This window comes from Bacillus sp. MC1252 (genome assembly GCF_056838025.1).
Window position 1 is genome coordinate 1,954,053 of the sequence record NZ_CM166369.1, and the last position, 230,686, is coordinate 2,184,738.

The 230,686-nt window shown below is 41.6% G+C and carries 257 protein-coding genes, 1 other RNA gene, 1 pseudogene, 3 riboswitches and 1 other annotated feature (2 of these 263 only partly in view); of the genes and pseudogenes, 38 read left to right on the forward strand and 221 right to left on the reverse strand.

All coding sequences use genetic code 11. The annotated features are described in order from the left end of the window. Positions 1–719 carry the 3' portion of a diglucosyl diacylglycerol synthase gene (locus ACYH0L_RS09790; RefSeq protein ID WP_482353995.1) on the forward strand. Its footprint begins 433 nt before the window's first position, so the window shows 719 of its 1,152 coding nt (coding positions 434–1,152); the start codon falls outside the window, past its left edge; the stop codon is at positions 717–719. Between the two features lie 185 nt (positions 720–904). Here the strand turns inward: ACYH0L_RS09790 and ACYH0L_RS09795 are convergent, their stop codons facing one another. After that, positions 905–1,606 carry an AIM24 family protein gene (locus ACYH0L_RS09795; RefSeq protein ID WP_099728476.1) on the reverse strand — a complete coding sequence of 234 codons (702 nt, stop codon included), beginning with the start codon at positions 1,604–1,606 and terminating at the stop codon, positions 905–907. Positions 1,607–1,866: 260 nt separating this feature from the next. On the opposite strand from ACYH0L_RS09795, the gene cspD reads away from it, so the two are divergent. Next, entirely contained in the window at positions 1,867–2,067 is a 201-nt protein-coding gene (cspD, locus tag ACYH0L_RS09800) for a cold-shock protein CspD (protein WP_003215784.1), read from the forward strand. A 51-nt stretch (positions 2,068–2,118) separates the two neighbouring features. On the opposite strand, the gene ACYH0L_RS09805 is transcribed toward cspD, so the two are convergent. The 3 genes from ACYH0L_RS09805 to ACYH0L_RS09815 all read right to left on the reverse strand — a co-directional run bounded on the left by ACYH0L_RS09805 (position 2,119) and on the right by ACYH0L_RS09815 (position 3,326). Beyond that, positions 2,119–2,301, reverse strand: coding sequence for a hypothetical protein (locus ACYH0L_RS09805; RefSeq protein ID WP_039179402.1), 183 nt, complete (start codon positions 2,299–2,301; stop codon positions 2,119–2,121). 169 nt (positions 2,302–2,470) lie between these two features. Continuing rightward, complete coding sequence (locus tag ACYH0L_RS09810; protein ID WP_099728475.1) at positions 2,471–2,653, reverse strand: zinc-finger domain-containing protein; 183 nt, start codon at positions 2,651–2,653, stop codon at positions 2,471–2,473. A gap of 1 nt (position 2,654) precedes the next feature. Beyond that, positions 2,655–3,326, reverse strand: coding sequence for a reverse transcriptase-like protein (locus ACYH0L_RS09815; RefSeq protein WP_099728474.1), 672 nt, complete (start codon positions 3,324–3,326; stop codon positions 2,655–2,657). A gap of 94 nt (positions 3,327–3,420) precedes the next feature. Between ACYH0L_RS09815 and ACYH0L_RS09820 the strand changes: the two genes are divergently transcribed. From ACYH0L_RS09820 to ACYH0L_RS09830, 3 genes are read left to right on the forward strand one after another with little or no spacing between them, the layout of a single operon-like run. Next, positions 3,421–4,110, forward strand: coding sequence for a queuosine precursor transporter (locus ACYH0L_RS09820; RefSeq protein ID WP_230030308.1), 690 nt, complete (start codon positions 3,421–3,423; stop codon positions 4,108–4,110). Position 4,111: 1 nt separating this feature from the next. Next, on the forward strand, positions 4,112–4,507 hold the full coding sequence (locus ACYH0L_RS09825) for a reverse transcriptase-like protein (protein ID WP_099728472.1): 396 nt from the start codon (positions 4,112–4,114) through the stop codon (positions 4,505–4,507). A gap of 42 nt (positions 4,508–4,549) precedes the next feature. After that, on the forward strand, positions 4,550–4,675 hold the full coding sequence (locus ACYH0L_RS09830; RefSeq protein WP_003215584.1) for a hypothetical protein: 126 nt from the start codon (positions 4,550–4,552) through the stop codon (positions 4,673–4,675). A 16-nt stretch (positions 4,676–4,691) separates the two neighbouring features. Here the strand turns inward: ACYH0L_RS09830 and ACYH0L_RS09835 are convergent, their stop codons facing one another. The 7 genes and pseudogenes from ACYH0L_RS09835 to ACYH0L_RS09865 all read right to left on the reverse strand — a co-directional run. Continuing rightward, on the reverse strand, positions 4,692–5,579 hold the full coding sequence (locus tag ACYH0L_RS09835; protein ID WP_099728471.1) for a 5'-3' exonuclease: 888 nt from the start codon (positions 5,577–5,579) through the stop codon (positions 4,692–4,694). 274 nt (positions 5,580–5,853) lie between these two features. Next, entirely contained in the window at positions 5,854–6,117 is a 264-nt protein-coding gene (locus ACYH0L_RS09840; protein ID WP_099728470.1) for a YpbS family protein, read from the reverse strand. 42 nt (positions 6,118–6,159) lie between these two features. Beyond that, entirely contained in the window at positions 6,160–9,753 is a 3,594-nt protein-coding gene (gene dynA, locus ACYH0L_RS09845) for a dynamin GTPase (RefSeq protein WP_482353996.1), read from the reverse strand. Positions 9,754–9,886: 133 nt separating this feature from the next. Continuing rightward, positions 9,887–9,994 (reverse strand): Fur-regulated basic protein FbpC, encoded by a 108-nt coding sequence (gene fbpC, locus ACYH0L_RS09850; RefSeq protein WP_306172627.1) that lies wholly within the window; start codon positions 9,992–9,994, stop codon positions 9,887–9,889. A gap of 64 nt (positions 9,995–10,058) precedes the next feature. Continuing rightward, complete coding sequence (locus ACYH0L_RS09855; RefSeq protein ID WP_099728468.1) at positions 10,059–10,568, reverse strand: isoprenylcysteine carboxyl methyltransferase family protein; 510 nt, start codon at positions 10,566–10,568, stop codon at positions 10,059–10,061. Further along, on the reverse strand, positions 10,565–11,665 hold the full coding sequence (locus ACYH0L_RS09860) for a type III polyketide synthase (RefSeq protein WP_256498716.1): 1,101 nt from the start codon (positions 11,663–11,665) through the stop codon (positions 10,565–10,567). Before ACYH0L_RS09860 ends, ACYH0L_RS09855 begins: the two co-directional genes overlap by 4 nt. A 325-nt stretch (positions 11,666–11,990) precedes the next feature. Beyond that, positions 11,991–12,770, reverse strand: a pseudogene (locus tag ACYH0L_RS09865) (transposase); the annotation flags it as partial. Positions 12,771–13,130: 360 nt separating this feature from the next. Here ACYH0L_RS09865 and ACYH0L_RS09870 point away from each other — a divergent pair. Then, positions 13,131–13,985: a polysaccharide deacetylase family protein gene (locus ACYH0L_RS09870; protein WP_482353997.1), complete on the forward strand. Its 855-nt coding sequence runs from the start codon at positions 13,131–13,133 to the stop codon at positions 13,983–13,985. 61 nt (positions 13,986–14,046) lie between these two features. On the opposite strand, the gene pbuX is transcribed toward ACYH0L_RS09870, so the two are convergent. The 12 genes from pbuX to ACYH0L_RS09930 all read right to left on the reverse strand — a co-directional run bounded on the left by pbuX (position 14,047) and on the right by ACYH0L_RS09930 (position 26,995). Then, positions 14,047–15,366, reverse strand: a complete 1,320-nt coding sequence (gene pbuX / locus ACYH0L_RS09875; protein ID WP_482353998.1) for a xanthine permease PbuX — start codon at positions 15,364–15,366, stop codon at positions 14,047–14,049. Beyond that, the gene (gene xpt, locus ACYH0L_RS09880; protein WP_099728463.1) at positions 15,363–15,947 is read right to left on the reverse strand and encodes a xanthine phosphoribosyltransferase; all 585 of its coding nucleotides are present in this window, start codon (positions 15,945–15,947) and stop codon (positions 15,363–15,365) included. Before xpt ends, pbuX begins: the two co-directional genes overlap by 4 nt. A 117-nt stretch (positions 15,948–16,064) precedes the next feature. Then, a riboswitch (purine riboswitch) is annotated at positions 16,065–16,164 on the reverse strand. A 136-nt stretch (positions 16,165–16,300) separates the two neighbouring features. After that, positions 16,301–17,806, reverse strand: coding sequence for a carboxypeptidase M32 (locus ACYH0L_RS09885; protein ID WP_230030310.1), 1,506 nt, complete (start codon positions 17,804–17,806; stop codon positions 16,301–16,303). A 122-nt stretch (positions 17,807–17,928) separates the two neighbouring features. Then, positions 17,929–19,872, reverse strand: a complete 1,944-nt coding sequence (locus ACYH0L_RS09890; protein WP_482353999.1) for an ATP-dependent DNA helicase — start codon at positions 19,870–19,872, stop codon at positions 17,929–17,931. 74 nt (positions 19,873–19,946) lie between these two features. Beyond that, entirely contained in the window at positions 19,947–20,144 is a 198-nt protein-coding gene (locus tag ACYH0L_RS09895; protein ID WP_099728460.1) for a hypothetical protein, read from the reverse strand. Between the two features lie 105 nt (positions 20,145–20,249). Then, positions 20,250–21,404, reverse strand: coding sequence for a THUMP domain-containing class I SAM-dependent RNA methyltransferase (locus ACYH0L_RS09900; RefSeq protein ID WP_099728459.1), 1,155 nt, complete (start codon positions 21,402–21,404; stop codon positions 20,250–20,252). 109 nt (positions 21,405–21,513) lie between these two features. After that, positions 21,514–21,897: RNase P RNA component class B (rnpB, locus tag ACYH0L_RS09905), an RNA gene on the reverse strand. A gap of 60 nt (positions 21,898–21,957) precedes the next feature. After that, positions 21,958–22,263, reverse strand: a complete 306-nt coding sequence (gene gpsB / locus ACYH0L_RS09910; RefSeq protein ID WP_012010336.1) for a cell division regulator GpsB — start codon at positions 22,261–22,263, stop codon at positions 21,958–21,960. Positions 22,264–22,338: 75 nt separating this feature from the next. After that, positions 22,339–22,881 (reverse strand): SLOG family protein, encoded by a 543-nt coding sequence (locus ACYH0L_RS09915; RefSeq protein ID WP_268254706.1) that lies wholly within the window; start codon positions 22,879–22,881, stop codon positions 22,339–22,341. A 49-nt stretch (positions 22,882–22,930) separates the two neighbouring features. Continuing rightward, positions 22,931–23,164 carry a spore coat protein CotD gene (gene cotD, locus ACYH0L_RS09920; protein WP_099728457.1) on the reverse strand — a complete coding sequence of 78 codons (234 nt, stop codon included), beginning with the start codon at positions 23,162–23,164 and terminating at the stop codon, positions 22,931–22,933. Between the two features lie 315 nt (positions 23,165–23,479). Then, complete coding sequence (locus ACYH0L_RS09925; RefSeq protein ID WP_249705756.1) at positions 23,480–24,724, reverse strand: ribonuclease H-like domain-containing protein; 1,245 nt, start codon at positions 24,722–24,724, stop codon at positions 23,480–23,482. A gap of 24 nt (positions 24,725–24,748) precedes the next feature. Then, positions 24,749–26,995, reverse strand: a complete 2,247-nt coding sequence (locus tag ACYH0L_RS09930; protein ID WP_482354000.1) for a DEAD/DEAH box helicase — start codon at positions 26,993–26,995, stop codon at positions 24,749–24,751. Between the two features lie 160 nt (positions 26,996–27,155). On the opposite strand from ACYH0L_RS09930, the gene ACYH0L_RS09935 reads away from it, so the two are divergent. Next, entirely contained in the window at positions 27,156–28,274 is a 1,119-nt protein-coding gene (locus ACYH0L_RS09935; RefSeq protein WP_230030542.1) for an NADH-dependent flavin oxidoreductase, read from the forward strand. Positions 28,275–28,328: 54 nt separating this feature from the next. On the opposite strand, the gene ACYH0L_RS09940 is transcribed toward ACYH0L_RS09935, so the two are convergent. Next, the gene (locus tag ACYH0L_RS09940; RefSeq protein ID WP_099728453.1) at positions 28,329–28,835 is read right to left on the reverse strand and encodes a PTS sugar transporter subunit IIA; all 507 of its coding nucleotides are present in this window, start codon (positions 28,833–28,835) and stop codon (positions 28,329–28,331) included. A gap of 168 nt (positions 28,836–29,003) precedes the next feature. Between ACYH0L_RS09940 and ACYH0L_RS09945 the strand changes: the two genes are divergently transcribed. Next, positions 29,004–29,423: an Hsp20/alpha crystallin family protein gene (locus tag ACYH0L_RS09945; protein ID WP_099728452.1), complete on the forward strand. Its 420-nt coding sequence runs from the start codon at positions 29,004–29,006 to the stop codon at positions 29,421–29,423. A gap of 19 nt (positions 29,424–29,442) precedes the next feature. On the opposite strand, the gene ACYH0L_RS09950 is transcribed toward ACYH0L_RS09945, so the two are convergent. The 3 genes from ACYH0L_RS09950 to ACYH0L_RS09960 form a co-directional block, all read right to left on the reverse strand. Continuing rightward, the gene (locus tag ACYH0L_RS09950) at positions 29,443–29,892 is read right to left on the reverse strand and encodes a YppG family protein (protein ID WP_099728451.1); all 450 of its coding nucleotides are present in this window, start codon (positions 29,890–29,892) and stop codon (positions 29,443–29,445) included. A gap of 105 nt (positions 29,893–29,997) precedes the next feature. After that, positions 29,998–30,378: a YppE family protein gene (locus tag ACYH0L_RS09955; protein WP_230030313.1), complete on the reverse strand. Its 381-nt coding sequence runs from the start codon at positions 30,376–30,378 to the stop codon at positions 29,998–30,000. Between the two features lie 48 nt (positions 30,379–30,426). Beyond that, positions 30,427–30,663 (reverse strand): DUF5446 family protein, encoded by a 237-nt coding sequence (locus ACYH0L_RS09960; protein WP_099728449.1) that lies wholly within the window; start codon positions 30,661–30,663, stop codon positions 30,427–30,429. Positions 30,664–30,856: 193 nt separating this feature from the next. On the opposite strand from ACYH0L_RS09960, the gene sspM reads away from it, so the two are divergent. Continuing rightward, the gene (gene sspM, locus ACYH0L_RS09965) at positions 30,857–30,961 is read left to right on the forward strand and encodes an acid-soluble spore protein SspM (RefSeq protein ID WP_099728448.1); all 105 of its coding nucleotides are present in this window, start codon (positions 30,857–30,859) and stop codon (positions 30,959–30,961) included. Positions 30,962–30,983: 22 nt separating this feature from the next. On the opposite strand, the gene ACYH0L_RS09970 is transcribed toward sspM, so the two are convergent. Next, on the reverse strand, positions 30,984–31,940 hold the full coding sequence (locus ACYH0L_RS09970) for a DUF2515 domain-containing protein (RefSeq protein ID WP_230030315.1): 957 nt from the start codon (positions 31,938–31,940) through the stop codon (positions 30,984–30,986). 46 nt (positions 31,941–31,986) lie between these two features. Between ACYH0L_RS09970 and recU the strand changes: the two genes are divergently transcribed. After that, on the forward strand, positions 31,987–32,622 hold the full coding sequence (recU, locus tag ACYH0L_RS09975) for a Holliday junction resolvase RecU (protein WP_099728446.1): 636 nt from the start codon (positions 31,987–31,989) through the stop codon (positions 32,620–32,622). Between the two features lie 19 nt (positions 32,623–32,641). Further along, the gene (locus ACYH0L_RS09980; RefSeq protein ID WP_482354001.1) at positions 32,642–35,335 is read left to right on the forward strand and encodes a PBP1A family penicillin-binding protein; all 2,694 of its coding nucleotides are present in this window, start codon (positions 32,642–32,644) and stop codon (positions 35,333–35,335) included. Positions 35,336–35,371: 36 nt separating this feature from the next. Here the strand turns inward: ACYH0L_RS09980 and ACYH0L_RS09985 are convergent, their stop codons facing one another. The 17 genes from ACYH0L_RS09985 to ACYH0L_RS10065 all read right to left on the reverse strand — a co-directional run bounded on the left by ACYH0L_RS09985 (position 35,372) and on the right by ACYH0L_RS10065 (position 50,324). Continuing rightward, complete coding sequence (locus ACYH0L_RS09985; RefSeq protein WP_256498726.1) at positions 35,372–35,881, reverse strand: YpoC family protein; 510 nt, start codon at positions 35,879–35,881, stop codon at positions 35,372–35,374. Beyond that, the gene (gene nth, locus ACYH0L_RS09990) at positions 35,878–36,540 is read right to left on the reverse strand and encodes an endonuclease III (protein WP_099728055.1); all 663 of its coding nucleotides are present in this window, start codon (positions 36,538–36,540) and stop codon (positions 35,878–35,880) included. The genes ACYH0L_RS09985 and nth overlap by 4 nt, the downstream gene beginning before the upstream one ends. A 17-nt stretch (positions 36,541–36,557) precedes the next feature. Next, positions 36,558–37,262, reverse strand: a complete 705-nt coding sequence (locus ACYH0L_RS09995; protein WP_099728056.1) for a DnaD domain-containing protein — start codon at positions 37,260–37,262, stop codon at positions 36,558–36,560. Between the two features lie 98 nt (positions 37,263–37,360). Continuing rightward, the gene (gene asnS / locus ACYH0L_RS10000; RefSeq protein ID WP_180275540.1) at positions 37,361–38,653 is read right to left on the reverse strand and encodes an asparagine--tRNA ligase; all 1,293 of its coding nucleotides are present in this window, start codon (positions 38,651–38,653) and stop codon (positions 37,361–37,363) included. Positions 38,654–38,768: 115 nt separating this feature from the next. Next, positions 38,769–39,254 (reverse strand): cell wall elongation/penicillin-binding protein regulator TseB, encoded by a 486-nt coding sequence (gene tseB / locus ACYH0L_RS10005; protein ID WP_256498728.1) that lies wholly within the window; start codon positions 39,252–39,254, stop codon positions 38,769–38,771. A gap of 12 nt (positions 39,255–39,266) precedes the next feature. Further along, a complete protein-coding gene (locus tag ACYH0L_RS10010) occupies positions 39,267–39,437 on the reverse strand; it encodes a YpmA family protein (protein ID WP_099728059.1) in 171 nt (56 codons plus the stop codon). Positions 39,438–39,569: 132 nt separating this feature from the next. After that, a complete protein-coding gene (dinG, locus tag ACYH0L_RS10015) occupies positions 39,570–42,362 on the reverse strand; it encodes an ATP-dependent DNA helicase DinG (protein WP_099728060.1) in 2,793 nt (930 codons plus the stop codon). A gap of 113 nt (positions 42,363–42,475) precedes the next feature. Next, positions 42,476–42,859: an aspartate 1-decarboxylase gene (gene panD / locus ACYH0L_RS10020; protein WP_024422780.1), complete on the reverse strand. Its 384-nt coding sequence runs from the start codon at positions 42,857–42,859 to the stop codon at positions 42,476–42,478. After that, a complete protein-coding gene (gene panC / locus ACYH0L_RS10025) occupies positions 42,852–43,718 on the reverse strand; it encodes a pantoate--beta-alanine ligase (RefSeq protein ID WP_230030319.1) in 867 nt (288 codons plus the stop codon). The genes panD and panC overlap by 8 nt, the downstream gene beginning before the upstream one ends. Next, complete coding sequence (panB, locus tag ACYH0L_RS10030) at positions 43,715–44,554, reverse strand: 3-methyl-2-oxobutanoate hydroxymethyltransferase (RefSeq protein WP_230030320.1); 840 nt, start codon at positions 44,552–44,554, stop codon at positions 43,715–43,717. Before panB ends, panC begins: the two co-directional genes overlap by 4 nt. 198 nt (positions 44,555–44,752) lie before the next feature. Continuing rightward, positions 44,753–45,736, reverse strand: coding sequence for a biotin--[acetyl-CoA-carboxylase] ligase (locus ACYH0L_RS10035; protein ID WP_256498729.1), 984 nt, complete (start codon positions 45,734–45,736; stop codon positions 44,753–44,755). Then, positions 45,709–46,911, reverse strand: a complete 1,203-nt coding sequence (locus tag ACYH0L_RS10040) for a CCA tRNA nucleotidyltransferase (RefSeq protein ID WP_482354002.1) — start codon at positions 46,909–46,911, stop codon at positions 45,709–45,711. Before ACYH0L_RS10040 ends, ACYH0L_RS10035 begins: the two co-directional genes overlap by 28 nt. Then, positions 46,904–48,049 carry an N-acetyl-alpha-D-glucosaminyl L-malate synthase BshA gene (bshA, locus tag ACYH0L_RS10045; protein WP_230030323.1) on the reverse strand — a complete coding sequence of 382 codons (1,146 nt, stop codon included), beginning with the start codon at positions 48,047–48,049 and terminating at the stop codon, positions 46,904–46,906. Before bshA ends, ACYH0L_RS10040 begins: the two co-directional genes overlap by 8 nt. Then, a complete protein-coding gene (gene bshB1, locus ACYH0L_RS10050; RefSeq protein WP_099728067.1) occupies positions 48,046–48,756 on the reverse strand; it encodes a bacillithiol biosynthesis deacetylase BshB1 in 711 nt (236 codons plus the stop codon). Before bshB1 ends, bshA begins: the two co-directional genes overlap by 4 nt. After that, positions 48,743–49,162 carry a methylglyoxal synthase gene (mgsA, locus tag ACYH0L_RS10055; protein WP_256498731.1) on the reverse strand — a complete coding sequence of 140 codons (420 nt, stop codon included), beginning with the start codon at positions 49,160–49,162 and terminating at the stop codon, positions 48,743–48,745. The genes bshB1 and mgsA overlap by 14 nt, the downstream gene beginning before the upstream one ends. Positions 49,163–49,179: 17 nt before the next feature. Then, positions 49,180–49,983 carry a 4-hydroxy-tetrahydrodipicolinate reductase gene (dapB, locus tag ACYH0L_RS10060; RefSeq protein WP_256498732.1) on the reverse strand — a complete coding sequence of 268 codons (804 nt, stop codon included), beginning with the start codon at positions 49,981–49,983 and terminating at the stop codon, positions 49,180–49,182. A gap of 5 nt (positions 49,984–49,988) precedes the next feature. After that, a complete protein-coding gene (locus tag ACYH0L_RS10065) occupies positions 49,989–50,324 on the reverse strand; it encodes a nucleotide pyrophosphohydrolase (RefSeq protein ID WP_008344575.1) in 336 nt (111 codons plus the stop codon). A gap of 137 nt (positions 50,325–50,461) precedes the next feature. Here ACYH0L_RS10065 and ACYH0L_RS10070 point away from each other — a divergent pair, with 137 nt between their 5' ends. Beyond that, entirely contained in the window at positions 50,462–51,334 is an 873-nt protein-coding gene (locus ACYH0L_RS10070; RefSeq protein ID WP_034318953.1) for a YitT family protein, read from the forward strand. Between the two features lie 31 nt (positions 51,335–51,365). Here the strand turns inward: ACYH0L_RS10070 and ypjB are convergent, their stop codons facing one another. From ypjB to ACYH0L_RS10250, 36 genes are all read right to left on the reverse strand, one after another. After that, positions 51,366–52,169 (reverse strand): sporulation protein YpjB, encoded by an 804-nt coding sequence (ypjB, locus tag ACYH0L_RS10075; RefSeq protein ID WP_099728070.1) that lies wholly within the window; start codon positions 52,167–52,169, stop codon positions 51,366–51,368. A gap of 65 nt (positions 52,170–52,234) precedes the next feature. After that, on the reverse strand, positions 52,235–52,828 hold the full coding sequence (lhaT, locus tag ACYH0L_RS10080; RefSeq protein WP_099728071.1) for a lipoprotein heptaprenylglyceryl N-acetyltransferase LhaT: 594 nt from the start codon (positions 52,826–52,828) through the stop codon (positions 52,235–52,237). 101 nt (positions 52,829–52,929) lie between these two features. Then, positions 52,930–53,697, reverse strand: coding sequence for a menaquinol-cytochrome c reductase cytochrome b/c subunit (locus ACYH0L_RS10085; RefSeq protein WP_099728072.1), 768 nt, complete (start codon positions 53,695–53,697; stop codon positions 52,930–52,932). 41 nt (positions 53,698–53,738) lie between these two features. Continuing rightward, entirely contained in the window at positions 53,739–54,413 is a 675-nt protein-coding gene (qcrB, locus tag ACYH0L_RS10090) for a menaquinol-cytochrome c reductase cytochrome b subunit (RefSeq protein WP_003215804.1), read from the reverse strand. A gap of 2 nt (positions 54,414–54,415) precedes the next feature. After that, complete coding sequence (locus tag ACYH0L_RS10095; protein ID WP_007500911.1) at positions 54,416–54,922, reverse strand: ubiquinol-cytochrome c reductase iron-sulfur subunit; 507 nt, start codon at positions 54,920–54,922, stop codon at positions 54,416–54,418. Between the two features lie 143 nt (positions 54,923–55,065). Then, the gene (locus ACYH0L_RS10100) at positions 55,066–55,512 is read right to left on the reverse strand and encodes a YpiF family protein (RefSeq protein WP_230030325.1); all 447 of its coding nucleotides are present in this window, start codon (positions 55,510–55,512) and stop codon (positions 55,066–55,068) included. A 61-nt stretch (positions 55,513–55,573) separates the two neighbouring features. Beyond that, positions 55,574–56,113 (reverse strand): ReoY family proteolytic degradation factor, encoded by a 540-nt coding sequence (locus ACYH0L_RS10105; RefSeq protein ID WP_008344562.1) that lies wholly within the window; start codon positions 56,111–56,113, stop codon positions 55,574–55,576. Positions 56,114–56,188: 75 nt separating this feature from the next. After that, positions 56,189–57,460, reverse strand: a complete 1,272-nt coding sequence (locus ACYH0L_RS10110; protein WP_099728074.1) for a tetratricopeptide repeat protein — start codon at positions 57,458–57,460, stop codon at positions 56,189–56,191. A 289-nt stretch (positions 57,461–57,749) separates the two neighbouring features. After that, positions 57,750–59,036 carry a 3-phosphoshikimate 1-carboxyvinyltransferase gene (gene aroA, locus ACYH0L_RS10115; protein WP_410608709.1) on the reverse strand — a complete coding sequence of 429 codons (1,287 nt, stop codon included), beginning with the start codon at positions 59,034–59,036 and terminating at the stop codon, positions 57,750–57,752. 10 nt (positions 59,037–59,046) lie between these two features. Then, a complete protein-coding gene (locus ACYH0L_RS10120) occupies positions 59,047–60,162 on the reverse strand; it encodes a prephenate dehydrogenase (RefSeq protein ID WP_099728075.1) in 1,116 nt (371 codons plus the stop codon). Between the two features lie 115 nt (positions 60,163–60,277). Then, the gene (gene hisC / locus ACYH0L_RS10125) at positions 60,278–61,375 is read right to left on the reverse strand and encodes a histidinol-phosphate transaminase (protein WP_099728076.1); all 1,098 of its coding nucleotides are present in this window, start codon (positions 61,373–61,375) and stop codon (positions 60,278–60,280) included. Positions 61,376–61,386: 11 nt separating this feature from the next. Further along, entirely contained in the window at positions 61,387–62,190 is an 804-nt protein-coding gene (gene trpA, locus ACYH0L_RS10130) for a tryptophan synthase subunit alpha (RefSeq protein ID WP_482354003.1), read from the reverse strand. Continuing rightward, the gene (trpB, locus tag ACYH0L_RS10135; protein WP_099728078.1) at positions 62,187–63,386 is read right to left on the reverse strand and encodes a tryptophan synthase subunit beta; all 1,200 of its coding nucleotides are present in this window, start codon (positions 63,384–63,386) and stop codon (positions 62,187–62,189) included. The genes trpA and trpB overlap by 4 nt, the downstream gene beginning before the upstream one ends. Then, positions 63,367–64,035, reverse strand: coding sequence for a phosphoribosylanthranilate isomerase (locus ACYH0L_RS10140; protein WP_482354004.1), 669 nt, complete (start codon positions 64,033–64,035; stop codon positions 63,367–63,369). Before ACYH0L_RS10140 ends, trpB begins: the two co-directional genes overlap by 20 nt. Continuing rightward, positions 64,032–64,784, reverse strand: coding sequence for an indole-3-glycerol phosphate synthase TrpC (trpC, locus tag ACYH0L_RS10145; RefSeq protein WP_099728080.1), 753 nt, complete (start codon positions 64,782–64,784; stop codon positions 64,032–64,034). The genes ACYH0L_RS10140 and trpC overlap by 4 nt, the downstream gene beginning before the upstream one ends. After that, complete coding sequence (gene trpD / locus ACYH0L_RS10150) at positions 64,777–65,799, reverse strand: anthranilate phosphoribosyltransferase (RefSeq protein WP_482354005.1); 1,023 nt, start codon at positions 65,797–65,799, stop codon at positions 64,777–64,779. The genes trpC and trpD overlap by 8 nt, the downstream gene beginning before the upstream one ends. Then, positions 65,771–67,318 carry an anthranilate synthase component I gene (gene trpE / locus ACYH0L_RS10155; RefSeq protein ID WP_327924705.1) on the reverse strand — a complete coding sequence of 516 codons (1,548 nt, stop codon included), beginning with the start codon at positions 67,316–67,318 and terminating at the stop codon, positions 65,771–65,773. The genes trpD and trpE overlap by 29 nt, the downstream gene beginning before the upstream one ends. Before the next feature lie 232 nt (positions 67,319–67,550). After that, positions 67,551–67,934 carry a chorismate mutase gene (gene aroH / locus ACYH0L_RS10160; RefSeq protein ID WP_099728083.1) on the reverse strand — a complete coding sequence of 128 codons (384 nt, stop codon included), beginning with the start codon at positions 67,932–67,934 and terminating at the stop codon, positions 67,551–67,553. Next, a complete protein-coding gene (gene aroB / locus ACYH0L_RS10165) occupies positions 67,931–69,022 on the reverse strand; it encodes a 3-dehydroquinate synthase (protein ID WP_327924707.1) in 1,092 nt (363 codons plus the stop codon). The genes aroH and aroB overlap by 4 nt, the downstream gene beginning before the upstream one ends. Next, positions 69,022–70,194, reverse strand: coding sequence for a chorismate synthase (gene aroC / locus ACYH0L_RS10170; protein WP_099728085.1), 1,173 nt, complete (start codon positions 70,192–70,194; stop codon positions 69,022–69,024). The genes aroB and aroC overlap by 1 nt, the downstream gene beginning before the upstream one ends. 73 nt (positions 70,195–70,267) lie before the next feature. Further along, positions 70,268–71,047 carry a CheR family methyltransferase gene (locus tag ACYH0L_RS10175; RefSeq protein ID WP_099728086.1) on the reverse strand — a complete coding sequence of 260 codons (780 nt, stop codon included), beginning with the start codon at positions 71,045–71,047 and terminating at the stop codon, positions 70,268–70,270. A 144-nt stretch (positions 71,048–71,191) separates the two neighbouring features. Continuing rightward, on the reverse strand, positions 71,192–71,638 hold the full coding sequence (gene ndk / locus ACYH0L_RS10180) for a nucleoside-diphosphate kinase (RefSeq protein WP_003216015.1): 447 nt from the start codon (positions 71,636–71,638) through the stop codon (positions 71,192–71,194). 129 nt (positions 71,639–71,767) lie between these two features. After that, positions 71,768–72,730: a heptaprenyl diphosphate synthase component II gene (hepT, locus tag ACYH0L_RS10185; protein ID WP_099728087.1), complete on the reverse strand. Its 963-nt coding sequence runs from the start codon at positions 72,728–72,730 to the stop codon at positions 71,768–71,770. Between the two features lie 24 nt (positions 72,731–72,754). Continuing rightward, positions 72,755–73,459 carry a demethylmenaquinone methyltransferase gene (locus tag ACYH0L_RS10190; RefSeq protein WP_482354006.1) on the reverse strand — a complete coding sequence of 235 codons (705 nt, stop codon included), beginning with the start codon at positions 73,457–73,459 and terminating at the stop codon, positions 72,755–72,757. A 3-nt stretch (positions 73,460–73,462) separates the two neighbouring features. Next, complete coding sequence (locus ACYH0L_RS10195; protein WP_099728089.1) at positions 73,463–74,230, reverse strand: heptaprenyl diphosphate synthase component 1; 768 nt, start codon at positions 74,228–74,230, stop codon at positions 73,463–73,465. A gap of 115 nt (positions 74,231–74,345) precedes the next feature. Next, positions 74,346–74,576, reverse strand: coding sequence for a trp RNA-binding attenuation protein MtrB (mtrB, locus tag ACYH0L_RS10200; protein WP_482354007.1), 231 nt, complete (start codon positions 74,574–74,576; stop codon positions 74,346–74,348). Between the two features lie 23 nt (positions 74,577–74,599). Beyond that, on the reverse strand, positions 74,600–75,169 hold the full coding sequence (folE, locus tag ACYH0L_RS10205; protein WP_099728090.1) for a GTP cyclohydrolase I FolE: 570 nt from the start codon (positions 75,167–75,169) through the stop codon (positions 74,600–74,602). A gap of 190 nt (positions 75,170–75,359) precedes the next feature. Next, the gene (hbs, locus tag ACYH0L_RS10210; RefSeq protein ID WP_003215863.1) at positions 75,360–75,638 is read right to left on the reverse strand and encodes a non-specific DNA-binding protein Hbs; all 279 of its coding nucleotides are present in this window, start codon (positions 75,636–75,638) and stop codon (positions 75,360–75,362) included. Between the two features lie 374 nt (positions 75,639–76,012). After that, a complete protein-coding gene (gene spoIVA / locus ACYH0L_RS10215) occupies positions 76,013–77,491 on the reverse strand; it encodes a stage IV sporulation protein A (protein ID WP_008344534.1) in 1,479 nt (492 codons plus the stop codon). Positions 77,492–77,696: 205 nt separating this feature from the next. Continuing rightward, positions 77,697–78,422: a hypothetical protein gene (locus tag ACYH0L_RS10220; RefSeq protein WP_230030328.1), complete on the reverse strand. Its 726-nt coding sequence runs from the start codon at positions 78,420–78,422 to the stop codon at positions 77,697–77,699. A gap of 18 nt (positions 78,423–78,440) precedes the next feature. Continuing rightward, positions 78,441–78,644, reverse strand: a complete 204-nt coding sequence (locus ACYH0L_RS10225; RefSeq protein ID WP_034318888.1) for a DUF2768 domain-containing protein — start codon at positions 78,642–78,644, stop codon at positions 78,441–78,443. Positions 78,645–78,910: 266 nt separating this feature from the next. After that, positions 78,911–79,948: an NAD(P)H-dependent glycerol-3-phosphate dehydrogenase gene (locus ACYH0L_RS10230; protein ID WP_099728092.1), complete on the reverse strand. Its 1,038-nt coding sequence runs from the start codon at positions 79,946–79,948 to the stop codon at positions 78,911–78,913. Positions 79,949–79,962: 14 nt separating this feature from the next. Beyond that, the gene (gene der / locus ACYH0L_RS10235; protein WP_034318883.1) at positions 79,963–81,273 is read right to left on the reverse strand and encodes a ribosome biogenesis GTPase Der; all 1,311 of its coding nucleotides are present in this window, start codon (positions 81,271–81,273) and stop codon (positions 79,963–79,965) included. A gap of 161 nt (positions 81,274–81,434) precedes the next feature. Further along, complete coding sequence (locus ACYH0L_RS10240; protein WP_008344527.1) at positions 81,435–81,629, reverse strand: capping complex subunit for YIEGIA; 195 nt, start codon at positions 81,627–81,629, stop codon at positions 81,435–81,437. A gap of 6 nt (positions 81,630–81,635) precedes the next feature. Next, the gene (locus ACYH0L_RS10245; protein ID WP_099728093.1) at positions 81,636–82,520 is read right to left on the reverse strand and encodes a YIEGIA family protein; all 885 of its coding nucleotides are present in this window, start codon (positions 82,518–82,520) and stop codon (positions 81,636–81,638) included. After that, the gene (locus ACYH0L_RS10250; protein ID WP_419180174.1) at positions 82,517–83,119 is read right to left on the reverse strand and encodes a YphA family membrane protein; all 603 of its coding nucleotides are present in this window, start codon (positions 83,117–83,119) and stop codon (positions 82,517–82,519) included. The genes ACYH0L_RS10245 and ACYH0L_RS10250 overlap by 4 nt, the downstream gene beginning before the upstream one ends. Before the next feature lie 120 nt (positions 83,120–83,239). On the opposite strand from ACYH0L_RS10250, the gene ACYH0L_RS10255 reads away from it, so the two are divergent. Next, positions 83,240–83,371, forward strand: coding sequence for a YpzI family protein (locus ACYH0L_RS10255; protein WP_249705735.1), 132 nt, complete (start codon positions 83,240–83,242; stop codon positions 83,369–83,371). Positions 83,372–83,487: 116 nt separating this feature from the next. Here ACYH0L_RS10255 and fni read toward each other — a convergent pair whose 3' ends face one another. From fni to ACYH0L_RS10340, 17 genes are all read right to left on the reverse strand, one after another. Further along, positions 83,488–84,555 carry a type 2 isopentenyl-diphosphate Delta-isomerase gene (gene fni, locus ACYH0L_RS10260; RefSeq protein WP_099728094.1) on the reverse strand — a complete coding sequence of 356 codons (1,068 nt, stop codon included), beginning with the start codon at positions 84,553–84,555 and terminating at the stop codon, positions 83,488–83,490. A 14-nt stretch (positions 84,556–84,569) separates the two neighbouring features. Then, the gene (gene rpsA, locus ACYH0L_RS10265) at positions 84,570–85,721 is read right to left on the reverse strand and encodes a 30S ribosomal protein S1 (RefSeq protein ID WP_099728095.1); all 1,152 of its coding nucleotides are present in this window, start codon (positions 85,719–85,721) and stop codon (positions 84,570–84,572) included. 223 nt (positions 85,722–85,944) lie between these two features. Then, positions 85,945–86,622: a (d)CMP kinase gene (gene cmk / locus ACYH0L_RS10270; RefSeq protein WP_099728096.1), complete on the reverse strand. Its 678-nt coding sequence runs from the start codon at positions 86,620–86,622 to the stop codon at positions 85,945–85,947. 71 nt (positions 86,623–86,693) lie between these two features. Further along, positions 86,694–86,876 (reverse strand): YpfB family protein, encoded by a 183-nt coding sequence (locus ACYH0L_RS10275; protein ID WP_099728097.1) that lies wholly within the window; start codon positions 86,874–86,876, stop codon positions 86,694–86,696. A 63-nt stretch (positions 86,877–86,939) separates the two neighbouring features. Then, entirely contained in the window at positions 86,940–87,587 is a 648-nt protein-coding gene (locus tag ACYH0L_RS10280) for a flagellar brake protein (RefSeq protein WP_249705734.1), read from the reverse strand. Between the two features lie 102 nt (positions 87,588–87,689). Continuing rightward, complete coding sequence (ypeB, locus tag ACYH0L_RS10285) at positions 87,690–89,039, reverse strand: germination protein YpeB (protein ID WP_099728099.1); 1,350 nt, start codon at positions 89,037–89,039, stop codon at positions 87,690–87,692. A gap of 16 nt (positions 89,040–89,055) precedes the next feature. Next, on the reverse strand, positions 89,056–89,958 hold the full coding sequence (gene sleB / locus ACYH0L_RS10290) for a spore cortex-lytic enzyme (protein WP_370461105.1): 903 nt from the start codon (positions 89,956–89,958) through the stop codon (positions 89,056–89,058). A 151-nt stretch (positions 89,959–90,109) separates the two neighbouring features. After that, complete coding sequence (gene prsW, locus ACYH0L_RS10295) at positions 90,110–90,766, reverse strand: glutamic-type intramembrane protease PrsW (protein ID WP_099728101.1); 657 nt, start codon at positions 90,764–90,766, stop codon at positions 90,110–90,112. A gap of 156 nt (positions 90,767–90,922) precedes the next feature. After that, on the reverse strand, positions 90,923–91,894 hold the full coding sequence (locus ACYH0L_RS10300) for a YpdA family putative bacillithiol disulfide reductase (protein WP_230030543.1): 972 nt from the start codon (positions 91,892–91,894) through the stop codon (positions 90,923–90,925). Positions 91,895–92,018: 124 nt separating this feature from the next. Continuing rightward, a complete protein-coding gene (locus ACYH0L_RS10305) occupies positions 92,019–93,293 on the reverse strand; it encodes a Glu/Leu/Phe/Val family dehydrogenase (RefSeq protein ID WP_099728103.1) in 1,275 nt (424 codons plus the stop codon). A gap of 196 nt (positions 93,294–93,489) precedes the next feature. After that, on the reverse strand, positions 93,490–94,074 hold the full coding sequence (locus tag ACYH0L_RS10310) for a genetic competence negative regulator (protein WP_099728104.1): 585 nt from the start codon (positions 94,072–94,074) through the stop codon (positions 93,490–93,492). Positions 94,075–94,238: 164 nt separating this feature from the next. Further along, a complete protein-coding gene (locus tag ACYH0L_RS10315; protein ID WP_230030334.1) occupies positions 94,239–95,027 on the reverse strand; it encodes a metallophosphoesterase in 789 nt (262 codons plus the stop codon). 85 nt (positions 95,028–95,112) lie between these two features. Next, the gene (locus ACYH0L_RS10320) at positions 95,113–95,565 is read right to left on the reverse strand and encodes a DUF2663 family protein (protein WP_099728105.1); all 453 of its coding nucleotides are present in this window, start codon (positions 95,563–95,565) and stop codon (positions 95,113–95,115) included. A gap of 65 nt (positions 95,566–95,630) precedes the next feature. After that, a complete protein-coding gene (locus ACYH0L_RS10325; protein WP_230030335.1) occupies positions 95,631–96,389 on the reverse strand; it encodes a LysM peptidoglycan-binding domain-containing protein in 759 nt (252 codons plus the stop codon). Next, positions 96,334–96,975, reverse strand: coding sequence for a CPBP family intramembrane glutamic endopeptidase (locus ACYH0L_RS10330; protein WP_249705733.1), 642 nt, complete (start codon positions 96,973–96,975; stop codon positions 96,334–96,336). Before ACYH0L_RS10330 ends, ACYH0L_RS10325 begins: the two co-directional genes overlap by 56 nt. After that, positions 96,972–98,480 carry a RecQ family ATP-dependent DNA helicase gene (locus ACYH0L_RS10335; RefSeq protein WP_249705732.1) on the reverse strand — a complete coding sequence of 503 codons (1,509 nt, stop codon included), beginning with the start codon at positions 98,478–98,480 and terminating at the stop codon, positions 96,972–96,974. Before ACYH0L_RS10335 ends, ACYH0L_RS10330 begins: the two co-directional genes overlap by 4 nt. Beyond that, the gene (locus ACYH0L_RS10340; protein WP_099728109.1) at positions 98,473–99,525 is read right to left on the reverse strand and encodes a YpbB family protein; all 1,053 of its coding nucleotides are present in this window, start codon (positions 99,523–99,525) and stop codon (positions 98,473–98,475) included. Before ACYH0L_RS10340 ends, ACYH0L_RS10335 begins: the two co-directional genes overlap by 8 nt. Positions 99,526–99,793: 268 nt before the next feature. Here ACYH0L_RS10340 and ACYH0L_RS10345 point away from each other — a divergent pair, with 268 nt between their 5' ends. Next, positions 99,794–100,042, forward strand: coding sequence for a ferredoxin (locus ACYH0L_RS10345; protein ID WP_003215700.1), 249 nt, complete (start codon positions 99,794–99,796; stop codon positions 100,040–100,042). A gap of 236 nt (positions 100,043–100,278) precedes the next feature. Here ACYH0L_RS10345 and ACYH0L_RS10350 read toward each other — a convergent pair whose 3' ends face one another. Further along, positions 100,279–100,863 (reverse strand): ECF transporter S component, encoded by a 585-nt coding sequence (locus ACYH0L_RS10350; RefSeq protein WP_230030339.1) that lies wholly within the window; start codon positions 100,861–100,863, stop codon positions 100,279–100,281. 142 nt (positions 100,864–101,005) lie between these two features. Then, a riboswitch (FMN riboswitch) is annotated at positions 101,006–101,137 on the reverse strand. 287 nt (positions 101,138–101,424) lie between these two features. Between ACYH0L_RS10350 and serA the strand changes: the two genes are divergently transcribed. Then, positions 101,425–102,999 carry a phosphoglycerate dehydrogenase gene (gene serA, locus ACYH0L_RS10355; RefSeq protein ID WP_099728822.1) on the forward strand — a complete coding sequence of 525 codons (1,575 nt, stop codon included), beginning with the start codon at positions 101,425–101,427 and terminating at the stop codon, positions 102,997–102,999. 34 nt (positions 103,000–103,033) lie between these two features. On the opposite strand, the gene ACYH0L_RS10360 is transcribed toward serA, so the two are convergent. From ACYH0L_RS10360 to ACYH0L_RS10430, 15 genes are all read right to left on the reverse strand, one after another. After that, positions 103,034–103,681, reverse strand: coding sequence for a M23 family metallopeptidase (locus tag ACYH0L_RS10360; RefSeq protein WP_230030340.1), 648 nt, complete (start codon positions 103,679–103,681; stop codon positions 103,034–103,036). 100 nt (positions 103,682–103,781) lie between these two features. Further along, positions 103,782–104,888, reverse strand: coding sequence for a sigma X negative regulator (locus tag ACYH0L_RS10365; protein ID WP_482354008.1), 1,107 nt, complete (start codon positions 104,886–104,888; stop codon positions 103,782–103,784). Beyond that, positions 104,800–105,408: an RNA polymerase sigma factor SigX gene (gene sigX, locus ACYH0L_RS10370; RefSeq protein ID WP_099728825.1), complete on the reverse strand. Its 609-nt coding sequence runs from the start codon at positions 105,406–105,408 to the stop codon at positions 104,800–104,802. The genes ACYH0L_RS10365 and sigX overlap by 89 nt, the downstream gene beginning before the upstream one ends. Before the next feature lie 202 nt (positions 105,409–105,610). Next, entirely contained in the window at positions 105,611–107,392 is a 1,782-nt protein-coding gene (locus ACYH0L_RS10375; RefSeq protein WP_099728826.1) for an ATP-binding protein, read from the reverse strand. After that, positions 107,389–108,111: a response regulator transcription factor gene (locus tag ACYH0L_RS10380; RefSeq protein WP_003215596.1), complete on the reverse strand. Its 723-nt coding sequence runs from the start codon at positions 108,109–108,111 to the stop codon at positions 107,389–107,391. Before ACYH0L_RS10380 ends, ACYH0L_RS10375 begins: the two co-directional genes overlap by 4 nt. Before the next feature lie 86 nt (positions 108,112–108,197). Then, positions 108,198–109,376 carry a c-type cytochrome biogenesis protein CcsB gene (gene ccsB, locus ACYH0L_RS10385; RefSeq protein ID WP_249705729.1) on the reverse strand — a complete coding sequence of 393 codons (1,179 nt, stop codon included), beginning with the start codon at positions 109,374–109,376 and terminating at the stop codon, positions 108,198–108,200. After that, entirely contained in the window at positions 109,360–111,039 is a 1,680-nt protein-coding gene (resB, locus tag ACYH0L_RS10390; RefSeq protein WP_249705728.1) for a cytochrome c biogenesis protein ResB, read from the reverse strand. Before resB ends, ccsB begins: the two co-directional genes overlap by 17 nt. A gap of 1 nt (position 111,040) precedes the next feature. Then, entirely contained in the window at positions 111,041–111,571 is a 531-nt protein-coding gene (gene resA / locus ACYH0L_RS10395; RefSeq protein ID WP_099728829.1) for a thiol-disulfide oxidoreductase ResA, read from the reverse strand. 90 nt (positions 111,572–111,661) lie between these two features. Beyond that, entirely contained in the window at positions 111,662–112,396 is a 735-nt protein-coding gene (rluB, locus tag ACYH0L_RS10400; protein WP_034318807.1) for a 23S rRNA pseudouridine(2605) synthase RluB, read from the reverse strand. Positions 112,397–112,531: 135 nt separating this feature from the next. Then, positions 112,532–113,068, reverse strand: coding sequence for a spore maturation protein (locus tag ACYH0L_RS10405; protein WP_099726779.1), 537 nt, complete (start codon positions 113,066–113,068; stop codon positions 112,532–112,534). Positions 113,069–113,072: 4 nt separating this feature from the next. After that, the gene (locus ACYH0L_RS10410; protein WP_099726778.1) at positions 113,073–113,660 is read right to left on the reverse strand and encodes a nucleoside recognition domain-containing protein; all 588 of its coding nucleotides are present in this window, start codon (positions 113,658–113,660) and stop codon (positions 113,073–113,075) included. Then, entirely contained in the window at positions 113,648–114,799 is a 1,152-nt protein-coding gene (locus tag ACYH0L_RS10415) for a D-alanyl-D-alanine carboxypeptidase family protein (protein ID WP_099726777.1), read from the reverse strand. The genes ACYH0L_RS10410 and ACYH0L_RS10415 overlap by 13 nt, the downstream gene beginning before the upstream one ends. Before the next feature lie 315 nt (positions 114,800–115,114). Then, positions 115,115–115,594: a YpuI family protein gene (locus ACYH0L_RS10420; RefSeq protein WP_099726776.1), complete on the reverse strand. Its 480-nt coding sequence runs from the start codon at positions 115,592–115,594 to the stop codon at positions 115,115–115,117. Positions 115,595–115,706: 112 nt separating this feature from the next. Further along, positions 115,707–116,300 (reverse strand): SMC-Scp complex subunit ScpB, encoded by a 594-nt coding sequence (gene scpB / locus ACYH0L_RS10425; RefSeq protein WP_099726775.1) that lies wholly within the window; start codon positions 116,298–116,300, stop codon positions 115,707–115,709. Beyond that, the gene (locus ACYH0L_RS10430) at positions 116,290–117,048 is read right to left on the reverse strand and encodes a segregation/condensation protein A (RefSeq protein ID WP_099726774.1); all 759 of its coding nucleotides are present in this window, start codon (positions 117,046–117,048) and stop codon (positions 116,290–116,292) included. The genes scpB and ACYH0L_RS10430 overlap by 11 nt, the downstream gene beginning before the upstream one ends. 210 nt (positions 117,049–117,258) lie before the next feature. Here ACYH0L_RS10430 and ACYH0L_RS10435 point away from each other — a divergent pair, with 210 nt between their 5' ends. Beyond that, on the forward strand, positions 117,259–117,351 hold the full coding sequence (locus tag ACYH0L_RS10435) for a YjcZ family sporulation protein (protein WP_012010430.1): 93 nt from the start codon (positions 117,259–117,261) through the stop codon (positions 117,349–117,351). A gap of 88 nt (positions 117,352–117,439) precedes the next feature. Continuing rightward, entirely contained in the window at positions 117,440–117,964 is a 525-nt protein-coding gene (locus ACYH0L_RS10440; RefSeq protein WP_230030344.1) for a DUF309 domain-containing protein, read from the forward strand. Between the two features lie 24 nt (positions 117,965–117,988). Here ACYH0L_RS10440 and ACYH0L_RS10445 read toward each other — a convergent pair whose 3' ends face one another. From ACYH0L_RS10445 to ACYH0L_RS10475, 7 genes are all read right to left on the reverse strand, one after another. Continuing rightward, on the reverse strand, positions 117,989–118,342 hold the full coding sequence (locus tag ACYH0L_RS10445; protein ID WP_099726772.1) for a GNAT family N-acetyltransferase: 354 nt from the start codon (positions 118,340–118,342) through the stop codon (positions 117,989–117,991). A gap of 113 nt (positions 118,343–118,455) precedes the next feature. Next, the gene (gene ribH / locus ACYH0L_RS10450; RefSeq protein WP_034318783.1) at positions 118,456–118,920 is read right to left on the reverse strand and encodes a 6,7-dimethyl-8-ribityllumazine synthase; all 465 of its coding nucleotides are present in this window, start codon (positions 118,918–118,920) and stop codon (positions 118,456–118,458) included. 26 nt (positions 118,921–118,946) lie between these two features. After that, positions 118,947–119,573: a 3,4-dihydroxy-2-butanone-4-phosphate synthase gene (gene ribB / locus ACYH0L_RS10455; protein WP_326839033.1), complete on the reverse strand. Its 627-nt coding sequence runs from the start codon at positions 119,571–119,573 to the stop codon at positions 118,947–118,949. Positions 119,574–119,584: 11 nt separating this feature from the next. Then, the gene (gene ribE / locus ACYH0L_RS10460; RefSeq protein WP_230030345.1) at positions 119,585–120,235 is read right to left on the reverse strand and encodes a riboflavin synthase; all 651 of its coding nucleotides are present in this window, start codon (positions 120,233–120,235) and stop codon (positions 119,585–119,587) included. A gap of 251 nt (positions 120,236–120,486) precedes the next feature. Then, positions 120,487–120,628, reverse strand: a riboswitch (FMN riboswitch). Between the two features lie 115 nt (positions 120,629–120,743). Beyond that, positions 120,744–121,088 (reverse strand): hypothetical protein, encoded by a 345-nt coding sequence (locus ACYH0L_RS10465; RefSeq protein ID WP_008344451.1) that lies wholly within the window; start codon positions 121,086–121,088, stop codon positions 120,744–120,746. Positions 121,089–121,325: 237 nt separating this feature from the next. Beyond that, positions 121,326–121,562 (reverse strand): DUF2164 domain-containing protein, encoded by a 237-nt coding sequence (locus ACYH0L_RS10470; protein ID WP_099726770.1) that lies wholly within the window; start codon positions 121,560–121,562, stop codon positions 121,326–121,328. Between the two features lie 242 nt (positions 121,563–121,804). Continuing rightward, positions 121,805–122,242 carry a peptidylprolyl isomerase gene (locus tag ACYH0L_RS10475; RefSeq protein ID WP_008359679.1) on the reverse strand — a complete coding sequence of 146 codons (438 nt, stop codon included), beginning with the start codon at positions 122,240–122,242 and terminating at the stop codon, positions 121,805–121,807. A gap of 294 nt (positions 122,243–122,536) precedes the next feature. On the opposite strand from ACYH0L_RS10475, the gene ACYH0L_RS10480 reads away from it, so the two are divergent. Further along, entirely contained in the window at positions 122,537–123,421 is an 885-nt protein-coding gene (locus ACYH0L_RS10480) for a DUF1002 domain-containing protein (RefSeq protein ID WP_230030346.1), read from the forward strand. A gap of 39 nt (positions 123,422–123,460) precedes the next feature. Here the strand turns inward: ACYH0L_RS10480 and lysA are convergent, their stop codons facing one another. The 23 genes from lysA to ACYH0L_RS10595 form a co-directional block, all read right to left on the reverse strand. After that, positions 123,461–124,786 (reverse strand): diaminopimelate decarboxylase, encoded by a 1,326-nt coding sequence (lysA, locus tag ACYH0L_RS10485; RefSeq protein WP_230030544.1) that lies wholly within the window; start codon positions 124,784–124,786, stop codon positions 123,461–123,463. 115 nt (positions 124,787–124,901) lie between these two features. Further along, positions 124,902–126,374 (reverse strand): spore germination protein, encoded by a 1,473-nt coding sequence (locus ACYH0L_RS10490; RefSeq protein ID WP_268254708.1) that lies wholly within the window; start codon positions 126,372–126,374, stop codon positions 124,902–124,904. Beyond that, positions 126,328–126,936: a stage V sporulation protein SpoVABEA gene (spoVAEA, locus tag ACYH0L_RS10495; RefSeq protein ID WP_099726766.1), complete on the reverse strand. Its 609-nt coding sequence runs from the start codon at positions 126,934–126,936 to the stop codon at positions 126,328–126,330. The genes ACYH0L_RS10490 and spoVAEA overlap by 47 nt, the downstream gene beginning before the upstream one ends. A 6-nt stretch (positions 126,937–126,942) precedes the next feature. Then, the gene (gene spoVAE, locus ACYH0L_RS10500) at positions 126,943–127,293 is read right to left on the reverse strand and encodes a stage V sporulation protein AE (RefSeq protein WP_230030347.1); all 351 of its coding nucleotides are present in this window, start codon (positions 127,291–127,293) and stop codon (positions 126,943–126,945) included. Next, complete coding sequence (gene spoVAD, locus ACYH0L_RS10505) at positions 127,293–128,309, reverse strand: stage V sporulation protein AD (RefSeq protein ID WP_256498752.1); 1,017 nt, start codon at positions 128,307–128,309, stop codon at positions 127,293–127,295. Before spoVAD ends, spoVAE begins: the two co-directional genes overlap by 1 nt. Before the next feature lie 12 nt (positions 128,310–128,321). Beyond that, a complete protein-coding gene (gene spoVAC, locus ACYH0L_RS10510; protein ID WP_099726763.1) occupies positions 128,322–128,774 on the reverse strand; it encodes a stage V sporulation protein AC in 453 nt (150 codons plus the stop codon). 22 nt (positions 128,775–128,796) lie between these two features. Continuing rightward, entirely contained in the window at positions 128,797–129,213 is a 417-nt protein-coding gene (locus ACYH0L_RS10515) for a stage V sporulation protein AB (RefSeq protein ID WP_230030349.1), read from the reverse strand. Next, a complete protein-coding gene (locus ACYH0L_RS10520) occupies positions 129,203–129,823 on the reverse strand; it encodes a stage V sporulation protein AA (RefSeq protein WP_099726761.1) in 621 nt (206 codons plus the stop codon). The genes ACYH0L_RS10515 and ACYH0L_RS10520 overlap by 11 nt, the downstream gene beginning before the upstream one ends. Positions 129,824–129,937: 114 nt before the next feature. Continuing rightward, positions 129,938–130,705, reverse strand: a complete 768-nt coding sequence (gene sigF / locus ACYH0L_RS10525) for an RNA polymerase sporulation sigma factor SigF (RefSeq protein ID WP_099726760.1) — start codon at positions 130,703–130,705, stop codon at positions 129,938–129,940. Positions 130,706–130,717: 12 nt separating this feature from the next. Then, on the reverse strand, positions 130,718–131,158 hold the full coding sequence (spoIIAB, locus tag ACYH0L_RS10530; RefSeq protein ID WP_099726759.1) for an anti-sigma F factor: 441 nt from the start codon (positions 131,156–131,158) through the stop codon (positions 130,718–130,720). Beyond that, positions 131,155–131,508, reverse strand: coding sequence for an anti-sigma F factor antagonist (gene spoIIAA / locus ACYH0L_RS10535; protein WP_099726758.1), 354 nt, complete (start codon positions 131,506–131,508; stop codon positions 131,155–131,157). Before spoIIAA ends, spoIIAB begins: the two co-directional genes overlap by 4 nt. Before the next feature lie 162 nt (positions 131,509–131,670). Beyond that, positions 131,671–132,825 (reverse strand): D-alanyl-D-alanine carboxypeptidase family protein, encoded by a 1,155-nt coding sequence (locus ACYH0L_RS10540; RefSeq protein WP_370461106.1) that lies wholly within the window; start codon positions 132,823–132,825, stop codon positions 131,671–131,673. A 159-nt stretch (positions 132,826–132,984) separates the two neighbouring features. Further along, on the reverse strand, positions 132,985–133,797 hold the full coding sequence (locus ACYH0L_RS10545; RefSeq protein WP_099726756.1) for a purine-nucleoside phosphorylase: 813 nt from the start codon (positions 133,795–133,797) through the stop codon (positions 132,985–132,987). A gap of 11 nt (positions 133,798–133,808) precedes the next feature. Next, positions 133,809–134,993, reverse strand: coding sequence for a phosphopentomutase (gene deoB, locus ACYH0L_RS10550; RefSeq protein ID WP_099726755.1), 1,185 nt, complete (start codon positions 134,991–134,993; stop codon positions 133,809–133,811). Between the two features lie 153 nt (positions 134,994–135,146). Next, on the reverse strand, positions 135,147–136,037 hold the full coding sequence (xerD, locus tag ACYH0L_RS10555; protein WP_099726754.1) for a site-specific tyrosine recombinase XerD: 891 nt from the start codon (positions 136,035–136,037) through the stop codon (positions 135,147–135,149). Between the two features lie 6 nt (positions 136,038–136,043). Then, entirely contained in the window at positions 136,044–136,271 is a 228-nt protein-coding gene (locus tag ACYH0L_RS10560; protein WP_003215798.1) for a YqzK family protein, read from the reverse strand. 117 nt (positions 136,272–136,388) lie between these two features. After that, the gene (fur, locus tag ACYH0L_RS10565) at positions 136,389–136,841 is read right to left on the reverse strand and encodes a ferric iron uptake transcriptional regulator (protein ID WP_034319892.1); all 453 of its coding nucleotides are present in this window, start codon (positions 136,839–136,841) and stop codon (positions 136,389–136,391) included. Positions 136,842–136,963: 122 nt separating this feature from the next. Beyond that, a complete protein-coding gene (gene spoIIM / locus ACYH0L_RS10570; protein WP_034319889.1) occupies positions 136,964–137,608 on the reverse strand; it encodes a stage II sporulation protein M in 645 nt (214 codons plus the stop codon). Positions 137,609–137,725: 117 nt separating this feature from the next. Beyond that, positions 137,726–138,856, reverse strand: coding sequence for a S8 family peptidase (locus ACYH0L_RS10575; RefSeq protein WP_099726753.1), 1,131 nt, complete (start codon positions 138,854–138,856; stop codon positions 137,726–137,728). Positions 138,857–138,967: 111 nt separating this feature from the next. Beyond that, positions 138,968–139,189, reverse strand: a complete 222-nt coding sequence (locus ACYH0L_RS10580; protein ID WP_230030354.1) for a hypothetical protein — start codon at positions 139,187–139,189, stop codon at positions 138,968–138,970. Positions 139,190–139,257: 68 nt separating this feature from the next. Next, a complete protein-coding gene (locus tag ACYH0L_RS10585; RefSeq protein ID WP_099726751.1) occupies positions 139,258–139,710 on the reverse strand; it encodes a GNAT family N-acetyltransferase in 453 nt (150 codons plus the stop codon). Further along, positions 139,697–140,878, reverse strand: coding sequence for a TIGR00375 family protein (locus ACYH0L_RS10590; RefSeq protein WP_482354009.1), 1,182 nt, complete (start codon positions 140,876–140,878; stop codon positions 139,697–139,699). The genes ACYH0L_RS10585 and ACYH0L_RS10590 overlap by 14 nt, the downstream gene beginning before the upstream one ends. Continuing rightward, complete coding sequence (locus tag ACYH0L_RS10595) at positions 140,875–141,432, reverse strand: NUDIX hydrolase (RefSeq protein ID WP_099726749.1); 558 nt, start codon at positions 141,430–141,432, stop codon at positions 140,875–140,877. Before ACYH0L_RS10595 ends, ACYH0L_RS10590 begins: the two co-directional genes overlap by 4 nt. Before the next feature lie 168 nt (positions 141,433–141,600). Between ACYH0L_RS10595 and ACYH0L_RS10600 the strand changes: the two genes are divergently transcribed. Beyond that, the gene (locus ACYH0L_RS10600) at positions 141,601–142,530 is read left to right on the forward strand and encodes an aldo/keto reductase (protein ID WP_482354484.1); all 930 of its coding nucleotides are present in this window, start codon (positions 141,601–141,603) and stop codon (positions 142,528–142,530) included. Positions 142,531–142,752: 222 nt separating this feature from the next. On the opposite strand, the gene ACYH0L_RS10605 is transcribed toward ACYH0L_RS10600, so the two are convergent. Continuing rightward, positions 142,753–142,977, reverse strand: a complete 225-nt coding sequence (locus ACYH0L_RS10605; protein WP_099726747.1) for a YqkE family protein — start codon at positions 142,975–142,977, stop codon at positions 142,753–142,755. 123 nt (positions 142,978–143,100) lie between these two features. Between ACYH0L_RS10605 and ACYH0L_RS10610 the strand changes: the two genes are divergently transcribed. Beyond that, positions 143,101–144,027: an alpha/beta hydrolase gene (locus ACYH0L_RS10610; protein WP_230030355.1), complete on the forward strand. Its 927-nt coding sequence runs from the start codon at positions 143,101–143,103 to the stop codon at positions 144,025–144,027. A gap of 26 nt (positions 144,028–144,053) precedes the next feature. Here ACYH0L_RS10610 and ACYH0L_RS10615 read toward each other — a convergent pair whose 3' ends face one another. The 3 genes from ACYH0L_RS10615 to ACYH0L_RS10625 all read right to left on the reverse strand — a co-directional run bounded on the left by ACYH0L_RS10615 (position 144,054) and on the right by ACYH0L_RS10625 (position 146,192). Next, the gene (locus ACYH0L_RS10615; protein WP_099726745.1) at positions 144,054–145,316 is read right to left on the reverse strand and encodes a response regulator aspartate phosphatase; all 1,263 of its coding nucleotides are present in this window, start codon (positions 145,314–145,316) and stop codon (positions 144,054–144,056) included. A gap of 297 nt (positions 145,317–145,613) precedes the next feature. Continuing rightward, positions 145,614–145,853, reverse strand: coding sequence for a YqkC family protein (locus ACYH0L_RS10620; RefSeq protein ID WP_099726744.1), 240 nt, complete (start codon positions 145,851–145,853; stop codon positions 145,614–145,616). A gap of 12 nt (positions 145,854–145,865) precedes the next feature. After that, positions 145,866–146,192 carry an iron-sulfur cluster biosynthesis family protein gene (locus ACYH0L_RS10625; RefSeq protein WP_034319861.1) on the reverse strand — a complete coding sequence of 109 codons (327 nt, stop codon included), beginning with the start codon at positions 146,190–146,192 and terminating at the stop codon, positions 145,866–145,868. 212 nt (positions 146,193–146,404) lie between these two features. Here ACYH0L_RS10625 and ACYH0L_RS10630 point away from each other — a divergent pair, with 212 nt between their 5' ends. After that, positions 146,405–147,112, forward strand: coding sequence for an expansin EXLX1 family cellulose-binding protein (locus tag ACYH0L_RS10630; RefSeq protein WP_099726743.1), 708 nt, complete (start codon positions 146,405–146,407; stop codon positions 147,110–147,112). 17 nt (positions 147,113–147,129) lie between these two features. Here the strand turns inward: ACYH0L_RS10630 and ACYH0L_RS10635 are convergent, their stop codons facing one another. Then, positions 147,130–148,104 carry a GNAT family N-acetyltransferase gene (locus ACYH0L_RS10635; protein ID WP_482354010.1) on the reverse strand — a complete coding sequence of 325 codons (975 nt, stop codon included), beginning with the start codon at positions 148,102–148,104 and terminating at the stop codon, positions 147,130–147,132. Further along, a complete protein-coding gene (locus tag ACYH0L_RS10640; protein WP_099726741.1) occupies positions 148,101–148,580 on the reverse strand; it encodes a GNAT family N-acetyltransferase in 480 nt (159 codons plus the stop codon). The genes ACYH0L_RS10635 and ACYH0L_RS10640 overlap by 4 nt, the downstream gene beginning before the upstream one ends. 279 nt (positions 148,581–148,859) lie before the next feature. Here ACYH0L_RS10640 and ACYH0L_RS10645 point away from each other — a divergent pair, with 279 nt between their 5' ends. The 4 genes from ACYH0L_RS10645 (at position 148,860) to ACYH0L_RS10660 (ending at position 152,540) form a co-directional block, all read left to right on the forward strand. Beyond that, positions 148,860–149,309, forward strand: a complete 450-nt coding sequence (locus ACYH0L_RS10645) for a YfmQ family protein (RefSeq protein ID WP_099726740.1) — start codon at positions 148,860–148,862, stop codon at positions 149,307–149,309. 151 nt (positions 149,310–149,460) lie between these two features. After that, positions 149,461–150,693, forward strand: coding sequence for a DNA polymerase IV (locus tag ACYH0L_RS10650; protein WP_256498757.1), 1,233 nt, complete (start codon positions 149,461–149,463; stop codon positions 150,691–150,693). Between the two features lie 15 nt (positions 150,694–150,708). After that, positions 150,709–151,053 (forward strand): YolD-like family protein, encoded by a 345-nt coding sequence (locus ACYH0L_RS10655; RefSeq protein WP_099726738.1) that lies wholly within the window; start codon positions 150,709–150,711, stop codon positions 151,051–151,053. Positions 151,054–151,283: 230 nt separating this feature from the next. Further along, positions 151,284–152,540, forward strand: a complete 1,257-nt coding sequence (locus ACYH0L_RS10660) for an MDR family MFS transporter (protein WP_099726737.1) — start codon at positions 151,284–151,286, stop codon at positions 152,538–152,540. A gap of 10 nt (positions 152,541–152,550) precedes the next feature. On the opposite strand, the gene coaA is transcribed toward ACYH0L_RS10660, so the two are convergent. Next, the gene (gene coaA / locus ACYH0L_RS10665; protein WP_099726736.1) at positions 152,551–153,510 is read right to left on the reverse strand and encodes a type I pantothenate kinase; all 960 of its coding nucleotides are present in this window, start codon (positions 153,508–153,510) and stop codon (positions 152,551–152,553) included. Between the two features lie 187 nt (positions 153,511–153,697). Here coaA and ACYH0L_RS10670 point away from each other — a divergent pair, with 187 nt between their 5' ends. Continuing rightward, positions 153,698–155,026, forward strand: a complete 1,329-nt coding sequence (locus tag ACYH0L_RS10670) for a CoA-disulfide reductase (RefSeq protein WP_482354011.1) — start codon at positions 153,698–153,700, stop codon at positions 155,024–155,026. 77 nt (positions 155,027–155,103) lie between these two features. Here the strand turns inward: ACYH0L_RS10670 and ACYH0L_RS10675 are convergent, their stop codons facing one another. After that, entirely contained in the window at positions 155,104–155,880 is a 777-nt protein-coding gene (locus ACYH0L_RS10675; RefSeq protein WP_099726734.1) for an SDR family NAD(P)-dependent oxidoreductase, read from the reverse strand. Between the two features lie 12 nt (positions 155,881–155,892). After that, a complete protein-coding gene (locus ACYH0L_RS10680; RefSeq protein WP_230030360.1) occupies positions 155,893–156,843 on the reverse strand; it encodes an MBL fold metallo-hydrolase in 951 nt (316 codons plus the stop codon). Between the two features lie 169 nt (positions 156,844–157,012). Further along, positions 157,013–157,224, forward strand: a binding site (T-box leader). Positions 157,225–157,265: 41 nt separating this feature from the next. On the opposite strand from ACYH0L_RS10680, the gene proC reads away from it, so the two are divergent. Then, positions 157,266–158,093, forward strand: coding sequence for a pyrroline-5-carboxylate reductase (proC, locus tag ACYH0L_RS10685; RefSeq protein ID WP_256498760.1), 828 nt, complete (start codon positions 157,266–157,268; stop codon positions 158,091–158,093). A 254-nt stretch (positions 158,094–158,347) separates the two neighbouring features. Here proC and ACYH0L_RS10690 read toward each other — a convergent pair whose 3' ends face one another. The 3 genes from ACYH0L_RS10690 to ACYH0L_RS10700 form a co-directional block, all read right to left on the reverse strand. Beyond that, entirely contained in the window at positions 158,348–158,491 is a 144-nt protein-coding gene (locus tag ACYH0L_RS10690) for a hypothetical protein (protein ID WP_367307847.1), read from the reverse strand. A gap of 14 nt (positions 158,492–158,505) precedes the next feature. Next, a complete protein-coding gene (locus ACYH0L_RS10695; protein WP_482354012.1) occupies positions 158,506–158,994 on the reverse strand; it encodes a DinB family protein in 489 nt (162 codons plus the stop codon). 132 nt (positions 158,995–159,126) lie between these two features. Further along, positions 159,127–160,740, reverse strand: a complete 1,614-nt coding sequence (locus ACYH0L_RS10700) for a M20/M25/M40 family metallo-hydrolase (protein WP_099726730.1) — start codon at positions 160,738–160,740, stop codon at positions 159,127–159,129. Between the two features lie 140 nt (positions 160,741–160,880). On the opposite strand from ACYH0L_RS10700, the gene namA reads away from it, so the two are divergent. Together namA and ACYH0L_RS10710 are read left to right on the forward strand one after the other, a co-directional pair. Next, a complete protein-coding gene (gene namA / locus ACYH0L_RS10705; RefSeq protein ID WP_230030362.1) occupies positions 160,881–161,897 on the forward strand; it encodes an NADPH dehydrogenase NamA in 1,017 nt (338 codons plus the stop codon). Positions 161,898–162,015: 118 nt separating this feature from the next. Then, positions 162,016–162,780, forward strand: coding sequence for an alpha/beta fold hydrolase (locus ACYH0L_RS10710; RefSeq protein WP_099726728.1), 765 nt, complete (start codon positions 162,016–162,018; stop codon positions 162,778–162,780). A 46-nt stretch (positions 162,781–162,826) separates the two neighbouring features. Here the strand turns inward: ACYH0L_RS10710 and ACYH0L_RS10715 are convergent, their stop codons facing one another. Both ACYH0L_RS10715 and rnz read right to left on the reverse strand, forming a co-directional pair. Further along, the gene (locus ACYH0L_RS10715; protein WP_099726727.1) at positions 162,827–164,134 is read right to left on the reverse strand and encodes an aspartate aminotransferase type Ic; all 1,308 of its coding nucleotides are present in this window, start codon (positions 164,132–164,134) and stop codon (positions 162,827–162,829) included. A 139-nt stretch (positions 164,135–164,273) separates the two neighbouring features. After that, positions 164,274–165,203, reverse strand: a complete 930-nt coding sequence (gene rnz, locus ACYH0L_RS10720) for a ribonuclease Z (protein ID WP_099726726.1) — start codon at positions 165,201–165,203, stop codon at positions 164,274–164,276. Positions 165,204–165,425: 222 nt separating this feature from the next. On the opposite strand from rnz, the gene zwf reads away from it, so the two are divergent. Next, the gene (zwf, locus tag ACYH0L_RS10725; protein ID WP_099726725.1) at positions 165,426–166,901 is read left to right on the forward strand and encodes a glucose-6-phosphate dehydrogenase; all 1,476 of its coding nucleotides are present in this window, start codon (positions 165,426–165,428) and stop codon (positions 166,899–166,901) included. Positions 166,902–166,948: 47 nt separating this feature from the next. Here the strand turns inward: zwf and ACYH0L_RS10730 are convergent, their stop codons facing one another. The 9 genes from ACYH0L_RS10730 to ACYH0L_RS10770 all read right to left on the reverse strand — a co-directional run bounded on the left by ACYH0L_RS10730 (position 166,949) and on the right by ACYH0L_RS10770 (position 175,978). Beyond that, positions 166,949–167,671 (reverse strand): GntR family transcriptional regulator, encoded by a 723-nt coding sequence (locus ACYH0L_RS10730; RefSeq protein ID WP_099726724.1) that lies wholly within the window; start codon positions 167,669–167,671, stop codon positions 166,949–166,951. A gap of 189 nt (positions 167,672–167,860) precedes the next feature. Next, positions 167,861–169,267 carry a glycoside hydrolase family 1 protein gene (locus ACYH0L_RS10735; RefSeq protein ID WP_099726723.1) on the reverse strand — a complete coding sequence of 469 codons (1,407 nt, stop codon included), beginning with the start codon at positions 169,265–169,267 and terminating at the stop codon, positions 167,861–167,863. Continuing rightward, complete coding sequence (gene celB / locus ACYH0L_RS10740) at positions 169,251–170,597, reverse strand: PTS cellobiose transporter subunit IIC (protein ID WP_099726722.1); 1,347 nt, start codon at positions 170,595–170,597, stop codon at positions 169,251–169,253. Before celB ends, ACYH0L_RS10735 begins: the two co-directional genes overlap by 17 nt. Positions 170,598–170,622: 25 nt before the next feature. Beyond that, positions 170,623–170,955, reverse strand: coding sequence for a PTS sugar transporter subunit IIA (locus tag ACYH0L_RS10745; RefSeq protein ID WP_099726721.1), 333 nt, complete (start codon positions 170,953–170,955; stop codon positions 170,623–170,625). A 3-nt stretch (positions 170,956–170,958) separates the two neighbouring features. Then, a complete protein-coding gene (locus tag ACYH0L_RS10750; protein ID WP_099726720.1) occupies positions 170,959–171,270 on the reverse strand; it encodes a PTS sugar transporter subunit IIB in 312 nt (103 codons plus the stop codon). A 185-nt stretch (positions 171,271–171,455) separates the two neighbouring features. Next, complete coding sequence (locus ACYH0L_RS10755) at positions 171,456–172,241, reverse strand: glucose 1-dehydrogenase (RefSeq protein WP_482354013.1); 786 nt, start codon at positions 172,239–172,241, stop codon at positions 171,456–171,458. Positions 172,242–172,253: 12 nt separating this feature from the next. Continuing rightward, complete coding sequence (locus ACYH0L_RS10760; RefSeq protein ID WP_482354014.1) at positions 172,254–173,099, reverse strand: GRP family sugar transporter; 846 nt, start codon at positions 173,097–173,099, stop codon at positions 172,254–172,256. A 114-nt stretch (positions 173,100–173,213) separates the two neighbouring features. After that, on the reverse strand, positions 173,214–174,623 hold the full coding sequence (gene gndA / locus ACYH0L_RS10765; RefSeq protein WP_456002242.1) for an NADP-dependent phosphogluconate dehydrogenase: 1,410 nt from the start codon (positions 174,621–174,623) through the stop codon (positions 173,214–173,216). Positions 174,624–174,721: 98 nt separating this feature from the next. After that, complete coding sequence (locus ACYH0L_RS10770; protein WP_482354015.1) at positions 174,722–175,978, reverse strand: DNA polymerase IV; 1,257 nt, start codon at positions 175,976–175,978, stop codon at positions 174,722–174,724. A 107-nt stretch (positions 175,979–176,085) separates the two neighbouring features. Between ACYH0L_RS10770 and ACYH0L_RS10775 the strand changes: the two genes are divergently transcribed. Together ACYH0L_RS10775 and ACYH0L_RS10780 are read left to right on the forward strand one after the other, a co-directional pair. Beyond that, positions 176,086–176,367, forward strand: coding sequence for a hypothetical protein (locus tag ACYH0L_RS10775; RefSeq protein WP_099726714.1), 282 nt, complete (start codon positions 176,086–176,088; stop codon positions 176,365–176,367). 27 nt (positions 176,368–176,394) lie between these two features. Further along, positions 176,395–177,213, forward strand: a complete 819-nt coding sequence (locus ACYH0L_RS10780; protein ID WP_230030365.1) for a membrane protein insertase YidC — start codon at positions 176,395–176,397, stop codon at positions 177,211–177,213. Between the two features lie 36 nt (positions 177,214–177,249). Here the strand turns inward: ACYH0L_RS10780 and ACYH0L_RS10785 are convergent, their stop codons facing one another. The 4 genes from ACYH0L_RS10785 to mce are packed head-to-tail and all read right to left on the reverse strand — an operon-like array spanning position 177,250 to position 180,745. Beyond that, positions 177,250–177,714 carry a chemotaxis protein CheW gene (locus ACYH0L_RS10785; protein ID WP_099726712.1) on the reverse strand — a complete coding sequence of 155 codons (465 nt, stop codon included), beginning with the start codon at positions 177,712–177,714 and terminating at the stop codon, positions 177,250–177,252. Between the two features lie 14 nt (positions 177,715–177,728). Further along, positions 177,729–178,850 carry a tripeptidase T gene (locus ACYH0L_RS10790; protein WP_230030366.1) on the reverse strand — a complete coding sequence of 374 codons (1,122 nt, stop codon included), beginning with the start codon at positions 178,848–178,850 and terminating at the stop codon, positions 177,729–177,731. Positions 178,851–178,866: 16 nt separating this feature from the next. Next, positions 178,867–180,336 carry an acyl-CoA carboxylase subunit beta gene (locus ACYH0L_RS10795; RefSeq protein WP_180275485.1) on the reverse strand — a complete coding sequence of 490 codons (1,470 nt, stop codon included), beginning with the start codon at positions 180,334–180,336 and terminating at the stop codon, positions 178,867–178,869. Further along, positions 180,323–180,745 carry a methylmalonyl-CoA epimerase gene (mce, locus tag ACYH0L_RS10800; protein WP_099726710.1) on the reverse strand — a complete coding sequence of 141 codons (423 nt, stop codon included), beginning with the start codon at positions 180,743–180,745 and terminating at the stop codon, positions 180,323–180,325. Before mce ends, ACYH0L_RS10795 begins: the two co-directional genes overlap by 14 nt. A 101-nt stretch (positions 180,746–180,846) precedes the next feature. On the opposite strand from mce, the gene prli42 reads away from it, so the two are divergent. Next, complete coding sequence (gene prli42, locus ACYH0L_RS10805; protein WP_149865350.1) at positions 180,847–180,939, forward strand: stressosome-associated protein Prli42; 93 nt, start codon at positions 180,847–180,849, stop codon at positions 180,937–180,939. Positions 180,940–180,977: 38 nt separating this feature from the next. Here prli42 and ACYH0L_RS10810 read toward each other — a convergent pair whose 3' ends face one another. The 6 genes from ACYH0L_RS10810 to ACYH0L_RS10835 form a co-directional block, all read right to left on the reverse strand. Further along, on the reverse strand, positions 180,978–181,487 hold the full coding sequence (locus ACYH0L_RS10810) for a L,D-transpeptidase (protein WP_099726709.1): 510 nt from the start codon (positions 181,485–181,487) through the stop codon (positions 180,978–180,980). Between the two features lie 53 nt (positions 181,488–181,540). Beyond that, positions 181,541–182,494, reverse strand: coding sequence for an aromatic acid exporter family protein (locus ACYH0L_RS10815; RefSeq protein WP_099726708.1), 954 nt, complete (start codon positions 182,492–182,494; stop codon positions 181,541–181,543). Between the two features lie 120 nt (positions 182,495–182,614). After that, a complete protein-coding gene (artM, locus tag ACYH0L_RS10820; RefSeq protein ID WP_099726707.1) occupies positions 182,615–183,337 on the reverse strand; it encodes an arginine ABC transporter ATP-binding protein ArtM in 723 nt (240 codons plus the stop codon). Further along, a complete protein-coding gene (gene artQ, locus ACYH0L_RS10825; RefSeq protein WP_008358556.1) occupies positions 183,330–183,983 on the reverse strand; it encodes an arginine ABC transporter permease ArtQ in 654 nt (217 codons plus the stop codon). The genes artM and artQ overlap by 8 nt, the downstream gene beginning before the upstream one ends. Before the next feature lie 126 nt (positions 183,984–184,109). After that, positions 184,110–184,874, reverse strand: a complete 765-nt coding sequence (locus ACYH0L_RS10830) for a transporter substrate-binding domain-containing protein (RefSeq protein ID WP_099726706.1) — start codon at positions 184,872–184,874, stop codon at positions 184,110–184,112. A gap of 196 nt (positions 184,875–185,070) precedes the next feature. Continuing rightward, positions 185,071–185,508: a BrxA/BrxB family bacilliredoxin gene (locus ACYH0L_RS10835; protein ID WP_099726705.1), complete on the reverse strand. Its 438-nt coding sequence runs from the start codon at positions 185,506–185,508 to the stop codon at positions 185,071–185,073. A 167-nt stretch (positions 185,509–185,675) separates the two neighbouring features. Between ACYH0L_RS10835 and ACYH0L_RS10840 the strand changes: the two genes are divergently transcribed. After that, positions 185,676–186,569, forward strand: coding sequence for a YegS/Rv2252/BmrU family lipid kinase (locus ACYH0L_RS10840; protein ID WP_099726704.1), 894 nt, complete (start codon positions 185,676–185,678; stop codon positions 186,567–186,569). Between the two features lie 15 nt (positions 186,570–186,584). Here the strand turns inward: ACYH0L_RS10840 and ACYH0L_RS10845 are convergent, their stop codons facing one another. The 9 genes from ACYH0L_RS10845 to ACYH0L_RS10885 form a co-directional block, all read right to left on the reverse strand. Continuing rightward, positions 186,585–186,878, reverse strand: a complete 294-nt coding sequence (locus tag ACYH0L_RS10845; protein ID WP_099726703.1) for a YesK family protein — start codon at positions 186,876–186,878, stop codon at positions 186,585–186,587. 70 nt (positions 186,879–186,948) lie between these two features. Then, the gene (locus ACYH0L_RS10850; RefSeq protein ID WP_256498765.1) at positions 186,949–188,205 is read right to left on the reverse strand and encodes a dihydrolipoamide acetyltransferase family protein; all 1,257 of its coding nucleotides are present in this window, start codon (positions 188,203–188,205) and stop codon (positions 186,949–186,951) included. A gap of 18 nt (positions 188,206–188,223) precedes the next feature. Further along, positions 188,224–189,207 carry an alpha-ketoacid dehydrogenase subunit beta gene (locus tag ACYH0L_RS10855; protein WP_099726701.1) on the reverse strand — a complete coding sequence of 328 codons (984 nt, stop codon included), beginning with the start codon at positions 189,205–189,207 and terminating at the stop codon, positions 188,224–188,226. Positions 189,208–189,219: 12 nt separating this feature from the next. Then, positions 189,220–190,212 (reverse strand): thiamine pyrophosphate-dependent dehydrogenase E1 component subunit alpha, encoded by a 993-nt coding sequence (locus ACYH0L_RS10860; protein ID WP_099726700.1) that lies wholly within the window; start codon positions 190,210–190,212, stop codon positions 189,220–189,222. A gap of 17 nt (positions 190,213–190,229) precedes the next feature. Continuing rightward, the gene (lpdA, locus tag ACYH0L_RS10865) at positions 190,230–191,654 is read right to left on the reverse strand and encodes a dihydrolipoyl dehydrogenase (RefSeq protein WP_256498766.1); all 1,425 of its coding nucleotides are present in this window, start codon (positions 191,652–191,654) and stop codon (positions 190,230–190,232) included. Then, a complete protein-coding gene (gene buk / locus ACYH0L_RS10870) occupies positions 191,644–192,765 on the reverse strand; it encodes a butyrate kinase (RefSeq protein ID WP_099726698.1) in 1,122 nt (373 codons plus the stop codon). Before buk ends, lpdA begins: the two co-directional genes overlap by 11 nt. A 33-nt stretch (positions 192,766–192,798) precedes the next feature. After that, on the reverse strand, positions 192,799–193,893 hold the full coding sequence (bcd, locus tag ACYH0L_RS10875) for a branched-chain amino acid dehydrogenase (protein WP_249705708.1): 1,095 nt from the start codon (positions 193,891–193,893) through the stop codon (positions 192,799–192,801). 25 nt (positions 193,894–193,918) lie between these two features. Further along, positions 193,919–194,812: a phosphate butyryltransferase gene (gene yqiS, locus ACYH0L_RS10880; RefSeq protein WP_099726696.1), complete on the reverse strand. Its 894-nt coding sequence runs from the start codon at positions 194,810–194,812 to the stop codon at positions 193,919–193,921. 126 nt (positions 194,813–194,938) lie between these two features. Continuing rightward, the gene (locus tag ACYH0L_RS10885; RefSeq protein ID WP_099726695.1) at positions 194,939–197,008 is read right to left on the reverse strand and encodes a sigma-54 interaction domain-containing protein; all 2,070 of its coding nucleotides are present in this window, start codon (positions 197,006–197,008) and stop codon (positions 194,939–194,941) included. 149 nt (positions 197,009–197,157) lie between these two features. Between ACYH0L_RS10885 and ACYH0L_RS10890 the strand changes: the two genes are divergently transcribed. Next, complete coding sequence (locus ACYH0L_RS10890) at positions 197,158–197,394, forward strand: DUF2627 domain-containing protein (protein WP_099726694.1); 237 nt, start codon at positions 197,158–197,160, stop codon at positions 197,392–197,394. A 34-nt stretch (positions 197,395–197,428) separates the two neighbouring features. Here the strand turns inward: ACYH0L_RS10890 and ACYH0L_RS10895 are convergent, their stop codons facing one another. From ACYH0L_RS10895 to ACYH0L_RS11035, 29 genes are all read right to left on the reverse strand, one after another. Beyond that, positions 197,429–198,166 carry a glycerophosphodiester phosphodiesterase gene (locus ACYH0L_RS10895; RefSeq protein WP_256498768.1) on the reverse strand — a complete coding sequence of 246 codons (738 nt, stop codon included), beginning with the start codon at positions 198,164–198,166 and terminating at the stop codon, positions 197,429–197,431. Between the two features lie 226 nt (positions 198,167–198,392). After that, a complete protein-coding gene (locus ACYH0L_RS10900; protein WP_099726692.1) occupies positions 198,393–199,493 on the reverse strand; it encodes a Rap family tetratricopeptide repeat protein in 1,101 nt (366 codons plus the stop codon). 446 nt (positions 199,494–199,939) lie between these two features. Further along, complete coding sequence (gene spo0A / locus ACYH0L_RS10905) at positions 199,940–200,743, reverse strand: sporulation transcription factor Spo0A (protein ID WP_034319717.1); 804 nt, start codon at positions 200,741–200,743, stop codon at positions 199,940–199,942. Between the two features lie 284 nt (positions 200,744–201,027). Continuing rightward, entirely contained in the window at positions 201,028–202,305 is a 1,278-nt protein-coding gene (gene spoIVB, locus ACYH0L_RS10910; protein WP_256498769.1) for a SpoIVB peptidase, read from the reverse strand. A 198-nt stretch (positions 202,306–202,503) separates the two neighbouring features. Then, entirely contained in the window at positions 202,504–204,237 is a 1,734-nt protein-coding gene (recN, locus tag ACYH0L_RS10915; protein ID WP_482354016.1) for a DNA repair protein RecN, read from the reverse strand. Between the two features lie 34 nt (positions 204,238–204,271). Continuing rightward, on the reverse strand, positions 204,272–204,721 hold the full coding sequence (gene ahrC, locus ACYH0L_RS10920; protein WP_099726688.1) for a transcriptional regulator AhrC/ArgR: 450 nt from the start codon (positions 204,719–204,721) through the stop codon (positions 204,272–204,274). Positions 204,722–204,882: 161 nt separating this feature from the next. Further along, complete coding sequence (locus ACYH0L_RS10925) at positions 204,883–205,737, reverse strand: TlyA family RNA methyltransferase (protein WP_034661248.1); 855 nt, start codon at positions 205,735–205,737, stop codon at positions 204,883–204,885. Continuing rightward, positions 205,734–207,635: a 1-deoxy-D-xylulose-5-phosphate synthase gene (gene dxs, locus ACYH0L_RS10930; RefSeq protein WP_099726687.1), complete on the reverse strand. Its 1,902-nt coding sequence runs from the start codon at positions 207,633–207,635 to the stop codon at positions 205,734–205,736. The genes ACYH0L_RS10925 and dxs overlap by 4 nt, the downstream gene beginning before the upstream one ends. Positions 207,636–207,786: 151 nt before the next feature. After that, on the reverse strand, positions 207,787–208,686 hold the full coding sequence (locus tag ACYH0L_RS10935) for a polyprenyl synthetase family protein (RefSeq protein ID WP_180275484.1): 900 nt from the start codon (positions 208,684–208,686) through the stop codon (positions 207,787–207,789). Beyond that, positions 208,670–208,930: an exodeoxyribonuclease VII small subunit gene (locus ACYH0L_RS10940; RefSeq protein WP_482354017.1), complete on the reverse strand. Its 261-nt coding sequence runs from the start codon at positions 208,928–208,930 to the stop codon at positions 208,670–208,672. Before ACYH0L_RS10940 ends, ACYH0L_RS10935 begins: the two co-directional genes overlap by 17 nt. After that, complete coding sequence (gene xseA, locus ACYH0L_RS10945; RefSeq protein ID WP_099726684.1) at positions 208,927–210,273, reverse strand: exodeoxyribonuclease VII large subunit; 1,347 nt, start codon at positions 210,271–210,273, stop codon at positions 208,927–208,929. The genes ACYH0L_RS10940 and xseA overlap by 4 nt, the downstream gene beginning before the upstream one ends. Positions 210,274–210,343: 70 nt before the next feature. Beyond that, positions 210,344–211,195 carry a bifunctional methylenetetrahydrofolate dehydrogenase/methenyltetrahydrofolate cyclohydrolase FolD gene (folD, locus tag ACYH0L_RS10950; protein WP_099726683.1) on the reverse strand — a complete coding sequence of 284 codons (852 nt, stop codon included), beginning with the start codon at positions 211,193–211,195 and terminating at the stop codon, positions 210,344–210,346. Between the two features lie 11 nt (positions 211,196–211,206). Further along, the gene (gene nusB, locus ACYH0L_RS10955) at positions 211,207–211,602 is read right to left on the reverse strand and encodes a transcription antitermination factor NusB (protein ID WP_099726682.1); all 396 of its coding nucleotides are present in this window, start codon (positions 211,600–211,602) and stop codon (positions 211,207–211,209) included. 209 nt (positions 211,603–211,811) lie between these two features. Beyond that, the gene (locus ACYH0L_RS10960) at positions 211,812–212,219 is read right to left on the reverse strand and encodes an Asp23/Gls24 family envelope stress response protein (RefSeq protein ID WP_034319693.1); all 408 of its coding nucleotides are present in this window, start codon (positions 212,217–212,219) and stop codon (positions 211,812–211,814) included. 25 nt (positions 212,220–212,244) lie between these two features. Then, complete coding sequence (gene accC / locus ACYH0L_RS10965; protein ID WP_230030375.1) at positions 212,245–213,594, reverse strand: acetyl-CoA carboxylase biotin carboxylase subunit; 1,350 nt, start codon at positions 213,592–213,594, stop codon at positions 212,245–212,247. An 11-nt stretch (positions 213,595–213,605) separates the two neighbouring features. Then, a complete protein-coding gene (gene accB / locus ACYH0L_RS10970) occupies positions 213,606–214,088 on the reverse strand; it encodes an acetyl-CoA carboxylase biotin carboxyl carrier protein (RefSeq protein ID WP_019743732.1) in 483 nt (160 codons plus the stop codon). Between the two features lie 195 nt (positions 214,089–214,283). After that, positions 214,284–214,916, reverse strand: a complete 633-nt coding sequence (locus ACYH0L_RS10975) for a SpoIIIAH-like family protein (RefSeq protein WP_180275491.1) — start codon at positions 214,914–214,916, stop codon at positions 214,284–214,286. Further along, positions 214,916–215,587 (reverse strand): stage III sporulation protein AG, encoded by a 672-nt coding sequence (gene spoIIIAG / locus ACYH0L_RS10980; RefSeq protein ID WP_099726679.1) that lies wholly within the window; start codon positions 215,585–215,587, stop codon positions 214,916–214,918. The genes ACYH0L_RS10975 and spoIIIAG overlap by 1 nt, the downstream gene beginning before the upstream one ends. Beyond that, positions 215,580–216,212 (reverse strand): stage III sporulation protein AF, encoded by a 633-nt coding sequence (spoIIIAF, locus tag ACYH0L_RS10985; RefSeq protein WP_099726678.1) that lies wholly within the window; start codon positions 216,210–216,212, stop codon positions 215,580–215,582. Before spoIIIAF ends, spoIIIAG begins: the two co-directional genes overlap by 8 nt. 14 nt (positions 216,213–216,226) lie before the next feature. After that, positions 216,227–217,420 (reverse strand): stage III sporulation protein AE, encoded by a 1,194-nt coding sequence (spoIIIAE, locus tag ACYH0L_RS10990; protein ID WP_482354018.1) that lies wholly within the window; start codon positions 217,418–217,420, stop codon positions 216,227–216,229. A gap of 19 nt (positions 217,421–217,439) precedes the next feature. Further along, positions 217,440–217,853, reverse strand: coding sequence for a stage III sporulation protein AD (spoIIIAD, locus tag ACYH0L_RS10995; RefSeq protein ID WP_099726676.1), 414 nt, complete (start codon positions 217,851–217,853; stop codon positions 217,440–217,442). Then, positions 217,850–218,056, reverse strand: coding sequence for a stage III sporulation protein AC (gene spoIIIAC, locus ACYH0L_RS11000; RefSeq protein WP_003153142.1), 207 nt, complete (start codon positions 218,054–218,056; stop codon positions 217,850–217,852). Before spoIIIAC ends, spoIIIAD begins: the two co-directional genes overlap by 4 nt. Before the next feature lie 19 nt (positions 218,057–218,075). Beyond that, the gene (spoIIIAB, locus tag ACYH0L_RS11005) at positions 218,076–218,591 is read right to left on the reverse strand and encodes a stage III sporulation protein SpoIIIAB (RefSeq protein ID WP_099726675.1); all 516 of its coding nucleotides are present in this window, start codon (positions 218,589–218,591) and stop codon (positions 218,076–218,078) included. Next, positions 218,585–219,508 carry a stage III sporulation protein AA gene (gene spoIIIAA, locus ACYH0L_RS11010; protein WP_230030379.1) on the reverse strand — a complete coding sequence of 308 codons (924 nt, stop codon included), beginning with the start codon at positions 219,506–219,508 and terminating at the stop codon, positions 218,585–218,587. Before spoIIIAA ends, spoIIIAB begins: the two co-directional genes overlap by 7 nt. A gap of 66 nt (positions 219,509–219,574) precedes the next feature. After that, the gene (locus tag ACYH0L_RS11015) at positions 219,575–219,859 is read right to left on the reverse strand and encodes a YqhV family protein (RefSeq protein ID WP_099726673.1); all 285 of its coding nucleotides are present in this window, start codon (positions 219,857–219,859) and stop codon (positions 219,575–219,577) included. Between the two features lie 172 nt (positions 219,860–220,031). Continuing rightward, positions 220,032–220,589 (reverse strand): elongation factor P, encoded by a 558-nt coding sequence (gene efp, locus ACYH0L_RS11020; RefSeq protein WP_012010541.1) that lies wholly within the window; start codon positions 220,587–220,589, stop codon positions 220,032–220,034. A gap of 25 nt (positions 220,590–220,614) precedes the next feature. After that, positions 220,615–221,676 (reverse strand): M24 family metallopeptidase, encoded by a 1,062-nt coding sequence (locus tag ACYH0L_RS11025; RefSeq protein WP_249705716.1) that lies wholly within the window; start codon positions 221,674–221,676, stop codon positions 220,615–220,617. Further along, the gene (aroQ, locus tag ACYH0L_RS11030; protein WP_099726671.1) at positions 221,673–222,116 is read right to left on the reverse strand and encodes a type II 3-dehydroquinate dehydratase; all 444 of its coding nucleotides are present in this window, start codon (positions 222,114–222,116) and stop codon (positions 221,673–221,675) included. The genes ACYH0L_RS11025 and aroQ overlap by 4 nt, the downstream gene beginning before the upstream one ends. 108 nt (positions 222,117–222,224) lie before the next feature. Then, positions 222,225–222,752, reverse strand: coding sequence for a YqhR family membrane protein (locus tag ACYH0L_RS11035; RefSeq protein WP_099726670.1), 528 nt, complete (start codon positions 222,750–222,752; stop codon positions 222,225–222,227). 221 nt (positions 222,753–222,973) lie between these two features. On the opposite strand from ACYH0L_RS11035, the gene ACYH0L_RS11040 reads away from it, so the two are divergent. Together ACYH0L_RS11040 and ACYH0L_RS11045 are read left to right on the forward strand one after the other, a co-directional pair. Then, on the forward strand, positions 222,974–223,930 hold the full coding sequence (locus ACYH0L_RS11040) for a DUF1385 domain-containing protein (RefSeq protein WP_249705717.1): 957 nt from the start codon (positions 222,974–222,976) through the stop codon (positions 223,928–223,930). 38 nt (positions 223,931–223,968) lie between these two features. After that, complete coding sequence (locus tag ACYH0L_RS11045; RefSeq protein WP_099726668.1) at positions 223,969–224,367, forward strand: SA1362 family protein; 399 nt, start codon at positions 223,969–223,971, stop codon at positions 224,365–224,367. Here ACYH0L_RS11045 and ACYH0L_RS11050 read toward each other — a convergent pair. The 3 genes from ACYH0L_RS11050 to ACYH0L_RS11060 form a co-directional block, all read right to left on the reverse strand. Continuing rightward, positions 224,364–225,239, reverse strand: coding sequence for a patatin-like phospholipase family protein (locus ACYH0L_RS11050; RefSeq protein WP_099726667.1), 876 nt, complete (start codon positions 225,237–225,239; stop codon positions 224,364–224,366). The two genes, ACYH0L_RS11045 and ACYH0L_RS11050, sit on opposite strands and share 4 nt — an antisense overlap. Before the next feature lie 105 nt (positions 225,240–225,344). Then, complete coding sequence (mntR, locus tag ACYH0L_RS11055) at positions 225,345–225,779, reverse strand: transcriptional regulator MntR (protein ID WP_003215946.1); 435 nt, start codon at positions 225,777–225,779, stop codon at positions 225,345–225,347. An 85-nt stretch (positions 225,780–225,864) separates the two neighbouring features. Continuing rightward, positions 225,865–226,701: a lipoate--protein ligase family protein gene (locus ACYH0L_RS11060; protein ID WP_099726666.1), complete on the reverse strand. Its 837-nt coding sequence runs from the start codon at positions 226,699–226,701 to the stop codon at positions 225,865–225,867. A 220-nt stretch (positions 226,702–226,921) separates the two neighbouring features. Here ACYH0L_RS11060 and ACYH0L_RS11065 point away from each other — a divergent pair, with 220 nt between their 5' ends. Beyond that, positions 226,922–227,302 carry a rhodanese-like domain-containing protein gene (locus ACYH0L_RS11065; RefSeq protein ID WP_099726786.1) on the forward strand — a complete coding sequence of 127 codons (381 nt, stop codon included), beginning with the start codon at positions 226,922–226,924 and terminating at the stop codon, positions 227,300–227,302. Positions 227,303–227,344: 42 nt separating this feature from the next. On the opposite strand, the gene gcvPB is transcribed toward ACYH0L_RS11065, so the two are convergent. The 3 genes in view from gcvPB to gcvT are tightly spaced (at most 16 nt apart) and all read right to left on the reverse strand, a layout consistent with a single transcriptional unit that may run on beyond the window. Continuing rightward, positions 227,345–228,805, reverse strand: coding sequence for an aminomethyl-transferring glycine dehydrogenase subunit GcvPB (gcvPB, locus tag ACYH0L_RS11070; protein ID WP_482354019.1), 1,461 nt, complete (start codon positions 228,803–228,805; stop codon positions 227,345–227,347). Beyond that, a complete protein-coding gene (gcvPA, locus tag ACYH0L_RS11075) occupies positions 228,798–230,144 on the reverse strand; it encodes an aminomethyl-transferring glycine dehydrogenase subunit GcvPA (RefSeq protein ID WP_099726664.1) in 1,347 nt (448 codons plus the stop codon). Before gcvPA ends, gcvPB begins: the two co-directional genes overlap by 8 nt. 16 nt (positions 230,145–230,160) lie before the next feature. Beyond that, on the reverse strand, positions 230,161–230,686 hold the 3' end of the coding sequence (gcvT, locus tag ACYH0L_RS11080) for a glycine cleavage system aminomethyltransferase GcvT (RefSeq protein ID WP_099726663.1). Its footprint extends 572 nt past the window's final position; only the last 526 of its 1,098 coding nucleotides appear in the window; its start codon lies off the right edge, out of view; it ends in the stop codon at positions 230,161–230,163.

A 230,686-nucleotide genomic window follows, 5' to 3' on the forward strand; every position in this document is an offset into this window, starting at 1 on the left:
ATGAAAACATCGACCGATATTATGTTGCAACCGATTATGTGAAACAAAAATTAGTGGAAATCGGCACACATCCAAGCGATGTCAAGGTGACAGGCATTCCTATTAGACCACAATTTGAAGCAGACGTGCCAAAATCGATAATTTATAAAAAATATGGATTATCATCAGACAAAAAGGTCCTTCTCATTATGGCCGGTGCTCACGGTGTACTAAAAAATGTGAAGGAATTATGTGAAGCGTTACTTCTTGACAGTGAAGTACAAATTGTTGTTGTATGCGGAAAAAACGCAGCGCTGAAACAATCGCTCAGCGATCTTGAACAAGCACACCCAGATCAATTGAAGGCGCTTGGATATGTGGAACAAATTGATGAATTGTTCAGAGTAACAGATTGTATGATTACAAAACCCGGCGGTATTACATTAACAGAAGCAACAGCAATCGGTGTTCCAGTTATTCTTTACAAACCTGTCCCTGGACAAGAAAAAGAAAATGCTCTTTTCTTTGAAGATTATGGTGCTGCCATCGTCATCAACAGACATGAAGACATTTTAGAATCTGTGACCAACCTGCTGCAAGATGAAGAAAAATTAGAAGCAATGAAACAAAACATTAAAAAACTGTACTTAAAACAATCTTCTCAAACCATTTTGGAAGATATCGTTGAACAATCAGATCTCATCACGAGTAACAAAACGTATGCTCGTGCATTATCATAAAAAGGTGCCCGTCATATACGGACACCTCAGATTGTTGACAAAGGGCTAAAATGATCTTGATTTTAGCCCTTTGTCTTCTTTTCAGCGTGATAGAAAACCTTTGCAGTCTAGGAAGGACGAGTACCGGAGCGGAGCGAATTTGAGATTCGTGAGCACCGGCACGCAGGACTGACACCTTTTTTCTTTTAGCCTTGATTCCCATTTGTTGTGTACACCTCTTCAAACGGCTGAACGACAACAAAACCGCTTCCGCTAAACTTCATTTGTATGGACTCCCCGCTCCCTCTGCCAATAAAGGTTTTGAACGAAACATCTGTCACAAATTCAGTTTTTAAATCCCCTGACCATGCGACCGTCGCATTTGGATCTGTATAGACAGAGTCACCTGGCTGAACAATTAATGTAAGCGGTTCGTAATGACTCGTGATCGCAATAAGGCCTGGCCCTTCAAGTTTGACATTAAATAATCCGCCTGCAAGCATGCCAGAAACCTTTTTCATCAATTTGATATCCCAGCGGACTGACGGTTCAAATGCAAGAAGATCATTTCCATTAACGAAAATGGATTCACCTTGAGCCAAACGAAGAATCGAGATCTTTTTGCCTTGGTCTGCGACATATAATTTTCCATCACCTGTTGCTTTCATGAGTGAGGTGCCTTCTCCTGATAACATTTTCTTGAACATCTTTGAGACGCCATGTTCAAAAACGCCCTCACGTTCAAACTTGATTTTGCCTCGATATGAGACCATGGAACCTGTTTTTGCCCAAATGGTATCGGTCAAATTAATTTCTAGAAGTCTTGATGTTTCAAGCTCGAAGACCCCTTCTCCTTTATCTTCTTGCTGGGTTTTTTGGACAAATTCTTCAATCGTATAACGATTCATGCCGCGCACCTCTTTCTGTATTTTTTTATATACGGACAAGATGCACGTTAGGTTTCGGAACATCAGATTCTTTTATATATAAGTGACAATTCACCAAAAAAATCAAACATTTTGCTCAAAATTTGGTTCGCCTCCTTGACGCTTTACTTTTGATGGTGTATAGTGGAACCATCATTTAACAACTTCTAAGGCGTTAGATGATGAAAAATTTTTTTTAGTATACCAAAAGGTATGCTACAGTACTAGGAGGAAAAAGCAATATGCAAAACGGTAAAGTAAAATGGTTCAATAATGAAAAAGGTTTCGGCTTCATTGAAGTTGAAGGTGGAGACGATGTATTCGTTCACTTCACAGCTATCGAAGGTGACGGTTACAAGTCTTTAGAAGAAGGACAAGAAGTTTCTTTTGAAATCGTTGAAGGTAATCGTGGACCTCAAGCTGCAAACGTAACAAAAATCTAATCAACTAAATGAATGATGAACCGACAAAATAAAGAGAGGCTTATGCCTCTCTTATTTGATTTTCAGCTGAATTTCAATCGCTAAAATATTTTGCTTCAGTCTTTGTTCAATTTCAGAGATATCTTTTTCGAGAAAAGGTCTTCCCTTCTTTGCTACATCTACTAGCTGCTCTAGATCGCTATACACCTCTTGAAATGTTCGATGTAATACCGTTTCGAAATCCTTATTATTCATACCGGCCTTCCTCTTTTCCTCTAATATCCGTCACTTAGTCAAAAAGTAACTCAACCAAAACTTTCTATAGTTATATCGGCTCATTTTCTGGAATATGTTCTTTTTTTACGCATTCTATCCGTTTTTTTTCACGAGCCGATGTGTGATCAAGGAAAACCGGTGCACCCTCTTACTTTTTGAGCAGTGCATTTCCGTATTCTTTTATTTTTTCTCCTACTGTACATTGCTGAATACAAAAGGAATGGGCATATTTTTTGCCAAATTCTTTTCGAAAGTGCTTTTTAATAAAACAATCTGAACAATACGTGTCTTGAAGATCTGTCAATTCTTTTACTGCTGTTTTTTTATCCACATTATTCAGCTCCGTCTGCATCTAATTTCAACTTACTTTCGATTGGGACGTCTGCAAGAATCTGCCTTGCAAGCTGATCCGCTTCTGCATTTTGTTTACGATCGATGACTTCATATGTTGGCGTGAGCTTCAGCTCTTTTAAAGACGCTTCAATCCGGTCGAGCCATTTGTTATGTATATCATCATAACAAGGCCATTCTCCTTTTAGCTGATTCATGACAACAAGTGAATCTCCTCTAATCGTGACAGAATTTCTGCTGGCACCCAGGTCTTTTAAAGCTTTTACTGCTTCAAATAAAGCGGCATACTCTGCTTCATTATTGGTGATCCCTTGGAAAGGCTGATTTTTTCTCAATCGATAAGCATCTTTTCCGAGCTTGTAATAGACGACAACTCCAAGTCCAGAGTCACCTGTTTCTTTACGAAAACTTGCATCAAAATAGACTTGAATCTGATCAGGTTCAAGCTTTAGTTCTTCCTTTAGCTTTTCAAGTTCTTTTATCGACCACATGGCCCCTTTTTCATCTTCAAATGATAGGAGTGACTGTGGTTCTTTTTTGTCGATATGTTTTGCAAAAATCAAGGCCTCTTTTAGCTCCATCCAATCTTCTTGAAAAAAAGCAATAGACCCAATTGATGTCACTTTCATTGTATAGTGTGCTCTTAATTTCATTGATCACATCGCCTTCCCGTGCTTTTAAGGTAAACGTTCGTTATGCTATAATCAAAAAGTTACATTTTACAATGAGAAAGGAAGTTCATGTCACTTGTTTAATGAAGGTATTTGGATCTTATTTGCGATCATTAATTTTATCATTGTTCTTCTATTTTATAAAGGATTTGGCAAGATGGGCCTTTTCGTCTGGATTGGCTTTGCGACTGTTGCCGCAAATTTACAAGTTGTCAAAACCGTTGAATTGTTTGGATTAACTGCAACACTGGGGAATATTTTGTATGGCAGTGTGTTCTTTGCAACGGACGTATTGAATGAAAAATATGGACAAAATGAAGCTAGAAAGGCTGTCTGGATTGGCTTTGCCACCCTTTTAACGTTAACTGTTGTCATGCAGGAGGCTTTGCTTTTCCACCCCGCTCCCTCTGATATCTCACAAGCATCGTTAGAAACCATTTTTGGCTTTATGCCGAGGGTTGCACTTGGTAGTCTTGCTGCTTATATCATCAGTCAAATGTTAGATGTTTATGTATATTCGTTTATTCGCCGGATATTTCCTTCCGATGGTGCGCTTTGGGTGCGCAACGCTGGAAGTACGATGATTAGCCAGCTGCTTGATACACTCATTTTTACGACCATTGCCTTTCTTGGCACCTATCCATTTCATGTATGGATTGAAATCTTCATCACGACATATGTCATTAAATTTATCGTAGCCGCGATTTCGACACCATACGCGTATGCGGCGAAAAAAATGGTCCCACTTGATGAAAGGGGGAAATAAATTGCCAGCTGAAATATATATTGATGGTGCTAGTGCAGGTAATCCAGGCCCCTCTGGCATCGGCATTTTCATTAAATATGATGGAAATGCTGAATCTTTCTCCATTCCTCTTGGAACAATGAGCAATCATGAAGCAGAATTTTCCGCTCTCATCGAAGGGATGAAAATTTGCGTAGAAAAAGGATTGCGTACCGTTTCGTTTCGAACAGATTCACAGGTAGTTGACCGTGCTGCCAATGCAGGGTTTGCTAAAAATCCAGCGTTTCAGCACTTTATTAAAGAGATGATCCAGCTTCAAAGCCAGTTTGATTTATTTTTCATTAAGTGGATTCCAAGCAAGGAAAATCAAGTAGCTGATCAGCTCGCTAGAAAAGCGATTCACCTATCTAAAGGATGAATCGCTTTTTTTTGGTTATGCTAATGTATGAGGTGATACTGATTGGATAAAGAGAATAAAGGTCGTGTCACAAATGGGACAACCCCTCAAGGTGATGCGCAAACAAAAGATAAACAGCCTCTATCTCAGCTAGAAAATCGGGCGAAAAAAAGCAATACGAAAAGATAAACCATGGAGATCAGCTTTAGCTGATCTCTATTTCACTTAAGCGGTTCACCATTGGTTCAATTCCTTTGATTTGATGTAGGCGCAGCATAGCCGCTGCCCGCTCTTGATTGATTTGCATTTTCGTCTCTTCCATTGGACAGCTGAGTGGTACATCACATTTGATCTCTGCCAGTATACGTGAAAGCTTCAAATCTTCTACACCTGCTTGCATTTTTTTTTGCTGCGCAGCCGTTAATTCATGAACATTTTCTAATAGCCGGTCAATCGTTTGATACGTTTGGATAAATTTCAATGCCGTTTTTTCTCCGATTCCTTTTACACCGGGATAATTATCACTTGAATCACCCATCAATGCTTTCATATCAATCAGCGCCTTTGGAGAGATTCCCATTTCCTCTTCAAATAAGGCTTTTGTATATTGCTTATAATTCCCGATTCCTTTTTGCATCAGGGCCACTGTCACTTGTTCATTCAAAATCTGCAGCAAATCTTTGTCTCCAGTTAAGACGGTTACACGCGCCTCTTTTTGATAGAGTGCAGCAAGCGTACCGATACAATCATCTGCTTCAAAGCCTTTTAAACCAACATTCACAATTCCTAGTTCTTCTGTAGCCTCTTTTGCCAAATCGAACTGCGGGATAAGCTCGACAGGCGGCTCCCCTCGATTCGCTTTATAATCTTGAAACAATTCATTTCGGTACGTTTGACTTCCCATATCCCAGCAGCAAACAATATGAGTTGGCTCAAATGTCTGTACAGCCGTTAATAAATGCTTCAAATACCCATTGACTCCATTTGTCGGCACACCGTTATCATTTATCATAAAATTGCGATGGACAGCCGTCGCATAAAACGACCTGAAAAGTAGTGCCATTCCATCTACAAGCAGTACGTGTTTATTCATTTTATAAACTCCCTTTTTCAAAACAATACTACTATTCTATCACAGAACAGCAAAATGGACATAAAAAAGGCGCCTTCTTCTTTTTGAAAAGAAGAGGCAGCCCTTTTACTTTTTACCATATTGCATTTTTTCTGTTTCTGCTTCTGCATAGGACGGCATGTCTTTTTGTTTAGGCACACGCTCTTCCTGCTGCTTTACGTTTTTCTTTTTTTCCATCATCATTCCCCTTTCTCGGTTCATTTGTTAAGATGACCAAAAAAGAGAAAGTTACTCTTTACTTCTGTTTACGCTCGACATACTCCCTGACCATATCGATCGTGACATGCTTACGCAGCGGCACAATTCCGCCTCTTGCAAGCTCATTCATTTTTGAAGTAACGGCATTGATCTCATCTGTTGTAAATGGCTCTTTTTGCTCACACTTTGCCACAGCAGCCTCTATCGCCTGTTCTCTTTTCTGTTCAAGCTCGAGAAAGGACTGGATATGGGCATGCTGCTTTTGTGAATGTGCAGAAATGTCTTCGTGTACGCTCGTCATTGTGTATCAACTGCTTTCTTTTTTTATCTAGTCTACCATGAATCAAATGGTTTTCAACTGGCTTTTCCATTCATTTGTTTGTTCATATACTTGTTCAATGATGGCCTGCTCTTTGTCATCTGTCGTCAAGCTTGTGATAAATGTTTGTTTTTGTTCATTCAGCTGCTGGAGCGCTTCTGTTTCATATCTTACAGTAAAGGTCTCCACCATTTTTTCGTATCTACTCAATAATTCTTCTTTTTCTTTATCAGCCCATTCAGTGGTTAATTGAAGAAGAATATCTCGAATCGCTTCAATACACGCAGCCTTCCCATTTTGTTCAAAGAAAGCTTTCGCTGATTTTTGCTTTTTTAAGAGCGGCTCAAATTGGCTAAGTTCTGCTTCGACTTCAATTTGTTTTAGCTCAGCTTTTTTCTCTTCTGGCGGTGACAGTCTGAGAGAAAAGTAAGGATCCTCAGCACATGCAGCCTGCATACCCTTCTCCCACTCCTCTTGGAAATACTGGTTGATAAACGATTCCATTCGGATATCGAGCGCCTTGAGCTCCTGTACAAATTCAAATTCATAATCCTTCAGCGCCTGTTCAAGCGCCTTTTTCAACTGCTGTCCGAAGTTTCCTTGGGATAGTCCAGGATAAAAGGCGGTCTTTAACATATCATTCGCAAATAGTGATAGACGCTGAACAATGTGGTAAAGCTGTTCTTGCAAGTCCTTTTTCACGCTTTCTGTCACTAGCTTTGACCGTTTGACATGACTCATTTTTTCAAGGATTGCTTCATATGATGATTCTACCTTTTTCTTTTCGGCTTGTTTTTCATCCTCTGACTGATGCAAGGTGGCATGCAGCTTGTCGACGGTTCCACATAATGTACTAGCTTCAAAATGCAAAAGCTCGATGGCATCTTTCGTTAATTCTTCCTCAATAAAATAGTCGAGTTGTTTTCTAAGCTGTTCATATTGATTATAAGGTGTTGACCCTTTTCCTTCGATCTCTTCCTTACTGGACACATGATGAAGATTTGGGTTTCGGATGCCTTCTTTTGTGAGCTCTTTTCGCACATAGTCAAAGACGGTTTCAAGCTCTGCTTGATCCTTTGCCAAATCAGCTGCATTGATAATAAAGAACATTTTATCCATGCTAAAAGAATCTTTTACGAGCCCAAGCTTACGTAAAAATGACCGATCGGCCTTGGAGAAAGAATGCTGATAGTAAGTTAAATAAAGAAGGGCGTCTGCGTCCTTCATATATTGAAAGGCCATCTCTGTGTGACGCTTATTCATACTGCTGGCGCCTGGCGTATCAACAATCGTCAGCCCTTTATCTGTCAAAGGTGTACTTAAATACACCGTTACTTCCTTGACCACACAAGAAACAGCTTCTTCTGCCACATACGGCTTTAGTTCTTGAAGTGTGACATTTAATGGGGTTTGCTTGTCAATGTATTCATGAAACCGGGCATGCGCTTCTAGAAAATGTTCAACAATGATGCGGTGATCTTGTTCAAACTGTCTTTTTTTCAGTACTCGTTCGAGTTTCGCTCTAAACGTATCTCCCTTTTCTCCTGTGATAGAAAATCCGAGAATCTGATCGAGCTCTTCTAAAATATCCTGCTCTGATTTGAACACCACTTTGACACTTTCATGCGGGTGATCTTCCGTCGGCTGCGTTAGCTTATTGATCGTTGCCGTTGTTGGAGTAGGAGACGATGGCAGCACCTTTCGCCCAACAAGGGCATTGGCAAAGGAAGATTTCCCCGAACTAAAAGCCCCGAATAAGGCGAGTGTGAATTCTTTCGCCTGCAGCCGCTTTGTTCGTTTTTCAAAGGACTTTCTTTGAGATTGAAGAACGTCTAATGGCAATAAAATACGAGAAAGCTGTTCAAACTGCTTAATCGACTGTGCCGTCGTTAAATGCTGAGACTGACGTATTTGATCATGATCTGTCTGCTCGTTTTCTTGCCCGCTCTCTTCAGCATGAAATGGCGCGTGGTACTGCTTCAGCTGGTCATGCTGCATCCATTGTTTTTTCGCATAAAACCAATCTTCTTGGACCAGCTCATCCGTTCCGTTTTGCCATATATCCCATACATGCTGGATGTCTCGTTTGATTTGTTCATTTTTTTCGATGCACTGCTCAAGCATTTGAAGCTCTTGTTTCGCCTGCGTCCATTTTTCTTGCTGCTTCCCCTTTTCCTTCGTGAGCTGGTCTTTCAGGGTCTCAGCCATTTGTTCAATCAATGGCATCGCTTTCTGTTTAGCCTGTCTTTTTAGGGCTTCACCAGCATCTTTCGCATATTGAAGAACATATTCATTAGAAAAAGTCGCACCGGGATGAATGACTTTTTCAAGCAGGGATTCTTGGACAGGTGTTTCAAATGCCATCACTTGATCTAACAGCTCTTCTCCAAGCTGATGCCGCTTGACTTCCTTTTTGAGAAGCTCTGCAATATGCCAGTCCACTTCTGCTTTCATTCTCGTCTTTACATCTGTTACAATATCGTTTGCCCGTTTTTCTTTTTCCTGCTCGGTTTTATTTTTAGAAAAGAGCAACCCTACTTTAAAGCCAGGTGCTTTCGATTCGATATAGTCACTTGCGAGCTCCCTCATCTTAAATGGAGTTAGGTTCGCATTTTTTAAAATGTTCTCCATTTCAGAAGATATTTCGTCTTCTAACTGTTTTGCGCCATTTTCGATAAATCGGTTTTTTGCTTCAAGTTCTTTGACTTCATTTCTTTTATCTTGAAGCTGCGTATCAAGATCCTCTTCCTGCAGCTCTTCTTTTAACGATTCGATATGTTCTTTTAGGACATGCTCTATTTTCTGCTCTGTATAGGCTCGAAGTGATGCTTTAGGCAATGTTTGTAATTCTTGTAGTTTCTCAATTAAACGAAGCATTTCGTTTCTTGGGTGTGCCTCATCGGTTACAGATGTAAAATACAGATGTTCTTCCTCAATGCCTTCTTTGAGGAGCATTTCAACCACTTGTTTTTTGTAGTCTTCAAAAGCTGTCTCATGTTCATCATGTCGATCGACTTGATTCACAATGAAATAAAGATTTGGCACTTGGTCTTTGATGGAGCGAATAAAACGAATATTTTCTTCAGAATGAACATGGTTATAGTGAACGACATAAAAAAGAGCATCTGCTTGATGTAGAATTGACGCAGCCGATAAAAAGTGCGCATGATCCGTTGAATCAATTCCTGGCGTATCGATCAGTGCCACCTTTTCTTCAAGTCCCCTATAATCACCGCTCATTTCGACCATTTCAATCTGTTCTCCATCCTTACAAAAACGCTGCACCGCTTCTTTGTCATAAGAACCGCTCATTTTTGCAAAACGGCCATCAGAGGTGTGAAGCTGTACTTCACTTCTCCCTTTTCTTACAACGACTAAGTTTGCACTTGTTGGGATTGGGCTCGTTGGCAGGATGTGATCATGAAGCAAATGATTCACAAGTGATGACTTACCAGCAGAATAGTGGCCGGTAAATGCAATATACACTTCTTCTTCTGCTTCCTTTTTGATAATCGATGCAAGTTTGGCTGCGCGCTCATGATCATCCCTTTTGAGAAGGCTTTGATATAAAGCACCTGTAGTTTGAACGAGCGAATCTCGAATAGACAAGTCTTTCATGACGATAAACCCCTTTGTTTTTAGAAAAGTCAGTTATGTATGTGATACCATTTTACACAAAATAAAGAGATTTTTCTTCTGATCTGAGGAAATAAAAAAAATCTGCTGCCCGATCAGTCGTAATTGACTGCGATCAGGAAGCAGATTTTTTTGAAACACCTTTTAATACGAAGCCAATTAATAGGCTGTATACACAGACCGTACCTAGTAAGAAAATCATTGTCATGTGATCACCGTCCATCCTTCGTGATTGAGAATGCTTATCATTAATGAAAGTGTATCACAATTGATAATGATTTTCAATATTAATTTAGTAAATACTGATTTAGCGCTTTCTCTTCTGTTTGAATTCTCACCATCATCATCCATGCATTTAAACACGTAAACAAAATGGCGGTAATGTACGCTTCAAACAATAGCGGGATCAAGATAAGCTCAATCGCCACCACCACATAGTTAGGATGCTTTAACCAGCGATACGGTCCCTTTTTTACAATCACCGCATTTGGCACCACTAAAATCTTTGTATTCCAGTACGTCCCAAGGGAACATAATGCCCAGTATCGAACCACCTGTGTAGCCAGCAGGAAAATGAGCAGCAACAGAAAAAAACGGGATGGTTCCCGGTTTAACAGCCATGTCTCTCCAATGAGTGAGAGGAAAAAAGCAGCATGCATTCCGACCATATAAGGATAATGGTTAGCGCCGAATTCGATGGCGCCTATCGCTTTCACTTTCTTCTCATTTCTTTTGGCAACAAGCATTTCAATCAGGCGCTGACAAATGAAGAAACCAATGACCAGCCAAAAAATCATGACGAGATCTCCTCCCATTTCATGAGTAATAATTCAGAGGAAAAGCCCGGACCAAGCGCCCCGCAAAGCCCCACATCGCCCGGATCAGCTGATTGATGTTCAAGAAAATGCTTCATGACATACATAACTGTAGCAGAGGACATATTCCCGTGGTGTTTGAGTACTTCTTTTGAAGAAAAAAGCTGATCCTCTTGTAAAGATAGACTTTCAAGATAGGCATCAATTACTTTTTTACCTCCAGGGTGGGCAAGAAAAACAGTTAGATCATCTGTTGAAAACCCGAGCTGATGTAGAAATTGATCCACCTGCTCTTTTAACCAGCCTGAAATAATGGACGGAATGTCACGTGAGAAAATGACCTGAAAGCCGGCACTTGTAAATTCCCAGCCCATCACATCCTCAGAATCTTTCATCGTTACTGACTGTGTACCCATCACTTTAGGCACTGTTTTTAACTGCGTATAGTCAGATGCAGCTTTTTCTCCAGTTAACAGAACCGCCGCCGTCCCGTCTCCGAACAAGGAGGTGCCGATTAAATTGCTTTTTGATTGATCTTGCGGCTGAAAGGTTAAACTGCAAAGCTCACATGCGACAACTAGAACCTTCGCTTCTGGGTATGCCCTTATATATTCATAAGCTCGAGACAATCCTGCCGCTCCGCCCCCGCACCCTAGCCCCCAAATCGGCACTCGTTTCGTATAAGGCGAAAAAGGGAGAACGTTCATCACCCTTGCATCAAGACTTGGTGTCGACAATCCGGTGCTTGAGATGAAAAACAAAGCATCGATCTCTTCAAACGGAATAGGCTTTTGAAGGAACGTCGTCTCATGAAGACAGTGAATGATTGCTTCCTTCGCATGAGCCAGTGCTTTTTCCAAATAGATATTATTTTTCTCTTCAAAAGAGTGGTGCTTCTGATACCATTCAATAGGCTGCACAAACTGTCTGCTCTGAATTTCTCCATTATTAAAAGCTCTTAGCAGCCGGTCAATATCTTTAAACGATCGTTTAAATTGAGATCTTGCAAATTCAGCTGCTGTTTGCTGATTCACATGATTCTTTGGCAGACTCGTTCCAACTGAAAGAATGTAAGCCACCTGCTTCACCTCTTTTTTCGGTTAATATCCCCTATCAAAAATAGGATATACATGCCAAAGCGTCACAATTCAGTCAAAATATTTTCCTTCGTCTAACTTTTTGTCTTGACGACAATTGATAAATATTGGATAATATAGGTGGAAACATGATGTAGTTTTCCTCCTTCACAGGTTCGTTCCAAGCCAAGCGAACCTGCTTTTTTTATGCAAAAAACACCTCTAAAAGAGAAGTGCAGACCGTAGACAAACCCCACCTTTACTTCAAGTAAAAGTGGGGTTTTCACATAATTATAAAAAGTTACGCTGGACATGGCGTTTTCCATGTCTAGTTGGCTAATTTTTTAAGATTCATGGCAGCGAAAGTAAGCATCGCTTGCATTGAAACTTTTTTTAGTACACGAAGTTTCGCCCAACGCATACCATGCTTTTCTTTTGCATCCGCAAAGACGCGTTCTATTATTTCTCACCGCTTTGCATAGATGTTCTTATTCATTTCAGTGAGTCTTAGGTAGTTTGGTTCATCTAGTCTTGCCAAATATGCCGATGAATTTGTTTGGTATAATTTTGACTTTGTGTACAGTTATCTAGAAAAGAACAAGTTTTACATACCTCTGAATCGGACACATATTGCTTATATCTCTCTAGTCGTTGTACGGTAAGAGAGAATTTGACGGTTTAGGCACATGTAACAATCAAAATATGCGTCCATACACGCATTCATTCTTTTTGAATAACCAGCTGCTGTTCTCAGACGAGTATAAGGCTTGACAGGTCTTATCTCTTGATCCATTAAAAACTTAGCGATGTAAGGTGTTTTATATCCAGCATCTACTGCAACTACATTTGGTTTTCCGACTTTCTTTGTCACCTTTGATACGAGCGAATCTAACATAGGACTATCATGAACATTTCCACCAGTGACCAGTGATCCAAAAATAAATCCTTTTGAATCACAAGCTGTATGAAAGGAATAAGCAAATGACTTTTCACGTTCACCTTTTACATAGTAGCCAATCTCTGATTCAGTTGTACTGACTTTGATCTCTTTTGTTTCTTCTTTATTTTGTAGGGGTAAGAGCTTTTCTCCATGTTTTTCGCGATTGATAGCCTCTATCTACAATATCCACATGAGCATCCTTTTTTTCAATGAAATCGTCATTATACAACACTTTCATACGGAATTTCCCTTCGCTTCGCATTAATGGTTAAATCTGATGCTATCTTAGCGTATACATATCAACGTTTCGATCATTATTCAGAATTATTTCATTTAAACATGAATGGATCACCTTTTTTCTGATCAATACAAACAATAACCATAAAATTCTAATTTATTTGATTATTATATATAAAAAGGTGTTTTTTCCTGTATACTTAATCAATATGAACACCATGAAAAACAGTGAAAAAAGATAGAATCTACTACATGATTCGGCACAAAATTTAATTGACTGGAGTGATTGTAATGAAAAAGGTGTCCAAAAAACAGACACCCTACAACACGATACTTCTCTCGAAGATAATTGGTTTAGTGCTTCTTACACTGTTTCTCTTTTTTATCTGGGATATGTCTAAACCCCATTTGCAGGCGACACATGGGCAAGCAAAAATTGTTGCCAACAGTGACTTCCGAGACACAAGCATCAGTCTGAAAGCAAAAGATCATTCTACAAGAACATTGGATACACATTTTAAGTCCAATCCAAACCAACAGACAACGAATAAAACGGTCTTTTTAACATTTGATGATGGTCCTTCTGCTACATCAAATCAGCTGTTAAATGTATTAAAAGCACATCACGTGAAGGCGACATTCTTCATGCTTGGACCGCAAATCCAAGCACACCAAGCAGCTGTGAAAAGACTTTATCAAGAAGGACATCAATTAGGGCTTCATGGCATGACGCATGATATAAACCGCTTTTATCAGAACAGTGAGTCTCCCGCAAATGAAATGAGAGAAGCTCAGCGCATTCTTGCTTCTGTTACAGGCGTTTACACCCGTCTTGTGAGAACACCCTATGGCAGTGTTCCAAATTTAACATATTATCAAAAAGTACGTTTAAACCAAAATGGCTTTATTTACTGGGATTGGACGGTTGATAGCCTTGACTGGAGATATAAAAACTCACAATATGTTCCAGAGGTATTGAATCAACTGCAAATGTTTGAGAAAAATAAACCATGGGAACCAAAAGTTATTTTAATGCATGATCAACCCTCTACCACAAACTATTTAGATAGCCTGATTACACAGCTAAAAGCAAGGGGCTATACATTTGCAGTCATTAACGAAACAATGCAGCCGGTACAACATTAATAGCACTAATCACAACAAGCCCGTATCAAAAGATGCGGGCTTTCAACTCCAAGAGAAGTGTTTACACAACAGATTTCTTAGGCTCTTCCATCAGGTCCTGCCCGGTTTCTTTTTTAAAAGGAATCATGTGATAAATAATATGAAGCAAAATAGCGATAAAGCTGCCGGCCACGATGCCATTACTTGTTAATAATTTGATTGATTCTGGCAGATGCTCAAACATTTGCGGCACAACGGTGACACCTAAGCCGATCCCAACTGAGCAAGCAACAATCAGTAGGTTTTCCTGTTTGGCAAAATCCACACGCGAGAGCATTTTAATACCGTAGGCAATGACCATCCCAAACATGGCAACCATTGCGCCGCCAAGAACCGATTTTGGGATAATCGTTGTAAATGCAGCGATTTTAGGAAAAAGACCAAATATCATTAACAATGCCCCTGTCACAACAATGACCTGGTTTTTCTTGACACCTGTTAACTGAATCAACCCAACGTTTTGCGAGTAGGCTGTGTACGGAAAGGCATTGAAGATACCGCCTAATAACACAGCAATCCCTTCTGCACGGTAGCCCTTTGCTAAATCCTTCTCCTTTAATGAGCGATTCGTTAAATCTCCTAGCGCGAAATAAACACCTGTTGATTCAACTAAAGACACGACGGCAACTAAAGTCATGGTCATGATTGGCGCAAATTCGAAGGTAGGCATGCCAAAATAAAAAGGTTCAATCATGCGGAAAACTTGTGCATTTGCTACTTCGGCCGTTTCCACTTTTCCTAGCAGGGCTGCGACTGCTGTCCCAAGTAGAATGCCGATTAAAATAGCGATAGCTTTCATAAATCCCTTTGTGAATCGATAGAGCAAAACAATGATAAACAGCACAAGGAAAGCAAGCCCTAGATTTTCAAAAGAACCATAATCTACACTTCCTTCCCCTCCTGCCATATTGTTCATCGCTACCGGAATGAGGGTAATTCCAATAATGGTGACGACGGAACCTGTTACAACAGGCGGAAAAAATTTCACAAGCTTCCCAAAGAAAAAGGAAAGGGCAATGACAATACAACCTGAGGCGATAATACTTCCATATATAGACGAAATCCCATATTTAGAGCCAATGGCAATCATAGGAGAAACTGCAGTAAATGTACAGCCTAGTACAACAGGTAATCCAATACCAAAGAAGCGGTTTTTCCATACTTGCAGCAGTGTGGCAGCACCACACATGAAAATATCCGCAGAGATTAAGTAAGTGAGCTGTGCAGGCGAGAGTCCAAGCGCATCTCCAACAATGAGGGGTACAAGAACCGCACCTGCATACATCGCCAGCACATGCTGAATTCCTAGAGAGAGCGTTTTGGCTTTTTTAGCGGCACTCATGATTGTATCTCCCGTACAAACGTGACTTTTCCTTCCTCGAGTGATGCAATACGTGCGAGTGACTCGACTCGGTAGCCCATTTGCACAAGCTCTTTTCTTCCAGGCTGGAATGACTTCTCAATGACAATTCCAAATCCTGCTACTTTTACCTTCGCCTGCTTTGCAATAGCGGCAAGCCCTTTAGCGGCTTCACCGTTCGCTAAAAAGTCATCGATGATTAACACACAATCATTTTCACTAAGGTGTGTGTTCGAGACAGCGATGGTGCTTTCTACTTTTTTCGTATAAGAGTAGACACTTGCTGTTAAGAGGTTATCCGTTAATGTGAGTGATTGTCGTTTTCGAGCAAAGACGACGGGCACATGAAGGGCAAGTCCAGCCATCACAGCAGGCGCGATGCCAGAAGATTCGATCGTGATGATTTTTGTAATGCCATCATGCTTAAATAATCTAGCAAACTCTTGACCGATCTCATGCATGAACATAGGATCAATTTGATGATTTAAAAAGGCATCTACCTTTAACACTTGATTCGACAGAACGATTCCTTCGTTCTCAATTTTTTGACGTAACAATTCCATCATTCTTCCCCCTAGCATATTGGTAAACATCCTATTTTTTGCATAAAAAAAGCATTGCTGTCCATTAGGAGCAAGCAATGCGAAAATGATCCACGGATCTTCAGCTCAAACAAGAGCTGTTTCATTTTGCTCACTCATAGTCGGACAGTATCGGTGTCCGGTAGAAACTTGCGTGCCATCATCACGCGATTATATGAGTGTTATCGTGTTCAAATTATAACAAGATTTCAGACGCTTGGAAAGCACTTTTCTAGAAAAATACCGAACTTAAATAATAGATCAGATCAAAATGTTCGTTTTTAGAATATTCAAGCATCAAAAAAACACCCTTTTGACGAAAGGGTGCCTTTCATTTATGATAAATACAATTTCGTATACTTATCCGTTAAGTAATCGATTAAATATTGAACATTTAATTCTTCGCCAGTCGCATCTTGAATGATTTCAGATGGCTTTTTCCGTTTTCCATGTTTATGAACATGTTCAGTTAGCCATTCTTTTATCGGTGCAAAAGACCCATTTTGAATCAGTTTATCGAAATTTGGTAAATCTTTGATCATTTGATGCTTTAATTGCGCCGCATACATATAACCAAGAGCATAAGAAGGGAAATAACCAAAGCTTCCATCTGACCAGTGAACATCCTGCAAGATGCCGAGTGCATCATTAGGCGGTGTTATGCCAAGATACGCTTTATATTTTTCATTCCAAAGCGCAGGCAGGTCTTCAACGGCGACTTCTTCATTGAAAATAGCTTTCTCAATTTCATACCGGATAATAATGTGAAGCGGATACGTGAGTTCATCTGCTTCAATTCGAATGTAAGTCGGCTTAGACTCATTCACTGCATGCACAAAGTCTTCTAAAGATACATCTTTAAATTGTTCAGGAGAAGCTTCTTGCAGCTTTTGATAATATGTTTTCCAGAAATCTTCATGTCTGCCGATAAAATTCTCAAAGAACAGAGATTGTGATTCATGGATACCCATTGACGTGCCATCACATAATAGCGTTCCGCTCAGCGCTTCATCAATGTTTTGCTCGTAGATGGCATGACCACACTCATGAATGGTGCCAAAGATCGCCATCCGAAAATCATGCTCATCATAGCGAGTCGTCACACGAACATCCCCTCTGCTTAATGTCACAGCAAACGGATGAACCGTTGTATCAAGACGCCCTGCATCAAAGTCATACCCTAACTCTTTTAAGAAAAAGAGGCTTAGCTCTTTTTGCTTGTCGATCGGGAAGCTTTTCGATAAAAATGAAGTATCCGGTTTATTTGGAGAGGCTTCAATTTTTTTCACGAGAGGAACGATGGCGTCACGAAGTGCGCCAAATTTTTGATCGAGCTGTTCAACGGTCATATCTGGCTCATAGTTATTGAGCAGCACATCATATGGCGTTTTTTTCACGCCCCAATACTGAATAAAACGCTTGTTAAAGTCAATGAGCTGTTTTAAGTAAGGTGCAAAAAGTGAAAAATCTGATTTCTCCCTTGCTTCTACCCAGACATGCTCTGCTTTGGATTGTAAAATGGAATACTCTTTAAATTCTTCTTTTGGAATTTTGCTGTTTTCATCATACTCTTTTTGCGATAATTCGAGCGCCTTCTGTGTATCTATTGACAGCTCCTCTCGATTTTTATTTAATGCGTCAAGAAGATCTCTCATTTCATCAGAAGTCTTCATATTAAAAATATCACTTGATAATTGACCGATGGTTTCAGCTCTGAAATCAGCGCTTTTTTTAGGCGCCTGTGTTCTAGAGTCCCAATAAAGTAAATGGAGCGCCTCTGTATAATGGGCGATTTTTCCTAATAATTGATAAAACGCTTTCTCTTTTGATTCAAGATTCATGCGTTCGTTCCCCCAATCAATAAAATATGTATGTACGTTTCAAGGCTACTTCAATGAATGTTCGTTTGTCAATGAAAAAGGAGGATACACAATTGGTATCCTCCTCTTTTCGTCGTTCGTCCCTATGATGAAGTGATGACTGGCTTCACTGGCAGGACGGATTCAATTTTACTTTGAAGCTCTTTATCTTCCTTGCGATCAAAGTATATATGAATGCTTCCTGCATCTTGACTTGTCCGAATCAGTCTTCCAATGCCTTGTCGTAATCGAAGCAGCATATATGGAAGGTCCACTTCAGCATATGCATCCTTTGCTTCATTCCGTTTCGCCTCAAATACTGGATCATGCGGCGGATAAGGAAGCCCCCAAATGACCACATTCGTTAGGGATTGACCTGGAATATCCAGCCCTTCCCACAGATGAACGGAGCATAACACTGATGTCTCATCTGCTTGGAACTTTTGAACGATGGTGCTGATTTCCTCGTCTCCCTCAAAATACACTTGGAAAGGCAGTGATTCATTTGATGCCTCAAGGTGCTTTCTAAATACATGGAGTTCATCAAATGAAGGGAATAGAATCAGAGATCGGCCTCCATTTTCTTTCAGCTGAGTGATCACTTGCTGTCCTTTTGCCTCTGGCTCTAAGACCGGCTGCTGAATCCCGTGGAAATAAATCTGCATTTGCTCATCGTAATCATACGGCGAAGCCACACTCATTGATAAGTAATCTTTTATCCCAAGACTCTCAGCTAAATAATCAAATGATTGGTTTTCAGACAATGTCGCTGAAGAGAAAATATATGGTCTTTTTTGCGAGAATACTTTCTCGCCAAGCACCTCTGCGACCGTCTTTGGCATGACGACAAATGTCGTATCTAATTCCTGTTTTTCAAGCCAGCTAATGGCATTTTTTTGATAAAGTGACAGGGAATACGCCATTTGTTCAATGTACTCTTCCACAACAGACAATTCGTATTGATCAATTGTATACATCTCGGATTCAAACACGAGCGCTTCTCCGATTTTTTCAAGTAAGTCACACAATTCACTTGCTGAGCGCTTCACCTCATCCACGCGCCCAATTTCAAGTCGATGCGAGCCTTTGACTTCTTTGGCATTTGTTTTTAAAAGATAGAAGAACTCATCGTTTGTTGCTAATGAATCTTCAACAAGTTCTGCAAATTCTTCGCGAATGTCGTTTTGCAAAAGACGCTCCAAAAATGTCTCGAGCGTTGATTGCTTCACTCGGTACGTCAAAGCTTTTTGTGCGGCAAACTCAAGAAGATGACCTTCATCAAATACAACGGAGCTATGTTCAGGAAGCAGCGGAAGCTGGCCCTCACGTTTGCGAGATTCCTTTGTCCACACATGCTCCATGTAAAAGTCGTGTGAGCAGATGATCAGGTCTGCCGCTTTCCGGTAATGATCTCTTGATAAATTCAAGCCGCAGCGATGACGCATGTCGCACGTCAAGCAGTCCTGAAAAGAGTCATAGCCAATGCGTGACCATTCATCATTTGAAAGTTCTGGATACTCTTTACGATCGCCGTACGGATAAAAGGTCTGCATGCCATGTGATTCATGAACAAATGAAGGAAGCGATTCATAAATATCGAGCCACTTCTCATCATCTTCACGCTGCATGGTTTTCTCTAGTTTTTTCAAGCATAAATATTGATCATGCGATTTACTTAATCTCGCATCTATTTGTATATCAAGATGATTGGCAATTTTATAGATATCACCTTCTTGTTTGACCAGCTGTTCAATTAACGTTTCGTCTGCACATGCAATAATTGCAGGTTTCCCTGTATATCTTGCATATGTGACGGCAAATAATAGATAGACGATTGTTTTGCCTGTGCCTACCCCAGCTTCGGCAAACATTACACTTTTTTCTTTAAAAGCTCTTTCTAACTGAAAAGCCATAAATATTTGTTCATCTCGAAGATCAAAGCCCTTTTCTGGCAAAATGTCATAAAACACATCACCAATCCAGTTGCCCAGTTCTTCGTAAAAATTGTGTTCTTTTGATAATGAAAAAGGCAAACGAGATGCTGTCACCTGCTTCAACCCCCAACTTTTGAATCATTCAGACATTCAATAGTAACATTTATGCTGGGGAATGACAATCTTTTTTATGAACGCAAGCGATGTTGATAGCTTTCCTTCATTAAAAATGCATGCTCTGAACGTTCTATGTAAGCCTGAGCAAGCGCTAAATCTTGGATGGCTGCCGCAAGCTGAGCAGATTGTCCAGTTTCATGCCCTTCTATTTCTTGAGCAGTCGAAGCGAGTGCTTTTTCGATTAACTGAAATTGATCATAATGAATCATGGAGACACCTCTTTTTTTAAAATCAAGTTCAGTTTATTCCGTCTCGTGAAGCTTTATACCTTTCCGCAATAAAAAAGTCACACCTTCTTTAGGCGTGACCAGTTTTTATGATTCAGTTGTCTGCTTTCTAGGAGGGCGTTTCCCCCAATATTGATAATAGTCTGTTTTAATAAATCCATTAAACAGCTTTCTCTTTTTCGTTGCTTTTCTTCCGAAGCACTCTTCGAACTTTTCATGTGACGTTAAGATGTAAATGGACCAAGTGTCTAGGTTCTTGAATGCTTCACCCATCCCTTGATACATTTTTTCAACAGCTGGTTTATCACTGAGTCGTTCTCCGTAGGGCGGATTTCCGACAATCACACCATACTCTTCTTTTGTTTGGAAGTCTTTCACCTGCATTTGCTTAAATTGAATCAGTTCACTTAGTCCAGCTTCTTCTGCATTCATTTTTGCAATGTCTACCATGCGATGATCGATATCGCTCGCAATAATATGAAGCGGCTGATCATAGTTCGCTTTTTCTTCCACTTCTAGGCGCGCTTTGTTCCATACGTCCTCACCGATCCATTCCCATGATTCAGATGCAAATTCCCGGTTAAATCCTGGGGCAATGTTTTGTCCTATCATAGCTGCTTCAATAGCAATTGTGCCTGATCCGCAAAAAGGATCAGCAAACGGGCGGTCAGGTGTCCAGTTCGTTAATAACACGAGCGCGGCAGCAAGGGTTTCTTTAATAGGTGCTCCGCCTTGATCCACACGGTACCCCCGTTTATGAAGGCCGACACCAGATGTATCAAGGGTTAGCACTGCTTTATCTTTTAAAAGCGCAATCTCGATTTTATATTCAGGACCCGTCTCTTCAAGCCATTCAGACTGAATATTGTAAGATGATCTAAGCTTTTGCGCGATGGCCTTTTTGACGATGCGCTGACAATCGGGCACACTTGCAAGCTGTGATTTGACTGATTTACCGATGACAGGGAACGTACTATTTTCCGGCAAAAAAGCGGCCCAGTCAATCGCTTTTGTCTGTTCAAAAAGCTCATCAAATGTTTTTGCTGAAAATTCAGCAACTTGTACCTTTATCCGGTCTGCTGTACGCAGCCAAAGGTTTGCACGGCAAATCGCAAGGGCATCCCCTTGGAAAATGACTTTCCCGTTATCTACAGTGCACTCATAGCCAAGGTCTCTTACTTCTTTTGCAACAACCGCTTCAATACCCATTGGAGCTGTCGCGATGAGTGTATAAGTTTTCATTTGTTTATCACCTGTTTTCTCGTCCTTTTATTTATTCAAGATAAAAGCTCTCCATATGTAGAAATAGGAGAGCTTTGTTTTCATCATGTTTAAAATAACGGATATAACGTTCTGTAAGCCATGTTTTGTTCCATCGTACTGCAAACGGCAAATGCCTCGTACTCAGGTGGTAATCATCTATCTACAGAATTCTCTGTCCTTCTCTCCGTTTGGTTCCTTTGAGAAAGTTCCCCTACCAAGTTTGGGTTTCTCGCTCGAGGGGTTTACCGCGTTCCACTCTCACCATTTCTAGTGAGACTTCGTCACTGTGGCACTTTCAAGGATACTTTGCCATATCCTAAAAGGACGTAGGCATTTTTCCTGCCGTCAGCCTTTCCCAGGCTGCCCTGGCTTATTTTTTCGCCAGGCACGAACACTACGGGCATCTCAGCACCGTGCGAGCATGGACTTTCCTCTGCAATGCCTAAAAGCATTACAGCGATTACCCGAACGTTAATCAATAAGCGTTATTATAAACGATAATGTCATCTGACACAAGCTTTTTCGGCATGACTCAATCATAAAGTTTGCTGCCAAAAACGTGTTTCTCAAGATTAGATAGTCTTTTTAAAATATCAAAGTTCGTTGTATTGGACTGTGCAGGCTGTCTTTTCCCTTGTTCAACTGCTTCTTCAAGCTGTTTTGACAAGTGAAGGTTTTCTTGTTGAAGCTTTTCGATTTCTTGGTTGAATGTCTCATAGTCTTTAATGACCATATCTAAAAATTTATCGACTTCTTCTTGTTTATACCCTCTGACACCTGTTTTAAATTCTTTTTCTAAAATTTCTTTCGCAGAAAGCTTTACTTTATCAGCAAGCATCTTTTTCACCTCATATCGTGAATTCATAGTATATTTTTTCAGAAATACGTGACGTTGTCAAATTTTCTCTTGCTTTTAGTCAAAAAACGGATCTTCCGCCTCAACCTGTGCTCTTAGATCATCCATTGTGATATACATAATTGGGTAATCGGTATAGGTTTCAGCTTCTCTGATCATATACTTTGGAGAGCCCTCATGCTCGGGATCATAGAGGACGAGAAGACCATCTGTTTTTTCAATAAAAAAGCGGTTCTTTTGTTTAAATTGTGCCGGACTTTCATACGGTCTATGCGTGACACTTTCTACAAAATCTGCTTGTGCAAGAATGCCTTCATACAACTCTTTATTTTGTTCATTCCAGCGCTCTTCTTGTTCATAAAATGGCGTAATGACAGCAAGTTTTAAAGCTGGATACTCCTCTTGAAGCTCTAACACCACTTCGGCTGTCCAGATTTCAGCACCTAGCTGACCCGATATGAGAACCCATTCCAGCCCCCCTTCGATAAGGGCTGTCAGCCTTTTTTGAAGCTCCGCTTTTATGTATTGAAGTGCAGGCTCGTCTTGTTTGAATATCCCAAGTTCGAATGGCTTGTACCCTGTGACAGCAATAATTTTCATTTTTTCACCTGCTTTTAAAAAAAGGGACTTATAAAAGTCCCATTTCACGTTATCTGTTACAGCAAGGTCCACCGCAGTTAAAGTGTTGATGTGTTGCCGGGTCCACCTGAGAAAACGTATGCGGGAAGTAGTGAACATGTTGGAAGTTTTGATGGTGAACATTCGTCACATGCTGCGGATGGATGTGCGGCACAATTGTTGTTGAATCGCTGTGTGTACAGCAATGATTCGTCGGATGAACAATTGGCTGTGTAACATTTGGCTTGCAATGATGATGGTACATGTAGCATTCCCCTCTCCTTGAATTTCTTACATTAACAATGTATGAATGAAGAGGTGTACATGTACTAATGCATTAACCTATTTTAAAAGTTTGCAAGAAAAACATCTTTATAATTCGAAAACACAAAAGCGACCAAAATGACAACAAGAAAAAACAAGTAAAAAAGACCCTTATACATGCTCTACGCTCCTCATTCAATATCTAACGTTATTTTACAGGATTCGTGACTTTTCTACAATAAAAGTGCTAAACAATTTTTATTTTCGGCCGATAGCCGAACGTTGTCATTTCTTGCGCTTTCCCAGGCAATAATTTTCATTGCCCAGCTTTCCTTAAGAGCCGCTTTTTTCGCTTTTCAAGTTCTTTCATGTCGCGTTCACTTAAAGACGGGAGAGATAATAATGATTGAGTGATCGAAAGAGCTGACGTCGCATTTTTTTGACGATGCTCTTCATACTTCGCAAGCTCTATGCCCGCTTTTAATGCTAAATGGACATCGTTTGATTCAAATAGATCTTTCCATATACGGATAGCTTCATCCCACTGGTTTAATCGTTTGTATTGTAAGGAGAGATCATAAGCCGCTTTTTTCGCATGCTCAAACTCAGCATCCGTTAATTCTCGCAAATGCTTCGTTGCTTCCTGTACATCACGATGAGCAAGATGCCATTTAGCAAGTGCGTATTTCTCATCGTTTTCCTTCACCGCATCCACAGATAATATTTTTTTGGATAGATGAATGTAGAGGCTGATTAACGATAAGACGTCTAGTTCATTATGAGTCAAGATCCCTTCAATCAACTTCGGATTTTGTTCCTTTAGAAAATGAAAATAGATCATCGGTGCCAAGAACCCTGGCGTGTCACCCTCTCGATGGACGTGCAGCTCTTCCTTTTCTACAACAGAAAGAGCCATCCGTTCATATTTGTGCTTCCACAATCGTCTAGATCCGTGCAGAAGATCAAAATGGCCAAATTCCGGAAGTGCAGGTATTTGATCGCGTAATAACGTATGTCTCGTTTTCACTTGCGGCCAATCGAATGATTTTCCATTATATGTAACAAGGGATTCTACGTCCACTTCATTAAGAAAGCTTTTGTACAGCGCTGCTTCATTTCCTGGATTGGTGAGCAGATGCTGTTTCACCACCACTTTGTCTGTAAAAACCCGCGCATGTCCTAGCAAAAAGATCATATTTCCCGTCCCGCCAGATAAACCTGTTGTTTCTGTATCAAAGAAAAACAGCTCGTGCGGCTTGTATCCTTTTGCAGAAAGAGAATGCTGGATCTCACTTTCGTTCCAAGCATCGACGATCTTCGGCAGTTCTGCAAACGAATACAGTCCATGCTGATCACCTAATTGATAGGTGACTTCTCGAATCAGACAGAAAGAGTCCTCAAAGTAGTAAGGAGCTGCACCCAATTGCTCCCACTCTTTTAAAAATGGGATATTTTCTGCTGTCACAGGTTGAGTTTGTTCTTCTTTTGTTTCCTGCCGCTTTTCTGTCTGATTGTGCGAAAGGTGCTTTTTCATTCTGTTTAATTTCCCTTTTAAAGACATGAGAAGGTGTCTCCCTCCTTTTCCTTAAAATACCGACATCAATTCAACGATGCTGCTTTTTCCGCTCACCTCTTTCATTTCCATGCCAATACAGGATGGACAGCCATTCTCACAGCGGCAGCGCTCAATCAGCTGAATGGCCGCACGGGCAATTTCATCAAAACGAGCTTGAACTTCCTTGCTTAAGCCGATTCCGCCAGGATAATGGTCATATAAAAAGACAGTCGGCTTTCCGGTATGAGCTGCTTTAATTTGAGGAACGACATGAATATCTGAACGGTCACACATCACAAAAGCGGGTACAATATGCTGAAGAACATTGGCGATGCCAAGCAGCAGCTGCTCAAGTGTTTTCTCTTCGAATCGACGTTCTGCTTCATGTAATTCAAACCAAGCGGCACTCGTATGAATTTCTTCTTCAGGTAAGTGAATCGGACCGGATCCTATATTTTCACCAGACGATAACCGGATTTTTTTAAAAATCGTCGGCATTGCGTTTACGGTCACATCACCGTAGTGAACAGATACCGCTTCCTTTTCCGTTGTCTGATCAATTTCAAGCACCTTCAATTGAACAGCTAAATTCGCATCTGTATAGTATTCTACATCTACCTGTTTCACATAAGCCTTCAGGTGCTCGTAATCTAGCTTTTCCACTTGATACTGAACGCCTTCATGTAAATAAATCGCTTCATCATGAAGTAACGTCATCGCACTGAATCGATCCATCTCACCAATAATCCGAACATTCGCTACATCTGATTGATCCACAATGACCACATTTTCCTGGCTTGCAGACCGCAGGCTGATGCCATGCGCTGGAAACGATTGATCTGACCAATAATACCGGTTCCCGCTAAAATGAAGAACCCCCTCTTCATGTAAGTATTGCAAGATTTCTTCTACATCCATGCCGCCAAACTGTTCATCCTCTCGAAACGGGAGCTCGTAGGAAGCACATTTGAGATGGTCGACTAAAATAATGAGGTTTTCAGGATTGATTCTGGCTGCTTCAGGCGGTCTGTTAAAGAAATATTCAGGGTGTCTGACGATATATTGGTCAAGGGGTGATGAGCTAGCCACCATGATAATGAGTGCTTCCTCGTGACGCCTTCCAGCACGGCCTGCCTGCTGCCACGTACTTGCTACACTACCAGGATACCCCGTCATGATACATACCTTTAACTGGCCAATATCAACCCCTAATTCTAGTGCGTTCGTGCTGACGACGCCTAGTATATCTCCATCTCTTAACCCCTTTTCAATCACGCGCCGCTCTTTTGGCAAATAGCCCCCGCGATAACCACGAATCGATTTCGGACCAATCTCTTTTTTCACTAGCTCTTGAATATGACTTAAAATCACTTCCACTCTCACTCTGCTTCTAGCAAAGACGATCGTTTGGATTTTTTCTTTTAAGAATGTTTTAGCCAGTTGATTGACAACAGTGGCCGCACTTTGTCTAATGTTTAATGGTTTATTGACGACTGGCGGGTTGTAAAACACAAAATTCTTTTTACCGCTAGGCGCTCCGTTTCGTTCAATGAGGTGCACTTTGCTCCCGGTCAGCTGCTCTGCAAGCTCTTTCGGATTCGCAATCGTTGCGGATGTACAAATAAAGATCGGATCACTTCCGTAAAATGCACAAATTCGCTTCAACCTGCGAATCACATTGGCGACATGACTGCCAAACACGCCTCGATATGTATGAAGCTCATCAATCACAATATACTTCAAATTCTCAAACAAACTGACCCATTTCGTATGGTGAGGCAAAATGGCTGAATGCAGCATATCCGGATTTGTGATGACAATATGTCCTGCCTGCCTGACGCGCTGGCGAACAGCTGGGGAGGTGTCCCCGTCATATGTTTCACTATGAATCGGAATATCCATCTCGTGGATGATTTCGTTTAATTCACTTTTTTGATCCTGCGCGAGCGCTTTTGTTGGGAATAAATAAAGAGAGCGATTGGTCTGGTCTTCTGCGATCGACTGAAGAACAGGCAGATTGTAGCAAAGCGTTTTACCTGAAGCTGTTGGTGTGACAGTGACCACATGCTCCGCGTCCATCACACGTTCAAAGGCTTCCTTTTGATGAATATATAGTTCTTTCACGCCTCGTTTCTCAAGCGCCTTTTTCAGCCTGTCGTTCACTCTTTCAGGAACCGGAGAGGTCTGTGCAGGCTTCGCTTCAATTTCATGCCAATGTTCTACCTGTTCGTCTTTCTTTAATTCTTCTATGAGTTCGTTCATTGTTTTCTTTTTCATATCGCATCACCTCTCATTCATAGTGTACCGAATATTTGTTTGCATGACTAGGCGGCAATTTTTTGATGCGCCGGTCGTGAGCAAATATTTTGATGTGTTGTAACAGTATCTATTACACTTCTATAGTGAAATGATTTTATCAAGGAAGAAGATGATGAGATTGAAAAACGAATTTAAGCCTTTATTTGAACCATTTACATTTCCAGGAGGTGCCTCTATTGACGGCCGGTTGGTCGTTGCTCCAATGACACACTTCGGTTCTCACGAGGATGGCACCATCTCAAAGGAAGAAATTGATTTCATTACAGCTAGATCAAGTGAAATGGGCATGGTCATCACAGCATGTGCGAACGTTACTCCAGATGGAAAGGCCTTTGAAGGACAGCCTTCTATCGCAAGAGATGAAGATATACCTGGTCTGAAAAAACTAGCTTCTGCGATCCAGGCAAAAGGAACAAAAGCCATCATTCAAATTCATCACGGCGGCTCTCAGGCCCTTCCTCATTTAGTTCCAAACGGTGATGTGGTTGCGCCTAGCGATGTGTTCAAAGATGGAAAACAAATTGCACGCGCTTTAAAAGAAGAGGAAATGACTCATATTATCGACTCATTTAAAGAAGCGACAAGACGAGCGATTCAAGCAGGGTTTGACGGCGTGGAAATCCACGGAGCAAACGGGTATTTATTACAGCAATTCTACTCCCCGCATAGCAATCAGCGTACAGATCAATGGGGAGGAAGTGAAGAAAAACGTCTAGCATTCCCTATCGCCGTTGTGGATGCAGTCCAAGAGGCGATCAAGGAGCACGTGACAAAACCATTTATCTTTGGATATCGACTATCCCCTGAAGAACCAGAAACACCTGGTTTAACAATGACAGAGACATTCACGTTAGTTGATGTTCTCAAAACAAAAAAACTCGATTATTTGCATATCTCTTTAATGGAGATTGACTCTAAAGCAAGACGAGGCGCAGATTCTAACAAGACACGTATGGAGCTATTAAAAGAGCGCTGCGGTGATACCCTTCCACTAATCGGTGTTGGCAGCGTCATTACAGCCGACGATGCATTGAGTGCCTACAATCAAGGGATTCCGCTGATCGCTGTCGCACGAGAGCTAATCGTTGATCCTGATTGGGCAAAGAAAATTAAAGAAGGACGAGAAAGCGAGATTGAAACCGTCATTAAACGCAGCCAAAAAGACAAGTACCTGATTCCAGAGGGATTGTGGTCTGTCATGGAAGCGAGTCAAGGCTGGGTCCCGATGGAGGATTAATTTCATCAAAAAAACTACCCTATCATGTGAGGGTAGTTTTTTTGTGCTGCATGATTATTTCACTTTAACCGTAAAGAGCTTAGAGGTCTGTTTTTCCACAGATCCCTTTGGTTCTTTATCAAGTCGTTCGATCAGATCACCATTCATGATCACAATGGGTGTCACTGTGCTTGCTGCTTTCTCTTCAATGAGTTCTAAATCACATGTAATGAGAGGATCACCGGTCTTCACTTTATCCCCTTCTTTTATGTGCGCTTCAAAACCTTCACCATTTAACCCAACTGTTTCAAGTCCGATATGAATCAGAAGCTCAAGCCCTGAGAGTGTTCGAATTCCAATTGCATGTTTTGTATGGAAGAGCTGAATGATTTCACCCTCTACTGGTGACACAATGGTGCCACTTTTTGGTTTGACTGCTACGCCGTCTCCCATCATCTTTTGTGAAAAGACTGGATCTGGTACATCAGTCATATCCATTAACTCTCCATCAGCTGGAGAATAAATGACTTCCTCCTTTACATCATCTTGGTTTTTTCCGAAACCGAATAATTTTTTCAGCAATGTCAATTTGCTCCCTTCAAGCTTTGCTCCTAGATCTATTCAGCGTATGAAACTTTACGCTCATACACCTTGCTTCATTCAACACTATTTAATCATAATTTTTTCCGCTCATCAATTGATAACCGCCTGAGCCCTTTTTGCATAGGCTGTAGATGAGAGGTGATTTAAATGAAACAAGAAGACGAAAAAAAACATGAATTGTTGGCAAACGAGGAAATTCTGCATGAAGCAATTGAACAATTTTTTGCATCCTCCCCGTTTCACGAAATTTTAAATAGTGCGGAGGCGCTCATGACCACATCCCATTCACTTGCATCGATTACAACCGATGTGACAGAAGATGATCAATTTGTGTATATTGAGATCCAATTTCCAGACCATTTTGTCGAAGGTGATATTGCGCTAGAAGTCAAAGCCCAATATTTACACTTATCGGTACAGGAGAAAATCAAAACGGACACGACTTCCTCCTTTTCTAGCTTTACCAAAACCATTTTAATGCCTGCAAAAATAGATGAAACAAACATGAAGAGTGTGTGGAAAGATCAATCACTTCGCGTGACCGCACCAAAGCAAACAACCCAATAGATGCTTCTATTGGGTTTTGCTATGCTTTAAAAATGCTTGTAAATCCTTTCGCCAATGACCCCACTTGATTCATCGTACTCATCATTTGCCCAGCTGTATCAAACAATTTGTTAAAGTCGTATTGCCCATTCGTCTTTTTGAACTGTGACAGCACACTTTTAAATTGAGATGATTGCTGTTTTTGCGGTCTTGGCAAAGGATAAGGATTCATAGGCTGCTGCATGGGCATCATGCCTGACTGCTGCATTTGCGGCTGATTGATTGCTTCTGGCTGCTGAAAAGGCTGGAAATTCTCTTGGTATCCATAAGGCGGTTGATAGGCAGCAGATGGCGCCTGGCTCATTCCAGCTTGATATGGAGGCATGAAATATTCTGGAGGCTGCGGAGGCTGCTGCATGTCTGAATACGGTAAAGGACCTTGCTGGAATTGATTGAATTCATATGGCTGCTGGTTTGAATAAGGGAACATATATCTCGCTCCTCGCTCTCAAAACATATTGATGTCACTCATATATTATGATCAAAAACAGAAGGTGTGCCTAAAGCAGCCATAAGAAAAACGCAGGATATTTCATCAGCTGCGCTTTTTGATTTCTTCTATTAGAAGGTTCATTGTGTAAATCACCGACTCAACTAAATTTTTCACACGGGGTGCGTGCTGTTTGCCAAAATAAGATTGCAAGACAACCTCTTTTCCATTTTCTTGTACGGCTTCAAGCTGTTCTTGATGTAAGTATCTAGGTTTGGCCTGATGAATAAACGAGATGGCAGCGGTGAGCCACTCTTCCATTTGCTTGTCAAATTTGACAACGGCCGGCTGAATGTCCTTGTAAAAATCATATGATGGATATTCCTCTTCAGCCTTTCCCTTTTGGTACTGCTCATATGCTTCTTCGATCCATATTCTCAGCTCTTGTGTATGTTCAAGTAATGTTTGATTATCCAAAGTGTTCACCTCTATGAACATCCTATCAAACGTTTCCTTATTGCTCAAATATGAAAGCTACCCAGCGTGATATGCCGGTCTTGCCATCAGTTTATACTCTGCTTCATGAATCTTACATTCACAATCCTTCACTTCTGATTCAAGCCGGTCAATGATTTGTTCTTGCTCCTCTTTGACTGCGTATGTTGTTTGCTGGACAGCATGAGACAGCTCAGCTTCCACTGCATCAATTTTTCGCTCGATTTCCTCTAACAACTGCATAATGGATTCTTTTGATACAAATTCGCTCATCATCAGATTCCTCCTTTATCGTCTCTCGTTACATTCTCTTTTCTTTCACACCCTCCTTCACACATGACAAAACTAGAAGCAAATCGCCAATCTAAGTGAAGATGAGCGCTATTTCTTCATTTTCGACATGTGCTTGTCCTTCTTTGTATGATTGCGTCCGATTCTGTAAATTCTAAGGACAAAGGAGGTAGATTTCATGAAAAAGCAGCCAGCACCAAAAGAGCAAAAGCCGAAAGAGAAAGAAAACAGTACAGATCAGCTTGATAAAAAGCTCGGCGGCCCTAATCGTCCATCCACGTAAAAAAGCAGGTACCCCCTGCTTTTTATTTATGCAGAAAATAGTGCTCTAATGAGAAAAGAAAGCGAAGCTGCCTTTTTTTATGGAAATACCAGTCGGTCAGCTCGATTTGTTTTGGTAACGGTTCTGCATCGAATAAGGCTGGATTCAATTTCCTTTGAAACCAATCTTCCCGTTGATCGTCTAATGAATGTGTCATCACCGGATAAACCGTTCGAAGAAAAGGTGTTGACCTTCTAGCGATCCCTAAAAACGGTTCAAAATCAAACCGAGACCCCGTATGAGGAACGGTATGCAAAAAATGATAAAAATCCGAAAATAAGTCGGCTCGAAATAATAGTTTCGCTAGTTTTTTTCCTAATGTAATGCGCTCCTTTACATGGGAAAACTTTCGTATAGTTAACCCGTACAAATGCCCGTCCACCGTTGGAAAAACGACGGTTTGAAAATGTCCCCACTCGCTGAAAAGATATTGAATCGAGTGAAAAACATTCTTTTTCAGAAGAGGATTTTGTATAATAGGAGATTGTATAGTATATTGTTCATTTATGATGAGTGCATAAAGCAGGCGCTCTGTGTCACGCTTTAGCCAAAAACGTTCCCACTCAGCGCTCATAAAACGAGACACGCAAAAATATGGAAGCAGATGAAATAAAGGTTTGCTGCAACGCTTTGACCATTCATACAAGAGAAGCTGCGGGTAAGCATCTGAAAAGATCAGCCAATTCGCTCTTTCATATGCTGTGAAAAATAGGTGTCCCTGCTGATCAGTTAAACCTGGATGAAAGAGCTCGCCCTTTAAATCCGTCATGGACCAACCAGCATTTCTCGATACAAAGGAAGCAAGCAGTGACCATTTCATTTCTGGATGGCGGTCATAAAAGCGCTTGTAAGCATTTGTCCTCGTCAGGTTGTCCTTATTTTTCGCTTTCGTTTCTCGTAAAATATGTTGAGTAATGATGTACTCTTCTTGTGACAACATGGTGATCTCTCCAATACAAAATGCATTAAAAGGAGGCTGAAACTTGATGATTCGGTATCCAAACGGAAAATCGTATCAGCCCATTCAACAAATTGGGACAAAAAAAAGAATCAGCGGCGAATCCTCTTATAGTAATCGCGGGATGACGCTTGAAGCTGATTTAAATGAAACCAACCAGTACTATTTGGTCAACGGGATCGCAGTCATTCATAAAAAGCCTACCCCAGTTCAAATTGTAAATGTGGATTATCCGAAAAGAAGCGCTGCTGTCATCAAAGAAGCTTACTTTAAACAATCATCCACAACAGACTATAACGGGGTGTATAAAGGGCGCTATATCGACTTTGAAGCAAAAGAAACCAAAAGCACAACCTCGTTTCCGCTCAAAAATTTTCATGAGCACCAAATTGAGCATATGAAACAGGTTGAAAAGCAAGGCGGTATTTGTTTTGTTATTATATCCGCATTTGGCTCCGTTTATTATTTGTCCGCTTCTGACCTCTTCTTCTTTTGGGAGCGCCAGAAGCAAAAAGGCCGTAAATCCATTAGCAAAGAGGAATTATTGGAAGCTGGCCACTTAATGACACTTGGATATTCGCCAAGAATTGATTATATTAAAGTAGTGGAGACACTTCATTTTTCGGATGAAAGTGAGCAATATTTACGTTCGAAAAAGGTTTAACACGAAAGGTTGAGATGTGATGTCTGATCAATTTACAAGTCGTGAACAGCGACGTAAAGCAAGTCAAGAAAACAATAAGAAGCAAAAGAACAAAAAAGGCAAAAAGAAAGCAGGTCTATTTAAAAAAATATTTTTATCTTTACTCGTGATCGGTCTTCTTTGTTTAGTTGCCGGAATCACAACTTTTGCCGTTTTTGCATCAAGCGCTCCTTCTATTGATGATAGTAAGCTCAAAACACCGTATTCTTCAAAGCTTTATGATAAAGACAAAAAAGTGTTTGCAGAAGTCGGTGCAGAAAAAAGAACGTATGTCTCGATTAAAGATATACCCGATGTGGTAAAAGAAGCGTTTATTGCGACTGAAGATGCACGTTTTTATAAACACCACGGGATTGATCCAATCCGTATTGGCGGTGCACTTGTCGCAAACGTCGAGGACGGTTTTGGTGCTGAGGGTGGAAGTACGATTACACAGCAGGTTGTGAAAAACACCCTTCTTAACAACCAAAAGACATTAAAGCGTAAAGTACAGGAAGTATGGCTCTCAATTCAGCTTGAGCAAAAATACTCTAAAGATGAAATTTTAGAAATGTATCTAAACCGAATTTTCTTCACGCCTCAGGCTTATGGCGTTGGAAAAGCGGCTGAACAATTTTTCGGTGTCACAGATTTAAATAAACTAACCGTTGCACAGGCTGCCACACTTGCAGGTATGCCGCAGAGTCCTTCTGCCTATAACCCAGTCAAACATCCTGAGGCAGCGGAGAAACGACGTAATATCGTTTTAAGCCTCATGAAAAAACAAGGCTACATTACAGAGAAAGACTATGACGTTGCAAAAGCAACACCTGTCAGCAAAACCGTCGTCTCAGCTGATAAATATAAAAGCCAAAACTCAAGTAAGTACTCTGCTTATATTGAAGAAGTCATGGAAGAAGTACAGAAAAAAGCCAAAGTTGATGTATCAACAGATGGATTAAAAATCTATACATCACTTGATCGAAAAGCACAGGATCACCTAGATGATATTATCAATGGAGATGCTGCTGGATTTACGAAAGGCATGCAGGCGGGTGTCACCCTGCTTGATACGAAAAATGGTGAAATTCGTGCTATTGGCGGTGGACGTGATGTACCAGCCGGCGGATTTAACTATGCGACTGATGCAAAACGCCAGCCAGGATCTACAATCAAACCAATCTTAGATTACGGTCCTGTCATTGAAAACAAAAAATGGTCAACATATCAGCAAATTGATGATGCACCGTATACGTACTCAAACGGTACACCGATTAATAACTTTGACAGAAGACATTTAGGGAAAATGTCGATGAGAAGTGCTTTGGCACAATCACGAAACATCCCTGCCCTAAAAGCATTCCAAGAAGCAGGCACAGACAATGCCGTTCAATTCGCCAATAACTTAGGCATGGACTTACCGTCTGATATTCCAGAGTCCTACTCAATCGGTGGATTTGACGAAGGGGTCTCCTCCCTGAAGATGGCTGGAGCATTTAGTGCATTCGGTAATAACGGATACTATAACGAACCGCATGCTGTCACGTCTGTTGAGTTTAATGATGGAACAAAGCTTGACCTTACGCCAGATTCTAAAGCGGCAATGAGTGATTACACAGCATTTATGATCACTGATATGCTGAAAACAGCTGTACAATCTGGAACAGGTACACTTGCACAAGTACCGAACGTTCAAGTAGCTGGTAAAACAGGTACAACCAACTTTACACAAGATGATATGAATAAATACAATATCCCTTCTGGCGGTGCGAAAGATTCGTGGTTTGTCGGTTATACGCCGCAATACACAGCAGCTGTTTGGACCGGAATCGGTAACTCAAAGGATGCGGATGGCAAAATGTGGCTCACAAATTACGAGCAGCGCGTTGCCAAAATCATCTTCCAGCGATTAATTTCTCAAATTGATGATGGAAGCGGCTCATTTGAAAAACCAGACAGCGTCGTTGAAGCGACCATTGAAAAAGGATCAGATCCAGCAAAATTAGCCGGACCAAATACACCAAGTGACAAGAAGACAACAGAATACTTCGTGAAAGGGACTGTTCCAACAAAAGTTTCTGACACATTTGAGAAAAAAGAAGCCGATAAGCCATCTGACTTAAAAGCGGTGTATGATGAAGAGAAAAAATCCATCACACTGACTTGGGGCTATGATGACGACGCAGATGCCACATTTAATGTGAAGCAGGCTGTCGATGACGGCGGCTATAAAGAAATTCAAAACAGTTCTGCTAAAGAAGCGGTCATCTCTGATGTGAAGCCTGGCTCCACATATAAGTTCCAAGTGACAGCGACTGTAGAGGATGTCACAAGTAAAGCGGCTTCTACCTTCCTCACCATTAAAGATGACGAAGATGAGGAAGAAAAAGCGGATGATGAGAACAAAGAAGAAGAGCCGCAGCAGCCTGATGATGAACAGACAGATCAGACTGACGATAACAAAAATCAAAACCCAGGCACTGATGAGCAGAAGCCAGATGATAAAAAGGATCAAGATCAAGGTGGAAATACGGAAAACGGCAATGACAATTCCGATAATGGCTCAGACAGTACAAATGGGAACAGCAACTCACAGAGTGATGCCAATAAAGATAAAAAGAAAGATGACGAGAAAACCAATTCTCAAAGCTCAAATGCCCAGTCAAATTCTACTTCTCGAAAAGAAGGCGAATAACGAAAAAGCACTTGCCATATGAGGCAAGTGCTTTTTTTAACGTTGTTGTTTTAACTTTTTGAGTGCTTCGTATTTTCCATACTGCTTTTTTAATTCTGTATAAAGCTCGTCCAGTTGAATAAAGCAGTGATATTGAGTAGGCTTCAGTAAAATGAACTCTAATCGTTCCGTCCAATTAATAGGAGCAACAGGAAATGTTTCTTGTTTGATGTCTTCCCATTCGAGCGTTTGAAGCCTCTCCCCTTTGATCCAGTAAAACATCGCAACCATACTGACGATTCCTTGCAGCATATCATCCTCTTCACAGCGGGATTTTCTTGTTTGAAAACGAGGAAGCATTTTTTCTTTTAATTCATTCCATAGTTCGAACATCACAGGAATAAATTCTTCTGTTTTCTTCCACGGAAGCTCGCCTGTTAAAGGCTCTGAAGAGAGATCAAATGCGAGTGGATTGGCTCTAAGTATATCCATTCGTTCGCCTTTTATCGCTATCTTTTTCTCTTTTAGCTTTTCGACATATGAGGTGAATACAGCTGACCCGCTCATGCCAGCTTCACCAGTCCTTTTTTCAGCCTCTTCTGTCCTTCTCTACACATATCAAGAAGCGGACAGGACTCGCACTGCGGCCGCTGCGCCTTGCAATGATATCTGCCAAAAAAGATCAGGCGGTGATGCGTCACAGACCAATCTTCTTTTGGCACCTTTTTCATTAGGGTTTGCTCTACTTCAAGAACAGAATCCTTCCACCGGCAAATCCCAAGGCGCTTGCTGACTCGTTCTACGTGTGTGTCTACAGCAATGGCCGGCACTCCAAAAGCGACAGATACGACGACATTTGCCGTTTTTCGGCCAACACCAGGAAGCTTGACAAGCTCATCCCGGTCCTTTGGCACTTCACCGCCATATTCTTCAATCAGCATTTTGCTCAATTTTTGAATATTTTTCGCCTTATTCCGATAAAGGCCAATTGAGCGAATATCTTGCTGCAATTCTTCAAGCGGTACACTTAAGTAGTCTTCTGGTGTTTTATATTTTTGAAATAAAGTTTTGGTCACTTTGTTCACAAGTACGTCTGTACATTGAGCGGAGAGTGCGACAGCGATCACAAGTTCAAACGGATTTGAATGAACAAGCTCACACTCAGCCTCTGGAAACATATCTCCTATAATATCTAAGCACTCATTGATTTGTTTTTTTGATAACATGCCTTCTCCTTTATTGGTTATTGTTCCAGCCAATTATAAAAAGGAACTTGTCGTTTATAAGATGAAGTCTCTTCTTTTGAAGGTGTGGCTTTTTGCTGTGAACGGAAATGCTGGCTATGCTCTTTCGCTTCTTCCGCTGTTTTCAGCCCTTTCTTTTTCCACTCAAATAAAATTCGATCGATATAACGGAAATTTAATTTCCCTGATAAAACCGCTTCTCTAAGTGCTAAACGAATCATCGCCGCATCATGATGATCTTGATCCATCCAGATAGAGAGTGTTTCTCCTTCAAGAGGAGACAGCGGTCTGCCGAATTCATCTTCAAATAGTGCATATAAAGACTTTTCAGCCTGCACATGATTCTTTTGTGCTTCTTTCGCCTGTTTTGCTTCTAAAAAGTCATACAGCACGCCCCATAAAGGCTCTACTGAATACCGGTCATGCTGAATACCTGATCTGTCTTCAAACGGCTGAATCGAAATAAACCCCTTTTGGATTAAATGCTGCACCATATACGCACACTCTTCAGCAGAAATGGTCATGCCATGAGAAAGCTCTTCAAATGTTTGAAAGAAAACGCCTTGTTCTTCATTCATTTTAATCTTTAGCATCACCATCATTTGTGATTCATTCAGTCCTAACTGCTCATAATGAGCAATCAGCAAATTAGGCAAACTTGTCGAACCCATTTGCTGCATATTAATAAATTGCTGCCTATTCATCGGATACACCTCTTCACTTTAAGTATATCACGTTTTATTTCACGTGCCCTCCTAAAAAGACGTTTGAAAAAGCCTCCATATGTTGGAGGCTTTACGTCTTAAGGATATAAACGGTTTAATAATCTTGGGAATGGAATGGTTTCACGCACATGCGGCGCTCCGCTAATCCAAGCAACTGTTCGTTCAAGTCCAAGACCAAAACCTGAATGCGGGACAGAACCGTATTGTCTTAATTCTGTGTACCATTTGTAAGTTTCTTGATCTAACCCGTGTTCTTTTAGTCTTGCTTCAAGCAGCTCAAGATCATGAACACGCTCAGAGCCGCCGATAATCTCTCCGTAGCCTTCTGGTGCAATTAAGTCTGCACAAAGGACTACGTCATCACGGTCTTGTGCTGGCTGCATATAAAACGGTTTTAATGAAGTTGGGTAATGAGTGATAAACACTGGTTTATCATAGCTTTCGGCGATTGCTGTTTCATGAGGCGCTCCGAAGTCATCTCCCCATTCAATATCATCAAATCCTTTATCCTGTAAGAATTTGACCGCTTCATCATAAGTGATGCGCGGGAATGGTGCTTTGATATTTTCTAATTTAGCTGTATCACGGCCAAGTGTGTGCAGCTCCACTTTACAGTTTTCGAGTACACTTTGAACAACGTGAGACACATAATTTTCTTGATACTCAAGGTTTTCATTAAATTCTACAAAAGCCATCTCAGGCTCGATCATCCAAAACTCGATTAAATGGCGTTTTGTTTTAGATTTTTCAGCTCTAAATGTTGGGCCAAATGAGAATACTTTTCCGAGTGCCATCGCAGCAGCTTCCATGTAAAGCTGTCCACTTTGAGAAAGGTACGCATCTTCATCAAAATATTTAGTAGCAAACAGCTCAGTTGTTCCTTCAGGTGCACTTCCTGTTAAAATGGGCGGATCCACTTTCACGAAGCCTTCTTGATGGAAAAACTCATATGTAGCACGAATAATCTCATTACGGATTTTCATAATGGCATGCTGTTTTTTTGAACGAAGCCATAAATGACGGTGATCCATTAAGAATTCTGTCCCGTGCTCTTTTGGTGTAATTGGGTAATCAGTTGCTTCGTGAATCACTTCAATGGATTTCACTTGTAATTCAAAACCAAGTGGTGAACGCTCATCTTTTGTCACTTGTCCTGTCACATAGACAGATGTTTCTTGTGTGACTGATTTCGCAAGCTTAAAGACATCCTCTTCCACTTCTGCTTTTACAACGACTCCTTGAATAAAGCCTGTCCCGTCACGCAGCTGCAAGAATGCAATTTTTCCGCTTGAACGTTTATTGGCAATCCAGGCGCCGATTGTTACTTCTTCATCGACGTGTTTGAACACTTGATTAATAGTTGTTTTCAACATATTTCCCTCCAAAGCCAGAAAGAAACTCACCTTTTTAATAGGTGTGATTCTTTTTTCATACATTTTATTATAACCGTTCTAAATCAGCATGGTCAACGCAAGACAGGAGAAACTACGGTGTTAAATTTTTTTCCACTCGTCCTGTTGTAAAATCGACATAGCTGAAGCTATATTGGTTGTTCTCATTTAAGTACGTCACTTCCCAAAGGAGTACGTCACCTTCTCTTGCTAATTTGACATCCTTTACCTTAGAAACGGTGTTCTCCTTTTGAACAGCTTGTACTGCTTGGTTTGAGGTAATGCCTTCTTTTGCTTTTTTTTCGATCACTTTTTCTTTTTTGCTGGCAGGTACCCACACATAGGTCGTTTCATTTTGTTTGTTTTTCCCTTCAACAATAAATTGTTTTTCTTTCCCAACAAAGGTTTCCACTTGCTCGACCTGTACTATTTTTGCTTGTTCTTTTGCTCGTTCAATCGCTGCCTCATGACCTTGTTCTTTTTGCCCCATGGCAATCTGATAAATCCATGCAAAGCTGATGATGCCAATGAGTAAAACGAGAGCCACAACGGACGAAATAATCCAGACTATTCTTTTCATGTCAAGCTTCCCCTATGTGCGATATATTGTAAATATCGCTTGATTTTGATCTTCTTGATCTAATGCTAACCCAAACATCAGATCTTCTCTTTTCAGCGTTCTGTTCAACAAATCAACGATTTTGTATAGGTCTTCTGAATGCTGAATGTGAACAGTTGAAAGTACCTCTATTTTACTTTCCACTTCTAATTCCTCCTCGGTACGTAAATATTGTTAGTCATACTTTTCTGCGCGGGAACCGATACTATTTTTACAACGGAACACAAAAAGCCGTTACGATAAATTAACTCCAAACCCACACCAGCTAAAGGCCGCTTATGACAGCGGCTTTTCGTTGTTTAGCTTCTCTATATACGCCGCAAGTGATTCCTTTGACATCTCATGGACAGGTGCATGAGGAAGTGATTCTAAAAAGAGTTTTCCATATGAAGCGGTTTTCACTCGGCGGTCTAAGATCAGCAATGTACCTATGTCCTTTTCAGAGCGAAGCAGGCGTCCTGCGCCTTGCTTGAAGGTTAAGACAGCTTCTGGAAGAGCAACGGCTTTAAACGGATTCTTCCCTTGTTTTTTAGCTGCTTCGCATTTTGCTTCAATGAGCGGTGAATCAGGCGGCCGGAAAGGAAGACGTGCCATAATGACAGTCGTCAGCTCAGAGCCTGGAAAATCGACTCCCTCCCAAAAACTACCCGTACCAAGTAAAATGGCTTGCTTTGCTAATTTGAACATTTTCGTCAATTTCACAGGGCTTCCACCTGTCAGACCTTGAGCAAACAGGGCTGATTGCATGCCTCCTGTTCTCAGCTCTTCATACACTGCTTTTAACATTTCATGTGAATTAAACAAGACCAATATCTTCGCTTTATGCTGCTTTTCCATGATCTTAATATATCCTGCTGCTTGCTTCACATAGTCTCGTTCATCACGGTTTGTAATTGGCGGCATGTCAGCCGGTACAATAACCTTGAGCTGTTTTTCAAGTTCAAAAGGTGAATCAATTTGGACAAGGTGCGGGTAAAAATCTTGCAGGCCAAATCGCTCTAAGCAATAATCAAAGCGATGGTTGACTGTGAGTGTTCCTGATGTGAGAACCACACTTTTTTTGTTCATAAAAAATCGATCAGCCAAAAGCTCCCCTGTATCTAGCGGCTGTGCATGCATAAAGACAGCATTTTTGGCACCCTTTGCATCAATTTCTATCCAAACCGTTTCATCGTTTTTCGGTTCAAAAATAAACCGGTACAGCGTACTGCAAAATGTATGCATAAACGACATGACTTGATCGTATTCCTCTGCTTCAAAGGCAAAGTGTTCTGTCAGCTGATCACTTTTATGAAGAAGCTCGTTTTTTTGCTGCTCATACAGCTTCTCACAAGCAATTAACAAGGAACAAAGCTTACTTGCTGTCTCTTTAATCCGTTTCCACTGAGCATGCTTTGAATGATGACGTACTCTATAAATGAGACGATTGATGTCTGCTTTTGGTTTTGTCCTTTTGACAAAAGAATGCACTGTGCTAAAGAAAGCGTCACTTTCCATTTGAAGCTGATTGAGATATTCATCCATTTCGATAAAGGTATCTGTCGATAAACCTGCACCGTGAAATCTCTTTTTCAGTTTCTTTAACAGTCCGCCTTGTAAGGAGCCAATCTGTGTTAATTTCGCATGAAGCTGGATATAAGATGCATTGTCCCCTAGTGTTTCATTGGCTGTTTTCTCAAATTGATGGGCTTCGTCAATCACATATACGTCTGCATGCTGAAAGATAGACGATGCCTCGGTTTGTGATAAGAGCAGGCGGTGATTCGTTAAAATTAAATCAGCTGTTTTTGCTCTTCTTTTGGCGCGTTCATAAAAGCAATATTCTTTAAAGCGGCGCTTTTTCGATGTAAACGGCATGTGCACACAGGAAATTCGATCTTTTATATTTGCAGCACCTGACGGTAAATTCAGTTCAGATAAATCACCCGTCTCTGTTACAAGGAGCCACATTAATATTTGCGCTTTTGTTAAGACAACATCATAGTTATCATCTTCCTCATGGAGTACGTGCTCAAACTTATCTAAACAAATATAATGTGCTCGTCCTTTGAATACACAGGCAGCTGGCTCAAATGGGAGCAATTGATTTAAAAGCGGCACATCACGCTGAAGCATTTGCTGCTGCAAAAGAATGGAATATGTACTAATAATGACAGGTTTTCCTGATTTCTTTGCCTCTAAAGCAGCTGGAATGAGATAAGCCAGTGTTTTCCCGATTCCTGGTGCCGCTTCAATTATAGCGTAGGCCCTTTCATGAAACACGTCTCTGACTTTATTCATCATCGTGAGCTGGCCTTCTCTTACTTCATAGCCTTCTAACGTTTGCGGAAGCTTCTCTTTTATCTCCTCAAACAGCTTTTCGTCGTCTGCGCCTACTGAATGTGTCGTATCATTTGTGCGATTGGTCACATCTTTTACAGCAAAAGAGCCGACTTCCACCAAAGAATCTTCCTGACTAGAATGACTCGTTTCAAGCTGCTTAATTAAAAGTCCAATATCACTTAAAAGATATGAGGATAATCTGCGCAGCTGCTTTAACACATTTGGCGGTGTATGTTTTAATTGGTGTAACAAGGTTAAAAATAACATGGCAGTAACTTCCGCATCACTATCCGCTCGGTGCGGGTGGTCATGTGGAAGCATGAGCTCTTCACTTAATTCAGTTAACTTGTAACCTTCAAGCTCAGGATAAAGAATTCTAGAAATCTCAACCGTATCAATCGCTAGCACATCCAGCTCATTTTTCCCGCATGCTTTTAGTTCATCATTTAAAAAGTTCAAGTCAAAATGAACATTGTGCGCAACAAAATAAGCGCCATGTATGAGGTCATACACCTCTTGGGCAATATCCTCAAAAAACACCGCATCGTCAACCATGTGCTGCTGAATGCCTGTCAGCTGTTCAATAAATCCAGGGATCGCCTTCCCTGGGTTCACATATTTTGAATACCGTTCGACAATTTGTCCATTTTCAATGACCACCGCAGCAATTTGAATGATTTTATCACCCTTCTTTGGTGAATTCCCGGTGGTTTCAATATCAACGACAACAAACCTTTGATCGGTCATAAAATGGACACCTCAATTCCTCGTTCCACTCGAAGTGAAACACGCTCTGGGCAATATAACTGAAACAGAACAGCTTCTTTTCATGAAACTGTCCTGTTTACATGTAGCGTGCGTTATAAAATCGTTCTCGCAGGCTCTTGCCCAATCATTTGTTCAATTTGATTTTGTTTATTTAACACGACCACTTTGGGTGTATGTGTCTTTGCTTCTTCTTCTGACAACATCCCATAAGCGATAATGATGACTTCATCCCCTGGCTGAACCAATCTCGCTGCCGCACCATTTAGACAGATGACACCGCTTTTTCTTTCACCAGGAATAATATATGTTTCAAGTCTCGCTCCATTGTGATTATTGACAATTTGCACTTTCTCATTTGCCATCATGCCTGCCGCATCAAGTAAATCTTCATCAATTGTAATACTGCCTACATAATGTAAGTTTGCTTCTGTCACAGTCGCTTTATGGAGTTTAGAGGTCATAAAGGTTCTATACATGTTTTTCACCGCTTTCAGGAACATGGAAAATCACATTATCAATCAGTCTTGCGCGTGAGAATTTCACTGCAATCGCAATAATGACCTTACCTGCTAGTTGTTCAAGTGGTTCTAGTTGTGGATATGAGTAGATCTCAATATAATCAATTTCTCCACTTGTTTGAAGAAGCTCCTCTTCAACCATCTGATACATACGATGTAAATCACGTTCACCTTTTTCAACAGCTGCCTGTCCTTTTTTTAATGCCCGGTATAGAGCGGGTGCTTCTTGTCTTTCTGTTTCAGACAAATAGACATTCCTTGAGCTTTTTGCTAAACCGTCTTCTTCTCGAACCGTTGGAACAGACACAAGGTGAAGGTCGAAGAAGAAATCCTTGATCATCGCATCGATCACAGCGACTTGCTGTGCATCCTTTAGACCAAAGTATACATTTGTTGGTGAAACAAGATGAAATAGCTTTGTGAGCACAGTGACAACGCCGTCAAAATGCCCTGGGCGTTTCTTCCCGCATAAGACATCTGTCCGTTTTTGAACCGTCATCGTAATTGATGGTTCATTTTGATACATTTCCTTCACATCAGGTGTAAATAAAATATCCACTCCTGCTTCTTCTGCAAGGCGCTGATCTCTTTTGATATCCCTTGGATACGATTCAAAGTCTTCGTTCGGTCCAAATTGCAAAGGATTGACAAAAATGCTCATCACCACGATGTCATTTTGATCTCTTGCCTCTTTCGCCAAAGTCAGATGCCCTTCATGAAGAAAGCCCATCGTTGGTACAAAGCCAATGGAATACTGCTTTTCTTGATGCTGCTTGATCAGTTCTTTTAGCTCATGAATATGGGTGACAACGTTCATTTTTTGATTCCCCCATATAAACCATCAAGGACTTCTTCTTTGATATGAAATGTGTGCGTGTCCTCTGGAAATGTACGTGCTTTTACTTCTTTCGTATATTGAATGAGCGCTTCTTCTAGTACAGCATCAATTTGCGCGTATTGTTTCACAAATTTAGGTGTTCTAGACACCCCGTATCCTACCACATCATGGTAAACGAGAACTTGTCCGTCTGCCTCAGCTCCTGCACCAATTCCAATGACAGGGATCTTCAGCATGTCGCTAATGCGTTTTGTCAATTCACCAGGTACGCATTCTAGCACAAGTGCAATTGCACCTGCTTCCTCACATTTCAGGCTATCTTCAATCAATTTTTGAGCACTCTCGTGGTCTTTCCCCTGTACTTTATACCCGCCAAGCACACCAACTGATTGAGGTGTGAGGCCTAAATGACTGACAACAGGAATTCCGCCTCTTGTTAAAGCCTGAATGGATTCAAACACGCCATCTCCGCCTTCTAGCTTTAAGGCATCAGTACCGCTTTCTTGCATCATCCGTGCTGCGTTTTTCATCGTTTCTTCTAATGAATAATGATAAGACATAAATGGCATATCGGTCACAATAAATGTGTCTTTTGCGCCTCTTTTGACTGCTTTTGTGTGATGGATCATATCATCCATCGTGACTTGTACTGTGGAATCAAGACCAAGTACAACCATCCCAAGTGAGTCACCAACTAAAATCATGTCGACTTCCGCTTTTTCCGCTTGTTTTGCAGCTGGATAGTCGTATGCTGTCAGCATCACAATCGGTTCGTTTTGTTCTTTCATTTTGAAAAAATCTAGTTTTGTCTTCATTTGTTCCTCCTCATTCTGGAGAGGAGATGGCTTGCCTCGCATCACATGTTCTTTTCTCTCATGCGCGGCGAATCATCCCTCTGTCCAAGTCCCTTAGGATCAAGGCAGAAATTGATCAAATTTTTCTTCCTAACAGGTACAGTTCTTTTACAGATACTGCCCACACGAAGTATATCAAAAATGCACCGGGTGTTCCACTTAAGTTGACTTGATCTCTATGTCTGCGGAATAGATTTTTTGGATACCATCCGCCGTTTCCAGTAATAAGACACCTTCATCATTGATTCCGATTGCCGTTCCATTATATTGCCCATTGACGGTGCGTGCGACAATACGTTTACCGATGGTCATCGCAAACGATTCCCATAATTGTTTGATCGGGGCAAATCCATGCTTCATATAATCGTCATACCTTTTTTCAAAGGTAGACATGATGTTTTGAATCAGTGCAGCTCGATCTACTTTTTCATTCAGTTCCATTCGCAAACTTGTGGCGATATCCTTTAATTCATCAGGAAAGTCATCAGCTGTTTGGTTCACATTAATGCCTGGACCAATAATCACCGCGTGAACCTGGTCAGCTTCTGCTTTTAATTCAGTTAGAATGCCAACAACTTTCTTTCCGTTTAACAGAATATCATTTGGCCATTTAATCGATGGACTGAGTCCTGTTTGATGTGCGATTGCTTCTGTGATGGCTACAGATGCTAAAAGCGTCATTTGCGGCGCTTTGTGCAGTGGAATTTCAGGCCGGATGATCAAACTCATCCAAATGCCTGTCCCATTTGGTGAATGCCACATTCTTTGAAGGCGCCCTTTTCCGCTTGTCTGATGATCACTGACAACAAGCGTGCCGTGGGGCGCTCCTTCATTGACAAGGTCATGGGCAATCAGCTGAGTTGAAGCGACTTCTTCTTGAAAGTAAATGTGCCTGCCAAAACCCTCTGTTTCCAGACCAAAAAGAATTTCATCCTCACTAATTTTGTCCGGTTTACGAAGCAGGCGGTATCCTTTTCTCCTGACGGCTTCTACCTCATAGCCCTCTTTTCGCAAATCCTCTATATGCTTCCATACAGCCGTTCGGGAGCAGCCAAGCTCATCACATATTTGCTGGCTCGAGACAAAATCTTGATCAGATGTTGTAAATAGTTCAATTAATCGTTTTCTAATTGCTGATCGCATGCTATGAGCCACTCCTCTATGGCTTCTTTTCGGTTTTCCAAACGGTTTTGCAGAACCGCTTTTTTCACGACATGAAGCTCTTCCGCAATCCATTTACCGGATGCCTTCTGCCGAAAGGCCATTAAATCTTTTCCTGAAACAGCAAGGTCTTGGAGCTTTTTAATAGGCAGCGTATCGTATGAATGCTTCGCCGCCTCCAGCTCGTCAAAGAAAATGCGGCGCTCATGTTTTAACTGCGTGATTTTCAAACTAGATAATAGCACGTGTTCACCAGCTTCAAACATCTTCTCCGCATCCCAGTCACAATCGACGTATTGGCTCATGGCCACAGCGTCTTTCAATAGCTTTATTGACAGCTTCCATTCTTTTAAGAGGGACACAGCCTCCGTCTCATCTAGACCAAGCAAATGAATGAAAGCGCCCCATACCTCTTCTAGTCCATCCAGTAAATAATACGGGAATGCTTGGAAAGATTCATTGAGCCTATCCTTTTGGAGGCCTGGCAATTCTTCATACAATTTGGTTGAAATGAGAACCTTGATGGCCTGCTCACAATAGCGCCCTTTTAAAAGTTTCTCCATTTCAATCTTTTTGCGCTCAACAGATATGTTGGCAAGCAGGTGCTTATCTTTTTTCATCGCATCAGCCGTCTCAGCAGCGAGCTCAAAACCGAGCTGGCTTAAAAAACGGACGGCTCTCATCATGCGAAGCGCATCTTCTTCAAAGCGGCAAGCGGGATCGCCAACGGTTTGAATTCGTTTCCGCTCAATATCCTGTTTGCCCCCTACATGGTCAATGATCTCGCCATTTATATCCATGGCCATCGCGTTGATCGTTAAATCTCTTCTTAAAAGATCTTCCTTCAAGGATGTGATAAACGCCACTTCTTTCGGTCTGCGAAAATCTTCATATTCTGATTCAGTTCGAAACGTCGTCACCTCATAGCTGACCCCATCATGTAAAACAATGACTGTGCCATGCTCCTTGCCAACATCAACTGTTTTTTCAAATAAAGACTCCACCGTATCAGGCGTTGCATCTGTCGCAATATCGATATCCCCGATTTCTCGACCTAAAAGAACATCTCTCACCGCTCCGCCGACAAAGTAAGCCTGATAACCATGTTCGTGCAGTGTATGTAAAATAGGGATCGCATGTGTGAATGGTTCATTCATCTTCATCATCACCTTCGATCAATTCTAGGTAAAGCGCTTCATATTCTCTCACAATTTTTTCAGAAGAGAAATTGGTCTGAACACTAGACTGGGCTGCCATTGACACTTGCTCATGGAGCGCTTTGTCCTTGAGTAACGACACTGCATGATTTGCTGCTCCGTCTATATCGCCGAGCGGGACAAGAAATCCTGTCTCTCCATGTGCAATGACCTCTGGAATTCCGCCAACATCTGTTGCTATACAAGGGACACCGCAGGCCATTGCTTCAAGAAGTACAAGCCCAAAGCTCTCCTTCTCAGAAAGCAGCAGCTTCAAATCACTAATTGAATAAAGCTCCTCTACCTTCTCTTGCTTTCCTAAAAACAACACGCGGTCAATTAGTCCCAGCTTTTTCACGAGTTCGCATACGACCGACTTTTCAGGACCATCGCCAATCAGCAGCAGCTTTGCATCCACCTGGTTAGAAATCTTTTTAAAGACATGAATCACATCATGCACACGCTTTACCTTTCGGAAGTTCGATACATGGATGATGACCTTTTCGTCCTGCATGAGGCCATAATGTTTCTTCAGCACTTCGTGATCTTCACGCAAATACACACGCTCATCGACGAAATTATGGATCGTATCGATTTTTTTATCCGGTTTAATCAGATCATACGTCTGTGCAGCTAATGATTGCGACACAGCTGTTACGCGATCCGATGATTCGATGGCAAACCGAATCACTTCCTTTAATGATGGATCATAGCCTAAAACCGTAATATCTGTCCCGTGAAGCGTGGTCACGACTTTCACTGTGTGTCCCGTCATTTGCTTGGCTAAGAACGCACAGACGGCGTGCGGGACCGCATAATGCGCGTGAATAATATCGAGCTTCTCTCGTTTTGCGACTTCCGCCAATTTACTTGCTAGTGCAAGGTCATAAGGTGGATATTGAAAAACAGCATATTGATTGACATCCACCTCATGAAAATAAATATTCGGATACACTTTATTGAGTCTAAACGGAATGCTTGAGGTAATGAAATGAACATCGTGCCCTTTTTCAGCTAAACGTTTTCCAAGCTCTGTGGCAATAATGCCCGAACCGCCAACACTTGGGTAACAAGTGATTCCGATCTTCAGTTTTTTCATAATGACCCCCCAAGTAAGTCATCATCCATCAAAAGTGGTTTCTTTGTCAAAAACCCTTCTGCATAAGCTTTATTGACTTCCCTTCCATACATAGACTCTCTCATTTTGACAAAATCAATATAACCATTCACAAGAGGTGTCTCCACTGAATTTGGCGATTTGACAAATTGGCTTTTATACGCATGTAAGCTATCGATTTTTTGGTGCATCTCACTAGAAATATCGATCACAAAATCTGGACGATGTTGGCCGTTAATCATGTAATAATACATCTGGCTTATTTTATGCGCTGGCTGCTTGTATGAATCTTCAAATTTATGTATACCTGCAGAAAAAGCCGCCTCTTCTACAAGTGAACCCGCATGACCATGATCAGGATGTCGATCTTGGTGGTGCGGAGCAAAAATAAGTGTTGGTTTGTATGTTCGAATGACACCCGCAATTTCCTTCATCGCTTCGTCATTCAGGTAGAGCCCTCTATCTGGCAGCGTGAGCTGAATTCGAGTCGTCACGCCTAAAATAGCGGCGGCTGCTTTTGCCTCTTCTTTGCGGCTCTCTACCGTTCCATTCGATGATAATTCAGCCTGGGTCAAGTCGCAAATTCCGACACGCGCCCCTTTTTTTACGTATTTTGCAATCGTTCCGCCCATTCCGATTTCAACATCATCGCTATGGGCACCGAATGCAAGGATATCAAGTCGTTTCATTTGTTCCTCCGTTTTTTGCTACATCTCGAAAGTTAAACGTACCTTTATTTAAATTCCTGACTAAAATTTCCGCTGTACCCATATTGGTGGCTAATGGAATGGCATACACATCGCAAAGCCGGATAAGTGCAGATACATCCGGTTCATGCGGCTGCGCGGTTAGCGGGTCTCTAAAAAAGAGCACAAGATCCATTGCATTATCAGCAATCAAGGCACCAATCTGCTGATCTCCTCCAAGTGGTCCTGATTGGAAACGATGAATGGGAAGCCCCGTCGCTTCTTTCACTCTCAAACCTGTTGTCCCTGTTGCATAAAGTGTATGATCTTCCAAAATATCACGGTACGCAATGACGAACTGAATCATGTCACTTTTTTTCTTATCGTGAGCGATTAAAGCAATGTTCATCAGGAATTCACTCCTTATTAGTCGATGATATTTTCTAAGCCATAGACAAGTTGATCAATGTGCATGACCTGTTCTACTGAAAGCTTCACACCTGACATAAATGATGCACGGTTATAAGAATCGTGACGAATGGTCAAAGTCTGTCCGTCCATCCCAAACAGCACTTCTTGATGTGCAATCATACCTGGAAGCCTTACACTGTGCAGACGGATGCCATCATAATCTGCTCCTCGTGCGCCTTCAATTAATTCTTTTTCTTCTGGATGTCCCTGCTTTTTGCTTTCTCTTACTTCTGCAATCATTTCAGCCGTTTTTAACCCAGTACCGCTCGGGGCATCCAGTTTTTTATCATGATGAAGCTCAATGATTTCAATGTCAGGAAAGTAATTCGCTGCCATTTTGGCAAACTTCATCATTAAAACGGCACCGACAGCAAAGTTAGGTGCAATGATACAGCCTATGCCCTTTTCTTCTGTTAATTGCTGAAGCTCTTTTAGGTCAGCTTCTGAAAAACCAGTTGTGCCTACGACTGGACGCACGCCATGTTCAAGTGCTTTTTTTGTATGTACTTTCCCGATTTCTGGTGTCGTCAGATCAATTAATACATCAGGTGCTGTCTCTGAAAGACACACATCAATATCTGTATAAATTGGCGCATCAGATGTCGTTTGAATCACGTCAGATAACTTTTTTCCTTCGTGCGCGTGATCAAGTGCTGCCACTAGCTCAAAATGGCTTGTTTCTTCTGCCAGCTTGACAGCCTCTATCCCCATTCTTCCTCTTGCTCCAGCGATTACTACTTTGATGGTTTGGTTCGTCATCGTCTCTACTTCCCTTCTTTTTTCGTCCAGCGGTCTTTGTCTCTAGTATTAAATTTATGCATCACACGATCATGGGCTTCTTCAAGTGATATATTGAGTGAATTGGCCAGGCATGTTAACACAAACAATACATCACCAATTTCTTCTTCCATGCTTTTTTCCGTTTCGGTTGTTTTTTTCGGCTTCTCTCCATAATAATGGTTAACCTCTCTTGCCAGCTCGCCTAATTCTTCAGTCAGACGGGCCATCATGGCAAGCGGGCTAAAATAGCCTTCTTTAAATTGTCCTATGTAATCATCTACTTCTTGCTGCACGTGACGCAGCGTTTTTTCATTCGTCATGAAGCTCATCCTCCTATCCGTCTCTTACATGTTAGCGAAATCATAAATATTTGACAAATGTTTAAAACTCAGTTTGCTTGTTTCTTTCCCATACCATATAATATTATCGCTGTCTAAGCAAAAAAAGGAGTGATCTCTTGCTAAAAGAAATTCGTCTTAAAAATATCGTCTTTATTTTAATAGGATCTGCGATTTTTTCTTTCGGTCTTGTTCATTTTAATATGCAGAACAACTTGGCGGAAGGCGGATTTACAGGTATTACACTGCTTTTATATTTTCTATTTCACATTGACCCATCCATTTCAAACCTTGTCTTAAACATTCCGATCTTTTTTATCGGCTGGAAAATGCTCGGCAGAACGATGTTTACTTATACAATTGTAGGAACAGTCAGTCTTTCTGTCTTCCTTGCCATCTTCCAGCGCTTTCAAATACATATGCCTCTCCAGCACGATTTAGCCTTAGCCGCACTCTTTGCAGGTGTCTTTATCGGAACAGGCCTCGGGATCATCTTTAAATTCGGCGGTACAACAGGCGGCGTGGACATTATCGCAAGACTGATCAACAAGCATTATCATGTGGCCATGGGAAGAACGATGTTTATCTTCGACGCATGCGTCATTACCATCTCTCTCACCTATTTAAATTACAAAGAAGCCATGTATACACTCGTCGCAGTGTTTGTTGCTGCAAAAGTTATCGACTTCATGCAAGAAGGCGCTTACGCAGCCAAAGGGGCGATGATTATTTCTGAAAAGGATGACATCATTCAAAAGAAAATCACGGAAGAAATGGAACGCGGTGTGACCATTTTAAAAGGTGTCGGTTCCTATACGAAACAGGAACGCAATGTCCTTTATTGTGTCGTTCCAAAAAATGAGCTTGTCCACCTCAAAAGCGTCGTCACCTCAGTGGATCCTCATGCGTTTGTATCAGTGAGTGACGTGCATGACGTACTCGGTGAAGGCTTCACATTAGATGAACACAAAAAGCCGCTCAATCCCCATTAAAAAAAGAAGCCCAAAAATGGTGCTTCTTTTTTCATGATTTTGGATAATCAGCCTGCCGCTTTTGTTTCTTCTCTTTTTCAGCACGGTATTTCCGAAATCCAACATACGTTAAAGTGAGTAAAATCATACTGCCTGTTGTTAAGATGACCCATAAAAGCGATGGATCCGCTTCATCTTGATCGACGTTAGCAAATACACTCGATAAATCCTCTTCCAGCTTTGTGAGACGCTCAAGCTTTGTCCCACTCGAAGCTTTTAAAAATCCACCTTGTTCAATCACTTCCATGTGCTGCTTAATCGTTTGAAGCTTTTCAGGCGAAATATCGATGGTTAAACTCGGATAAATCATATCGTATAAAGAAACCAGCTCGTTCCAAGTTTCATAGAACGTTGTGGATTCTGGATCTTCCACTTCCTTTTTCAAAGTAGGAAAAGACCCCATAATGGGCTTCTCCAGCGAACCCCAAAGAGGTTCAGAATCCGATTGAATCGCATCGATCAGCATTCTAAACTGAGAGGCATAACGAAGCTTTTCCCGCTCATTCAATTCTTCCTGCGGGAGCCCTTTAATGATATCTTGATAGCCAAGTGTAATTTGCCGAACCTGTGTATTCGTCAGAGTTCCACGCCAATTCTCAGCTTTAAATGTCTTTTCAACATACAATGCGACCTGTAATGCCTCATCATATTTAGCTTGTCTCGTTAATTGAAAGATTGAATCTGATAGTTCCGTTAATTCTTGCAGCGCTTTAGCGGCTGTTTCCTCACCTTTAGCTACAGCTGGATGTAATACGAGAAAAAATAATAGAATCATCGCGATTGGCTTTCGTTTCATGCAAGTCCCTCCTAGCCCTTCTCCATACAGCGTATGAAGAAAAGGACAAGGTTAGACCAACATTGTTAAGGGAGTTCAAGCTTGACCGATTTTTTCGATAGGACGAGATAATACGAAACAAGAAGAACAGCGATACTCAACCAAAACGTGACATAGCCGATCTCATTCGAATATGCAGAAAGCACAGAATACCGCGGCATCATACCAAATACATAATCAATCACATCATTATGTAAAATCCAAATGCCAGCTACAACCAAATGGCGCATGTGAAAACGGTAATAAGGCGCAAATAATACGGCCTGAACCGCCATCGCAAAGTGTGAACCAATCAGCATATACCCTTCCCACGGGAAATCATCAACCGAAACGAGCACAAAAATATTCATTCCTACAGCCCATAACCCATATTTAATCAAGGTCACAAGCGCAAGCGCTTCAAAATAAGGGGCGTGACGTTTCATCAGAAAGGCTAGCAATACAAATAAAAAGAAAAAGCTTGCCGTTGGGCTGTCTGGAACAAAAGCTAAAAAGATAGCCGGCGTCTCTACGAGCTGCGGAATATACCAATAGTAGCCGTACACAGTGCCAAGGAAATTAACAATAAGCACCAGTACAAGCATGTAGCGCGTGGCTAGCAGATATTGAATCCATCTCATATGTCTCTTCACTCACGATCTGTTAAAATCAGAAAAAAGCTGACAGCGCCAGCTTTTTTCTCTTTTGAGTATATCCTTGTACTTGCATTTAAACAACTGAATTATTTTGATTTGACCTCAGATAAATATTTAGAGAGCTTTTCAAGTTCTTCATCGCTGCCTTTAAAGATACCCTTAGGCATGTTGCCTTTTCCTTCTACAGCAATTTTAGCAATTTCCTCAGGCGGAAGACCGTTGTCAACAAGTGACGGTCCAGCTGCTCCGCCTTGCATATTATCCCCGTGACAGGAGATACATGTCTGCTCTTGATAAATTTTATACTCTTCGGCTGAGGTGTCAATCTCCGCTTCTTTCTTAATTTCACCTTGTTTCGCAGCTGCTTCCCAATCATGAGTAGCAACAGACTCCCAAGTTAAATATATTGCTGCACCAACTGCAAGGATCATCATCCCCACTGCAACCGGTCTTCTATACGGTCTGCGTTCAGGACCAGAATCAAGAAATGGTGCGAGCAATAGTGCACCAAACGCAATCCCAGGCATAATCATCGCGCCAACTACAGTATAGCTTCCTGCAGCAAATTCATATTTTAATAACTGGTACAAAAATAGGAAATACCAGTCTGGCAGCGGAATGTAGCCAGTATCTGTTGGATCAGCCATCCGCTCAAGCGGAGGTGCATGAACAACAGTTAGGACAAGAAATCCAATTAAAAAAACGGCACCTACAAGCCATTCCTTTAAAAGAAAGTTCGGCCAAAAGGCTTCTGTTTTTCCCGGATATTCGGAATAGTCTTTAGGTATGTTAGGTTTCCTTTCTGCCGGAATTCTAGAATCTCCGACAAACTTCATCCCTTTTCCCCTATGCAAAGTCATCCCCTCCTCATTGAACATTCATCAAACGCAAATTTTTATAGCGGTCCAGAAATTCCTTGCTTACGAATCATAATAAAGTGGGCAGCCATCAGCCCAAATAATGCCGCTGGCAAGAAAAAGACATGGATAGCGAAAAATCTCGTCAGCGTTTGTGCTCCTACAATGTCAGGATGACCTGCAAGCAGCGTTTTGATCTCTTTTCCAATGAAAGGTGTTGCCTCTGCAATTTGAAGACCAACCTTCGTCGCAAACAGCGCCTTCATATCCCATGGTAAAAGATAACCTGTAAAACCAAGTCCAAGCATCACAAAGAAAATGAGCACACCAACAATCCAATTTAACTCTCTAGGCTTTTTATACGCCCCTTGGAAAAAGACCCTTAGCGTATGTAAAAACATCATGACAATCACTAGACTCGCACCCCAGTGGTGCATTCCTCTGACAATCTGACCAAATGCCACTTCATTCTGCAAATAATAGACAGATTCCCATGCATTTTTAATGTCCGGCACATAATACATCGTTAAAAACATGCCCGAAAGGACTTGAATGACTGTCACAAAAAACGTTAGACCGCCAAAACAATACACAAAAGCGGAGAAATGATGCGCTGGATTGACGTGCTCTGGCACCTCATGATCCGCAATATCTCTCCATATCGGTGTAATGTCTAGCCGCTCATCTACCCAGTCGTAAATCTTGTTAAGCATCGTTACCCTTCCCCTTTCGGCACAGCTTTTCCAAGATAGAGGTATCCGTCCTTCACTTGCTGCTTATAATGGTCAAGCGGTGCAAGCGGTGGAGTTCCGGGTACGTTTGTACCATCCTTGTCGTACAGCCCATAGTGACACGGGCAGAAAAATTTGTTTGGATTTTTCGGATCACTGTTCCAGTTCACTGTACATCCTAAATGTTTACAGATTGGCGATAAAGCGACAATTTCATCCCCTTCTTTGTACACCCATGCTGACCTAGATTCCTTTGACTCATACCACGCATCTACTTGATCAATTTTAAAGTCAAAGCGCTTCGGTTCCTTCGTCAGTTCATCGACACTGACAACTTGAACCATATCCTGATCCTCTGTTCCTTTTAGCACAGGGTCAAGCGCAAAGCGAACCATAGGCATGAGCATTCCAGCGGCCATAAATCCCCCCACGCCGGTCAACGTGTAATTCAAAAATTGACGCCTGGACACTCCATGTCTCTTCTCGCTCATTTTTTTCTCCCCCCTCAGGTCGTCAGCTACTTTATAACTGAATTAGAAAAAATTTCATAAAACTAGGACACCCTCATAATATATCAATCTATTCACAAGGTCAACAGCCTAAAAAGCTATGTACAATGCAAATGTAAGGGTTTTTATGAAGGGTTCCATTTTTGTAACAAAAAGTTCAAAATTTGTTCTACACTATCTTGAATGACTTTTTGCTTTAATTCGACCTTTAAGTGCTCTAGCGGAACCGGCTTCAACAGAAATAGTGTTTCACTGATTTCTGAATGCTCCTTCCAGTTGTGATCAGATGTGATGAACACGACATGCTGAAAATGCTCTTGTAAGGACTGCTTGACCGCAAGTGTGTCGTCTTGTTTACGATCAATTACTTCTAAATATGTATGTGATGGAAAAAGAAACACTCGCCCTTTCAGTTGCCTTTCAAGTTCCTCTGCCACAAGAATTGTAAACTCACCTAGAGACACGGTTTGTTTGATTTGGTTCGCATCTATTCCAACTAATGGAATGATAGCGGTATCAATGTAATCTTTAGATTGCAAAAAGCGATCCGCATCCTCCGCCTGAAACTTCATCTATTTCCCCTCTTTCATGACATAAGCCCTGCCTGTATAGGGCAAGGCTTATTGGTTCAGTTTATGATAATAGGCTTAATTCTTTTGCTAACTTATTAAATGTTTCTTGATCATGACGGTCAAGTGCTTCATCTATTTCTTTCATAAGTCGTTCTTTTTGGAAAGTAGCGATAGAGTGCTCGAGCACTTTCTCAGCAAGATCTTTATCTTTTTCATTTTCATAAAGATCCTTTGGAATATGTGGATTTGTTTCAAGAACAGCTGCATATTCCGGCGAACGATACGCAGAACGGAAATTCAATTGAATAAACAAATCTTGCTGTTTATTCAAACGAATATCATGAAATGACTTTTCAGCATCTGTCGTCATAATGTTTTCTTTATAAAATCTAAAGGGAACTTCATCCACACAGTGTGTTGACATAATGATTCCCCTTGGGCAAAATTCTGCTTGCTCTACAAAATGAACCTTTTCCATCAAAGAGTCGTGACTCATTAAATAATTTAATATCCAAACACACTCTCTTCGCTTTAACTGATAATGGTTTAAGAACCACCGGATAAATTCCTTTTTTTCATTGACAGAAACAGGGGTCTGCATGTTATTCCCTCCTCTATCGTAAATTAAATTGCTATACATGAATTATTCAACAAACCAGTTCTTCATTCCTGCAAACTATAAGGAAATTTCGTCTTCAATTCTTAAAATCGTTTCTTCAATTTCTTCATTCGTGCCATCTTTCTGAAGAACTTTACGCAATAACGGCAAGGCTTCTTTTTGTCTGCCTTCTTCTAAAAGGAACGAAGCGTATTCATATAAAAAGTCACGCTCCTCATCAAAATCAGGCAGAGCAAGCTTGAAGTACTCGGCTGCTTCTTTGTATTCCTCTCGTCCGACAGAAGCAGATGCAGCATACCAATTCCATTTTGGATCATCTTCCCCAAAACTTTTCACTTCTTTAATGACATCAAGGATTTCATCAAAAAGTTCTTCATTTAGATAGATCGCAAGCAATGTTTGAATCGCTTCAATATATCCTGGATCAAGAGCAAGTGCTTCTTGAAGCAGCTTTTTCGCATCTTCTGAATCACCATTTTTCAAATCAATCTTTGCACCATATAAATATAATTCTTTGTTATACTCATCAACTTTAATACCCTCTTTTACTACCTCTAAAGCCTCGTGATATAGCCCTTCTTCCTCATAACTTTTCGCTAAAGGCATATAAAGTGATGAATAAGACGGATCAATATCTTTTAGTTGTGAAAGCTGCTGAATGGCTGTTTTCGTTCTGCCAGCTCTCATCGCTGTAAATCCATAGCCAAAGAGTGTATTCGGGTCCGCTTGATCTTTTACTGCCTTTTCGTACCATTCAAGCGCATCCTCAAATTCCCCAGCTGTGCTGAGGGATTCAGCGAGCCGCTGGTATACATTGACGCCGCCAACCTCATTTTGTTGATCTGCCACTTTGTAGAAATAGTCGGCTGCTTTCTTTGAAAGCCCTTGAGAAAAATACAATTCACCTAATGCAAAATCAATGATGGCTTCATTCGGAAGTAGTTCTTTCGCTTTTAAAAGCTTTTGTTCACTGACTTCAAATAGTCCTTGCATTTGATACAAATCTGCCATTAATAATAAACTCTCTGGATACGCATCGTCATCTTCAGGAATCGTTTCTAATACAGCAATCGCCTTCTCTTCTTCATCTGAGTCAATTAATAGCTCTGCATAAAAACACGTTAATCCGGTTTCCTCTGGATATAAATCATGTAAATCACTAATGAGATTCCGCGCTTTGTCGATATCTCCCCAGTCATAATATAACTGAGCTGCCTGCGCTTTTTCTTCATCATGCAACTGCTTTTCTGCTCGAGCAAGTGTTTGAAGTCCTTTTTCAGTCTCACCTGCCTCAACTAATTTTATGGCTTCTTGTAATGAACTATTCAAATCAAACCGTTCCTTTCTGTTTCCAAAAACTTAAACTGTTGTTACTTCATATCATAATCGACAGCTACACATCCAGCAAATATGTTGCCCTTTTAAAATGAACCCATTTTAGTTTTTTAAAGACTCTTTTTCAATTAATCCTTTACGAAACTGACGATTTATAAACTGCAGGCACTCGAAAATCATTTTTTATCGGGCAAAATGATTTTTTTCAAGGTTTCACCTTGAGACAAGCTATGCTATATTTCTTTCAAATATGCAAAAGGAAAGAAAAAGCCTGAGGACATCCTCAGACTGTTTTCGTTAAGTATTCAATGTGTTCAAAGAAATTCGGGTAAGATACACGCACGGCATCTGTATCTTCAATCTCGACTGCTTGTTCTGTGATACATGCGGCAATTCCTAACATCATACCGATTCTGTGATCTCCGTAGCTTGAGACGACTGCACCGCCTGTAAGCGTGGTTTTACCATGAATTTTCATTCCATCATCCGTTGCTTCAATATCGGCACCAAGTTTTTTGAGTTCAGAAACCACTGTATCAATTCGATTGGTTTCTTTTACTTTTAACTCAGCAGCATCTTTAATGATCGTCGTTCCTTCCGCTTGGGTAGCAAGAAGCGCAATAATAGGAATTTCGTCTATGAGTCTTGAGATCATATCACCAGAAATTTCAATCCCTTTTAATGAAGAGGTAGAAATCGTTAAATCACCATATGGTTCTCCGCCTTTGGCATCCACTTCATTGATGTCAAGATTTGCACCCATTTGTTTCAGCACATCAATAATACCCGTTCTTGTTTTATTTAGGCCGACATTTTTTAATACAATCCGGCTGTTAGGAACGATAGATCCAGCTACAAGGAAGAACGCAGCTGAAGAGATGTCCCCAGGGACAAATATATCTGTTGCTTTTAACGTTTGTCCACCTTTGATTGAAACACTTTGTGCATCTTCATTTAGCGAGACACCAAACATTGAGAGCATTCTTTCTGTATGATCTCTTGATTTATGTGGTTCAGTTAACGTCGTCGTTCCATCTGCTTGAAGTCCAGCTAAAAGGACAGCAGACTTAATTTGTGCACTTGCAACAGGAGACTCATAAGAGATGGCTTTTAAATTGCCACCACGAATAGACAGTGGCGTATACTCGCCGTTTGCTCTGCCATCTATTTTGGCTCCTAGTTGTTTAAGCGGACCCGTCACCCGTTTCATTGGTCTTTTGGCAATACTTTCGTCACCGATCATTGTACTGTGAAACTCACAACCAGCTAAGATCCCCATCATTAATCGAATGGTTGTACCAGAATTACCAACATCGAGGATGTCAACCGGCTCCTTAAGCTCTTTCAATCCCTTGCCATGAATGATCACATCTGTACCTTTTTGTTCGATTTCAACGCCCATCTTTCTAAAGCAATCAATCGTACTTAAACAATCGGCTCCAGGAAGAAAGTTTTTCACCACCGTTGTCCCATCAGCAATTGCACCAAACATCACGGATCTATGAGAAATGGATTTATCGCCTGGAATATGAATTTCTCCGTTCATAGGAGCATTTTTATGAATTTTCATGTTTGTCACCTCAGTCAGCATAAAATGTATCGTAATTCGCTCTCTTTTTTATACAGATTTCTGCACGCTTGCGATCATCATCTGTTTGAAAACTAATGCGTAAAATCCCGTTAATGTCTTCTCGTGTTTCAATAATCCGGATATTCGTAATACTGATGTTTTCACTAGCTAAATATCCTGTAATCTCCGAAATGACCCCCGGGTGATCCGGAACATCCACATAAAGGTCATAGAAAGCAGGAATCGCTCCTTTTTTCCTCAGAGGAAGACCATCGCGATATTCCTTTGCATCTTGAAAATATGAGAACAATCCTTCAGCGTCTTCTTGTTGCACAAAGGACTCAATGCGGTCGATCTCTTTTTTCCATTCATGGAACCGATCTAAAATCTTGTTTTTATTGTGCAGAAGGATATCTCGCCACATTGCAGGATTACTTGAAGCAATTCGCGTAATATCACGAAAGCCTCCAGCAGCAAACCGTTTTACAAGAGGAAATTGTTCTTCAAAATGATGCGCTTGATGCACAAGACTGGCTGCCACAATATGAGGGAAATGACTAATAACACTTGTCACAGCGTCATGTTCTTCTGGGGTCATCTCAATGAAATGAGCATGTGTCCCTTTTAGCAAATCCTTCAAACGATCAACAGCCTGACGATTCGTTTCCTTTGCCGGCGTTAAAATGTAGAATGCATTTTCAAATAAAAAGTCTTTCGCTGCAATGACACCTGACTTATGAGAGCCTGCCATTGGATGTCCACCAATAAATTGGTAGTGATCAGGCAGCGTTTTTTCAGCAAAATTGACGACCTTTTGCTTTGTGCTGCCAACATCAGTAATCGTGAGCTCTCTTTCAATCCCAGATGCTGCAATATCACTAAGCATCTTGACTGTTTGTTGGACTGGTGTTGCCAAAATAATGGTTGATGCTTCATTTAGACCTGCCATTAATGAATCGGCTGTTGCATCAATGATACCCAGCTTTGTTGCAGCAACCATTTGCTCTTTGGAAACATCGTAGCCTACAATTTTTTTATGAGGATACTCTTTTTTAATCGACAGTGCAATGGAACCACCAATTAAACCAAGTCCAGCGATTAATATTGTTTCGTTTGCATCGTTCATGTTCATCACCTGATTTTTCGCAAAAATTAAACAAGCCATTTCAAAAGCTTATATGTATATTGGATTGGTACAATGAAAGCCATATCCTATAGCAGGATATGACTTCATTGTTATGCTACGCACGAATGCCTTGTAATAAATCGGCAAGTGTAGTTAGAATTTCTTCATTTTGCTCCTTTGTTCCCACAGTAATACGTAAAGAAGTTGGGAAACCAAGTGCTTTACCAGAACGAACAATATAGCCTTTTTTCAATAATGCTTGAAACAGTTCGTCTGCATCTCTTTTAAAATCAATGAGTACAAAGTTTGTTTGAGACGGATAGATAAATAGTCCAAAACGGTCAGCAAATTCTTGATATTGCATAAGACCTGCTTCATTTTTTTGTCTACACGATTGAATAAAGTCTTGATCTTTTATGGCTGCACGCGCAGCTGCCTGAGCGATACGACTTGTATTAAATGGCTCTCTCGCTGGTTCAATGGCAGTAATCAGTTCCTCTGACGCAATCCCATAGCCTACTCGAAGCGCCGCAAGCCCATAGGCTTTAGAAAACGTACGAAGTACGATGATATTTTGATATGAGTTTAATAAAGATAAACTGTTCGGGAAGTCTTCCGCCCGAACGTATTCAAAATACGCTTCATCTAGAACGACAAGCACGTGAGGTGGTACTTGATCTAAAAACGCCACAAGCTCTGCTTCTGATAAATGATTCCCAGTCGGATTATTTGGATTACATACCCACAAGACCTTCGTTTTTTCATCAATCGCATCCAGCATCCCTTGGAGATCGTGAGCTCCTTCCTCTAAAAGAGGCACTTCTCGAATCTCTGCATGTTCAATCACTGCATTGTGACGGTATTGCGGAAAAGATGGAGACGGAATGACGGTATTTGTATGTTGGTCAAGGAATGCTCTAGCAATAATTTGCACAAGTTCATCTGAGCCATTCCCGAATATTAATTGTTTTTCACTCACTTGAAGAAATTCGGCCAGTTCCGTTCTTAAACTCGCGCTGTATCCATCTGGATAAATCGCTAATTGTTCAAGCTCGGCTTGTATCGCCTCTCTTGCATGTGTGGAACATCCAAAAGGGTTTTCATTTGAAGCCAATTTCACAATTTTGTCTAATTGATATTCTTTTTTGACCTCTTCAATTGGTTTCCCAGGTTGATACGGTTTTAGTTGTTTTAATTGATCCTTGATTTGCAAAATGTTTCACCTCATTTGAATGAATAGAGGGGACTAAATGTTTTTGCATATGTTTCAAATTCTCTTAAAGCATCTTGACGTGTATCACTTGCTAACAATTGTTCTTGAAGCTCTTCAATTTTTTTCACAAGTGCACTGCCTACAACGACACCGTCACTCAATTTATTCATTGAGTCTACCTGCTCTCTTGTTGAAATGCCAAAACCTACCGCAACCGGTATGTGACTCAGCTGTTTCACTTGTTGAATAAAATCAGTAATTGATGCGTCAAAGGATTGCCGGACACCTGTTACACCAAGAGATGAAACACAATACACAAAACCTTCTGCCTGCTCTACGATTTTTTCTAATCGTTCTTTGCTTGTTGGTGCAACGAGCGAAATATATGAAATGTCATGTGTTTGACAGTTCTCTTGCAGCTCGCTGCTCTCTTCAAACGGCAAGTCGGGTGTTAAGAGTCCCGAAATATGATTTTTGCGCAGTAAAGCGAAAAAGTATTCTGTGTCTAATTGTAACACAGGATTGTAATACGTAAATAGAATTACGGGAATTTCCAAACCGTTTTTTTTCATCTTCCCTGCTAATTCTATCGCTTTTACGATATTCATGCCATGATTTAGAGCTCTTTTGGAGGCTCTTTGAATGACAGGACCGTCCGCTAGTGGATCGGAATAAGGAACACCTAGTTCAATCGCATGTGCACCAGCTGCTTGAAGAGTGATGGCTAAATCAATGGTGATCTCTTCTGACGGATCTCCTGCCGTGATAAATGGAATGAATAAATTCTCATCTTGCTCTAATTGAAATGTGATCATTTTGTTTTGTCCTCACTTTCAAGCACATTCATTAATGTATGCACATCCTTATCTCCTCTTCCTGACAGGCAGACAAGGACGATTTCGTCTTCACTCATATTCCGGCTCATCTCAAACGCTTTGGCTAAGGCGTGTGCTGATTCAATCGCTGGCAGGATTCCTTCTTTTTCTGTCAGCAGCTTTAGCGCATCTAGTGCTTCTTGATCAGTGGCACTGACATATTGAACCCGACCGCTTGCATGCAAATATGCGTGCTCTGGTCCGATCCCGGGATAGTCTAATCCAGCGGAAATAGAATACGGCTCAATAATTTGGCCAAATTCGTCTTGGATCAGATATGTTAAAGATCCATGAATTACACCTTTTGTTCCTTTCGTGATGGTCGCTGCATGAAGGGGGGTATCTATTCCTTTCCCTGCTGCTTCTACACCAATGATATCTACCTCTTCATCTAAGAATGCTCTGTACATTCCAATGGCATTACTCCCGCCGCCAACGCAGGCAATGACTTTATGAGGAAGCTGACCTTCTTTTTCAAGTATTTGCGATTTTGCCTCATCACCGATCATCCGCTGGAATTCACTGACGATTTGAGGATACGGATGAGGTCCAACGACTGATCCAATCATATAAAAATGATCGCTGCAGTGCTGGACCCAATAGCGGATGGCTTCGTTGGTTGCATCTTTTAATGTGCCGTTCCCGCTTGTGACAGGTATGACCTCAGCGCCGAGCAGTTTCATTCGGAATACATTGAGTGATTGTCTTTCCACGTCTTCTTTTCCCATAAATACGGTGCAGGATAATCCAAACTTTGCTGCCACCGTTGCAGCGGCTACTCCGTGCTGACCTGCTCCTGTTTCGGCGATAATGTTTGATTTCCCCATTTTTTTCGCTAGCAGGGCCTGACCAAGTGCATTGTTAATTTTATGAGCGCCTGTATGGTTTAAATCTTCTCTTTTTAAATAGATTTTTGCACCACCGACGTATGCTGATAATTGGTCAGCATATGTGAGCGCAGTCGGTCTGCCTGAATAGTTTTTCAGAAGCGATATATATTCCTTTTGAAAAGCAGGGTCTTCTTTTAAGTCACGAAATGCTTTCTCGATTTCTTCTAGTGGCTGCATGAGCGTTTCTGGGACAAATTTCCCTCCGAATTCTCCATATCTGCCAATCTCATTTGGATATGCGTACATCGTTTAACATCCTTTCTTCGAGCGCTTTGATCTTTGCTATGCTTTTCTTCCCGTTTTCTTCTATTCCACTTGAAAGATCGATCGCTTCTGGACCATAGGCAAGCAGCTCTGTAATCGTTACTGGCGTCACTCCGCCTGCAATGACGCAATTTTTGCGCAAATGCTTTGCATGCTGAACATATGAAGGTACCGCCTCCCATGCAAAAGCTGTTCCAGAACCGCCTCTCATCCCTTTTACTTTCGCGTCAATGAGAAAGCCGTCGACAAAGGGCGCAAATGCCGTCATTTTTTCGAACGTTCCTGTTAAATTGGGCTCGTGGTGAAATACTTTCCATACAATAGCCCCTGTTTGCTCTTTTATTTCTTTTGCGTGTTCTCGTGTTTCATCTCCATGAAGCTGGACGATATCTAAAGGAATGTACTTTATGATGTCGCACACTTTTTGTATCTTTTCATTCACAAATACACCGGCGGTATCTTTCTCGCACTTCGTTTGTGCTAGCCATTGCTTCACTTGATCTGGATGGACCTGTCTTTTACTTGGAGCAAAGATAAATCCGATCGCATCCGCTTGAGATTGCGCGATGCAATCGACGTCCTTTTGCGTGACAGCCCCGCAATATTTTACATAAGGCTTCGTCATGTTCATTCTCCAAACAACGCTTTAACGGCTTTTTCCTGAGATTGCTCTCTCATTAATGATTCGCCAACAAGAACAGCGCTTGCTCCATGATTCTTCACAAAGGTCAGATCATCAAATGTCTGAATACCGCTTTCACTCACTAGTAAGACATCCTTTGGAACAAGTGGTGCAATCTCTTTTGTTTGCTCGACTGTTGTTGTAAATGTATTTAGATTCCGGTTGTTCACTCCAATGATCTCAGGGGTGAAAATGTTTAAAATGTTTGCCAGTGTATCTGCTGCATGTACCTCAACGAGGACATCAAGTCCTTTTTCTTTTGCTTCAGCATACAGCTCATACAGCTTTTGCGGCTCAAGGACTTCTCCAATTAATAAGATGGCATCAGCCCCTATGCGTTTTGATTCTTCTACTTGTATGGAATCAATGATGAAATCTTTTCTTAAAATTGGACATGCTACGTGTTCTTTAATGAGGGACAAGTACTCGTTTTTCCCTTGGAAAAACGGTTCATCCGTTAAGACAGATAAGCAATCTGCATTTGATTTTTCGTATGCTTTTGCTGTTTGTAAAGGATCAAAATTTGGCTGAATGATGCCTTTGGAAGGAGACGCTTTTTTCACCTCAGCAATAAGTCCGATCGAGCGATGAGGGTTCATAAGTGCTGCTTTAAATGATCGTCTTTCATAGTGTCCATCATCAGGTAATTGCAAGGTTTGGATATGTTCTTTTTTACGCGCGATAATTTGATTAAGCATAGATCTCTTCCTCTTTCTTTTTTTGTTTTAAACGGGCCAATTGTTCTTTGGCTGCGCCATTTTTAATCGATTCTAACGCTTTTAATGTTCCTGCCATCAGACTTTCTGACTTTCCTGCGACATATAGTGCTGCTCCAGCATTGAGGGCTGTAATATGAAGCGGCGCTCCTCCCGTTTGATGATTCAATATATTCTGAATTAAATTAGCACTCTCTTCCGGTGACTGGACCTGAATGTCTGATAAGTGCCCTTTTTCCAGTCCAAAGTCTTCTGGGTTTAGTGTATATTCTGTTATGACATTTTTCCTGAGTTCAATGACATATGAATTTGCTGTAATCGTTAATTCATCCAGCCCATCTTCTCCGCAAACAAACAGGACATGTTCTGGCTCTAAAGGCGCAAGGGCTTTCGCCATTAATTTTGCCTTTTCCTTTGAATACACCCCGATGATTTGCTTTTTGGCTTGCATCGGATGGCAAAGCGGACCTAATAGATTAAATACCGTCCGAAATCCAAGCTGCTTTCGGACTGCTGCTACTTGTTTCATAGATGAATGATAGAGCGGTGCAAATAAAAAGCCCATGTTTTTCTGCTGTATTTGTTGTCTTGTTTCTTCTGGTGTGGACTGAATTTGGATCCCAAGACATTCTAGCACGTCAGCACTCCCGCTTTTAGAAGAGACCGACCGATTTCCATGCTTGGCGATTTTGGCACCAGCAGCAGATGCTACAATGGCTGCGGCAGTTGATATATTAAATGTCGATAGCCCATCGCCTCCTGTACCGCACGTATCAACGACATCAAACGACGCTTCCATTGGCGCTGCATTTTGCCTTATTGCTTTCACGAAGCCTGTCATCTCTTCAGAGGTTTCCCCTCTAAGCGCTAAAATGGATAGACTTGCAGCGACTTCAGCATCTGTTAAAGAGCCGCTCATCATATCATGCATGAGTCTGTTCGCTTCATTTTCTGATAGAAATCCTCCATTAACAAGAGCTGATAGTCGTTGATTCATCTTGCACACTCTCCTTTTCTGAGAAAATATGTTCAGCAAGCTGAATGGCTTTCAGAAGCGCCCCTGCCTTGTTACATGTCTCTTCCCATTCATTTTCAGGAACAGAATCAGCGACAATACCAGCGCCTGCTTGTATAGAGGCGGTCTGATTTTTAACGCTCATGGTGCGAATGGTAATACAGGAGTCGATATTGCCGTCGAATCCAATATAAGCAATACAGCCGCCATACGTTTCTCTTGGCTCTGGCTCCATTTCATTTAATAATTGCATCGCCCTAATTTTCGGTGCACCTGTTAATGTGCCCGCTGGAAAAGCAGACATAAGCGCATCGACTGGATGCGTATCTTGCTTCAGCTTTCCTGTCACAATGGAGATGATGTGCATGACGTGTGAAAAGTTCACTACTTTTGTAAAAGTCGGGACGGATACACTGCCGTATTCTGCCACGCGGCCTACATCATTTCTGGCAAGGTCTACTAACATATAATGCTCTGCTTTTTCTTTTTCATCATCTAGCAGCTCTCTCGCTAGTGCAGCATCCTCTTCTTTTGTCGTTCCTCGTTTTCTTGTGCCTGCGATTGGATGAATTTCTAAGTGCCCATTCTTGGCATGAATTAATCGTTCTGGCGAGCTTCCGACTAAATCGCGATCCTTTAATTTCATAAAATACATATAGGGAGATGGATTCACAATCCGAAGCACGCGGTACAATTCAAATGAACTCACTGACACAGGGATATCAAAGCGCTGTGAGAGTACGCCTTGGAAAATATCACCCGCTCTAATGTACTCTTTGATTTTTTCTACGTCCTTTAAAAATTGCGTTTTTTCATATGTTGACGTCACTTGTTCAAAGGACGGTGGTTCGTTCATATTCGCTGATAAAATCAGTTCTTTCATATCAATCTTCGTGTGAAGCTGCTGAATCAAATATTCAAGCCGCTCTTGATTTTTCTTGTAAACTTGTATTTTTTCGTCCTTTGTTTCATTTCCAGTCAGCTGAGTGTATTGAATAAAATGAACATGATTCGTTTCATGGTCAAAAGCAATCATCGTTTGACAGACAAATAATGTGCAATGATCTGTCGGCGATGCGTTCCTATGCGGCCTGACAGAAGGTTCAATGCTTGGGATGAGATCGTAACTTAAGTACCCAACGGCCCCGCCTGTAAACGGGATATCAACATCTGGTGTCTTGATTTGATATTGCTCTTTCATCCAGTCTAGTAAATCTTTCAGCTCTTGCTTTTGCATCACTTCCTGCCCAGCAGCGTCACGTGCAATATATTGGTCTTGGTCGTCATGCAAGGTTAAGAAAGGGTGTAATCCGATGAAGGAATATCTCGACCAGCTAGAAGATTCGTCTTTGCTTTCTAGCAGATACACAATATCCTGTTTGAGTTTCTCGACAATTTGAATGGGTGAAAGTGTATCGACTGTAATGGTTTCAACAATCGGGATCGTTTTGTAGGACTCACTGTCCCTTAAAAATTGGGTAAGGTTTGATTGGGATTTCATAAGCACACTCCTTAAATGGGATTAAGGAGAATGAGGGGACATATAGAGGGTTTGTGTGAGTATACGAAATAAGCCTAAAAGAGGTTTGCTCTTTTAGGCAGTATGATTAAATAGAAGTATCGTATCTCTGCTCAACTCTACTCATCTCAACTACCCTAGTCTCATTCTCATCTTCTCTAAGCTTGCATTTGCCGTTTACACCTATGTGTAAACTTCGGCTGTTCATATCGTATTATAATTCCTTGTTTTTTGTCAACTGTAAATCAGGGCGAAGCGTAACGGCTCCTTCCAAGTACACATGCTGTATGTCTTCCTGCTTTGTATCTGTCTGGACGGTCATTAACACCCGAATGCACTGTTTTAGACCGCCATCAATGTCAAGCTCCTGCATACAAGTGACAGGCACATATGTCCAGCCTTCAAACTGACGAAGTGCTTTTGCCGGAAAAACGGAGTGAATATCTTGTGTAGCTGAAATCAAGATCTGCACGACACGCTCTGGATCTACTTGGTTTTTTGAAATAATGGCTTCTAGCAGCTGTTTCGTTTTGTTTAACACTTCTTTTTCTGTATCTTCTGTCACAGTTGTAGCCCCACGTATCCCTCGAAACATCATAGACACCCCTCCTCCCGTTTCCATTCTTCGAGCCAATGATACAGCTCATCTTTTGTGAAAGAATGCAGGGTAACGTCTCCAACCTGTTTTAATAAAACAAATTGAACACTACCCCCTCTTGCCTTTTTATCACCAATCATGCGATCAACAAATGTTTTCGTTGAAATATCTTGCGTGACTTGTACTGGGAATCCCAGTTCGTTCATCCACATTTTTAGTTCCTTACGATGAAGGCGGAGTCCTAGTTGCTTTTCGCTCACATATAAAGCAAACTGCATGCCAATCGCAATTGCATCTCCGTGAGTGATGGCTCCGTATCCATACTCCGCTTCAATGGCATGCCCAAGTGTATGGCCTAAATTCAAATATGCGCGCACGCCTTGTTCTTTTTCGTCTTCTTGAACAATCGATGCTTTGACTTGGATCCCTTGATACAGCATATGTGCGAGCTCGCCCTTTGATAATTCGGTCAAAGAACGAATGGACATCAGTTCTGATAAAAAGTCTTCACTTGAAATCAGCGCATGTTTGATGACCTCAGCGAAGCCCGATCTCAGCTCAATTTGAGAAAGTGTCTCAAGCATACTCGTATCATAGATCACAGCTTTCGGCTGATGAAACGCACCTATTAAATTTTTACCAAGCGGATGATTGATCCCTGTTTTCCCGCCGACTGCACTGTCATGTGCCAGCAGGGTCGTCGGAACTTGAATAAAATCAATGCCTCTCATATAAGTGGCAGCAGCAAATCCAGCCAAATCCCCAATTACGCCTCCTCCCAGCGCAATGATGCACGAGGAGCGATCGAGCTGAAATTGAATGGCTTTCGTATGAATATGCTCAAACTGCGCAAAAGATTTCGATTGTTCTCCGTTTGGAACCACCACTTTTTGTACAGACCACTTCTGTTCAAGTAATCGCACCATTTCATCACCGTAAATAGCATCAACGGCTGAATCTGTAACGATTAGGAGCTTCGTATAGGAATGCCCAGTGGAAGTCATCAAGTCTACGATATTGCGTTTAATCCCATCACCGATATATACAGGATAAGTGGCTGAAGACGTCTTCACTTCCAGTGTTTTCATTAAAACTCCCTCTGAAGCTGGCGCATTTTTTCAACATTTTCTTTAATGCGATCTATTTGATCAAGACCAAACTGCTCAACGACTGCATTGGCAATTTCCCATGCCACGACTGCTTCTGCGACAACACTTGCGGCAGGAACAGCACAGCTATCAGAACGCTCAATACTTGCAGAGAAAGGCTCTTTCGTTTCAATATCAACGCTTTGAAGCGGCTTATAAAGAGTTGGGATTGGCTTCATGACCCCTCTAACGACAATCGGCATGCCAGTTGACATTCCGCCTTCAAGACCACCTAAGCGATTTGTTTTTCTCGTATAGCCTTTTTCTTCATCCCAGATGATTTCATCATGGACCTCACTGCCATTTTTAGAAGCCGCCTCGAAGCCAATACCGAATTCAACCCCTTTAAAAGCGTTGATGCTAAGGACAGCGCCCGCGAGCTTGCTGTCCAATTTGCGGTCATAATGAACATAGCTGCCAACTCCAACTGGCATACCTTCAACAATCACTTCGACAATGCCGCCAATCGAATCGCCATTTTTCTTAGCTTCATCGATGGCATCCATCATTTTTTGACCTGCTTCACTGTCATAACAGCGAACTGGTGATTCTTCTGTTACCTTTTGCAAATCTTCAATAGACTCATATGCAGTATCAGCTGCTTTCACTCCGCCAATTTCAAGGACGTGACCAGCTACCTTGATCCCTAGATGAGCTAAGATTTGTTTGGCTACTGCTCCTGCTGCCACGCGAACTGTAGTCTCGCGGGCTGATGAACGCTCTAATACGTTTCGCATATCACGGTGACCATATTTAATCGCACCATTTAAATCCGCATGTCCTGGTCTTGGACGGGAGATTTGACGCTTCATTTCACTCTCTTCTTCCTCAGTGATCGGCTCTGCCCCCATCACCTTTGTCCAGTGTTTCCAGTCATTATTTTCAACAACAAGTGTAATAGGAGAACCTAATGTTTTCCCGTGGCGAACACCACTTAACACTTTTGCTTGATCTTTTTCGATTTGCATTCTTCTTCCGCGGCCATGACCTTTCTGTCTTCTAGCCAGTTCATAATTGATATCATCCTGCTCTATGTAAAGTCCCGCTGGAACTCCTTCAATAATTGTGGTCAGTTGTGGACCATGTGATTCACCTGCTGTTAAGTACCTCATGACTTAATCTCCCTTCATCGCATTAACGCTTTTAAGTAAAACTATGATAACACACTTGCTACTAAAAAGTCAGCTAGATACCCTTCTTTTGATAAAAGAAAGTATCAGCAGATGTCAGTCCAAACTTTTCCGGGTGAAAAATTTGTTCTGTAGAGCCAACAAATAACACACCATTTTGCTTTAAACTGTTGCTCATTTTCAAGTAAATCTCTTCTTTCGCCTCTTCTGTAAAATAAATAAGTACATTTCGGCAGACGATGAGATCAAGCTGTTTTTCATATGGATCTGCTAAAAGGTTGTGCTTCTTAAATTGAATGTGCTTTCGAATCTCATCTTTCACAGTGTAAAATGAAGAATCTTCTTTTGTGAAATATTTTTGTTTGATCTGATCTGGCACCTCTTGCAGAGAGCGTTCATGATATCTTCCTTTTTGTGCTGATTGCAGGACTTTATCATCAATATCAGTTGCAATAATTTGGAAGTCCTTCACAAGAGGATGACTTGACAGCAGCATCGAAAGGGTATACGGTTCTTCTCCTGTCGAGCATGCTGCACTCCATATCTTTACGTTTCCACTATTTTTTAAAAGCAGCGGAAGAATTTTTTGCTCAAGTACTTCCCAGCGCTGATAGTTTCGGTAAAATTCTGACACATTAATGGTCATTCTGTCCATTGTTTCATCTAACAGCACTCTATCCTTTTCAAGAGCAGCCGCGAATGTTTCAAAATCTTTATATCCTTTTTTATCATAAAGTGATGTTAATCTTCGTTTCATTTGCGCTTCTTTATAGAGATTCAGATCAACCCCGGTTAGTTTTTTCCATTTTCCAACAAATACTTGATATTGATCCATCAATGTCCTCTCCTGTCTCATCTATCTTTGTCCTAGTATAGCTGTTTTTATCAAAAATTTGTATCATCTCATGCGAAATTTCGTATAGAAATATCAATATAAAAAAGCCAAAGTGCTCAATTGATGAACACCTTGGCTTGAACCTTAATAAATCCAGCTTGAGATGGTTTGATCCCAGTTTGTGAGTTCTTCTTGTTTAAAGAATAAGTTGATTTCTCTTTCAGCACTTTCTGGTGAGTCTGAGCCATGGATAATGTTTTTTCCAACGGTTAACCCATAATCTCCTCTTATTGTGCCAGGCAGTGCTTCTTTCGGGTTTGTTTTTCCAATAATCTGCCTTGTCACGTCTACTACCTGTTCACCTTGCCATACCATAGCAAATACAGGTCCTGACGTAATAAAGTCAACCAATTCTCCGAAAAATGGTTTTTCTTTATGCTCTCCGTAATGTGTTTCTGCTACTTCTTTCGGAATACTCATTAGTTTTGCACCAACAAGCTGAAGTCCCTTTTTTTCGAACCTTGACACAATTTCACCGATTAATTGTCTTTCAACACCATCAGGTTTAACCATAAGAAATGTTTTGTCCATATACGTTTTCCACCCCGTCGTTATGTATGTATAGGCTTACATTGTTACAGAGTGATCGTATCATTTTTTTTTGTAATAATCAATTTTTGACAAAAAATTTCACAAAAAAACCAATCAACCAAAAGTTGATTAGAATTTTCGTTTCCCAATATATTTTGCAATGGAGGCTAATGACGTTTTCGCTCGTCCACGTGGAAGCTTGTCAAGCTGTTCAAATGCCTTTTTCAAATACATTTCACTCACTCGAATGGAGCGGTCAATCGCATCTGTTTGTTTGAGATGTTCAATTACAGGCTTCAGCTGCTTTTCGGTCGTTTCGCTATTAATCAGCTTCAATTGTCCTTCTAGTGTCGGATCCTTTAGTGCATATAAGACTGGAAGTGTGACATTCCCTTGTAAAAGGTCTCCGCCAACAGGCTTCCCTAGCTCTTCTTCAGTTGATGTGAAGTCAAGGACATCATCAATGATCTGATAGGACATGCCAACATAGTATCCAAACCAGTAAAGGGCTTTATGTGTTTTTTCATCTGTCCCTGCTGCAATGGCACCTAATTGACAGCTGCCTGCAATGAGCAAGGCTGTTTTTCTCTTAATTCTTCTTAAATATGTACGAAGGTTTTGATCCATGTTGTATTTGTCTTTTACTTGCTCTATTTCACCAAGACAGAGCTCGACAACCATTTTTGACAAAATTTCATGTGCCATTGGGTGATTGATCTTTGTCATGTACTCAAGCGATCGTGCAAACAAGTAATCCCCTGTGTACATGGCAATTCTATTGTCCCATTTTGCCTTAATCGTTGGCTTTCCTCTTCTCAGCTCTGCATCATCAATGACATCATCATGAACAAGCGATGCCATATGAATTAATTCCAGGGCAACAGCAACATATTTAATTTTATTAATGTCATAGTCGCCAAACATGCCTGAAAGGAGAACAAAAACGGGGCGGATTCGTTTTCCGCCCGCTTGCAGCAAATGAAGACCTGCTTCACTTAATAATGCATAATCAGAGCGAACTGTTTGTTCAAGCTCTTTTTCAATTATATCGATATCATGATTTAAAAAAGAGATCATTGCTTTTAGTTTCATTATCTTCACCCAAATATCGTTTATTCAAAGCTTCTTTCCGATATGTGTTGCTGCTACACCGCCTGTAAATGGATGATACGAGACATCAGACAAACCGGCCTCTTCGAAAAGAGCCGCCAGCTCTTTCATGCCAGGGAACGTTTTGGCTGATTCTTGAAGCCATGAATACTCCTGAAAGCTTTTGGCAAACAGCTTACCAAAAAGCGGCATGATGTATTTGAAATAGACATAATAGCCTTGTTTAAAGCCAATCATCTCAGGCTGTGATGTCTCAAGGCAGACAACCATTCCACCAGGCTTCACCACTCTTGTCATTTCCTTTAACACCGTTAAGTAATCAGGGACATTTCGAAGACCAAAACCAATTGTCACATAATCAAATGTGTTATCCTCAAAAGGAAGCTCCATTGCATTGCCGTGGATCAATTCAATTTGATTGTAGCCCCCTGTCTTCACCTTCGTTTCACCAACACTCAGCATATTTTTACTAAAATCAAGGCCTTTGACCTCGCCCTTTTCTCCGGCAGCGTCTGCAAGCGCAATGGTCCAATCGGCTGTCCCGCAGCATACATCTAATGCTTTGGCTCCTTTTTGAACATTCATGAGCTTCATTGTTTTATCGCGCCATTTTTTATGCTGTTTAAAGCTGATGACAGAGTTCATCTGATCATAGTTTTTATAAATTTTTTCAAATACACCGTGTACTCGCTGTTCTTTTGATTGCTGCATGACTTACCCTTCTTCCACTTTCTGATGGTACGCAGGCTCATTTTTCATATGATCCAAGCGATTTAATAGCTCTTTTTGAACGACCGGAGATGAATCAAGATACTTCTTGATCGGCAGTTTGGCTTGCTCATAGCCTTCATTCTCAAAGTTGTCAAAACATGTATAGGCGTCCGTATAGCTATCGTTCAAAAAAAGTTTTAAATGTTTGTCATCTTCTGCTTGTTTCATAAAACGCTTATAAACAAGGAAACGACTTGCAATCTCATTCCAATGCGTTAATTGAAAATGCTCAGAAATCCTTTGGAATAGCGCAGACTCCACTGTAGCTACACTTTTGTAAAAGTGCGCTGCATCTTGAATGGATCGATCATACAGTCTAATTTTATGTTCATTAATCTCTTTAATTGCCGTAGCGAGCGTGCGGATCATGTAAATGTCTTTCATGTCAGAGAGAAGAGAATAATAGAGACCGCTGAAATAGTCTCCTGCTAGGATGGTCAGCTGACGATTTTTGAATTCGTCTTGTTTGATGGCTGCAGCAGTTGTGACTTCGTCATGGGTATCAAGGGCAATTTGCACAAGCATCGCCGTTAGAATATAATTTTCTTTTTTCTCTGCATCAATTTGAGCTTCATCAAACATAGCATGAAAAAGAAGGAGCTTATCTTCATCGATGAGTGGCGCACGCAAATGCTTTGCCAAATAAGGATGAGAAAGCTTTTTATTTAATTTTATATTTAGATTAGATAAAATTCCGTAGATGTCTTGCAAAGATATCACCCTTGTCCCAAAAATTACAGTTTCATATGTAGCCCTGCACATTGTATAGAGATTTATTATACCATATGAGCTCTCACTTTTATGCTATCAAGTGCATACTCGTGCTCTATTTCTTTGCTTCGCTTTGAATTTCACCGAAGTTTGTTTGAATGACAGCATCGCCTCTTACTTTGATGGCTGACGTATGCTCAGTAAATTGTGCGATAATGACTTCACCTTTATCGAGCTTTTCGGAATGGTGAAACCTTGTATCAGAGCCTCTAGTTAAGCCGATTACGTTTACACCATTATCAATGGCTTTAATGACCACAAAATCAGATGCTTTTTTTTCACTCAATCTGTTCACCTTCCATCTATTGATTAGTCGTTTTTAATAAAGGAAAGCACTTCTGCTCTTGCTGCCGCATCCTTTGCAAATGTGCCGCGCACTGCTGATGTGACCGTTTTGGCACCAGGCTTTTTCACTCCGCGCATCGTCATGCACATATGCTCAGCTTCAACGACAATCATCACACCATGCGGATTTAGTGTTTCCACCATACTATCTGCAATGGTTGATGTAATGCGTTCCTGAAGCTGCGGGCGCTTTGCAACGGCCTCTACTGCTCTTGCAAGCTTGCTAAGTCCCGTTACTTTCCCGCCGCGCGGAATATAAGCGACATGGGCTTTTCCATAGAAAGGTACAAGGTGGTGTTCACACATTGAATGGAAAGCAATATCTTTTACAAGAACGAGTTCTTCATGATCTTCACCAAAAATGGTTTTAAAATGTTCTTTTGGATCTTCATTTAATCCCGAGAACACTTCTTCATACATTTTTGCTACTCGTTTTGGGGTATCAAGAAGTCCTTCACGATCCGGATCTTCTCCGATTGCTTTTAATATATCGCGTACAGCGTGTTCGATTAGTTCTTTATTTATTTCACTCATGTATTATATCCTCCAAAGGCGATTACATTTCAATCAGATTCTAGCACACTTCAGATCCTAAAAGCAAAGGAGAGCGTTCTAAACGAACCTTTTGAATCAAAAGGAAAAGCCCCTTATCGAAGGGGCTTTTCTAGACTAGTGTGAAACTGTATATGTATAACTCCTTAAATAGGATGATTACACATAACGATTATTTACCTGCCACCGCATCTTTAAGTGCTTTACCTGGTTTGAAAGCAGGTACTTTGCTTGCAGGGATTTCGATCTCTGCACCAGTTTGTGGGTTACGTCCTTTACGAGCTGAACGCTCACGTACTTCAAAGTTACCAAAACCGATAAGTTGGATTTTGTCACCATTTTTAAGTGCATCTAAAATTGTATCAAAAACAGAGTCAACTGCTTTTGTCGCGTCTTTTTTAGATAACTCGCTTGCTTCAGCAACCGCGTTAATAAGTTCTGTCTTGTTCATGCCTTTCACCTCCTCCCAAAAATATGCATTCAGTAGATTGTTATCATTTCTTCACAATTCATCTTCTTTCTATACACTTTTTTTGAAAAAAAAAGCGTCTAGAAAGCGTCATACATGGCTTTTCATTAGAAAACTACTCTTTGAAGGAATGTTTGTCCAACAAAGTGAAGATTTTCTGTAAGTAGATTAACACATATGAAATACCATATCAAGCATTTTAAAGGGAAGAATCCTTATTCGTCAAGGATTAAGGGCACTTTTGCGAACGAATATTCCTAATTTCAGCCTGAATCTGACTAATCTTTATACAATTGTCTTTTTATGACTCATATAGCACGCAAAAAAAGACCCCTATCAAAGAGAGGTCTCACATGTTATAGAATAATCGCGATCAGACCGCCTGATCCTTCGTTGATGATTCTTTCAAGCGTTTCCTTCAGCTTATATCTTGCATTTTCTGGCATCAGAGACAGCTTTGCTTGAATGCCTTCTCTGACAAGGGAGCTGAGTGAGCGTCCAAATATATCTGAATTCCAAATCGAAAGCGGATCATCTTCAAAGTCTTGCATTAAGTAGCGGACAAGCTCTTCACTTTGTTTTTCTGTTCCGATAATCGGTGCAAATTCGCTCTCTACATCCACCTTAATCATATGAATAGATGGAGCAACTGCTTTTAATCTCACGCCGAATCTTGATCCTTGCCTAATGATTTCAGGCTCATCTAAACTCATATCTGATAAAGCTGGCGCTGCAATCCCATAGCCAGTTTGCTTCACCATTTTTAATGCGTCTGACACTTGATCATATTCTGTCTTTGCATGCGCAAAATCTTGCATGAGCTCTAGAAGGTGGTCTTTGCCCCTAATTTCCACACCAACCACTTCTTTTAGGATATGATCATATAGATCATCTGGCGCATACAGGTCAATTTCTGCGATTCCCTGACCCATTTCAATACCCGCTAAGCCCGCTCTTTCAATAAAGTCAAATTCACTGAATTGACCTACGACGCGGTCGACATCTCTTAATCTTTTAATATCCTTTACGGTTTCCTTCACTGAATCCTGATAACTCTCTCTTAGCCAATGGTCTTCTTTTAGCACCATGACCCAGCTTGGCAGGTTCACATTCACCTCAAGCACTGGGAATTCATACAATGCTTCACGAAGAACACTGAGTACGTCTTGCTCTCTCATACTTTCCACACTCATGGCAAGTACTGGAATATCATATTTTTGGCTGAGTTCCTGCCGCAGTGCTTCTGTTTCAGGATGATATGGTCTCACGGAGTTGATCACCATAATAAATGGCTTTCCAACTTCTTTGAGTTCATCAATCACACGTTCTTCAGATTCAATATAGTCATGTCTTGGGATTTCGCCAATTGATCCGTCTGTTGTAATCACAACACCGATGGTTGAATGCTCTTGAATGACCTTGCGTGTACCAATCTCTGCTGCTTCATGAAATGGGATTGGTTCCTCATACCACGGTGTGTTGATCATTCTCGGTCCATTTTCATCTTCATACCCGCGTGCACCAGGGACTGTGTATCCTACACAATCGACAAGCCTGATGTTGACATCAAGACCGTCACTCACGTGAATAGATGCCGCTTGATTTGGCACAAATTTTGGCTCTGTGGTCATAATGGTTTTTCCTGCTGCGCTTTGCGGCAATTCATCCTGTGCTCTTGCACGGTCTGCCTCATTATTGATATTCGGGAGCACCACGAGCTCCATAAACTTTTTAATAAACGTAGATTTCCCTGTACGAACAGCTCCAACGACTCCTAAATATATATCGCCTCCTGTTCGTTCAGCGATATCCTTGAAAATATCGACTTTTTCCAAGTGATCCCCTCCCGGACTTGCTATCCTCGTTTTCAAATAAAATACTCTATACTTCAATCAAACTGTGCTTGAAAGGTGTCTGGACAATATATGTGTATGACGTTGTCCTATTTGAATATGACACCTTTTTTGTTTTGAGAGTAAGTTTAGCCATAAAAAAACCTTTCTCCTCATTTATATGCAGAGGAAAAAGGTTCATTCTTGTTTATGACGTCTTTTTTTCTAAAAAAGCAGGCTCACCTTTTTTATTGATTGTATATGGGACAGAAAATGCCGGTACAAACGGGGTTTCCTGCCAATATACATCTTGAATGTTTTCACCTGGTTTCAGCTTTTGTTTTGTGTTTTTCAAAATATGAGCAAAATCACTGCGATAGTCCACATAGATTTCGCCATTTGATGAAATGAGTAATGGGAGGGAATTCCCCGTAACAGGACTCATGACCGTAGGCGGCGCTTTTAATCCTAGTTTTTTTTCATTTAACGTATATAAATTTTTGGACACCACTTTGCCGTAGGGCGGATATGTATGTTCGTCTTGATATATTTTGATTCTAAGCCGTAATTCACTGATGGTTTGCGTCATTTTGACATCAAGCAGTTTCACAGTTGGTTTTTTTTCGACGTCTGTGAGGACATAAATATATTCGCCTCCGCCTTCAAAGGATGTAGACGGTACATCGTGTAAATACCTTGGTGATAAGCGCTTAAAGTCGATGACGTACTTCTGATAAACTGGCGTTTCTGCTTCTTTTGTTTCAATTGGCAAAAGACCATTTGTCGCTTTTTGAAACTCCTCGATCGCTGTCTGCACGCTTTGCAGCTGCTCCTCGTATGGCACCCGGCTTTCAGCTTTGCGATTCTCTGGATAAAGACATCCTGTAAGTAAAATAAGTGCTAACAACGTGACACTGACTTTCGCTTTAATCATCACATTCTTCCTTTTTCTTTATTCATTGACCGGCCCGCTAAATACAACTAAAAAGACAATGATCCCTGATATGAGCATCAAGCTGTATGCGACGGTCGAGGCTGTTATTTTCAGAAATCGGCTTTTCAGCTTAAACCTGCTGAAATAGATGGTTACTACGGCTAAAAACATGAGCCCCATTGAACCAAGCGCAAACCACATCTTGATTAAAGCAAAACTCATCGTGCCTGTCCCCCTTCAAAACGAACAAATTGTAAGCGTTTATATTTCATTCTAAACCAAAAATAAGGTAAATATCAATCATTTTTCCAATCATTCAGGAAAAAGCGCATAAAAAAACTGAAGCAAAGAGGGGGACTCTGCTTCAGTCATTAAGTCGACTATTTTTCCTCATTCTGTAGAGGCAAAGCTCTATTCAAACTTCATTGCTATGTTATGCAAGTCTTCCCCTTCTTGCATCCTCTACATGCCTAAGTTCAGTCTTCCAATTATTTTGTTTGGTTTTCGAACATGTTCACAAGGTCTTCCATCTCATGTGTTTTCACACGTGCCATCAGTGATTCTACAGCATCGTCTACCTTTTTCCCTTCAAACAGGACATGGTAAAGCGCTTCTGTAATGGGCATGCTGACCTTGTATTCTTTGGAGAGCTGGTATGCGCCTTTTGTTGTGCGGACGCCTTCGACAACCATCCCCATTTTTTCAAGTACTTCTTCAAGCTTATAGCCTTTACCGAGTAAATTCCCGCAGCGCCAGTTACGCGAATGAACACTTGTACATGTGACGATCAAATCTCCAACGCCTGTTAAACCGGCAAATGTAAGAGGATTCCCTCCCATTTTTGTACCAAGACGTGCGATTTCAGCCAGTCCTCTTGTGATGAGTGCCGCTTTCGCATTGTCACCATATCCAAGTCCGTCAGTGATCCCTGCCGCAAGGGCAATGATATTTTTCAGTGCTCCGCCAATTTCTACACCAATCACATCAGGATTTGTGTACACTCTAAAGTTGTTGTTCATGAACAAATCTTGAACAAATTGAGCCGCTTCAATATTTTCTGATGAGACAGTGACTGTTGTCGGATGACGCAAGCCTACTTCTTCTGCATGACTCGGTCCTGATAGAACAACCACAGCTTCTCTTTGCGCTGCTGGGACTTCCTGTTCAATCATTTGAGAAATTCTGAGAAGCGTATCTGGTTCAATTCCCTTACTGACATGAACAAATGGCACTTTCGCTGAGATCAGCTCATTTGCCTGCTTCAATACTTCACGAATGGCCTTTGTTGGCACAGCGACAATAATCGCATCTGTCCCCTCTAAAGCCTGCTTCATATCTGTTGTCGCCTTAATAGACGCTGGCAGTGCGACATTTGGCAAGTAATCAAGGTTTTCATGTTTCTCATTGATTTGATCAATCAACTCTTGTCTATGTCCCCACATGTGTACATCATGATGATTATCAGCTAATACAAGCGCAAGAGCTGTTCCCCAGCTGCCTGCTCCAAGTACTGAAATTTTCTTCATCCTGCTCACCCTTTTTATTTTCTCGCTCTCGCAAATATTTTAATCGGTGTTCCTTCAAAACCAAATGCATCTCGAATCCGGTTTTCTAAGAAACGCTCATAAGAAAAGTGCATAAGCTCTGGATCGTTTACAAACACAACAAAGGATGGAGGCTTGATGGCCACCTGTGTTGCATAGTAAATTTTTAGGCGCTGTCCATTATGGGTCGGCGTTGGATTCATCGCAACGGCATCCATGATAATATCGTTCAAAATATTGGTTTGAACGCGCATCGCATGATTCTCACTAGCTGTAATGATCGACGGCATTAACGTATGAATTCTCTTTTTCGTGAGAGCCGACATGAATAAAACAGGTGCATAATCAAGGAATTGAAAATGCTCGCGAATATTTTGCTCAAATTCCTTCATGGTACGCTCATCTTTTTCAACAGCATCCCATTTGTTCACAATGATCACAACGGCTTTACCGGCTTCATGTGCGTAGCCTGCAATACGTTTATCCTGCTCAATAATGCCCTCTTCACCATCAAGAACAACACCAACCACATCAGAACGATCAATGGCTTTTAATGCACGTAGCACACTGTATTTCTCTGTTGTTTCATACACTTTCCCTTTTTTTCTCATACCTGCTGTATCGACAATGACAAAGTCACGCTGATTGTACGTAAACATCGTATCGACAGCATCTCTTGTTGTACCAGCGATGTTGCTCACAATCACGCGTTCTTCCCCGAGCATAGCATTCACCAAAGAAGATTTCCCTACATTCGGTCGGCCAATTAAGCAGAACTGTACAACCTCTTCATCATACTGTGTATCTGGCAAGTTTTTAAAATGCTCTGCGACTGCATCAAGCAGATCACCGAGGCCTAATCCGTGCGTTCCAGAAATCGGATATGGCTCGCCAAATCCAAGTGCATAAAAGTCATAAACGTCGCTTCTCATTTCAGGGTTGTCCAGTTTATTGACAGCAAGTACGACTGGTTTTTTCGTGCGATATAAAATTTTTGCGACTTCTTCATCCGCAGATGTCACACCATCTCGGCCATTCACCATAAAGATGATGACATCCGCTTCATCCATTGCGATTTCTGCCTGATGGCGAATTTGCGCCAAGAATGGCTCATCTCCAATATCTATTCCACCAGTATCTATTAAATTAAAGTCATAATTTAACCATTCAGCAGAGCTATAGATTCGATCTCTTGTTACACCAGGTGTGTCTTCTACAATCGATATTCTTTCGCCTGCGATTCGATTAAAAATTGTAGATTTTCCAACGTTGGGCCTTCCAACAATGGCTACGACAGGTTTACCCATAGTACCCTTCCTTTCAATCCAGCCGCGATTCAATATGTTCATCATCATGTTTCAACCGGGATTTAAAATTTTCATTTAGTTTGTTATGAAATAAACCCTTCAAACATGAAGGGTTCAACTTATATATTATATCAATTTTTAATCAGACCACAATGAATAACTTAAAAATGTTTGACAATCAAGTAAAGATCTTCACCAATTCCGTGTGCAATCCCATCTAAAATGGCCTCTAAATTCATAGCATACATGTCGAGTTCTTCTTTATTTTCACAGAAAAAAACCGCTGTTCCTCCAATGACTCGCTCTTTATTTGTTGTGGCCACAGCCAATATGAATTGCTCAATTGTGTTCGCCATTTCTCATTACCTCGCTTTCTTTTTAATGAAATCTGTCGGCATTCTAATGGCATTTTCTAGAATTGGCACCTCTTCTAATACACGAACAGCCAAATCTTCACGTTTCCATTGCGGTAAAATAAACACGCCAAGTGTGCCGTTATTCAGATCACGTTTTGCGAGCGGACAAAGCGATGGTTCACCAGAATCACGATACACGCCAAGCACATTGGATAAATCAAATAAAATCGCTTGCCGCTGTCCAAGGTTTGCAATCGTTGTGGCCGAGTTAAAATTCTTCGGAGTCAAGATGAAGCCCATTCCATGCTCTAATATTAGTTTTTGCTTTTCAGGAAGCCCGATATTCATAATGTAAATATCATTCACGTAAAGTCCTGCCCCGTCAAAGCGAAGTTCGCCTTTTTGAATATTGACGATATCCTTTAATTGGCTGCCAGACATCAATAGCTTTGCCATGAAAAAACAAAGAATACCGACCACTGTTCCAACAACGAGCGAGAAGAAAATACAGGCTGTGGTTGTAATTAGTGCAGTGAGAATGGCAATATAATTTCGGCTTTCAAAGGCAATGGCAATGCCTTCAATATATGTACTGCCTCTTGAGACAAGCTCATACGAATCCAATTGGGTTAACGTATTTCTTTCCATATTACGTACATCACGAAATTGCGTGGCTGCTAGCGTTAGAAAGGTAATCGCAGTAAATTCCTCCTGAATCAGTGCAGGCATAATGATTGCACCAAGCCCTGACGCGATAAAACCAAGTGCTATATGAATCACTTGTCCATGAATATACGTAGGGTATTGCCGATAATCTGTTCTTAGCATATAAAGCCTGGCCGCCATCCCAAAGATGACACCAATAATGACAGGAAACGTGTAATTCGTCATGTTGATTTTGCAGCCCCTTTAACTGGTTTTCTGGAAGAACGGACGCTCAAGAGCTTTTCAAGCTGATCTACACCTAATAGGAAGATGGCGCCTTGAACAACAAGGGAAAGAAACGAGAGATCTCCTATGACAACCGATGAGGTGAGGCGATGAATCGTAAGCGTATAAAGGGCTTCGCCTAGACACACAGACATCATCCATAAGGTCAATCGTTCCGTTAACTGGTGTCCATATGTCAAACACATCAAGATCAGCAAGGCAAATATAGCCCAATCCACCTTTATTATCGTGAACCAAACCGGGTCATATAATGCAAAAATCATAAAAAAGGCATACGCGCTCACCATTGAACATAATTGCATGATTCTCATGATTCGATAAGCAGGCCGGAATATGACGAAGGCCATACAAGCATATAAAAAGGTCATCAAAAACCCTGCATTGATGCTGATGTCTAAAATGGATATCATGAAATGACTGAAGATAATATGAACAAGTACACATACTCCCAGCACGCTGCGCAAAGTGCTTTTTTCCATGATAAATGTCACCATAATCCAAACGAACCATATTGACCAATAATAGTACAGTGCCTCCAACGCCTCATCACCTCAATTACATTATGGGAAAATCTCCAGTTTTTAAACGTGCGAGAGCGTTACGGGCTTTGTATGAAATGAACAAGAGGTGACACCCTAATGGTTGAGGAGGGATGTATGATGGGTAAGGATAGACAGGAAAAACGCCTAAAGGCGTCAAGAAGAGTTGAATCTGATCGTGATCAATCAATTCATCATAAAGGGTCAACAGCATTAGAAGGTCCTGAAAACGCTCGAAAAAGAAATCAATAAAAAAAGGCATGTGATGATCACATGCCTCAGCGTGTAGATAAACCCTCGCATTCTTTGTCAAGTCTGCAATGGTTTTTGTGTCACGCTAAAAAGGAGACAACGGGCTAAACTTTATTTTAGTCCTTTGTCTCTTTAGATCTTAAACTATAGTACGTCGTATCCACGCCTCTTTCTTTTAGCCAATGACTCGTTTCACCTGTAATCACAATCTGAGTTTGTCTCAGTTCTTCAATGGTTTTCACCCCAAGCACTGTCATCATCATCTTCACATCTTCCTGAAGATCGATGATATCAGAGATGAGGCCGCTTTCTCCTCCACTAGTGAGTGATTTTAAGAAAAAGCCAGCTAACCCAGCAGCGGACGCGCCAAGAGCGATTGATTTTGTCACATCTAGTGCATCTCGAATCCCTCCAGAGGCTAAAACCGTTTGATCCTGAAAGGCTGTATGTACTTCAGCAAGACTCGCTGCAGTTGGAATCCCCCATTGATCAAAATAACGAAGTGCTTTTTGGCGTCGAAGATTTTCGATCTTAGAAAAGTTCGTTCCGCCAAATCCTCCTACATCAACGGCCGCAACTCCGGCATCAAATAATTTCTTTGCCGTTTCCTTGCTCATGCCAAATCCGACTTCTTTTACGACAACAGGCACGCCAACTGATTCAGCGATGACTGCGATTCGCTCAATTGCACCTCTAAAATCACGATCCCCTTCAGGCATGACGATCTCTTGAATGACATTTAAGTGAATCTGGAGCATATTTGCCTCCAGCATATCGACCGCTTCCCGAGCTTGCTTGATTGTCGCCTCACTGCCTAAATTCGCAAAAATCAGTCCATCTGGATTGACCTTTCGAACGACTTCATACGTTCGTCTTTCTTCTTTATCTTTCAGTGCAGCCATTTGTGATCCGACTGCGACTGGAATATTGGTTTCCTTCGCTGCGATCGATAAAGAGCGATTGATCTCATAGGTCGACTCTCCGCCACCACCAGTCATTGCATTGATAAAAATTGGCGAACCGAAAGTCAGTCCGCCAATTGTCGTATGTGTATCAATTTGTGATGTCGCAAGATCTGGTAAACTGGCGTGAACGAAGGAAACATCCTCTAAACCTGTTGCTGCATGCTGGCCAGTCGACAAAGCATGTTCAATATGCTGTTTCTTTCTTTCTGCTCGCGTCAATTTTGATCACCAAATTATTTTAGTTTATTGAGTTTATCACCGATCAGGTCACCAAGCTGGAATCCGCTTGTGTTTTCTTCTTTCGCCTGATATTGACGATAATTCTCTTCTATTTGTTTTTCAGGATTTTCTTCTAAATCACGGATGCTTAGTGAAATGCGCTCTTCATCTTCATTCACATCAAGCACTTTCACTTTCACAGTCTGCCCTTCTTCAAGGACTTCTTGAGGGGTACCGATATGTTTATGAGAGATTTGGGAAATATGCACAAGCCCTTCTACACCTGGTAGAATTTCAACAAATGCACCAAAGCTCACAAGGCGTTGAACGGTTCCTTCAAGCACATCACCTTGTTTTACCTTTTCACCAATTTGGCTCCAAGGTCCTGGTAATGTTTCTTTAATAGATAGTGAGATACGTTCGTTATCACGATCAACAGCAAGTACTTTGACCTTGACTTCCTGTCCTTCTTCAACAACGTCAGACGGCTTTTCAACATGTGCATGGGATAGTTGAGAAATGTGAACTAATCCATCGATGCCGCCAATGTCAACAAAAGCACCAAAGTCAGTCAGGCGCTGTACTTTTCCATCAATCACACTACCTACTTCAAGCTTTTGCAGGAAGTCCTGCTTTTGGTCTAATTGCTCTTGCTCAACCACTGCTCGATGTGAGAGAATCACACGATTTTTTTCGCGGTCAAGTTCGACCACGACAAGTGAGAGCGTTTTTCCTTTGTAGTCCGTGAAGTCTTCTACATAGTGTGCTTCAACAAGAGATGCAGGAATAAATCCTCGCACACCAATGTCTACGACAAGACCACCTTTCACAACGTCTTTTACTTCAGCTTCAAATACTTCTTTTGTTTCAAACTTTTTCTCTAGGTCTTCCCAAGCGCGGTCTGCATCAACAGCACGTTTCGATAAAATCAAAGCATCGTCTTCGACTTTTGTTACTTTAAGCTCTAACTCGTCGCCATCTTTCACGACATCTGATGCTTTTTCAACGTGAAGACTTGATAATTCACTGATTGGGATAATCCCAGGTTGTTTCACATTGACGATATCTACATTTACATGCTTGTCCTCAACTTTTGAAACAATCCCTTTCACTACATCTCCAACCTCTGGTACCTGAACATCGATTTGATTCATTTCCTCTGTCATTTCGATAACCTCCTTGGTCCAAACCTACACAGCTTAGTTAAAACGACTGGGTGAATATGTGTCTTAAGCATGATGATTGCCAGCCGAATATGTATTATAGAAACATTCAAATCAACATAATTGCTTGAATGATCAATAAAAATAGTATTAGTATAAACTTCTAATAAAAGACCTTGTTTGTCAAGAGATAAACCTCTAACTTATAAAAGTTTTCTAAAATTTCTTACTGTTTTCCCACGCGGTCTGCTGCGTCTAAAATTTTACCTGCCACCTCTTGAATGGAAAGGGAAGTTGTGTCAATTTCAATCGCGTCATCAGCCTTCTTCAGCGGTGATACCTCCCGCTCAGAATCAAGCTTGTCACGTCTTGCAATCTCTTCGATCAGCTGATCGTAATTGACATCGTAACCTTTTTTCTGATTCTCTTCAAAACGGCGTTTTGCTCTTTCCTCTACTGAAGCAAGCAAGAAAATTTTCACTTCTGCCTCTGGAAGAACGTGTGTGCCAATATCTCTACCGTCCATGACGACGCCGCCTCGTTTGCCAAGCTCTTGCTGCCGGCGTACCATTTCTTCTCGAACAGCTCTGTGCTTTGCGACAACAGATACTTGGTTGCTCACGCGGTCTGTTCGAATATCCTCTGTGACATCGGTGTTGTTTAGATGTACTTTTTGACCTTCGTCTGTTGACACAAGTTCAATCACTGTCTTTTTCAGTAATGCATCAAGTGCCTGTTCGTCTTCAAGGTCTACACCATGATTGAGTGCCGCAAGTGTAATCGCACGGTACATCGCACCTGTATCGATATAAATATATGATTTTTTCGCTGCGACAATTTTTGCCACAGTGCTTTTTCCTGCTGCTGCAGGACCGTCAATTGCGATAGATAATTTCTTTTTCATAATACCTCTCCTTGATTGAATCTCCCTTATGAATTGTAACACGATCACCGCTCAAACGGGGGAATTTTCTATCAATCCTTCTGCTTAAACGTCTCAATCCAATCTTCAATACTCATGTTATTCACACCCTCGTATTGCACGACTTTTGACAAAAACAGTTCTCCTTTCGTCAAATGAAGTGTGATCTGAACGGCTAATAACAGAACAAGCTGAATCAGCACCGCTTTACATAACCATCTTTCCATTGTCTTCATACAAAAAGCCTCCATGCTAGATTCTTTCACCTCTAGTATGGAAGCTTTTTACACCCTTTATTCTTATGCTTTTTTCACACGTGTTAAAAGCTGCTGCTGGAAGCAGTATTTCATGATGTGCTGCTGGTGGTCATTCGTGATCTCAGAAAACTCCATGATCGCTCTTGTTTTGCCAGTCTGTTCATCTTGATATACTCGATTCATTTCTGCAACCGCTTTAATTTTTACGGGCTCTTTAAGCGGCAGTTCAAACTCTGTGCTCACTTCTCCGTATTCTTTGAGCGAGACGCCTTCTGGAACAGCAATTACTACACCGCCAGCACTCATATTGACGATAAAAGTGTCAAAGGCCTCTTCATCCGTTTGTGTGATGGTCGCTTTCACCATCGTATCCACTCGAAGGTATTCTCTGCGCTGAAGCCGAATCATCTCTCCTTTTGGCGGAATTGAAATAACAACCATCGGAATATCCTCTTTTCTTTTTCCGATGACCTCGCTTGTACATTTGTATGGAATTTGATTTTCATCGAAAAAGAACACGGTGATTTCTGTATGCTGGTTTAAATAGATCGTGCGCCCTGTTTCTTTATCAGCTGGATAATGAATGCAAATATCATCGTTATTATTTTCCAAAACTTTCGATTTTGCTGTTTTCACTTCTTTGTTCTCATTGACATACTCAATTGTGATAGCATCCCCTATTTGTAACATTCCTCATCACTCTTTTCATCTGTGAAATCGTATCCTCTCCTATATTAAACCATGTATAAAACAAAAGGAAAAGACTTATTAGCCTTTTCCTTGCTTCTTTTTCTATAGGTCTTTGTATATAGGTTCTGCGTTTTTCAGCTTATCTACTCTTTCTTCTTTTCCAGTATCTGCATTGATGAACATCCGGTACGTATCATTTTTAATTGTTCCAAGAAACTCATAGCAGAGAACTTCCTCTGACATATCATTTTGAACAATAGCTAAATGAGTATCTTCAATCTTCACGTGCTTATTCAACGTTTTCTCTGCTTCTTTTTGCGAGATTTTAGGTGCTTTGATGTCACGTTTTTTATGATTCAATAAGTAGTCTTTCGCTGAGAATCCAACGACCTCTCCGTCATCTAAAGCGACTTTCATGCGAATGCTATCCGGATAAAGCAGCACATTTTTTTGGAGGGGTACATAGGTAAATACGCCGATATTATCAAATTGCGCACTTTCATCTAAATGGAACGACTCTGTATCAAATCCATGCTTTTTTAAGAAACTTAACGCTTTTTCAGATGCTCCATTTAAACTGATTTTCTGTTTTTTGACGTCTCGATTTTGAAGAAGGTAGACTGGGTGGCCTCCTTTTTCAGTCAAATCTAAATAAAAATTCGCTTTGCTATCTGGATCTGACATCGATAAGCTGTACACATCTCGATTTGTTTTGCTTCCGCTTTTTCTCACCTTAAAATCTTGATTATGGTCAGGCGCGAATTGCTGTGCAATGCGGATCGCTTCTTTTTTTGAAATCTTTTGGCCTTTTAAATGACTGTAGCCTCGTGATTCTGATTCTGCTGACACATTTGTAGGACCGAGATCGACATTCGCAAATGCATCAGCATTTTTCTCGACTGTTTTCAAACCGTCGATAATGGTGTTGTCGTTCTTTTTATCGCCGTCCGCCAGCGCCATTTCAACATCCATCCATTTTAAATTTTTGTTGAGTACGAGATGCTGCACTTGTCTAAGCTCGTTTTGGATATCTGCCGCTTGATCATATAAAGCAGTAATGGTTTTATGCGTATCTTTGTTTAATGGTTCATCTGATAAAGATTTAACTGATGATTTGTAGCTAAAGTCTCCGACATTCGCTAGAAATTCTTCCGTTTTGTTAAAGGGCATCAATGTGAGCGGAAGCTGACTGACATTGTTATGCGCCTCTGATGACATTCTCCATACATCTGCAAGTGCTGGTGAGATCGATGTTTGGCTGTTCATCGCAAGTGTTGCTCCGAGTTTGTCGTGCAGCTGATCGACTTGGTATGTTAAGTCGTGGAAGGCTCTTTGGTAGTTGTTCTCTGCATGAAGCAGCACCGCGTCTTTTTCTTGATGCTCTTTATAGCCCCAGTAACCTGTTGAGATAACAGCAATTCCTAAAATAGCAATCAATATTCCTCTGATCATTTATTTACACCTCTTTTTATTCACAGAAAATATGTTTCCCGATTCGTTTAATTTGTGGCCTTCCCCAAATCCATGGACTTGTTGCTGTATCAGGATTAAAGTAATAGACGGCGCTTTCAGATGGATCCCAGCCATTAATTGCATCAAACACTGCCTTTTTTGCGGTTTCATTTGGTGCCATATAAAATTGTCCATCTGCTACCGCTGTAAACGCAAGCGGCTCAAAAATGACACCAGCAATGGTATTTGGAAAGGTTGAACTGTTCAAACGGTTTAAAATGACGGCAGCAATGGCCACCTGTCCTTCATAAGGTTCACCTCTTGCTTCACTATATACCGCTTGTGAAAGAAGCTGAATGTCATTGCTAGAGAAACCACCTGGCATGTTGGCAGCCGTTTGCTTCGGCGTTTGATTTGCTTGCTGATTGCCTGACTGGTTTCCAGACTTCCCAGATGACCCGCTTCCTCCGCTTTGACTTTTTTGCTTCTCTTTTGCACCTTGAGCTGTCTTTTTTTGTGAGCTTCTTTGCCCAGGAGCCTTTGTTTGCTGATCAAGAGGCTTCCCGCCATAATGGGTAAACTGATTCCCTTTTTGCAGCTGCTGCTGCACAAACTCTTTATAGTATTTCGTCTTTTGAACTAATAGGCTTTTTGTTTTAGCACCTACGAGTCCATCGACATTCTTTACACCAAATTTGCTTTGAAAGTTGCGAACGGCCCAGTACGTGCCCCAGCCGTACACGCCATCAATTTTGCCATTGTAAAAACCATTGTATTGGAGCCTTGCTTGCAGCTCGACTACATCTTCTCCTGTTGCTCCTCTCTGAATGACTTGATTGGTGAAAGCTTCACTTTTTTCAGCTGTCAAAAGTGAAGACGCGAGTAGAACGATTGAGAAGATAAGGACGATTTGTTTCATGAAACGAGCTTTGTCCATATTTGATCCTCCTGTACTTTTGATGTTTGAATATATGTTTCTTCCGATCCCTATTTTTATACATTCATCACAGGAGGGAATTGGATGGAAAAGACAAAAAAACGCCCTGTGAACTTACAGGACGCTTTCCAAATTAAATTTGCACCATTTTCACCGCACGAGCTTTTTTTGCTTTCCGCAGACCGAACCACCATAAAAAAATCATGAACGGCATCATAATATATCCCCAATTTTTCATCCCAAGAAGAATGAAATCATATAAGCCGTGAAAAAGCACAGGGAGTGTTAAAGAAAGGATCAGCCATTTGCGCTGCTCTTTTTTATCAGAGAAACGGGCTTTGCCGATATAAAATCCCATCACAACGCCAAATAAAGCGTGACTTGATACGGGTAATAAGGCGCGTGTAAACGCATATTCCACCCCATGACCGACTAAGTAAAGAATATTTTCAAGTGTCGCAAAACCGAGAGAGACACTTATTCCATACACAATCCCATCATAGTGTTCATCAAACTGGGCATGCGCATAGACGCTGACCATTAAAATAAACCATTTTAATGATTCCTCTAAAAAGCCCGACGTCACAAATGAAATCAAGATAGGGTTCGTTGCGATATTTTCTTCTTGAAGGACATATTGAATAAACATGGTTGGAAACACAAGTATGACACCTAGCATAAAAGATCTGATGACCATATGAACCGGCTCATTGTCGTACTGATCTTTCAAATAAAAATAACTTAAAAGTGCGATGCCGGGAGCTAAACCTGCTGAGATGATTGCGATCATAATCAGACCTCTTTCCCTACATTATCCTTCATTATCGTACCATGATTTACCCCTTTTTTATATGACTCGAGCCCATTTTTCTTAAAATAACTTTCTATATAATCCCATTTTATATAAAAAAAGAACTGAATCCCTTTGAAGGATCCAGTTCTTTTTTTAGCTGTTGATTCTTTTGTTGATAACTTCTGCAATCAGACCTCCATGAAATCTTCCATTTTCAATGAAAATTTCATTGGCGTTGTTTCCAGCTGCAATGACTCCTGCAATGAAAATGCCTTCTACATTTGTTTCCATTGTCTGTTCATCAAAGGCTGGGCGGCCTGATTCTTGATCAATCATTACACCCATTTTTTCTAAGAAAGAATGATCAGGATGATAGCCTGTCATCGCAAACACATAATCACTTTTCACTCGATCTGTTTGGTCTTGCTGGTTTGTAAAGACAACCTCTTCTTCTGTGATTTCTTTCACCTGCGATCCGAACTCCATTCGAATGGTTCCATTACGGACAAGGGCTTCAAACTCTGGTAAAATCCAAGGTTTGATGCTGGACGAATATTCAGTTCCTCTATATAACACAGTGACTCTGCTTCCGCATTTCACTAGTTCTAGCGCGGCATCGACACTGGAGTTTTTCCCCCCGATGACCGTCACATCTTTATCAAAGTATGGGTGCCCTTCTTTAAAATAATGATACACGTGAGGCAGGTCTTCCCCTTTGACATTCATATAGTTTGGATGATCATAGTAGCCAGTGGCAATCACGACGTAGTCACATGAATAGACGTCTTTTGATGTGTTGACGGTAAAACGCCCATCTTTTTTCGTCACAGCGTTTACTTTTTCAAAAGCATGAACACGCAGGCTTTTTCTTCTGACCACCTCTCGGTAATAGGAAAGAGCCTGAATACGAACTGGCTTCCGGTTTTCAGTAATAAAAGCGACATCACCGATCTCAAGCTTTTCACTTGTACTGAAAAAGGTTTGATGTGTTGGATAATGATAAATACTGTTGACCACATTCCCCTTTTCAATCACAAGTGCATCGATACCGATTTGCTTGAATGCGATGGCAGTTGATAATCCACATGGGCCGCCTCCTATTATGATCGCTTTTTCTTGTTTCATTTGTTCCACTCCTGTCGTTTCACTGCAATAACAATTGCTGGGCTGTTTGATTCTTTGTTCCATTACATAAAAAAATCTCCTATATTAGGATAGGAGATTTTTGGACGCGATGCAAATAAGCCGCTTAAATCCAGCCTCTGAATCGAGAAGCTTCAGCCATTTTACGTACGCCGACCATATATGCAGCAAGACGCATATCGATGCGGCGGTTTTGCGCCATTTCATAAATATTATTAAATGATTTCACCATCATATTTTCTAAACGAGTTTCCACTTCTTCTTCTGTCCAGTAGAACCCTTGGTTATTCTGAACCCATTCAAAGTAAGAAACAGTGACACCACCCGCACTCGCAAGTACGTCTGGGACAAGTAGTACACCACGATCTGAAAGAATTTTTGTTCCTTCTAGTGTCGTCGGACCATTTGCTGCTTCTACGACAATTTTGGCTTTAATGTTTGCCGCATTATCTTCTGTAATTTGATTTTCAATGGCTGCAGGTACTAAGATATCACAATCCAGCTCAAGCAGCTCTTTGTTTGTAATTGTATCGTTAAATAATTTAGTGACGGTTCCAAAGCTGTCACGCCGGTCAAGCAAGTAGTCAATGTCTAGACCATCTTCATCGTATAATCCGCCGTAAGCATCTGAAATCCCTACGATTTTTGCTCCAGCATCATACATGAATTTAGCCAAGTAACTTCCTGCATTTCCGAATCCCTGTACAACAACACGAGCCCCTTTGATGTCAATCCCTTTTTTCTTCGCCGCTTCTTTGATGCAGATCGTCACACCTTTTGCTGTTGCGGTGTCACGTCCGTGTGACCCTCCAAGAACAATCGGTTTTCCTGTAATAAATCCTGGCGAGTTAAATTCATCAATTCTAGAATATTCATCCATCATCCATGCCATAATTTGAGAGTTTGTAAATACATCTGGTGCTGGAACATCTTTTGTTGGTCCCACGATTTGACTAATTGCGCGCACATAGCCGCGGCTTAGTTTTTCGAGCTCTCTGAATGACATTTCTCTTGGATCACAGATAATACCGCCTTTTCCTCCGCCATAAGGAAGATCCACAATACCACATTTTAAACTCATCCAAATTGAAAGCGCTTTTACTTCTTTTTCAGTTACGTTCGGGTGGAATCGAATTCCGCCTTTTGTCGGACCGACAGCATCATTGTGCTGCGCGCGGTAACCAGTGAAAATTTTCACCGATCCATCATCCATACGTACTGGAATTTTGACCGTTAATAGACGAATTGGTTCCTTCAGCAATTCATATACTTCTTGCGGATATCCCAATTTGTCAAGCGCTTTATGTATGACGGTTTGAGTTGACTTTAAAACATCTAGCTTATCTTCTGCGTTATGAGCGGCGTTTTGATCGGCTGCCATTAAAATAAACCCCCTAGAAATCTTTCATGATCTACTGCTCCCTTTCAAGCAATAGTATACACCTTCGTACTGGTAAAGCAAAGGTAAAAAACGTTTTTTATCAAAATAAAATATCAGCGTTTATAAATATAAAAAAGGATATAAAAAAATACTGTTGTTTCATCACAACAGTATTAAATATAATAGAAAAAAATGATTAAAAATACATCTGAATCGTTTTCACTGCATCTTCTTGCATAATCACTTTTCCATACTCTTTTAGCCGGTGAATGGTTAATGTCGTAGGAGAACCAAATTCCGCTAAAATGGAAATAACAGTATCAGCAGACAGTTCTTCATCAACATCATCTAGGCTGAGAAAATATTGACCTTCATAATGGTAAACTGTACCCCCTAAAAGTCCAATACGACTTAAACTATGGGACAGTTGAATCACATCTTCAAACGAGGCAAATTGATAGAGCACATGCTTGCTCTCGTCGAGCTTGACCTGCATCTCAATGTAATCTTCATCAAACTCATCATCAGCATCATCTTCCTGCTGACTCTTTGTGACAATGACGACCATCCCCTGCGCCTGAAGAGAAAATACTTCAACAGCAATCGGTCCATTCGCTTCAAAACCGAGCTCCTGATTCGCTTCGTTCATCATGTCTTTAAACAGCTGATGAACTTTGAACGAATCTTTCCAAAGGTCTTCTTTCGTAAGACCTCGGTCTGTCAGGTCATCTAGTGTGAGAAAAATTTTGATTTTATTATAATTCAGACGCTCCAGTCGCATAACGTTCCCTCCTGCCTCTTCTAACACACATCATACTGTAGTATATGAGATGATGAGTCATAGGTTCTTAATTTTGTATTCAGTTTACACTGTGTCAAGACGGAAGACAAGCACGAAGCAATGCTCACGGTGACTTTTATGGAAAATATTGAGGGTGCATCAAGTTAACGTGTTTTTAGAGGCATTAAATAGATCAGATGGGTTTCTGGTTCTGCCCCAAGACGCATTGGAATCTTTGTTGTTCCATAGCCATTACTAATCAGAAAAAAAGCGCCTTTGACTTGGCCTGTTCTCCCTTTTTCATACGGGCCAAATTTCCCGATGCGGATCTGTCCTCCGTGGGTATGACCACTCAGGACAAGATCGATTCCCTCTTCCTCACTCATCATGTGATGCACATCTGGATTGTGTGATAAGAGGATATTCACTTCATCTTTAACAAACTCCGGCCGTATCGCTTCATAATCTGCTTTTTCAAGCCGAATATCGTCGATTCCTCCAATTTTAATGGGCTGGCCTTCAAAATCCCACACAGCCATTTCATTTTGCAATGTGGTGACATCATAAGCATGAAGAATCTCTTTAAACTTTTGCTGATGCAGCTCATGGTCATTATTTCCCCAAACAAAATAAACCGGAGCAATTCTTGATAAACATTTCACATTCTCTTCAATCCTGGCATAGGGTACACCTTTTTCTGCTAAGTCCCCGCCTATCATAATCACATCTGGCTTTTCCTGCCTTACTTCTGCTAATAATGTGTCACTAATGAGGCGTCGATGCGTATCAGAAATAAAGAAAATGACTGCGGGTCTATCTGATTGAAGTGCTTCTATTGTAAAGTAATGCTTTTTGATGTTGTTTTGTTTTGCCGTTTTCACCATTTTTGCCGTTACACACACACCTGTTGTAACAGCCGCAATGGCGGCAGTAAATCCGATGGCATATTTCATCATAAATGGCTCCCTTATATATCTTTCTTTCATAAGACGCTTGAATGAAAAAAGACGTTTCAACTGTTAAACGTCTTTGCCTCATTTATTTACTTTCATAATAGAGATTAATGTCATATTGCTTCTGCATGTAGTGAAAAACCGTCTCACGCTCTTCCCACTGATTTGATTGAGGCCATAAATCTGTGCTTTTTTGTATAATTTCACATCTGAGCTTATGATATTCATCCTCAGCCTTTTCTTCTTTTTTCTTATAATAATACGATGCGTAAAAAGCAAACACTTCTGCCATGATCCAAAACAGAAACACCTCATGACCAAGCAGTGTTGCAATCATAGCTTCTGGCTGCAGCGAGCCTCCCGTTTTGGCTGTTATGACAAAATAAAACAAAAGAATGGCTAGAGATAGAAGGGCTGTCCACTGCCATCTTTTGCTCTGCTTTGCAAAACCCTCGTATTTGCGCTTTCTTTTGATCAATGTTTCAATCATTTTCTGTGTCGGCTGATCCATATAGCGGCTGATTGCGTGCAATGTCATCACATACACCCTGTCCCTTTTTTCTACATATGTATGTGCTTTTCAATTGATTCATGTCAATTAATTTAGTTTTCTAATGGGATATTCAGCACTTGTCCGCTGTACACACTATTTCCTTTTAAATGATTATACGCTTTGATCTTCTCTTCACCCGAACGATTTTGGTAATATTTCATGGAGATTCGATACAGGTTTTCCTCTGGTCCAACGGTATGCTGTATGACACGGACTGGTTTCTTTTCCTGCTTCTTTTTCTCTTCAGCTTCTTTTCGTTTTTTCTCTTCCTGCTGTTTTTGCAAAGCTAGCTGCTGCTGTTCACGCTTTTTTGCAGCTGCTGCTTTTTCACGCTCTGCCTTCTCTTTAGCGGCTTGCTCTTTTTTCTTTTGTTCAGCCTTTTCTTTCGATCGCTGCTTTTCTTTTTCTGCCTCTTTCTTTTTCTTCTCTTCAGCAGACGCATCAGCTTTATCAGCGCTTGAGTCATTTTTCGTTTCGACAAGTGCTGACGGGACTGGGTCTGTGTCAGCACTTGATGTTTTATCAATATATACGTCTTGATTATTGTTATGTTTGATTTCCTCAGATGTGTAGTAAATCAAAAGGAAGAATACACCGATGACGATAATAGGAAAGATAATAGCCAATGTCGTAAACAATGGATTGCGCACCTTTTTCGTGCGCTGCTTTTTATATTCATGAAAATCTTCCCGTGTAGGAAAGTGAGAGTCATCTGAAGGATGTACTTCTTCTTCAAGGTTTTCCTCTACATCGTCATGGATGTTTGTCAGCTGCTGTTTTTTTCTCTTCATTCTCGACATTTCTTCCATGTTCATCCCTCCCCCTATATTTCAAACGAATCTGACATGCAAAAACGAAGTCAATGACAAAATGGGTCATGACCGGAACAAATAAATTCCCAGTCCACTCGTATAAAAGTCCTAAAAAAATACTAATGGAAATCACAAGGATAAACAAGAGTATTTTTGATAAATAGCGAAAGTGAAGAAGCGCAAACACAATGCTGGCGATCTCAAGTCCAAATTGCTGTTGAACGATCCCTCGGAATAAAATCTCCTCAGAAAAGGCAATGAACAGTGTTAACCAAACAATATGCGGGATGCTGCGATTTTTGAACATTTTTTCATTTAAGCCGCCATCATCATACATATGAGCGGGAAACACCTTCATGACAATTGCATCCACCATCATCACAAGCAAAGCGCCGCCGATTCCATAAGTCAGTATCCGCATATCATGGATCTGCCAAAGTGCAGTAAAATCAGTCCAATGATCGAACATAAAAATACCTAGCAAAAAAGAAACGATAAGCATGAGCAGCTGCGTGAAATACAGCTGTTCTACTACTTGTCGATCGGTTAATTTTTCAATGATTCGGCGGTGTTGTTCAATCAATGCTGCGCCTCTTTTGTCAGATGAAACATACGCTCCAGCACGGTCTTCCAGTGTTTCATTTCATTCAGCTCCAATTGTCGATCTTTTTTTTCATAATCAGATAGGTCAAGTCCGCAAGAAGAGCAGCAGTTTGCAGAGGAAGAGCCCTCCGTTTGATCAAGCTGTTCGTAAAAGTATGATAACAGAGATTGTCTAAAACAGCCTTGATGAGTGATTCGCTCTTTAAATTGCCACACTTTTCTTAGCTTTTCTGTTTGCCTGTCCTGCAGTTTTTCTTTCAGATTTTTGATGAGTACGCGAGGCTGTTTGGATTGGTACATGATGTAATAATGCGTCAGCATCCTCGCACGCGTTTCCTGAAGCCCTGCTTCCATCAATCGTTCACGTAATTTCTTTTCGTCATTTGTCGGCATTTGTGTTAATTGGGCTAAGAAAAAATCAATTTCTGGATCATCAAAGCCTTCTGCTTGAATCAAATGACTTTGAATATCCGCATCCTCTTCTGTATATAAAAGAACGCTCACACTGTTTTTCCCATCTCGTCCCGCTCTTCCAATTTCCTGCATAAATGCTTCAATTGATTGCGGGGGGCTCATATGAATCACAAATCGTATATCTGCTTTATCAATTCCCATCCCAAAAGCACTTGTACAGCAAATGAGATCAATTTGGCCGCTGATAAATTGCTGTTGAATGAGCATGCGGTCTCCTGCATCCATTCCGCCGTGATAAAATTCTACACGTTGATGGGTTTTTTGTTTGATGAAGAGTGAAATATCTTCTGTCATTTGCCGGGTCGGGCAATAAATCAGGCCAGGCCCTTGCAGGGTTTCCACAAGCTCAATGGCTCGTTTCTCTTTCGCTTCTTTTGTTTCATGCGCTTCTTTGACTAATGCAATGTTAGACCGGTTCACGGAATGAATATGAAAATCCGGATGCTGCAGGCGCAAAGTTTGCACTGTATCCTTTAGCGTTTGCTTAGTAGCTGTTGCCGTCAGTGCTAAAGCCGGGGGATGACCTAACGCTTCTCTCCATTCTCCCAGCTTGGAGTATTCAGGACGAAAATCATGCCCCCATTCTGATATACAATGGGCTTCATCGACGACAAAAAGACCAATATGCATCGACTGGAGCTGCTCTAACAGCACCTCTGACATTAATGCCTCAGGCGCGACAAATAAAAATTTATATGATGGCAAATGCCGAATGATATGTCGTCTCTCCTGAAAAGACAGTGTGCTGTTAAGCGCCGCCACTCGTTTTTCCCCGCGCATTTTCATTCGTTCTACTTGATCCTCCATGAGCGATAAAAGCGGCGAAATAATGAGAACTAACCCCTCTGTCATATAGCCGGGAATTTGATAACAAAGTGACTTCCCTCCGCCAGTAGGCAGCATAGCAACCGTATCTTTTTGATTCAGTACACTTTGAATAATGTCCTCTTGACCCGCTTTAAATGAGTCGTAACCAAAGTATCGCATGAGCGTCTGATGAAGCTTATCCATTTGCTTTCACCATCCTTGTCAGTGCCAATCGTATTTGAAAATAAGTAAACGGATGCTCGAGGTTTTCTTTAATCAGCTTCATTTTGTTTGTTTGAAGCTGGCTGGCTACATCATGGATTGCCTGCTGCTCTTCGGGGCTCACATACGGTTCTATTAAGAAGCTCGGCTCATGTATGGACAGCTCCACAATATGGTCCTCGATCGTTGCCTTTTTTAATGAACGAATGTGGGCAATTTGATCAATGCTAAACCCTTTTTGTACAAGCTCAAGCGTTTTGTGGGTAGAGGTTGTTAACACGCGTTTGAATTCAAGGTCACCTACGATCAGCTGCATGATCGGCGCCTCACCTTTTTGTGCAGAATGAATAAAATAATGGAGCACATTCCAAAAAAGCAGGTACACATACCACACATCTTCTTTCACCCACTCAGCCATTTGCTGATACGTACGCCCGATTCTTTCATTTGAGGTCAATGAATAAACAAAGATCAGTGCTTCTCGATCACTTAAACGAGCAAGGAGTTTTTCAAGTTCATGATGCAGATCTTCAGAAAACTTTTTCTTATGGTGATGCTGCTTTAAGAAAGATTTCGTCCAGCTTTGAACCGATACATCTCTTTGAATTGGCACATATTGATGTGACCCTGCCGTATAATGAGAAAGCACTTGTACAAGTAAAGACAGCCTCATCCATAGCATCTTTGCTTTATCATGATACTGGGCACCATGAAAATAAGCGGGCAGCGGTTTTTCAGAAAAATACTGTTTTAGCATATGCTCTCCTGTATCCGTGACGCTGAATGTATCCCCTGTTTTTCTAATGAAGTGTTCCTCTTCAAGCTTTCGAACAGAGCGATTCAGCTGATCCCGCGTAAAACCTGGATAACACCCAAAATAGCTAGAAAGTTGAAACAAACTTGCATCCTGTATCGTTTGTGATGATTTTTTTCCTTTAAAAAGATGGTAGACAGCGCTAATGGAGCGTTCGCCGTTCAATTTATGTACACTGTCCATTAACATGACATCCAAGTAATGAATCGTCATTCATCAAAGCACCTGTCTTCCTGACAAAATTCGAATATTTTCTCCCTTTATTTTAACAGATTTCATAGAAGAAGAAATGTTTAAACTCAATTTATGGGGGAAAGTTATGAACAAACCCTTATGTGATAAGTATTCTCAATCACTTTACAGTTGAAATGTGAATTTAAAATCATTACAATAAGGTTTGAGGAAATTGGTTTTTTATCGGTGAAACTAAAAAGGTTAAACCATTTGTTCCATCGAACAATCTGGGAGGTATTTTTTTAACATGGCAAAATATACAATTGTAGACAAAGACACATGTATTGCTTGCGGCGCATGCGGTGCAGCTGCTCCAGACATTTATGATTATGATGATGAAGGCATTGCATTTGTTACGCTTGATGACAACCAAGGGACTGTAGAAGTTCCAGAAGTACTTGAAGAAGATATGCTTGATGCATTTGAAGGATGTCCAACTGATTCAATCAAAGTTGCGGACGAATCTTTCGAAGGTGACCCACTTAAGCATGAATAGTATAAAAGCCCCTTATGCAGGGGCTTTCAGCGTGTAGACAAACCCTCGCATTCTTTGTCAGGTCTGCGCTCCGGTGCTCACGAATGTCAAATTCGCTCCGCTCCGGTGCTCGTCCTTCCTAGACTTCAAAGGTTTTCTATCACGCTGAGCTGAAAAGAAGACAAAGGGCTAAAATAAAGATCATTTTAGCCCTTTGTCAACAATCTGAAAGCCCCTTATGCAGGGGCTTTTTTATATTAACTATTTTGAAGTCGGCGTTTATTTTCAAACCATGGACGCATTTTTACAAAAATGAAACTAAATACGATAGTAATGATGATCCCTTTAATAAAGTTAAAAGGTAAGATTCCTGCTGTAATGGTTGTCTTGAGCGCATGATCTGACAGTTCAGGCGCATTTAAAAACCATGTATACGCGGGAAGGAACAAGAAGTAATTTAAAATGCTCATCATCACAGTCATAAGCAACGTTCCCATGATCATAGACCACGCCATCCCTTTTGCTGATTTAATTTTTTTAAACATAAAGGCGACTGGCAAGATAAATAGTGTGCCTGCGATAAAGTTGGCGACTTGCCCAACAGGAACGCCAGACATACTGCCTTGGATGAGGTAATGCAGCACATTTTTTAATGCCTCAACGGCAATCCCTGCACCCGGTCCATAAATTAATATCGCAATAATCGCTGGAATATCGCTGAAATCAATTTTTAAATACGCTGGAAGCCCTGGAAAAGGGAAATCCAATAAAATTAAAACAAACGAAATACTACTGAGCATACTTGTGACTACTAAACGTTTTACTCTACTTTGATTCAACATTCTCTCTCCTTTTCGATCAAATCTTTCGAAAAGAGGATTGTTCAATTTTCAGCCACAAAAAAACCGCTCTTGAAAACAGGAGCGGGGAATTTAGGCTAGACAAATAAACGTGTAAACAACGATGTTTTCAACGTTTATGAACCTCCATCTTCTCCCATCCAGACTATACTGTCGGCTTCGGAATCACACCGAATCCTGCCAAAAAAGGCTCGCGGGCTTAGAGACTATGCTCATCACCGCCGGTAGGGAATTGCACCCTGCCCCGAAGATTGATCATTATTCAATTCGACATCATTATATATGATATATGAGCATTTGTACAGATAAAAATCCTGAGCAATTTCATCAGTTTTAAAAAATCGTAAAAAACGTAAAAATTATAATGACAAATGCGTAAAAATTGGTTATCTTTTGTTTAAAGGTGTCCATTCTTTATAAAGATACTAAGAAATGTTCGTGTTTTCTTTTTCGCTTTACTGCTTTAATTTGATTGACACAGTGAAAAGGAATATGGTAAATTATCAGATATTTATGACGTTTATTTTAGGAGGAAATCTTACGATGTTTCGAGTATTAGTCTCAGATAAGATGAGCAATGATGGTCTTTTACCACTTTTAGAATCAGATTTTGTTGAAATTGTCCAAAAAAATGTAACAGAAGCAGAAGATGAATTACACACGTTTGATGCCTTACTTGTCAGAAGTGCAACAAAAGTCACAAAAGAACTTTATGAAAAAATGACTTCATTAAAAATTGTTGGCCGTGCCGGTGTGGGAGTAGACAATATTGATATTGATGAAGCGACAAAGCATGGCGTCATTGTCATCAATGCACCAAACGGTAATACGATCTCAACAGCAGAGCATACGTTTGCAATGATCTCATCTCTCATGCGTCATATTCCGCAAGCCAATATTTCTGTTAAATCAAAAGAATGGAACAGAGGCGCATATGTCGGTGCTGAGCTTTACGGAAAATCTCTTGGGATTGTTGGCTTAGGTAGAATCGGAAGCGAAATCGCCCAGCGTGCAAGAGCTTTTGGCATGACTGTCAACGTGTTTGACCCATTCCTCACAAAAGAACGTGCAGAGAAAATCGGTGTCAATGCCAAATCACTTGATGAAGTACTCGAAGTATCAGATATTATTACTGTACATACCCCATTAACAAAAGAAACAAGAGGACTCCTCAATAAAGAAACGATTGCAAAAACAAAAAAAGGCGTTCGCCTGATTAACTGTGCACGCGGCGGTATTATTGACGAAAGTGACCTTCTTGAAGCACTTGAAAGCGGCCATGTCGCAGGAGCTGCACTCGATGTATTCGAGGTAGAACCGCCTACCGATAATCCGCTTGTAGATCATCCGCACGTCATTGCAACTCCGCATCTTGGTGCATCTACAAAAGAAGCACAACTAAATGTAGCGGCTCAAGTATCTGAAGAAGTGCTTCAATTTGCAAAAGGACTTCCTGTCATGTCATCTATCAATCTACCAGCGATGACAAAAGACGAGTTCAAAAAGATTCAGCCTTACCATCAATTTGCAGGGAAACTTGGACGTCTTGTCTCTCAATCCATGAGAGAACCTGTCAAAGAAGTGAGCATTTCTTACGAAGGCTCTATCTCAAAACTCGAAACATCCTTTATTACAAAAAGTTTACTGTCTGGCTTTTTAAAAGAGCGCGTCGACTCGACTGTGAATGAAGTAAATGCTGGGATGGTAGCGAAAGAACGCGGCATTAGCTTTAGTGAAAAAATTTCTTCTAGCGAATCTGGTTACGAGAACAGCATTTCAATTGAAGTCAAAGGTGATCTTTCAACCTTTACTTTAAAAGCAACCTATATCCCGCATCTAGGGGAACGCGTTGTCTCTATTAATGGATTTAATATTGATTTTTACCCAGATGGACATCTTGTCTACATTCAGCACACGGATGCACCTGGTGTGATTGGTCAAGTTGGACAGATTTTAGGCGACCATGATGTTAACATTGCGACAATGCAGGTAGGACGTAAAGAAAAAGGCGGCGAAGCCATCATGATGCTTTCCTTTGACAAGCATCTTGAGGATGAAATTGTCCAAACATTAACTGAAGTACAAGATATTCTTTCTGTACGTCTGATCGACCTATAAAAACAATAGTAAACCTCATGCAAAAGCATGAGGTTTATTTTGTTGAAATCATTAAATGGCCACCCGTTCGAATGACATGAGTTGTGAGCTTATTGATCTTTTTCAATTGATCGACGGTCATCTGGTGTGCTTTAGCAATCGACCAGAGGGTATCTCCTTGTTGAATGACATATGTATGTTTTTCATGTCCGTTTACATGAAGGGCTGGCTCTTGGAAACGGTCCCTCGCGATGATTGTGAGCGGATCGACCGCATCCTCTTTGCTCACTGACCAATGGCCGCGGTGCACCTCAAAATGCAAGTGAGTGCCTCTAGAGGCTCCTGTGTTGCCTATGATGCCGATCGGCTGTCCTGCTTGTACACGGTCTCCATTTGTAACATAGCGCTCGTGTAAATGGGCATAGACGGTTTCATACCCATTTGGGTGCCGAATAAACACGACTTCTCCATATGTAGCAGAAACATAAGAACGAGTAACCACCCCTTCGCTTGCAGCAAAAATGGATTCTCCTTCTGGCGCAGCAATGTCTAATCCCTTATGCGAACCACCTCTTGTCCCAAACAAATCGGTAACCTCTCCTTTCACTGGTTCCACCCATTCGGTTGTTTTTTGTGCATGTGCAATTGGTGATAAAATAAGGAGCAAAAAACAGCTGGCGCATATGAAGCAATACCTTCTCATCAGTGACTCCCCTTCTTTGAGGTTCTTTTCATGACAGCTTAGTATACAGCAAGGATGCCCTTTTCTATACATCAAAAAAGAACGCAATATGTTGCGTCCTTTAACGATCTTTTATGACTACTGGATTTGGCAGAGCCGGCACCTCTATTGGTTCTTTTAATTCGTATGGTCCTACTTGATCTGTCCCTGCATTTTGAATCGTGACATCTGTAAAACCAAAATCTTTCGCTGTGAGCAGCAGACCTTCAATAAGTAGAATATGATTAATTGAGTCCGTTAATTGTGCTGATGCTCCAAACGTGATGGTCACATGTTTTCCTTTTGATGTCACTTCTTTAATTGGTTCTTTTTTAATTAATGGATCAAGTCCTGCATCGCTTGCCCGCTTCATGGCCTCTACCGCATCTTCATAAGATGAATAATGAGTTTTTGAGGGTACCAAAAATGTCCCGCTCTTATTCTCTAATACATAATAAGCGTGCTTTGTTTGTTTATCAATTGAAATCGTTCCAATGCTTCCATTTGTTCCTAATTGAAGATGAGAGCCTTTAACTGACTTGACTTGCACTTGGTTATATCGGCTCCATTTCAGTGTTTCTTTTACCATGTCTTTAAACCGGTTGGCTTCTTTTAATGTATCAAGAGACAAATCACTTTTTAGCTGAAAGACCAGCGTATCCCCTTTTTCACTAATATCCACCATATCAATATAAGATTGAAGAGGCTTTGTCATGTCAGGCAGCTGCACCTGTTCATATGTGCTCAGCATTGCCGGCACATGGTCGTGTTCATTCTCTTTTTCTATACTAATCGGGACAACTTGAGAAGTCGATTCATCTATGTATGCAATCGTCATATACTTTTGCTGGTCAGCATTCGAAACAACATGTGAGGGCTCATCTGTATGTTTTACCGCCTCTAATGTTGCATTCACCTGCCCTTTGTCAGCACTCGATTCCATCTTCACTCGCTTCATATCGTGAGCAGCCGGCTGAAATAAATGAGGAGAAATCAAAAACGCCATAAATAAAACCACAACGGTAGCCACCGCTGGACCGATCCATTTGACACTTTTCTTTTTCTTCCCGCTTGCCAGCAGCATCTGCTGATAAATCTGCTTAGATGAACGGTTGTCCTCCACCTTTGGAAGCTGACTTAGTAACACCTTGATTCGTTCTTCGCTCCAATCGGACCTGTTCGTTTTCATTCACTAGCTCCTCCTTCAAAAGCTCCATATGTTTTCGGAGCACTTTCAGGCCTCGGTGCTGAGTTGTTTTGACTTTGCTTTCCGAGAACTTTAACGCCTTTGCTGTCTCCAAGATTGAGTAGCCATGGATAAACCTTAAAATGATGACGGCTCTTTGATCAATGGTGCAATGATCAAGTGCGGCATAGATTTCTTTTACATTTTCATCCTGTACAGCCAGTTCATCTGGGAGTAAATCTGGATCTTTCACATCCTGCTTATCCCAATCAAACGTGCCGAGCACCCGTTGTCTAATGGTTTGCTGTTTGCGAAACCAGTCAATCGCCACATGCCTTGCAATTGAAAACAGCCAAGTTTTCTCGCTGCTTCTTCCTTCAAAAGTTTTATATGAGTGAAGTACCCGAATGTAAACCTCCTGAACGAGATCCTCTGCCTGATTTTTATCTTTTACCATATAAAATAAAAACTGGTACAAATCTTGATGGTACGAATCATATATTTTTTGAAAGGTTTCATGCATAGGAAACCCCTCCGTTCACTTATTTTTGTCGAGTGACTCTTACAAAACGTTACATTACAACTTTATGACAAATATATTACAAGTTCAACAATTTGGAAAGGGCTTTTTGTTTAACTTCTCCTTAAAAATATGAAAACAAAAAAAACACTTCGTTTTCTTTCGAAAAGAAGTGTTTCTCATGTAACAAGAATCTTCGTCAAGATTAGACGAGTTCCTGCCTTTTTCTAGGGATATAGAAGGTAAAGTGTGTACCTGTACCGGCTTTGCTGTGTGCATGAATGGAGCCTTGGTGTGCCTCTACAATGTTCTTCACAATCGCAAGACCAAGCCCAGTACCAGAACGTCCTCTTGTTCTTGCTTTATCCGCTTTATAGAACCGTTCGAAAATAAATGGCAGATCCTCTTCTGGAATTCCGCTGCCCGAATCTTTTACATCCATCTTCAGCCCGTTCTCCACCGATTGAACTGAGAAATGAACCTCTCCGCCCTCTGGTGTATGACGTATGGCGTTATCAATGAGATTGGTAAAAACCTGCTCAATCTTATCTGGATCGAATACAAAGTGCGGTTCTTCCACTTGAATCTCATACGTGAGGTTGATTTGTTTTTCTTTCGCAACACCAAGAAACTTACGATAGATTTTCTCAATCAGCTCTTCTGTATCTGTTGATTCAAGATTAAGCGTTATATGACCAGCTTCCATCCGTGCTAGATCTAGAAGGTCATTCACAAGACGCCCCATTCGAAGTGATTCGTCATAGATAATTTGCGCAATTTCTTTCTTTTCCTCTTCTGATCCAGCAATGTCATCTACAATGGCCTCACTATATCCTTGCAGCATAGCAATTGGTGTGCGAAGTTCATGACTAACATTGGCAATGAAGTCTTTTCTCAGCTTATCAAGTCTTCGTTCCTCTGTCATATCGCGAAGTACCGCGACTGCTCCCCTGACATCCTGCTGATTATAAAGCGGAGACATGAGAAGAACCCAAGTACGTCCTTGCAGCGACACTTCGATCATCTGCTCTTTTTCCGTGCTGACGGCTGTATGAAACAGTTCTCGTGCTTCTGGCGGCAGTTCATCTCCATCTTTGATCTTCATATTTTGCTCATAATACCAAGCCTGCAAGAATCTTTCTGCAGGAGGGTTGGTCATAAGGATCGTTCCATCAATATTGATGGTGATGACGCCATCAGCCATACTGCTTAGAATGTTGGACAAATGTTCTTTTTCTTGATTTAAGGCTGTAATATGAAATTTAAGCTGCTTCCCCATTTGATTAAAGGCGATAGCCAGTTCGCCAATTTCGTCTTGCGTTAAAATAGGGATTTTTGTATCGAATTTCCCTTTCGCTAAATCCTGCGCTCCTTCTCTCATCTTTCTCAGAGGGTAGGTGACACGTGTAGATAAGAAGAAAGCAAATATTGTGGTAAGAACGATCGCAATTCCGGCAGCTAAGAAGATATAACGCGTCGTATGTTTGGTTGTTTGTTCTACAGCGAGGAGTGACTGAGAAAGAAAGACCATGCCTTTTTTTCCGTTTGCCTCAAAAGGAACACCTACTACAATTCGTTCGTCCTTCTGATTGCCTGTATCAGGTTCTGCACGTTTACTGATTTTTTTTCGGTCTTTGAGTGCCTCGTTCAAATCTTTGTCCGCTTCAATTTGTTCCTTTGTTATCGCAGGAAGCTTTCCGCCTCTTTCAGACGAATACCATTCTAGACCATCTTCTTGAATAATCGCAATACTCGTCAATTTATCAGCAAGCTCTGATGTAATTGACCTTGCAAGAGATTGATCCTCATGTCTTTCTAAGATGACCGCTACTTTGTTTGCCATTTGTGTTAAATCAGACTTTGCTTCTTCCACATGATAATTCTCAATGAATTCTAAAAGAAGCACGGTCAAAATAGATAAAACAATCAGGACGAGGAAGAGAATGGTTAACCATAGCTTTCCTACGACACTTTTCCAAAGCTTCATTCAGCGCCGACCTCAAATTTGTACCCGACACCCCATACAGTTACGATTTTTTTCGCAGCTTCTGGGGACACTTTATTCAGTTTTTCTCGAAGTCGTTTCACGTGGGTATCTACCGTTCTCAGATCACCAAAGAATTCATATTGCCACACTTCTTTTAAAAGCTTCTCCCTGTCATAGACCTTATCTGGGGTTTTCGCGAGGAAGTATAAAAGCTCATATTCCTTCGGCGTGAGGCTTACTTCTTTACCATCAGCTGTCACTCTATGTGCATCGTGGTCAATAGATAAATGAGAAAACACAAGCACATCCTTTGTTGTGGTCCCAGTATTGAGATAAGAAGTTTGAGACGATCTTCTGAGCAATGCCTTCACGCGTAAAACAACTTCACGCGGGCTGAAAGGTTTTACAATGTAGTCATCCGTTCCTGCCTCAAATCCTTGGACACGGTTCGCTTCCTCACCTTTTGCCGTCAGCATAATGATTGGTGTGGCTTTTTTATCTCGAATTTGATTACACACTTCAATCCCATCTGTGCCAGGCATCATTAAATCAAGCAAAATGAGGTCATAATCCGTTTGAAGCCCTTTTTGAATCGCCTCGTCCCCATTTTCCGCTTCATCGATTTCATAATTTTCACGTTCTAAATACATTTTTAAAAGGCGGCGAATTCTTGCCTCATCATCTACGACTAATATTTTCGTTTGAGTTGTGTGTTCCATTAGACAATCCTCCTGCTTTCTCCGTTGTTACATTCATTTTAACAAAAAGCCGAATTGAATCATAAAGGTTGGCCTTTTTCTTGTGATTATGCGTAAGAATGCAGTCCCGCAATCACAAGATTGACAAAGATGAGATTAAACATAATAATGGCAAAACCGATCACGGCAAGCCAAGCGGACTTTTCGCCATGCCAGCCTCGCGATAACCGAAGATGGAGATAGGCTGCATAAAAGAGAAACGTAATCAATGCCCATACTTCCTTCGGGTCCCAGCCCCAAAATCTTGTCCACGCAATTTGCGCCCAGATCATCGCAAAGATCAGTCCACCTAACGCAAATACAGGGAAGCCAATGGATACAGCCCTGTACCCAATTTCATCGACTAAATCGAGATTTACCTGTCTCACGAGCGGCTGAAGCAGAGCACTTAGTCGCTTGCGAATGATCAATCTAAGCAGTCCGTAAATGATCAGCCCGACGCCAAATGACCATAACACTGTATTGACCTTTCTGCCTGAAAAAACAGGTGGTAAATCAATGAAAGGCTCCAATCGATCTTGCGTCACAAGTTCCCCTTTATGAGGCCCGACTAAGGCTGGCATCTCATACACCATGACACTTTCTTTTTTATTTTTATCTACCCAATTAAACTTCGCTTCATATCCTGTCATTCTAAAAACTGAAGTGACAGCGATAAACGAAAGTGTCACCACAATCATAAACATGACAAGCTCTAAACCAAACGTCTTCTTCCCTGGCTTTGTTTGATCGACATGCTTTAAAAGGAAGATGACACCTGCAACAAAACTGATCGCTAAAATGGCTTGCCCAAGTGCTGCTGTTGTCACGTGAATGTATAGCCAATTACTTTGAAGTGAAGGAATCAGCGGCGAAATATCTGATGGAAACATGCTTGCATAGGCAATAATCAATAAGGCTATTGGAAGTGTGAATAACCCAAGTACAGATACTTGATACACAAAATATAAAATGATAAATGCAAGCACCAGCATCATACCAAAAGCCGTTGTGAACTCAAATAAATTACTGACTGGTGCATGACCAGACGCCATCCATCTTGAAATAAAATAACCAAATTGGCTCAAAAAACCGATGATGGTGAGCGTAATGCCGATGAGTGCCGACTTATTCCTGCGCGGTCCATCCTCTTTCTTTTTTCCTTTAATGGCACCGCCAAAAAAAGGAACTGCCGCTAAATAAAATAGAAAAGCTGCAAATAACAGATTTTCACTGACTGCCGCCATCTAATCCTTCCCCCTTGCTTTTGCTGATACTCGTTGTATCAGGCAGTTCTTTTTGATCAACTGGCTGCTTGATGCCACTGCCACTCAGTAACACATTGAGATCGGACTTTAAGCCGAACCAGTTTTTGTTTGTGTGTCCTGCCACAAATACTTTTCCATCCTTTGCCGACAGCCAGATTCTTCTATGCTGCCAGTACATCCCCTGCACGACACCAATCATGAAGATAATCCCGCCTACGATAAGCACCCCGAGAGTTAAATCTTTTCTAACCGTCAATCCTGTTACGTTTTTCGTTTCAACACGATCAAACTTCATCTTATATATATTGTTATCAGAACCCTCTACTGTCTCTTGAATGGCCACAAAGCTTTTTTCACCTTTAGGTTTTTCAGGAGAAATCATTTCAAACACGAAAGCAGGATTATTCGGATTCCTTGTTTTCGTACTTGGCGTTCCATCTTCGTCAAAATAAAAATCAGGCAAATAGCTCATCACCTTGACTTTGTAACCGCTACCAAGATCATATTCTGACTTAGGCTCCAGCAGATTAATCTTCACTGTTCCAAAAGATTTTTCTGTATCTTTTCGAATCAGCTGAAAGACCATTTGATCGAGTTCATTTTGTTTAAAATCCACTTGATATAATGAGAAATTGTCAAACTTGAGCGGTTCGTTCACTTTAATATCGTGTTCTGTTACCCGCTTGAGCTTGGGCTTTTCACCAAAAACAACGTCTCCTTCACGTTTGTATAATATGGCATCGGTTTTATAACTTTTCACCACTTGACCGTCGCCAGCTTTTTCAATGGCATTTTCAAACACTTCTTTTTCATTTCCAGATTCATAACGATCAATTGAAAACGCATTATTTTTCAAGAAGTATTGACCATCCGTGCCAGGGATCGGTGCTGTTTCGCCTTCTCTCACCCACAGCGTTTCATCGACATACATGCCTGGGACAAACCGGAGCATCGAGCCAATGAGAAAGATAATTAATCCGATGTGATTGACGTAAGGTCCCCAGCGTGAAAAGCGGCCTTTTTCACCTAAAATATGTCCATCTTCTTTTCGCACGCGGTAACGCTTTTGTTTCATCGCTCTAACGATGCCTTCATATGTATGCTGATCTAATGTTTTGTCTGTTTCGCTGAATAGACGCTGCCTTCTCATAAAGCTTTCTTTTTTGACAACACCTTGATTTTTAAGTGCCCGATAAAGAGGAATGACCCGGTCGAGACTGCAAATCACAAGGGAAATTCCAATAGAAGCTACAAGGGCTAAGAACCACCAAGAATTATAAAGATCATGGAATCCAAGTATGTAATATAGCTTGCCAAACGATCCATATTGCTCTTCATAATAGGTGGAAGCTGATGCACCTGGCGGAATAAATCGCTCCTGCGGAAAAATGGTTCCAAGCGAGGAAGCTAACAGTGTGATGACAATCAGCCACACACCTACTTTAACGGAAGAAAAAAAGTTCCACACTTTATCAACAATCGTTTTGTTGTATATTTGCGAGCGTCTCGCACTGCCGTCATACCTCATATCTAGCAGCTTTGAAGAATTTTTCTCTATTGCCGCAATGGGATTCCCGCATGATTCACATAGAACAGTACCGATTGGATTAATATGTCCACACTCGCACTTTACCTCTTTCATTCTATGACCCCTTTGGTTTAATCAAATTCATATATTCATAGACATTACGTTCTGTCATGGTTCCCTTTATGACTTTGATTACCTTGCCTTCAGGATTAATTAAAAATGTGGTTGGCAGCGGCGTAATATCATATGCCTCTGTGACTTGACGGTCTTTGTCCATAGCAACCGGAAAATTTACACCATAGGCATCCATAAAATTCTTAACGGCAATATTTGATTCCCCAACATTCACTGCAACAATTTCCACACCGCGATCCTTGAACACTTCATATTGATTCGCCATATAAGGGAATTCTTGTTTACATGGACCGCACCAGGTCCCCCAAAAATTAAGAAAGACGCCTTTGCCTTTTAAGTCCTTTAATTCAATCCGCTCCCCATCCACAGATTGAAGGACAAAGTTAGGTGCAATAGATCCTTCTTTGACTCGATCCTGTTTGGCAAATACTGAGTTATACATTGTATAACATAGTGCAACAAGCATCACGAGGAGAATGCCCGTCCGTATGAAAAATCGTCTTTTCTTCATCTGAAGTACCCCTTCCCCCTAGACATTCAGGTAAATTATAGCATTCTCCTTCTTTTGATGCTTCTTCATTTTTTGAAGTTTATGTGAAAATTAGTTAGCACTTTTCCCGTGATCAGCAATCGCTCTTAGGCGTTTTACTTCATGCGGAGTTAATTCTCTGCGCTCTCCCGGTCTCATGCCTTCAATATGAAGGAATGCATATTGCTCTCTTTTTAGCTTTAAAACGTCATGACCAATCGCTTCAAACATGCGGCGCACCTGTCTGTTTCTACCTTCATGAATGGTTAATTGAACAATAGATGTTTGCTTTCGTTTATCAATAGAAAGCATTTTGGCACGAGCACGTGCTGTCTTTTTATGATCTAGCATGATCCCTTTTTCGAGCTTTCTGAGCAATTCCTTTGAAGGGATGCCTTTTAGCTTCGCTGCATACGTTTTATCAATTTCATATTTCGGGTGCATGAGTGTATGGGCAAATTCGCCATCATTTGTAATCAAAATCAAACCGCTCGTATCATAATCTAAACGGCCGATTGGATAAAGGCGCTGCGGGATATCATCAAAGAAGTCTGTGACGACTTTACGTCCTTTATCATCCTCGGCAGCTGAAATGACGCCGCGCGGTTTATAAAGCATAAAGTAAACCGGTTCTTCTCTTTCTAGCTTTAATCCGTTGACTTCAATTTTATCTGAAGAGCCCACTTTCACTCCAAGCTCTGTCACTGTTTGACCATTAACGGTAACTCGTCCTTCTTTAATTAATTCTTCAGCCTTCCGCCTAGAAGCGACGCCTGCATGTGCAATTACTTTCTGTAAACGTTCCATTTGTCTTTCACCTCATGTACTATCTTACTTGCTTGACTTAAAACAAACAAGCATTCGTCGAAAAATAAGCGTTTCGTCTGTCTAATTTCAGCTAAAAAACTGTTTTCCATCCATTAAATACAAAAAAGCGCCTGATTAGGCGCCGCTAAATAACAAACTGACGATAATAACAGATGCAATGACACCAATGAGATCTGCTAACAGACCTACTTTCAGCGCATCCCCCATTTTTTTAATACCGACTGCTCCAAAATAGACCGTTAAAATGTAAAGAGTGGTGTCTGTTGATCCTTGCATGACAGCTGCGAGCTGGCCAATAAAAGAATCTGGACCATATGTCGCAATTAAGTCTGATGTCATGCCGAGTGCAGCTGTTCCTGATATCGGACGAATAAACGCAAGCGGCACCAACTCTGTAGGAAAGCCAATCGCTGTAAATATGGGTTTTAATAACCCCATGACAAAGTCAAGTGCACCTGACGCACGAAATATCGTTATGGCTACAAGCATACCAACTAAATATGGAATGATTGAAAAGGCAATCTGAATGCCTTCTTTACCGCCTTCCACAAATGTTTCATAAGTCGGTACTTTTTTGATGGTTCCAGCAATCAAAATGCCTGCGATGATCAGTGGAATCAAAGCAAGTGAAAGCCAGTTAATAAATGCCACAAGATCACCCCCGCCTGCTTCTGCGATAGTGGAAATAGCGATCAATGATAATCGCACCAATTCCTGAAATAAGTGTCGCCAAAATGGTTGGTCCAACAATGTCTGTTGGCTGATCTGCGCCATAGGTCATTCTAATGGCAATGACGGTTGTTGGCACAAGTGTAATAGAGGATGTGTTGACAGCTAAAAATGTAATCATAGATCGGCTCGCCTCATTTTTGCCGCCATTTAATGTTTTCATCTGCTCCATCGCCTTAATGCCAAGCGGTGTAGCGGCATTCCCGAGACCAAAGAAATTCGCCATGAGGTTGGACAGGATATACCCCATTGCTGGATGATTAGGAGGAATATCTGGGAATAGCTTTGAAATAAAAGGGCGGCACAATTTACTAAGGAAGTTTAACAGCCCCGCTTCTTCTGCAATCTTCATCAGTCCGAGCCAAAAAACAAGTACACTAATCAAACCAATTGAAATGGTGACCGCTTCTTTTGATCCCTTAAATACAGCTTCATTCACTTCCTGCATCGTTCCGTTAAACATCGCATAAACAAGCCCGATGACAGTGAGAAACACCCAAATTAGATTGACCATGAAGATCCGCCTATAGATGTCTGAAAGACAGACTTAAACATTTCTTGAAAGCTTTTTTGAGGCATTCGGTTGCGTTTATTTTCATAAAAAATCGGTACTTGCTCGATCACCTGACCATCTAATAAGAACGTCATTTTTCCTACGACATCTGGGATGGCTTCGGCGTTTTTTTTCCACTTCTTTTCGGGAGTGAGCATTTCAGTTTCAATCTCCACTAATTTTTTCTCATCTTCATTTAAAAAATAGTCCACATCACGCTGAATAAACGCTTTTTTTTCGTAAAAGGTCCCTTTTAACGAAGCAAGCCTTCCTTTTTCAGCAAGCACATATGTTTTATAGTGATCAAATGCATACTCAAACATAGAGATATGATCTTTCCAGTCATCCGGCGCATTAATGGTCACAGCAATTAACGCAGCATCCCCTTTTGCAGCTGTGGAGACGAGCGTGCGTTTTGCAAGCTTCGTATATCCCGTTTTCCCTCCAGTCGAATATTGATATAAACCGGTGAGCAGCTTGTTTTTATTTTTCCAATAGCCTTCCATTGTCTTCGCTTTATAGAAAGTCGTGCCGGCAATTTTTTGATAATGTTTATGCTCCATAGCGTATTTAGTTAAAATCGCCATATCATAGGCTGAGGAATAATGGTTTTTATGATCATCGAGCCCATGTGGATTTTGAAAATTCGTATTTTCCATTCCTAGTTCAGACGCCTTTTGGTTCATCATAAAAATAAAGCCTTCTAAGCTGCCGCCAATATGTTCAGCAATGGCAACAGCTGCATCATTTCCAGAACGCAGCATCAGCCCGTACGTCAGGTCTTCTAAGCTCACCTTCTGCCCTTCCTTTAAATAAATCGATGAGCCCTCCGCTTGAATCGCCCGTTTTGATATTTTGACGGTGTCTTTCATTTTTCCTGATTCAATGGCTAATACAGCCGTCATAATTTTTGTAATACTGGCGATTCTCCTTTTTTCGTGCTCGTCCTTCCCAAATAGGACTCTGCCTGACTGTCCATCTATTAAAATGGCGCTTCTTGCACTCACCGATAACGATATGTCTGCTTGAGCAGCTGAGGAAAAAGGCAGCAAGAGTATAAATAGAAGAAGGACTGCTGTTCCAATTTTTAAATAGGGCATGTTCATTCACGTCCTTGTCCGTTTTGTACAAGTGTATGCGCGGCTGAAAAAGTTATGATGCCTCGTCCATAAAAAAAGCGCCTCTATATTTAGAGCCGCTCTCAGCGTGTAGACAAACCCTCGCATTCGGTGTCAGTCCTGCGTGCCGGTGCTCACGAATGTCAAATTCGCTCCGCTCCGGTACTCGTCCTTCCTAGACTTCAAAGGTTTTCTATCACGCTGAAAAAAGAAGACAAAGGACTAAAATAAAGATCATTTTAGCCCTCTGTCAACAATCGAAGCGCCTCTATATTTAGAGCCGCTTTTCATTCTTGCTTATACCATTTTCATTTGTTGATGAGATGTCGTATATTCTAGCTCTTCTCTCATTGTTAAAAAGTCTTTTTCTAATGAAGAAAATAATCGCTTTACATCAGCCGATACTTCATGGCGGAAAACAATGCTGCTTTTCCCTGTATAGGCCGAACGGCTATCTTCATACCATGTATCCTTTTTCGGCGTAAAAAATTCTTCAATACATTGATGATAAATACGGTGAAGCGTCTGCTGAGCCGCTTGCTGCGGGAATGTCTGCTGCTGGCCGATTTTTTTGCAAACTGCCGCTGCATCCTCGCTATACACTGCAAGCTTCCGTAATGTACTCAATATGTCACAATAATAGGCTTCCGCTTCGGGGTTTAATCGTTTCAAGCTTGACAAGGTAGCTTCGTTCAAAAAACCATTCACTTCAGTTGCAACCTTTAATAAAAAGACGCCTGCTTGATCAACTTGAGCCTTTACATTCATATGTGCCATTTGTTTCGTGTTTACCTTCCCCTCATGGCTTTGTCACCATTTTATCTTTCATTAAAAGATTTTAGACCTAAAATCTTTTTATATTTTATCATACATTTTTCCTTATTTTGAACTATTTTATCTCTTCAAATGTTTGATTGAAGTTTTCAAAAAATAGATCCGCCTCTTCTTGCACACCATCTGCTTCAACATTCTCTGGAAGCGGTGGTAATTCATCTAGGGCTTTTAAGCCAAATTGCTCTAAAAAGGTAGGCGTTGTGCCATAAAGAATCGCTCGTCCTGGGCCATCGGCACGTCCAACTTCACAGAGCAGCGCTTTGGCTACTAGGCTATGAAGCACCCGCTCTGATTTGACTCCCCTGATCTCCTCTACCTCACTACGCGTGATCGGCTGTTTATAAGAGACAATGGCAAGCACCTCCAGCGCTGCCTGTGACAAACCTTTGGAAGGTGTCTCTACTAATTTTTTTAAATAAATGCTGTATTCTTTTTTAGTCAGCAGCATATATGAATCTGCATATTCGATGAGCTCAATCCCACGTTCTTGTTTTTGATATTCTTCCTTTACGGCAGACATCATATCGAGTAATGCCGCCTCATCTACTTCAAGAACAGACATGAGCTGTTTTCTTGTTAAGCCTTCGTCACCTGCTGCATACAGCAGCGCTTCTAAGATGGCTTTCCAATTCACGATATCAAGCGTCATGAATCGTTTCACTCCCTATTATATAAATGTCTTCAAAGTTCCCTTCCTGCTCTAACATGATGTGATGACTTTTCATCAATTCGAGAACAGCAAGAAACGTCACGACAAGGTGTTCCTTTTGATCATGTTGAAATAAAGTCATGAAATTGGTCCGTTTTTTTGTTTTTCTTAAATGGTTCATAATCTCATTCATTTTGTCTTCAATCGGAATTTCTTGTCTTGTGATTTTTGATGGAGCTGGTTTCGTTATTTTTTTTCGGTTTAATACCTTTTGAAACGCACCTAACATATCATACACCGTTACATGTAAGTTTGTGTCCTTTGCTTCCGCTTCTTTTGCAAATTCACTTAAATCACTCGGTGGTTTTGTAAAGGCATTTTGCCTTTCTTCTTCGCGCTCCTTTAGTTCTTGCGCTGCATTTTTATACTTTCGGTATTCAATCAATTTGCCAATCAGCTCTTCTCGAGGATCCTCTTCCTCTTCGAGCAGGTCTTCATCAAATAGCTCTTCCTCTTGTTTCGGAAGAAGCATTCTGCTTTTAATACTTAGGAGGGTTGCAGCCATCACCAAATATTCACTCGCAACGTCGAGCTCAAGCTCCCTCATCGTGTGGACATATAATAAATACTGCTCCGTAATTTTAGCGACGGGAATATCATAAATATCAATTTCCAAACGGTTGATTAAATGTAAAAGCAAGTCCAATGGACCCTCAAACGAATCTATTTTCACCTGATATTCCAGCATTCTTTTCTCACCATTTCTACTGTCTTCTAAGTACCGTTTCACCGGCTAACCTTTAGTATAAGACAGGATAAAGCTCTCGTCCAATATAATTTCGACCATGATGCCCTAGGCAAAACAAGAAAAACAGTGGAATCGCCCATACCAATGAGGGCACTTATACATAGAATACCATTGTAATCAGAACTGATGAAAAAAGGAGGCCGTATCATTATGGGAGATGGCTATAACTTCGGCGGAGGATTCGCGCTTATTGTCGTGCTTTTCATCTTGCTGATCATCGTTGGCGCGGCTTGGGTTTATTAAAGAAACAGAGCGTCCTTTCACTAAGGGACGTTCTTTCTTCTTTTCTTTTCGGTGTGTTAGACTGATAGTGGAAAAGGAGATGACCGCTGTGTATCCTGAAGCGTACGTGGCTTTTTTACACGAATTTCATACGACAAGAGATTATTTTGAGTGTCATGAAATTCTTGAAGAATATTGGAAGGAAGATCCCCCGGAGCAGCGCAAAGCATATTGGGTTGGCCTGATTCAGCTTGCTGTTGCTTTGTATCATCAAAGACGGGGAAATGAAAAAGGAGCGAAACGGCTTATTTCAAACAGCCTTCACTTGTTAGAAGCAAATCGGCCAGTTTTATCGAACCTAGGTCTTGATGATGAGGCGTTTATTTTGCTTCTTAGGACACTGAAAAAGAAAATGGATGAAGACAGGCCCTACGAGAGTGTGATGCTTCCAATCAAAGATCAAGCACTTCTTTCTTTATGCAGAGAAATGGCTCAAAAAGAAGGATTGACCTTTGGACAGGAAAGTAACTTATCCCACACGTTTCTAATCGAAAAACATAGACTGCGTGACCGGACAGATGTATTGCTTGAACGGGAAAAGCAGATCAAATGTAAAAAAAGCAGAGGACTGTAGCCTCTGCTTTTACATGTGTGATATTTAATTTGTTTCACTGTGACACTTATGAAAGAAGCCTTGCGTTAATTCATTTGGAATGAGTGTTTTGGTTTTGAATACCTCTTCCACGGCTAAAATCATTTCCTTGCCGATTCCTTGATCACGATGGGATGGATTGACGCTAATATGCTCGATTTGCACTTGGTCGTCTGTTTTCAGCACACCAATGGCACCTACGATATCCTCGCCATCTTTCCAAAGGAACAGCTGCCGATCTTCATCCATTTCATATGACTTCATCGTCTGCTGAAGTTGTTTGACGTCTTTCTCACCCGGCATAAAGGACAGAAGTCCCATGGCAATTTTTTCAAAAGACCTCTTGTAACGAATTAACATATATACCCCTCAATATTAAAATTGTCCTATTTTCCAGCAAATGTCTTATGAATCATTTGCTCATCACACATTATAAACATTTTCATGCCGTTTTTAAACTCTTTTTCATTAAATTAACGAAACGTTCGATTTAGGTTGGCCATTTCAATGGCAGCTGCAGCCGATTCGCTGCCTTTATTTCCAGCTTTTGTACCGGCTCTTTCAATGGCTTGTTCAATGGATTCTGTTGTCAGTACACCAAAGATAATCGGTACCCCTGTTGAGATGGCACTTTGAGCAATTCCTTTGGCCGCTTCGTTACAAACATAATCATAGTGAGTTGTTGCGCCTCGTATCACTGTTCCAAGTGTAATGACCGCATCGTATTTTTTTGTTTCGGCTAGTTTTTTTGCCATATACGGTATTTCAAAAGCGCCCGGTACCCACACAACATCGATATCGTCACCGTTTGCTCCGTGTCTAAGCAATGTATCTTCTGCTCCATCTAGCAGCTTACTTGTAATAAAATCATTAAATCTTGCCACTACGATTGCAAATTTTAGTCCTTCTGCTACTACATGCCCTTGTATTGTATTCATATGTTCATCATCCTTTTTTGTGATTTTTATTTTGTTTCCATCGTTTTTGTTTGATTATTGTTTAAATGTGTCTGCAATGCTTCTATTGTAAGCATCTTTAAATCATGTTCTTTTTGAATCTCCTTCAGTTCAGGGACGCGCGCCATTGATCCATCTACATTCATAATTTCACATATGACACCCGCTGGCTCTGAACCCGCAAGCTTAGCAAGATCAACGGCCGCCTCTGTATGACCCGGCCTTTCTAGTACGCCGCCCTCTTTTGCAATGAGCGGAAATACATGACCTGGGCGGGCAAAATCTTCTGGTTTTGCGTCTTTATTTAACATGGCCAAAATGGTTGTTGAACGCTCAAAGGCACTAATACCAGTCGTCGTTGACGTATGGTCGATGCTCACTGTAAACGCTGTATGGTGTGCATCCGTATTTCGCTCTACCATTGGATGCAGGTCCAGGTGTTTGGCAATCGACGCATGGACCGGCGTGCAAATGAGACCTCTTCCATGTAAAGCCATGAAGTTAATGACTTCCGGCGTTGCATGCTCAGCAAGTGCCACAAAGTCTCCTTCATTTTCTCTGTCTTCATCATCTACTACGATAATGATTTCTCCTTGTTTCAGGGCATTTACTGCCTCCTCAACTGAATGATACATACAATCGCCTCCTAGAATCCGTGCTCTTTTAAAAATGATGGGGTCAATCGGGATGGCTGCTTTCCGTTTTGCTCCTTTGTTAAAAAGCGATAAATATATTTACCGATCATGTCACACTCTATATTCACTATATCCCCCATAGATTTAGTCGGGAAAATAGTTCCTTCAAGCGTATGAGGAATAATAGAGACTGTGACGTGTGCATCACGCAAATCGAAAATGGTCAAGCTGACACCATCTATCGCAATTGATCCCTTTTTGGTGAGCATGTCTGTGAGGGTCTTGTCCATCTCTAAATCATAGTAAATGGCATTACTCTTCTTTTCTATTCGGGTAATGATCGCCGTCCCATCGACGTGGCCTGATACAAAATGGCCGCCAAATCGTCCATTCGAGGGCATCGCTCGCTCTAAATTGACTGGACTGCCTGACGTAAGGTGATCCAGTGATGTGGCTTTCACCGTCTCAGGCATCACATCTGCCGTGAACTGTTCTTTTGTAAAGCTTGTGACTGTGAGACATACGCCATTGATCGCGATACTATCTCCAAGATGAACATCTTCTAGCACACGGCTGCACTTTATGACAATTTCCATGGCATCTGCTGACTTTTTGCTTAATGACTGGACTGAGCCAACTTCTTCAATAATTCCCGTAAACATGTGATCCTCCCTTTCTCTTTCATTTGTATTTCTCACTTTATCAAAAAGCGATGTTAGGGACATGTGATCGATTGAACACCTTCGTCGCTTTTTATGGTCCATACAAGGTAAATGAGGGATCACCTAATAAGCACTGCATGCCGTCTATACTCATGTACATACAGAAAGCCCCGGAAAAAATTCCGGGGCTTTGGTTTTTTTGCATTAGAAATAAAACTATGATCAACAAATATTTTTCGTTCATAGCTTTCTTTATCCTTCTCCCATCCAGACTTTCACTGTCGGCTTCAGCTTTTCACTGAATCAACCGTTAATAAATTAACGGGTCACGGGCTGTAAAGCATTTGCTTTATTACCGTCGGTCGGGATTTTCACCCTGCCCCGAAGGATACAATCGATATTCAGCTGTCCTTAGGGGCTATTATAGCGATCCTTTTTGACAAATGCAACAATCAAGATTTCCCTACTTATTTTATAAAAAAAGCCTCCTTATAGGAAAGGAGACATGTTAATTAACGACTTTTACTACTTTTATAAGACCATCTATTCTTTTTTCATTACTAAAGTAGGCTTTGATACGATCACCTTTCTTCAAATCAGCGACATCATCTTCAAATTTCTTTCCATTAAAAATGATTTTCGTGCCGTTTTTCGCTTGACCGTAATATTCATCTCCATCAATTTTCGTAATGGTATATTCATAGATTGTGTAATCTTTATCATTATTCGTTAAGCTTTCGCCAATGGCTGTTGGCACATCTTCAATTTTCATGCCATTCATGTATAAATAACCTGCGCCTAAACAAAGCAGTAAAACAAATAAGATCGCAATTTTTAATTTAATTTTCCCCATATTTAGAACCTCCATCATCTGCACTTCGCCTTTTTGTATGTTTTATTCCTTATCATGATGAAATAAAACCAAAAGAGCAATTTTTCATTAATGGTTACTTATATAACGATTGAGACGGACCTTTGGTTTCCACCTATTAATCATTACATATGATACGAATATGCGTTCTTTATTAAGGGGGTATCTTTCCTTTTTATCATTAGTAAAACACACACCAAAAGAATGTAGGCTTTTTGATTAGACTCTTTTTTCGAGTGCGAATAGGTCTTCCTCTAACAATTGTGATCGCTGAACAGCGATGTTGCGACTGTCACGAACCCCTTGATTATAATAGTAGCTTCCAAGATTTTTTGTGATAAATTCTAGTATATTGATGGCAGCTAATTCACCAATCTCTTCTTCTCGTTCTTCGGCAAAGTAACGCTGAATGTCAATCATCATTTGATTTTTTTCTTCTTTTGTTAATGGTTTCAAAGTATCTCCTGCTTTCTTTCAGCATGACCACACGCTTTCATGATTTGCAGATGTCACTCGTGTTTCATCTGTATGGTTGACAATCATAAGTGCGAATGTTTGTTCTGTTATCGTATCACAAAAACAGGTTCTGTGCATGGTTGTTCAAAAAGAAAAAGCGCATTTTGAAAAAAATTGATCAAAATACGCTTTTAAAATGAAGATATAAATCAAAAAACACCGCGATTAAGCGGTGTTTTGGATTAAGCATCTACAACTTCGACTTTTTCCATACCTTGGCCTTGCTCCATATCAAGAACAGCCTCGATACCAGATGTTACCTTACCAAAAACAGTGTGCACGCCATTTAAATGCGGCTGCGGATCATGTACGATAAAAAATTGGCTGCCGCCCGTGTCTTTACCAGCATGCGCCATTGATAATGAACCTCTTTCGTGTTGATGAGGGTTTCCTTCTGTTTCACATTTAATTGTGTAACCAGGGCCTCCAGTTCCATTACCGTTTGGGTCGCCGCCTTGGCTGACGAAGCCAGGGATCACGCGGTGGAATTTCAATCCATCGTAGAAGCCCTCATTTGCTAGTTTTTCAAAGTTTGCTACTGTACCTGGAGCAGCCTCTGGGTAAAGTTCAAACTCAATTTTCTTTCCATTCGTTAATTGTATGTATCCTTTTTTCGCCATTTTTCACATTCTCCTTTCAGGTTAAACAACGCTCATTATAGCACATTTTCAGTGATGTTAAACATCCCCTGCTTTTTGAATGTTATTTACCTCCCATCTCATCATTGTTAAAATAGAAGAGCCTGATCCTTTTCTCCTAAGTACATGAAGTTAGACTGATCAAAACAACTTCAAAAGAAAATTGAAACGTCAGGCTGATTTGTTACGTCTATATGTTGGAGTACGCTTCACACGTGTACTCAAAAGATGAGTTTCTCTAGAAAGAGGAACGCTCTCGACTTGAAGGAGGTCAACATGTTTAAAAAAACGATGCTTGGTATGATGGCAGCGCTCCTTTTACTGATTGGTGCGCCAAAAGTCAGCTTAGCGGATGCAGCTGTAGGCGATGTCATCGTCACACTCGGGCAAGACTTAACACCGGCTGATCGCCAGAAGGTGCTTGACGAGTTGAATCCACCTGAAAATGCGACAAAAATTGAAGTAACCAATAAAGAAGAGCACGAATATTTAGGAAAGTACATCCCTCGTTCTCAAATTGGGACTAGAGCATTATCATCTTCATCCATCACCATAGAAAAATCAGGTACTGGTCTGACTGTGGATACACATAACATTAAGACGATTACAGATGAGATGTATTTAAATGCTTTAATGACAGCAGGTGTCAAGGATGCGAAGGTGGTCGTGACTGCCCCGTTTGAAGTATCTGGTACAGCAGCGCTGACGGGTTTATTAAAAGCCTATGAAGTGTCAAGCGACAAAGCCATTCCAGAAGATGTGAAGCAGGTCGCAAACGAAGAGCTGGTGACAACATCTAAATTGGGTGACTCCATCGGAAAAGACAATGCTTCTGCTCTTATTGCAAAAATCAAAGATGACATTGCGAAAAACGGTGTCCCTAAAACAACAAAAGAAGTGGAAGAAAAAGTGGATCAAGCCGCTTCCGATTTGAACTTAAATCTGACGCAAGAGCAAAAGGATCAGCTAGTCTCCCTCTTTAATAAAATGAAAAACATCAATATCGATTGGAACCAAGTAGGGTCTCAAATCGATAAAGCAAAAGACAAGATTACGAAATTCATAGAATCAGATGAAGGTAAAAACCTTCTACAAAAGATTTGGGATTTCTTTGTCTCCATTTGGAACGCGATTGTGTCTGTATTCACTGGCGGAAAATAAATTTCATAAAAAACGCTGCCTGATCATCAGGCAGCTTTTTTAAGTAGATGACTTCACTTTTGATTGATAGGGTAAATCCAGTTTGACAATGTCCTCATATGTTTCACGCTCAACTACAAGCTGCGCTTCCCCATCTTCTACAAACACAACAGCCGGGCGCGGGATACGGTTATAGTTGTTTGACATACTGTAGCCATATGCTCCTGTACAAAAGACAGCTAATAAATCTCCTTGTGATAACTCTGGCAGGTCGATATCCCAAATGAGCATATCTCCGCTTTCACAGCATTTCCCTGCAATTGAAACCGTTCGATCATGCGTTTGGCTCATTTTGTTGGCACTCGCTGCTTCATATTTCGCTTGATATAAAGCTGGGCGAATGTTGTCACTCATTCCGCCGTCTATGGCTACATAATCACGAATTCCAGGTACATGTTTTGATGAGCCGATCGTATAAAGAGTCGTCCCTGCATCTCCAACAAGAGAGCGGCCAGGCTCAATCCAAATTTCCGGCATAACGAACTCATAGCGGGCTACGTTCGCTTTGACAGCTTGGATAATTTTTTCAACGTATTCTGTCGGAGGAAGTGGTTCATCCTCAGCTGTATATCGGATCCCAAAGCCTCCGCCTAAGTTTAACACTGTGGAGATAAAGCCAAAGGATTCTCTCCATTCATCCAGCTTCATAAAGATTTTATCTGCTGCAAGGACAAAACCAGCCGTATCAAAGATTTGTGAACCGATATGGCAATGGACACCTAAAAGCTCGATCACTTCTGACCCAATCACTTGTTTCACCGCTTCGTCTGCTTGTCCATTATGAAGATCAAAGCCAAACTTTGAATCCTCTTGGCCTGTCGTAATGTAATCATGAGTATGCGCTTCGACACCTGGCGTGATACGGAGCAGCACTTTCACCTTTTTTGACAGCTCTTGACCAAGCTGTTCAATGAGTTTCATTTCATAGAAATTATCAACTACAATACAGCCGATCCCATACTCTAATGCCATCTTTAATTCTTCTCTGCTTTTGTTGTTGCCATGGAAATGAATTTTATCTACTGGAAATCCGGCGCAAATGGCTGTATGCAGCTCTCCGCCAGATACGACATCAAGAGATAATCCTTCTTCTTTGGCAAGCTGAAACATGGCAATAGAGGAAAATGCTTTACTCGCATATGCTACCTGCGCCGTTAATTCTTCTTCTATAAACGCTTTTTGAAAGCTTTTTGCGCGCTCCCGTATTAAAGCCACATCATATACATAAAGTGGTGTCCCATACGTTTCAGCTAAAGAAACGGCATCAACACCACCAATTTCTAAATGACCGAGTTCATTTTGTCTGCAAGTGCCGTGTAAATACAATGTCATTCCCTCTTTCTCCGCCTCGGCTGAAAAAAGACAGCTACGTGAGCTGCCTTTTGCCGTTTCTCAAAGTTAAAAATACAATATCACAATCTTCAGCCACTTTCAATGAGCGCTAAGAATTTGGCGGAATTTTTGATCTGTTTTGAGGGTGTACGATGCTTGGCCTTACTTTTGAGCCCGGAACAGACGTCCGAATCAGCACTTGCCACAAAGCCTTTCCATTAAAAGGAATGAACGGCCACATATAAGGCGTCTGCAATGAACGAATGGATGTTAAATAAATGAGTAACAAGGTAAAACCAATGATGAGTCCATTCAGCTTAAAGATCGCCACTAGTGCTAATATGATGAGTCGCACGATCTTATTGGCGACACTCAGTTCATAGCTCGGTGTTGTAAATGTGCCGATGGCTGCTAGTGAGACGTATAAAATGACCTCCGGTGTAAATAAACCGACATCGATGGCAATTTGTCCAATTAAAACGGCCGCAATCAGCCCCATGGCGGTCGACAGTGCAGTGGGCGTATGAATTGCTGCCATTCTTAAGAACTCCACCCCAAAATCAGCAAGAAATACTTGGAGAATAACAGGGATATGTGAAGGCTTGTTAAACCCAATATAGCTTAAATTGTCAGGCAGGAGATTTGGTTCTAGGATAAACAGAAACCAAATTGGCAATAAAAAGGTGGAACATAATATGCCTAAAAAGCGTACCCATCTTAGAAACGTGCCTACTGCCGGTGCCTGGCGGTATTCTTCTGCATGCTGAACGTGATGAAAAATTGTGGTTGGAGTAATGATGACACTAGGCGATGTATCGGTAATGATGATGACATGCCCTTCTAATATATGATTAGCAGCTACATCTGGGCGCTCGGTGTATCTTACAAGCGGAAAGGGATTATAGCCTTGTTTAATAATAAATTCTTCAATCGTTTTATCAGACATCGTCAGCCCATCGACTTTGATACCTGACACTTCTTTTTCAATGATATCCACAAGATCTGGATCCGCAATGTCTTCAATGTAGCAAACACATACATCTGCTTTTGAACGTTCGCCTACTTTGAGCATTTTGTATCGCAGCTTTTCATCTCGCACTCTTCTACGAATGAGCGCTGTATTCACAATAATGTTTTCGACAAACCCGTCTCTTGCTCCTCTGACAACCTTTTCTGTATCCGGCTCCTCTGGCATTCTGCCAGGATAGCTCCTGACATCAATGATAAATGCGTAGTTTTCACCTTCTACAACGACTGCCACAAGTCCCGACAGCACTTGATCTACTGCTTCATCCAGCGTTTCAACTTTTGAGACCTGCTGATTGACAAGGCGGTTCTCGACCACACGAGCGAGGTCATCTGATTCAGGTTCGCTGTCATTGATTTCAATCAGTTCTTTTAATAAATAGATGACATACTGCGTATCACACAATCCGTTTACATAGTAAAGTTGGATTTCCTGATCATGTATATAGATTTTCCGAACGCCAAGGTCGAAGCTGAGACCCATCCCGACATTATCCTTGAAGTAATCTTCATTTTTCTTTGGGTCTCGGTACACGTTTACCTTGTCTTTCTTCATGGAAACCACTCCTTTCTAATATTAACTCAACTGCTTTCATCGTGATTGGAGATCCTTTGCTCAGATCATCTTTCCGTCCCATTTTGCCAATATCCCCAATCCCGACAACAAACGGAAGATGGAGTGAGTCGAGACAATACACCGTATCCCCGCTCATTTTATGTGGCTCCATTTCTGGAAGTCCGTGTTTGTCGACACCGTATTCTGTTAGTTCACCTTCCCGGTCAATGGAGACATGCACCTTGGTCCATTCGGCTTGATGCGTCTTAGATGCAACTGCAATGGCTCCAATCACTTCAATTTCAGGGTGACACGCCACATGCTTCATCGCCGTCTCCCCTGTTCCTTCACCCGTCAAACCAGAATCATCAAACATGACAAACACTGGATCATACGGCGTCTTTAAAATCATCTGGACAAGTTCAGGTCCTGTCCGTTTGCTCGGATTCCCTTTTGAGCTAGAAATACATCGTCCGCCGACTTTTTTAGCGACAAGCTCAATCGTTTTGGCAGCATATATATCTCCGTCTGTCACTAAAATGACTTTACGTCTTTGCCCCATATGAGGTTATCCTTTCGGTTTAAAGATAAGCGCGATAATAAATGAGAATAAAATCGCAGCTGATATTCCAGCAGAGGTTAATTCAAAAATACCGATCCCGATTCCGATGAATCCATGTACATCTGCCTGGTGCATTGCCCCATGAAGCAAACTATGACCAAAGCTAACGATAGGTACGGTTGCACCTGCACCTGCAAATTCAATAAATTTATCATAAATTCCGAACCCGTCTAATATGGTTCCTGCCACAACAAAGATGGTCATGACATGTGCAGGCGTGAGTTTGAGTACGTCCAATAAAAGCTGGCCGATGACACAAATAAGTCCGCCTGCAACAAAAGCGATCAGATATTCCATTAGCTTTCTCCTCCCGCACGCTCAAATACGACACCATGCGCAATGGTGGGAATGGTCTCTTTTTGCTGGACCATCGTCGGGCTGAGAAGTGCCCCGGTTGCGACAACAAATACTTTTTGCAAATTCCCTGCCTTCATTTCTTGAAAGATGTGACTAAATGTCACAACAGCTGAACACGCACAGCCGCTGCCTCCAGCGAACACATTTTGATCGGGTGTGTAGATGATTAATCCGCAATCATCGTGCTTTCGGCCGAGCTGAATGCCGTCTTCTTTGAGCAGATCCTTTAAGATCGGTGAGCCAATGCCAGATAGATCACCTGTTAAAATAAGATCGTAATCGTCAACCGTTCTCCCTAGATCTTCTAAGTGCTGCTTGATGGTATCTGCTGCTGCCGGTGCCATTGCCGATCCCATGTCAAATGGGTCTGTAATCCCAAGATCCATGACTCGTCCCACAGTTGCACTTGTAATTTGAATTTGGGAGGGCTCTTGGCTGATAATAACGGCCCCGCTCCCAGTCACTGTACTTGTCGCTGTATCTGGTTTTTGCCCGCCGTATTCTGTCGGATTACGAAATTGGCGTTCTGCCGTCGCATTATGACTGCTTGTCGCAGCAATGGCTCTTTTTGCAAAACCACCATCTACTAATGCCGAAGCAATGGCGACCGATTCCATTGATGTGGAGCATGCTCCAAATAAGCAAAGAAACGGAATTTTAAGTTCTCTTGCCACATAGTTTGCTGTGACGTTTTGATTCAGTAAGTCTCCTGCCAGCAAAAGATCAACATCGCTTTTTTGCAAATTTGCTTTTGATAAAGCGGTTGATATCGCATCATCCATGAGCTGCCTTTCAGCCATTTCCCAGTTCTTTTGATCACAATGCATTTCGTCGTATGTTTTATCAATTAGATGACCGATCGGGCCGTCTTTTTCTTTCGGTCCTGCAGCTGTTCCTTCTGCATTGACATAAAGCTTATGCTCGAATACCCAAGATTGTTTACCTGTTAGTTTCACGTTTCATTCCTCCTACGAAAACACCTTTTCCAAGATGTATCGAATGATCCCTACGACATAAGCCGAGACGACACCAAAAACAATGACGTTCCCAGCAAGCTTAAACATGTTCGTGGCTACACCTAACACAAGCCCTTCACTTCTATGCTCAAGAGCAGCACTTGTCATGCTGTTTGCAAACCCTGTCACCGGGACAGCGGATCCCGCTCCAGCAAACTGGCCAATTTTATCGTAAATACCGATACCAGTTAAAATAGAAGAAATTAAAATGAGGGTCGCCACTGTTGGATTCCCCGCTGTCTTTTCATTAAAATCAAAAAAGTGAATATAGAAGTTTTGCAGCCCTTCGCCTATGGCGCAGATCAAGCCGCCAACAAGAAAAGCCTTGATGCAGTTGAGTACATAAGGAGGTTTGGGCTGATACGTTTTCACCTTAGATGGATAGTTCTCTTTTAAACTCGACACGTGTTGTTCCCTCCAAATTTTTTTAAATATAAATAAGCCAATGAAATAATGAACCAAATACCTTTCCTAAGACGATGGCCATGAGCAGCAAAACAATTTTCCCGTCCATTCCAATTCTTTTCGTTAATATAGGAAGGACATTTAATACCTCAGTCAATGCGGCTGCAAGCATACCGTAGAAGATGCCGGATAAAAGACCAATCGGCAGCGCCAGCCATTTGGATAAATGCAAATGCATTTGACTTAAGGTGGCCCATCCTCCAACGACCGCTCCACTGATGACAGCCGCCTCGTATCCTTGTATGAAGCGCTGCGTTTTGGTTAATTGCATTAATCGAGGGATGATGCCAAGCACTGTTAGAAATGCCACAAATCCTGCTCCGACCGTTAAACCGCCGCCAAGTCCAACGAGCACGACAAAAAGCCACTTACCGATCATGGATATCTTTCAATGTTTCTTTATTTTCTTTAAGTGCGACATAATGATCGAGATCGAGCTGGTATTTAAACATTTCCACTTCGAGCGGACTTGGTTCTTCATTTAAACGCTTTTTAAATACATGATTGAAAAATAAAATCATGCCCAAACCGAGTCCAAAGCTATATGGAATTTGTAATAAATAAGGATGCTCAACCGTTTTTCCTGTGATCATTTCATATAGGCGAATATGAACAAGCCGCATACTGACATCCTCGTGGAAATTCATGATGGCAAGAGCCGCTCCGACAAATAATAGGAGCCATACAAACACAAATAAAACGGGAGAAAGCTGGCGTTTGCCTGTATCAATTTCAACAATCGCCTCAGAGCCTCCGACGGTTTGAATGTCGATGTCTGGCCACGTTTTTTTGATCGTTTTGACCACATGCATGATATCTAAAACCACAATGTGACGATCCTTTTTGCTGACATGATACATCGGCATTTTGCTAAGCTTTTGCACAGTCAACTCATGACCAGTGATTTGGGCGATATCCTCTAAATAAATGAGCTGATCAATACCGGTCTTGATTCGATGGCGCAGCCGAATAAAGATTTGTCCGTCCATCCAAGTCACTTCCTATACGATGGGTTAAAAATAGTATGTGGTGAAAAATGGTTCTCATACTGACAGAACTTGATTTACCGGTAATTACCACACAAAAAAAGCCAGCCGAATTGGCTAGCTGTCTTTTTGATCCATTTGCATTTGAATTTGCTTTAAGATTTTCTTTTCAAGCCGCGAGACTTGTACTTGTGAAATACCCAGCCTCTCTGCTACCTCAGATTGTGTTTGATCTTTATAATACCTTAAGTACACAATCAGTTTCTCCCGCTCTTCTAATTCCTTGATCGCTTCTTTTAGCGCGATTTTATCAAACCATCTTTCTTCTGAATGATCGGCAATTTGATCCAGCAATGTAATAGGGTCTCCGTCATTTTCATACACGGTTTCATGAATCGATGACGGTGAGCGGACCGCTTCTTGGGCGAGAACGACATCCTCTGGTGTGATGTCAAGATATTCAGCAATTTCCTGTATTGTCGGCATTCTTCCATGAGACTTAGACAATTCATCTTTTGCCCGCCGAATTTTATTTCCAAGTTCCTTTAATGACCGGCTGACTTTGACTGTTCCATCATCGCGGATGAAGCGCTGAATTTCACCAATGATCATGGGAACGGCATAGGTCGAAAACTTCACATCATAGGACAAATCAAATTTATCAACAGATTTTAGCAGTCCAATGCAGCCAATCTGAAATAGATCATCTGGTTCATATCCTCTATTTAAAAAGCGCTGAACAACGGACCAAACAAGACGCATGTTTTTTTCTACGAGGAGGTCTCTTGCTTGCTGATCTCCGTCTTGGCTTTTTTTGATGAGCTCTTTGACTTCATCATTTGACAGCTGTGCTTTTTTTGCTTGCTTTTTTACCTCCACATCCATACGAGCAGCTCCTTAATTACAAAGCGCTTTGCTTTTTGATAGATGCTTTGTTAAACGGATCGTCGTGCCCATTTCTGGTGATGAGTCCACCATGACATCATCCATAAAATTCTCCATGATGGTAAAGCCCATTCCAGAGCGTTCTAAGTCTGGTTTTGTTGTAAAAAGCGGCTGTCTTGCTTCCTGAAGATCTGTAATTCCCATGCCTTCGTCACGGATGGTGAGGTAAACGACATGGTCATCTAGTGTCACATGAATATGCACCTTGCCATCTGGATTCCCATCATAGCCGTGGATAATGGAGTTTGTCACGGCCTCTGATACAACGGTTTTGATTTCTGTTAATTCATCTAATGTTGGATCAAGCTGGGCGATGAACGCCGCGACTGTTACCCTTGCGAAAGATTCATTTTGACTCAATGCAGAGAAGGTCAGGTTCATTTCATTTGTCATGATGCCACCCCCAATGTTTGCAAAGCTGTTTGCTCTGAAGGCTCCATACGGATAATTTTAAATAAGCCAGACATATCAAATAAACGGTTCACCGCTGGCGAAATCGCGCAGACGACCATTTCACCGCCAAGCTGCTTGATTTCTTTATATCTCCCTAAAATCACCCCGAGTCCAGAGCTGTCCATAAACGATAAATCAGCCAAATTCAGCACGATGTGGCGAATGTCCTCTGTTTCCAAATAATTCGTCACCTTTTGTCTCAATGTTTCTGCGGAGTGATGATCGAGCTCTCCTGTCAACCGAATGCAAAGTACGCTCTCTTTTACTTGAAAATCAATACTAAGGCTCATCTTTTTCTTCCTCCTTGCTCTCATTTCGGATAAAGAATGTTTCTCTTTTAAACAAAGTAAATCCTTCACCATGACAAAACTAGTGATCATTCGTCATATTTAGATGTTCTTTTCTTCTCGCTCATAGCAAAAAGACTGCCAATCGCAGCAGTCTTTATCCTTTTATTTCCATTTTATAAATTCGGCCATGGCCCGTTTGAAGAAAGTCCAAACCCCTGCTTTTTCCATTCCTTCTTTTGCTTCTACAGGGCTTTCATGCAGTACTTTACCGTCTTTTTTCAAGACAATGGTGCCAAGTTCCGTCCCTTTTGAAAATGGGGCCTTGACATCATGAGTCAATTTGATTTCTTTTTTAATCTGATCCACATTTTCGCCTTTTTTCGTTAAAAGGGAGATCGGTTCAGAAGTGACAAGCTGAATTTTCTTCTTTTTCCCTTTGCTCACTTTGATCTCTGCCACGTCTTGTCCTCGTTTGTAAAGTGGATGGGTTGTATATTGACTAAATGCATAGTCTAACATTTTGACCACTTGGGCGTTTCTGTCCTTCGGTGTACTTGCGCCAAATACGACAGCAATGACGCGCATGTTGCCTTTTTTAGCTGATGCGGTTAAACAGTATTTTGCCTCGCCTGTAAAACCTGTTTTCAATCCATCGACGCCTGGATAAAATTTAATTAGTCGGTTCGTGTTCACAAGCCAGAATTTTTTATCCGTGTTTTGACGAAGATAGTCTTCATAGACACCTGTGAATTTGGTGATTTGTTCATATTTCAACAGCTCTTTCGCCATTTTTGCCATATCATGAGCTGTGCTGTAATGATCTTTTTCAGGAAGTCCCGTTGGGTTTTGAAAGACTGTTGAGGTGAGCCCGAGTTCTTTTGCCTTTTTGTTCATCTGCTCAACGAACTGTTCTTCAGATCCAGCAATATGTTCTGCCATGGCAACAGATGCATCATTTCCTGAAGCAATTGCAATGCCTTTCAGCATTTCTTTCACAGTCATTTCTTCTCCTGGTTCAAGGAAAATTTGTGAGCCTCCCATGGATGCCGCATAGTCGCTCGTTCTGACCTTGTCTGTCATTTTCAGCTTTCCTTGGTCCATTGCTTCCATAATGAGAAGCATGGTCATGATTTTGGTCATACTTGCAGGTGCAAGCTTTTCATCGCTGTTTTTGTTGTAAAGCACCTTCCCCGTGTCACGTTCAATTAAGATGGCTGATTTGGCTTCATGCGCCAATTCTGATGTTTGTTTTTCTCCTGGTTTTTCTATCTTTTCTTTTGCTATCGCTGATGGTGAAACCATTGAGATAAGGATCATTAAAATAAACAATGCACATATATGACGTTTCAAGTGGCAGACCTCCATTATCGTAATCCTTTCTATTTTTTCCTCATACAGGCTGTTTTATTCAGAGATCGTTTGATTACATATAAAAAAAGTCTTCTGTTTAATGAACAGAAGACTTTTGGAAACATATTATGAGAGTTGCTCCACAACATCTTTTACTAAATCAAGGAAACTTGCTTTCACTTTTTCCGTCACTTCAATGACTTCATCATGAGAAAGCGGCTGATCTAAAATACCTGATGCGGCATTGGAGATACATGAAATACCAAGCACTTTCATTCCTGCATGACGCGCAACAATCACTTCTGGGACAGTCGACATTCCCACCGCATCTGCTCCAAGTGTTCTAAGGAAACGAACTTCAGCTGGTGTTTCATATGAAGGACCTGTCATCCCGGCATATACTCCCTGCTGTACAGATATGCCTAAGTGTTGAGCCGTTTTTTCTGCAAGTGCCAGCAAATCTTTATCGTATGGTGCAGACATGTCAGGGAAACGAACGCCTTGACTGTCATTTGGTCCGATTAATGGATTGGTCCCCATCATATTGATATGATCCGTAATCAGCATCAGATCACCTGGATGAAAGGACGTATTCACGCCGCCGGCTGCATTTGTCACAATACATGTCTCAATGCCAATTTCTTTCATCACACGAACAGGAAACGTTACTTGCTTCATATCATATCCTTCATAGAAATGAAAACGTCCTTGCATTGCACATACGACGGTGCCTTTCAGCGTCCCGATGACGAGCTGTCCTGCATGACCCTCTACTGTTGAAACAGGGAATCCAGGGATATCTTCATATTTCAATTTGATTGGATTTTCAATCTCATCTGCTAAAATGCCAAGCCCTGAACCTAAGATCAATCCAACTGTTGGTACGTATGCCGATGCTTGTTTAATGTATGCCGCCGCTTCTGAAAACTGTGCTCCCACGAGATTTCCCCCTATTTGAGTTTAGATAAAAAGCTTGTACCGTATTTTGGCATCGCTGACTTGAAATTATCTGCTACCGTTGCCCCAAGATCAGCAAAGGTTTTTGCTGTTGGCAGTTCATTTGCTTCCTGATGCTTTTTACTGTAAGCAATAAGTGGAACGTATTCTCTTGTATGGTCTGTTCCGTGATGAACTGGGTCATTTCCGTGATCTGCTGTGATCACAAGGAGATCATCCTCTTTTAACAGGTCAAACACTTCAGGAAGACGTGCGTCATATTCCTCTAGTGCTTTTCCGTAGCCCTCTGGGTCTCTTCTGTGCCCATAAAGAGCGTCAAAATCAACAAGGTTTAAAAAGCTGAGTCCTGTAAAGTCTGTTTTAAGTGTCTCGACGAGCTTGTCCATTCCATCCATATTTGATTTCGTTCTGAGAGAAGATGTAATTCCTTCACCGTCATAAATATCAGAGATTTTTCCAATGGCAATGACATCAAGCCCATCATCTTTCAGCTCATTCATAACGGTACGGTCAAATGGTTTTAAAGCATAGTCATGACGGTTTGGCGTTCTGACAAATGCCCCAGGCTCCCCGACAAACGGACGAGCAATAATGCGTCCTACCATATATTTTTCATCTAAAGTCAGTTCTCGTGCAATTTCACAAATGCGGTAGAGCTCTTCCAGTGGCACAACTTCTTCGTGCGCAGCAATTTGCAAAACAGAATCCGCAGATGTATAAACGATTAAATCACCTGTTTTCATGTGCTCTTCGCCAAGCTCATCCAGAATTTCTGTCCCAGATGCTGGTTTATTCCCAATGATGCCCCGTCCTGTTTTTTCTTTTAGTTCATTTAATAGTTCATCTGGGAATCCGTCTGGAAAGACTTTAAACGGTGTGTCTATGTAAAGACCCATGATTTCCCAGTGTCCTGTCATTGTGTCTTTCCCATTTGATGCTTCTTGCATCTTTCCATAATACGCAAGCGGTTTTTCGTCCGCTGGAATTCCTTTGATTTCTTTAATATGACTCAGCCCAAGCTTCGCCATATTCGGCATATGAAGCCCGTTCATTTTTTCAGCAATATGTCCAAGTGTATCTGCACCTACATCATTAAAATCAGCAGCATCTGGTGCTTCACCAATCCCTACTGAATCCATCACAATGAGGAAAATGCGTTTATACTGATAATCAGGCATTAAAAAGCGCCTCCTTCAATATTCTTGTCCTTTGACCTTTCAAATATAGAGAGGTCAGACATCTCAAGTATAAACCGTTTACAAGTCAATTGACAACTATAAACGGTACAAACAACAAAAAGCATGGTACACGTTCACCGTGCCATGCTTTACTTATGCCCTTGGATGGAATTTGTGATACACATCTTTCAGTCTTGTTTTCGTCACATGTGTATAAATTTGTGTTGTTGATATATCCGCATGCCCGAGCATCTCCTGTACGGCTCTTAGATCAGCACCGTTTTCAAGCAGATGTGTAGCAAATGAATGTCTGAGCGTATGAGGCGTCAATTCCTTTTGAATGCCTGCTTCGATGGCTCGTTTTTTTAAGTTCTTCCAGAAGCCTTGCCGCGACATCTTTTTCCCGTGATGATTGAGGAATAAGGCATCGGCTGGCTGTTTTTTTAGCAGCTTGCTTCTTCCTTTTTCTATATATTCTTCAATCGCACTTGCAGCGGCTTCGCCAATTGGCACAATTCGCTCTTTTCTTCCTTTTCCAAAGCAGCGGATAAAGCCCATTGTAAGATGAACATCTGCAAGGGTCAGATCCAGCATTTCACTCACGCGAATGCCTGTTGCATATAAAAGCTCCAGCATAGCTTTGTCCCGGTAGTCAAATGGTGTGTGCTGCTTTGGTGTATCGAGCAGCTTTTCGACCTCACCGAGTGATAGAACTTTCGGTAATTTCCGCTCTGTTTTTTGCGTTTCAATGTTCCATGACGGGTCATCTGTTGTCACTTTTTCCCGTAGCAGAAATTGGTGAAAGGAGCGAATCGATGATAGATGCCTTACGGACGTTTTGCTCGATTTCCCTTCCTCTTTTAGCTGCTTTAAATAATGAATGATATGAAGACGCGTGACGTCTTTGATATCGGCTAGCTGCTCGTCTGTCATTAAAAAAGACAAGTAGTTCTGTAAATCTCTTTTATAAGAGACAATGGTATTTTCAGAGAGTCCTCTCTCTACCGTCATAAAATGAATAAAGTCGGATAATTGATCGTTCAATGGTTTCTACTCCCCGTTTTGATAAAAATAAATCAATCGGTCTTGCCAGTTGTCTTGATTCGGCTGATCCATTTCCATCACTTTAATCGCTGCACCCTCTGGTTTATCATAACGATGGTAGCTTTCATATTCTGAATTTATCCATATCATAGCATAATAGAACAGGACGGTAAAACCAGTGAACAAGATAAATACTTTCATCACTTCACCTGTTGTTTTGAGCCATTTTCGCATGATCTTCATGTCCTTTCTCATCTTCTCATTACTTCAGCATATGCCAGGTGGGACAAGGAATATACAGCGAAAATGCAAAAAACCTCTTCATATGAAATGAAAAGGTTCCAATTCGGATTATTGGCCGGATTCATCATCATGACAGCGATGGCAAATACCATGGAATGTCAATCTATGATCCTTAATTTTAAATTTCCAGTCGCGTTCAATAATCTCTTCAACATCTTCTAATAAATCATCTTCTATCTCATCGACTGTCCCGCATTCCATGCAGACAAGATGGTGATGGAAGTGGGCGGCTCCTTCTTTGCGAAGATCATATCGCGAAACGCCGTCTCCAAAGTTAATTTTATCAACAACTTTCAGTTCAGTTAGCAATTCTAACGTCCGATAAACAGTAGCAAGACCAATTTCAGGAGACTTCTCTTTTACGAGGAGGTATACATCTTCTGCACTTAAATGGTCTTCTTCATTCTCAAGCAGTACTCTGACTGTTGCTTCACGCTGTGGCGTGAGCTTATAGCTGGAAGAATGAAGCTGTTTCTTAATTCGATCAATCCGATTTTCCATTGACTTTCCCTCCTACGCCACATTACTTGATCATTATATCAAATGATGTGCAGAGAGCCAACTATAATCATTTTAAAATGATAAATAAATTGATTATTATTTAATAACGATTATAAAAAATATTAAAACAGGACACCGGCTAGCTTTTTCATCAGCATGAATGATAAGTACGATTCAAAAAAGGATGAGAGTGCAGCAAGCGCTAATATCATCAGCAGAACAGATGCATACCGTCCAAACCACTGGACTGGCGCTTGACTGATCGTTTTTTTCATGAAAAGCTGTCCAATGAGACGGATGGAAAACGCAATCGCACATGTTCCGATGACTAAATATGCTGGAATGAGCAAAATATTTTGCGGAAGAACCGATACGAAAGAAAGAAAAAATCCACTGAGCCCCATTTGATTCACTAGAAAACCAACAGTAAAGCCAACGACAATCCCTTTTAAAAAGATCATGAGAAAGATGAGCGGCAGACCAATGATGGAAATTCCTAGTATCCACATGAGGCCTAAATATTTCATATGATGCAGGAAGCTTTGCAAAAACATTTCTTTTGATTCTGCCGCTTTCTCATTCGTCAGCTGACCAAAAAATTGATTTAAATAATAGAATAAATCCTCTTTCTGACTGATTGTCATGCTGTTGACGATAATAGCCCCAAAGATGACGCCCATTAAAAAGAGTACCGAGACAAACAAATAAATCGATAGATGATCTTTTACGTGCTGAAGAAGATGTTCCTTCCAAGACTTTTTCCGCATGCGTCTTCCTCCCAAATAGTAAAGGTTACTAGATTCTATGAGAGAGAATACGAAACATGACAGTTTTATCGAAAGAAAAAAGAGAAAGCAGTGTACAGGCTGCTTTCTCTTTTTCATTTATCGTGACGCCTTTTGTACGTTCACAAGCCCGGCACCATAATAAAAAGGATCTCCAAGCTTTGTTGCTGTTTTTGAAAGTCTTTCGCGCACTTCTTCGTTTGTCAGATTAGGATGTTTTGATAGAATCACAGCCGCAGCACCCGTAACATGAGGTGATGCCATTGACGTACCGCTTTTGTAGCCATATTCGTTATGAGGAATCGTGCTTAGCGTTGAAACGCCTGGTGCTGATACTTCCACCTCTTCGCCAACAGAGGAATCAAAGGCTCTTTGCTTCCTTTGGTCAACAGATGCGACAGCCATCACTGAGCTGTATTTGGCCGGGTAGTCAATCGTATTGAGTGAGCCATAACTCCCAGCATTCCCGGCAGAAGCCACAATGAGAATCCCTTTGTCATACGCTTTATCTACCGCTTCTTTCAGCGCCTCAGATTCACTTGCTCCCCCCATACTAATATTGATGACATCCATGTCATTTTCGATCGCCCACTCAATGCCTTTAATGATCCAGCTATAGTAGCCGTCACCATTTTGATCTGCCACCTTGATAGCATAGATAGAAGCTTTTGGCGCGACACCAATGACGCCCACTTTATTATCTAATGCTGCGATCGTGCCTGCCACATGGGTTCCGTGTTCATGCGGGTCAACGAGTGGATCGGACTCTGTTGGAACAAAGCTGACTCCGCCGGTTACGTGTAAATCTTCATGTTTGCCATCGATGCCGCTATCAAGAACAGCTACTTTGACATTCTGTCCGGCATATCCTCGTTTATGTACCTTTTGTGCTTTGATGCTTTTAATGCCATATGGGACGGTTTGACCGCTTGTTTTTGCTTTTTGGTCCTCCTCAATAAAGGTAACTTCTTTTGCTTGATTCAGTTTCTCTTTCGAGGTCTCATTCAACGAAACTTTCATCATATCTATTTGGTCTATGGATTCTTTCACATGTCCACCAGCTTCTTCTACAAGCTGTTTTTGTGCTTTGTCTTGAACGGAAGAAGAAAAGCCGATCATATACTCTTTTTTTGCTTGCTCCTTTGCAGTTATATCTGACGCACCGAACGTAGTTGATGCCAGCAGCATACTTGCCATACAAAGCCCTGCTCCAAATGACTTGACGTTCACGATACTCACTCTCCCTTTCATTGCTTTTTGTCATTTAACTACATTTTTAGACAAAAAGAAACGACCGTTTGTCCTATTTTTTAAAATTTTTCCATTTATTTGATCTACTTGTCACAAAAAAGCAAAATAAAAATGCTTATGATCCTCTTGATAGCGATCATAAGCATTCCTTCCTTTATGTTTCTTCATCATATGCTGCATGGCTTCTTGTTTTGTTTTAGTCTTTCTTTCATGTGTGCTAAAATGCGGCACGAATCCTCTTGACAGTTCTGGATTTCGGCTGTGCTGCCTTTGAATATGTTCTCGTTTTTTCTTTTCTTTGCTTTTTCCCATTTGGCAAAACCCCTTTCGTTGTCGTTATGATACACGAAAGCACATAAAAAAGATAGACGTATACACGCCTATCTTTCTGTTTTCACCATATCAAGATGCGGGATCCCATCTTCATCATAACAATCTGAGACGGCTTTGAAACCAAACGATTCGTAAAACGATTTCAGGTAGGCTTGCGCTTGAATTTTGACACTTGTTTCACCTAAATCACTAAGCTTTTCCAACGCCTTACTAAGCAGCATTTTCCCATAGCCTTTTTTCCGGCCAGCCTCCGTCACAAGGACACGGCCAATGGATGCCTCATGGTACATGATCCCGCTTTGGAATATTCGGCAATAAGCTACAATGATGCCGTTCTCTTTTGCAATGATATGAAGTGCCTCTTGGTCTCGATGATCGATTTCAGGATAAGGGCACCTTTGTTCTACGACAAACACGTTGACTCTTTCCATTAAAATAAGGTAAAGATCCTCTTTCGGCAGTTGTTCAAATGTTTGACATGTCCATTTAAGTTGACTCATGATTAATATCCACCTTGCCGTAGACTCCGCCTCCACCAGCGATCAGTCCGACTTCACCTTTTCTTGCTTTAATGATGTAATTGGCTGTTTTTTCTGGCAGAACAGCTTTTAGTTCTTGTTCTGTTGCTTGATGAAGAATATTCATTTCTGTGTGAAACACGGCTTTTAGCTTGTCTAACGTTTTGGCTCCGACTCCCGGAATAAATTGAAGAGGGAGCTGGTGAACATAAGGAGGTCTCGTCCCTTTGTCACTTTCTTGGTCAGCAAGCTCCTTTAAACGCTCACTCACCCCTTTTATCATCCAGGTATGTCCGCATGCGTGGCACTTTTCTTGGTCTGGGCTGTCAGGTCTTACCCCGCATTTCTCGCAGGTCGTATGATAATACTTTCCAAGCCGCGGGGCGAGTCCATAATTTCCTGTGATGTTTCTGCCATCTTTTCCTTGAAGGGCTAGTTTGAATTCGGCAAAAGAGGCATGATCCATTTTGATTTTTGTATATTCTCGCGCAATTTTTCCTAAGGAATGAGCATCTGAATTCGTTAAAAAAGGATAACGGCTCAGCTCACTTAGCTGGGAGGCCATTGACGTATCGCAGCTAAGGCCAAGCTCAACCGCATCAATGAGTTCTGGATCGAATACTTCTGTTAAAGAAGTGTTTACTCCTTTACCGTATAAACTTTTGTGCGGCGTGAAAATATGGGCAGGAATAAATAATCCTCCAAGCTCCTTGACCTTGTGCTGAAGTGTTCTCCCATCAACATACAGGCGCTGTGAACTCAAATGCACATTTTTCATATGAAGTGAGAGCCATGCGGAGAACTTAGACATTTTGTGTAATGTGGGCATAAACGCAAGCACATGAATCGGACCCTTTGAATGGCCGTCATTGATTTCTAATTCACTGCCTAAAAGTAAAACTGTCTGTCCAAATGATAGACCTCCATCATTCAGTTCAGTGTACTTTTCTTCCTCTACACCCTCTATTAACTCTTCTAGGACTTCAGGAGATTGTGCATCAATCACACCAATCATCCCCATCCCTTTATTTTGTGACGCTTCTATTAAAATTTGGTCAATTGTGAGCGACCTTGCACCTGTAATTTTGACAGCCCTGCCTGTTCTCGTTCTGCCTATATGAATATGGATGTCGGCAAAAAACTCCCTCATTTTGTAGACTCAAGTACCTCTTGCAGTTGTAAATACTGAATGGCATAGGCTGTTTTTGCATCATAAATATGCTGTTTTTCAATGAGGTGCAGTGCTTCTTCTAATGAAACTTCCATCACTTCTACAAATTCATCTTCATCCAGCTCTCTTTTTTCTTCAAGCGGAACCAACTGATCTGCAAGATAGATGTGGACAAGTTCATCTGCAAACCCAGGCGATGTATAAAAAGCAGTCAGCTTTTTAAGCTGCTGAGCTGTGTACCCTGTTTCTTCTTCTAATTCTCTCAGTGCTGTATGTGCCGGCTCTTCCCCTTGTTCTAATTTCCCAGCCGGAATTTCAACGATGGCTCTCTCTAGTGCTTTACGGTATTGCTTGACCAAAATGATTTTATTTTCGTCCGTACGTGCAATGACTGCTACTGCACCTGGATGTTTGATGATTTCTCGTTTGCCCTGTTTTCCGTTTGGCAATTCTACATCTTCAAGAACCAAATCAATGATTTTTCCGTTGTATAATTCTTTAGATGATAATGTTTTTTCTTCAAAGTCCTTCAATTTTGTCAGCTCCTCGTTCTACTTTCACTTTTTACTTCATTCATTTTAACATAGATGATTTAGGAGAAGCGAAGAGCGAACGCTCGCTTCAAATGCGCCATTTGAAATCACCTAGCTTGAATTCCAAATTTTTTTCACTTAATGTGAAAGGATAGGAGTGTGATGAAATTGAAAAAAAGACGAATTGGTACCTCTGATCTCTTGGTGAGCGAGTCTGCACTAGGAAGTATGTCCCTTGGGACTGAAAAAGAAAAAGCGCTCTCTTTATTAGATGAAGCCATTGATCTTGGGATTAACTATTTGGATACAGCCGATTTATATGATTTTGGGACAAATGAGGAAATTGTCGGGGAAGCCATTAAGAACAGACGGCAAGATTTGATTTTGGCCACAAAAGGCGGGAACCGCTTTGAAAAAGGCAAACCGGGCTGGGACTGGGACCCTTCAAAGGCGTACATAAAAGAGGCAGTAAAACAGAGCCTCAAGCGGCTTCAGACAGATTATATTGATTTATATCAATTGCATGGCGGCACGATTGATGACCCAATTGATGAGACCATTGAGGCTTTTGAAGAATTAGTGAAAGAAGGCGTCATTCGATATTACGGCATATCTTCTATCCGTCCTAATGTCATTAAAGAATATGCCAAAAAGTCGAACATTGTCAGTGTGATGATGCAATATAGTTTACTCGACCGCCGTCCTGAAGAATGGTTTTCTCTTCTTGAAGAACAAGGCATTAGCGTCGTCGCAAGAGGGCCTTTAGCCAAAGGGCTTTTAACTGAAAAACCACTCTCTCAAGCAAGTGCAGCCATTCAACATAACGGCTATCTTCAATACTCATTTGATGAGCTTCAGCAGGTCATTCCTTCTTTAAAGAAAGTCGCTTATGACCTATCGCTCACCGAGCTGTCCATTCAATATTTGCTCAAGCATTCTGCTGTCAGTTCCGTTGTTTTTGGCGCAAGCTCGGTGAAACAGTTAAAAGAAAATGTAGCAGCGGCAAATGCACGTTCTTTAAGCGGCCAAGAAGTAAAAGCATTGACATACTATACAAAACCATCTGTGTATGAGGCGCATCGGTTCAATAGAACGTAAAAGAGATCACGTCATGTGATCTGCGTGTAGACAAACCCTCGCATTCGGTGTCAGTCCTGCGTGCCGGTGCTCACGAATGTCAAATTCGCTCCGCTCCAGTGCTCGTCCTTCCTAGACTTCAAAGGTTTTCTATCACGCTGAAAAGAAGACAAAGGGCTAAAATAAAGATCATTTTTAGCCCTTTGTCAACATCTAAAGAGATCACGTCTTGTGATCTCTTTTTTAGCTTTTATATTTTCTCCAGTCTAAATGACTTTCATCTAGCAGCTCTGAGAAGCTTTTATTTTTCTCTTTTTCTTTCTGCTGTCGAAGGAGATCTTGTCGTTTTTGTTCTTCTCTTTTTCCTGTCTCGACTGCAAGATTCTGCTTCATTTGAAGGAGTTGCTGTTTGACATCATCATTTATGCCATCTTTTAGTTTTGCTTGATCTTGATTGGTCTTTTTCATTGTGCCTCTCTCCTTTTGCCTTAGTGTATCATCCGTTTTATTTGCTGAGCAAGAATCACGCCAATCTCCCAACATGTGGTATGATCATCGTAGGAAAAACTTCGGAAAGGAAGAATCGGCTTAATGAAGAAATGGATCGCTCTACTTGCCTTTATATTATTTCCACTCGTTGCAATCGGCTTTTTTTTCACCAATAAAATGATGTATATTCGTAAATTAACGGATGAAGAGCTAATCAAACGAGAATCAGATGAAGGTCATTATCATCACGAGGAATTTAAACAGCTCAAAAAAGAGAAAGTTTGTATTCCCTCATCCTTTGGTTATGATCTTCATGGCTATTTTGTACCGTTTCCACATACAACTCGCACCATCGTGCTTTGCCACGGCGTTACTGTCAGTCTGATCAATTCAGTTAAGTATATGAAATTATTCCAAAAGCTCGGATGGAATGTGATGCTTTATGATCATAGAAGACACGGAATGAGTGGCGGGAAAACCACTAGTTATGGATACTATGAAAAAGAAGATTTAGCTCAGGTGGTGAAGTGGCTCAGAAAAAGGTTCGGGGAAAGTGCCATCATTGGTGTACACGGGGAATCGATGGGTGCAGTCACTACCTTGTTATATGCTGCAAAACCTGAAGCAGCCGCGGATTTTTACATTGCCGATTGTCCCTTCGCTTCTTTTGAGGATCAGCTGGTGTATCGGTTAAAAACGGATTTTCGCCTTTCAGGTCATTGGATTCTTCCACTGAGTGATCAAGTGTTAAAATGGCGGGACGGATATCGCATCCGGCAAGTTTCCCCGCTTGATGTGATCGATCAAGTGAAAGAACCTGTGCTCTTTATCCATAGCCTTCATGACGACTATATCCCTTGTGTGCAAAGTCAGCAGTTATATACACGAAAAAAGGGTGATAAACAGTTATTTATTGCGCCACATGGGGCTCATGCGATGTCTTTTAGCGAAAATAAGGAAGCTTATGAACAAGAGGTCCAAGCATTTCTTCAAAGATTTGAACTCAATCAAAATGAAAGAGGAGAATGAACAGCAGTTCGCCTCCTCTTTTTTAGCTAACTTATACGATAGTCACCACTGTTGTATGGTGTCTGCCCGCCATTTCCATATGACTCTCTTCCGATTGCTGCTGACTCATGACCGATAATCCTGCAGTTGCTGCCAATAAAAGAACTATCAAACTCATTTTCATATAAATGACCCCCATTTTGGATTTTTGATATAGCTTGAATTTTCCTTTCGTAAAACCGGGTAGATACTTCAAATAGTCCGAGCTCATTATAATAATGAGCCGCATCAAGTGCCAATTCCTCAATATCTGGGTATAAGCGCTTGTCCTCCAACAGGTCTAATGTATCGTCTATGATCTTTATTTCTGCATCAACGTATAGTGCTTTTAGAAACTGAAATTTGCAAATGTAAATTTCATCTTCTAATTCACAGGCTTTCATAATACCTTGTTGATAGAGTGATAACGACTCTTCTATCTTTTTTTGTTTAAACAGGATTTGGGTCAGCATAAATAGTGGGTCTAGAGAGCGATTTAGATGGGTTAAATTCTCCTTTTCAAACACTTCAAGAGAGTCTTTCAGATAACGACTTGCTTCCGGAAGATCATTCATTTGGTAATAACAGTTACCTAAGTTGAAAAGGGCCGAACCTATGACTCGAGGGTTTCCAATTGAGCGTGCTCGCTTTAGAGCATTTTTAAAGTAGGGCAATGCATGTTCATAGCATTTCAAATCATCATAGTTTGCACCGATGACAAATTCACAGTGGATGATTCTCAGCGTGTACGTTCTATAGGCAGAGTACGTATCTAACGCTTGCAAGGCATAGTGCATCGAAAAGTGGGTTTGTTTCATGTGGTAATATATTTCTGCTAATTTAAAGTAAAATTCTGCTCTTTCTATATCATCTGATATGAGATTGAGCTTTTTTTCTGCTGAACGGTAATAAGCAATGGCGCTCAAATAGTTTCTCTGCTCAAATTCAAACATTCCTGTGAAAAAATGAACATAGTATTCAAGCATATCCGTTAATTTCGTTTGCGAATGTTCAATCGTTTCAAGGAGATTCTTAATTTCTTCATCATTCGAGGCTTTTTTTGCCGGTTCAAAATATTCAAGCATTACCTTATGGCGAAAATCCATCAGCTGGTAAAACAATAACAAGTTTTGATCCTGCTCCATCTCAAGGATTTCCTGCTCGATCTCGGCCTTCAGCTTCTCTGCTTTCATGACATGAAATCCGCAAATCTGTCTATACCATTCGTTTATTTTGATTCCAACCTGAGGCGATGACAACTTGAGCTTCAATTCACTTTAGCACCTCCCTTCTCATATACGATACATGTTGTATTCTATCACATTTCCTCGAATGGAAGAAATATGAAATGTCATTTTTCGCAAAGTTTTCGGTATCCCGCAATAAACGCTTCCATTGCCTATTTTTCGGCATTTACAGCCACTATTTTTTCATTTTTCTCGTTTTGTCGAATCTTTTGTTAAAAACTGCTTTTTTCCGTTTAAAAAGAGCATTTTTCAGATTAGACAGCCCTGTTGTTTGATGAGATGATGATGGCAGAAAAAAAAGCCCCTTCAGCAAAGGACTCTTCATAAGACATCTGTTACTTGATCCATATTCTCTTTAATCCAATTGACAGCTAATTCAAGCGTTGGAAATTCTTCCGTTTCAAATGTGACTTCATCTTGAAGAAGCCAAACGTCCTTTTTCACCGAATCCATTCCACCTATTGACCAGTGCAAAAGGCTATAGGGATGATTGTTATTTAAAAACGACACCCATGTTTTATTTTGTGCCGTGTTTTGTATCACTCTAAGCTTCTGATCCACTACGTTTCCACCTTACTTTACAAGTATGCCCATTCTTGGACTGAGTATTTGCTGAGGACTTTTCAGCATCAATGTATTGGCTTTTTCATTAAAATCGATGGTCATTTCCTCATCAAAGAATACCTTCTGTGCAATGTGTATATATAGTTTTAAATGTTGGCTATTATTCAGTTGTTCCCATTCACCTGTTCTTTCACTTGTTAACCAAAGCATTGGTACGCCACTCACTGCACAGCCACAACCTTCTGAATCGTAGCGAAGCAGTAATTCCTTCGTTTCGTTTCCTGTTTGCTGTTTTTCTATATATGTTTTAGCCAGTTCTGTGATGTGAATATACATGGTGAACATCCTTTTTAAATTGATGCTTACATTGTAACACATAAAACACCATAAAACATGACACACGACTAAATCCGAAAGTCATATTCTTTGAAATACACGCTCTTCTCACTAGGATTATATCTATCTATTGGCTCTTTCTGCTTCTTGTTTTTTAGAATTATACTTATGACGCTACCAATTTCAAAAGAATAAACAGGAGGTTTTAGATCGTGAAAAAAAGATTATCTCTCTGCTTCATCGGGGCACTGATATTGATGTTGAGTTTCGCTGTGCCAAACATGAAAGCGGCATCTGTCCTTGATGAAGTACGAGAAAGCTATGCGACTTATACGGGATCTGGTTACTCAGGGGGCGCCGCATTATTAGATCCTATTCCATCTGACATGAAAATTACGGCTTTAAATCCCCATGACTATAACTATAAAGGGATAAATGCAGCACTTGCAGGGGCTTACCTTGAAGTAAAGGGTCCAAAAGGAAAAACCGTTGTGTATGTAACCGATAAATATCCAGAAGGAGCAAAAGGAGCTCTTGATCTTTCTCCTAATGCCTTTGCCAAAATCGGCAATATGGCAGACGGGAAAATCCCAATTAGTTGGAAAATTATAAAAGCACCGATTAGCGGAAATGTAGCTTACAGAATAAAAGAAGGTAGCAGTAAGTGGTGGGCTGCGATTCAAGTGCGCAATCATAAATATCCGATTATGAAAATGGAATATTACAAAGATGGACAATGGGTGAACATGGAAAAGACAGACTACAACCATTTCCTTGGATTTAATATGGGGTCTACATCTCTTCCTGTTCGAATCACAGACATCCGCGGGGTCATAGTAAAGGATAAATTACCCGCTCTTCCATCTACTGCTGCTTCACAGGCCTATATTGTAAAAGGCCATGTTCAGCTTCCTAATTAACGAGGAAAAGAGGTAGCTTATTTATGAGCTTCCTCTCTTCCTTCTCTATCCCAGTGATATGCCTCATTTTCTATTTCTTTTATGATTTCATTCTTTCCCGCCATATAGCTTTGTATATCTTCCGGATACTGATTTGCTAATTGTTCCTTGACAGACGCATACGCTGCAGCTCGTTCTGGGTGGACTCTTAAGTAATTTCGAAACAATAAATGTCTTTTCACATCAGGATGATTTCTCTCATAAACATGGACATGATGCGTACGATTCAAGCCACCCTTTTGAAAAAAACGTCTCCCTTTTACGCCATTTTCACCTAGCGCTTGATATCCAAGATGTTCAAAGCTCTCTCTTTTTCTATCGATCTCTTTTATATGACTTACTTCTATTAATATATCAATAATTGGTTTGGCAACAAGTCCTTCAACTGACGTACTACCAATATGATGTCCTTCTATCCAGCTCTTTTGAATGATTTGCTTGAGTCGCTGCTTTTCTTGATGGAATTCTTCATGCCATTCTTTTTTGAATTCGACAACCTCAACCTTTCGCCTCGGTGTCCATTTCATTTTTGATAAGGTGAGCTCTTTTGCAACATGAATCACATTTGTTTCAAGAAATCCTAACTTTTCGTATAGCCTTTTTGCAGGGGTGTTTTTTTGTCCTGTGGTCAGTTCTATAGGAACATTTTTCTCCATAATTGTAGACATAAGTCTTGTTCCAATACCCTGTTTTAGCGCTTTGGGATGCACAGCCAATCGACTAATGATCAAATAATCTTTCTGCTCTTCATAAGAGGCAACACCTAGTAAGATTCCCTTTTGCTCAAAACCAATAAATTGCTCTTTTGCTTTTATTACATCTTGAATGGTCTCTTTTAATGGTGGAAGATCGGCATAGCCAATTTGTTCAGCTTCTTGTTGGTATGCAGCTAGTTGAATATGTAAGATCTGCTTTGCTACCTCTCCTTTTGTTTGATCTAAATTGACAATCATGACATCGCCTCTAACTTTTTCACAAATAACACACGGTCTTCATGCATACCATCATAATCTGAAAAAACCGAAATGCCATCTACTGTTTTATCTCCCTTTTCTATCTGAAATCCGAGCCTTGTATGGTACGCAATGGAGACTTTATTGACAGGAGCTGTGACGGCCTTAATCGTCGTTCTTCCTTCCTTTTCAGCCGCTTCATAAAACGCTTGATAGAGAATTTTGCCGATCTTTAATTTGCGATGGTCTGGATGTACCCCAACAAAGTGAATATACGCTTCATCTGAATGGGATTGCGATAAAAAACCGACTAAAAATCCGATCAGTTCACCCTTTTCAACGACAACAAAACTTGTTTGCTGAAAATGTTCAAAAAATAGCTTTGGCAATTTTGCGCGTAAATCTCTGCCTCCCCACCAGCTTTGGATGACGGATGTGACGGCGTAAAAATCTGACGGCTTCACTTGACGTATCATAACGACCTCGCCCCTTTTCAATTTCGGCTTTATTTGATCTTTCTTTTTTACAAAAAAACTGTTGTTTCAATAGTCTACCTGTCAGGTGAATTATTTGTAAAGGTCACGTGTCCGCCTTTTTTCGTTTCAGCTTTTTTCATCTTCTTTCAGCCGCCATCTCCTTTTAAATTTTCACACTTATTTCATAAAGTTCACTTTTCGTGCGAAAGTTTCATTCTTTTGTTATGTTAAGATGGTTCATATAGGAAATGTAACAAATGTTTATTGGAGATGATGATATTGGTTTGGATTGTTACTTCGCTTGTTGTATTTAGTCTGTTAAAGTTGCTTGTCACTTCGCTGCCTTCTGGTGTTGTTGAACGCCTTTTTAGTCGTTATGCGGTGCATGCAAAAGTAACAAGTGATCAAACAAATATGACTTTTCAAGGTCGTCCGCTCGATGATCAGCAAAAATCTGAAATCATTCAACATTTTAATGATGCGATCTTTATTGAACGCTATTATATTTATCCTGGTGACGAAGAGCGTTTTCTTCATCCGAATGAAGGGCCGGCGCCGCTTACAATGCAAACAAAGCTTGGCAAGCAGGATGTGACCCTTTATTTGTTTCATTATGATGACCACGTGGATGTGGTGCGGCAGTTTACACATAAGCCAAAGAAAAAGCTGACGGCCTATCGTTTGCGCTCTGAACCGCTCCAAACATCCCACAACATGGCACATGCATGAAAACATGCTCATTTTGCATCAGATTAGACGAAGTGTCTTCCACTTCGTCTTTTTTGTATGGATATACACTCTTTTCTTTGAATGATTTACCAGTATGAATTTCGCCTCCTGACGGTTACAATAAGAACATATGTTCTAAGAGGTGAAAACAATGAATGAACGAGCGATTCTGCTTGTGGATATGCAGTCATTTTATGCGTCAGTAGAAAAAGTGGAGGCTCCTCATTTGGAGGATGTGCCGCTCATTGTCTCAGGAGATCCAGAGCGGCGAAGCGGGGTCGTACTTGCAGCCTGCCCTCTCGCCAAGAAACGAGGCGTACAAAATGCATCAAGATTATGGGAAGCACGGGAGAAATGTCCCGAAGCAGTGGTCGTACGTCCACGTATGCAGCGCTATCTTGATGTCTCTGTCATGATGACAGAACTGCTTGAACAATACACAGACCTTGTCGAACCGTATTCAATTGATGAACAGTTTCTCGATATTACAGGCAGTCTGACACTACTCGGCTCTCCGCGCGAGATCGCTGAAAATATACAAACCACCATCATGAACCAGACTGGCATTTACGCCCGTATTGGCATCGGTCCTAATAAAGTGCTCGCTAAAATGGCCTGTGACCACTTTGCTAAACAAAACACATCTGGCATCTATGAACTTCGTGCAGACCGGGTTGCTGCTGATTTATGGCCGCTTCCGATTGGGAAATTATTTGGCGTCGGCAAACGAATGGAGCATCATTTAAAACGAATGGGCATCAGTACCATTGGGACGCTTGCTACTTATCCATTAGACCGGCTACAAAAACGCTGGGGAATCAATGGGGAGCTCTTGCAGCGAACAGCTTTAGGGATCGATCCCTCACCGGTCACCGTTCACACACATGATCAGCAAAAAGCCGTTGGGCATCATATGACCCTTCCCCATGATTATGCGTCTTTTGAGGACATCAAAGTCGCCATTATTGAATTGAGTGAAGAAGTGGCAAGGCGTGCACGTTTTAAGCATTATCTTGGGCAAACGGTGTCTGTCGGCGTGAGAGGCGCTGATTTTTCACATCCGACAGGATTTCATAGACAAATCAAGCTTCATTCACCCACACAGTACGGCACAGATATTGCAGAAGCAGCCATACAGCTATTCCAGCAGCACTGGGATGGTCAGCCCATCCGCAGTGTGGGCATTACTCTCTCACAGCTGCAGTCTGACAGCCAATATCAGCTGACTTTATTTGATCACCATCTTAAGAAAGACAAACTCAGCAAAGTATTCGATGCGATTCATATGAAGTATGGTCCTGCTGCATTACTGCACGCTTCGTCACTCACAAGCGCAGGGCAGGCATATCACCGCGCCGAAAAAATTGGCGGACATTATAAATAACGGAGGCAAACAACCATGAATCCCAATAAATTAACACCTGGATACAACATCATGTGGGAATCGAGCCGAATGATGCTGCCAGAGCACCGGGAGCAGCTTCTTGCTCAAAAACGGAAGAAAAAAGAATATACGCCTCCCCCGCTGAGCACCGATCAGCTAGAGGAAATGAATTTTTTGATCACACAGTCGATTACCGAGGATCAAGCCATTTGCATCACGTATGTCTCCTCAGGTGTGAAAGAGCAGTTTTGGGGCTGGGTCAAAGCCATTCATTATGAAACGCAGCGCATGAAAATCGTCAATGATGAAGATGTTCTAAACCTGTCCTTGCAGCAAATTGTCGCCATTGATCTCGATTGATTGTCGTCAAATGACAGTGCGAATCAGCGGAAAGTCACCCACTTCCTTTTTCTAACAATATCCATCAAGGCCTCAAATGCATCGTCAACAAGAAGCACGCTCTCCGAATTTGTGACCAGTTCAAGCTTCTCTGCCATATGGCGGATGTCTCCTCCATCAAATTGTGTATTTAATTTGCACAATTTTTCATGTATGATTGGAACATCTTACAATCTCAGGGGAGAAACAGCATGAAAAATAACTTACGTACTTTACATCCACTTAGTTGGACGATCATCATCGGCACAATATTTGGCCGAATGGCGACGTCCATGAGTATTCCTTTTTTAGCCGTTTATTTGACTCAAGTCAAAGGAGCCTCAGCCTCTTCAGCTGGGTTAATCATTGCCGTTAGCTCTCTTATTGGGATCGTTGCGAGTTTTTACGGAGGCTATATTTCTGATCGAATCGGCAGAAAAAAGGTCATGCTTCTATCCATCTTCGGTTGGGCACTTGTTTTTGTTGGCTTTGCATTTGCAGATGCCATTTGGGTCTTCTTTATCATGAACGCTTTAAATGGGCTGTGCCGTGCACTTTTTGAGCCAACATCTAAGGCGCTCTTATCAGATGTCACCCCGTCAAGCATACGATTATTTGTTTTTAATTTACGGTATACAGCCATTAACATTGGTGTGATCTTCGGCCCGCTGCTCGGCTTATATCTCGGGTCATCGAAAACAACCTTTCCGTTTCTCGTCGCTGCCTTTATTTACTTTTTATACGGATTAATGCTGGCATGGCAATTTCAGAAACATCCAGTTGCTGCTCCAGAAAGCATCAAACAAATCAGCGTCAAAAAAGCCCTTTCTATTATCCAAAAAGATACGGTCTTTAGCATTATCCTCATCGGCGTTACCTTATGTTCGTTTGGCTATTCACATCTAAGCTCAACGCTGCCTCAATATTTATCAGCGTCTCCTGTTATTGAGGATGGCCCTAAGCTGTTTGGATATCTTTTATCCTTAAATGCAGTCGTTGTCATTGTCGTGCAATATCCGCTCATCATGATCGCCAAGCGCTACTCAACCATTTTGTCGTTGACCACTGGGAATATTCTTCTTGCCGGTAGTTTGTTTGCCATTTCTTTTTCACAAAGTCTTGGCATGCTTGCTTTCATCATTGTCGTATTTACGATTGGTGAAGTACTGCTGTTTGCAATGATGGATCTCTTTGTGGACAATATTGCAAAGCCTGAAGTGAAGGGATCGTACTTTGGCGCAATGGGATTTTCTCAGCTTGGCAGCGTCATCGGACCGTGGGCCGGCGGATTGTGTATTGACTATTTTGGCGCAGCACATCCCCTTTCTATTTTTTCAGTGCTGTCCATTGTCACGATTGCGGGTGTACCGTTCTTACTCATCGGATACTACCGCCTGAAAAAACGATCGGCGGCTGCCGTGGCTGTTAAAGTAAGTGGAGGTCATAAAGAAAACCGCTCTCATGTGTGAGCGGTTTTCTTTATACCCGGCGGATGGCGATCTCTTCCACCTTATGGTGATCGCCTTTTTTCAAAATCAAATCAGCTCGATATTTTGTCGGCAAAATATTTTGATATAAGTTAGGGCGATTCACTGTATTCCAAATCGTGCTTGCCATCTGATCCGCCTCTTTATCCGTCAAATCTTTGTATTGATGAAAGAAGGATTCAGGGTCTTGGAAGGCTGTTTCCCGCAGCAAACGGAACCGCTCTTTATACCAAGATTGTATTTGCGTTTCAGCCGCATCCACATAAATCGAAAAATCAAAGAAATCTGATACAAACACGCGCGGTTCATCCTTCAGACCTTCAAGTGCTGGTGATTGCAGCACATTGATCCCTTCGATGATCACAATATCTGCATCCTCCACTGTTTCATACACCCCATCAAGCCGGTCATAGGTAAGATGCGAATACACCGGGGCATGCACAGTTTGTTTACCTGACTTCAATTCATTTAAAAAAGAAAGAAGGGCTTTGACATCATAGCTTTCTGGGAAGCCTTTCTTTTCCATCAGCCCTCGATCTTTTAACTCTTTTTGGGGATACAAAAAGCCATCAGTTGTCACAAGACTCACCTTCAGCCCATCTCCAAGCCTCGATAAAAGAGTCTCAATGATACGCGCAGTCGTGCTTTTCCCAACAGCCACACTTCCAGCAATCCCAATTAAAAAGGGGATTTTAGCATGATGTGGGTAGTTTAAAAAAGCATTCACATGCTGGTTTTTTTGTTTTTCTGCAAAGACATGTAATGTCAGAAAACGAATAAGTGGTATGTAAATATCTCGAACTTCTTCAAGCGATAAATAGTCGTTTAACCCTTGAAGCGCTCTTGCTTCCTCTTCTGAAACAGATACCGGCATATATTCCCCAAGAGCTGCCCAGGCCTCTCTCGTATGGCGTGTATATAGTGTATTAAAATCCAGTCGTTCGTCACTCAAAGTCTTTCCCACCAATCTTCACTAAACTCATAACCAAAAAGACGATAATCCGATTGTAGCCTAAAATGAAGGCGCTGTCTTTATTTTTCAACTAAAGTTTGCTTCTTTTGCGAAAAAAAGCATTAAAAAAAGGAAAATGAGGGTAAATAAGAGTATTCAGTTTGATAGATAGAAGGGAGCACACCAAATGAAATATGTGATGATTGGCGGAGATGCAGCAGGAATGAGCTGCGCTATGCAAATATATAGAGAGGATCCAGACGCACACATTGTGGCTTTTGAAAAAGGAGAGATTTTCTCATATGGACAGTGCGGACTCCCCTACTTGATCGGCGGTCTCATTGATCATCACAAAAAGCTCATCGCACGCAGCGCTGAAACCTTTCGCGACAAATATGGAATTGACGCCAGATGCTTACACGAAGTGACATCCATTGACCCAGAGCAAAAAACGGTGTCGGGCATTCACACCAAAACAAAAGAAACATTTACAGAAACGTATGACAGGCTGTTAATTGCGACAGGAGCAAGCCCCGTTACACTGGATCTAGATAGCCATCCATTAGAAGGCGTACACGTATTAAAAACAATCCCGCATGCCCTGTCGATTTTAGACCATTTAAAAAAAGACGTCACACATATCACCATCATCGGTGGAGGATATATCGGCTTAGAAATGGCAGAAAATTTAAAAGCGCTAGGAAAAGACGTTCACATCATTCAACGAGGAGCAACACTTGGTCCAGGCTTTGACCCCGATATGGCAAAATATCTTAAAGAAGAAGCAGACGATCAAGGCATTCACGTGGTGCTTGGAGAAACAGTGCAGAAATTAGAGGGCAGGACACATGTAACAGCTGTTCAAACAGACAAACAGACCATTGCAACGGATATGGTCATCATCGCCATTGGTGTCACTCCGCAAACAGCCTTTTTAGACGGCATAGAGATCAATCGACTTCAAAATGGAGCAATTGCGGTGAATGAATACATGCAGACCAATGTAAAAGACATCTATGCTGCCGGGGATTGCGCAGCGACCTATCACCGCATAAAAAAAGCACTGGATTATATTCCGCTCGGCACGACAGCGAATAAACAAGGGAGAATCGCAGGCTTTCATATGACGGGGACACACCGGGCGTTTCAAGGCGTGACCGGAACAGCGGTGATGAAATTTATGGACATGACAGCGGGACGAACGGGCTTATCAGAAAAAGAAGCAAAAGAAGCGAGCATCCCTTTCTCCACCATCACCATTGACAGTACTGATCACGCTGGATATTACCCAGATGCGCAGAAAATGAAAGTAAAACTGGTTTATAGAAGCGATGACCACACCTTGCTTGGTGCCCAAATCATCGGCAGAAACGGTGTAGATAAACGAATCGATGTCATGGCAGCTGCCCTTTACCAAGAGCTGACCATGACAGACCTTGAAGATTTAGATATTAGCTATGCACCGCCTTTTAACAGTGTATGGGACCCGCTTCAGCAAGCTGCAAGGCGAATATAGAAAGACTATCGCACCGATAACATGAAGTCTTATCAAACAGAAAAAGAAACCAGTTGATGACCGGTTTCTTTTTTGAGTTATTTTTTCATCATCGCTTTGCGTGCTGCTTTTTCAAATAAAAACGGGAATAATTGATACAATTTACTCCCAGCGTTCATCCAGCCTGGTAAATTAATTTCTCTTTTTTTCGTCATCATAGCTGATACGACCTTCCCTGCCACTTTGTCTGCACTAAGCATCATAAAATCAACGTTCTTCACATATTCACCACTGCGATCTGCGATGGTAAAGAAGTCTGTAGCAATCGGTCCTGGGTTCACTGTCGTGACGTGAATGCCGCAGTCTGCCAGCTCCATTCTGAGGCTGTTTGAAAATCCGAGGACGGCGTGCTTTGATGCTGAATAAATCGCTGATTTGGGGGTGGCAATTTTACCTGCTTGAGACGCGATATTGATAATATGCCCCTGCCCTCTTTGTTTCATCTCTGGGATGACCTTTTTCGTGCAGGCAATTAAACCAAACACATTCACCTCAAACATCGACACCATTTCCTCAATGGACGCATCTTCTACGAGATCGAATACACCAAAGCCGGCATTGTTGACCAAAATATCAACAGCACCTACTTCTTGATACGCTCGATCAAAGTCCTCAAGCTGGCTGACATCAAGCTGAGCGATGTGACACACCCCGCCAGCGCTCATGATCTTTTCTTTCACACCTGTAAGCTTCTCGATTCGTCTTGCTGAAATGATGATTTCTGCGCCTTCTGCTGCTGCCAAGTACGCCATTTTCTCACCAAGGCCGCCAGATGCGCCTGTAATCCATATTCTCTTTCCTGTTAATCGCCCCATGCATTTCACTCCTTAATTTGCTCGGTAATAGAGGATTCCGTCTTTTTGCACTTCTTCAATTTGTCCAGCCGCTAAGAGTACATCCAGCTGCCCTACTGTCTCAGACATCGTTAAAAATAATGCCTCTTCATACAGCACTGGAAAAAGCGTGCGGCAAAGATGAAAGGCGGTCATTTCTTTTCGTTTGAGCAGCTGATACATCGTATTTGCCCGTCTTTCTTGTTTCTTAAATCGTTCTTCGATCAATTCGAGATGGGACGTAATCAGCTGACCGTGTCCTGGATAGATGGTCTTGATTGGCAAACCCAATAATCGATTGAGTGATGCTTTATATTGAAGCAGCGATTTTTGACGTTCCTTGCCTTCATCCGGCGCTTCCATTAATGGGTTTGAGGAAATGGTTGTCAGCAAAAGGTCTCCACCAATGAAATTCCCCGTTGTTTCATCTAGGAAGGAAAGGTGAGATTGTGCATGTCCGGGTGTTTCCATCACGAAAAAGTGTTCATGCCCTTTCAAACGATCGCCTTCTTTTATGACGTCATCTACATGTGCAGTACAAGAATATGTATAAGATTGCTTCACGATTCTTTCACATTCACCTTGACGAAGCGGCACACCTAACTGCTGAAAAAAACGATCCATAAAGTCAATTTGGCGCTGCTTAAACGCTGAATTTTGACTAATATAGGGCTCATTCCACTGGTGTCCGATCACACGGACATGAGGTTTCATCAGATTTAAAAGGCCGACATGATCTGCATGATGATGGGTCAAAACCACTTGATCAATATCGTCTATCGATAAATGATGTTCCTTTAATTGCATGACAAAGGCATGCTCCGCCTCTTGTGTCATCGGTCCGCAATCCACTAAGGTCACGGCATCTCCTTTTAATACATATGCATGCACATCCCCAACGGCAAACGGTGTAGGGATGGATAATTGAATGATGTCTTCTTTCACTTTTATACGTCATCTCCTGCTTTTTGACTCATGGATGATTACAACTCAGTCTTCTTTATTCATTGTAGCTTGCAAAGGGCAGACTGTCATGCGGTTTGGATGGTCAATTTTTTTATCTGCCCCTATTGACACAAACTTGTCCATCGTTGCATAATGAACAACAAATATAAGATGCGCGATGACAAGGATTAGTAAGCAAAATAATGATGCAAGAGAGTGAGGTCCGCCGGCTGTAAGACTTCACCATCCTCTTATTTGCTGAACCTGCCCTTTGAGCTGTTAGGCAAACCTAAACGTTTCCCGCGTTAAGGGACTAGAGCTGAGTATGCATGTTTGCATGCTAATTGAGGGTGGTACCGCGAAAAACCTTTCGTCCTTTTCAGGCGAGAGGTTTTTTTATTTTCTACAAGGAGGAGCAGCTTATGAGTAAAATTGGATTTATCGGTGCAGGCTCGATGGCGGAGTCTATGATTAAAGGTTTATTAAAAAGTGGTATCATGTCAAATGAAGATATCATTGTCACAAATAAAACAAACGAAAAACGATTAAACGAATTAAAGGTGCGTTATGGGATCAAAACGGATTTCTCTCGTTCCTTTATTTATGAAGAAGCGGATATTTTGGTATTTGCTTTAAAACCGAAAGATGCGGAAAGCGGGATTTCCGAGGTACGCCCTTACTTAAATGGACAGCTGATCATTTCTATTTTAGCGGGTATCTCCATTGAAACGATTCAACACTATGCTGGCGGGAAAACTGCGGTGGTTCGCGCGATGCCAAATACATCAGCGGCGATTCAGCAATCAGCAACAGGCATTGCCGTAAGTGATAAAGTCACTGAGGAGCAAAAGAAAAAGGCGGTCGAGCTGTTTGAAACGATCGGGCATGTGACGGTATTAGACGAATCACAGCTAAATGCTGTCACAGCCATCGCAGGCAGCGGTCCTGCCTTTATTTATCATTTGATTGAAGGAATGGAGCGAAGCGCTACTGAACTTGGGATGGACCAAGCAACAGCAAAATTGCTCATTTGCCAAATGATTGCAGGCGCTGCCAATATGCTTCAAGATAGCGGAAAGGAACCTGCTGAACTGCGCAAAGAAATCACAAGCGAAGGCGGAACGACAGAAGCCGGACTGAACACACTAGCTTCCTATCAATTTGAAGAAGCGATTGTCGATTGTGTAAAAACAGCGACAAAACGTGCCGCAGAATTAAACGACATGTTTTCAGCGGGCACGTATAAGTGATATGAAAAAGCACCTGTTTTGATGACAGGTGCTTTCAGATTTTTGACAAAGGGCTAAAATGACCTTTATTTTAGCCCTTTGTCTTCTTTTCAGCGTGATAGAAAACCTTTGAAGTCTAGGAAGGACGAGCACCGGAGCGGAGCGAATTTAACATTCGTGAGCACCGGCGCGCAGACCTGACAACGAATGCGAGGGTTTGTCTACACGCTGAAAGCACCTGTTTTGATGACAGGTGCTTTTTCACATATGCCCATCTATTTTTTCTCGCTAGTGACTGGATTTGAACTGTGTGATTCACACTTTGGTTCTTTCTGTTCTTTTTGAGAGAAGGCTTGTTCTAATAGAGAATCACGTGCTTGATAAACATTCACATCAATTAACAATTCTTGATGCTTCATTTATTAACACCTCCTCATGTAGATGATTCACTCATTGACATGATGGCTTTGATTTGAGCCAGATGATGATTTTCATGTAAAGCGATGGTTTCAGCTAATATTTGAACTGTCATCACGCCTTCTTCCGGATGCAAACATGATTGATCCCATATATCCTTTTCTAATAGCTGAAGCGTTTTGCTTCTTCTCTCTTTCAAACGATTGATCATCGAATTGATCTCCTGAGCATTATACAATTCATAAGCTCTTTCCTTCACATAAACTTCAGGATCATACGATTGAAAAGGCGTGTGATCACTTGATATCGCCTGCTCTATTCGCTCTGACCAGACTTCTTCTGTATCAAACAAATGTCCGGCGATTTGTTTGATCGACCACTTGCCCTCTCCTATAGATTGATCTAACGTGTGCTCATCACATGTCTGCATGAGCTCCTTTAGTTCACGAATACTCTCCTGAAGCGATGTGATGATTTCTGTTTTTGTTAATTTTCCAGTTTCCATTTATTCTCTCAATCCCCCTTCAAATAAATGTAAGTCTCTTTCAATATCATACTCTATTTATTTAGGCTGAAGGAAGGTTCATTTAAAAGCCAAAAACCCTATCATCCAGATAGGGCTCTTCATCACATATGCTTAATTCTTTTCTAATAAAGCATGAATCGTTGATTCTAGTAATGACGGCAATATACCGAAAGAGAACGGGACATGCAGCCGTTCTGTCCATTTGTGCGGGTCTTTTCCTAATGGACCAACGTTGATGACCGGAACGTAAAGAGCCTCCTTTTCTCCTTGTGGTAATGAATAACCTTTTTGGTAAAGCGGCATGTTGGTCGTGTAATCGCCTACATTCTGTTTTTCGAGCTGCAAGTAGCTTAAATCAGACAATCCGGGGAAATATTTCACTTCCTCTACTTCAAGCCTATAGACCTCCTTTGCCTTCCTTTGAATCTTCTTTAAGGCTGTCTGGATATGCGGCTCATCCGTTGAGGACACAGATGGGTAAAATGGCGGACTATAAAACAGAACAATCAGCGGTCCCTCTTCCTTACAAAGCGTCGTCAGCTCTGATACGATTTTTGTTGAAAAGTCGCGATCTCCAAGCTCACCTCGGTTCGCGAATGCATAGTTGACAATTCGCTCGACCTCCTGCGTACCTGATCGTTCAGCGGCTTTTTGATACAGCTCTTGATACGTGAGAACCGTGATGCTCGTGTCAATCGGGGTGAAATGTTTAAAGCGCTGAAATTCAGCTGTTTTCTGTCTAAGATTAGCCTCGATTTGGACTGCTGCTTGTTTCGCAGTGTCGTAGAGAAGCCCGTGCAGCTCTTCACTTGAGCGTTTCATCATGAGCACGTTAAATAGAGAAACAGCCGTGTGAGGCGTTTGAACGGAATAGGCTTCTTTTAAGTCCTTTTGCATCAAATTGGTCGGAGGAGGTGTCACTTCACCATCTACTTCCTCACAATAATCACTATTCAGCTCTAACAACCGGTTTAATTCAGATACCATAAAATTTGCATTTAAGCCTGAGAATGGCTCTCCTACATGCGTTTCAATCCCTTTGCAAAAAAATCCGGCAAGCACCTTCCCTATACTGCCTGTATAGATATATTGGTGCGTATCACCTGGATACTTTTCAAACATCGGCTCACTATTTAAACACGCGGTATAATCAAGGTCATACTCCTCCTTGAGCTCTTTTAGCTTAGGGACAGCCTCCAGCATTCCCTGTGAATTCACCTCTTCATCCGGGACTGTGACGAGCAGGACATTTCCTTCAAAGCTATCTGTCATCGCTCTTTCCAGCATAGAAAGCTGCACGGCGAGACCTGCTTTCATATCCATGGCACCTCTTCCAAACAGCCAGTCGCCTGAAGCAAGGTCCTCTCTTGCCCTCTTTGGAAGAAGCGCACTTTTTTGCGAAAAGGAGGCCATCAGCTCTTCTGGCTTACATGCCATGTTTTGAAATTCTCCGTAATCCTCTGTATCGACTACATCAAAATGACTAAGAAGCAAAACGGTACGTGGCAGCATGCTGCGCTTCACTAGAGCCGTTAAAAAATACCGGCCATCTTTCATCGGATGCAAAGCCAAATGATCAGGGTTCTGCTCAAAATAAGGCCGCTCCTTCAGCAAGTAATATAAATATTCCGCTAACGCTACTTCTCCTGTTGTACCAGATATGCTTTCATACTGCATCAGAGCTGTGAGCAGCTCTTTTAGTTCACTCTCTGTTTGCCATTTCATCCGTTTTCCCCCTTTGTTGTCTCTTTCCCTCTATTATACAAAAACGTATATAAAAGCTATATTCTTTGAGCACCTTTTATGACGAAAGTTTGAATGGCTGTTATAATCGGCTATACAATTCAATGAGGAGGCGAAGGTATTTGGAAACAAAACTCTTTTCACCTTGGACATTAAAAGGTGTTACGCTCAAAAACCGCATCGTGATGTCCCCGATGTGTATGTATTCATCCTATGACCGCGATGGGAAATTACAGCCTTTCCACTTTGCACATTATATTTCCCGCGCGCAAGGTCAGGCTGGGCTGATCATGGTTGAGGCGAGCGCTGTTTCCCCTGAGGGAAGAATTAGTGATCAAGACCTCGGGATTTGGAGTGATGAGCACATTGAAGGATTTGCCTCATTAAACGAACAAATCAAAGCATACGGAACAAAAACAGCCATCCAGCTCGCCCATGCAGGACGTAAAGCTGAACTAGACGGTGACATCCTTGCACCATCCAGCATTCCGTTTGATGAACGGTCTAAAACACCTGTAGAGATGTCTGTCGATCAAATCAAAGACACCGTTCAGGCGTTTCAAGATGCGGCTGTCCGGGCAAAAAAAGCTGGCTTTGACATCATTGAAATTCATGGGGCGCATGGCTATTTAATTAACGAATTTCTTTCACCGCTTGCGAATCAACGAACAGATGAGTATGGCGGTTCACCAGAAAACCGTTACCGCTTCTTAAGAGAAGTCGTTGATGCGGTCCATGACGTATGGGATGGACCTTTATTTGTCCGTGTATCCGCTTCTGATTACACGACAAAAGGACTCGATATTGCTGATTATATCGGCATTGCCACATGGCTGAAAGAACAAGGTGTCGACTTAATCGATGTCAGCTCAGGTGCTGTCGTGCAGGCGAAAATTAGCACATTCCCTGGCTACCAAGTGACCTTCGCAGAGAAAATAAAAGAAGGTGCCGGCATTCAAACAGGAGCTGTCGGTCTAATCACATCTGGTGTACAGGCAGAAGAAATTTTACAAAATCATCGTGCTGACTTGATCTTTATCGGCAGAGAATTTTTACGGGATCCTTATTTCCCAAAAACAGCTGCCAAAGAGCTTCGTACATCCATTGAAGCCCCGCGTCAATACGATCGCGCTTGGTAAGGTATCTAGGAAAAAGGTGTCTATTTTTTGAAATAGGCATCTTTTTTGTTTTTAAGAGAAACATCTTTGCCTTTTGTGCCGTCTTTTAGCTAAAGAACCACTTAGAGGAGATGGAAGAATGAACTCGGTAATGATTGAAAGAACGTATCATATAGATGGACATCACTTTAATACGAAGCATCGTCAAGGCAAAAGACAAGCGACCATTATCTTTGAAGCAGGCTACGGAATGTCTGGCGATACGTGGACAAATATGGCCCGTGATATTGACCCAGAGCTTGGGGTTTTCTTATACGACCGTTTAGGAAATGGAAACAGTAGTCATAGCGATGAAGGAAGAACCCTGCATGACCTTGCAGATGATTTAGATGCGCTTTTAAAGCAAGCCAATATTCAGCCGCCCTTTCTCATTGTGGCTCACTCATTCGGTTCTCTTGTCAGCAGGTTATGGGCAAGCCGCAGAAGAGAAGATGTCATCGGCATGGTGCTGTTAGACCCAGCAAGTGAGGAGCAAGAGCAGGTCATTCTGCCGCTTTTATCAAGGGAAGAACGTGCTTCCTATATGGCGCAGTTCACAGCAGAATGTACGCATGAGGACTTTCAGCAAATGCTGAACACGATCAAAGAGGAACAAACGCATTATGGGATGATGCCGCTTCTTGTCATTTCATCAGGCAAAAGCCGGTTGTTTCATCCAGCGCATGAAGCTTGGCTTAGGCTTCATAAACGGATGCTGTCTTTTTCATCCCAAAGCGGATGGATTCAGGCGCAGAACAGTTCGCACTATATTCATCATGATGAACCGCACATTGTGCAGCTTGCCATCTATGATGTATGGTGCGCGGCCAAACAACCCGTCTCCTATTATCAAACAGCCAATTAAAATTGAAAACTCCTTGACCGGTCATGAGTCAAGGAGTTTCTTTGATTTATGCCGTTGGGGCAGATTGACTTTTTTCAGAAAGCAGCTTTTCAATACTGACAAGCTGAACACATAACGTAAAGATATCAATCGCTTGCTCAAGTTCTTCAAGTGCTGGGAACGTTGGCGCAATGCGAATGTTACGATCAAGCGGGTCTTTTCCATATGGATATGTCGCCCCTGCACCTGTCAGTGTGACACCTGCTTCTTTCGCTTTTTGCACAACAGCTTTTGCACAATGATCAAGTGTATTTAAACTAATGAAATATCCGCCATTTGGCTTGTGCCATTCAGCGATGCCTTTCCCACCAAGCTTTTCGTCAAGGATAGAAAGAACGAGGTCAAACTTCGGCTTAATGATCGCTGCATGCTTTTTCATATGTTCCTTCAAGCCTTCTGGATTCTGGAAGAAACGAAGGTGTCTTAATTGATTGATTTTATCTGGTCCGATCGTTTGTACTGCTAATTGCTTCTGAGTGAAGCTCACATTGTTTTGACTAGACGCCATCAGTGCAACACCTGAACCTGGGAATGTAATTTTAGAAGTAGACGCAAACATAAACACACGGTTTGGGTGCCCTGCTTCCTCTACTGCTTGAAAAATATCTTTTAATGTATCAGGTGTATCTGTTAGATGGTGGACTGCATAGGCATCATCCCAAAAGATACGGAAGTCGTCTGCTTTTGTTTTCATTGAAGCAAGGCGGTCAACGACCTCATCTGAATACGTTATGCCATCTGGGTTGCTATATTTCGGTACACACCAAATGCCCTTAATGGCTTCATCTTCTGCGACCCATTTTTCCACCTGATCCATGTCAGGTCCATCAGCCTTCATGTCTACCGTGATCATCTCTATGTTAAATAGCTCACAAATGGCAAAATGACGGTCATACCCTGGACTTGGTGCAAGGAATTTTACCTTTGGCAGCTCTCCCCAAGGTGTTTTACTGCCATATACGCCGTGAGTCATGGCACGGGCAATCGTATCATGCATCATATTCAGGCTGGAATTACCGCCAATGATGATTTGTTCTGGCGTCAGATTGAGCACATCTGCAAAAAATTTCTTCGTTTCAGGAAGGCCTGTCAAGCCGCCATAGTTTCGCACATCTGTGCCATCCTCAGCTGTCATCACATCCCTTGATGTCACAACATCGAGCATGCCCATAGACAAATCAAGCTGTTTTGGCGAAGGCTTACCTCTAGACATGTCTAAGTGTAAGTTTTTACTTTTGTACGTTTCATACTCATTTTGTAGTGCCAAATAAAGGTCATTCAATTCTGCTTCACTTAACGCTGTAAAACCGCTCATCTTTGATTGTGCCTCCCGTATTCTTCATAGTTTGATATGTCATTTGTTTTTTCTTCACCATTTTACCACTACCTGAAAAAGAGCGTCATCATAAATATCAAAAAAATCACACAACTATTTTTAACGATTCATCCAATTTTTACAGGGTGCGGTCAATAGTAAAAGAAGAGAAATCATGTGCAGCTTCTGTCAGCGGGAATATATCGCGGGCTTCTTTCAACAATTGTTTCAGTGCCTCTTCCCCTTGGTACCTTGCACTAATATGGGTCAAAATTAGTCTTTTTGCGCCTGCTTCCTGCGCTGTTTTCGCTGCCTGTTCTGTCGTGCTGTGATAATAATTGTAGGCTAATTCTGCATCTTCTTTACCGAATGTTGCCTCATGGACTAACACATCCGCATTCTTGGCAAGCCTTGTTATATTCTCGCACAAACGAGTATCTCCTGAAAATGCAACAATCCTCCCTTTTTTAGGGGGTTCCAAATAATCGGTTCCGTCAATGATTCTGCCATCTTCGAGTGTCACGGTTTCCCCGTTTTTTAACTTCTGATACAAAGGTCCAGGTTTTACTCCGATTTCTTTTAGGTCTTCGGCTTTTAATGCACCAGGTACATCTTTTTCTACAACCCGATAACCGTAAGCTGGGATACCGTGCGACACCCGTCTTGCTTCTACTTGAAAGGTATCATCCTCAAATACGACTCCTTCATCTATTTCTATGATATGCAGCGGATATGTCAAATGCGTTTGTGTAGCTGAAAGTGCAGCGTTTACAAACGCTTTGATCCCCTTAGGCCCATAGATCGTTAGTTCATCCTCTCCGCCTTGAAAGGACCTGCTGCCAAGCAGTCCTGGGAGACCGTATACATGATCACCATGCATATGAGTGATAAATATTTTCTCAATCTTTCTCGGTTTAATCGTTGTATGTAATATTTGATGCTGCGTCGCTTCTCCGCAATCAAAAAGCCACACTGCTTTTCTCTCTTCTAAGAGCTTTAGCGCTGTGCAAGTGACGTTTCTTGTTTTTGCAGGAATGCCTGCACCTGTTCCTAAAAAGAGCAGTTCCATTACTTTTTCCTCCTACAGCCGGTATACAATATCTTCATTCATATAGAATACATGAAGACAAGGTAAATGTGAATTCAGCGGAATTTTTGAAAAAAGTCAAACTAGAGCAGAAAAAGTCGAATCAAATGTTTGCTTTACGAACAATGAACCTTTAAAATAAAGAAAATGTACATACATTCTCGGTTTTTACTACAATGCTACGAATAAAGTGAGGTACTTTTCGTGAATACAGAAACTAACAATCCAAAAGCAGTCATTGTCATTTTTGGCGCAACAGGAGATCTTGCCAAACGCAAGCTCTACCCTTCTATACATAGACTTTATCATAGCGGAAAGCTTGGAGATCAATTCGCCGTTGTAGGTGTCGGGCGCCGCCCGTGGTCTCATGAGGACCTCAGAGCTGTGGTAAAAGAATCTGTCCCTTCTGATGATGCAGAAGCGAAAACAGAGGAATTCATTTCTCATTTCTATTATCATGATTTTGACGTATCAAGCCCTGCTTCCTACCAGGCACTCAACACGCTTCTTTCCGGTCTTGAAGATACGTACAGTATCCCAAATAACCGTATGTTCTATTTAGCCATGGCACCGGAATTCTTTGGAACGATTGCGAAGTTCTTAAAGAGTGAGGGCGTATCAGAAACAACCGGCTGGTCACGTCTTGTCATTGAAAAACCATTTGGACATGACCTGCCAAGTGCCAAAACGTTAAATGAAGAAATTCGTGATGCATTTACAGAAGATCAAATTTATCGTATTGACCACTATCTCGGTAAACAAATGGTGCAAAACATTGAGGTCATCCGTTTTGCGAATGCGATCTTCGAACCACTTTGGACAAACCGCTATATTTCAAACATCCAAATTACATCGAGTGAATCTTTAGGTGTAGAAGACCGGGCTCGATATTACGAAAGTTCTGGTGCACTAAGAGACATGGTCCAAAACCATATGCTTCAGATGGTTGCACTTTTAGCAATGGAGCCTCCAATTAAGCTAAATACAGAGGAAATCCGAAGCGAAAAACGGAAAGCATTGCGTGCTCTTCGTCCTTTCTCTAAAGATGAGGTCGATCAATTCTTTGTCCGCGGGCAGTATGATGCTGGTACGATTGATGGCAGCATGGTTCCTTCCTATCTTGAAGAGCAAAATGTTGACCCGAACTCTAATACGGAAACATTCGTTGCAGGGAAGCTGCTGATCGATAACTTTAGATGGGCTGGCGTGCCATTTTACATTCGTACAGGAAAACGTTTAGAAAAGAAATCCACTCAAATCGTGGTTCAATTTAAAGACATTCCAATGAACCTGTACTATGGAAACGGGAATTCTATGCATCCAAACTTACTCGTTATTCACATTCAGCCAGATGAAGGCATTACCCTTCACCTGAACGCTCGTAAGCTTGATGGCGGAACGTATGCGAAACCAATTAAGCTCGACTACCAAACGAACTATAATGACATCATGAATACACCAGAAGCATACGAAAAGCTGATTCATGACTGCTTATTGGGCGATGCTACAAACTTCGCTCACTGGGATGAAGTGGCACTTTCTTGGAACTTTGTTGATCCAATTTCTGAGAAATGGGCAGAAAATAAAACCTTAAAACCAAATTACCCTGCTGGTTCTATGGGACCGAAAGAAGCGGATCAGCTTCTAGAGAAAGACGGGTATCATTGGTGGAATATATAAAAACGATACGAAAAAAGAGCAGTCTCCCTAAGGGTTCTGCTCTTTTTTTATCGTCCTGTTTTCGTAATTTCAACAGTTGAAAAGTCAAATTTATCATAGCGATGATGGCTAAAGGAGTATTCAAAAGGCCGGCCTGTGTTTAAATAAGCAACCTGCTCGACTTCAAGCACCGGATCACTTGGATCACAGCCTAAATACTGCTGATCAAGCTGATCTGATTTTGCCGCCCTTATTTTCTTGTGCGCCCCTGCCACTTTCAAATGAAGTTTCTTTGATATGTAGTCATAGATAGAACCCAGCAGAACCTCTTCATCTATTCCCTTAATCACATTTACTGGCATAAACGTTTTTTCTAATACATAAGGTTCTTCATCCACAAGGCGGAGCCGGATGATGTCATAAACGGGTGTGCTTGAGTCAATCGATAGGTGGGCTGCCACCTCTTCACTTGGGAAATGTACATCAAAGCGAATGATTTGGCTCGTCACGTTTTTATCTGCCATGACTTTCGTGAATCCTTTATTTTCATGGCCTGAGACGTTGATTGCACCTTGATTTAGCGCTGCCTTCACAATAAATGTGCCGTGACCTCTTTTTCTAAAGAGCAGACCTTCTGCCACGAGAAGATCGAGCGCACGCTTCATCGTCATTCTGCTACATTGAAATTCAGCGGCAAGCGAGTTTTCATCTGGAATGGGTTGATCTTCTGGATAATATGCTGTTCCTATTCGTTTTCTGATTTCTTCTGAAATGAGTTCGTACTTTTTCATCTCACACCACCAACTGACTTGTTTTTTCATATCATATTATAGCGCTTTCTTTATGGCGTTTTTTAGCCTTCCTCTCATTCTACACTAAGCCTAGTGAGCTTAAAAGCTTCCAGCGATTTTTGTTTGATTCTCTGCACCGTGCCATAAGAAAAATACTTGCCCTTTTTAAGAAAAGAGCAAGTATCTTCATTAAAAACCGTTATTCTCTGAAACAGATTGAAACCAGTATCCGCTTTTTTTAATGGTTCGCTTCCCGTCTTCTTGAAGGTCAACTGAGACAAATCCATAACGATTCTTATACGCATTCGACCATGACCAGTTATCCATAAACGTCCACAGGTGATAGCCTTTCACATTGCTACCTTCTTGAATGGCTTGATGCACCCATTTGAGATGCTCAGAAATAAAGTCAATGCGGTAATCGTCATGAATCATGCCTTCCTCATCCTTAAACCGCTCTTCTCCTTCGACACCCATTCCATTTTCAGAAATAAAGCATTCAATATTATCATAGTCTTTTTGGACTTTTTTCAATATATCGTAAATGCCTTTTTCATAGATTTCCCAGCCTCGATACACATTCATTTTTCTGCCTGGCATATCAAAAGAATCAAAGTAATGGTCTGGCATAAATGGTGCTTGAGGATGCGGCATATGCTCCTTTGCTTTCACTCTTCTTGGCTGATAATAGTTGATACCGAGAAGATCAATCGTATTCTCTTGAATGAGCGCGAGGTCTCCTTCCTCCATACGAGGCATAAAACCTTCTTTCTTTAACACTTCTACTAGTTTTTCAGGGAAGTGTCCTTTGACCGCAGGGTCTAGGAAGGATCGGTTAAAGAAAGTGTCAGCCATCTCAGCTGCTTCTACATCCCGAGGATTCTGGCTTCGCGGATACGAAGGGGTGAGATTCAGGATGATGCCGATTTTCCCGTCCTGCTGCATCTCTTTGTAAGCCGCAATTGCCTTAGCGTTTGATAAAATTTCATGAAAACCGACTTGCACTGCCTTTTGGAAATCGACTTCGTTTGGATAATGAAAGCTATACATATATCCGCCCTCTACAGGAACAATCGGTTCGTTATGGGTAAACCATTTTTTCACCCGGTCGCCAAATAACTGAAAGCACAATGCCGCATAGCTGACATAATCGTCTACCACCTGCCTGTTCACCCATCCGCCCTTCTCCTGCAGCGCCATTGGCATATCAAAATGGTAAAGGTTCACAAACGGTTCGATATCGTGTGCAATGAGTTCATTGATCACATCATTGTAAAAAGACACAGCTTCCTCATTGACCGCTCCTTTTCCTTCAGGTAAAAGGCGTGACCATGAAATTGATAGCCGAAACGAATTGTGGCCAATTTCTTTCATAAGGCGGATATCCTCTTTATACTTTCGGTAAAATTGAGATGTCACGCTCGGCCCTACACCATTAAAAAAACGTGTCGGCTCTTTTTCAAACCAGTGATCCCAAATGTTCGGTCCCTTTCCATCTCCAAGGACACTGCCTTCTGTTTGCGTGGCAGAGGCAGAAGATCCCCACCAGAAACCTTCTGGAAATGTATATGATTGCTTGTTATTTTCCATCGACATGTATTGAGTCTCCTTCGCCTTTGATGTTTGTTGTCTTCGTTTTTTCCGTTGTGGTTATTTTTTCATTCTTCACATTCATACGGTCAATAAACTTCAGGAACGGGAACCAAATGACAAACACAATCATTAAATTAAACAGCTGAAGCAGACCGCCTGCTAATGAATTTGTTGCCATGATCCCGCTAATAAAGATCGGCACCGTCCATGGAATATTCACGCCTGTCGGCGGCGGTACAATGCCTGTTGCCATCGCAAAATAAGAAATACATGTAATGACCATTGGCGCCAAAATCCACGGAATCAGAATAAGCGGATTCATCACAATTGGTAAACCGAAGATAATCGGTTCATTGACGTTAAATAATCCTGGTCCTAAGCCGAGCTTTGCGACTTGTTTTAATTGCTTACTTTTCAGGAAAATTAAAATCGTAAACACAACAGCCAGCGTCATACCGGTTCCACCCATGCCAACCGTATAGATTTCGATAAACTGCTTGCTGATGATGTTAGGAACCTCACCTGTTTTTGTATAGCTTTCAAGGTTTTGAATGGACAACGTATTCCAAATCGGGTCCATGACAGAGTTAATAATAATTTGACCGTGCAATCCAAAAAACCAAAGAATTTGTATAAAGAAAACGGCGATCAGCGTCGGAATGATACCGCTTCCAAGACCAACAAGCGGGGCCTGAACTGCATGATAAATCAGGTCATGCATATTTGTGTGAAAGCCTTGTGTAATGATGATATTGATCAGCAAAAAGGCTGTTAATGTAAGGGTAGCCGGAATCAGTGCAGCAAAAGACTTTGAAACAGCTGGTGGAACCCCTTGAGGCATATTGATGACGAATTTCTTTTGCACAAAATAACGATAAATCTCAGCTGATAAAAAGCCTGTAATCATTCCAAGGAACATACCCTTTGCACCTAAGCGGTCGACTGGGATCACTCCTGCAATGGAAGCAGCGCCCTCTTGTTCTAGTAAAAATGGCGTCAGTAGTAAAAACGATGCTAAAGCGATGACACCGCCAAATACAGCTTCCACTTCATAGCTTTTCGATAAATAGTAGCCAATCCCAAATACAACAAACACACTCATAATGCTGATGGTCGCACTTGGCGCGATATTCAGTGCAGACTGAAACCCTTCCAGTGCTGTTTGACTCATGATTTTATCTAAAAATGGCAAATTCATTAACACAACCATAATGGATCCAAAGATGGTGAGCGGGAACGCAAGCATAAAGGCATCCCGTAATACGCCTAAATAGCGGTTGTTGTTCAATCTCCCAGCAATCGGAACCAAAATGGCACTTATTTTATCAAACATTGGTTTCCCCCCTTGTTTACACCCTTTATTGTTTTAGCGATTGGAATATCGGCAGGAGCTCTCCCACAAGCTCCTTGATGGTAATGGTCGACATTAAGTGATCTTCAGCGTGCATGAGCAGTAAGGAGAATGATGTGGTTTTCCCGCTTGCCTCCTGCTGTACGAGCTGAAAATGGATTTCATGTGCATTCCGCAAATCTTCTTCAGCTTCTTTCATGAGGTCAAACGCTTCTTCTTCTTGACCTTCTCTAAATTGTTTAAGAGATTGAAGCAATTTGCTTCGTGCATTGCCGCTGTGTAAGATCAATTGAAAACTGACTTGTTCCTCGGTGAGTCCTTCGAGCGTTTTCTTTTCCATCCTTTAAGATTCCCCCATCAATGCAACCGCTTGTTCATACGCTTTTTGTCCATCTGCAAGCCCATAGGCCTGCATATCAATGACCTCTACCTCAATCCCGTATTTTTTTGCTTCTTTTTGAAGGTCGCCTTTTAAAAAGCTCATTTGCGGTCCAATTAACACCACATCCGCATTCGCCATTTCTTTTCTCGCTTGATCTTGCCCGACTGCCCAAATCTCTGCTTCGTCCCCAATCGAATCGGCATGGGCTTTCATCTTCGTGACTAGTAAACTCGTAGACATTCCTGAACTGCATGCTAATAAAATACGTTTCATTTCTCTCACCCCATTGTTGTAATAAAAGCGCTTCCAAATAATATTATATATTTTTATTTTTAAATGTCTAGACATTTCATTTTATTTGTCTGTATTTTATAAAAAAAGAGCATATCTATGTATACTCTTTTCAGATGATTGACAAAGGGTAAAATGATCTTTGCTTTAGCTTTTTGTCTTTCTCTTTATCCTTTTCCTGCTTGAAACCCAGGGTACTTTGTCATGCCGCCGTCTACATATAACGTCAATCCTGTGACATAACTGGCCTCTTTTGACGCAAGCCAGACAGCGCATGCTGCCACTTCTTCAGGCTTTCCGATATAGCCGATTGGAATCAGTTCAATGACGCCTTTTTTCAATGCTGGATCATCAAATTTCTCGGCATTAATTGGGGTATCAATCGCTCCTGGTGCAATGCTGTTTATGCGGATTTTTTTAGGGGCATATTCTAGTGCCAGCGTTTCTGTTAGAAGCTTGGCACCTCCTTTACTTGCTGCATAATGGACGAAATGAGGCCATGGGATTTGCTGATGAACCGACGACATATTAATGATTGAGCCTTCTATTCCATGATCCGTCATATACTTCAGTGCATCACGGCAGCCTAGAAACATGCCTGTTAAATTGGTTGACATCACTTTATTCCAGTTATCTAACGTCATTTCTGTCGAAGGAACTTCATTTTCTATTCCTGCGTTATTGATCATGACATCAAGACTGCCGTACGTATCAACGGCTTTCTTGATCATCGCTCTCATATCTTCTTCCTTTGATACATCTCCCTTGATTTTGACAGCCTGTCCGCCATTTTTTTGAATGTCCGCAATGGTGTCATCCGGATTTTCTTTATCGGAGAAGTAATTGATCACCACATTGGCTTTTTCTTGTCCAAATCGGCGCGCCATCGCTTGACCTATCCCTGTACCTGCTCCAGTGATCAGTACTGTTTTTCCTTCTAAATCTGGATACATTCGTTTAACCTCCTATTTTGTAAAGCCTAATAGCACGCCGCCTGCAATGATCATCAAGCAGCCTGCAATCACAAAGCTTGTTTTAGATGCTTTCTCTTTTAATAAGTAAATGCCGCCCAATGTTGAGATGACAATCCCTGTCTGTGACATCGAAAAGCTCACGGCTACGCCAATTAGCGGAATGGCTAAAAGAAGCCCTAGATTTCCTGTCGACCAAACAAGCCCTGCAATGATATTTCTGAACGTATATTTGCTAAACGGATCTTGCTTTAGACTAATGGCCAAGGATGAAAGCAGCATGCCGACGGATTGCGGGACGAGGGCAGACCATCCATCAATATCAAACCATCTTAAAATGACGACATATCCGACGTAGCCAACGGTTGAAATGAGTAGAATGATGATCCCTTTTTTAAAATTGCCTCCGCCATTCCCGCCATTCTTTTTTTGACCGAGTGATGTCATCACAACGCCTGCAATGATCAGTAAAATGGCACAAGAACCAATAAGTATGACCGTCATCGTTTGCCATTCTTTGAAGACCATGACGCCAAATAATGTTGTGCTCACAAGCTGCATGCCCGTTGATAAAGGAACTGCCTTAGACACTCCGAGAAAGGCGACACTTGAGAGCTGATTCATTTGGCCAATACTCCAAAAAATCCCTGAAATGACTGAAACCGCAAAAATAAGCGGTGTGAGCACGGGCATTTTGATCAAAAAGGCGCCAATTGAAAATAAAAAGGCGCCAAGGGTAATGCCAAGTGTTTGCTGGTACGCATTACCGCCAAGTTTAACACTGATGAGAACAATACTTCCCCAAAATATCGCTGGGAGAAGTGCATATAAAATGCCCACCTCTATCCCTACTTTCATTCTTTTTTACATAGCATCCCTCTTTTTCGCATTTTTAGCCGGAAATATGAAAACAAAAAAACCTTACCAAAGGTAAGGTTTTCTGCCGCTTTATGCTTATTTCATCCATTCAGTATGGAATACGCCTTCTTTATCTGTTCGCTCGTACGTATGTGCACCGAAGTAGTCACGTTGTGCTTGAATTAAGTTCGCTGGAAGCACAGCTGTGCGATAGCTATCAAAGTAAGCAAGTGCACTTGAGAATGAAGGAACAGGAACTCCTTGTTCAACTGCAAGTGAAATGACTTTACGAAGTGATGATTGATAGCTTTCGACGATATCCTTGAAGTAAGGATCAAGCAATAGGTTTTTCAGTTCAGGGTTACGGTCATACGCTTCTTTAATTTGTTGTAAGAAGGCTGCACGAATGATACATCCACCGCGGAAGATCATCGCAATTTCACCGTATTTTAAATCCCAGTTATATTCATCAGATGCTGCTTTCATTTGCGCAAAACCTTGAGCGTAAGAACAAATTTTACTCATGAATAGAGCTTTTCTGACAGCTTCGATCAGCGCTTGTTTATCATCAGCTGATTGAGTCGGCTCAGGGCCTTGGATTAATTTGCTTGCTTCAACACGCTCATCTTTCATCGCTGAAATAAAGCGCGCAAAAACAGACTCCGTAATGATTGGAAGCGGGACACCTAGATCAAGTGAGCTTTGGCTTGTCCATTTTCCAGTTCCTTTTTGTCCAGCTTTATCTAAGATGACATCCACAAGCGGCTGGTTTGTTTCTTCATCCACTTTTGTGAAAATATCAGCTGTAATTTCGATTAAGTAGCTGTCAAGCTCGCCTTTATTCCACTCTGAGAATACTTCATGAAGCTCTTGTGCTGATAATCCAGCGACATGCTTCAAGATAAAGTATGACTCAGAGATCAATTGCATGTCTCCGTACTCAATGCCGTTATGGACCATTTTGACATAATGTCCTGCTCCATCTGGACCGATATACGTTGTACAAGGCTCGCCGTCTACTTTTGCAGAGATCGCTTCTAAAATTGGTTTCACTAGTTCATGCGCTTCTTTTTGACCGCCAGGCATGATAGATGGGCCTTTTAGTGCGCCTTCTTCACCGCCAGAAACACCCGTTCCAATGAAGTGAATGCCACTTTCCGCAAGCTCTTGATTACGTCTTTGTGTATCCTTGTAATATGTATTTCCACCATCAATTAAAATGTCACCTTTCTCTAGGTGAGGAAGTAATGATTGAATGGTTGCATCCGTTGCTGCACCAGCTTTCACCATTAAAAGAATTTTACGCGGTGTTTCAAGCGACTGAACAAATTCTTCGATGCTGTATGTGCCTACAACGTTTTTCCCTTTTGATTCTTGAAGAAATTCTTCTGTTTTGCTGCTAGATCTGTTATAAACAGACACGGAGAAACCGCGGCTTTCAATATTAAGGGCAAGGTTTTTCCCCATAACGGCTAGTCCAACCACACCGATTTGTTGTTTTGACATAATTCTGACGTCCCTTCTAACACACTATATTGATTACTGCTGAAATGATGTACCCTTTGAAATTACCACAACATCACCTCTTTTATCAAGTTTTCAGGCTAGTCATTTCCTCTTTCGTCCTGAAAAAAGTCTTTATTAAAACTTGTACCCCTTGTTTTGCTCTCTTTTTCCTTAATGGTCATCCCTCTTTGAATCAATGGTTTTCCGTATTTTTCTTTGAGATCGTCTAAAATGGATTGAAGCGGCTCTTCTTTTGCATCTTCTGTATAAGAAAATAAATCAAGCTGCTTGACGGCTGATTTTCGTTCTACAAGATCTGTCCCCGTCACACCTAAGAGCCTTACCGGCTGGTCATTCCAATGCTTAAGGAATAACTGCTTTGCCGCCTCAAATAGATCTTCCTTTCGATCGGTTGGATTCGTGAGCATGACGCTTCGCGTGATATTTTTCCAGCTAGCATACCGAATCATAATGAGCAGCCGATTCGCCATCACTTCTTTTCTCCTTAATCTTGCGCTCACGGATTGTGACAGTTTATCGATTAAAGTGACGAGCTCATCTGTATCGTCAGAATCATGCGGAAGGGTTGAAGAATTACCGACGGATTTAAATTCATATATCCTGTCTGGATCAACGATACCGTCATGCTCACCATTCGCCTTTTGCTTTAATCTCGGCCCATTGATACCTAACAATTCTTTTAACGCATACTCATTTGCTTTTGCTAAATCTTCAATGGTATGAATTCCGATCGTTTTCAATTTATCTGCCGTTTTTTGCCCAACACCGTGCATGTCACCTGCTGGCAGCGGCCAGAGCATTTGCGGGACATCTCGTTTACGCAAAATGGTGATACCCATTGGCTTTTTCCAATTAGACGCCATTTTGGCTAAAAATTTATTCGGTGCAATGCCGATACTTGAAGGAAGCATGAGCTCTTCTACTAGCCTCGTTTGAATATCATGAGCGGTTTTCACTGCATGTTCGGCATATGGCGTATGCGTTAAATCAATATAGCCTTCATCAATCGATACTGGTTCAACTAAATCGCTATATTCTCTTAGTATCGTAAACATTTCTTGTGAGGAGCTGCGATATCGGTCAAAGTTTGGCGATCGGACAATCAGTCCCGGACAAAGCCGCTTCGCTTCCCACAATGGCATCGGCGGCTTCACACCTAATGCCCTTGCCTCGTAGCTGCACGTCACAACAATCCCTTTACGCTCTTTCGCATTTCCGCTAATGGCTAAAGGTTTCCCTCTCAGAGAAGAGTCATACGCCATTTCTACCGATGCATAAAAACTATTCATATCAATATGAAAAATGATTCGTCCCTTCCTTTGAGAATCAGCCATTTGCCTGCCTCCTACATCTATCTGATCTTCGTCACTTCATGTTTGTTACAATAGACATTTCATATGGTGTATAGTACACTGTGAGTAATGAAATGGATGTGATAATCATGATTATTGATACATTCAATGAAGTCTTTTTCCTTGTTGAATTCTTTACGATTATTCTTCCAGCACTGACGGCCATCGGCATTGCGTTTTTATTAAAAGATTGCCGAATGAACGAGCACCTTGGTGGACATCGTTTGGAAGAGTTGGACGCATCTTGCTTGAATCGAACAGACTTTCTGTTTATCATATATGATCGCATTACAACTTGGATTAGTAAAGTCATTCGAATGAAAAGATCATCAAATGATGATGAAGACCATTCGCTTCCTCTCTCTAATTAATTTTTTAAAAAATGAGGAGGAAACGAATTGAAACGTTTATTGACTATTTGTACCACTTTATGTTTAATGATGATTGCCTCACCTGCATTTGCGGCAAGTGCGCAAACGAATACGAGCTCTGATGGGTTTTTCCATCATTATTTTGTCCAGCCTTTTTCTGAGTTGATCATTTGGCTTGCGAACTTCTTTCATGATGATTATGGCTTATCCATTATGTTTGTAACACTCATTGTACGCCTGCTCATTTTCCCGCTTTTTGCGAATCAATTTAAGAAACAAAAAGTCATGCAGGAGAAAATGGCATTGATCAAACCTCAGATTGACCAAATACAAAGCAAATTGAAGAAAACGAAAGAACCTGAGAAACAAAAAGAACTGCAAATGGAAATGATGAATATTTACAAAGAGAACAACGTGAACCCGCTGGCGATGGGCTGTCTGCCTATGCTGATTCAAATTCCAATTGTTCTCGGCTTTTACTCCGCTATCCGCTCAACACCAGAGATCGCAACGCATTCGTTCTTATGGTTTAACTTAGGACAAACTGATGTATTCGTAGCGATCTTTGCAGGCGCTATGTATTTCTTACAATTTTATGTCACGCAAAGATATGCGAAGCAATCAGGCACCCAAACAGAGGCTGCGCTCAAGCAGGCCAAAATCATGGGCATGATTTTTCCTATCATGATGCTATTTATTTCAATCAATGCCCCTGCTGCTCTTCCTTTATACTGGATGACAAGCGGACTATTACTCACGATTCAGACGATTATTTTAAATGTGATGTACCAAAAGTCAAAAACGAAAGCTGAGGCAAACGATCAAGTCAAGCCCGCTGCTGAATAAAAATAGGCCCCTTATCCTTTGATAAGGGGCTTTTCTTTAAGCCAATTCTTCTTTCATTCGCTCTGGCAATTGATCGAGGTCCTCAATTTTCCCAAGAAACTTACTTGGGTCGACTTGTAAAATCATCTTGTTCTCTCTCTCCACAACGCCGAAGAAATATTCAGATGCTTTTGTGTTCATATGAAATGGCTTGATCTCGCTTAGCTCGATATCAATGATATCTTTTGCATCTGAGACAAGGCAGCCAATCATTTGATCGTTTAATTCAAATAGTAAAACCTTGGACTGTTCGTTCACATCAAGAGACTTTCCGTGAAGCATCACACCTGTGTCGCTGACTGGAATAACCTCTCCTCTTAATGACATGAGTCCTTTAATCTCTTTTGGAAGGTTCGATACTTCTTGTAAATAAGGGACCTTCTCAATCGACCGAATATGCTCTACACTGATGCCAAAATCCTCTTGTCCCACCTGGAAAATAATGATCTTTTGCGTGCTCACAGAGTCTCCTGCCTTTACGATGGATTTGTCGTTTCTTCGATAATGGCGAGAACCATTTCAGCTGTTTTGACTAATTCTTCAATCGGCATTTTCTCATTTTTCGTATGAATATCTTCATATCCAACAGCTAGGTTGACGGTTGGGACGCCGTTCCCGGCAATGACGTTTGCATCACTGCCTCCACCGCTTGTCTGTAGTTCTGAAGGACGGCCAATTTTCGCAGCCGCTTTTTTCGCCACTTCTACGACTTGATCGCCGTGAGAGAATTTGAAGCCTGGATACATGATGTCAATTTGTACATCGGCACTTCCGCCCATTTCTTTAGCGGTTTTTTCAAAGGCTTCTTTCATCTTTGCTACTTGTGTTTCCATTTTTGCAGGTTCTAAAGAGCGTGCCTCAGCAAGAATATCGACTTGATCGCAGACAATATTCGTTTGCGTTCCGCCTTCAAAACGGCCGATATTCGCCGTTGTTTCTTCATCAATGCGGCCAAGCGGCATGCTGGCAATCGCTTTTGATGCAATCGTAATCGCAGACACGCCTTTTTCAGGTGCTACACCTGCGTGAGCTGTTTTTCCATAAATGGTTGCGCGTACTTTTGCCTGTGTTGGCGCAGCCACGATAATCGTACCGACCTTTCCATCTGAATCAAGAGCATAGCCATATTTCGCTGTCATTCGTTTTGGATCTAACGCTTTTGCTCCAACAAGTCCTGATTCTTCACCTGCCGTGATGACAAATTCAATCGTTCCATGAGGCAAATTCTTCTCTTTCAGCACGCGGATGGCTTCAAACATAGCAGCAAGTCCTGTTTTATCGTCAGCACCAAGAATGGTTGTTCCATCTGTTTTCACATATCCGTCTTCAATGACTGGTTTTACGCCATTCCCTGGAACAACAGTGTCCATATGAGAAGTGAAATAGATCGTATCCGCCTGTTGATTTCCTTCCAGTGTGCAGATCAGGTTACCTGCACCGTGGCCAGTTGTCGCTTTTGAATCGTCTTCAACCACTTTAAGACCAAGCTGCGTGAATTTTTCTTTTAATACTTCAACAATTTTTTCTTCGTGTTTTGTTTCCGAATCAACCTGAACAAGTTCTAAAAATTCGTCTAGTAAGCGTTTCTCATTGATCATGATGGTGCTCCTCCTCTTATAGCGGCATGTTGCCATGCTTTTTTAACGGTCTATCTTCTTCTTTACTGCGAAGCAGGTCAAATGAGCGAATCAATCGCTCTCTCGTTTCAGCTGGCGTTAAAATATCGTCTACCAGTCCTGACTGAGCCGCTTTCAATACACTCGGTTCTTTGTCAAACTCCCGCGAAGCAGGATGAACAATTTCGTCTGCGAACGTTTTTCCCATGACATCAATTTCTGCCTCTGGCCATGCATAAACAAAGTCAGCGCCTAAGCCCTTACTATTCATAGCGACATATGCACCGCCAAACGCCTTTCTTAAAATCACGGTGATTTTTGGAACTGTCGCCTCTGCGTACGCATATAAAAGCTTCGCGCCGTGCCGGATAATTCCCGCATGCTCGGCTTTCTCCCCTGGTAAAAACCCAGGAACGTCCACAAGAGTTAAGATGGGAATATGGAACGCATCGCAAAACCGAATAAACCTGGCCGCTTTATCAGCAGCATCAAGATCAAGGCTTCCTGCCAGCACCTTTGGCTGATTGGCGACAAGACCAATCGAAGACCCTTGTAATCTGGCAAAACCTGTGACGATATTTTTCGAGAAACAAGGCTGCGTTTCAAAGAATGAGCCGTGATCCGTTATCGCTGTCACCACTTGTTTGACATCATAGGTGCGTGATGGATCCTTTGGCAAGATGTCGCCTGGATCGATGGCATCATACTTTCGTGCCTCTCTATGAATGACAGCCTGTTGTTTCGTTGGTATGTACGTTAAAAGAGTTCGAACCGCTTTTAACACGTCTCTCTCATCTTTCCCAGTATAGTGCACATTCCCGCTTGTCTGATGCTGAACACTTGCACCGCCAAGCCGGTCAGGACAGACCGTTTCTCCTGTTGCCTTTTCTAAGACTTTCGGACCAGTTAAAAACATATGGGCTGTTTGCTCCGTCATGAAGACAAAATCAGTCAATGCAGGAGAATAAACTGCACCTCCAGCACATGCGCCTAAAATAACGGATATTTGCGGGATTTGACCAGAGTACAACACGTTTCGTTTAAAAATCTGACCGTATCCTTCTAATGATACCACACCCTCTTGAATTCTCGCACCACCTGAGTCTTTTAGACCGATGATAGGCATTTGATTTTTAGCCGCCAGATCCATTAAAGAGGCAATTTTTTTGGCATGCATTTCGCCTAACGAGCCCCCATATACGGTCGCATCTTGTGCATAAACACATACGGGCCTTCCATGAATGAGTCCCGTTCCAATGACGACGCCGTCACCTACATGCTCTGACCTGTGACCTTTTGCAAATGGCTGAATTTCCATCAAGCTGTGCTGGTCAAGAAGGTCATGCAGCCGCTGACGAACAGTCAGCTTTCCTTTGTTTCGGTGGGCCGCTAATCGTTTTTCACCACCGCCCTTTAAAGCCTTCTCTCGCCATTCGGACAAGTCATTGAACGATTCATTCATCGCCATATTTCTCTCCTTTCAAGGGCTCACACAATTCAACTAACACACCGGATGTTTCTTTTGGTGAAATAAACGCGATACGCTTTCCGCTGGCACCCATTTGTGCTGTTTTTTGAAAAAGCTGCACGTCTAAGTGATCAAGATGGCTAAGATCAGCCTGAATGTCATCTGACTTTAATGCGATATGATGAAGACCCTCTCCTCTTTTTGTTAAGAAGGTATGTAATTTGCTATGATCTGCCATCGGTTCAATCAATTCAATGTGCAGGTCACCAAGTGAAGCGAAGGACGCCTTAATCTCTTGTTCAGGAATTTCTTGTATGTCTGAAAATTGCCAGTTAAACAGCTGATGAAGCGTTTGACTTGTTTCTTTAATAGAAAAGACAGCAATGGCGATATGATCGATTTGGTTCATTTGTTCACTTCCTTTGTTGATCACTTGTCGCGTACGAAAAAACGAGCTAGAATAAAGAAAGGTGCGCTCGTCGCAAAAATCTTCCGTAATAGGGGTGCGATATGTCTCAGAAATTCATGAAATTTATGGTATTGCTCATGATTAGCTTGCTGTTAATTTCTTCACTATTAGCAGGAGCGGCAACCTTTTTATAAGGTTTTGATAAAAGCAGACAAGCAGGTGATTCGTTCGATCAACGAATGGCCTGTTTGTCTTTGGCTAGCTTTTCAAATGAATCGCTTGATTTTGTAATCCACACCTTTGTTCCAATTGGAAGCTGGTCAAACAGTCGTTCTACATCTTGATTATGAAGTCTCACACAGCCTGCCGTGATAAATTTCCCTATCGATGTTTCGTCGCTTGTTCCATGAATCCCATAGGTTCTTCCATCTGTCCCTCGTGCATCAAATCCAATCCACCTTCGGCCAAGAGGGTTATTCTTCGCACCGCCTTCAATATTCTTTCTTCTGTAATAAGGATCTTTCGCTTTAATCATAATGGTAAATTCACCTTCTGGCGTTAACTCAACTGTTTTCCCTGTAGAGGCAGGATATACGTTTTGGATTTTTCCTTGATCAATAAAGGCAAGTTCATTCGTTTGTTTATTAATAATGACAAATGGGTCTCCGGGAAGCGGGTTCTGTCCAAGCGGCCAAATAGGCGAAAGGGACATGGTCAGCACGATATAAAATAAAAGACGCATAGGCTCCTCCTTTTTTCATTAGATTGACCAATGAAGGAGGAACTCATGCGTCTCTATTCTTTCATGCCTTTAAAATAGCTTTTCAGCACTAAATATTGTTCCATTTCCCCGAGGAAATGAAAGAGTGCGGCTCTTGCCTCAAATTCTTCTCGTGTTTGCGGAAGCGGGAGGGCATCGAACTCTTCTTTCATATCAACCAAGCGTCTTAAAAACTTATGCGCCGTGTTACCTGGGTGAATATGTTCGCGCAAGTCTCTGACGTATTCTGCAATAATTTGCCCATGCTCCGTTGTGATGGAAATAGACGTAATTTTCGGAAGTACGCGCTCAATGATTTCAAATTGCTTTTGTCTCATGTTGAAATAATGATAATACAGATTTTCATGCCTTAGCACATGGTTTTCAACATCACGATATGCGAGAGCTTTCGCTTCTTTGATCAATTGGTGTGTCTCTGGTATTTCTTTCCCTGTCCAGTCTTGTTTCCCTGTCATTAAGTATTGCTCGATTTCTTCAAAGATTTTCGCAAAATTGGCTTCAATTTGTTCACTGTATCGTTTGAGCTTTTTATCGACACTTGGCATATACAGGTTCATAATGAGGGCTACCCCAACACCAATTGTGATCAGCAGCAGCTCATTCCAGATGAGCTGAAGGGTAATCCCGCCGGACATGTACAAATGAAGAATGATCACAGAGCTTGTGACAATCCCTTCTTTCATTCTGAGCAAAACGGTTGTCGGAATAAAGACGAGCAGCATTAGACCAATAACGAAAGGATGATAACCAATCAGATCGAAAAATAAATAAGAAAATAAGATGGCGAGACTGCATGCGGCAAACCGGGCGCCTGATGCTATCAGTGACCTTTTTTTCGTCACTTGAATGCAAAGGATCGTAATAATCCCGGCAGCTGAATAATTTTCCAAGCCAAGCATTTGTGCAATATAAATGGCTATAGCTGTTCCTAATGCTGTTTTCAGCGTTCGGTAGCCGATTTTAAACATGATGTGATTCACTCTTTTCTGTCTTGTTTCCATTCACTTTTGTGAAATGATGAACTTTTTTTACTTTCCCCATTATAATCAAAAAAAGAAGAAGATGTTAAGTCTCCTTCTCTTTTTTCTTTATAATATTTTTTGCAGAAAGTCTTGCGCACGCTGTGAAGACGGTGATTCAAAAAATTGCACAGGGTTCGCATCCTCCACAATTTTCCCGTCATCCATAAAGATGACGCGGTCAGCCACTTCTTTTGCAAAGCCCATTTCATGTGTGACGATCATGAGCGTCATTCCTGATTGAGCCAGCTCTTTCATGACCTCTAATACTTCCTTCACCATTTCAGGATCAAGTGCAGAAGTTGGTTCGTCAAACAGCATAATGTCTGGTGTCATCGCAAGCGCACGTGCAATGGCCACACGCTGCTTTTGACCACCGGACAAGCGGTTCGGGAAATCATCTTTTTTCTCTAAAAGCCCTACCTTTTTTAACAGATCCTCGGCTTGTTTGATACTGTCTTCCTTCGATTGATTCTTCACGTTCATTGGTGCATACGTAATATTTTCCAGCACGGTTTTATGCGGGAACAGGTGGAAATGCTGAAACACCATTCCAATGTTCTCACGTACTTTTAGTGCATTTGTTTTTGGATTTGTAATCTCCGTATCCTTAATCGTAATGACACCGGAAGTCGGCTTTTCAAGTAAGTTGATGCAGCGAAGGAACGTCGATTTTCCTGAACCAGATGGACCAATGACCGCGACTACTTCCCCTTCTTTAATGGTGGTGTCGATTCCTTTTAGTACTTCATTTTTGCCAAAAGATTTTGTGAGCTTCTCTATTTTAATCATTTGATTTTAACTTCCTTTCCACCGATTTGCCGACAAAGGTGAGAACAAGCACGATGACATAATAGATGAGACCCGCAAAAATAAGCGGTTCAAGATAATTATACGTGACGGCACCTGCTTGGTAGGCTCGTCTCATGACATCGCCCAGTCCAATGACTGTGACAATCGCTGATTCTTTTGTCAGTGTAATCGTTTCGTTCACAAGTGCAGGTGAAATATTTTTGAATGCTTGCGGAAGCAATAAGTCCTTCATCATTTTAGCATAAGGGATGCCTAAAGCAACGGCCGCTTCTTTTTGACCTTTATCAATGGCATTAATACCAGCTCGAATAATTTCAGATACGTATGCCGCCGAGTTGAGTGAAAATGCCGCTACAGCAGCCCAGTATTGATCGATTTGAAAGCCAAGTAGCTGAGGCAGACCAAAATAGATAATCAGAAGCTGAAGCACAAGCGGTGTGCCTCGGAAGATTGACGTATAAAAATCTGCAAGCCAAATGAGCGGCTTAAATACACTAATTTTGCAGAGTGTTAATAAAATTCCTAAGATAAAACCAAGAAAAAGTGACACCACTACAATAGAAAGCGTGACCTTAAGACCTTCTAAAATAAAGGGCATTTGAGGTATTACATCTTTAAAATCCATCATGATATTCTCCTTTTTTTGCCTTCATACGAAATCAAAGAATAAACAGGAAAAAGTTCAACACATGTTGAACTTTTCAGCGCTTACTACTTGATTTTCATGAATGACGCTGATCCTTTTCCTGCATTATTTTTCATCAGCAAACCATTTTTTAATCAATTGATCAAGTTCGCCATTATCCTTCATTTCTTTTAAAGATTTATTGAATTTCGCTGTTAAGTCACTATTTTTTTTGAATGCAATGGCTGACCCTTCGTTTGAGCTATTCAATCCAAATGCTTGAAATTCTTTTTCCTTTTTTAAGTAACCAGCAGCTACTTTATCTTCAATAATCGCTGCATCAAAGCGGCCTGCTTTGATCTCCTGAATGATATCAGAGATTTTATTACGATCTTCCACTGTTAAGTTATATTTCTTTTGCAAACCGTTTGCTTCATCCTGTTGAATAGAACCTAATTGAACGCCGACTGTTTTGTCTTTTAAATCTTTCTCTGCTTTCATTCCGCTAGATTTCTTTGATACAACCAAGTTTTCAGCATTGTAATAGACATCAGAGAAATCAACTTGTTTTTTACGTTTTTCTGTAGGTGTCATTCCTGCAAGGACAATATCAGCTTTGTTTGTTTTAAGTGCTGATACAAGGCTTGCAAAGTCCATATCTTGAATTTCTAGCTTGTAGCCGTTCTTTTTCGCTAGTGCTGTTGCAAGATCTACATCGAAACCGACAACTTTATCGCCATCTTTTGATTCAAATGGCGGATAATCTGCTGATGTCGCCATGATGAGTGTTTTGTCGTCTCCTGATGCGTTTGAATTATTAGAAGAAGTTCCGCATGCTGCTAGGGCAGCTGCAAGACCAGCTGTCATAAGTAATAATAACCACTTTTTCATATGATGATGCCTCCCAGTATTTAAACTCATGTGTAGATTTGAATATTTATTCACTATAATGTATTTTAAACACTTTCTTTTTAAGATGCAATAGTATTTTGCTAAAATTGTTTTGATTCAATTGTCTTATAAAACAAAAAAACAGACCGATCAAAAGACCGACCTGCTTCATATTTATTCATTCAAAAGGTACATTTTATATTTCTTCGCAATGCTCATCGAAAGCGGCTTGAAGTTTTGACACAACTTCCATTGGTTCGTGTCCCTCAATTTCATGACGCTCTACCATTTTGATGATCTTACCATCCTTTAGTAGTGCAAATGATGGTGAAGACGGCGGGAAGCCTTCAAAGTATTCACGTGCTCTTGCCGTTGCCTCTTTGTCCTGTCCAGCAAACACTGTGAGCAATTGATCTGGACGCTTATCGTAATGAACAGAATAGCCAGCAGCTGGCCTTGCAATACCGCCAGCACAGCCGCATACTGAATTCACCATCACAAGTGCCGTGCCTTTTTTCGTTAGTGCTTCGTCTACTTCTTCAGCTGTTGTCAGTTCCGTGTACCCTGCCTGCTTGATCTCTTCTCTCGCTTGTTTCACAATATCATTCATAAATAAATTAAAATCAATATTCATTTCCGTCCACTCCTTCTACGTACCAAACCATTTTAACTACATCATATCAAGGAAAACGCCGGCGGGCAAATGTGTTGTCTCTCCCCATTCACTTTTTCCAAACATCGTTTATGAGCTGTGAAGTTGGGGAAAAGTGATGATAAAGAAATGAAAGGGAGAACTGCGTGATGGCACAATTCAAAAAAGCGATGCTTATTTATAATGGAAATGCTGGACAAAAAAACATGGAAAAAACGCTAGGTCAAACAGTGCCCCTTCTTTCTCTACATATTGATGAACTCATCCTTAAACCGACAAAACAACCAAATGATGCGTATCATTTCTGCCGCAGGATAGATGAAACGGTTGAATTGCTGATTATATTAGGAGGGGATGGAACCGTCCATGAATGTATAAACGGAATCGGCGGTTTAGCAAAAAGACCTGCTGTAGCGATATTGCCTGGCGGGACATGCAATGATTTTTCTAGAACGCTAGGCATACCTCAACAAATGCCAAAAGCTGCTCAAATGATTGTAGACGGCGCCCGAAAAAAGGTCGACTTAATCAAAGCAGAAGATCGATACCTTTTAAACTTTTGGGGAATCGGGCTTATTGCAGATACCTCTAATAATATTAATGACAAGGAAAAAGCCGTACTCGGCAAAATCAGCTACTTCACAAGCGCTCTTCGAACCCTTCAGCAAACAGACCCTTTTCACGTACGCATTGAAACCGAAGAGGAAAACTGGGAAGAGGAAGCTGTGATCGTGCTTGTGATGAACGGACAATTTATCGGTACAAATAAAATTGATTTGCCAAATGCAGCATTTGATGATGGAAAAGCCGAAATTTTAATTTGCAGAAGTACTAGTTTCTCTGCTTTAAAAGAGATATTTTCAATGAACCGAGAAGAGCTAGAGGATTTTACAGGCGACCTGTCTCTCATACAAGCGTCCCGCGTTCATATCCATACAAAACAGGAAATGGATGCAGATACAGATGGTGAAGTATACATGACAGCCCCCACTTCCCTCGAAGTATTAAAGCAGCATTTGACCTTTATTGTTCCAGCAGAATAAAGAAAGCGCCCGAGATCATTTAGATTCGGGCGTTTTTTTAATGTAGCGTCTGTATAAATATTCAAGTGCATACCCAAGCAGTGTGCCTAAAAGAAGTGAAAACCCTAAAAAGCTATTTGCTGCTCCTTTAAATCCACCTACAAGTAGCAAGCAGTACGCAATTTGAATGATCGAAACAATGGATATGATGAGTAGTAATCTTTCAGGATGATTCCGTGATTTGGAAATATACCGAAGAAAAGTGAACGCAATCGCTGTAATAAACATGAGGCCAATCGTTAAAAAAGCAAAAAAATCTAGTCCGGACATATCATCGCTCCTTTCTCATTGATGTGGAAATCCCCCTCTCATGATCGGGAGGGGGAAATTAGAATGGGTTTTAATAGACTGATGTCTGCTCGTCGATGCCTTCAAGGATTTGTTTAATTCTTTGAAGGAATCTGCCGCACACAAGACCATCAAGTACTCTGTGATCTAATGAGAGACAAAGGTTCACCATGTCTCTTGCCGCAATCATTCCACTCACAATCATTGGACGCTTCACGATCGATTCTACTTGCAAAATGGCCGCTTGCGGGTAATTAATGATTCCCATTGATTGTATGGAACCAAATGATCCCGTATTGTTTACGGTGAAGGTGCCACCTTCCATGTCACTTTGCTTCAGCGTTCCTTTTCTTACCTTGGAAGCAAGCTCATGAATTTCTTTGGCGATGCCCTTAATGGTCTTTTCATCAGCATCCTTAATCACTGGAACAAAAAGAGCGTCATCTGTAGCGACAGCAATCGAAACATTGATCGCTTTCTTTTGAACAATTTTATCTCCAGCCCACATGCTGTTCATTTCAGGGAATTCCTTTAAGCCCTGAGCCACTGCTTTGACAAAGAATGCAAAGAACGTCAAATTAAAGCCTTCTTTTGCTTTAAATTGATCCTTTAGCTGATTTCTTCTTGTCACAAGGTTTGTCACATCAACTTCCATCATCGTCCATGCATGCGGAATTTCATGTTTGCTTCTCAGCATATTTGCTGCAATCGCCTGCCGGATCGGCGTGACGGGCAGCTCGACATCACCAGGCATTGAAGAGATGGAAGGAGCATCTTTTGCTTTTGACGGCTGCGGAGGCTCCGTTTGGACCACTCCTGCACTGACAGGTGCTGCCTTTTCTTTTACGCCTCCACCCTCGATGAGCTGAAGCAAATCTTTTCTTGTGATTCGGCCGCCTGCTCCTGTTCCTTGAACAGCCGCTAAATCAATTCCATGCTCATCTGCTAAACGAAGGACTGCTGGAGAGTAACGCTTCTTTTGACTTTGATCCGCTTTTGTTTGATCCGCTTCAGGCGCTTCGCTTTGCTCAGGTGCCGCTTCTTCTTTTGCACTCTGCTGCGTGCTGCCTTCTACTTCAATTTCACAAAACACTTCTCCTACTTGAAGTGTTTCTCCTTCCTCAGCCGATAGCTTTGTAATCGTTCCTGTAAAGGATGACGGGACCTCTGCGTTCACTTTATCCGTCATCACTTCCGCAATAGGATCGTATTTATTCACTTGATCGCCAGGTGAAACGAGCCATTTGCTAATGGTTCCTTCTGTTACACTTTCACCTAGCTGAGGCATTTTCATTTGTTCAATTGCCACTTGGAACCCTCCTCTTTCTTAAAACGCTGCTAGCTCTCTCATTTCAGCTTCTACCTTATCCGGATTGACCATGAAGAATTTCTCCATTGTCGGGGCATATGGCATTGGCGGGATATCAGGTCCTGCTAGACGTTTAATAGGTGCATCTAAATCAAACAAGCAATGCTCCGAAATGATCGCCGCAACCTCACTCATAATGCTTCCCTCTTTTGTATCTTCCGTTAAAAGAAGAACTTTGCCCGTTTTTGATGCCGCTTCAATAATCGCTTCCTGATCAAGCGGGTATACTGTTCGCAAATCGAGAATATGAGCGGAAATTCCGTCTTTTGCAAGGCGGTCTGCTGCTTGCAGCGCAAAATGAACACATAGGCCATATGTAATGACCGTGATATCATCGCCTTCACGTTTCACATCTGCTTTTCCAATAGGAAGTGTATAATCTTCTTCAGGCACTTCTCCTTTAATGAGACGGTATGCACGTTTGTGTTCAAAGAACAATACAGGATCTGGATCACGCACTGCGGCCTTTAAAAGACCTTTTACATCATAAGGTGTAGAAGGCATCACAATCTTTAAGCCCGGCTGATTGGCAAAAATCGCTTCGACCGATTGTGAATGATAAAGCGCCCCATGAACACCGCCGCCATAAGGTGCACGGATGACCATTGGACAGCTCCAATCATTATTTGAGCGGTATCTAATTTTTGCAGCCTCAGAAATGATTTGGTTGATAGCAGGCATAATGAAATCCGCAAATTGCATCTCTGCAATCGGGCGCATTCCATACATCGCTGCCCCAATACCTACACCAGCAATGGCTGATTCTGCAAGTGGTGTATCCATCACGCGCGCTTCTCCAAATTGCTCGTAAAGACCCGCTGTCGCTTTAAATACGCCGCCTTTTTTCCCGACATCCTCTCCGAGCACAAACACTTTCGGGTCTCGCTGCATTTCTTCTTTCATCGCCAGTGTAATGGCGTCTATATATGACATAACAGGCATTTTTCTTCCCCCTTACTCCGCATACACGTAACGAAGTGCGCTTTCTGCTTCAGCATAAGCTGCGTTTTCCGCTTCATCAGTGGCTTCGTTTACGATTTGCATGATTTCTTTTGTCATCTCTTCTTTCATTTCAGAAGTCATGACGTTACCTTCGATTAAATACGTTTCATATTGGATGAGCGGATCTTTCTTTCTCGCTTCGAGCACTTCTTCTTTTTCTCGATAGCTTGAATCATCGTCATCACTTGAATGCGCAGTTAAACGGTAAGAAATAGCTTCAATCAATGTTGGCCCTTCGCCTCTCGCCGCACGATCTCTCGCTTCTTTGACAGCTGCATATACTTCAAGCGGATCATTTCCGTCTACGGTGATGCCAGGCATTCCGTATCCAATCGCACGATCTGAAATGCGTTCACATGCCACTTGTTTGTCGTATGGAACGGAAATTGCGTACTTATTGTTTTCACACATGAAAATAACAGGCAGTTTATGCACAGCAGCAAAGTTGGCTCCTTCGTGAAAATCACCTTGGTTTGAAGAGCCTTCACCGAACGTGACAAAGCTGACAAAGTTTTTCTTCTCTAAACGTCCAGCAAGTGCGATCCCCACCGCATGAGGAACCTGAGTTGTGACAGGTGAAGATCCGGTCACAATTCGGTTTGATTTTTGTCCAAAATGACCCGGCATCTGTCTTCCGCCTGAGTTTGGATCGTCTTTTTTTGCGAAACCAGACATCATTAAATCTTTCGCTGTCATCCCAAATGCCAGGACAATCCCCATATCGCGATAGTAAGGTAATACATAATCTTCTTCTCTATTGAGCGCAAAGGCTGCTCCGACTTGCTGCGCTTCCTGCCCTTGACAAGAAATCACGAATGGAATTTTCCCAGAACGGTTTAACAGCCACATCCGTTCATCGATTTTTCTTGCTAGCAGCATTGTTTTATATATGTCAATTGCTTGTTCATCTGATAATCCTAATTCCTGATGACGCATGTTACTCATCATGTTTCCCTCCTTGATTAAAAATGGATCGCCTTACCGTCAACAGCAAGTGCTGCCTCGCCAATCGCCTCTGACAAGGTTGGATGCGGGTGAATTGTTTGCCCCACTTCCCACGGCGTTGCATCAAGTACTTTGGCTAATCCAGCTTCAGATATCATATCTGTTACATGAGGACCAATCATATGAATCCCTAAGATATCATCTGTTTTTTGATCGGCAATGATTTTGACAAATCCATCAGACTCCCCAAACACAAGAGCTTTTCCAATCGCCATGAAAGGGAATTTCCCAATCTTCACTTCATACCCTTGGTCTTTTGCCGATTGTTCAGTGAGTCCAACACTAGCGGTTTCTGGGTGAGAGTAAACACATTTAGACACGAGCGTTTCATCGAGCGGCTTCGGTTCTTTTCCGGCCATATGTTCCACGGCAATCATGCCTTCGTGTGAAGCCACATGTGCCAGCTGAAGCCCGCCAATGACATCTCCTATCGCGTAAATATGTGATTCCTTCGTTTGATAATGTTCATTCACGACAATGCCATGCTTTTCTGTTTGGATCTCCGTATTTTCGAGCCCTATACCTTCAATATTTGGTACTCGACCGACTGAAAGAAGGAGTTTTTCCGCTTCAAACAACTGAATGTCTCCGTCCTTTTCCGCTTGAATCTTGACGAAATTCTCTTGCTTTTCTATTGTATCTGGCAGTACCTTCGCATTTGTGACAAAGGTGATACCTTTTTTAGATAAAAGCTTTTCCATTTCTTTAGAAATGTCTTGATCTTCTGTTGGCAAAATGCGATCTGCATACTCGATTACAGTGACTTTCACCCCAAAATCATTCAGCATGGATGCCCACTCGATCCCGATCACCCCGCCGCCGACAATCAGTATCGACTGAGGCAGCTCTTGCAGTTCAAGTGCATCATCTGATGTCAGGATGTGCGTTCCGTCTGCTTCAAGCCCAGGCAGCACGCGCGGTCTTGAACCTGTCGCAATGATGACCTGCTTTGGAATCAGCATTTCATTTTCATCCCCATTCGCCATTTCTACAGAGATGGTTCCTGGCATTGGCGAAAAGATAGATGGGCCAAGTATACGACCAAGCCCTTCGTATACATCAATTTTTCCTTGCTTCATTAAGTGTTTAACGCCGCCTGCTAGCTTTTCTACAATCTCTGCTTTTCTTTTCTGCACATTTGCAAATTGTAAGGCGATACCACTTGCCTCCACGCCGAAATCGGCCGCACGTTTAACCGTTTGATAAACTTCTGCACTTCTGAGCAGCGCTTTAGACGGAATACAGCCTTTATGAAGACATGTTCCTCCAAGCTGTGATTTTTCTACGACTGCTGTTTTCAATCCAAGCTGCGAGGCACGGATGGCCGCTACATAGCCGCCTGTGCCTCCACCAAGAATGACGAGGTCATATTCAGTTGCCATGACTTGTCACTCCTTTCTTTGTCCTTTGATCATTTGGGTATTCTTTCGGTGATTCTTCTTCTTTTAAAATACGAAGTGCACCTTCTGCTAAGGATTGCAATTCGTTTTCACCTGGATAGACAACGACATCTGAAATCCAGTCAATGTACCCTCTAATACTTGACGTAATTTGTTTGCTGTACGCAAGGCCGCCTGTTAACACAATGACGTCAACTGCTCCTTTCAAAACCGCACTAGCTGCACCAATTTCCTTTGCGATTTGATAGCACATCGCTTCATAAATAAGCGCTGCACGTTCATCTCCTGCTTCAATGATGCGCTCTACTTTGACAGCATCTGTCGTGCCGAGATAGCCCGCAAGACCACCTTCACCAATAATGCGCTTGAGCATTTCCTCTTGCGAGTATTCACCAGAAAAGCAAAGGTTGACGAGGTCACCGGTTGGAAGCGTACCTGCCCGCTCTGGGCTAAAAGGGCCTTCGCCATGAAGCCCGTTATTGACATCAATGACCTTTCCTTTTTCATGTACACCAATTGTGATACCGCCGCCCATATGCGTAATGATCATGTTCAAATCTTCGTAACGCTTTCCAAACGAAGCGGCTGTTTTTCTTGCGACCGCCTTTTGATTCAAGGCATGAAAAATGCTTTTTCTCTCAATCGTTGGCAGCCCTGAAATACGAGCAATTGGCTTTAGTTCATCCACTACAACTGGATCGACAATAAAAGCTGGGATATTCAGGCCGAGTGCAATTTCTCGTGCAATGATACCGCCTAGGTTGGACGCATGCTGTCCGGCATACCCTGCTTTTAGGTCCTCGACCATTTGCTCATTTACTTCATATGTGCCTCCTTCAATTGGGCGAAGAAGACCGCCGCGTGCACAAACTGCATCAAACTTTGAGATGTTCATCCCCTGTTCATGCAGGGTTTTCAGAATTGTTTCCTTACGAAATGAAAATTGATCAATGATATGAGGAAACTGCTTTAATTCCTCATCTGTATGTCTTAGTGTCGTTTCAAAGATGGACCGTTCATTATGAAACACACCGATTTTTGTTGAAGTAGAGCCAGGATTAATCGTGAGAATACGCCATTCTTTTGTTTGCAAAAACAAAACCTCCGTTTCAACTCATTCTTCAAATTAGCGACGACTTAAAATATGTTGACCATTTTGCAAGAATTGACTTCTTGATTTGCGCATTCTTTCAATTCGCTCTTCAGCCAATCGGTCTGCCGCTTTATAGGTTGGAATGGCATCACGGTTTGAAATTTCAATGACACGCTCAATATTTTGGTAAATGCCTTCGACTTTTTTCATTGCACGATCAGCATTATAACCGTAAAGCTCATCAGCAACGTTAATCACACCACCTGCATTGATGACATAATCAGGTGCATACACAATGCCCATTTCATGAATAAGATCCCCGTGATGAGTTTCTCTTAGCTGATTATTCGCTGCACCTGCAATGACTTTTGCCTTTAGTTTAGGAATCGTCATATCGTTAATGGTTGCACCTAGTGCACACGGCGCATAAATATCACATGCTTGATCATAAATATCGTCAGGGTCTACAGCTTTTGCACCGAAGTCTTCTACCGCTCGCTGAACAGAGTCTTTGTTGATATCTGTCACAATCAGCTGTGCGCCTTCTTCATGTAGATGTTTACACAGATTGTAGGCCACATTTCCAACACCTTGGACGGCAATCGTTTTTCCTTCTAATGAATCCGTCCCGAAAGCAGCTTTAGCAGCTGCTTTCATCCCTTTATATACACCATAAGCTGTGACAGGAGATGGGTTCCCGGAAGAACCAAACGCAGGAGAGATGCCTGTAACAAAGTCTGTTTCTTCATGGATAAGATCCATATCTTCAACAGTTGTTCCGACATCTTCAGCTGTGATATAGCGGCCATTCAGCCCTTGAATGTAACGTCCAAACGCACGGAACATTTCTTCATTCTTGTCTTTTCTCGGATCACCGATGATGACTGTTTTCCCGCCGCCAAGATTAAGCCCTGCTGCCGCATTTTTATAAGTCATCCCTCTTGCTAGACGCAAAGCATCTTCGATGGCTGCTTCTTCGTTTTCATACGTCCACATTCTCGTTCCGCCTAGTGCCGGCCCAAGTGTTGTATCATGAATCGCAATAATGGCCTTTAAGCCCGACTGCTCATCCTGACAAAATACAAGCTGTTCATAATCGTATCGTTCCATATATTTAAAAAGTTCCATTGTCTATTCCTCCTAATACTTCCGCTTAATTTGATGTACAGATAGCAAGTGCAATTGAATAGAGCTTACTTTCGGCTGAATCAGACCGGCTTGTTAAAGCGATCGGCGCCTTCGCTCCTGCCACTACAGCCCCAACCTTTGCATGCGCAAAGTAGATGAGAGATTTATAAAGGATGTTGCCTGCTTCAATTGTTGGCACAAGCAAAATATCTGCATGACCAGCTACATCACTCGTAATATTTTTATGAGAAGCCGCCGTTTGAGAAATGGCATTATCTAAAGCAAGCGGCCCATCAATGAGGCAGCCAGAAATTTGACCTCTTCGATTCATTTGGGCAAGACTTGCAGCAGTCAGCGTCGAATCCATTGCTGGGTTGACTACCTCTACCGCAGATAACACCGCAACCTTTGGCATGTCGTTTCCGACAGCATGTGCTACTTGAACAGAATTGATCGTAATTTCTTTCAGCATATTTAAATCTGGCGCGATGTTCATCGCAGAATCTGTTACATAGATAAAACGGTCAAAGCCTGGCACTTCGAAGGCCGCGACATGTGATAGGACACTCGCTGTTCGAAGTCCGTATTCTTTATTCAGTACCGCTTTTAAAAGAATTGCTGTCGGGACATTCCCCTTCATCAAAATATCTGCATGCTTCTCACTTACTGCCTGTACAGCGATTTTGGCAGATTCTTCGGGTGAATCAGAATGAATAATATCTATCCAGTCTTCATTGATTTCATGCTGTTTGACTCGCTCCTTCAGGTTGCGTTTGTTCCCAACCAGCAGGAAGCGAGCGACCTTTCGTTCAATTGCCATATTGATGGCATGAAGCACTTCTTCGTCTTCTGCATGAGCCACAGCCGCTGTTTTATTCTGCAGCTGCGAGGCTTTGATAATCAGATCGTCCAGCTTCATACATGCCCACCTTTCCTTGTGCTCGGTTCATCTTTTCTTTATGCAAGTTCCGTGCCAGCGTGAAACGCGAGGTAAATGAACCATTTCCCGATAAATGCGTGCATTTTTTTGCAGGTAACATGCATGTTATTGCATGCTATCTTTTGCAAGCTGATATTTATCCATTTTATAGTAAAGGTTTCGAATGCTGATCCCTAACGTTTTCGCTGTTTTGGTACGATTGAATTGATGCTTTTCAAGGGTTTGTTTAATTAGCTGCGCTTCAAATGCTTCAACGGCGTCCGAAAGCGTCTCACCCTCAAATTGGCTGACAGCAAGTTCCTGCTCTTTTTCTTCATGCTTTTCCGATTCCATGAATGCAATATGCCCTTCATCAATCCATTCTTCTTGCGGGTTCAAAAAGATCATAGCTCGTCCAAGCACATTTTCAAGCTCTCTCACGTTGCCTGGCCAGCTGTATGAACGAAGTCTATTAAGTGCATGTTCTGTTAAACCACTCACATTCCGTCCATAGTCTAAATTGATCTTCTGGATGAGACGTTTGCTTAATGAGTCAATATCTTCAAGACGCTGCCTAAGCGGGGGGATGGAGATCGGGTATCTGTTCATCCGATAATATAAATCCTCTCTGAACTTCCCTTCCGCCATCGCTTTTTCAATATTGACATTTGTTGCCGTGATCACACGCACATCCACCGGTATGGCTTTTGTTCCGCCTACTCTCACAATTTCTTTCTCCTGCATGACGCGAAGTAATTTCGCTTGAGTACTTGGGGACATTTCACCAATTTCGTCTAAAAAGATGCTGCCGTGATTCGCTTCTTCAAATAGCCCTTTTTTCCCGCCGCGCCTTGCACCAGAAAACGCTCCTTCCTCGTAGCCAAAAAGTTCTGACTCTAAAAGGGTCTCCGATAAGGCCGCACAGTTAACCCGTACGAAGCGGTTATATTTCCGGTCACTTTCATTGTGTATGGCGTGCGCAAACAGCTCTTTCCCAGTACCTGATTCTCCTCGGAGTAAAATGGTAGCCGGTGTTTTTGCACCTAGCTTTGCCTGCTCAAGTGCCACAAGCATTTGCTCACTTTCTCCAATAATGTCTTCAAACGTGTACTTGGCCTCTAGTGTCCGGATAAGCTGCCTTGCTTTATTTAATTCATTTGTGAGTGATTGAATTTCTGATACGTCGTGAATGACCCCGACACTGCCCTTGAGGATGCCATCAACGATGACTGGCGCTACGTTGACGATCACATCTTTTTTGTTTGGTCCGACTTTCATTCTGACGCCTCGAACAGGTCTTCTTGTTTCAAGAACCTTCAAGTGCATGCTTTCACCTTCAGAAATATCTGCACCTGCTGGTTTACCCACAATCTCTTTGTCCGTTAAACCGGTCATTTTCGTATAAGCACGGTTAATTAAGATCCCTTTTCCTTGCTCATCGACAACCGATATGGCTTCATCTGATGATTGAATGATGGCCTCAAGCATCGTTCGCACTTCTTTGAGGTTCGTGACTTCCTCTGCAAGCTCAACCGCATCTGTAATATCTTTAAAGATGGATAAAGCGCCGAGCATTCTCCCTGCGTCATCAATAATCGGCAGACGCGTAGTAACAATTTGAATTTGCTGATTCAAAAATTGTTTTTGGTTAAATTCTGGCTCTCTTGACCTTAAAATGTCGGGAAGTTTTGTATTTGGAATCACTTCTCGAATGTGACGGCCAATCGCATCTTTTTGTGAACGTCCCACCATTTTGGCAGCCGATCGATTAAATAGGACCACTTCTTCATCCATATTAATAAAAATCATGCCATCATTCGTTGCATTGAAAATGCGGTCATGTTTATAGGTTTGTTCCTTTAGTATTTGAATAAGCTGCTGCTTTTCTGACATTAATTCCGATATGACGTATGCCATCGAACTTGGAACAATGACAGTATGCTCTGGTTTTTTTTCAATCAGTTCCTTTAACACAGCAGAACGGCCAGTTGTTTCAATGATGATATCAATGTCATCTTTTATGTATTCTTTCCAATCCGTTGTCGTATCAATTCCATTCTTTTTCGCTTCTACCATCCCCGGTGCCCCAAGATCAAGGTCAGCGATCGCGATGATTTGAATCATATTTGTTTTCAGCAATGTTTCAAGCAATGCTGATCCACCCTGTCCTGCACCGACAATCAAGACTCTCTGCATCCCGTTACCCCTTTGTATGAAAAAATTTGCACACCATATTTTTCCGTTGCAAAAAATTGCACAACTCTTATATTACCACGTTTTCCTTTCTTGACAAAATATTTTTTGAATTAGACAATGGAAGTAAATGACGATTAAGGGGACATTTGATGGGGAGAATACTTGCATTAGTGATTATTTTAATACCTGGCGCCTTTGCAGCACTTGGGATTAAGCTGCTGCGTGACACTGTTTTTGGCATCACCATTGCACCATTTCCATTTTTATGGCTGCAAGGAATTGCAGGGTTGTTATTTTTAGGGGGAGGTCTTTATGTTGTAGCTGGGTTTATTTTATATAGAGACCGTAAACGTAATAAAGTGACTGCTCGCTTTAAGCAAAGATAAACACGAAAAAAGACCCGCTGATGATAGCAGGTCTTTATTTCATTTCTTCTCTTAATTTCACCGCTCGGTCAGGAAAGTCAGTAAAAATTCCATCGACGCCTAAGGAGAACATGTTTCGCATCTGCTTCTCACTGTTTACTGTAAACGGCCTGATCACTTGCTTATCAGCATGGAGAGCCGACACGACCTCTTTCGTTACCCCAGCCCCCTTCATATTTGGATGGTATCCCCTTGCAGGTATTGTTTTTAAGTACATCTCGGGCTGATGAATCACATCCATCGTAAGTACCGCAAGTTCAATTTGCGGCATCAGCTTGTGGAAAAGAGCTAAACTGCCGTGATGAAAGGATGAGACAAGTACACGATCCTCAATTTGAAAGTGTTCGATTTGCTCTTTTACTTTCTCTTCGATCCCTGGATATCGATAAATGGAGTTTTTCAGCTCAATATTGATGATCAATGATGATTGCTGCGTAACTAGCTCCAATACTTCCTCTAAAAGGGGAATGGACACAGCACCTGTTTCTTCATAGAAAGAATGACTTGCATCTCCTGCTTTTAACTCTTCATATGTATGGTCTTTCACTAAACCTTTCATATTCGTCGTTCGGTTCAGCTTCTCATCGTGAATGACAGCCAGTCTGCCGTCTTTGGTCAACTGAACATCAAGCTCAATACCGTCAGCTCCAGAATGGAGTGCATGCTCAAAGGCGATCATTGTGTTTTCAGGATAGATTCCTTTATAGCCTCTGTGTGCGAAAATTTTCGTCATATGTCACCTCTAAATATGATGCTTACCTTCATTATGACGGGTCTTTTTCATTTTTTCCAGTTTGGGCACATAAAAAAACCTCTTCTTTTAAGTGCGAAGAGGTTGAAAGATAAATTCGATCACGTAATCGCTCTGATGGCTTGCTCTGTCATCTCTGCGTCGAGAGCAAAAAGGGAAGAAACAACTGCGACTGCTGTAACGACTGTTACACCTAACAACAACTTTTTCATAAGATAACCTCCACTTTCTTTTGAAGTATTTGTGCATCGAATTTCTTTTCAAGAAAACGAATGGCATTTTGATAGTCATTTCGTTCCTTGAAGTATTTCGATATTTGTTCAGACAAATCCTCAAGCTCCACATATAATCTATTTTTTTCTATGTAGTCTAATTTTTCAGAGAATACGTCTGCTGCTCCACTATTTTCGCACATTAAATCTAAAATTTCAAATTTTACTATATATTCATTATTTTGGATATCGCAGCTATACTGAATGCCCTCTTTGATATATTCTTTCGCCTCTTGATCTCCTAGATGAACTAAGGCATTTGCCAGAACATATAAAGATTGGATGTAATAATGGCTATTGTCGCGGTGAATTTGAATGCCCATTCCTTTTTTTGCATACTGTGCGCTTTTTTCATAATCAGGCTTTGCATAATAAAGGACCGCTAAATTGTGATAGCATTTCCCAATCAGCACTTCATTGTTAATGCGCTTACTTTTTTCAAGTGCCTCTTGATATTTATCCTCTGCTTCATCAAATTGGAACAAATCAATACAATTGCTGGCATGTAAAATTAAGCTGTCAATCGCCTGAGCTGTATATTCTTCATGCGCTTTGAACGTATCGATGGCTTTTTTAATATGATTAATGGAAATGAAATTTTGTTTCAGTTCGTAATAGATAGAAGCGACCTTATGGTGAAAAGTTCCCACTTCCAGATCTTCATTCACTCGTTTTAGGCGCTGTTCTGCAATTTTGTAAAAACTAATGGCTTCGTCATACTTCTTTACATACGCGGCGTATTGGCCTTTGTAAAAATAAAAATAAAAATTAATAATGTCATCTGCTTTCTCATCCAGCGTTCCGACAGTTTTCATAATTTGATTGGCTTTTTCAATATTTCCAAGTAACATTTCATGTCTGCCGTCAACAAGCTGATAATAAAGGAGAACTTCGCGGTCTTCATCTGTATTTTTTAGCAAATTCAGAATTTTCTCTTTATAGACAGCAGATTTTTCTAGGTCATTCTGAGAAATGACCCTCGTCCACTTGCTAATTTCGTTCGCTACCTCAGCAGAGTGGATTTTCAGCTTTCCCATAACCTCACCCTCTTCTTTTCATTATTATAGCATAGTAAAAGAATGTGAAAATTATTAAATTCGACAATGGGAATATTCAGTTCAAATGGCACAATCTCTAAGAAGCCAGTGACTTTAAAACGCCAATCAATCAGGTCAATAGAAATAGAACTTTCGATCTCATTTGCTTTATTTACCAATTCCATAAGACCTTTTCCTCTCATCCTTTTTCTTACGAATGAGCGTTTTCTTCTTCTACATCGATTGTTTGGCGTAGCTGATTACCACTACTTTATGTCTTTTCGATTTCTTTCATGCTTTATTTTTCATTTTATTCTGAAAATAAAGCAGCCCGTTTGTCCAATTTAAACATTAAGATGATTTTATCAACACAACCATTTTTTTACAATCTTTTTCAAAAATAAAAAAACGCCTCAATGAAGAAACGTTTTTTCATCTGAAATGAACTAGCTTGCTCTATGCTCTAAACGCAGACGATCAGCCACCATGGCAATAAATTCTGAATTGGTCGGTTTGGCTTTTGACATGCTGACTGTGTAACCAAAGAGTGATGAAATGGAATCGATGTTTCCTCTGCTCCAGGCGACTTCAATGGCATGACGAATTGCTCGTTCCACCCTGCTGGCTGTCGTGTTAAATTTCTTCGCAATGTCTGGATACAATACTTTTGTAATGCTGCCTAGAAGCTCAATATCATTGTACACCATAGAAATCGCTTCTCTTAAGTATAAATACCCTTTAATATGAGCTGGCACGCCAATTTCATGAATAATCGTCGTAATGCTCGCATCTAAGTTTTTACGTTTCGGTTCAGGTTTGTTACGAAGGACACTGTTTTGGATAGATGAAGATCGATGGGTAACTTGTGTGCCGTTTCCACTGACTTGACGAATATGACCTACTAGGTTTTCCATATCAAATGGCTTTAAAATGAAATAGGATGCACCCAAATCGACTGCTTTTTTCGTTACATCTTCTTGTCCGAATGCCGTTAGCATAATCACACTTGGCTGCTTGGTCATATCAGAGTTTTCACGGAGTCGTTCCAGTACAGCAAGACCGTCTAAATGAGGCATGATAATATCTAAGAGGAGAACGTCGGGCTCTTTATCTTTAAATAATGTCAGACATTCCTGACCATTATAGGCCACGCCAAGTACTTCCATATCTTCCTGTCCCTCAATATACTCTGTCAAAAGGCCAACAAGCTCTCGATTATCATCAGCTACACACACTTTAATTTTCTCCACGTTCTTTCCTCCCCAATGTCGATTCCTTTAGTCTTTTGCATTTCTCTTCTGAGTGTTCAATTCGACAAAACCATGCTATCCCCTTTAAAAAACTTTAATTTTCCGAATAATAGAGCATTATCTAGCTTTTTCTACGTTTTTCTTAACGAATCGACGATTATTGCAATTTGACAACATACTATTTTCCATTTTGTCGAAAAATCTCTTTTTCCTTATTTTATAACATGACGGGAGAGAAAGAAAGGGTAGAAAAAAACTGCCGGAAGATTCGCGGCAGTTTTTGATCAGCTTGCTTTTTTGTTTTTTTGATAAAGATCGATTCCTGCTTCTGACAGCATCCATTCAATGTGTACGCCGTATCCGCTTGTCGGGTCATTGACGAATACGTGTGTGACAGCTCCAATGACTTTGCCATTTTGGATGATGGGGCTTCCGCTCATTCCTTGTACAATTCCGCCCGTTTTGTTTAATAATCGTTCATCTGTTATCTTCAGTACCATCCCTTTTGTGGCCGGGAATTTCTGCGGTGTTGTGCTGACGATTTTGATATCAAACTTCTCCACTTTATCATGGTCCACAACGGTTAAGATCTCTGCTGGACCTTCTTTTACTTCATTTGATAAAGCGACTGGAAGTGGTTTGTCCGCTACATGATTTTCGAGCTTTTCGGTTAATGTACCAAATATACCGAATGGACTATTGCGCGAGATATCACCTATCGTTTTTCGCTCGGAAGAAAACCTCGCCAGTTTTTCTCCAGGATTGCCTCCTGTGCCTTTTTCAATCGATGTGACGGTTGATCTGACAATTTCACCATTGTCGACAACGATTGGTTTTTTTGTATCCATGTCAGAAATCACATGCCCAAGGGCACCATATTTTTTAGAAGATGGTTCAAAGAAGGTCATCGTTCCGATTCCTGCTGCGGAATCACGAATGTAAAGACCAATTCGATAGGTGCCTTCACTTGCATCTTTTGCGGGTGTTAATGTTGTTTGAAAGGTTTTATGATCTCTTTTTATGAGTAATTGAAGTGTTTCACCCGTTTTCCCAGCTTTCTGAATAAATGGGGTGAGGTCATTCATTTTCTCCATCTTTTGACCATTTATTTGAATGATCATATCCCCTGATTGAATGCCTGCGGCTTCACCCGGCGATTTTTTGCCGTCTGCTGTTGTGATTTGATGAAAACCTACAACGAGAACTCCGACAGAGTGGAGCTTGACGCCAATGGATTGTCCTCCAGGAATGACTTTTAATTCAGGGAGAACATCGACTTTTGTTTTCTTAATAGGAAATCCTTTAAAATCATAAACAATTTCGGCTTTCCCCGCCTTTTGTCCGGTTACTTCAAGCTGATTCTTTTTCTCTGAAAGACTAAAGGCTGGTGAAGAAGTATTGGCTGAGGCTTCAATCGATGTCTCAATTGAGTGCTTTTCTTTTTCAAATACAGCAACTTTTGTTGGAATGCTGATATATTCCTTCACTATGCTCATAAACCCTGTACTTATTAAAGAAACAAGGAGAATCACACCAATGGCTTTTCTCATCTTTTCGGGCATTCATTTTTCACTCTCCTCGCTCCTTACCCACACCAGAACACTAATGTTTTGGCTACATCTATACTTTTGCCTTCTTCGCGAGGATTTATAACTGGCACATGTAGAAAATGATTGGATAAATTGATAAAAGAAAAAGACGATTTCATGCGTATATACAGCGAATTTTAGACAACATAAAAAAGGCAGCTGGTCATTCAGCTACCCTGTCGTTTTGACATCATTTGCTTGGTGCAATAATTCTTTTGCATGCTGTTTTGTCAGCTCAGTGACTTCCACACCTGCAATCATCCGGCCAATTTCACTCACTTTTTCTTCATGACTTAATGATTTGACATTCGTTAGTGTTCTGCCGGCTTTAGAGCGTTTAGAAATGAAAAGATGGGTATCAGCCATTGCAGCTACTTGGGGCAGATGTGTGATGCAGAGCACTTGTGATCCTGCCGCTACTTTATAAATTTTTTCGGCAATGGCCTGTGCGACCCTGCCGCTGACGCCTGTATCAACCTCATCGAAAATAATGGATGTGACTTCTTGTTTGGCTGAGAAAATACTCTTCACTGCCAGCATGACACGTGAAATTTCTCCACCGGAGGCTACTTTTGATAAAGATTTCATCGGTTCGCCTGGATTTGTAGAAATGACAAATTGTGCTTGGTCTATTCCGTTTTTTCCGAGCTGGACAGGTTTTCCGTCTAAAAGGGGGCAGTCCGTGCTGCCAAAGGGCGCATAGCGAATGGCAAAAGCCGTATCAAAGGATGATTTCTCCATATACAAATCCTTTAACTCTGCTTGGATTTGCTTCGCTAGCTTTTTGGCCCATTTTTTACGAAGCTCTGACACGTTGAGTGCTTCCAGCAGTGCATCGCGGCTCATTGCATCCAGTTTGTTTTTGAGCGTTTGCAGGTGGCTGTCTCGATTTTGGATTTGATCTATTTCTTCTTCAATCTTAGCCGCATACTCTAAGATTTCTCCAACCGTTGCGCCATACTTTCGCTTTAACTGCTTCATTTCATTCAGCCTAGACTCAATAAAGTCAAGACGCGCCGGGTCGAATTCTAACTGATCCAGCATGCTGCGCATTTGGAAGGTAGAATCCTCTAATAAGTAATAGGAGTTCGAAACTTGCTCAGAAAGCTTTTTTAGATCATCATTGATCTCAGAAACCTGCTCTAGCTCGCTTGAAGCCATCCCAACCCAATCAAGCCCTCCTTGCTCATTGCGTAGGGCGTTATATGCGTTTTGAAGTGAGGAATAGATTTTTTCGTAGTTGCTGATTTGATGACGTTCTTCCTGAAGCTTCTCATCTTCTCCCGGTTCTAATTGAGCCGCTTCAATTTCTTCCAACTGAAATTGCAGTAAGTCTAAACGGTGCACCATTTCCTGCTCATTTTCTGACAGCTGTTTTAGCTTTTGAGCGGTCTTGGTATATTGATCATACGCTTCATGGTATTGTGATAAAGCAGGTACAATTTCTTCTGCCCCAAATTGATCAAGCAAATGCAAATGGTTTTCATCCTCCATCAACAGCTGATTATCGTGCTGTCCATGTATATCGAGCAAAAGCCGTCCTACTTCTCTCAGAAGAGAGATCGTGACAAGCTTGCCATTAATGCGGCAGATGCTTTTCCCGCTTTGATTCATATCACGGCGAAGAATCATCATTTCATCCGATGCATCAATTCCTTGCTCTTCGCATAGGTCAAATACAGGATGATCTGCCGGCACAAGAAAAAGCCCTTCCAGCTCTGCTTTTTTTTCACCGTAACGAACAAATTCAGATGATCCTCTTCCCCCGACAAGAAGTGAGACAGCGTCAATCAAGATAGATTTTCCGGCACCTGTTTCCCCTGTTAGAACCGTGAGTCCTTTTTCAAATGAAACCGTTAACTCTTCAATGATTGCAAAGTTTTTAATGGTTAGTTCTGCTAACACTCATTTGACACCTCTTTTTGTAAACCTGATCTCTTTATAGAAGCTCTAAAATTTTGGTCGAAACTGTATCCGTATCATCTGGTGTGCGGCAAATAATCAAAATGGTATCATCTCCGCAAATGGTTCCCATAATTTCTTCCCAATCTAAATTATCCATTAAAGCACCGATGGCCTGAGCATTACCTGGCATTGTTTTCAGGACGATTAAATGGCTGGCAGCATCCATCTTAATAAATGCATCCATTAGTGAACGCTTCAGTTTTGACAGCGGGTTAAACCGCTGATCCGCAGGAAGGCTGTATTTATACGTTCCATTGTTTGTCGGTACTTTCACTAAATGTAACTCTTTAATATCTCTTGATACAGTCGCCTGTGTGATGTTATGACCATCGGATTTCAATATATCGACTAATTCATCTTGTGTTTCTATCTCTTGGCTTGCTATGATTTCTCTAATCTTAATATGCCTCTGACCTTTATTCATTTTGACCCCCCTAGGCGTTTGATTCTCATTTTTCTTTACGTTCTATGTTATATGATGCACACTTCAAAAAACAAGCATTACGTGAGAAACTGTCGATTCTCGTCTTTTGTCCATGTAAAAAGGAATAATAGCGAGCTATTATTCCTTTTGTTTGAATGATCTCATGTGTCAGCGGGCTCAGGACTGTTTTTCTTTTCTTTCAATACGGAATGGGCTTCCTTGACCACTTTCTCAAGTTCAGAAGCCGGAAGTGCCGCATTCTCCTCTTGATCAGGATGAAGCACCAAATGAAGCAGGAATTCAATATTCCCATCTCCACCAGTGATTGGTGAAAAAGAAACATCCTTTACGTCATAGCCTTCTTTTGCAGCAAATTGATTCATTTCTTCTAGCACACCGAGGTGGACAGATGGATCACGCACGATGCCTTTTTTTCCGACAAGCTCTCTGCCTGCTTCAAATTGGGGCTTGACGAGCGCGATACAGTCACCGCCTGGGACAAGAATATGCTTTAAAGCCGGAAGAATAAGTTTGAGTGAAATAAAAGATACATCAATCGACGCAACCTCTGGCAATCCTTCAGTAAAATCAGCTGGGACGGAATGGCGAAAATTGGTGCGTTCCATCACGATCACTCGGTCATCCTGCCTTAATTTCCACGCAAGCTGATTGTAGCCAACATCAACAGCGTATGATTTGACCGCTCCATTTTGGAGTGCACAATCTGTGAATCCGCCTGTTGATGAGCCGATATCGATCAGCAATTTCCCTTCAACTGTTAAGTCAAATTCTTTTAGCGCTTTTTCAAGTTTTAACCCGCCGCGGCTCACATATTTCAAGGGATTCCCCTTCACAGTGAGCGGTGTATCACGAGCGATTTTCTCTCCTGGTTTATCTAAACGGTTCTCATTTGAGTAAACAATCCCTGCCATGATGGCACGCTTTGCTTTCTCTCTCGTTTCCATTAGTCCTTGTTCGACTAATAAAACGTCAAGTCGTTCTTTCTTTGATGTCATGATCCAATTCCTTTTCTTGGTGCTGCGGGAAGCAGGGTACGTAAAGTTTCAGCAACCTGCGCTTTCGTCAGACCAATTTCTTCAAGCAGGGCATCGACACTTCCATGCTCAATAAATTCATCTGGAATGCCCATACGTTCTACCTTTATATGTGACGCTTTCTTGTCGTGTATATATTCTAATACGCTGCTTCCAAATCCACCTTGGAGAACAGCTTCTTCAATCGTTAAAATCGGAATGTCTTCAGACAGTATTTCATTTAGCATCTGTTCATCAAGGGGCTTAATGAAACGAGCATTGACGACACGAATTGATTTCCCTTCTTTTTGCAGTTCCTCTGCTGCTTGCAGCGCCATTTTAATGGTCGTACCGAATGTTAAAATCACGGCATCCTTCCCTGGACGAAGAACTTCCCATGAGCCAATCGGAATGGTTTTCAGCTGTTCATCCATTTTGACGCCGAGTCCATTTCCGCGCGGGAATCGCATCGCAATAGGACCGCCATCATATTGAATGGCTGTATTGACCATATGCTGTCCTTCATTTTCATCCTTTGGCATCATCAGAACCATATTCGGCATATGGCGCATGAAAGCAATATCAAACACACCTTGATGCGTTTCTCCATCTGCACCGACAAGGCCCGCACGGTCAATTCCGATAAACACATTGAGGTTCTGACGACAAATGTCATGCAGCACTTGATCATAGGCTCTTTGAAGGAAAGTTGAGTAAATTGCTAAGAATGGCTTCATATCCTGCGTTGCAAGCCCAGCCGCCATTGTGGCTGCGTGCTGCTCTGCAATCCCTACATCAAACATTCGCTCTGGAAATTCCTTTGCAAACCCTTCAAGTTTTGAGCCAACAGGCATCGCAGGCGTAATGGCAACAATTCGTTCATCTTCCCGCGCCAGCTTTCTGACGGTTTCACTGACTAGACCACTCCATGACGGAGCCGCTGCTGTCGGTTTCACAAAATCACCTGTATCGATTTTGTATGGACCTGTGCCGTGCCAAGTTCCGATTTTATCAGATTCTGCCGGCTTATAGCCTTTTCCTTTTTTCGTGATGACATGCAGGAGAACAGGACCTTTCGTTTTCTTTGCATATTCAAGATTTTCAAAAAGATCTTCATAGGAATGTCCATCTACAGGACCTAAGTAGGTGAAGCCCATTTCCTCAAAGAACATGCCAGACACAAGTAAATATTTCAGGCTGTCTTTAATACGCTCTGCTGTTGCAGCTAGCTTCCCGCCTACGGCTGGAATGCGCTTGAATAAGTATTCGAGCTCGTCCTTTACCCATTGATATTTACCAGCTGTACGCAGTCTGCCAAGCATTGTGTGAATGGCACCGACGTTTGGTGCAATACTCATTTCATTGTCGTTTAATATGACAATCATGTCTTTCTTTTCATCACCGATATGATTCAGCGCTTCTAACGCCATACCGCCGGTTAACGCACCATCTCCGATAACCGGAAGAATATATTCATCTGTTCCTTTGATATCCCGCGCTGCCGCCATACCCATCGCGCCAGATAATGAGGTTGAACTGTGACCCGTCTCCCATACATCATGTTCACTTTCATTTCGTTTAGGAAAACCGCAAAGTCCTTTATATTGACGGAGTGTATCAAACTCCGCACCTCTCCCAGTTAACAGCTTGTGAACGTAAGACTGATGTCCAACATCCCAAAGGAATTTGTCTTTCGGGCTGTCAAATACTTTGTGAAGTGCAACAGTGAGTTCAACGACACCTAGGTTCGGACCGATGTGCCCGCCAGAGTTAGCTAATGACTCAATTAAAAACATGCGAATGTCAGCACTAAGCTCCTCTAATTCTGCATTTGACATTCCTTTTAGAAACGTTGGATTTTTTATAGATAAAAGATCCAATCAGGATCAACTCGCTTTCAACAAAATTTCTACATACATATATAATGCCTTATTCCTATGAAAACCCATGAAGGAATAAGAGTTGTCTCATCATAATAAACTGTTTACAGTTTACCACAATTGCTCGAGGACCCTCAAATCTAGGCTGTTTTTAATGATCTCTTGAGGCAATCAGATCACATAAATCATGCAACAATTGCTGCTCTAACGTAAGATTTGAGACAATTTCTTTTGCACGTGTGATGTGTTCATTTAGTTTTTCTTTTGCGCCTGAAAGCGTTAATAAAGAAGGATATGTTGACTTTTCATTTGCTGTATCGGAGCCGACCCGTTTTCCTATCTTTTCTTCGCTTCCTTCGAGATCTAAAATATCATCACGGATTTGAAAAGCAATGCCAATATGATAGCTGAATTCTCTCAAGTTTTCGATATCGTCATCAGGTGCACCTGCCAGCATCGCACCTGCTGCCACGCTGAAGGTCAGAAGCTTTCCTGTTTTCCGGGCGTGAATGGATTCTAATTCAGCAAGAGGTATTTGTTGTTTTTGCTCTGCTTCCATATCATCAAATTGACCGCCAACCATTCCAAGCGCACCTGCTGATTTCACAAGTTCATCTATAATTCTGAGCTTTTGATCAGCGGATATATTGTCAGATAGTTGCGATGTAATCAGGCGGAAGCTTTCGGTTAAAAGCGCATCGCCTGCAAGAACCGCTGTTGCTTCTCCATATACTTTATGGTTGGTCGGCTTTCCTCTGCGAAGATCGTCGTCATCCATGCATGGAAGGTCGTCATGAATCAATGAATATGTATGAATCATTTCCACTGCGCAGCCAACAGGTATACCATCTTTTTCACTTTTTCCATAGGCATTTAAAAGAGCCAGGACGAGAACAGGACGAAGCCTCTTTCCGCCTGCTTTTAAAGAATAAAGCATAGAGGATTTCAAGTCTTCTGGAATATGCAATTCCTGAACATATGTAAATAAATAATCTTCGATTGCCTGTTTTCGTGTTGTCAAAAAATCATTTAAATTACTTGTCACCAGCATCTGCCTCCTTTACTGAAAAAGGAGCCAGCTCACCGTCCTCTTTTAAAATGAAATCCATTTGCTTTTCAACATGCTGTAATTTTTCATGACAAAGCTTTGAAAGTGCCATGCCTTCTTGGAAATAATGGATGGCTTGCTCAAGCGGTACATCTCCCTCTTCCAGCTTCCCAACAATCTCTTCAAGACCTTTCATGGCCTCTTCAAAAGTCATTTGTTCTTCTTTTTGTTTATTTGATTCTGTCATGATGATTGTCCCTCCTTCTCAATAACCTCACAAATAAGACGTCCATCCTTCATTGTAATGGTTAGCTGATCCTTCGTATCTACTTGGTTCACACTTTTAATCAGTGCATCTTCTTTATAGGCTAAACTGTAGCCTCTTTCCATCACTTGAAGCGGATTTAATGCATTTAGTTTACCAAGAACAGATTGGAACTGCGAATGAATTGTTTTCATTTGCACATTCATACTGCGGATGAGTTGATCTGTTTCATTGGCGTGACGTTTTTTCGCCTGAAGCAGCTGCTCTTTTGGATGAAGCGGTTTAAGTCTGTATGTCTGGCGGTCAAGCTGACTGCGTTTTTGTTCAATTTGTCTCGTCAGCTGTTTTTGAAAACGATCAAATACCATATCGAATTGCTGCTCTTTTTGCTCTTGTAATCGCTTTGGAAAACGGAAGGCATAAGAGGATTGAAGCGCCACAAGACGGTCTTTCGCTTGTGAAGTTCGATTCTTTACGGCCCTTGTTAACCGAATGTCGATCGATTTGATTCGTTCAATTAAATCGGCCGTGCTTGGAACAGCTAGCTCGGCTGCTCCTGTTGGTGTGGGTGCTCTCATGTCTGCAGTAAAATCACTGATCGTAAAGTCCGTTTCGTGCCCAACTGCAGAAATGACTGGAATGTCTGATGCGAAGATCGCTCTTGCGACTGCTTCTTCATTAAAGGCCCAAAGTTCTTCAATCGAACCTCCTCCTCTTCCGACAATCAAGACATCGCAGATCTGTTTTTCATTTGCTTCTTTGATCCGCTCAACGATTGAACGGGTGGCATTTTCACCTTGGACTAACGCCGGAAGCACAATGATCTTGGCCTGCTGATAGCGCCGGTTGATGGTTGTAATGACATCTCGAACAGCCGCTCCTGTTGGGGATGTAATCACACCAACGACTTCTGGATATTCAGGAATTGGTTTTTTATAGCGCGCATCAAATAAGCCTTCACTTGCTAGCTTTTTCTTCAGCTCTTCATAAGCAAGATGAAGAGCACCAACACCATCAGGCTGCATTTCTTTGGCATATAATTGATAGTTGCCGCTTGGTTCATATACTTGAATCCCGCCGCGTACAAACACTTTCATCCCGCTCTTTGGTGAAAAAGGCAGCTTGGAAGCGGAGCGCTGGAACATGACAGCTTGCATGCGGGCGTTTTCATCTTTCAAGGTGAAGTAAACATGACCTCTTGAATGAATCTTCACATTGGATAACTCACCTTTGATCCAAATATCTTCTAAGTGAGGGTCCACATCAAATTTTCTTTTTATGTATTTTGTAAGGGCTGTGACCGTCACAAAGGCTTTTTCACTCATGACGTATTCCTCCTCTTCAAAAACGCACATTCATCCACCGGCAGCATGCAGGTGGATGAATGGATAAAGCTTATGCTAATGTACGTTTTGCTGATTTAACCGTATTATGTGCAAGCATCGTAATCGTCATTGGACCGACTCCGCCAGGGACTGGTGTGATATAAGAAGCTTTTTCTTTCGCCTCTTCAAAATCAACATCCCCTACAAGCTTCCCAGTATCTAAACGATTGACTCCTACATCGATGACAATAGCGCCTTCTTTAATTTGGTCAGCTTTAATAAAGTTTGCTCGACCGACGGCAACAACTAAAATGTCCGCTTTTAACGTATGTTCTGAAATATTGGCCGTTCTTGAATGACAGTATGTGACGGTTGCATGTTCGTTTAACAGTAATTGTCCAACTGGTTTGCCGACAATATTGCTTCGTCCTACAACAACCACTTCTTTTCCAGAAAGATTGACACCTGTTTTGTTTAGCAGTTCAACAATACCTGCAGGTGTACAAGGAAGAAATGTATCTTCCCCTAGTAGCATTTTCCCGATATTTAACGGATGAAAACCATCTACATCTTTCTCTGGTGAAATACGTTCAATGACGGCTTTTTCAGAAATGTGTTTCGGCAGTGGAAGTTGAACAAGAATCCCGTGGAATTGATCGTTCGCATTGTACTGATCAATCAGCTGAAGCAATTCCTCTTCTGTTAAAGAAGCATCTAAATGATCAAGTTGAAAATGCATGCCCATTGCTTCTGCCGCTTTTTTCTTCCCGCGTACGTAAGAAAGTGACGCCGGATCATCACCGATTAGAATAACGGCAAGACCAGGTGTGACTCCTTTTTGTTTTAGCTCTTCTACTTCTTTTGCTAATTGTTCACGCTTTTCTTTTGCTGTTTCTTTCCCATCGATGATTGTTGCTGTCATGTCGAATCCTCCTATTGCTGCTTTAGGTCGTTTTTAATGTTTGAAAGTACACCATTTACAAATTTCGGTGCTTTATCATCACCGAATAATTTGGCCAGTTCAATGGCTTCATTCATTGAAACACTAGCCGGGATGTCATCTTGATACACCATTTCGTACACAGACAGCCTTAAAATGGCTCTGTCTACGTTCGCAATACGATCGAGTTTCCAATTCACAAGGTGCTGCGAGATCATGTCATCGAGCTTGTCCTTTTGTTCAAGCACACCGAAAACCAGTTCCTCGAAAAAAGGATCTGATTCTTGTTCATCCAGCGCATGTGTAATGGCCTCTTTCGGATCAATATTGCTGACATCAATTTGAAATAATGTTTGTAGCGCCTTTTCTCTTGCAGTTCTTCTTTTCATTATTTACTCCTTTAACCACTTTATCCGCTTGTCGTTAAGCCATACAGAGATCATAACATATTTTGACCGTGGTCGCACCAAGATCCATGCGGGCTGTGGCGAAAAACGAATAAATCAACACGTGACGTAATCAATATTCGGAACTTACCCAAAAATGGGCTTTAAAAAACCAAAGAGGCGATGCCTCCTTGGTTTCACTTGAACCCTTTTTACACTTCTTGATCTACTTCAGCCTCAGGTGCTTTTGTATCAAATTGAATGCCAACGACATGAATGTTGATTTCATTAATCGTTAAGGCAGTCATGTTCAAAAGGGTTTGTCGGATATTTTCTTGAACAGCAGTGGATACCTTTGGAATGGATAGGCCAAATTCAACCACACAATATACATCAATTGTGATGCCTTCATCAGAGACATCTACTTTTACACCTTTACGGTGATTTTTCTTACCAAAGCGTTCTGCTACATCAGCAGCGAAATTGCCGCGCATTTCGGCAATTCCTTCGACCTCTGAAGCGGCGATCCCAGCAATGACTTCAATCACTTCTGGCGCAATTTGCACTTTTCCCAATTGATCTTCATCAAGGTTCATCTCAAGCAAATTGTTTTCTGACACGATCATTCACCTCCGAAAGCTGTTATTATTTCATGATTTGATACGTTTCTAAAAACTTCGTATTAAAATTACCACTCACAAATGTTTCATGCTCGAGCAATCTGAGATGGAATGGAATTGTTGTGTAGACTCCTTCAATGACGAATTCTTGAAGCGCACGTTTCATTTTCGCAATCGCTTCTTCTCTCGTCTTACCATACGTGATCACTTTTGCAATCATGCTATCGTAATATGGTGGAATCACATAGCCCGGATAAGCCGCAGAATCAACACGTACACCTAGACCGCCTGGCGGAAGATACATTTTAATTTCACCAGCTGACGGCATGAAGTTTTTCTCTGGGTTCTCTGCGTTAATACGGCATTCAATTGCCCAGCCTGCATATACGACATCCTCCTGGGTAAGAGAAAGCTTCTCACCTGATGCAACCATGATTTGTTCTTTGATCAAGTCAACACCTGTGACCATTTCCGTAACAGGATGCTCTACTTGAATGCGAGTATTCATTTCCATGAAGTAGAACTTCTCTTCATTATAATCATAAATGAACTCAACCGTTCCAGCGCCTGTGTATTCAACAGCTTCTGCTGCTTTCACAGCTGCTTCACCCATTTGCTCACGGATGTCTGCATTCAGTGCTGGTGATGGTGTTTCTTCAAGAAGCTTTTGCATTCTTCTTTGGATTGAGCAATCACGCTCTCCTAAGTGAATCGTATTCCCATACTTGTCTGCAAGCACTTGGATTTCCACGTGTCTAAAGTCTTCAATGAATTTCTCCAAATAGACGCCTGGGTTACCAAAGTTTTGTGCTGCTTCCTGCTGCGTGATTTTGACACCGTTAATGAGCTCTTCTTCAGTACGAGCTACGCGGATCCCTTTACCACCGCCGCCTGCAGTTGCTTTAATAATAACAGGATACCCAATACTTGCTGCTGTTGAAACGGCATCATCAAGATCTTTTACAATTCCTTGAGAACCAGGGACAATCGGAACTCCTGCCTGCTTCATTGTTTCTCTTGCGACATCTTTCGTTCCCATTTTGGAAATCGCTGACGCCGTTGGTCCAACAAAGATGACATTACATTCCTCGCAAAGCTCTGCGAAGTCTGCATTTTCAGCAAGGAAGCCGTATCCTGGATGGATGGCATCTGTACCTGTTAGTTTTGCTACACTGACAATGTTTGTGACATTTAAATAACTATCTTTTGAAGCAGTCGGTCCGATGCAATATGCTTCATCAGCCATTTGAACATGCAGCGCATCGCGATCCGCTTCAGAAAATACCGCAACTGTTTCAATTCCTAGCTCTTTGCAAGCGCGAATGATTCTAACTGCGATTTCTCCTCTGTTTGCAATTAATAGCTTTTTAATCATGATCGTACTCCTTACTCTGCTTTCACTAGAAAGAGGGGTTGTCCGAATTCTACGAGCTGACCGTTTTCAGCTAATACTTCGACGATTTCGCCTTTTACTTCTGCTTCGATTTCATTAAACAGTTTCATCGCTTCCACGATACAGACAACTGAGTTTTCCTTCACCTTAGAACCTGTTGTCACGTATGGATCTGCTTCTGGTGAAGAAGAAGCATAAAATGTGCCAACCATTGGGGATGTGATTTTATGCAGATTTTCAGACGCAGTTGCCTCTTGTGCAGGGGCTTCGGTCTGAGCTGGAGCTTGTGCTTTAGGAGCTTGTTGAGCTGGAGCTGCTTGGACAGGAGCCACTGGTGCTTGTGCCGCAACTTGCTGAACGACTTCTTTATTTTTCTTCAGTTTGATTTTTGCACCTTCGTTTTCGTACGTAAATTCATCAATTGTAGATTCGTCAATTAATTTAATCAGTTCATGAATTTCTTCGATTTTTAACATGGATTTGCACCCCTATGTATGGATTTATCTTTTTTTATAGGCTAGTACTAAAAGTACATACTATAACCATCTTACAGGAGGATTTCGTTGAATTCAACTACTATTGTGATCAGACACCTCGCGTGAGTACCTTGAAGAGGGCGTCAAACCGCATCAAAAAACGCCCTTTTCGGCAAAGGACGTTTGTTCATTTTTTTATTGGTTGGATGGCTCAAACGTGACAGCTACGTTATCAAGCCCTCTGATTTCTTTTGTAACCATATCAATAATATCTGCCGCTTGGGACTTTGATTTTTTATCTGAACGAACCGTGATGCTCACTTTATCTCCTTCAGCACTCACTAGAGCATCTTTGTATCCTTTCGTTTTAATCAATGTCTCAAGCTGACGCTCTGTTCCTTCTGCCTCACTGAGAGCTGTCATTTGATCATAGGCTTCACTTTTTTCTTGTGCTGTTGCATCATCACTTGACACGATTTCGTTGAATTCTTCGCGCTGCTTGCTGCGTTTATCTTCAAGCTCTAGTCTGTATGTTGTAAAAAGTTCATCGTCTGTCTGCTCTGAAACAGCCTTTCCTTCTTCACCACTTGTTTCAACATCCTCTTGTTTGCCGTTTGTTTCTTTGTCAGTGGACTTGTCACCTGAGCCTTTTTCTGTTCCTTTGTCAGTCCCTTTTTCTGTTTCGGTCTTTTTCTCTTCAGTTCCTTTTGATTTCATATCTTCTACTGTCACTGCATTCTCACCTTGTGGCGACATGATATAGTACACACTCAATACGACAACTAAACTTAGCATCGTTAATAGCCAAACCGTTTGTTTTTTTAACATCATTCCGAATCCTCCTTGATTTTTTTAGGGGCAACAGCCACTCTATGGCTCGGTACATCAAGCACTCGTGTAACAGCTTCAATGATGGTTTTCTTTATTTGAACGTTGTCTACTCCTTGAGCAACAACGAGGACACCTCGAATTTCTGGTTTTTTCGTTTGGACAACAACAGGTGTTTCTTCATTGCCATTTTTAATGATGACGATCTCTTCTTCCTTTGTTTGATCCGTGACACTTCGCACGCCGCCTTCTTTATCTGTTTCCTCGGTCGTTGTGCTTTTATTTGATTTGTTTTTTTCAAACACTTTTAAAGAAGTCGCGTCTACATTCACTACAATGGATACATCCTCAACACCAATGATCGTCTCTAAAATTTCTTTCAGCTGATTTTCGTATTCTTGCTCAACGTCCTCAATCGAGTCCTTTGGTTTACCCGAGGATGCCGGTTTGAATACCTCCTGTTCTTCGGAGGATGTTTTTTTAGAAGCAGGAACAGCAGCCTGTTGTTTGTTTGATGGCGGTGACAGGAGCTGACTGACTAACATGAAAGACACGCCGATAATGAATACAAGCAGCAAGTAATGGTGTTTTGTTAATTTCGGTTTCCCTTCACCTTTTTCAGGTGGTTGGAACAATGATTTCAGCTTTTGTTTCCAGTCCTTGTTATTCATGACCTGCTGCGTCACCTCCCTCGATGTTCAGCGCAATGTGTTCAGGACTCGTATTCCATATGTCAGCAAGCGTCTTTTTCATCCTCTCGATCTCTTTTGATGACGATCCAGCGCTTTCCTCCTTTTGTCTGGAGAGATCAATGTCCACCTTTGCCACCGTTTCTACAGCATCACCTGCGAGCGGGGAAAGGACTGCTTTGATGCGAAATTGATCTGCCTCCATGTTCTGATCAAGGTGCTCCTCATCTGCCAACACTTCTACGTGTTTCATTTCATAGCTCTCCTTCTCCAGTGGCTCCTTTGCGCTTTTTTCTAGTTGGACAGCCATTTGCTTTAAAATATATGCACGCTGAGAGGCTTGTATTTCTTTTTTTTCTAAATTCATCTGATTTTTTATTTCTTCTGACTGTGCTTCTTCCTTTCCTTTCATTAATTCTGAGAAAATCTGGTCAGGATCCGCCCGAAATAAGGCAAAAATGGGATTAAGCATGACGACGATCAACAATAAGCTGACGACCATTTTGGCATACTTTTGCATGCTTGAATTGGGAAGCAAAAGATCAATCACAATCGCAAATAAGATAAATAGGATAATACTTGTGATCCATTCTGTCAGAAAACTCAAAAGGTGCCCCCTCCTTACTTCATCATCATGGTCAGATTACCAGCAGTAATGATGACGGTAATGCTTAAAAAGAACATGAGCGACACAACAGCAAGTGCGGCAAATATATAAAGAACACTTTTTGAAATGACATCAAGACAGCTAATGATCGGTCCGCCCCCTAGAGGCTGAAGAATGGCAGCAGCAAGTTTATATATAAGGGCAAGCGACAGAACCTTAATCGCCGGAAATGCTGCAATGGAAATCAAAATGGCGACTCCTACAAGGCCGACCGTATTTTTGAGCAAAACAGAGGCGCTGATGACTGTATCCGTCGCATCTGTAAACATTCTGCCAAGCACAGGGATGAAATTTCCGGTGATAAATTTGGCTGTACGAAGAGCGATGCCATCAGTAATGGCAGCAGATGCACCTTGCACGGAAATGACGCCGAGAAAAACGGTTAAAAAAACGGCTAGTCCGCCAATTGCTACATTTCTTAACAGCTGGGCAAGCTGAGTGACCTTGTATTGTTCGGTCAGCGTACTGACAATGCTCAATATCGCTGATAAAAAGATAAGCGGAAGGACGACATACTGAATAAAAACGCCGCTCGTGTTCATCAAAAATAAAATAACGGGATGAAAGAAACCGGCCGAGACAAGCCCGCCTGATGAAGCAATGAGTGCTAATAAAAGAGGAATAAGGGCAAGAATAAAACTGGTCATCGTTTGAATGGCTTCTGTTGCATAGGAAATCGCTACATGAAAGCTGTTGAGTGCAATAATGATGAGCACCATATAAACGAGAGCATATGCGACTTTACTGACGGTGCTTTGCTCAAAAGCATTTTGTAAAAGCTGCAACAGCGAACAAAAGATGGTGAGTAAAATCAGTGTTCCAAGGAGCTTTCCGTTTGCAATGACCTCATGAAAAAGATAATGAACAAATGCTTTCAGCCACGTTTGTGGAGACAGTTCTTTATCGCCATCAATCATTTCCTTCACTGTACCTTTTTGGCTTTCTGGCAGAAAGCCGCCATACTCGTCCAATATGGTTTCCCAAAAGTCACTAATGGAATGAAGCTCTAATGCATCAGCCTGTCCATTCGCTACTTCTTCTGCTACTGGTTCTTCACTTGATAAAGGCACATTTTCTTCTGCACCTGCATGCGGAGCGATCAGCCAAAAGAAAAGCATAAGTCCCATAACAGCTGTCACTCGTTTCATTGTCATCACCTCTTTTCAATTAAGTCATAGACGGAATCATGCCTAAGATGGTCTCAATGATGACTGTTAAAATCGGGACTGCCATGACCAAGATGAGGATTTTACCGCCAAGCTCTATTTTCGATGCAATGGCGCCTTGTCCAGCATCCTTCGTAAGCTGGGCGCCGAATTCCGCAATATAAGCAATGCCAATAATCTTTAAAATGGTTTCAACATACTTCATATTGACGCCGGCACTTGCCGCAATTCTTTCAATCATCGAGATAATGGCATAGATCTGATCAATTAAATAAAGAAAAATCACACACCCTGTAAACACAACAAGCATAAAGGCGAAGGTTGGCTTTTGTTCTTTGACGATTAATGCTAAGAAAGTAGCGATTAAACCAAGTCCAACAATTTGTATGATTTCGATTTGTAAGCCCTCCCCTATCCTTGAAATAGAAATACGGCTTTAATCTTCTTAAACAAATCATCCACAATGGTTGCCACCATAAACAAAATGTAGATAAACCCAAGCAGCGTCACCCACTGAGCATACTCTTTTTTCCCCATTTGATCTAAAATCGTATGAAGAAAGGCCACGACGATGCCTACTCCCGCAATTTGAAAAATGACGTTTACATCAACGCCCATGCTCTCGACTCCCTTCCTCTCACATCAATAAAAGAATCAGTAGTAATCCGCTTAAAAATCCGAGGCTTCTGACCATTTTCTCATTTTTCGCTTGGGCGATTTCAGCTTCCTTCTCCTCTGATTCCAAATGGCCTAAAGCTAGCTTGATATACTTTTGCTGAGCAGTGACATCATGCTGACCAAGTGTTTCTCCAAAGTGCTTCAGCGCCTCGTATTCGCCTTTTTTCAAAACGGTCTTTTTCCAAACATCCTCCAAACTTTCATTCCATGCATGCCGTGCAGAAAAAGTCCCGACTTTGAGCTTTTCTGCAAAATGTTCAAATAACCGATTCACTGGGGGGCCTACTTGCGACGCAATTTGCTCTGCTGCCCGCGCTAGAGGAGTTTGACCATACAAGATTTCAGCTTCAAGAGACTGGAGAGCAAACCGGAGCTGCCGAATTTGCTTAGGCCGGTCGCTGTACCGTTTAGCAAACTCAAATCCTCCCCATGTCGTGGCTGCGACAATGAAAATAGCGCCAATGAGCTTTAACATATGTCCACTCCCTGCCTCCACTTCATCTCTTTTCCATCTTGGTCATACATCCGTCCGATCGTGCCGGGACCATTTTTTCTATTTAATTCAACATATCGATCAAACACACGGAGCTGCCATAACGGCTTAAATGATGGCCGTTTATATAAATCTTCAAGTGAATACCCATGAGCTGAGACGATAATGGTGACTCCGGCATGAATCGCTTCTAAAAGTGCCTGTACATCCTCACTTTTTCCTATTTCATCTACAATGATGACCTCTGGGCTCATGGACCGAATCATCATCATCAAACCCTCAGCCTTTGGACACGCATCAAGCACATCAACCCGGTGCCCAAAATGATGCTGCGGCACCCCTCTTATACACCCGGCAATTTCAGAGCGTTCATCAATAATTCCTGTTTTTCTAGGAGAAATTGTTTTTGTGCCTGTACTAGCAAGACGCGCTACATCACGCAGCAATGTCGTTTTCCCTGTTTGCGGAGGGCCAATGATAAGTGTATTGCACCAATTTTGTTCATATAGATAAGGAAGAAAGGGAAGTGCAATCCCGATTTTTTCTTTTGCGATGCGAATATTAAATGAAGAAATATCTCTTAATCCTTTGACGAATCCATTTTCAACGATTACCTTTCCTGCAAGACCCACCCTGTGTCCGCCAGATATGGTGATATAGCCTTGTTTTAATTCTTCCTCAAGTGTGTACATGCTGTAATTGCTGAGCCTGCCTAATAGCTGAGACGCATCTTCTCCTGTTGTGTGGTAGGAAAGAAAGCGCGGTTTTCCGCCTTGCATCAATTCAATCGGACGATCCGTGCGAATGCGGATTTCTTCTATTTGCGCCCATTCTGTCTCTTTTAGAAGCCTGAGTTCTTGTCCAATCGAGTGCGGGAGAATATCCAACAAACTCCGCAACGAATTCCCCTCCTTTTTTTCTTCTCTAAAATGTATGATGCGAGTCGTTAATTATGCCAAGCCGTTTCACTTATAGATCCCAACAAGAATAAACACGACACCAATGAAAATAAACACGAGCTTTGCATAGGATAACTGCCCTGCCATTTGATAGATTCCAATCGTCATCGTGATAATAAAAATGAGCGGCCCGATGATCGCCAATATACTATTGATGACAACCGCTTTGCGTATATCATTTGTGATCAAAATGAGGATGGCGGCCGTCAGTTCAATAGTTGCAGATAAGAACCTCATGCCTGCCATCGCAGCCACTGATGGGTGTATGCCTGGGAAAAGAAATTGTTTCATATAGAACCTCCAGCTTTTTTTACACTATATGCTTGACTAGCTGGAAGTAGTCTTGTTTTTCAGACGTAGAAGAGTTGGATGAGAGAATAGAGTGAGGGCGTTCTTACAGGGAGACATATTTTTCCCAATAAAAAAAGACTGTAAACACGAGGTTTACAGTCTTTATTGTTCATTACGCTCTTGAAACGTATGAACCGTCAGATGTATTAATCACTAGTTTATCTCCTTGGTTCACAAAGAAAGGAACGTTGACGATTAAACCAGTTTCAGTTTTCGCAGGTTTTGATCCGCCTGATGTTGTGTCACCTTTAATACCAGGCTCTGTTTCTACTACTTCTAGTTCTACCGTGTTTGGAAGTTCAACTCCAAGGGTTTCAGCACCGTACATCACGATTTGAACTGACATATTTTCAAGCAAGTATTTCAGCTCATCTTTAATTTGTGTTTCACTTAGTTCAAGCTGCTCGTATGAGCTTGTATCCATGAATACATGCTGGTCGCCATTTGCATACAAGTATTGCATTGTTTTTGTTTCAATTTGAGCTTTCGCTACTTTTTCACCTGCACGGAATGTTTTTTCTTGAATAGCACCCGTACGTAGGTTACGCAGTTTAGAACGAACAAATGCTGCGCCTTTCCCTGGTTTTACGTGTTGGAAATCCACTACACGCCAAATACCGCCGTCCACTTCAATTGTCAGGCCTGTACGAAAATCATTTACTGAAATCATTTTGTCATCCTCCTACATTTCACCATCATAATATGATAAGTTCTTTCGGTGAGTGGGTCAATCGTTTATTGCCGTCAGCTGTCAGGACAATATCATCCTCAATTCTCACGCCGCCGACATCCGGCAAGTAAATTCCTGGCTCAACTGTTACAACCATTCCCTCTTCTAACACGACCTCTGAGCGTGAGGAAAGGCCCGGCGCTTCATGTACTTCCATACCAAGCCCGTGCCCAGTTGAATGCCCGAAGTATTGACCGTAGCCATACTTTTCAATGATGTCTCGTGTGATGCGATCAGCTTCTTTTCCTGTTAAGCCCGGCTTGATTCTATCCACACCAGCGTTTTCTGCTTCTAATACGATATGATAAATTTCCTTTAGCTTGTCGCTTGGTGTTCCGACGGCAATCGTTCTTGTCATATCAGAACAATAGCCTTTATAGTAGGCTCCGAAATCAAGTGTAACCAAATCACCAGATTCAATCACCTTTTCACTCGCTCTCCCGTGTGGCAGGCTTGAACGAACACCTGAGGCGACAATCATATCGAATGAAGATCCTTCAGCACCTTCTTTTCTCATGAAAAATTCAAGCTCGTTCATGACCGCAATTTCTGTCAGGCCCGGCTTGATGTAAGTGAGAATATGATCGAAGGCGTGATCTGCAATCTTCGCAGCTTCCTCTAATATCTTAATCTCTTCACTAGACTTAATCAAGCGCAACTTTTCAACTGATTCTGAGACAGGAACAAGCTCGATACCGTCTGCTTTTTCAGCATACTGCTGATAAGTGGCAAATGTCATATGGTTTTGTTCAAACCCAAGTCGTTTTACCCCAAACTCCCTTGCCGTTTGAGCAGCTGTTTCCACAATGTTCCCTTTATGTTCAATGATGTCATAGCCTTTCACTTGATCCTTGGCTTGTTCTGTGTAGCGAAAATCCGTAATAAAGGCCGCTCGATCCTTTGAAACGACTGCAAGACCGGCTGATCCAGTAAAGCTGGTCATGTACTGCAAATTAAAGCTGCTCGTAATCACAAGACCATCAATCTCTAATTCGGTTAAAAGTTTTCTTAGTTTTTCAAGCTTCATGATACCGCTCCCCCTTCACTGACTAAATAACGAATCGCCAATTTATACCCTTCTAAACCAAGACCAACGATTTGCCCTTGGCATACTGGAGCAAGTACAGAATGATGACGGAATTCCTCTCTCTTATGAACATTTGAGATATGTACTTCGATGACAGGTAAAGAAATACTTGCAATGGCATCTCTCAGCGCGTAACTATAGTGGGTAAAAGCCCCCGGGTTAAACACGACGCCATCGTACTGATCCTCTGCTTCGTGGAGCGCATCGATCAGATCCCCTTCGTGATTCGATTGAAAGAACGTTAGTTGGATATTTGCTCTTTCTGCGAACTGAAACAAATCCGTTTCTAAATCCGTCAGCGTTTTACTTCCGTAAACAGCAGGCTCTCTCTTGCCGAGCCTATTTAAGTTGGGTCCATTCAGCATAAGAAAATGAGGCATATGACCACTCCTTCACCCTAATTCAATCTATATCGATATCTGTTTCTTTTTCCTTAGAAACCTTTCGTTTCCAAAAATATTTTATCATATGAATGGGTGATTTACACTTTATTCTGTCTTTTTCCCGAGTGCCCTCGCTAGCTTCTGACTCGTTAATTCATTGTATTCAAACGAAATACTGTATCCAATAAACATGCCATATAAAATATATATGCAAAATGTCGTCACAATGGTGCTTTGCTGCAAATCTTGCACTTGCTTCACATCTGGGAAAATAGGATTAAATACATAAAAAACAAGCAACCATAATAGCCCCCCATAAATCAGCCCCACCCAAAAACCTTTGATCCGTTTTAAAAGCCCGTAATAAATAAAGGCCGCTCCAATAGATAAAAGGCCTAAAAGCACAATACTAATAAAAGTGCCAAGTCCGCCCTTTTTCCATTCTCCGAGCACAAAAGGCTGAAGCAGCATATTCGGACTCACCTCTGAAAAATGAAACATATGGGTCAGAAATCCGATAAAGCCCCAAAAAACACCGCCAACAAAGCCAGTAGCAGCTGCTCTTGCCACGAGCGATGACGTTTGCACTGACTGATTTTTTTCTTCTTGTTTTTTCTTTTCATCACGTTTCATATGAACACCTCCAGCAAGTAGTATGTCCAATATGTCATGAAAAAAAAGGATTTCCATGCATGAGTGTAAATTTTTTATAACAGGGTATACTGGCTAAAAAGAGGTAGATAGAATTCTAGTAGATAATCGACCTGTGAGCTAGTGATTTCCCCTCATTTCCTGTACAATAAAGGTATAAGGAAATGCATGTAAATTACAGGAAACAGGCAGGTTGATGAAATATGTCCAATCAAACAAAATCTCCAGCATATGGAGGGCAGGCAGTTGTCGAAGGTGTCATGTTCGGAGGTAAAAAGAACTATGTGACAGCGATTCGGCGTAAGGATCAGTCCATTGAATTTTTGAAGCTTCCCCGGACATCCAATAAACGAACCGCCATTCTCAAGAAAATCCCATTTGTCAGGGGTGTTGCTGCACTTGTTGAAGCAAGCGCAAACGGCAGTAAGCACTTAAACTTCTCCAGTGAGCGCTATGACTTAGATCCTTCTGAAGATCATTCTCTTGAAAAAGAACAAAAAGGCTCGAAATTATCGATGATCTTCGGCATTGCTGTGATCGGAGTTCTCTCTCTTCTTTTTAGTAAATTTGTCTTTACCCTAGTACCTGTCTTTTTAGCTGAGCTTGTGCGGCCTGTGTTTTCTGGAAATTTCGCACAAATCGCAGTTGAAACATTCTTTAAATTGATCCTGTTATTAGGCTATATTTACTTTATTTCCATGACCCCTTTAATTAAAAGGGTATTTCAATATCATGGGGCAGAACATAAAGTCATAAACTGCTATGAACAGAATCTTGACATCACAGTGGAAAATGTCCAAAGCCAATCCCGGCTGCATTATCGATGCGGCAGCAGCTTTATTTTATTCACTGTCATTGTCGGAATGTTCGTCTATTTACTCGTACCGACAGATCCTTTATGGGTGAGAGTTCTGAACCGCTTGGCGCTCATTCCGGTTGTTCTGGGCATTTCTTTTGAAGTCTTGCAGCTCACGAACAAGCTCCGAGAAGTGCCTGTGCTAAAAGTGCTTGGCTATCCTGGCCTTTGGCTGCAATTGCTCACAACAAAAGAACCCTCTGACGATCAAGTCGAGGTAGCCATTGCAAGTTTTAATGAACTTCTTCGTTTAGAGGAAGCGTCTGAGAAACAAGCGTCAGATTCTGCTCATCAAGTGATCTAACTTATAAATCCGGTAAATTCCTTCGGAGGTGGACAGTTATGAATCGCCGAGTACATCCTGCTTTTACCATTATTTTCGCTTTAGGTGTTTTGGGATTTGTGTATTTACTCACAACGAACCCAGGCAGACTCTTTACGATGCTGCTATCAGTTGTGATCATTGGAGCGGTTGTGTTTTTCCTATTTAGATGGCTGATGAATCGAAGAATTGGAACAGAAGGAAATCTTTATCGTAAAGCAGTCAAACAATCAAAACGTCGCTACCAGCAGCAGCCTAAACCAAAAACGAAAAGCCAGATGAAAAATCGGGTCACTCATTTGCGAAGCGTGCCGACTGACCACAAGTCTAAGCCCGTCCTTCTCAAAAAGAAAAGCCAAACACAATTAACTGTGATTGAAGGCAAGAAAAACAAAAAGAAGAATCGCGCCTTATTTTAAAATGTCCAGCTTTTTAAAAATTGCTCGGCCTTCTGTCTACCTAGATCGACGAGCGCCCTTTTCTTTTCTGTCATGAGATGAAAATCAGTGGCAATAACGTGTTCTACAGGAATAAAAATAATATGACGTTCGTGTTTTGTGGCGATATGTCTTTCATCATGAGCACCACGCATCGTTTCAAAAAGAGCGCCAAACAGTTCAAACGCATTGCGGATGGAGTGTTGAGGGCGTTCTTTTTCGTTTGGGGTTAACGTAACACCAACAAACGGTCTTTTTTTCTCTTCAGCAAATAACCAAATCGGGAAGTTGCTGAGGACTCCGCCATCAACAATGGTACAAATGCCTTTTGAAGACTTTAGTTTGACTGGCTCGAAAAAATACGGCAGGCTGCAGCTCATGCGAATGGCACGTGCAACGGAAAACCGTTCTGGATTTAATCCATAAGAAGGAAGGTCGTCTGGCAGGACGAGGATTCTTCCATTTGTTAAATCAGAAGCGACGATTTTGAGCGAATCTTTTTTGAGATCCCCAAATACGGTAACCCCTTTTCGTTTTAAAACATCTGTGAGCCATTTTTCCAGCCGGTCTCCTTTGTAAAGACCAAGACGCCAATAAATGGATACCCATCTGAGCATTTTAAACGGGATGAATTGACACCTTCGGTCAAGCAATTGATGTTCATCCATTTCATCTAAAAGCTCCCGAATCTCCTGACTCGTAAAACCTGCTGCGATGAGTGAAGCAATGATCGCTCCAGCACTTGTACCAGCAAGGCGGACAAATTGAAATCCTCTCGCTTCAAGCGCCTCATAAGCACCTGCAAGCGCTGCACCCTTAATGCCTCCACCTGAGAACACACCATCTATCTTCATTAAGGAGCCCCCTTTTTATCTCACACTATTAATAGTGTAGGAGCATTTGCTTTCAATTAGAACTTTATTCAAAAAGGACACCCATACTGAGGGTGTCCCTTTTTCTTAAGATTCTTGATTTGTTTGTTCGTTTTTCTTTTGAATCGCTTTCAGCTGTACAGATCGCTCGTCGTTTTCTTCAAAGAATTGAACAAGATCGCCGATGCGGTCAATGCTGTTCCAGCTGAGATGATGTTCAATGCCTTCTACATCATCATAAATTTTCTCTTCATCTACACCAATGATTCTTAAAAATTGCTCTAGCAGTTCATGTCTGTATACGAGACGTTTTCCAATTTTTTTGCCTTTCGGGGTTAAAATCAGACCACGATATTTCTCATAAATAAGGTATTCATCTTTATCTAGCTTCTGAACCATTTTTGTTACAGAGGAGGGATGGACAGCGAGGGCTTCTGCAATATCAGAGACTCTGGCATATCCTTTTTCTTCTATCAGCATATAAATTTGTTCAATATAATCTTCCATACTAGGTGTAGTCATAAAACCCCTCCAAAATGCACCTTTACTTAATAATCATAACAATTCTACACCATCGCCCATTAAAAAACAAGAAGTGTCCATCGTCTTAACGCTTGTAATTCCAATCATCTGAGGCATATTTCGTTTTGGCGAGATGGTGGACAAACGCTAATTCTTCATCTGTCAGTTCATAAGGCACAAGCTCGATATTTAATCCTTTTTCAAACCCTCGTTTAAACGCCACACGTGCATCGTCTAATGTACATGTTCGATCTGAAATTTCATTGATTGCGACCGCCTTGTTTTTAAAGCTGCGCTGCATCCGCTCTCTTACCCGGTCGTTTGGATAAAGAAACAAATCGAACAATTTGTCCTCATCAAGGTCAATTAAGATTGAGCCATGCTGAAGGATCACACCTTTTTGTCTCGTTTGAGCACTGCCTGCCACTTTTCTGCCTTCTACGACAAGCTCGTACCACGAAGGGGCATCAAAGCATACAGACGATCTTGGATTTTTTAAGCTTTCCTTTTCTTTTTCTGTACGAGGAATGGCAAAATACGCATCAAGTCCCAGTTCTTTAAAGCCCTCTAAAATGCCTTCTGAAATGACGCGGTACGCCTCTGTCACTGTCGCTGGCATTTCTGGATGCTCCTCTGACACAATGACGCTGTAGGTCAGTTCCTGATCATGAAGAACCCCCCGCCCTCCTGTTGGTCTGCGGACAAATCCGAGACCATAGCGCTTGACTGCTTCCATGTTGATTTCTTTTTCAACATGCTGAAAATACCCAACAGACAATGTTGCCGGATCCCATCCATAAAAACGGATCACAGGCGGGATAAGCTTCTCACTATGCCAATAAAGCAAGGCTTCGTCCATTGCCATGTTAAAGGCTGGGTCCTGGTTTCCTGTATCAATGAAACACCATTTCTCTTTTTGCATATAAAAATCCCTTCTCTTTTACGTAGTCAATATTAGATGATGGCGGTGACCACCGGTTTTCTCTCTTCATCAGTCTATCAAATAGGGAAGGAATTGAAAATAATTCTGACCATTTATGATGACAAGTTTCTTTTGCTTTACTATAATAGTATTTGTCTAAACCGTACCATCAGACAGGCCACTGTGCTGATGCTCAAGAAGGAGTCGAGTCGTATTGCCAATATTCAACTATATCGTCCTCTCACTTTGTGGACTTTTCGTTCTTTATTCCATCGGCAGTTACATTTATCAGCAGCGCATTATGAAAACGCTGACGGAAGAAGAATTCATTAAAGGTTACCGCAAAGCTCAACTCATTGACGTGAGAGAGCCAAATGAGTTTGAAGGCGGACATATTTTAGGGGCAAGAAACATCCCCCTTTCACAATTAAAGCAGCGAAAAAATGAAATACGTCCTGACAAGCCTGTTTATCTCTATTGCCAAAATAATTTGAGAAGCGGGAAAGCAGCCCAAACTTTACGTAAAAACGGATGTCGTGAGATTTATAATTTAAAGGGCGGCTTTAAAAAATGGGGCGGCCGCATCAAAACGAAAAACTAACAAAAAAGACTCTGGGAGCTAGCCGCCCCCTTTGAGTCTTTTTTATTTTCTCTCAAAAACAAGAACTGGATTCCGCGCAGCCTTTGTTTCGTCCATTCGTTTGACAACCGTTGTATGCGGCGCTTCCTGCACCACTTCTGGATTCTCTTCTGCTTCTTTTGCAATTTGAATCATCGCTTCAATGAATGCATCAAGTGTTTCTTTTGATTCTGTTTCAGTTGGTTCAATCATGATACATTCCTCTACATTCAGCGGGAAGTAGATCGTTGGCGGATGATAGCCAAAATCAAGTAATCGTTTGGCAATATCAAGTGTCCTCACACCTAGTTTCTTCTGACGTTTACCTGAAAGGACAAATTCATGCTTACAGTGACGATCAAATGGTAAATCGTAATGAGCACATAAGCGGCGCATCATATAGTTCGCATTTAACACAGCATTATCTGTTACAGCCTTTAAGCCGTCTGGACCCATTGAGCGGATGTACGCATATGCCCTGACGTTAATGCCAAAGTTGCCATAGAACGGCTTGACGCGTCCAATTGATTGTGGACAATCATCATCAAAATAAAAACGACCTTCCTTCTTCACAAGTACTGGCTTTGGCAAGTACGGAATCAAATCCTTTTTCACTCCAACTGGACCTGAACCAGGACCTCCGCCTCCGTGTGGACCTGTAAAGGTTTTATGAAGATTTAAGTGAACCACATCAAATCCCATATCCCCTGGTCTTGCTCTGCTTAAAACAGCATTCAAATTCGCTCCGTCATAATAAAGCTTACCGCCAGCTCCGTGAACGATTTCAGCCATTTCTAAAATGTTTTCTTCAAAAAGGCCGAGTGTATTCGGGTTTGTCAGCATAAGAGCCGCTGTTTCTTCATTCACAACACGGCGTAAATCCTCTAAATCAACAAGCCCATTTTCATCAGATGCAACGGTAATCGTTTCAAACCCAGCCACTGTCGCAGATGCCGGATTCGTTCCATGAGCAGAATCCGGCACGATGACTTTTGTTCGCTTATGATCTCCTCTTGCTTCATGGTACGCACGAATCATCATGAGCCCCGTCCATTCGCCATGTGCACCTGCCGCAGGCTGTAATGTCACTGCGTCCATTCCTGTGATTTCTTCAAGATGGTCGCCTAGGTCATAAAGTAATTCTAATGCTCCTTGCACAGTGTCTGCTTCTTGAAGTGGATGAATTTGAGAGAAGCCTGCAAGGCGTGCAACCTTTTCGTTAATCTTTGGGTTATATTTCATCGTACAAGAGCCAAGAGGGTAAAATCCTGAATCAACTCCATGATTACGTCTTGATAGTGCCGTATAATGACGCATGATATCAAGCTCAGATACTTCCGGAAGCTCAGCATCCTCATGACGAATGTACGTTTCATCAAATAAAGCCGGGAGCTCCTGTTCAGGTACATCTAAATCAGGCAGGCTATAACCAATTCTTCCTTCTTTGGATAATTCAAAAATAAGCGGCTGATCTTGTTTATTCATGGCGATCCCCCAATTCCTTGATGAACGTATCGATTTCTTCTTTTGTTCTTAGCTCTGTCACGGCTACAAGCATGTGCTGCTGAAGCTCTGGGTAGTCTATCCCTAAGTCATAGCCGCCGATGATCCCTTTTTCAAGCAATCGTTTATTGACTTCTTTCACAGGCTCATTTAACTTGATCACAAATTCATTAAAATGGGCTCCTTCTACATCAGCCTGAAGCCCATGTTTTTCCGCCTGCGTCTTGGCATAATGGGCTTTTTGCACGTTTTGATAGGCGATTTCTTTTATGCCTGTCTTTCCAAGTGCCGTCATCGCAACAGAAGCGGCTAACGCATTTAATGCCTGATTCGAACAAATATTTGACGTCGCTTTGTCTCTTCGAATGTGCTGTTCACGCGCTTGAAGGGTCAGCACAAACCCACGAACACCATTTTCGTCTTCTGTCTGCCCGACTAAACGCCCTGGAACTTTTCGCATTAATTTTTTCGTCACGGCAAAATACCCGCAATGAGGTCCGCCAAATGCAGCCGGAATGCCAAACGGCTGTGCATCACCAACAACAATATCTGCCCCCAGTTTTCCTGGCGGCGTCAGTAAACCGAGTGCAAGCGGATTACTTGAGACAATGAACAGGCTCTTTCCTTTATGTGCAATCGGTTCAATCTCTTTTAACGGTTCGACTACACCGAAAAAGTTTGGATATTGTACAAGAACAGCTGCTGTTTCGTCGCAGACGGCCTCTTCTAATGCCGCTACATCCGTCTGCCCTTTTCGCGCAGGTACCTCAACTACTTCAATATGCTGTCCTTTGGCATATGTTTTCAGCACTGCTCTTGATTCAGGGTGAACCGATTCAGAGACAACAATTTTCTTTTTCTTTGTATGTCCTGCAGCCAGCATCGCCGCTTCAGCTAATGCGGTTCCGCCATCATACATCGAGGAGTTGGCAAGATCCATGCCGGTCAGCTCAGCGATCATCGTTTGAAACTCAAAGATGGCTTGCAATTCACCTTGTGAAATCTCGGGCTGATAAGGTGTATACGCTGTATAAAATTCAGAGCGTGAGATGACGTGATCGACAATGACAGGCTGATAATGATCATACACACCAGCACCAAGAAACGATGAATAGGAAACAGTATCCTTATTCTTTGCAGCTAAGCGAGATAATTCCCGCACAAGCTCTGTTTCAGATGCGGCTTCTTTGATGTTGTATGCCCCTTTGAATCGTACTTTCTCTGGGATATCTGAAAAAAGCTCATCAATCGACTGAACGCCGATGACATCCAGCATTTCTTTTTGATCTTGCTCTGTTTGCGGCAAATACCTGTGCTTCATCCTCTATTCCCCCTCGTTATTTGGCTCTTTTATAAAATGGTGTGGCGACGATTTTGGCTTTTAGACGTTTTTTACGAACTTGTACTTCCACCTCTGCCTGAAGCTGCGCCTCTGATGTTTCGATCAAAGCAAGCCCGATATTTTTCTTTAACGTTGGAGATTGTGTACCCGTTGTGACAATTCCAATCTGCTTCTCTCCTGAAAAGACCGGATAGTCTGTACGCGGAATCCCTTTATCAATCATTTCAATGCCGACAAGCTTCCGCTTCGCTCCTTCTTCTTTTTGCTTTTTGAGCGCTTCTTTCCCAATAAAATTAGCTTCTTTATCCATTTTCACAGCAAAACCAATCCCGCCCTCTAATGGGGAAATATCCTTTGTGAGCTCCTGACCATAAAGCGGAAGTCTTGCTTCAAATCTCAAGGTGTCACGTGCACCGAGCCCGCACGGCATTAACCCTTTAGGCTGGCCCGCTTTTAATAAAGCCGACCAAATGTGAACGGCATCTTCTGACTGGCAGTAGATTTCAAAGCCGTCTTCTCCT

Coding starts and splice junctions, on each gene's coding strand:
- ACYH0L_RS09795 (WP_099728476.1), bottom strand. CDS start 1,606: ATGAATCGTTATACGATTGAAGAATTTGTCCAAAAAACCCAGCAAGAA.
- cspD (WP_003215784.1), top strand. CDS start 1,867: ATGCAAAACGGTAAAGTAAAATGGTTCAATAATGAAAAAGGTTTCGGC.
- ACYH0L_RS09805 (WP_039179402.1), bottom strand. CDS start 2,301: ATGAATAATAAGGATTTCGAAACGGTATTACATCGAACATTTCAAGAG.
- ACYH0L_RS09815 (WP_099728474.1), bottom strand. CDS start 3,326: ATGAAATTAAGAGCACACTATACAATGAAAGTGACATCAATTGGGTCT.
- ACYH0L_RS09835 (WP_099728471.1), bottom strand. CDS start 5,579: ATGAATAAACACGTACTGCTTGTAGATGGAATGGCACTACTTTTCAGG.
- ACYH0L_RS09840 (WP_099728470.1), bottom strand. CDS start 6,117: ATGACGAGCGTACACGAAGACATTTCTGCACATTCACAAAAGCAGCAT.
- dynA (WP_482353996.1), bottom strand. CDS start 9,753: ATGAAAGACTTGTCTATTCGAGATTCGCTCGTTCAAACTACAGGTGCT.
- fbpC (WP_306172627.1), bottom strand. CDS start 9,994: ATGGACGGTGATCACATGACAATGATTTTCTTACTAGGTACGGTCTGT.
- ACYH0L_RS09855 (WP_099728468.1), bottom strand. CDS start 10,568: ATGATTTTTTGGCTGGTCATTGGTTTCTTCATTTGTCAGCGCCTGATT.
- ACYH0L_RS09870 (WP_482353997.1), top strand. CDS start 13,131: ATGAAAAAGGTGTCCAAAAAACAGACACCCTACAACACGATACTTCTC.
- pbuX (WP_482353998.1), bottom strand. CDS start 15,366: ATGAGTGCCGCTAAAAAAGCCAAAACGCTCTCTCTAGGAATTCAGCAT.
- xpt (WP_099728463.1), bottom strand. CDS start 15,947: ATGGAATTGTTACGTCAAAAAATTGAGAACGAAGGAATCGTTCTGTCG.
- ACYH0L_RS09885 (WP_230030310.1), bottom strand. CDS start 17,806: ATGAATCTTGAATCAAAAGAGAAAGCGTTTTATCAATTATTAGGAAAA.
- ACYH0L_RS09895 (WP_099728460.1), bottom strand. CDS start 20,144: ATGATTCATTATGATCAATTTCAGTTAATCGAAAAAGCACTCGCTTCG.
- ACYH0L_RS09900 (WP_099728459.1), bottom strand. CDS start 21,404: ATGAAAACTTATACACTCATCGCGACAGCTCCAATGGGTATTGAAGCG.
- gpsB (WP_012010336.1), bottom strand. CDS start 22,263: ATGCTTGCTGATAAAGTAAAGCTTTCTGCGAAAGAAATTTTAGAAAAA.
- ACYH0L_RS09915 (WP_268254706.1), bottom strand. CDS start 22,881: ATGAAAATTATTGCTGTCACAGGGTACAAGCCATTCGAACTTGGGATA.
- cotD (WP_099728457.1), bottom strand. CDS start 23,164: ATGTACCATCATCATTGCAAGCCAAATGTTACACAGCCAATTGTTCAT.
- ACYH0L_RS09925 (WP_249705756.1), bottom strand. CDS start 24,724: ATGTCTTTAAAAGGGAAATTAAACAGAATGAAAAAGCACCTTTCGCAC.
- ACYH0L_RS09930 (WP_482354000.1), bottom strand. CDS start 26,995: ATGAAAAAGAAAACAATGAACGAACTCATAGAAGAATTAAAGAAAGAC.
- ACYH0L_RS09945 (WP_099728452.1), top strand. CDS start 29,004: ATGAAACAAGAAGACGAAAAAAAACATGAATTGTTGGCAAACGAGGAA.
- ACYH0L_RS09950 (WP_099728451.1), bottom strand. CDS start 29,892: ATGTTCCCTTATTCAAACCAGCAGCCATATGAATTCAATCAATTCCAG.
- ACYH0L_RS09960 (WP_099728449.1), bottom strand. CDS start 30,663: ATGATGAGCGAATTTGTATCAAAAGAATCCATTATGCAGTTGTTAGAG.
- sspM (WP_099728448.1), top strand. CDS start 30,857: ATGAAAAAGCAGCCAGCACCAAAAGAGCAAAAGCCGAAAGAGAAAGAA.
- ACYH0L_RS09970 (WP_230030315.1), bottom strand. CDS start 31,940: ATGTTGTCACAAGAAGAGTACATCATTACTCAACATATTTTACGAGAA.
- recU (WP_099728446.1), top strand. CDS start 31,987: ATGATTCGGTATCCAAACGGAAAATCGTATCAGCCCATTCAACAAATT.
- ACYH0L_RS09980 (WP_482354001.1), top strand. CDS start 32,642: ATGTCTGATCAATTTACAAGTCGTGAACAGCGACGTAAAGCAAGTCAA.
- ACYH0L_RS09985 (WP_256498726.1), bottom strand. CDS start 35,881: ATGAGCGGGTCAGCTGTATTCACCTCATATGTCGAAAAGCTAAAAGAG.
- nth (WP_099728055.1), bottom strand. CDS start 36,540: ATGTTATCAAAAAAACAAATCAATGAGTGCTTAGATATTATAGGAGAT.
- ACYH0L_RS09995 (WP_099728056.1), bottom strand. CDS start 37,262: ATGAATAGGCAGCAATTTATTAATATGCAGCAAATGGGTTCGACAAGT.
- tseB (WP_256498728.1), bottom strand. CDS start 39,254: ATGAAAAGAATAGTCTGGATTATTTCGTCCGTTGTGGCTCTCGTTTTA.
- dinG (WP_099728060.1), bottom strand. CDS start 42,362: ATGACCGATCAAAGGTTTGTTGTCGTTGATATTGAAACCACCGGGAAT.
- panD (WP_024422780.1), bottom strand. CDS start 42,859: ATGTATAGAACCTTTATGACCTCTAAACTCCATAAAGCGACTGTGACA.
- panC (WP_230030319.1), bottom strand. CDS start 43,718: ATGAACGTTGTCACCCATATTCATGAGCTAAAAGAACTGATCAAGCAG.
- panB (WP_230030320.1), bottom strand. CDS start 44,554: ATGAAGACAAAACTAGATTTTTTCAAAATGAAAGAACAAAACGAACCG.
- ACYH0L_RS10035 (WP_256498729.1), bottom strand. CDS start 45,736: ATGCGATCAGCAATTAGAAAACGATTAATTGAACTATTTACAACATCT.
- ACYH0L_RS10040 (WP_482354002.1), bottom strand. CDS start 46,911: ATGAATGAACCATTCACACATGCGATCCCTATTTTACATACACTGCAC.
- bshA (WP_230030323.1), bottom strand. CDS start 48,049: ATGAAAAAACTGAAGATCGGAATCACTTGTTACCCAAGTGTTGGCGGT.
- bshB1 (WP_099728067.1), bottom strand. CDS start 48,756: ATGAAACGACTTGATATCCTTGCATTCGGTGCCCATAGCGATGATGTT.
- mgsA (WP_256498731.1), bottom strand. CDS start 49,162: ATGAACATTGCTTTAATCGCTCACGATAAGAAAAAAAGTGACATGATT.
- dapB (WP_256498732.1), bottom strand. CDS start 49,983: ATGACGAACCAAACCATCAAAGTAGTAATCGCTGGAGCAAGAGGAAGA.
- ACYH0L_RS10065 (WP_008344575.1), bottom strand. CDS start 50,324: ATGACGAATGAAAAAACGCTGCGTCACGTGCAGCAAGAAGTAGATGAT.
- ypjB (WP_099728070.1), bottom strand. CDS start 52,169: ATGAAACGAAAGCCAATCGCGATGATTCTATTATTTTTTCTCGTATTA.
- lhaT (WP_099728071.1), bottom strand. CDS start 52,828: ATGAGATGGATTCAATATCTGCTAGCCACGCGCTACATGCTTGTACTG.
- qcrB (WP_003215804.1), bottom strand. CDS start 54,413: ATGCTTAACAAGATTTACGACTGGGTAGATGAGCGGCTAGACATTACA.
- ACYH0L_RS10095 (WP_007500911.1), bottom strand. CDS start 54,922: ATGAGCGAGAAGAGACATGGAGTGTCCAGGCGTCAATTTTTGAATTAC.
- ACYH0L_RS10100 (WP_230030325.1), bottom strand. CDS start 55,512: ATGAAGTTTCAGGCGGAGGATGCGGATCGCTTTTTGCAATCTAAAGAT.
- ACYH0L_RS10105 (WP_008344562.1), bottom strand. CDS start 56,113: ATGCAGACCCCTGTTTCTGTCAATGAAAAAAAGGAATTTATCCGGTGG.
- aroA (WP_410608709.1), bottom strand. CDS start 59,036: ATGAAAATTCATAAAAATGCTCCTATGAACGGAGAAATTCATATTCCA.
- ACYH0L_RS10120 (WP_099728075.1), bottom strand. CDS start 60,162: ATGAACGATGCAAACGAAACAATATTAATCGCTGGACTTGGTTTAATT.
- trpA (WP_482354003.1), bottom strand. CDS start 62,190: ATGATCACATTTCAATTAGAGCAAGATGAGAATTTATTCATTCCATTT.
- trpB (WP_099728078.1), bottom strand. CDS start 63,386: ATGTACGCATATCCAAATGAGATTGGCAGATATGGAGAATTCGGAGGG.
- ACYH0L_RS10140 (WP_482354004.1), bottom strand. CDS start 64,035: ATGAACATGACGAAGCCTTATGTAAAATATTGCGGGGCTGTCACGCAA.
- trpC (WP_099728080.1), bottom strand. CDS start 64,784: ATGCTTAATCAAATTATCGCGCGTAAAAAAGAACATATCCAAACCTTG.
- trpD (WP_482354005.1), bottom strand. CDS start 65,799: ATGAATCAACGACTATCAGCTCTTGTTAATGGAGGATTTCTATCAGAA.
- trpE (WP_327924705.1), bottom strand. CDS start 67,318: ATGAAATCCCAATCAAACCTTACCCAATTTTTAAGGGACAGTGAGTCC.
- aroH (WP_099728083.1), bottom strand. CDS start 67,934: ATGATGTTTCGAGGGATACGTGGGGCTACAACTGTGACAGAAGATACA.
- aroB (WP_327924707.1), bottom strand. CDS start 69,022: ATGAAAACACTGGAAGTGAAGACGTCTTCAGCCACTTATCCTGTATAT.
- aroC (WP_099728085.1), bottom strand. CDS start 70,194: ATGAGGTACTTAACAGCAGGTGAATCACATGGTCCACAACTGACCACA.
- ACYH0L_RS10175 (WP_099728086.1), bottom strand. CDS start 71,047: ATGGATCAATATCAAGTATTTGTTGGAAAATGGAAAAAACTAACCGGG.
- ndk (WP_003216015.1), bottom strand. CDS start 71,638: ATGGACAAAACATTTCTTATGGTTAAACCTGATGGTGTTGAAAGACAA.
- hepT (WP_099728087.1), bottom strand. CDS start 72,730: ATGAAACTAAAAGCAATGATCTCTTTTTTAAATCATGATATCGATATA.
- ACYH0L_RS10190 (WP_482354006.1), bottom strand. CDS start 73,459: ATGCAGCAATCAAAAGAACAGCGAGTACACGGTGTATTTGAAAAAATT.
- folE (WP_099728090.1), bottom strand. CDS start 75,169: ATGAGTGAAATAAATAAAGAACTAATCGAACACGCTGTACGCGATATA.
- hbs (WP_003215863.1), bottom strand. CDS start 75,638: ATGAACAAGACAGAACTTATTAACGCGGTTGCTGAAGCAAGCGAGTTA.
- ACYH0L_RS10220 (WP_230030328.1), bottom strand. CDS start 78,422: ATGATTAAAGCGAAAGTCAGTGTCACGTTGTTAGCACTTATTTTACTT.
- ACYH0L_RS10225 (WP_034318888.1), bottom strand. CDS start 78,644: ATGAGTTTTGCTTTAATCAAGATGTGGTTTGCGCTTGGTTCAATGGGG.
- ACYH0L_RS10230 (WP_099728092.1), bottom strand. CDS start 79,948: ATGAAGAAAATTTCAGTACTTGGAGCAGGCAGCTGGGGAACAGCTCTT.
- der (WP_034318883.1), bottom strand. CDS start 81,273: ATGGGTAAACCTGTCGTAGCCATTGTTGGAAGGCCCAACGTTGGAAAA.
- ACYH0L_RS10240 (WP_008344527.1), bottom strand. CDS start 81,629: ATGGCGAACACAATTGAGCAATTCATATTGGCTGTGGCCACAACAAAT.
- ACYH0L_RS10245 (WP_099728093.1), bottom strand. CDS start 82,520: ATGACGAATTACACGTTTCCTGTCATTATTGGTGTCATCTTTGGGATG.
- ACYH0L_RS10255 (WP_249705735.1), top strand. CDS start 83,240: ATGGGTAAGGATAGACAGGAAAAACGCCTAAAGGCGTCAAGAAGAGTT.
- rpsA (WP_099728095.1), bottom strand. CDS start 85,721: ATGACAGAGGAAATGAATCAAATCGATGTTCAGGTACCAGAGGTTGGA.
- cmk (WP_099728096.1), bottom strand. CDS start 86,622: ATGAAAAAGAAATTATCTATCGCAATTGACGGTCCTGCAGCAGCAGGA.
- ACYH0L_RS10275 (WP_099728097.1), bottom strand. CDS start 86,876: ATGAAGACAATGGAAAGATGGTTATGTAAAGCGGTGCTGATTCAGCTT.
- ACYH0L_RS10280 (WP_249705734.1), bottom strand. CDS start 87,587: ATGTTACAAATAGGGGATGCTATCACAATTGAGTATGTCAATGAGAAC.
- ypeB (WP_099728099.1), bottom strand. CDS start 89,039: ATGATCAGAGGAATATTGATTGCTATTTTAGGAATTGCTGTTATCTCA.
- sleB (WP_370461105.1), bottom strand. CDS start 89,958: ATGAAACAAATCGTCCTTATCTTCTCAATCGTTCTACTCGCGTCTTCA.
- prsW (WP_099728101.1), bottom strand. CDS start 90,766: ATGATCGCAATCATCTCAGCAGGTTTAGCTCCCGGCATCGCACTTTTA.
- ACYH0L_RS10300 (WP_230030543.1), bottom strand. CDS start 91,894: ATGAAACAAGAAAAAGCGATCATAATAGGAGGCGGCCCATGTGGATTA.
- ACYH0L_RS10305 (WP_099728103.1), bottom strand. CDS start 93,293: ATGGCAGCCGATCAAAACGCCGCTCATAACGCAGAAGATAAGCTAGAT.
- ACYH0L_RS10310 (WP_099728104.1), bottom strand. CDS start 94,074: ATGCGACTGGAGCGTCTGAATTATAATAAAATCAAAATTTTTCTCACA.
- ACYH0L_RS10315 (WP_230030334.1), bottom strand. CDS start 95,027: ATGAAATATGCCATCGGATTTACTGCCGCCATTGCGGCTGTTACAACA.
- ACYH0L_RS10320 (WP_099728105.1), bottom strand. CDS start 95,565: ATGACATTGCACGCAATCAGCCGCTATATGGATCAGCCGACACAGAAA.
- ACYH0L_RS10325 (WP_230030335.1), bottom strand. CDS start 96,389: ATGGAAGAAATGTCGAGAATGAAGAGAAAAAAACAGCAGCTGACAAAC.
- ACYH0L_RS10335 (WP_249705732.1), bottom strand. CDS start 98,480: ATGGATAAGCTTCATCAGACGCTCATGCGATACTTTGGTTACGACTCA.
- ACYH0L_RS10340 (WP_099728109.1), bottom strand. CDS start 99,525: ATGACGATTCATTACTTGGATGTCATGTTAATGGACAGTGTACATAAA.
- ACYH0L_RS10345 (WP_003215700.1), top strand. CDS start 99,794: ATGGCAAAATATACAATTGTAGACAAAGACACATGTATTGCTTGCGGC.
- ACYH0L_RS10350 (WP_230030339.1), bottom strand. CDS start 100,863: ATGTTGAATCAAAGTAGAGTAAAACGTTTAGTAGTCACAAGTATGCTC.
- serA (WP_099728822.1), top strand. CDS start 101,425: ATGTTTCGAGTATTAGTCTCAGATAAGATGAGCAATGATGGTCTTTTA.
- ACYH0L_RS10360 (WP_230030340.1), bottom strand. CDS start 103,681: ATGAGAAGGTATTGCTTCATATGCGCCAGCTGTTTTTTGCTCCTTATT.
- ACYH0L_RS10365 (WP_482354008.1), bottom strand. CDS start 104,888: ATGAAAACGAACAGGTCCGATTGGAGCGAAGAACGAATCAAGGTGTTA.
- sigX (WP_099728825.1), bottom strand. CDS start 105,408: ATGCATGAAACCTTTCAAAAAATATATGATTCGTACCATCAAGATTTG.
- ACYH0L_RS10375 (WP_099728826.1), bottom strand. CDS start 107,392: ATGAAGCTTTGGAAAAGTGTCGTAGGAAAGCTATGGTTAACCATTCTC.
- ACYH0L_RS10380 (WP_003215596.1), bottom strand. CDS start 108,111: ATGGAACACACAACTCAAACGAAAATATTAGTCGTAGATGATGAGGCA.
- ccsB (WP_249705729.1), bottom strand. CDS start 109,376: ATGGCGGCAGTCAGTGAAAATCTGTTATTTGCAGCTTTTCTATTTTAT.
- resB (WP_249705728.1), bottom strand. CDS start 111,039: ATGAAAGAGGTAAAGTGCGAGTGTGGACATATTAATCCAATCGGTACT.
- resA (WP_099728829.1), bottom strand. CDS start 111,571: ATGAAGAAAAGACGATTTTTCATACGGACGGGCATTCTCCTCGTGATG.
- rluB (WP_034318807.1), bottom strand. CDS start 112,396: ATGGAACGTTTACAGAAAGTAATTGCACATGCAGGCGTCGCTTCTAGG.
- ACYH0L_RS10410 (WP_099726778.1), bottom strand. CDS start 113,660: ATGGTCAATCTAATTTGGGTGTTTCTCACTGTCATCGGGCTTGTTTAT.
- ACYH0L_RS10415 (WP_099726777.1), bottom strand. CDS start 114,799: ATGCCCTATTTAAAAATTGGAACAGCAGTCCTTCTTCTATTTATACTC.
- ACYH0L_RS10420 (WP_099726776.1), bottom strand. CDS start 115,594: ATGGCACATATGAATGTAAAGGCTCAAGTTGATCAAGCAGGCGTCTTT.
- scpB (WP_099726775.1), bottom strand. CDS start 116,300: ATGACGCTTGATATCGTGAATTGGAAAGCCATCTTAGAAGCGCTGCTG.
- ACYH0L_RS10430 (WP_099726774.1), bottom strand. CDS start 117,048: ATGCTGGAATATCAGGTGAAAATAGATTCGTTTGAGGGTCCATTGGAC.
- ACYH0L_RS10435 (WP_012010430.1), top strand. CDS start 117,259: ATGGGAGATGGCTATAACTTCGGCGGAGGATTCGCGCTTATTGTCGTG.
- ACYH0L_RS10445 (WP_099726772.1), bottom strand. CDS start 118,342: ATGTTAATTCGTTACAAGAGGTCTTTTGAAAAAATTGCCATGGGACTT.
- ribH (WP_034318783.1), bottom strand. CDS start 118,920: ATGAATACAATACAAGGGCATGTAGTAGCAGAAGGACTAAAATTTGCA.
- ribB (WP_326839033.1), bottom strand. CDS start 119,573: ATGTATCATTCAGTTGAGGAGGCAGTAAATGCCCTGAAACAAGGAGAA.
- ribE (WP_230030345.1), bottom strand. CDS start 120,235: ATGTTTACGGGAATTATTGAAGAAGTTGGCTCAGTCCAGTCATTAAGC.
- ACYH0L_RS10465 (WP_008344451.1), bottom strand. CDS start 121,088: ATGGGGAAAATTAAATTAAAAATTGCGATCTTATTTGTTTTACTGCTT.
- ACYH0L_RS10475 (WP_008359679.1), bottom strand. CDS start 122,242: ATGGCGAAAAAAGGATACATACAATTAACGAATGGAAAGAAAATTGAG.
- ACYH0L_RS10480 (WP_230030346.1), top strand. CDS start 122,537: ATGTTTAAAAAAACGATGCTTGGTATGATGGCAGCGCTCCTTTTACTG.
- ACYH0L_RS10490 (WP_268254708.1), bottom strand. CDS start 126,374: ATGAAGAAAGACAAGGTAAACGTGTACCGAGACCCAAAGAAAAATGAA.
- spoVAEA (WP_099726766.1), bottom strand. CDS start 126,936: ATGGGGCAAAGACGTAAAGTCATTTTAGTGACAGACGGAGATATATAT.
- spoVAE (WP_230030347.1), bottom strand. CDS start 127,293: ATGGAATATCTGATCGCTTTTGTTGCAGGCGGACTTATTTGTGTCATC.
- ACYH0L_RS10515 (WP_230030349.1), bottom strand. CDS start 129,213: ATGATCGGTAAGTGGCTTTTTGTCGTGCTCGTTGGACTTGGCGGCGGT.
- ACYH0L_RS10520 (WP_099726761.1), bottom strand. CDS start 129,823: ATGGACGGACAAATCTTTATTCGGCTGCGCCATCGAATCAAGACCGGT.
- sigF (WP_099726760.1), bottom strand. CDS start 130,705: ATGGATGTGGAGGTAAAAAAGCAAGCAAAAAAAGCACAGCTGTCAAAT.
- spoIIAB (WP_099726759.1), bottom strand. CDS start 131,158: ATGACAAATGAAATGAACCTGACCTTCTCTGCATTGAGTCAAAATGAA.
- spoIIAA (WP_099726758.1), bottom strand. CDS start 131,508: ATGAGCCTTAGTATTGATTTTCAAGTAAAAGAGAGCGTACTTTGCATT.
- ACYH0L_RS10540 (WP_370461106.1), bottom strand. CDS start 132,825: ATGATCCTTATCTCAATGGTTTCACCATCAGCGATAGCAAAAGAAAAG.
- deoB (WP_099726755.1), bottom strand. CDS start 134,993: ATGCCTGATTATCAGTATAAACGCATTTTCCTCATTGTGATGGATTCA.
- ACYH0L_RS10560 (WP_003215798.1), bottom strand. CDS start 136,271: ATGCGAAAATGGCTCAAAACAACAGGTGAAGTGATGAAAGTATTTATC.
- fur (WP_034319892.1), bottom strand. CDS start 136,841: ATGGAAAATCGGATTGATCGAATTAAGAAACAGCTTCATTCTTCCAGC.
- spoIIM (WP_034319889.1), bottom strand. CDS start 137,608: ATGCGGAAAAAGTCTTGGAAGGAACATCTTCTTCAGCACGTAAAAGAT.
- ACYH0L_RS10580 (WP_230030354.1), bottom strand. CDS start 139,189: ATGGGAAAAAGCAAAGAAAAGAAAAAACGAGAACATATTCAAAGGCAG.
- ACYH0L_RS10585 (WP_099726751.1), bottom strand. CDS start 139,710: ATGAGTCAACTTAAATGGACATGTCAAACATTTGAACAACTGCCGAAA.
- ACYH0L_RS10590 (WP_482354009.1), bottom strand. CDS start 140,878: ATGAGGGAGTTTTTTGCCGACATCCATATTCATATAGGCAGAACGAGA.
- ACYH0L_RS10605 (WP_099726747.1), bottom strand. CDS start 142,977: ATGAAAAAGACCAATCAAGATCAAGCAAAACTAAAAGATGGCATAAAT.
- ACYH0L_RS10610 (WP_230030355.1), top strand. CDS start 143,101: ATGAAGAAATGGATCGCTCTACTTGCCTTTATATTATTTCCACTCGTT.
- ACYH0L_RS10625 (WP_034319861.1), bottom strand. CDS start 146,192: ATGTATATTCACATCACAGAACTGGCTAAAACATATATAGAAAAACAG.
- ACYH0L_RS10635 (WP_482354010.1), bottom strand. CDS start 148,104: ATGATTGTCAATTTAGATCAAACAAAAGGAGAGGTAGCAAAGCAGATC.
- ACYH0L_RS10640 (WP_099726741.1), bottom strand. CDS start 148,580: ATGATACGTCAAGTGAAGCCGTCAGATTTTTACGCCGTCACATCCGTC.
- ACYH0L_RS10650 (WP_256498757.1), top strand. CDS start 149,461: ATGAATGAACGAGCGATTCTGCTTGTGGATATGCAGTCATTTTATGCG.
- ACYH0L_RS10655 (WP_099726738.1), top strand. CDS start 150,709: ATGAATCCCAATAAATTAACACCTGGATACAACATCATGTGGGAATCG.
- ACYH0L_RS10660 (WP_099726737.1), top strand. CDS start 151,284: ATGAAAAATAACTTACGTACTTTACATCCACTTAGTTGGACGATCATC.
- ACYH0L_RS10670 (WP_482354011.1), top strand. CDS start 153,698: ATGAAATATGTGATGATTGGCGGAGATGCAGCAGGAATGAGCTGCGCT.
- ACYH0L_RS10675 (WP_099726734.1), bottom strand. CDS start 155,880: ATGGGGCGATTAACAGGAAAGAGAATATGGATTACAGGCGCATCTGGC.
- proC (WP_256498760.1), top strand. CDS start 157,266: ATGAGTAAAATTGGATTTATCGGTGCAGGCTCGATGGCGGAGTCTATG.
- ACYH0L_RS10690 (WP_367307847.1), bottom strand. CDS start 158,491: ATGAAGCATCAAGAATTGTTAATTGATGTGAATGTTTATCAAGCACGT.
- ACYH0L_RS10695 (WP_482354012.1), bottom strand. CDS start 158,994: ATGGAAACTGGAAAATTAACAAAAACAGAAATCATCACATCGCTTCAG.
- ACYH0L_RS10700 (WP_099726730.1), bottom strand. CDS start 160,740: ATGAAATGGCAAACAGAGAGTGAACTAAAAGAGCTGCTCACAGCTCTG.
- ACYH0L_RS10710 (WP_099726728.1), top strand. CDS start 162,016: ATGAACTCGGTAATGATTGAAAGAACGTATCATATAGATGGACATCAC.
- ACYH0L_RS10715 (WP_099726727.1), bottom strand. CDS start 164,134: ATGAGCGGTTTTACAGCGTTAAGTGAAGCAGAATTGAATGACCTTTAT.
- rnz (WP_099726726.1), bottom strand. CDS start 165,203: ATGGAACTGCTCTTTTTAGGAACAGGTGCAGGCATTCCTGCAAAAACA.
- ACYH0L_RS10730 (WP_099726724.1), bottom strand. CDS start 167,671: ATGAAAAAGTACGAACTCATTTCAGAAGAAATCAGAAAACGAATAGGA.
- ACYH0L_RS10735 (WP_099726723.1), bottom strand. CDS start 169,267: ATGTCGATGGAAAATAACAAGCAATCATATACATTTCCAGAAGGTTTC.
- celB (WP_099726722.1), bottom strand. CDS start 170,597: ATGTTTGATAAAATAAGTGCCATTTTGGTTCCGATTGCTGGGAGATTG.
- ACYH0L_RS10745 (WP_099726721.1), bottom strand. CDS start 170,955: ATGGAAAAGAAAACGCTCGAAGGACTCACCGAGGAACAAGTCAGTTTT.
- ACYH0L_RS10750 (WP_099726720.1), bottom strand. CDS start 171,270: ATGAAACGTATTTTATTAGCATGCAGTTCAGGAATGTCTACGAGTTTA.
- ACYH0L_RS10755 (WP_482354013.1), bottom strand. CDS start 172,241: ATGTATCCAGATTTAGAAGGAAAAACAGTACTGATCACTGGAGCAGGT.
- gndA (WP_456002242.1), bottom strand. CDS start 174,623: ATGTCAAAACAACAAATCGGTGTGGTTGGACTAGCCGTTATGGGGAAA.
- ACYH0L_RS10770 (WP_482354015.1), bottom strand. CDS start 175,978: ATGGCTGATTCTCAAAGGAAGGGACGAATCATTTTTCATATTGATATG.
- ACYH0L_RS10775 (WP_099726714.1), top strand. CDS start 176,086: ATGATTATTGATACATTCAATGAAGTCTTTTTCCTTGTTGAATTCTTT.
- ACYH0L_RS10790 (WP_230030366.1), bottom strand. CDS start 178,850: ATGATCAATGAGAAACGCTTACTAGACGAATTTTTAGAACTTGTTCAG.
- ACYH0L_RS10795 (WP_180275485.1), bottom strand. CDS start 180,336: ATGGCGATGAATGAATCGTTCAATGACTTGTCCGAATGGCGAGAGAAG.
- mce (WP_099726710.1), bottom strand. CDS start 180,745: ATGAACCAAATCGATCATATCGCCATTGCTGTCTTTTCTATTAAAGAA.
- prli42 (WP_149865350.1), top strand. CDS start 180,847: ATGTCTCAGAAATTCATGAAATTTATGGTATTGCTCATGATTAGCTTG.
- ACYH0L_RS10810 (WP_099726709.1), bottom strand. CDS start 181,487: ATGCGTCTTTTATTTTATATCGTGCTGACCATGTCCCTTTCGCCTATT.
- ACYH0L_RS10815 (WP_099726708.1), bottom strand. CDS start 182,494: ATGTTTAAAATCGGCTACCGAACGCTGAAAACAGCATTAGGAACAGCT.
- artM (WP_099726707.1), bottom strand. CDS start 183,337: ATGATTAAAATAGAGAAGCTCACAAAATCTTTTGGCAAAAATGAAGTA.
- artQ (WP_008358556.1), bottom strand. CDS start 183,983: ATGGATTTTAAAGATGTAATACCTCAAATGCCCTTTATTTTAGAAGGT.
- ACYH0L_RS10830 (WP_099726706.1), bottom strand. CDS start 184,874: ATGAAAAAGTGGTTATTATTACTTATGACAGCTGGTCTTGCAGCTGCC.
- ACYH0L_RS10835 (WP_099726705.1), bottom strand. CDS start 185,508: ATGAATATTGATTTTAATTTATTTATGAATGATATTGTGAAACAAGCG.
- ACYH0L_RS10840 (WP_099726704.1), top strand. CDS start 185,676: ATGGCACAATTCAAAAAAGCGATGCTTATTTATAATGGAAATGCTGGA.
- ACYH0L_RS10845 (WP_099726703.1), bottom strand. CDS start 186,878: ATGTCCGGACTAGATTTTTTTGCTTTTTTAACGATTGGCCTCATGTTT.
- ACYH0L_RS10855 (WP_099726701.1), bottom strand. CDS start 189,207: ATGCCTGTTATGTCATATATAGACGCCATTACACTGGCGATGAAAGAA.
- ACYH0L_RS10860 (WP_099726700.1), bottom strand. CDS start 190,212: ATGAGTAACATGCGTCATCAGGAATTAGGATTATCAGATGAACAAGCA.
- lpdA (WP_256498766.1), bottom strand. CDS start 191,654: ATGGCAACTGAATATGACCTCGTCATTCTTGGTGGAGGCACAGGCGGC.
- bcd (WP_249705708.1), bottom strand. CDS start 193,893: ATGGAACTTTTTAAATATATGGAACGATACGATTATGAACAGCTTGTA.
- yqiS (WP_099726696.1), bottom strand. CDS start 194,812: ATGAAGCTGGACGATCTGATTATCAAAGCCTCGCAGCTGCAGAATAAA.
- ACYH0L_RS10885 (WP_099726695.1), bottom strand. CDS start 197,008: ATGCAGAGAGTCTTGATTGTCGGTGCAGGACAGGGTGGATCAGCATTG.
- ACYH0L_RS10890 (WP_099726694.1), top strand. CDS start 197,158: ATGGGGAGAATACTTGCATTAGTGATTATTTTAATACCTGGCGCCTTT.
- ACYH0L_RS10895 (WP_256498768.1), bottom strand. CDS start 198,166: ATGACGAAAATTTTCGCACACAGAGGCTATAAAGGAATCTATCCTGAA.
- ACYH0L_RS10900 (WP_099726692.1), bottom strand. CDS start 199,493: ATGGGAAAGCTGAAAATCCACTCTGCTGAGGTAGCGAACGAAATTAGC.
- spoIVB (WP_256498769.1), bottom strand. CDS start 202,305: ATGCCCGAAAAGATGAGAAAAGCCATTGGTGTGATTCTCCTTGTTTCT.
- ahrC (WP_099726688.1), bottom strand. CDS start 204,721: ATGAATAAAGGTCAGAGGCATATTAAGATTAGAGAAATCATAGCAAGC.
- ACYH0L_RS10925 (WP_034661248.1), bottom strand. CDS start 205,737: ATGACATCAAAGAAAGAACGACTTGACGTTTTATTAGTCGAACAAGGA.
- ACYH0L_RS10935 (WP_180275484.1), bottom strand. CDS start 208,686: ATGCTGGTGACAAGTAATTTAAATGATTTTTTGACAACACGAAAACAG.
- ACYH0L_RS10940 (WP_482354017.1), bottom strand. CDS start 208,930: ATGACAGAATCAAATAAACAAAAAGAAGAACAAATGACTTTTGAAGAG.
- xseA (WP_099726684.1), bottom strand. CDS start 210,273: ATGAGTGAAAAAGCCTTTGTGACGGTCACAGCCCTTACAAAATACATA.
- folD (WP_099726683.1), bottom strand. CDS start 211,195: ATGACAGCAACAATCATCGATGGGAAAGAAACAGCAAAAGAAAAGCGT.
- nusB (WP_099726682.1), bottom strand. CDS start 211,602: ATGAAAAGAAGAACTGCAAGAGAAAAGGCGCTACAAACATTATTTCAA.
- accC (WP_230030375.1), bottom strand. CDS start 213,594: ATGATTAAAAAGCTATTAATTGCAAACAGAGGAGAAATCGCAGTTAGA.
- accB (WP_019743732.1), bottom strand. CDS start 214,088: ATGTTAAAAATCGAAGAAATTCATGAACTGATTAAATTAATTGACGAA.
- ACYH0L_RS10975 (WP_180275491.1), bottom strand. CDS start 214,916: ATGTTAAAAAAACAAACGGTTTGGCTATTAACGATGCTAAGTTTAGTT.
- spoIIIAG (WP_099726679.1), bottom strand. CDS start 215,587: ATGAATAACAAGGACTGGAAACAAAAGCTGAAATCATTGTTCCAACCA.
- spoIIIAE (WP_482354018.1), bottom strand. CDS start 217,420: ATGAAACGAGTGACAGCTGTTATGGGACTTATGCTTTTCTTTTGGCTG.
- spoIIIAC (WP_003153142.1), bottom strand. CDS start 218,056: ATGGGCGTTGATGTAAACGTCATTTTTCAAATTGCGGGAGTAGGCATC.
- spoIIIAB (WP_099726675.1), bottom strand. CDS start 218,591: ATGTTAAAGCTCATTGGCGCTATTTTCATTGTCGCAGCCACGACATGG.
- ACYH0L_RS11015 (WP_099726673.1), bottom strand. CDS start 219,859: ATGAAACAATTTCTTTTCCCAGGCATACACCCATCAGTGGCTGCGATG.
- efp (WP_012010541.1), bottom strand. CDS start 220,589: ATGATTTCAGTAAATGATTTTCGTACAGGCCTGACAATTGAAGTGGAC.
- ACYH0L_RS11025 (WP_249705716.1), bottom strand. CDS start 221,676: ATGAAGCTTGAAAAACTAAGAAAACTTTTAACCGAATTAGAGATTGAT.
- aroQ (WP_099726671.1), bottom strand. CDS start 222,116: ATGCCTCATTTTCTTATGCTGAATGGACCCAACTTAAATAGGCTCGGC.
- ACYH0L_RS11035 (WP_099726670.1), bottom strand. CDS start 222,752: ATGAAACGTGATGAAAAGAAAAAACAAGAAGAAAAAAATCAGTCAGTG.
- ACYH0L_RS11040 (WP_249705717.1), top strand. CDS start 222,974: ATGTCCAATCAAACAAAATCTCCAGCATATGGAGGGCAGGCAGTTGTC.
- ACYH0L_RS11045 (WP_099726668.1), top strand. CDS start 223,969: ATGAATCGCCGAGTACATCCTGCTTTTACCATTATTTTCGCTTTAGGT.
- ACYH0L_RS11050 (WP_099726667.1), bottom strand. CDS start 225,239: ATGAAGATAGATGGTGTGTTCTCAGGTGGAGGCATTAAGGGTGCAGCG.
- mntR (WP_003215946.1), bottom strand. CDS start 225,779: ATGACTACACCTAGTATGGAAGATTATATTGAACAAATTTATATGCTG.
- ACYH0L_RS11060 (WP_099726666.1), bottom strand. CDS start 226,701: ATGCAAAAAGAGAAATGGTGTTTCATTGATACAGGAAACCAGGACCCA.
- gcvPB (WP_482354019.1), bottom strand. CDS start 228,805: ATGAATAAACAAGATCAGCCGCTTATTTTTGAATTATCCAAAGAAGGA.
- gcvPA (WP_099726664.1), bottom strand. CDS start 230,144: ATGAAGCACAGGTATTTGCCGCAAACAGAGCAAGATCAAAAAGAAATG.